At 39.3% G+C, this 230,686-nt stretch carries 242 protein-coding genes, 1 tRNA gene, 6 pseudogenes, 1 riboswitch and 1 other annotated feature (1 of these 251 only partly in view); of the genes and pseudogenes, 179 read left to right on the forward strand and 70 right to left on the reverse strand.

All coding sequences use genetic code 11. The features are described from left to right. The 6 genes from AABM38_RS12410 to AABM38_RS12435 form a co-directional block, all read left to right on the forward strand. A protein-coding gene (locus AABM38_RS12410) for a DUF421 domain-containing protein (RefSeq protein ID WP_423406707.1) crosses the window boundary here: on the forward strand, positions 1-298 show its end. 560 nt of this gene lie to the left of the window's left edge; 298 of the gene's 858 nt are visible here — the last part of the coding sequence; the start codon falls outside the window, past its left edge; the stop codon is at positions 296-298. Between the two features lie 105 nt (positions 299-403). Then, entirely contained in the window at positions 404-841 is a 438-nt protein-coding gene (locus AABM38_RS12415) for a hypothetical protein (RefSeq protein ID WP_423406708.1), read from the forward strand. Between the two features lie 372 nt (positions 842-1,213). Next, positions 1,214-2,221, forward strand: coding sequence for a LysM peptidoglycan-binding domain-containing protein (locus AABM38_RS12420; protein ID WP_423406709.1), 1,008 nt, complete (start codon positions 1,214-1,216; stop codon positions 2,219-2,221). 263 nt (positions 2,222-2,484) lie between these two features. Then, entirely contained in the window at positions 2,485-2,841 is a 357-nt protein-coding gene (locus tag AABM38_RS12425) for an STAS domain-containing protein (protein WP_207502818.1), read from the forward strand. A gap of 4 nt (positions 2,842-2,845) precedes the next feature. Further along, entirely contained in the window at positions 2,846-3,247 is a 402-nt protein-coding gene (locus AABM38_RS12430) for an anti-sigma regulatory factor (protein WP_423406710.1), read from the forward strand. A 12-nt stretch (positions 3,248-3,259) separates the two neighbouring features. Next, positions 3,260-3,646 carry a VOC family protein gene (locus tag AABM38_RS12435; RefSeq protein ID WP_423406711.1) on the forward strand — a complete coding sequence of 129 codons (387 nt, stop codon included), beginning with the start codon at positions 3,260-3,262 and terminating at the stop codon, positions 3,644-3,646. 106 nt (positions 3,647-3,752) lie between these two features. Here AABM38_RS12435 and AABM38_RS12440 read toward each other — a convergent pair whose 3' ends face one another. Continuing rightward, on the reverse strand, positions 3,753-3,887 hold the full coding sequence (locus AABM38_RS12440) for a BA3454 family stress response protein (protein WP_423406712.1): 135 nt from the start codon (positions 3,885-3,887) through the stop codon (positions 3,753-3,755). Between the two features lie 290 nt (positions 3,888-4,177). Here AABM38_RS12440 and AABM38_RS12445 point away from each other — a divergent pair, with 290 nt between their 5' ends. From AABM38_RS12445 to AABM38_RS12455, 3 genes are all read left to right on the forward strand, one after another. Continuing rightward, positions 4,178-4,780, forward strand: coding sequence for a hypothetical protein (locus AABM38_RS12445; protein WP_423406713.1), 603 nt, complete (start codon positions 4,178-4,180; stop codon positions 4,778-4,780). Between the two features lie 889 nt (positions 4,781-5,669). Further along, the gene (locus AABM38_RS12450; protein ID WP_423406714.1) at positions 5,670-5,807 is read left to right on the forward strand and encodes a hypothetical protein; all 138 of its coding nucleotides are present in this window, start codon (positions 5,670-5,672) and stop codon (positions 5,805-5,807) included. A 211-nt stretch (positions 5,808-6,018) separates the two neighbouring features. After that, complete coding sequence (locus AABM38_RS12455; protein ID WP_423406715.1) at positions 6,019-6,483, forward strand: STAS domain-containing protein; 465 nt, start codon at positions 6,019-6,021, stop codon at positions 6,481-6,483. Positions 6,484-6,533: 50 nt separating this feature from the next. Here AABM38_RS12455 and AABM38_RS12460 read toward each other — a convergent pair whose 3' ends face one another. Next, positions 6,534-6,959 (reverse strand): CBS domain-containing protein, encoded by a 426-nt coding sequence (locus tag AABM38_RS12460; RefSeq protein ID WP_423406716.1) that lies wholly within the window; start codon positions 6,957-6,959, stop codon positions 6,534-6,536. A gap of 136 nt (positions 6,960-7,095) precedes the next feature. Here AABM38_RS12460 and ltaE point away from each other — a divergent pair, with 136 nt between their 5' ends. Beyond that, complete coding sequence (gene ltaE, locus AABM38_RS12465; protein ID WP_423406717.1) at positions 7,096-8,121, forward strand: low-specificity L-threonine aldolase; 1,026 nt, start codon at positions 7,096-7,098, stop codon at positions 8,119-8,121. Between the two features lie 149 nt (positions 8,122-8,270). Here ltaE and AABM38_RS12470 read toward each other — a convergent pair whose 3' ends face one another. Then, complete coding sequence (locus tag AABM38_RS12470) at positions 8,271-9,059, reverse strand: GNAT family N-acetyltransferase (protein ID WP_423406718.1); 789 nt, start codon at positions 9,057-9,059, stop codon at positions 8,271-8,273. 252 nt (positions 9,060-9,311) lie between these two features. On the opposite strand from AABM38_RS12470, the gene AABM38_RS12475 reads away from it, so the two are divergent. The 10 genes from AABM38_RS12475 (at position 9,312) to AABM38_RS12520 (ending at position 19,081) form a co-directional block, all read left to right on the forward strand. Then, positions 9,312-9,617, forward strand: coding sequence for an antibiotic biosynthesis monooxygenase family protein (locus tag AABM38_RS12475; RefSeq protein ID WP_423410727.1), 306 nt, complete (start codon positions 9,312-9,314; stop codon positions 9,615-9,617). After that, complete coding sequence (locus AABM38_RS12480) at positions 9,614-9,976, forward strand: hypothetical protein (RefSeq protein WP_423406719.1); 363 nt, start codon at positions 9,614-9,616, stop codon at positions 9,974-9,976. The genes AABM38_RS12475 and AABM38_RS12480 overlap by 4 nt, the downstream gene beginning before the upstream one ends. Positions 9,977-9,993: 17 nt before the next feature. Then, a complete protein-coding gene (locus tag AABM38_RS12485; protein ID WP_423406720.1) occupies positions 9,994-10,656 on the forward strand; it encodes a cobalamin B12-binding domain-containing protein in 663 nt (220 codons plus the stop codon). Next, positions 10,643-11,389, forward strand: coding sequence for an STAS domain-containing protein (locus AABM38_RS12490; RefSeq protein WP_423406721.1), 747 nt, complete (start codon positions 10,643-10,645; stop codon positions 11,387-11,389). Before AABM38_RS12485 ends, AABM38_RS12490 begins: the two co-directional genes overlap by 14 nt. 810 nt (positions 11,390-12,199) lie before the next feature. Further along, positions 12,200-13,474, forward strand: a complete 1,275-nt coding sequence (locus tag AABM38_RS12495; protein ID WP_423406722.1) for a S8 family peptidase — start codon at positions 12,200-12,202, stop codon at positions 13,472-13,474. A gap of 174 nt (positions 13,475-13,648) precedes the next feature. After that, positions 13,649-14,869 carry a helix-turn-helix domain-containing protein gene (locus AABM38_RS12500; RefSeq protein ID WP_423406723.1) on the forward strand — a complete coding sequence of 407 codons (1,221 nt, stop codon included), beginning with the start codon at positions 13,649-13,651 and terminating at the stop codon, positions 14,867-14,869. 414 nt (positions 14,870-15,283) lie between these two features. Beyond that, the gene (locus AABM38_RS12505) at positions 15,284-15,412 is read left to right on the forward strand and encodes a hypothetical protein (protein ID WP_423406724.1); all 129 of its coding nucleotides are present in this window, start codon (positions 15,284-15,286) and stop codon (positions 15,410-15,412) included. Between the two features lie 104 nt (positions 15,413-15,516). Next, complete coding sequence (locus AABM38_RS12510) at positions 15,517-17,805, forward strand: ATP-dependent DNA helicase (RefSeq protein WP_423406725.1); 2,289 nt, start codon at positions 15,517-15,519, stop codon at positions 17,803-17,805. A gap of 132 nt (positions 17,806-17,937) precedes the next feature. Beyond that, the gene (locus AABM38_RS12515) at positions 17,938-18,459 is read left to right on the forward strand and encodes a sigma-70 family RNA polymerase sigma factor (RefSeq protein ID WP_423406726.1); all 522 of its coding nucleotides are present in this window, start codon (positions 17,938-17,940) and stop codon (positions 18,457-18,459) included. Beyond that, complete coding sequence (locus AABM38_RS12520) at positions 18,449-19,081, forward strand: hypothetical protein (protein ID WP_423406727.1); 633 nt, start codon at positions 18,449-18,451, stop codon at positions 19,079-19,081. Before AABM38_RS12515 ends, AABM38_RS12520 begins: the two co-directional genes overlap by 11 nt. A 101-nt stretch (positions 19,082-19,182) precedes the next feature. On the opposite strand, the gene AABM38_RS12525 is transcribed toward AABM38_RS12520, so the two are convergent. After that, a complete protein-coding gene (locus tag AABM38_RS12525; RefSeq protein ID WP_423406728.1) occupies positions 19,183-19,827 on the reverse strand; it encodes an alpha/beta family hydrolase in 645 nt (214 codons plus the stop codon). A 929-nt stretch (positions 19,828-20,756) separates the two neighbouring features. Between AABM38_RS12525 and AABM38_RS12530 the strand changes: the two genes are divergently transcribed. The 3 genes from AABM38_RS12530 (at position 20,757) to AABM38_RS12540 (ending at position 22,788) form a co-directional block, all read left to right on the forward strand. Next, the gene (locus tag AABM38_RS12530; protein ID WP_423406729.1) at positions 20,757-21,380 is read left to right on the forward strand and encodes a class I SAM-dependent methyltransferase; all 624 of its coding nucleotides are present in this window, start codon (positions 20,757-20,759) and stop codon (positions 21,378-21,380) included. Positions 21,381-21,546: 166 nt separating this feature from the next. Further along, positions 21,547-21,825, forward strand: coding sequence for a YkvA family protein (locus AABM38_RS12535; protein WP_423406730.1), 279 nt, complete (start codon positions 21,547-21,549; stop codon positions 21,823-21,825). A gap of 132 nt (positions 21,826-21,957) precedes the next feature. Beyond that, the gene (locus tag AABM38_RS12540) at positions 21,958-22,788 is read left to right on the forward strand and encodes an STAS domain-containing protein (RefSeq protein WP_423406731.1); all 831 of its coding nucleotides are present in this window, start codon (positions 21,958-21,960) and stop codon (positions 22,786-22,788) included. Positions 22,789-22,848: 60 nt separating this feature from the next. Here the strand turns inward: AABM38_RS12540 and AABM38_RS12545 are convergent, their stop codons facing one another. After that, the gene (locus AABM38_RS12545; RefSeq protein WP_423406732.1) at positions 22,849-24,594 is read right to left on the reverse strand and encodes an AAA family ATPase; all 1,746 of its coding nucleotides are present in this window, start codon (positions 24,592-24,594) and stop codon (positions 22,849-22,851) included. Positions 24,595-24,916: 322 nt separating this feature from the next. Here AABM38_RS12545 and AABM38_RS12550 point away from each other — a divergent pair, with 322 nt between their 5' ends. After that, a complete protein-coding gene (locus AABM38_RS12550; protein WP_423406733.1) occupies positions 24,917-26,161 on the forward strand; it encodes an MFS transporter in 1,245 nt (414 codons plus the stop codon). 195 nt (positions 26,162-26,356) lie between these two features. On the opposite strand, the gene AABM38_RS12555 is transcribed toward AABM38_RS12550, so the two are convergent. After that, positions 26,357-27,304: a magnesium transporter CorA family protein gene (locus tag AABM38_RS12555; protein WP_423406734.1), complete on the reverse strand. Its 948-nt coding sequence runs from the start codon at positions 27,302-27,304 to the stop codon at positions 26,357-26,359. A 316-nt stretch (positions 27,305-27,620) separates the two neighbouring features. Here AABM38_RS12555 and AABM38_RS12560 point away from each other — a divergent pair, with 316 nt between their 5' ends. The 5 genes from AABM38_RS12560 to AABM38_RS12580 all read left to right on the forward strand — a co-directional run bounded on the left by AABM38_RS12560 (position 27,621) and on the right by AABM38_RS12580 (position 32,298). Next, complete coding sequence (locus AABM38_RS12560; RefSeq protein WP_423406735.1) at positions 27,621-28,124, forward strand: CBO0543 family protein; 504 nt, start codon at positions 27,621-27,623, stop codon at positions 28,122-28,124. A gap of 86 nt (positions 28,125-28,210) precedes the next feature. Continuing rightward, positions 28,211-29,875, forward strand: a complete 1,665-nt coding sequence (locus AABM38_RS12565; RefSeq protein WP_423410728.1) for a DUF6044 family protein — start codon at positions 28,211-28,213, stop codon at positions 29,873-29,875. A gap of 19 nt (positions 29,876-29,894) precedes the next feature. Beyond that, positions 29,895-30,932, forward strand: coding sequence for a glycosyltransferase family 2 protein (locus AABM38_RS12570; RefSeq protein ID WP_423406736.1), 1,038 nt, complete (start codon positions 29,895-29,897; stop codon positions 30,930-30,932). Then, positions 30,886-31,353, forward strand: a complete 468-nt coding sequence (locus tag AABM38_RS12575; RefSeq protein WP_423406737.1) for a GtrA family protein — start codon at positions 30,886-30,888, stop codon at positions 31,351-31,353. The genes AABM38_RS12570 and AABM38_RS12575 overlap by 47 nt, the downstream gene beginning before the upstream one ends. Before the next feature lie 114 nt (positions 31,354-31,467). Then, positions 31,468-32,298 (forward strand): undecaprenyl-diphosphate phosphatase, encoded by an 831-nt coding sequence (locus AABM38_RS12580; protein ID WP_423406738.1) that lies wholly within the window; start codon positions 31,468-31,470, stop codon positions 32,296-32,298. 52 nt (positions 32,299-32,350) lie between these two features. On the opposite strand, the gene AABM38_RS12585 is transcribed toward AABM38_RS12580, so the two are convergent. Next, positions 32,351-32,503, reverse strand: coding sequence for a YpzG family protein (locus tag AABM38_RS12585; RefSeq protein ID WP_207502782.1), 153 nt, complete (start codon positions 32,501-32,503; stop codon positions 32,351-32,353). Positions 32,504-32,851: 348 nt separating this feature from the next. Here AABM38_RS12585 and AABM38_RS12590 point away from each other — a divergent pair, with 348 nt between their 5' ends. From AABM38_RS12590 to AABM38_RS12600, 3 genes are all read left to right on the forward strand, one after another. Next, positions 32,852-33,793 carry an ABC transporter ATP-binding protein gene (locus tag AABM38_RS12590; RefSeq protein ID WP_423406739.1) on the forward strand — a complete coding sequence of 314 codons (942 nt, stop codon included), beginning with the start codon at positions 32,852-32,854 and terminating at the stop codon, positions 33,791-33,793. After that, positions 33,790-34,734, forward strand: a complete 945-nt coding sequence (locus AABM38_RS12595; RefSeq protein WP_423406740.1) for an ABC transporter permease — start codon at positions 33,790-33,792, stop codon at positions 34,732-34,734. The genes AABM38_RS12590 and AABM38_RS12595 overlap by 4 nt, the downstream gene beginning before the upstream one ends. Positions 34,735-34,904: 170 nt before the next feature. Continuing rightward, positions 34,905-35,462 carry a GNAT family N-acetyltransferase gene (locus AABM38_RS12600; RefSeq protein ID WP_423406741.1) on the forward strand — a complete coding sequence of 186 codons (558 nt, stop codon included), beginning with the start codon at positions 34,905-34,907 and terminating at the stop codon, positions 35,460-35,462. 61 nt (positions 35,463-35,523) lie between these two features. On the opposite strand, the gene AABM38_RS12605 is transcribed toward AABM38_RS12600, so the two are convergent. Continuing rightward, a complete protein-coding gene (locus AABM38_RS12605) occupies positions 35,524-37,641 on the reverse strand; it encodes a transglycosylase domain-containing protein (protein WP_423406742.1) in 2,118 nt (705 codons plus the stop codon). A gap of 234 nt (positions 37,642-37,875) precedes the next feature. On the opposite strand from AABM38_RS12605, the gene AABM38_RS12610 reads away from it, so the two are divergent. The 3 genes from AABM38_RS12610 (at position 37,876) to AABM38_RS12620 (ending at position 40,783) form a co-directional block, all read left to right on the forward strand. Beyond that, entirely contained in the window at positions 37,876-38,409 is a 534-nt protein-coding gene (locus AABM38_RS12610) for an RNA polymerase sigma factor (protein WP_423406743.1), read from the forward strand. Next, entirely contained in the window at positions 38,396-39,907 is a 1,512-nt protein-coding gene (locus tag AABM38_RS12615) for a hypothetical protein (protein WP_423406744.1), read from the forward strand. The genes AABM38_RS12610 and AABM38_RS12615 overlap by 14 nt, the downstream gene beginning before the upstream one ends. Before the next feature lie 306 nt (positions 39,908-40,213). Further along, complete coding sequence (locus AABM38_RS12620) at positions 40,214-40,783, forward strand: GNAT family N-acetyltransferase (protein ID WP_423406745.1); 570 nt, start codon at positions 40,214-40,216, stop codon at positions 40,781-40,783. 58 nt (positions 40,784-40,841) lie between these two features. On the opposite strand, the gene AABM38_RS12625 is transcribed toward AABM38_RS12620, so the two are convergent. Both AABM38_RS12625 and AABM38_RS12630 read right to left on the reverse strand, forming a co-directional pair. Further along, positions 40,842-41,519 carry a DUF4352 domain-containing protein gene (locus tag AABM38_RS12625; protein ID WP_423406746.1) on the reverse strand — a complete coding sequence of 226 codons (678 nt, stop codon included), beginning with the start codon at positions 41,517-41,519 and terminating at the stop codon, positions 40,842-40,844. A 60-nt stretch (positions 41,520-41,579) separates the two neighbouring features. Further along, the gene (locus AABM38_RS12630) at positions 41,580-42,965 is read right to left on the reverse strand and encodes an alkaline phosphatase (protein ID WP_423406747.1); all 1,386 of its coding nucleotides are present in this window, start codon (positions 42,963-42,965) and stop codon (positions 41,580-41,582) included. Positions 42,966-43,306: 341 nt separating this feature from the next. On the opposite strand from AABM38_RS12630, the gene AABM38_RS12635 reads away from it, so the two are divergent. The 4 genes from AABM38_RS12635 (at position 43,307) to AABM38_RS12650 (ending at position 46,742) form a co-directional block, all read left to right on the forward strand. Then, positions 43,307-43,924, forward strand: coding sequence for a histidine phosphatase family protein (locus tag AABM38_RS12635; RefSeq protein WP_423406748.1), 618 nt, complete (start codon positions 43,307-43,309; stop codon positions 43,922-43,924). A gap of 476 nt (positions 43,925-44,400) precedes the next feature. Then, a complete protein-coding gene (locus AABM38_RS12640; protein ID WP_423406749.1) occupies positions 44,401-45,339 on the forward strand; it encodes a magnesium transporter CorA family protein in 939 nt (312 codons plus the stop codon). A gap of 100 nt (positions 45,340-45,439) precedes the next feature. Further along, complete coding sequence (gene spoIIP / locus AABM38_RS12645; RefSeq protein ID WP_423406750.1) at positions 45,440-46,573, forward strand: stage II sporulation protein P; 1,134 nt, start codon at positions 45,440-45,442, stop codon at positions 46,571-46,573. Next, entirely contained in the window at positions 46,563-46,742 is a 180-nt protein-coding gene (locus AABM38_RS12650; RefSeq protein ID WP_423406751.1) for a hypothetical protein, read from the forward strand. Before spoIIP ends, AABM38_RS12650 begins: the two co-directional genes overlap by 11 nt. 71 nt (positions 46,743-46,813) lie before the next feature. On the opposite strand, the gene corA is transcribed toward AABM38_RS12650, so the two are convergent. Further along, a complete protein-coding gene (gene corA / locus AABM38_RS12655; RefSeq protein WP_423406752.1) occupies positions 46,814-47,764 on the reverse strand; it encodes a magnesium/cobalt transporter CorA in 951 nt (316 codons plus the stop codon). Between the two features lie 411 nt (positions 47,765-48,175). Here corA and AABM38_RS12660 point away from each other — a divergent pair, with 411 nt between their 5' ends. After that, on the forward strand, positions 48,176-48,559 hold the full coding sequence (locus AABM38_RS12660) for a VOC family protein (RefSeq protein ID WP_423406753.1): 384 nt from the start codon (positions 48,176-48,178) through the stop codon (positions 48,557-48,559). 183 nt (positions 48,560-48,742) lie between these two features. Next, the gene (locus tag AABM38_RS12665) at positions 48,743-49,294 is read left to right on the forward strand and encodes a GNAT family N-acetyltransferase (RefSeq protein WP_423406754.1); all 552 of its coding nucleotides are present in this window, start codon (positions 48,743-48,745) and stop codon (positions 49,292-49,294) included. 132 nt (positions 49,295-49,426) lie between these two features. Here AABM38_RS12665 and AABM38_RS12670 read toward each other — a convergent pair whose 3' ends face one another. Next, complete coding sequence (locus AABM38_RS12670) at positions 49,427-50,107, reverse strand: glycosyltransferase (RefSeq protein WP_423406755.1); 681 nt, start codon at positions 50,105-50,107, stop codon at positions 49,427-49,429. A gap of 119 nt (positions 50,108-50,226) precedes the next feature. On the opposite strand from AABM38_RS12670, the gene AABM38_RS12675 reads away from it, so the two are divergent. The 6 genes from AABM38_RS12675 to AABM38_RS12700 all read left to right on the forward strand — a co-directional run bounded on the left by AABM38_RS12675 (position 50,227) and on the right by AABM38_RS12700 (position 54,637). After that, on the forward strand, positions 50,227-51,003 hold the full coding sequence (locus tag AABM38_RS12675) for a hypothetical protein (RefSeq protein ID WP_423406756.1): 777 nt from the start codon (positions 50,227-50,229) through the stop codon (positions 51,001-51,003). 166 nt (positions 51,004-51,169) lie between these two features. After that, positions 51,170-51,439, forward strand: a complete 270-nt coding sequence (locus AABM38_RS12680) for a hypothetical protein (RefSeq protein ID WP_423406757.1) — start codon at positions 51,170-51,172, stop codon at positions 51,437-51,439. A 123-nt stretch (positions 51,440-51,562) separates the two neighbouring features. Next, complete coding sequence (locus AABM38_RS12685; protein WP_423406758.1) at positions 51,563-51,973, forward strand: NUDIX hydrolase; 411 nt, start codon at positions 51,563-51,565, stop codon at positions 51,971-51,973. Positions 51,974-51,988: 15 nt separating this feature from the next. After that, entirely contained in the window at positions 51,989-52,834 is an 846-nt protein-coding gene (locus tag AABM38_RS12690) for a phosphotransferase (RefSeq protein ID WP_423406759.1), read from the forward strand. Positions 52,835-52,987: 153 nt separating this feature from the next. Further along, the gene (locus AABM38_RS12695; RefSeq protein WP_423406760.1) at positions 52,988-53,221 is read left to right on the forward strand and encodes a hypothetical protein; all 234 of its coding nucleotides are present in this window, start codon (positions 52,988-52,990) and stop codon (positions 53,219-53,221) included. A 168-nt stretch (positions 53,222-53,389) separates the two neighbouring features. Continuing rightward, positions 53,390-54,637, forward strand: coding sequence for an MFS transporter (locus tag AABM38_RS12700; protein ID WP_423406761.1), 1,248 nt, complete (start codon positions 53,390-53,392; stop codon positions 54,635-54,637). A gap of 691 nt (positions 54,638-55,328) precedes the next feature. Here AABM38_RS12700 and AABM38_RS12705 read toward each other — a convergent pair. Continuing rightward, positions 55,329-55,829 (reverse strand): hypothetical protein, encoded by a 501-nt coding sequence (locus tag AABM38_RS12705; RefSeq protein ID WP_423406762.1) that lies wholly within the window; start codon positions 55,827-55,829, stop codon positions 55,329-55,331. A gap of 461 nt (positions 55,830-56,290) precedes the next feature. Here AABM38_RS12705 and AABM38_RS12710 point away from each other — a divergent pair, with 461 nt between their 5' ends. From AABM38_RS12710 to AABM38_RS12740, 7 genes are all read left to right on the forward strand, one after another. Then, a complete protein-coding gene (locus AABM38_RS12710; protein ID WP_423406763.1) occupies positions 56,291-56,848 on the forward strand; it encodes a short-chain dehydrogenase in 558 nt (185 codons plus the stop codon). An 82-nt stretch (positions 56,849-56,930) separates the two neighbouring features. Continuing rightward, positions 56,931-57,821, forward strand: coding sequence for an aldo/keto reductase (locus tag AABM38_RS12715; RefSeq protein WP_423406764.1), 891 nt, complete (start codon positions 56,931-56,933; stop codon positions 57,819-57,821). 136 nt (positions 57,822-57,957) lie between these two features. After that, complete coding sequence (locus tag AABM38_RS12720; protein ID WP_423406765.1) at positions 57,958-58,527, forward strand: glycerol-3-phosphate acyltransferase; 570 nt, start codon at positions 57,958-57,960, stop codon at positions 58,525-58,527. Positions 58,528-58,644: 117 nt separating this feature from the next. After that, positions 58,645-58,890 (forward strand): phage holin, encoded by a 246-nt coding sequence (locus tag AABM38_RS12725; RefSeq protein WP_423406766.1) that lies wholly within the window; start codon positions 58,645-58,647, stop codon positions 58,888-58,890. 84 nt (positions 58,891-58,974) lie between these two features. Then, positions 58,975-59,160: a hypothetical protein gene (locus AABM38_RS12730; RefSeq protein ID WP_423406767.1), complete on the forward strand. Its 186-nt coding sequence runs from the start codon at positions 58,975-58,977 to the stop codon at positions 59,158-59,160. A gap of 120 nt (positions 59,161-59,280) precedes the next feature. Beyond that, a complete protein-coding gene (locus tag AABM38_RS12735; RefSeq protein WP_423406768.1) occupies positions 59,281-60,279 on the forward strand; it encodes an NAD(P)H-dependent flavin oxidoreductase in 999 nt (332 codons plus the stop codon). Between the two features lie 274 nt (positions 60,280-60,553). Continuing rightward, complete coding sequence (locus AABM38_RS12740; protein ID WP_423406769.1) at positions 60,554-61,126, forward strand: MEDS domain-containing protein; 573 nt, start codon at positions 60,554-60,556, stop codon at positions 61,124-61,126. Between the two features lie 61 nt (positions 61,127-61,187). Here the strand turns inward: AABM38_RS12740 and AABM38_RS12745 are convergent, their stop codons facing one another. Continuing rightward, on the reverse strand, positions 61,188-62,162 hold the full coding sequence (locus AABM38_RS12745) for a LacI family DNA-binding transcriptional regulator (protein ID WP_423406770.1): 975 nt from the start codon (positions 62,160-62,162) through the stop codon (positions 61,188-61,190). Between the two features lie 96 nt (positions 62,163-62,258). Here AABM38_RS12745 and AABM38_RS12750 point away from each other — a divergent pair, with 96 nt between their 5' ends. The 7 genes from AABM38_RS12750 (at position 62,259) to AABM38_RS12780 (ending at position 66,618) form a co-directional block, all read left to right on the forward strand. Further along, positions 62,259-62,396 (forward strand): hypothetical protein, encoded by a 138-nt coding sequence (locus tag AABM38_RS12750; protein ID WP_423406771.1) that lies wholly within the window; start codon positions 62,259-62,261, stop codon positions 62,394-62,396. A 265-nt stretch (positions 62,397-62,661) separates the two neighbouring features. Continuing rightward, positions 62,662-63,105, forward strand: coding sequence for an aminotransferase yhxA (locus tag AABM38_RS12755; protein ID WP_423406772.1), 444 nt, complete (start codon positions 62,662-62,664; stop codon positions 63,103-63,105). 15 nt (positions 63,106-63,120) lie between these two features. Next, on the forward strand, positions 63,121-63,519 hold the full coding sequence (locus AABM38_RS12760) for a DUF350 domain-containing protein (RefSeq protein WP_423406773.1): 399 nt from the start codon (positions 63,121-63,123) through the stop codon (positions 63,517-63,519). Between the two features lie 18 nt (positions 63,520-63,537). Further along, positions 63,538-64,002: an RNA helicase gene (locus AABM38_RS12765; RefSeq protein ID WP_423406774.1), complete on the forward strand. Its 465-nt coding sequence runs from the start codon at positions 63,538-63,540 to the stop codon at positions 64,000-64,002. A gap of 11 nt (positions 64,003-64,013) precedes the next feature. Then, positions 64,014-65,249 carry a glutathionylspermidine synthase family protein gene (locus AABM38_RS12770; RefSeq protein WP_423406775.1) on the forward strand — a complete coding sequence of 412 codons (1,236 nt, stop codon included), beginning with the start codon at positions 64,014-64,016 and terminating at the stop codon, positions 65,247-65,249. A gap of 12 nt (positions 65,250-65,261) precedes the next feature. Further along, complete coding sequence (locus AABM38_RS12775) at positions 65,262-66,290, forward strand: ion channel (RefSeq protein WP_423406776.1); 1,029 nt, start codon at positions 65,262-65,264, stop codon at positions 66,288-66,290. Positions 66,291-66,417: 127 nt separating this feature from the next. Next, positions 66,418-66,618, forward strand: coding sequence for a cold-shock protein (locus AABM38_RS12780; protein WP_023614065.1), 201 nt, complete (start codon positions 66,418-66,420; stop codon positions 66,616-66,618). A gap of 368 nt (positions 66,619-66,986) precedes the next feature. Here AABM38_RS12780 and AABM38_RS12785 read toward each other — a convergent pair whose 3' ends face one another. Then, the gene (locus tag AABM38_RS12785; RefSeq protein WP_423406777.1) at positions 66,987-67,508 is read right to left on the reverse strand and encodes a MerR family transcriptional regulator; all 522 of its coding nucleotides are present in this window, start codon (positions 67,506-67,508) and stop codon (positions 66,987-66,989) included. A 325-nt stretch (positions 67,509-67,833) separates the two neighbouring features. Between AABM38_RS12785 and AABM38_RS12790 the strand changes: the two genes are divergently transcribed. The 6 genes from AABM38_RS12790 to AABM38_RS12815 all read left to right on the forward strand — a co-directional run bounded on the left by AABM38_RS12790 (position 67,834) and on the right by AABM38_RS12815 (position 72,293). Next, positions 67,834-68,403: a YdcF family protein gene (locus AABM38_RS12790; protein WP_423410729.1), complete on the forward strand. Its 570-nt coding sequence runs from the start codon at positions 67,834-67,836 to the stop codon at positions 68,401-68,403. 63 nt (positions 68,404-68,466) lie between these two features. Next, on the forward strand, positions 68,467-69,171 hold the full coding sequence (locus AABM38_RS12795; RefSeq protein WP_423406778.1) for a hypothetical protein: 705 nt from the start codon (positions 68,467-68,469) through the stop codon (positions 69,169-69,171). Position 69,172: 1 nt separating this feature from the next. Beyond that, the gene (locus AABM38_RS12800) at positions 69,173-69,916 is read left to right on the forward strand and encodes a hypothetical protein (protein WP_423406779.1); all 744 of its coding nucleotides are present in this window, start codon (positions 69,173-69,175) and stop codon (positions 69,914-69,916) included. Between the two features lie 379 nt (positions 69,917-70,295). Next, positions 70,296-70,646 carry a VOC family protein gene (locus AABM38_RS12805; protein ID WP_423406780.1) on the forward strand — a complete coding sequence of 117 codons (351 nt, stop codon included), beginning with the start codon at positions 70,296-70,298 and terminating at the stop codon, positions 70,644-70,646. A 70-nt stretch (positions 70,647-70,716) separates the two neighbouring features. After that, positions 70,717-71,634: a DUF1002 domain-containing protein gene (locus AABM38_RS12810; RefSeq protein WP_423406781.1), complete on the forward strand. Its 918-nt coding sequence runs from the start codon at positions 70,717-70,719 to the stop codon at positions 71,632-71,634. A gap of 161 nt (positions 71,635-71,795) precedes the next feature. Beyond that, positions 71,796-72,293: a GNAT family N-acetyltransferase gene (locus tag AABM38_RS12815; protein ID WP_423406782.1), complete on the forward strand. Its 498-nt coding sequence runs from the start codon at positions 71,796-71,798 to the stop codon at positions 72,291-72,293. A 467-nt stretch (positions 72,294-72,760) separates the two neighbouring features. Here the strand turns inward: AABM38_RS12815 and AABM38_RS12820 are convergent, their stop codons facing one another. After that, positions 72,761-73,321: a GNAT family N-acetyltransferase gene (locus AABM38_RS12820; RefSeq protein WP_423406783.1), complete on the reverse strand. Its 561-nt coding sequence runs from the start codon at positions 73,319-73,321 to the stop codon at positions 72,761-72,763. Positions 73,322-73,820: 499 nt separating this feature from the next. Between AABM38_RS12820 and AABM38_RS12825 the strand changes: the two genes are divergently transcribed. Together AABM38_RS12825 and AABM38_RS12830 are read left to right on the forward strand one after the other, a co-directional pair. Beyond that, positions 73,821-74,294 (forward strand): GNAT family N-acetyltransferase, encoded by a 474-nt coding sequence (locus tag AABM38_RS12825; protein WP_423406784.1) that lies wholly within the window; start codon positions 73,821-73,823, stop codon positions 74,292-74,294. Between the two features lie 160 nt (positions 74,295-74,454). Continuing rightward, positions 74,455-74,967 carry a hypothetical protein gene (locus tag AABM38_RS12830; protein ID WP_423406785.1) on the forward strand — a complete coding sequence of 171 codons (513 nt, stop codon included), beginning with the start codon at positions 74,455-74,457 and terminating at the stop codon, positions 74,965-74,967. 44 nt (positions 74,968-75,011) lie between these two features. Here AABM38_RS12830 and AABM38_RS12835 read toward each other — a convergent pair whose 3' ends face one another. Beyond that, the gene (locus AABM38_RS12835) at positions 75,012-77,108 is read right to left on the reverse strand and encodes a peptidoglycan D,D-transpeptidase FtsI family protein (RefSeq protein WP_423406786.1); all 2,097 of its coding nucleotides are present in this window, start codon (positions 77,106-77,108) and stop codon (positions 75,012-75,014) included. A gap of 115 nt (positions 77,109-77,223) precedes the next feature. Further along, the gene (locus AABM38_RS12840; protein ID WP_423406787.1) at positions 77,224-78,132 is read right to left on the reverse strand and encodes a VanW family protein; all 909 of its coding nucleotides are present in this window, start codon (positions 78,130-78,132) and stop codon (positions 77,224-77,226) included. A gap of 167 nt (positions 78,133-78,299) precedes the next feature. On the opposite strand from AABM38_RS12840, the gene AABM38_RS12845 reads away from it, so the two are divergent. From AABM38_RS12845 to AABM38_RS12895, 11 genes and pseudogenes are all read left to right on the forward strand, one after another. Then, positions 78,300-78,800, forward strand: coding sequence for a GNAT family N-acetyltransferase (locus AABM38_RS12845; RefSeq protein ID WP_423406788.1), 501 nt, complete (start codon positions 78,300-78,302; stop codon positions 78,798-78,800). A gap of 585 nt (positions 78,801-79,385) precedes the next feature. Continuing rightward, a complete protein-coding gene (locus AABM38_RS12850; protein WP_423406789.1) occupies positions 79,386-79,766 on the forward strand; it encodes a GntR family transcriptional regulator in 381 nt (126 codons plus the stop codon). After that, positions 79,767-80,666, forward strand: a complete 900-nt coding sequence (locus AABM38_RS12855) for an ABC transporter ATP-binding protein (protein ID WP_423406790.1) — start codon at positions 79,767-79,769, stop codon at positions 80,664-80,666. After that, positions 80,641-82,596, forward strand: a complete 1,956-nt coding sequence (locus AABM38_RS12860; protein ID WP_423406791.1) for a DUF6449 domain-containing protein — start codon at positions 80,641-80,643, stop codon at positions 82,594-82,596. Before AABM38_RS12855 ends, AABM38_RS12860 begins: the two co-directional genes overlap by 26 nt. Before the next feature lie 19 nt (positions 82,597-82,615). Then, a complete protein-coding gene (locus AABM38_RS12865) occupies positions 82,616-83,137 on the forward strand; it encodes an RNA polymerase sigma factor (protein WP_423406792.1) in 522 nt (173 codons plus the stop codon). A gap of 101 nt (positions 83,138-83,238) precedes the next feature. After that, complete coding sequence (locus AABM38_RS12870) at positions 83,239-83,928, forward strand: ABC transporter ATP-binding protein (RefSeq protein WP_423406793.1); 690 nt, start codon at positions 83,239-83,241, stop codon at positions 83,926-83,928. Further along, the gene (locus tag AABM38_RS12875; RefSeq protein WP_423406794.1) at positions 83,925-85,274 is read left to right on the forward strand and encodes an ABC transporter permease; all 1,350 of its coding nucleotides are present in this window, start codon (positions 83,925-83,927) and stop codon (positions 85,272-85,274) included. Before AABM38_RS12870 ends, AABM38_RS12875 begins: the two co-directional genes overlap by 4 nt. A gap of 181 nt (positions 85,275-85,455) precedes the next feature. Continuing rightward, positions 85,456-86,367 (forward strand): ABC transporter ATP-binding protein, encoded by a 912-nt coding sequence (locus AABM38_RS12880; protein ID WP_423406795.1) that lies wholly within the window; start codon positions 85,456-85,458, stop codon positions 86,365-86,367. Further along, the gene (locus AABM38_RS12885) at positions 86,360-87,190 is read left to right on the forward strand and encodes an ABC transporter permease subunit (protein WP_423406796.1); all 831 of its coding nucleotides are present in this window, start codon (positions 86,360-86,362) and stop codon (positions 87,188-87,190) included. Before AABM38_RS12880 ends, AABM38_RS12885 begins: the two co-directional genes overlap by 8 nt. 76 nt (positions 87,191-87,266) lie before the next feature. Next, positions 87,267-87,614 carry a hypothetical protein gene (locus tag AABM38_RS12890; protein ID WP_423406797.1) on the forward strand — a complete coding sequence of 116 codons (348 nt, stop codon included), beginning with the start codon at positions 87,267-87,269 and terminating at the stop codon, positions 87,612-87,614. Between the two features lie 111 nt (positions 87,615-87,725). Next, a pseudogene (locus AABM38_RS12895) lies at positions 87,726-89,088 on the forward strand (amino acid permease). A 149-nt stretch (positions 89,089-89,237) separates the two neighbouring features. On the opposite strand, the gene AABM38_RS12900 reads toward AABM38_RS12895, so the two are convergent. The 3 genes from AABM38_RS12900 to AABM38_RS12910 form a co-directional block, all read right to left on the reverse strand. After that, positions 89,238-89,882: a phosphatase PAP2 family protein gene (locus AABM38_RS12900; protein ID WP_423406798.1), complete on the reverse strand. Its 645-nt coding sequence runs from the start codon at positions 89,880-89,882 to the stop codon at positions 89,238-89,240. Between the two features lie 207 nt (positions 89,883-90,089). After that, positions 90,090-90,163: transfer RNA gene (locus AABM38_RS12905), tRNA-Arg, on the reverse strand. A gap of 380 nt (positions 90,164-90,543) precedes the next feature. Then, on the reverse strand, positions 90,544-91,356 hold the full coding sequence (locus AABM38_RS12910) for a YitT family protein (RefSeq protein WP_423406799.1): 813 nt from the start codon (positions 91,354-91,356) through the stop codon (positions 90,544-90,546). Positions 91,357-91,578: 222 nt separating this feature from the next. Between AABM38_RS12910 and AABM38_RS12915 the strand changes: the two genes are divergently transcribed. Further along, positions 91,579-91,836: a DUF1292 domain-containing protein gene (locus AABM38_RS12915; protein ID WP_423406800.1), complete on the forward strand. Its 258-nt coding sequence runs from the start codon at positions 91,579-91,581 to the stop codon at positions 91,834-91,836. A gap of 112 nt (positions 91,837-91,948) precedes the next feature. Further along, on the forward strand, positions 91,949-92,479 hold the full coding sequence (locus tag AABM38_RS12920) for a GNAT family N-acetyltransferase (protein WP_423406801.1): 531 nt from the start codon (positions 91,949-91,951) through the stop codon (positions 92,477-92,479). Positions 92,480-92,511: 32 nt separating this feature from the next. Here the strand turns inward: AABM38_RS12920 and AABM38_RS12925 are convergent, their stop codons facing one another. After that, positions 92,512-93,405 (reverse strand): YitT family protein, encoded by an 894-nt coding sequence (locus AABM38_RS12925; protein WP_335377751.1) that lies wholly within the window; start codon positions 93,403-93,405, stop codon positions 92,512-92,514. A gap of 209 nt (positions 93,406-93,614) precedes the next feature. On the opposite strand from AABM38_RS12925, the gene AABM38_RS12930 reads away from it, so the two are divergent. After that, a complete protein-coding gene (locus AABM38_RS12930) occupies positions 93,615-94,760 on the forward strand; it encodes a cation:proton antiporter (protein WP_423406802.1) in 1,146 nt (381 codons plus the stop codon). 494 nt (positions 94,761-95,254) lie between these two features. On the opposite strand, the gene AABM38_RS12935 is transcribed toward AABM38_RS12930, so the two are convergent. Then, positions 95,255-95,449 (reverse strand): YwbE family protein, encoded by a 195-nt coding sequence (locus AABM38_RS12935; protein WP_423406803.1) that lies wholly within the window; start codon positions 95,447-95,449, stop codon positions 95,255-95,257. After that, positions 95,449-95,637 carry a hypothetical protein gene (locus tag AABM38_RS12940; protein WP_335377748.1) on the reverse strand — a complete coding sequence of 63 codons (189 nt, stop codon included), beginning with the start codon at positions 95,635-95,637 and terminating at the stop codon, positions 95,449-95,451. Before AABM38_RS12940 ends, AABM38_RS12935 begins: the two co-directional genes overlap by 1 nt. A gap of 599 nt (positions 95,638-96,236) precedes the next feature. Between AABM38_RS12940 and AABM38_RS12945 the strand changes: the two genes are divergently transcribed. From AABM38_RS12945 to AABM38_RS12955, 3 genes are all read left to right on the forward strand, one after another. After that, positions 96,237-96,752, forward strand: coding sequence for a hypothetical protein (locus AABM38_RS12945; RefSeq protein WP_423406804.1), 516 nt, complete (start codon positions 96,237-96,239; stop codon positions 96,750-96,752). Between the two features lie 269 nt (positions 96,753-97,021). Beyond that, positions 97,022-97,849: an STAS domain-containing protein gene (locus AABM38_RS12950; RefSeq protein WP_423406805.1), complete on the forward strand. Its 828-nt coding sequence runs from the start codon at positions 97,022-97,024 to the stop codon at positions 97,847-97,849. Between the two features lie 89 nt (positions 97,850-97,938). Beyond that, positions 97,939-98,643: a Cof-type HAD-IIB family hydrolase gene (locus AABM38_RS12955; RefSeq protein ID WP_423410730.1), complete on the forward strand. Its 705-nt coding sequence runs from the start codon at positions 97,939-97,941 to the stop codon at positions 98,641-98,643. Positions 98,644-99,038: 395 nt separating this feature from the next. Here AABM38_RS12955 and AABM38_RS12960 read toward each other — a convergent pair whose 3' ends face one another. Continuing rightward, the gene (locus AABM38_RS12960) at positions 99,039-100,721 is read right to left on the reverse strand and encodes a glycosyl hydrolase family 28-related protein (RefSeq protein ID WP_423406806.1); all 1,683 of its coding nucleotides are present in this window, start codon (positions 100,719-100,721) and stop codon (positions 99,039-99,041) included. A 191-nt stretch (positions 100,722-100,912) separates the two neighbouring features. On the opposite strand from AABM38_RS12960, the gene AABM38_RS12965 reads away from it, so the two are divergent. From AABM38_RS12965 to ppc, 7 genes and pseudogenes are all read left to right on the forward strand, one after another. Next, the gene (locus AABM38_RS12965) at positions 100,913-101,995 is read left to right on the forward strand and encodes an FUSC family protein (RefSeq protein WP_423406807.1); all 1,083 of its coding nucleotides are present in this window, start codon (positions 100,913-100,915) and stop codon (positions 101,993-101,995) included. Between the two features lie 479 nt (positions 101,996-102,474). Beyond that, positions 102,475-103,860: a M48 family metallopeptidase gene (locus AABM38_RS12970; protein ID WP_423406808.1), complete on the forward strand. Its 1,386-nt coding sequence runs from the start codon at positions 102,475-102,477 to the stop codon at positions 103,858-103,860. A 26-nt stretch (positions 103,861-103,886) separates the two neighbouring features. Further along, positions 103,887-104,318 carry an RDD family protein gene (locus AABM38_RS12975; protein ID WP_423406809.1) on the forward strand — a complete coding sequence of 144 codons (432 nt, stop codon included), beginning with the start codon at positions 103,887-103,889 and terminating at the stop codon, positions 104,316-104,318. 98 nt (positions 104,319-104,416) lie between these two features. After that, positions 104,417-105,344, forward strand: a pseudogene (locus AABM38_RS12980) (glycerophosphodiester phosphodiesterase family protein). Positions 105,345-105,413: 69 nt separating this feature from the next. Next, the gene (locus tag AABM38_RS12985; protein WP_423406810.1) at positions 105,414-106,385 is read left to right on the forward strand and encodes a multidrug resistance efflux transporter family protein; all 972 of its coding nucleotides are present in this window, start codon (positions 105,414-105,416) and stop codon (positions 106,383-106,385) included. A 59-nt stretch (positions 106,386-106,444) separates the two neighbouring features. After that, entirely contained in the window at positions 106,445-107,296 is an 852-nt protein-coding gene (locus tag AABM38_RS12990) for a Clp protease N-terminal domain-containing protein (RefSeq protein ID WP_423406811.1), read from the forward strand. 311 nt (positions 107,297-107,607) lie between these two features. Then, positions 107,608-110,370 (forward strand): phosphoenolpyruvate carboxylase, encoded by a 2,763-nt coding sequence (ppc, locus tag AABM38_RS12995; protein WP_423406812.1) that lies wholly within the window; start codon positions 107,608-107,610, stop codon positions 110,368-110,370. 128 nt (positions 110,371-110,498) lie between these two features. Here the strand turns inward: ppc and AABM38_RS13000 are convergent, their stop codons facing one another. Next, positions 110,499-110,960, reverse strand: coding sequence for a hypothetical protein (locus AABM38_RS13000; RefSeq protein ID WP_423406813.1), 462 nt, complete (start codon positions 110,958-110,960; stop codon positions 110,499-110,501). A gap of 125 nt (positions 110,961-111,085) precedes the next feature. Between AABM38_RS13000 and AABM38_RS13005 the strand changes: the two genes are divergently transcribed. From AABM38_RS13005 to AABM38_RS13020, 4 genes are all read left to right on the forward strand, one after another. Then, positions 111,086-111,367 carry a hypothetical protein gene (locus AABM38_RS13005; protein WP_423406814.1) on the forward strand — a complete coding sequence of 94 codons (282 nt, stop codon included), beginning with the start codon at positions 111,086-111,088 and terminating at the stop codon, positions 111,365-111,367. 57 nt (positions 111,368-111,424) lie between these two features. Further along, complete coding sequence (locus tag AABM38_RS13010) at positions 111,425-112,054, forward strand: CBO0543 family protein (RefSeq protein ID WP_423406815.1); 630 nt, start codon at positions 111,425-111,427, stop codon at positions 112,052-112,054. Positions 112,055-112,109: 55 nt separating this feature from the next. Next, positions 112,110-112,433, forward strand: a complete 324-nt coding sequence (locus AABM38_RS13015) for an MGMT family protein (protein WP_423406816.1) — start codon at positions 112,110-112,112, stop codon at positions 112,431-112,433. 184 nt (positions 112,434-112,617) lie between these two features. Continuing rightward, a complete protein-coding gene (locus AABM38_RS13020; protein WP_423406817.1) occupies positions 112,618-113,253 on the forward strand; it encodes a metal-dependent hydrolase in 636 nt (211 codons plus the stop codon). A 97-nt stretch (positions 113,254-113,350) separates the two neighbouring features. Here the strand turns inward: AABM38_RS13020 and AABM38_RS13025 are convergent, their stop codons facing one another. Continuing rightward, entirely contained in the window at positions 113,351-113,521 is a 171-nt protein-coding gene (locus AABM38_RS13025) for a Spo0E family sporulation regulatory protein-aspartic acid phosphatase (RefSeq protein WP_423406818.1), read from the reverse strand. 137 nt (positions 113,522-113,658) lie between these two features. On the opposite strand from AABM38_RS13025, the gene AABM38_RS13030 reads away from it, so the two are divergent. The 5 genes from AABM38_RS13030 (at position 113,659) to AABM38_RS13050 (ending at position 117,564) form a co-directional block, all read left to right on the forward strand. Further along, positions 113,659-114,408 carry an MBL fold metallo-hydrolase gene (locus AABM38_RS13030; protein WP_423406819.1) on the forward strand — a complete coding sequence of 250 codons (750 nt, stop codon included), beginning with the start codon at positions 113,659-113,661 and terminating at the stop codon, positions 114,406-114,408. Between the two features lie 700 nt (positions 114,409-115,108). After that, the gene (locus AABM38_RS13035) at positions 115,109-115,792 is read left to right on the forward strand and encodes a Na-translocating system protein MpsC family protein (RefSeq protein WP_423406820.1); all 684 of its coding nucleotides are present in this window, start codon (positions 115,109-115,111) and stop codon (positions 115,790-115,792) included. Positions 115,793-116,431: 639 nt separating this feature from the next. Next, entirely contained in the window at positions 116,432-116,845 is a 414-nt protein-coding gene (locus AABM38_RS13040; RefSeq protein WP_423406821.1) for a flavoprotein, read from the forward strand. Between the two features lie 49 nt (positions 116,846-116,894). Continuing rightward, a complete protein-coding gene (locus AABM38_RS13045) occupies positions 116,895-117,263 on the forward strand; it encodes a YbaN family protein (RefSeq protein WP_423406822.1) in 369 nt (122 codons plus the stop codon). Positions 117,264-117,291: 28 nt separating this feature from the next. Further along, positions 117,292-117,564, forward strand: coding sequence for a hypothetical protein (locus tag AABM38_RS13050; RefSeq protein ID WP_423406823.1), 273 nt, complete (start codon positions 117,292-117,294; stop codon positions 117,562-117,564). Here AABM38_RS13050 and AABM38_RS13055 read toward each other — a convergent pair. Beyond that, positions 117,561-117,959: a nucleoside 2-deoxyribosyltransferase gene (locus AABM38_RS13055; protein ID WP_423406824.1), complete on the reverse strand. Its 399-nt coding sequence runs from the start codon at positions 117,957-117,959 to the stop codon at positions 117,561-117,563. The genes AABM38_RS13050 and AABM38_RS13055 overlap by 4 nt on opposite strands. Before the next feature lie 175 nt (positions 117,960-118,134). Between AABM38_RS13055 and lepB the strand changes: the two genes are divergently transcribed. Both lepB and AABM38_RS13065 read left to right on the forward strand, forming a co-directional pair. Beyond that, entirely contained in the window at positions 118,135-118,677 is a 543-nt protein-coding gene (gene lepB / locus AABM38_RS13060) for a signal peptidase I (RefSeq protein ID WP_423406825.1), read from the forward strand. Positions 118,678-118,707: 30 nt separating this feature from the next. Further along, complete coding sequence (locus tag AABM38_RS13065) at positions 118,708-119,481, forward strand: alpha/beta hydrolase (protein ID WP_423406826.1); 774 nt, start codon at positions 118,708-118,710, stop codon at positions 119,479-119,481. A 128-nt stretch (positions 119,482-119,609) separates the two neighbouring features. On the opposite strand, the gene AABM38_RS13070 is transcribed toward AABM38_RS13065, so the two are convergent. Further along, positions 119,610-121,151 (reverse strand): HD domain-containing phosphohydrolase, encoded by a 1,542-nt coding sequence (locus AABM38_RS13070; protein ID WP_423406827.1) that lies wholly within the window; start codon positions 121,149-121,151, stop codon positions 119,610-119,612. Positions 121,152-121,309: 158 nt separating this feature from the next. On the opposite strand from AABM38_RS13070, the gene AABM38_RS13075 reads away from it, so the two are divergent. Together AABM38_RS13075 and AABM38_RS13080 are read left to right on the forward strand one after the other, a co-directional pair. After that, a complete protein-coding gene (locus AABM38_RS13075) occupies positions 121,310-121,999 on the forward strand; it encodes an aspartate/glutamate racemase family protein (RefSeq protein ID WP_423406828.1) in 690 nt (229 codons plus the stop codon). Positions 122,000-122,040: 41 nt separating this feature from the next. Next, entirely contained in the window at positions 122,041-122,808 is a 768-nt protein-coding gene (locus AABM38_RS13080; RefSeq protein WP_423406829.1) for an alpha/beta hydrolase, read from the forward strand. A 17-nt stretch (positions 122,809-122,825) separates the two neighbouring features. Here AABM38_RS13080 and AABM38_RS13085 read toward each other — a convergent pair whose 3' ends face one another. The 3 genes from AABM38_RS13085 to AABM38_RS13095 all read right to left on the reverse strand — a co-directional run bounded on the left by AABM38_RS13085 (position 122,826) and on the right by AABM38_RS13095 (position 125,362). Further along, complete coding sequence (locus AABM38_RS13085) at positions 122,826-123,296, reverse strand: PaaI family thioesterase (RefSeq protein WP_423406830.1); 471 nt, start codon at positions 123,294-123,296, stop codon at positions 122,826-122,828. Positions 123,297-123,426: 130 nt separating this feature from the next. Continuing rightward, on the reverse strand, positions 123,427-123,789 hold the full coding sequence (locus AABM38_RS13090; RefSeq protein ID WP_423406831.1) for a cyclic-phosphate processing receiver domain-containing protein: 363 nt from the start codon (positions 123,787-123,789) through the stop codon (positions 123,427-123,429). A 229-nt stretch (positions 123,790-124,018) separates the two neighbouring features. After that, the gene (locus AABM38_RS13095) at positions 124,019-125,362 is read right to left on the reverse strand and encodes an FAD-dependent oxidoreductase (RefSeq protein ID WP_423406832.1); all 1,344 of its coding nucleotides are present in this window, start codon (positions 125,360-125,362) and stop codon (positions 124,019-124,021) included. Between the two features lie 366 nt (positions 125,363-125,728). On the opposite strand from AABM38_RS13095, the gene AABM38_RS13100 reads away from it, so the two are divergent. Continuing rightward, positions 125,729-126,331, forward strand: coding sequence for a methyltransferase (locus tag AABM38_RS13100; protein WP_423406833.1), 603 nt, complete (start codon positions 125,729-125,731; stop codon positions 126,329-126,331). A 48-nt stretch (positions 126,332-126,379) separates the two neighbouring features. Here AABM38_RS13100 and AABM38_RS13105 read toward each other — a convergent pair whose 3' ends face one another. Next, positions 126,380-127,300 carry an aldo/keto reductase gene (locus AABM38_RS13105; protein ID WP_423406834.1) on the reverse strand — a complete coding sequence of 307 codons (921 nt, stop codon included), beginning with the start codon at positions 127,298-127,300 and terminating at the stop codon, positions 126,380-126,382. 136 nt (positions 127,301-127,436) lie between these two features. Between AABM38_RS13105 and AABM38_RS13110 the strand changes: the two genes are divergently transcribed. Continuing rightward, on the forward strand, positions 127,437-127,931 hold the full coding sequence (locus AABM38_RS13110; protein ID WP_423406835.1) for a PaaI family thioesterase: 495 nt from the start codon (positions 127,437-127,439) through the stop codon (positions 127,929-127,931). A 74-nt stretch (positions 127,932-128,005) separates the two neighbouring features. On the opposite strand, the gene AABM38_RS13115 is transcribed toward AABM38_RS13110, so the two are convergent. Next, on the reverse strand, positions 128,006-128,515 hold the full coding sequence (locus AABM38_RS13115; protein ID WP_423406836.1) for a hypothetical protein: 510 nt from the start codon (positions 128,513-128,515) through the stop codon (positions 128,006-128,008). A 239-nt stretch (positions 128,516-128,754) separates the two neighbouring features. Between AABM38_RS13115 and AABM38_RS13120 the strand changes: the two genes are divergently transcribed. Together AABM38_RS13120 and AABM38_RS13125 are read left to right on the forward strand one after the other, a co-directional pair. Then, positions 128,755-129,522 (forward strand): SDR family oxidoreductase, encoded by a 768-nt coding sequence (locus tag AABM38_RS13120; protein WP_423406837.1) that lies wholly within the window; start codon positions 128,755-128,757, stop codon positions 129,520-129,522. 36 nt (positions 129,523-129,558) lie between these two features. After that, positions 129,559-130,272 carry a nucleotidyltransferase domain-containing protein gene (locus tag AABM38_RS13125; RefSeq protein ID WP_423406838.1) on the forward strand — a complete coding sequence of 238 codons (714 nt, stop codon included), beginning with the start codon at positions 129,559-129,561 and terminating at the stop codon, positions 130,270-130,272. A 47-nt stretch (positions 130,273-130,319) separates the two neighbouring features. Here the strand turns inward: AABM38_RS13125 and AABM38_RS13130 are convergent, their stop codons facing one another. Next, positions 130,320-130,781, reverse strand: coding sequence for a hypothetical protein (locus AABM38_RS13130; RefSeq protein WP_423406839.1), 462 nt, complete (start codon positions 130,779-130,781; stop codon positions 130,320-130,322). Between the two features lie 13 nt (positions 130,782-130,794). Continuing rightward, positions 130,795-131,211, reverse strand: coding sequence for a hypothetical protein (locus AABM38_RS13135; protein WP_423406840.1), 417 nt, complete (start codon positions 131,209-131,211; stop codon positions 130,795-130,797). A gap of 283 nt (positions 131,212-131,494) precedes the next feature. Next, positions 131,495-131,537: riboswitch (PreQ1 riboswitch) on the forward strand. A gap of 56 nt (positions 131,538-131,593) precedes the next feature. Between AABM38_RS13135 and queC the strand changes: the two genes are divergently transcribed. Genes queC through AABM38_RS13155 form a run of 4 tightly spaced genes read left to right on the forward strand, consistent with a single transcriptional unit; the run spans position 131,594 to position 134,003 of the window. Then, the gene (gene queC / locus AABM38_RS13140) at positions 131,594-132,247 is read left to right on the forward strand and encodes a 7-cyano-7-deazaguanine synthase QueC (RefSeq protein WP_423406841.1); all 654 of its coding nucleotides are present in this window, start codon (positions 131,594-131,596) and stop codon (positions 132,245-132,247) included. Positions 132,248-132,249: 2 nt separating this feature from the next. After that, on the forward strand, positions 132,250-132,726 hold the full coding sequence (queD, locus tag AABM38_RS13145; protein WP_423406842.1) for a 6-carboxytetrahydropterin synthase QueD: 477 nt from the start codon (positions 132,250-132,252) through the stop codon (positions 132,724-132,726). Beyond that, positions 132,719-133,444 (forward strand): 7-carboxy-7-deazaguanine synthase QueE, encoded by a 726-nt coding sequence (gene queE / locus AABM38_RS13150; protein WP_423406843.1) that lies wholly within the window; start codon positions 132,719-132,721, stop codon positions 133,442-133,444. Before queD ends, queE begins: the two co-directional genes overlap by 8 nt. Before the next feature lie 19 nt (positions 133,445-133,463). Continuing rightward, positions 133,464-134,003: a VUT family protein gene (locus tag AABM38_RS13155; RefSeq protein WP_423406844.1), complete on the forward strand. Its 540-nt coding sequence runs from the start codon at positions 133,464-133,466 to the stop codon at positions 134,001-134,003. A gap of 55 nt (positions 134,004-134,058) precedes the next feature. Here the strand turns inward: AABM38_RS13155 and AABM38_RS13160 are convergent, their stop codons facing one another. The 5 genes from AABM38_RS13160 to AABM38_RS13180 form a co-directional block, all read right to left on the reverse strand. Then, complete coding sequence (locus AABM38_RS13160; protein ID WP_423406845.1) at positions 134,059-134,691, reverse strand: hypothetical protein; 633 nt, start codon at positions 134,689-134,691, stop codon at positions 134,059-134,061. Between the two features lie 17 nt (positions 134,692-134,708). Beyond that, the gene (locus AABM38_RS13165) at positions 134,709-136,088 is read right to left on the reverse strand and encodes a selenium-binding protein SBP56-related protein (RefSeq protein ID WP_423406846.1); all 1,380 of its coding nucleotides are present in this window, start codon (positions 136,086-136,088) and stop codon (positions 134,709-134,711) included. Positions 136,089-136,395: 307 nt separating this feature from the next. Continuing rightward, positions 136,396-137,379, reverse strand: coding sequence for an ABC transporter permease subunit (locus AABM38_RS13170; protein WP_423406847.1), 984 nt, complete (start codon positions 137,377-137,379; stop codon positions 136,396-136,398). After that, positions 137,376-138,302, reverse strand: a complete 927-nt coding sequence (locus AABM38_RS13175) for an ABC transporter permease subunit (RefSeq protein ID WP_423406848.1) — start codon at positions 138,300-138,302, stop codon at positions 137,376-137,378. Before AABM38_RS13175 ends, AABM38_RS13170 begins: the two co-directional genes overlap by 4 nt. A gap of 375 nt (positions 138,303-138,677) precedes the next feature. Beyond that, entirely contained in the window at positions 138,678-139,511 is an 834-nt protein-coding gene (locus tag AABM38_RS13180; protein WP_423406849.1) for an SDR family oxidoreductase, read from the reverse strand. A gap of 144 nt (positions 139,512-139,655) precedes the next feature. Between AABM38_RS13180 and AABM38_RS13185 the strand changes: the two genes are divergently transcribed. The 4 genes from AABM38_RS13185 (at position 139,656) to AABM38_RS13200 (ending at position 143,165) form a co-directional block, all read left to right on the forward strand. Next, positions 139,656-139,961, forward strand: coding sequence for a hypothetical protein (locus AABM38_RS13185; RefSeq protein ID WP_423406850.1), 306 nt, complete (start codon positions 139,656-139,658; stop codon positions 139,959-139,961). Positions 139,962-140,176: 215 nt separating this feature from the next. Beyond that, positions 140,177-141,211, forward strand: a complete 1,035-nt coding sequence (locus AABM38_RS13190) for a fatty acid desaturase (protein WP_423406851.1) — start codon at positions 140,177-140,179, stop codon at positions 141,209-141,211. A gap of 218 nt (positions 141,212-141,429) precedes the next feature. Next, positions 141,430-142,569 carry a sensor histidine kinase gene (locus AABM38_RS13195; RefSeq protein WP_423406852.1) on the forward strand — a complete coding sequence of 380 codons (1,140 nt, stop codon included), beginning with the start codon at positions 141,430-141,432 and terminating at the stop codon, positions 142,567-142,569. Next, on the forward strand, positions 142,566-143,165 hold the full coding sequence (locus tag AABM38_RS13200; protein ID WP_423406853.1) for a response regulator: 600 nt from the start codon (positions 142,566-142,568) through the stop codon (positions 143,163-143,165). Before AABM38_RS13195 ends, AABM38_RS13200 begins: the two co-directional genes overlap by 4 nt. A 110-nt stretch (positions 143,166-143,275) precedes the next feature. Here AABM38_RS13200 and AABM38_RS13205 read toward each other — a convergent pair whose 3' ends face one another. Then, the gene (locus AABM38_RS13205) at positions 143,276-143,650 is read right to left on the reverse strand and encodes a nucleotide excision repair endonuclease (protein ID WP_207499358.1); all 375 of its coding nucleotides are present in this window, start codon (positions 143,648-143,650) and stop codon (positions 143,276-143,278) included. A gap of 296 nt (positions 143,651-143,946) precedes the next feature. Between AABM38_RS13205 and AABM38_RS13210 the strand changes: the two genes are divergently transcribed. Then, the gene (locus tag AABM38_RS13210) at positions 143,947-145,689 is read left to right on the forward strand and encodes a DEAD/DEAH box helicase (RefSeq protein ID WP_423406854.1); all 1,743 of its coding nucleotides are present in this window, start codon (positions 143,947-143,949) and stop codon (positions 145,687-145,689) included. A 529-nt stretch (positions 145,690-146,218) separates the two neighbouring features. On the opposite strand, the gene AABM38_RS13215 is transcribed toward AABM38_RS13210, so the two are convergent. Then, the gene (locus AABM38_RS13215; RefSeq protein ID WP_423406855.1) at positions 146,219-146,338 is read right to left on the reverse strand and encodes a DUF4023 domain-containing protein; all 120 of its coding nucleotides are present in this window, start codon (positions 146,336-146,338) and stop codon (positions 146,219-146,221) included. A gap of 157 nt (positions 146,339-146,495) precedes the next feature. Between AABM38_RS13215 and AABM38_RS13220 the strand changes: the two genes are divergently transcribed. Continuing rightward, positions 146,496-147,053 (forward strand): GNAT family N-acetyltransferase, encoded by a 558-nt coding sequence (locus AABM38_RS13220; protein WP_423406856.1) that lies wholly within the window; start codon positions 146,496-146,498, stop codon positions 147,051-147,053. Positions 147,054-147,083: 30 nt separating this feature from the next. Here the strand turns inward: AABM38_RS13220 and AABM38_RS13225 are convergent, their stop codons facing one another. Further along, positions 147,084-147,620, reverse strand: a complete 537-nt coding sequence (locus AABM38_RS13225; protein ID WP_423406857.1) for a histidine phosphatase family protein — start codon at positions 147,618-147,620, stop codon at positions 147,084-147,086. 329 nt (positions 147,621-147,949) lie between these two features. Here AABM38_RS13225 and AABM38_RS13230 point away from each other — a divergent pair, with 329 nt between their 5' ends. The 5 genes and pseudogenes from AABM38_RS13230 to AABM38_RS13250 all read left to right on the forward strand — a co-directional run bounded on the left by AABM38_RS13230 (position 147,950) and on the right by AABM38_RS13250 (position 153,010). Beyond that, on the forward strand, positions 147,950-148,960 hold the full coding sequence (locus AABM38_RS13230) for a LacI family DNA-binding transcriptional regulator (protein WP_423406858.1): 1,011 nt from the start codon (positions 147,950-147,952) through the stop codon (positions 148,958-148,960). Positions 148,961-149,017: 57 nt separating this feature from the next. After that, the gene (locus AABM38_RS13235) at positions 149,018-150,700 is read left to right on the forward strand and encodes a glycoside hydrolase family 13 protein (protein WP_423406859.1); all 1,683 of its coding nucleotides are present in this window, start codon (positions 149,018-149,020) and stop codon (positions 150,698-150,700) included. A gap of 201 nt (positions 150,701-150,901) precedes the next feature. After that, positions 150,902-151,605 (forward strand): annotated as a pseudogene (locus tag AABM38_RS13240) (SDR family oxidoreductase). Next, complete coding sequence (locus tag AABM38_RS13245; RefSeq protein ID WP_423406860.1) at positions 151,602-152,645, forward strand: S-adenosylmethionine:tRNA ribosyltransferase-isomerase; 1,044 nt, start codon at positions 151,602-151,604, stop codon at positions 152,643-152,645. The pseudogene AABM38_RS13240 and the gene AABM38_RS13245 overlap by 4 nt, the downstream one beginning before the upstream one ends. A 14-nt stretch (positions 152,646-152,659) precedes the next feature. After that, complete coding sequence (locus tag AABM38_RS13250; protein WP_423406861.1) at positions 152,660-153,010, forward strand: VOC family protein; 351 nt, start codon at positions 152,660-152,662, stop codon at positions 153,008-153,010. Positions 153,011-153,094: 84 nt separating this feature from the next. Here the strand turns inward: AABM38_RS13250 and AABM38_RS13255 are convergent, their stop codons facing one another. Beyond that, positions 153,095-153,571, reverse strand: a complete 477-nt coding sequence (locus tag AABM38_RS13255) for a DUF2062 domain-containing protein (protein WP_423406862.1) — start codon at positions 153,569-153,571, stop codon at positions 153,095-153,097. A 264-nt stretch (positions 153,572-153,835) separates the two neighbouring features. Here AABM38_RS13255 and pssA point away from each other — a divergent pair, with 264 nt between their 5' ends. Continuing rightward, positions 153,836-154,531 (forward strand): CDP-diacylglycerol--serine O-phosphatidyltransferase, encoded by a 696-nt coding sequence (gene pssA / locus AABM38_RS13260; RefSeq protein ID WP_335377687.1) that lies wholly within the window; start codon positions 153,836-153,838, stop codon positions 154,529-154,531. A 74-nt stretch (positions 154,532-154,605) separates the two neighbouring features. On the opposite strand, the gene AABM38_RS13265 is transcribed toward pssA, so the two are convergent. Then, the gene (locus AABM38_RS13265; protein ID WP_335377686.1) at positions 154,606-154,800 is read right to left on the reverse strand and encodes a CsbD family protein; all 195 of its coding nucleotides are present in this window, start codon (positions 154,798-154,800) and stop codon (positions 154,606-154,608) included. A gap of 96 nt (positions 154,801-154,896) precedes the next feature. Between AABM38_RS13265 and AABM38_RS13270 the strand changes: the two genes are divergently transcribed. After that, a complete protein-coding gene (locus tag AABM38_RS13270; RefSeq protein ID WP_423406863.1) occupies positions 154,897-155,688 on the forward strand; it encodes a nucleotidyltransferase domain-containing protein in 792 nt (263 codons plus the stop codon). A 394-nt stretch (positions 155,689-156,082) separates the two neighbouring features. Further along, positions 156,083-157,129, forward strand: a complete 1,047-nt coding sequence (locus AABM38_RS13275; protein ID WP_423406864.1) for a hypothetical protein — start codon at positions 156,083-156,085, stop codon at positions 157,127-157,129. A 209-nt stretch (positions 157,130-157,338) separates the two neighbouring features. Here AABM38_RS13275 and AABM38_RS13280 read toward each other — a convergent pair whose 3' ends face one another. The 4 genes from AABM38_RS13280 to AABM38_RS13295 form a co-directional block, all read right to left on the reverse strand. Continuing rightward, positions 157,339-157,827, reverse strand: coding sequence for a hypothetical protein (locus AABM38_RS13280; protein WP_423406865.1), 489 nt, complete (start codon positions 157,825-157,827; stop codon positions 157,339-157,341). After that, entirely contained in the window at positions 157,820-159,268 is a 1,449-nt protein-coding gene (locus tag AABM38_RS13285) for a GGDEF domain-containing protein (protein ID WP_423406866.1), read from the reverse strand. Before AABM38_RS13285 ends, AABM38_RS13280 begins: the two co-directional genes overlap by 8 nt. Before the next feature lie 278 nt (positions 159,269-159,546). Beyond that, positions 159,547-159,915 (reverse strand): hypothetical protein, encoded by a 369-nt coding sequence (locus AABM38_RS13290; protein ID WP_423406867.1) that lies wholly within the window; start codon positions 159,913-159,915, stop codon positions 159,547-159,549. A gap of 48 nt (positions 159,916-159,963) precedes the next feature. After that, positions 159,964-161,049: an AbrB family transcriptional regulator gene (locus AABM38_RS13295; protein WP_423406868.1), complete on the reverse strand. Its 1,086-nt coding sequence runs from the start codon at positions 161,047-161,049 to the stop codon at positions 159,964-159,966. A 170-nt stretch (positions 161,050-161,219) separates the two neighbouring features. Here AABM38_RS13295 and AABM38_RS13300 point away from each other — a divergent pair, with 170 nt between their 5' ends. The 5 genes from AABM38_RS13300 to AABM38_RS13320 are packed head-to-tail and all read left to right on the forward strand — an operon-like array spanning position 161,220 to position 164,680. Further along, a complete protein-coding gene (locus AABM38_RS13300) occupies positions 161,220-161,840 on the forward strand; it encodes a pyridoxamine 5'-phosphate oxidase family protein (RefSeq protein ID WP_423406869.1) in 621 nt (206 codons plus the stop codon). An 11-nt stretch (positions 161,841-161,851) separates the two neighbouring features. Continuing rightward, positions 161,852-162,271 carry a metallothiol transferase FosB gene (gene fosB, locus AABM38_RS13305; RefSeq protein WP_423410731.1) on the forward strand — a complete coding sequence of 140 codons (420 nt, stop codon included), beginning with the start codon at positions 161,852-161,854 and terminating at the stop codon, positions 162,269-162,271. Positions 162,272-162,285: 14 nt separating this feature from the next. Further along, positions 162,286-163,122, forward strand: a complete 837-nt coding sequence (locus tag AABM38_RS13310; RefSeq protein ID WP_423406870.1) for an alpha/beta fold hydrolase — start codon at positions 162,286-162,288, stop codon at positions 163,120-163,122. A 16-nt stretch (positions 163,123-163,138) separates the two neighbouring features. Then, the gene (locus AABM38_RS13315) at positions 163,139-163,708 is read left to right on the forward strand and encodes a nucleotidyltransferase family protein (protein WP_423406871.1); all 570 of its coding nucleotides are present in this window, start codon (positions 163,139-163,141) and stop codon (positions 163,706-163,708) included. A gap of 33 nt (positions 163,709-163,741) precedes the next feature. Next, on the forward strand, positions 163,742-164,680 hold the full coding sequence (locus tag AABM38_RS13320) for an LCP family protein (protein WP_423406872.1): 939 nt from the start codon (positions 163,742-163,744) through the stop codon (positions 164,678-164,680). Positions 164,681-164,738: 58 nt separating this feature from the next. Here the strand turns inward: AABM38_RS13320 and AABM38_RS13325 are convergent, their stop codons facing one another. Further along, complete coding sequence (locus tag AABM38_RS13325) at positions 164,739-165,620, reverse strand: glycerophosphodiester phosphodiesterase (protein ID WP_423406873.1); 882 nt, start codon at positions 165,618-165,620, stop codon at positions 164,739-164,741. Between the two features lie 511 nt (positions 165,621-166,131). Next, positions 166,132-167,439 carry a MerR family transcriptional regulator gene (locus AABM38_RS13330; protein WP_423406874.1) on the reverse strand — a complete coding sequence of 436 codons (1,308 nt, stop codon included), beginning with the start codon at positions 167,437-167,439 and terminating at the stop codon, positions 166,132-166,134. 417 nt (positions 167,440-167,856) lie between these two features. Here AABM38_RS13330 and aspA point away from each other — a divergent pair, with 417 nt between their 5' ends. Next, complete coding sequence (gene aspA / locus AABM38_RS13335) at positions 167,857-169,281, forward strand: aspartate ammonia-lyase (protein ID WP_423406875.1); 1,425 nt, start codon at positions 167,857-167,859, stop codon at positions 169,279-169,281. A 57-nt stretch (positions 169,282-169,338) separates the two neighbouring features. On the opposite strand, the gene AABM38_RS13340 is transcribed toward aspA, so the two are convergent. Continuing rightward, the gene (locus AABM38_RS13340) at positions 169,339-170,595 is read right to left on the reverse strand and encodes an MFS transporter (RefSeq protein ID WP_423406876.1); all 1,257 of its coding nucleotides are present in this window, start codon (positions 170,593-170,595) and stop codon (positions 169,339-169,341) included. 11 nt (positions 170,596-170,606) lie between these two features. Further along, positions 170,607-171,209 carry a PadR family transcriptional regulator gene (locus AABM38_RS13345; RefSeq protein ID WP_423406877.1) on the reverse strand — a complete coding sequence of 201 codons (603 nt, stop codon included), beginning with the start codon at positions 171,207-171,209 and terminating at the stop codon, positions 170,607-170,609. Between the two features lie 199 nt (positions 171,210-171,408). Here AABM38_RS13345 and AABM38_RS13350 point away from each other — a divergent pair, with 199 nt between their 5' ends. Beyond that, complete coding sequence (locus AABM38_RS13350; RefSeq protein ID WP_423406878.1) at positions 171,409-172,245, forward strand: formate/nitrite transporter family protein; 837 nt, start codon at positions 171,409-171,411, stop codon at positions 172,243-172,245. Between the two features lie 44 nt (positions 172,246-172,289). On the opposite strand, the gene AABM38_RS13355 is transcribed toward AABM38_RS13350, so the two are convergent. Beyond that, positions 172,290-173,078, reverse strand: coding sequence for a Cof-type HAD-IIB family hydrolase (locus tag AABM38_RS13355; protein ID WP_423406879.1), 789 nt, complete (start codon positions 173,076-173,078; stop codon positions 172,290-172,292). A 155-nt stretch (positions 173,079-173,233) separates the two neighbouring features. Between AABM38_RS13355 and AABM38_RS13360 the strand changes: the two genes are divergently transcribed. The 12 genes from AABM38_RS13360 (at position 173,234) to AABM38_RS13415 (ending at position 185,362) form a co-directional block, all read left to right on the forward strand. Beyond that, a complete protein-coding gene (locus AABM38_RS13360; RefSeq protein WP_335377668.1) occupies positions 173,234-173,389 on the forward strand; it encodes a lmo0937 family membrane protein in 156 nt (51 codons plus the stop codon). A gap of 243 nt (positions 173,390-173,632) precedes the next feature. Continuing rightward, a complete protein-coding gene (locus tag AABM38_RS13365; RefSeq protein WP_423406880.1) occupies positions 173,633-174,286 on the forward strand; it encodes an NUDIX hydrolase in 654 nt (217 codons plus the stop codon). A gap of 330 nt (positions 174,287-174,616) precedes the next feature. Further along, entirely contained in the window at positions 174,617-175,441 is an 825-nt protein-coding gene (locus AABM38_RS13370) for a M55 family metallopeptidase (RefSeq protein WP_423406881.1), read from the forward strand. 57 nt (positions 175,442-175,498) lie between these two features. After that, positions 175,499-176,431, forward strand: a complete 933-nt coding sequence (locus AABM38_RS13375) for an ABC transporter permease (protein ID WP_423406882.1) — start codon at positions 175,499-175,501, stop codon at positions 176,429-176,431. After that, positions 176,431-177,384: an ABC transporter permease gene (locus tag AABM38_RS13380; protein WP_423410732.1), complete on the forward strand. Its 954-nt coding sequence runs from the start codon at positions 176,431-176,433 to the stop codon at positions 177,382-177,384. The genes AABM38_RS13375 and AABM38_RS13380 overlap by 1 nt, the downstream gene beginning before the upstream one ends. A gap of 5 nt (positions 177,385-177,389) precedes the next feature. After that, on the forward strand, positions 177,390-178,385 hold the full coding sequence (locus AABM38_RS13385) for an ABC transporter ATP-binding protein (RefSeq protein WP_423406883.1): 996 nt from the start codon (positions 177,390-177,392) through the stop codon (positions 178,383-178,385). 66 nt (positions 178,386-178,451) lie between these two features. Beyond that, positions 178,452-180,083 (forward strand): peptide ABC transporter substrate-binding protein, encoded by a 1,632-nt coding sequence (locus AABM38_RS13390; RefSeq protein ID WP_423406884.1) that lies wholly within the window; start codon positions 178,452-178,454, stop codon positions 180,081-180,083. Positions 180,084-180,328: 245 nt separating this feature from the next. After that, complete coding sequence (locus tag AABM38_RS13395) at positions 180,329-181,249, forward strand: S66 peptidase family protein (protein WP_423406885.1); 921 nt, start codon at positions 180,329-180,331, stop codon at positions 181,247-181,249. Between the two features lie 270 nt (positions 181,250-181,519). Further along, entirely contained in the window at positions 181,520-182,626 is a 1,107-nt protein-coding gene (locus AABM38_RS13400; protein ID WP_423406886.1) for a dipeptide epimerase, read from the forward strand. Next, the gene (locus tag AABM38_RS13405) at positions 182,613-183,542 is read left to right on the forward strand and encodes an NlpC/P60 family protein (protein ID WP_423406887.1); all 930 of its coding nucleotides are present in this window, start codon (positions 182,613-182,615) and stop codon (positions 183,540-183,542) included. The genes AABM38_RS13400 and AABM38_RS13405 overlap by 14 nt, the downstream gene beginning before the upstream one ends. A gap of 2 nt (positions 183,543-183,544) precedes the next feature. Continuing rightward, positions 183,545-184,555 carry an ABC transporter ATP-binding protein gene (locus AABM38_RS13410; protein WP_423406888.1) on the forward strand — a complete coding sequence of 337 codons (1,011 nt, stop codon included), beginning with the start codon at positions 183,545-183,547 and terminating at the stop codon, positions 184,553-184,555. Between the two features lie 12 nt (positions 184,556-184,567). Next, the gene (locus AABM38_RS13415; protein WP_423406889.1) at positions 184,568-185,362 is read left to right on the forward strand and encodes a serine hydrolase; all 795 of its coding nucleotides are present in this window, start codon (positions 184,568-184,570) and stop codon (positions 185,360-185,362) included. 259 nt (positions 185,363-185,621) lie between these two features. Here the strand turns inward: AABM38_RS13415 and AABM38_RS13420 are convergent, their stop codons facing one another. Beyond that, positions 185,622-186,848, reverse strand: coding sequence for an MFS transporter (locus AABM38_RS13420; protein ID WP_423406890.1), 1,227 nt, complete (start codon positions 186,846-186,848; stop codon positions 185,622-185,624). A 365-nt stretch (positions 186,849-187,213) separates the two neighbouring features. Here AABM38_RS13420 and AABM38_RS13425 point away from each other — a divergent pair, with 365 nt between their 5' ends. The 5 genes from AABM38_RS13425 to AABM38_RS13445 all read left to right on the forward strand — a co-directional run bounded on the left by AABM38_RS13425 (position 187,214) and on the right by AABM38_RS13445 (position 190,476). Continuing rightward, entirely contained in the window at positions 187,214-188,086 is an 873-nt protein-coding gene (locus AABM38_RS13425; protein ID WP_423406891.1) for a carbon-nitrogen hydrolase family protein, read from the forward strand. Positions 188,087-188,106: 20 nt separating this feature from the next. Then, complete coding sequence (locus AABM38_RS13430) at positions 188,107-188,778, forward strand: GNAT family N-acetyltransferase (RefSeq protein WP_423410733.1); 672 nt, start codon at positions 188,107-188,109, stop codon at positions 188,776-188,778. 333 nt (positions 188,779-189,111) lie between these two features. Continuing rightward, positions 189,112-189,828, forward strand: a complete 717-nt coding sequence (locus AABM38_RS13435) for a 3-ketoacyl-ACP reductase (RefSeq protein ID WP_423406892.1) — start codon at positions 189,112-189,114, stop codon at positions 189,826-189,828. 141 nt (positions 189,829-189,969) lie between these two features. Further along, positions 189,970-190,143 (forward strand): hypothetical protein, encoded by a 174-nt coding sequence (locus AABM38_RS13440; protein ID WP_423406893.1) that lies wholly within the window; start codon positions 189,970-189,972, stop codon positions 190,141-190,143. 27 nt (positions 190,144-190,170) lie between these two features. Then, the gene (locus tag AABM38_RS13445) at positions 190,171-190,476 is read left to right on the forward strand and encodes a GNAT family N-acetyltransferase (protein WP_423406894.1); all 306 of its coding nucleotides are present in this window, start codon (positions 190,171-190,173) and stop codon (positions 190,474-190,476) included. A 247-nt stretch (positions 190,477-190,723) separates the two neighbouring features. On the opposite strand, the gene AABM38_RS13450 is transcribed toward AABM38_RS13445, so the two are convergent. Then, the gene (locus AABM38_RS13450; protein WP_423406895.1) at positions 190,724-191,083 is read right to left on the reverse strand and encodes a hypothetical protein; all 360 of its coding nucleotides are present in this window, start codon (positions 191,081-191,083) and stop codon (positions 190,724-190,726) included. Between the two features lie 184 nt (positions 191,084-191,267). Between AABM38_RS13450 and AABM38_RS13455 the strand changes: the two genes are divergently transcribed. The 4 genes from AABM38_RS13455 (at position 191,268) to AABM38_RS13470 (ending at position 196,516) form a co-directional block, all read left to right on the forward strand. Then, the gene (locus AABM38_RS13455) at positions 191,268-194,720 is read left to right on the forward strand and encodes a hypothetical protein (protein WP_423406896.1); all 3,453 of its coding nucleotides are present in this window, start codon (positions 191,268-191,270) and stop codon (positions 194,718-194,720) included. A 209-nt stretch (positions 194,721-194,929) separates the two neighbouring features. Beyond that, positions 194,930-195,469 (forward strand): HD domain-containing protein, encoded by a 540-nt coding sequence (locus AABM38_RS13460; protein ID WP_423406897.1) that lies wholly within the window; start codon positions 194,930-194,932, stop codon positions 195,467-195,469. Between the two features lie 105 nt (positions 195,470-195,574). After that, positions 195,575-196,189: a PH domain-containing protein gene (locus tag AABM38_RS13465; RefSeq protein ID WP_423406898.1), complete on the forward strand. Its 615-nt coding sequence runs from the start codon at positions 195,575-195,577 to the stop codon at positions 196,187-196,189. 147 nt (positions 196,190-196,336) lie between these two features. Further along, entirely contained in the window at positions 196,337-196,516 is a 180-nt protein-coding gene (locus AABM38_RS13470) for a hypothetical protein (RefSeq protein ID WP_423406899.1), read from the forward strand. 66 nt (positions 196,517-196,582) lie between these two features. On the opposite strand, the gene AABM38_RS13475 is transcribed toward AABM38_RS13470, so the two are convergent. Further along, complete coding sequence (locus AABM38_RS13475; protein ID WP_423406900.1) at positions 196,583-197,668, reverse strand: AI-2E family transporter; 1,086 nt, start codon at positions 197,666-197,668, stop codon at positions 196,583-196,585. 223 nt (positions 197,669-197,891) lie between these two features. Between AABM38_RS13475 and AABM38_RS13480 the strand changes: the two genes are divergently transcribed. Both AABM38_RS13480 and AABM38_RS13485 read left to right on the forward strand, forming a co-directional pair. Further along, on the forward strand, positions 197,892-198,038 hold the full coding sequence (locus AABM38_RS13480; RefSeq protein ID WP_423406901.1) for a hypothetical protein: 147 nt from the start codon (positions 197,892-197,894) through the stop codon (positions 198,036-198,038). A gap of 123 nt (positions 198,039-198,161) precedes the next feature. Then, positions 198,162-198,584, forward strand: coding sequence for a hypothetical protein (locus AABM38_RS13485; protein ID WP_423406902.1), 423 nt, complete (start codon positions 198,162-198,164; stop codon positions 198,582-198,584). 36 nt (positions 198,585-198,620) lie between these two features. On the opposite strand, the gene AABM38_RS13490 is transcribed toward AABM38_RS13485, so the two are convergent. The 5 genes and pseudogenes from AABM38_RS13490 to AABM38_RS13510 form a co-directional block, all read right to left on the reverse strand. After that, positions 198,621-199,466, reverse strand: a complete 846-nt coding sequence (locus AABM38_RS13490) for a PhnE/PtxC family ABC transporter permease (RefSeq protein ID WP_423406903.1) — start codon at positions 199,464-199,466, stop codon at positions 198,621-198,623. Next, complete coding sequence (locus AABM38_RS13495; protein ID WP_423406904.1) at positions 199,463-200,263, reverse strand: PhnE/PtxC family ABC transporter permease; 801 nt, start codon at positions 200,261-200,263, stop codon at positions 199,463-199,465. Before AABM38_RS13495 ends, AABM38_RS13490 begins: the two co-directional genes overlap by 4 nt. A 1-nt stretch (position 200,264) precedes the next feature. Then, a pseudogene (locus AABM38_RS13500) lies at positions 200,265-201,019 on the reverse strand (phosphonate ABC transporter ATP-binding protein). 9 nt (positions 201,020-201,028) lie between these two features. Continuing rightward, a complete protein-coding gene (locus AABM38_RS13505; protein ID WP_423406905.1) occupies positions 201,029-201,901 on the reverse strand; it encodes a putative selenate ABC transporter substrate-binding protein in 873 nt (290 codons plus the stop codon). A 352-nt stretch (positions 201,902-202,253) separates the two neighbouring features. Beyond that, positions 202,254-203,810, reverse strand: a complete 1,557-nt coding sequence (locus AABM38_RS13510; protein ID WP_423406906.1) for an ABC-F family ATP-binding cassette domain-containing protein — start codon at positions 203,808-203,810, stop codon at positions 202,254-202,256. A 321-nt stretch (positions 203,811-204,131) separates the two neighbouring features. On the opposite strand from AABM38_RS13510, the gene AABM38_RS13515 reads away from it, so the two are divergent. From AABM38_RS13515 to AABM38_RS13535, 5 genes are all read left to right on the forward strand, one after another. After that, positions 204,132-204,860 (forward strand): YqcI/YcgG family protein, encoded by a 729-nt coding sequence (locus tag AABM38_RS13515; RefSeq protein WP_423406907.1) that lies wholly within the window; start codon positions 204,132-204,134, stop codon positions 204,858-204,860. Between the two features lie 110 nt (positions 204,861-204,970). Further along, positions 204,971-205,213 (forward strand): hypothetical protein, encoded by a 243-nt coding sequence (locus AABM38_RS13520; RefSeq protein WP_423406908.1) that lies wholly within the window; start codon positions 204,971-204,973, stop codon positions 205,211-205,213. A 34-nt stretch (positions 205,214-205,247) separates the two neighbouring features. Then, positions 205,248-205,457, forward strand: a binding site (T-box leader). A gap of 93 nt (positions 205,458-205,550) precedes the next feature. Further along, complete coding sequence (gene proS / locus AABM38_RS13525; protein ID WP_423406909.1) at positions 205,551-206,981, forward strand: proline--tRNA ligase; 1,431 nt, start codon at positions 205,551-205,553, stop codon at positions 206,979-206,981. A 104-nt stretch (positions 206,982-207,085) separates the two neighbouring features. Continuing rightward, entirely contained in the window at positions 207,086-207,904 is an 819-nt protein-coding gene (locus AABM38_RS13530) for a CPBP family intramembrane glutamic endopeptidase (RefSeq protein ID WP_423406910.1), read from the forward strand. Between the two features lie 127 nt (positions 207,905-208,031). Beyond that, positions 208,032-208,313: an AbrB/MazE/SpoVT family DNA-binding domain-containing protein gene (locus AABM38_RS13535; protein ID WP_423410734.1), complete on the forward strand. Its 282-nt coding sequence runs from the start codon at positions 208,032-208,034 to the stop codon at positions 208,311-208,313. 379 nt (positions 208,314-208,692) lie between these two features. On the opposite strand, the gene arcA is transcribed toward AABM38_RS13535, so the two are convergent. After that, entirely contained in the window at positions 208,693-209,925 is a 1,233-nt protein-coding gene (gene arcA, locus AABM38_RS13540) for an arginine deiminase (protein ID WP_423406911.1), read from the reverse strand. A 415-nt stretch (positions 209,926-210,340) separates the two neighbouring features. Here arcA and AABM38_RS13545 point away from each other — a divergent pair, with 415 nt between their 5' ends. Both AABM38_RS13545 and AABM38_RS13550 read left to right on the forward strand, forming a co-directional pair. Beyond that, a complete protein-coding gene (locus AABM38_RS13545; protein ID WP_423406912.1) occupies positions 210,341-211,531 on the forward strand; it encodes a glycine C-acetyltransferase in 1,191 nt (396 codons plus the stop codon). A gap of 74 nt (positions 211,532-211,605) precedes the next feature. Then, on the forward strand, positions 211,606-212,550 hold the full coding sequence (locus AABM38_RS13550; protein ID WP_423406913.1) for an L-threonine 3-dehydrogenase: 945 nt from the start codon (positions 211,606-211,608) through the stop codon (positions 212,548-212,550). A 32-nt stretch (positions 212,551-212,582) separates the two neighbouring features. Here AABM38_RS13550 and selD read toward each other — a convergent pair whose 3' ends face one another. Continuing rightward, complete coding sequence (gene selD, locus AABM38_RS13555) at positions 212,583-213,635, reverse strand: selenide, water dikinase SelD (RefSeq protein ID WP_423406914.1); 1,053 nt, start codon at positions 213,633-213,635, stop codon at positions 212,583-212,585. Between the two features lie 189 nt (positions 213,636-213,824). Between selD and AABM38_RS13560 the strand changes: the two are divergent. Together AABM38_RS13560 and selA are read left to right on the forward strand one after the other, a co-directional pair. After that, a pseudogene (locus AABM38_RS13560) lies at positions 213,825-214,013 on the forward strand (Rdx family protein); the annotation flags it as partial. A gap of 183 nt (positions 214,014-214,196) precedes the next feature. Continuing rightward, on the forward strand, positions 214,197-215,606 hold the full coding sequence (gene selA, locus AABM38_RS13565; RefSeq protein WP_423406915.1) for an L-seryl-tRNA(Sec) selenium transferase: 1,410 nt from the start codon (positions 214,197-214,199) through the stop codon (positions 215,604-215,606). A gap of 39 nt (positions 215,607-215,645) precedes the next feature. Here the strand turns inward: selA and AABM38_RS13570 are convergent. Continuing rightward, positions 215,646-215,788: pseudogene (locus AABM38_RS13570) on the reverse strand (small acid-soluble spore protein P). A gap of 114 nt (positions 215,789-215,902) precedes the next feature. Here AABM38_RS13570 and AABM38_RS13575 point away from each other — a divergent pair. Further along, complete coding sequence (locus tag AABM38_RS13575; protein ID WP_423406916.1) at positions 215,903-216,163, forward strand: DUF2524 family protein; 261 nt, start codon at positions 215,903-215,905, stop codon at positions 216,161-216,163. Between the two features lie 67 nt (positions 216,164-216,230). Here AABM38_RS13575 and sspO read toward each other — a convergent pair whose 3' ends face one another. After that, entirely contained in the window at positions 216,231-216,380 is a 150-nt protein-coding gene (gene sspO, locus AABM38_RS13580; RefSeq protein ID WP_335376126.1) for a small acid-soluble spore protein O, read from the reverse strand. A gap of 333 nt (positions 216,381-216,713) precedes the next feature. On the opposite strand from sspO, the gene acnA reads away from it, so the two are divergent. Continuing rightward, positions 216,714-219,422, forward strand: coding sequence for an aconitate hydratase AcnA (gene acnA, locus AABM38_RS13585; protein WP_423406917.1), 2,709 nt, complete (start codon positions 216,714-216,716; stop codon positions 219,420-219,422). A gap of 536 nt (positions 219,423-219,958) precedes the next feature. Next, the gene (locus AABM38_RS13590; RefSeq protein ID WP_423406918.1) at positions 219,959-220,426 is read left to right on the forward strand and encodes a hypothetical protein; all 468 of its coding nucleotides are present in this window, start codon (positions 219,959-219,961) and stop codon (positions 220,424-220,426) included. 37 nt (positions 220,427-220,463) lie between these two features. Here the strand turns inward: AABM38_RS13590 and AABM38_RS13595 are convergent, their stop codons facing one another. Further along, positions 220,464-221,750: an NCS2 family permease gene (locus AABM38_RS13595; protein WP_423406919.1), complete on the reverse strand. Its 1,287-nt coding sequence runs from the start codon at positions 221,748-221,750 to the stop codon at positions 220,464-220,466. A gap of 291 nt (positions 221,751-222,041) precedes the next feature. Between AABM38_RS13595 and AABM38_RS13600 the strand changes: the two genes are divergently transcribed. Together AABM38_RS13600 and AABM38_RS13605 are read left to right on the forward strand one after the other, a co-directional pair. Next, positions 222,042-222,932 carry a LysR family transcriptional regulator gene (locus AABM38_RS13600; RefSeq protein WP_423406920.1) on the forward strand — a complete coding sequence of 297 codons (891 nt, stop codon included), beginning with the start codon at positions 222,042-222,044 and terminating at the stop codon, positions 222,930-222,932. A 59-nt stretch (positions 222,933-222,991) separates the two neighbouring features. After that, positions 222,992-223,528, forward strand: a complete 537-nt coding sequence (locus AABM38_RS13605) for a DUF3231 family protein (protein ID WP_423406921.1) — start codon at positions 222,992-222,994, stop codon at positions 223,526-223,528. A 21-nt stretch (positions 223,529-223,549) separates the two neighbouring features. Here AABM38_RS13605 and AABM38_RS13610 read toward each other — a convergent pair whose 3' ends face one another. Continuing rightward, on the reverse strand, positions 223,550-224,587 hold the full coding sequence (locus AABM38_RS13610; RefSeq protein ID WP_423406922.1) for an NAD-dependent epimerase/dehydratase family protein: 1,038 nt from the start codon (positions 224,585-224,587) through the stop codon (positions 223,550-223,552). Positions 224,588-224,773: 186 nt separating this feature from the next. Between AABM38_RS13610 and mtnA the strand changes: the two genes are divergently transcribed. The 7 genes from mtnA (at position 224,774) to AABM38_RS13645 (ending at position 230,228) form a co-directional block, all read left to right on the forward strand. After that, a complete protein-coding gene (mtnA, locus tag AABM38_RS13615; RefSeq protein ID WP_423406923.1) occupies positions 224,774-225,823 on the forward strand; it encodes an S-methyl-5-thioribose-1-phosphate isomerase in 1,050 nt (349 codons plus the stop codon). 283 nt (positions 225,824-226,106) lie between these two features. Further along, positions 226,107-226,238 carry an FbpB family small basic protein gene (locus tag AABM38_RS13620; RefSeq protein ID WP_335376118.1) on the forward strand — a complete coding sequence of 44 codons (132 nt, stop codon included), beginning with the start codon at positions 226,107-226,109 and terminating at the stop codon, positions 226,236-226,238. 68 nt (positions 226,239-226,306) lie between these two features. Next, a complete protein-coding gene (locus AABM38_RS13625; protein ID WP_335376117.1) occupies positions 226,307-226,450 on the forward strand; it encodes an acid-soluble spore protein N in 144 nt (47 codons plus the stop codon). 314 nt (positions 226,451-226,764) lie between these two features. Next, on the forward strand, positions 226,765-226,989 hold the full coding sequence (gene tlp / locus AABM38_RS13630; protein ID WP_207499274.1) for a small acid-soluble spore protein Tlp: 225 nt from the start codon (positions 226,765-226,767) through the stop codon (positions 226,987-226,989). Positions 226,990-227,115: 126 nt separating this feature from the next. Continuing rightward, a complete protein-coding gene (locus AABM38_RS13635) occupies positions 227,116-229,440 on the forward strand; it encodes an AAA family ATPase (protein ID WP_423406924.1) in 2,325 nt (774 codons plus the stop codon). 2 nt (positions 229,441-229,442) lie between these two features. Continuing rightward, positions 229,443-229,886 carry an acyl-CoA thioesterase gene (locus AABM38_RS13640; protein ID WP_423410735.1) on the forward strand — a complete coding sequence of 148 codons (444 nt, stop codon included), beginning with the start codon at positions 229,443-229,445 and terminating at the stop codon, positions 229,884-229,886. Then, positions 229,887-230,228: a hypothetical protein gene (locus AABM38_RS13645; RefSeq protein WP_423406925.1), complete on the forward strand. Its 342-nt coding sequence runs from the start codon at positions 229,887-229,889 to the stop codon at positions 230,226-230,228. 143 nt (positions 230,229-230,371) lie between these two features. Here the strand turns inward: AABM38_RS13645 and AABM38_RS13650 are convergent, their stop codons facing one another. Next, on the reverse strand, positions 230,372-230,665 hold the full coding sequence (locus AABM38_RS13650; protein ID WP_423406926.1) for a HesB/YadR/YfhF family protein: 294 nt from the start codon (positions 230,663-230,665) through the stop codon (positions 230,372-230,374). Positions 230,666-230,686: the final 21 nt, after the last annotated feature.

Raw genomic sequence — 230,686 nt, forward strand, 5'->3', positions numbered from 1 at the left:
AGGTAAAAATCGCGGGTGGCTTGAGATCGAATTAGCGAATCTAGGAGTTACTTTGGAAAACGTATTCATTGGACAGGTTGATTCTTATGGAGAATTGACGATTGATACATATGATGATCAACTTCAAGTGCCATCTCCACAGCCAAGGAAGCTGCTTCTAGCTATGCTAAAAAAATGCCAGGCAGACCTGGAATTGTTCGCATTGGAAACAGATTCAATGGAAGCTAAGCAAATGTATAATAAAAACTCAGTAAAACTACAGAAAGCAATTAATAAGGTAAAGCCATATTTAAATTAGGGCAAATGTGAATGTAAGCTATTACCGGAATAATCAGAGGCAGATACCCAATACTAAATATGGAGGAACAAAAGATTCCTCTAATCTAAAAAGGGGTGCTGCCGAATGAATCGATCCGCATGGATTTCCACGTTAATGAGATCAAATATTCCTCAAAACATGATGAAAACGTTCGGATATAAAAGAAAAAAGAATCGCTCAATGACCTATTCTTTGATGGGTGTCGCAGTAAGTGCTGCAGCCGCCTATTTATTTAAGAATCGAATGGGCGGAATGAGGCAGCTTTTCCAAAACACTGATAAGCAAGCAGGATTTAATAGACCGATCTCTCCTGGGCTGACCGAATTCGCAAAGGAAATCACTTCAGGAATGAACACTAAAATGAGTGGTTCAAACCCTGGAGGATCAGGATTCCATTCAACGACTTCTACTAGTCCGGAGAGCAGCCAGATCATCAATCAAATTGCTTCAACAGTAAAAGAAACAGGGAATGGCCAGGGGATTGATGAACTGGCAAACAAACTGATAAAAAACAACTTGTAAAACCGAAAAACCCGCTTATGCAGCGGGTTTTTTTTTGTTGAATAACATGATCCATTCAAAAAGTTTCACTTATTATTAAAAATATTAGTCCATTCTTCCCTTGAGTTTACAAATGTTTAGGACAGGTGGCATATAACTCAAAAATTACAACAAGATTAAACTTGTATTTCAATAACATTACAAACATGACATTTTAAAGGAAAAAAGAGCCTTTAATTCCTTATATTAATAAGGTTTATGGCTCTTTTTTCATTGAAAACGGTATTTTTACCAAAGGAAAACTATTCCTATACAGGCAAATATTATAGATTCAAAACTCATTTGATAGACTCTAGTATAAATTTGTAACAGAAATCAAAGGAGTTGCTCAACATGAAAAAACAGCTTATGACGGTGGCTGCAACGGCCGGATTTTTATTTACATCATTTAGTGGTTCTGCAAGCGCACATGAAAAATTACATACTGTTCAATCAGGTGATTCTTTGTGGAAGCTTTCTGTATCATATAATGTTGCTATAAATGATATTAAAACATGGAATAAATTATCCACTAATACGATCTATGTAAATCAAAGACTTTCAGTCCTTGCACCGCACAGCCATACATCAACAACAAGCGTAAGCACAAATACAACAGAATCCACATATGTCGTGAAAACAGGCGATACTTTATGGGGAATATCAAAAACATATCGTTTATCAATTACTAAATTAAAATCTTTAAATGATCTTAAATCCGATACCATCTATCCGGGACAAAGGCTGAAGGTTTCTGGTGTGTCTCCCGCTACTGCAAGTGCATCTGCATCAAGCACATACATTGTCAGGAGTGGAGACAATCTATCTACCATTGCTGCTCGCCATAATTTATCGCTATCAGTTTTAAAATCTATTAATAATCTTAATTCAGATGTAATTTATCCTGGCCAAATCTTGAAATTGTCCGGAGCTGCTGCTGCTCCTGTCACAACGAATGTAGCAAACGCAACCACTACAGTGACGGCTACGTACTCAACAGCTTCTAAGGTAGATGCATTAATTTCTGAAGCGAAAAAATATATCGGTGTCCCTTACGTTTGGGCAGGCAGTACACCCTCTGGTTTTGACTGCAGCGGATATTTGAATTACGTGTACTCTAAAGTCGGGATTACAATTCCACGCACCGTTGAAACAATCTGGAATGCAACAAAACCCGTTTCATCACTGCGAGCAGGGGATTTAGTATTCTTCGAGACGTATAAAACTGGCCCTTCACATGCAGGGATTTATATTGGTAACAATAAATTTATCCATGCTGGTACATCCAGAGGAGTCGAAATCAGTGACATGGACAATACGTACTGGAAACCGCGTTATCTTGGAGCTAAAACTACATTTTAAATAATCTTTTACCTCTACCCAAAGCCTTAAAAATTCAAACCTCCTTTTTGGAGGTTTTTTATTCAAATTAAATAATTTCATGATCTCTATTAAAAATAGAGGAAAGATTAGTTTAAATTTGTAAATCCAACTGTTTTTAACGTATAATCCAATTAAAATCTTATTTACTAAAGTGCACTTGGAGAATTCGTACACTTTATATATATAGTGTGCTTGTACATAGTGAATTCTGGTGAGTTTAATGATTTGGAGGCTTAGATGAAGTGAGAATTCCTATATTAAAATTAAAAGATTATTTATTAGTGTCTATACAGGTTGAATTGGATGACCAAACTGTTCTTACTTTTCAAGAGGATTTGTTAAACAAAATTAAGGATACTGGTGCAAAAGGGGTAGTAATCGACCTTACTTCAGTAGATATGATCGATTCATTTATCGCAAAAGTATTGGGTGATGTCATTGTCATGACTAGTCTTATGGGTACAAAAGCAGTGCTGACCGGAATCCAGCCTGCTGTTGCAATTACCTTGATTGAACTCGGCATAACATTGGATAATGTTCACACTGCCTTGGATCTTGAACAAGGAATTACGATATTAAGCCATTTGTTAGAGGGTTAGCCATATGACAGAACCAATTGTAATTAATATTAATAATGAATTTGATATAGTACTCGCCCGCCAAAAAGGGAGAGAAGTTTCAAAGGAACTGCAATTTGGCGGAGTTGACCAGGCAAGAATCACGACTGCGATATCGGAGCTTGCGAGAAACATCTATTTATACGCGGGCAGCGGACAAATTACGATCAGTGTATTGGAAGAGAGCGGCAGAAAAGGAATTCACATTTCAGCTGTCGACAATGGTCCAGGCATAAATGATATCCGCATGGTTTTGCAGGATGGATATTCAACTTCCGGCGGCTTAGGTGCAGGACTTCCTGGTGTTAGACGTTTGATGGACAGTTTTGATATCGATTCCATGCCGGGATCCGGAACAACAATTTCTATTACTAAATGGGCAAGGTAAGCGATAAATAACATGAAGTTTAACAAAATCCATCACGTAGCAATAATATGTTCTGATTATGAAAAATCAAAGGGTTTTTACGTAAACGTCCTCGGGCTTGAGGTGATCTCAGAGGTTTTTCGAGAGGATAGGCGGTCATATAAACTTGATTTAGCTGTAGGGAACCACTGCCAAATCGAATTATTTTCATTTCCAAATTCACCTGAACGGTTAAGTTATCCCGAGGGAGCCGGTCTGAGGCATCTCGCTTTTGAAGTTGAAGATTTACCTTTTTCAATTAATCATCTTAAAGCTTATGGGATTACCGTTGAACCAATAAGGTATGACCCTTTAACCAAAAAGCATTTCACTTTTTTCACAGATCCAAACGGACTGCCAATAGAGTTGTATGAAGCTTGATAATTAATCCCCGAAAAATCCCTCTCTGTAAAGTACATTAAGCATTATTCATTTAATATCCATAAAAAAGGATGTTCTGCGGCCCGCGGAACATCCTTTTATTTATCTAAACTGTCCACTGTTTCAAAACCTGCTGTCGTGCCGTTTCAATGATTTCTTCCTCTGAAGTATCACGATCAGCAATTACATTGGTCAAATAATTTTTGCCTTTAATATCAATTGTAACAGTCACTTCTCTCATTTCACATTTTCCTTTCTGTTTATGTTTTTCATGATGGTTTAAATAAAATTACCATGTTATTCTAAATACCAACTTACATGCAAGAATAAACATGTGGGACATGGGTTTGCGGGAAAAAAATTTACGGTATTTTACATACCCTGGATTCAGAACCATTTGACCTGCGACAGGCGCTCTCAATAAAATTGGAGAGTGCCTGTTACTTTTTAGTAAAAAAGGAAGGAAAATTTTTACTTTAAGTTGAATAGAGTATAGAGAAAAAAGAGATTAGAAAAAGGGGATCGATTGTTTTGAGAGAACACAATGCAGACCGTGCAGGAAGCTTATTGGTGACGACAGCCGTTATCTTGCTTTTTGCCTCTGTGCCAATTGGTATATTTTTAGTAGCCTTTATTCACCAGTCCTTTTACTTGAAGAATAACTACTTGTTTTTTGACACTCCTATGTCTTCCTATGTCACCATGGTAGCAATGTTCTTAATCATAGCAGTACTATTGATTTTCATTGCCATCTATTTATTTAAGTCGTACGAATCAAAAAAACGCAGCTTCATTTTAGTTCTTTCCACTTTGATCACTATTGTAATCACCATAATTGGCGGTTACCTGAGCCTTGATAATTATTTTTATATGGATAAGGAAGGGCTGTATTATGATGATCTCTGGGGACTGGAAAAAACGGCCTATTCATGGGATGAAATTACAGCAATGAAGCAGATCAATAAAAAGGAAAACGGAACTTTAAGTCCTGAGAAAGTCATTTTCACATATGGTGAAGATAAAATTGAATTACCATTGACCCATAAACTTCGCAACGAAATCGACCCTGTCATCGGTTATATCGAAAACGCAAAAGGGGTTAAACTCGTCTTGGAAACCCGTACAGTTGAATAGTAAAAAAACCTTTCATAAAAGTATGAAAGGTTTTTTTTCGTCCAATTTGTTATCACCCTAAACGCTTATCAGGGTTTCAGTCTAATTAATTTTCAGGCAGAGGGCATAAAAATCATTAACGGCAGAAGCGAAGTGACTTCGCCAGAATTATTGTGAACTCCTCCAGATAATATGTGAACTTCGCAAAATAAAAATTCACTTGTTAAAAATCAGGTATTCCAGCAAACTAAAACGAATGATTTTCACAAAAAAACATCAAAACCCAGACACTAACGCCTGGATTCTTTAAGAAAATATTGAAATGCGTATCCAAGAATTGAGAATGAATAGATGATACCGAAAAAATAAAGGGGCTTTAAACGTTCTAACCTGTAGATGTTCATCTTTTTAAACATGGAACTGAAAGGATACGCTAAAAGAAAATCGATCACAAAATTGACCCCGAGATATTGCCATATATTCCCGTAAGCAAGGCGGAACACCCACAGATTAGCTGCAATGAAAGGACCAAAGGTAAAAGATAAATCATTGATTATTTTTGATCCCAGTCCCCCCGTCACTCTCCAAAGCTTATAAGGATTAGACAAGATTAATAAAATCGCCACCTGCGATGTAATAAATATGGTTACCGGTAAAAATCGCTTGAAGGAACGCTTTGGGTATAACAATAATGATGACCAGGATAAGAGTACCATTCCAATTCTAAAAATATTTAATAGCATGGATTGCTCCTTTCAAGTTTTACAAAGACATGTAATTCCATGCATAGTTTCTCCATTTATTACAAAATATAAAAGTGATGAAGGAATCTTTTACGTTGTTTTAATTCACAGATTATGTTAAATTTAACCACAGACACGACTTTTGTCCTATTAAGGAGAATTGTGCCATGATTAATGAAGAGGAAAAATTGATATTTTTAAAAGAACTTGGACGTCTTATCGAAGATTATAACAAATGTTGTGATGACCTATACCAAGAGCAAATTTATGAAGATATTATGCATCTAATCAGCGTGATCAATTAATGCTATTTATCTGAGTATGATAATTCATTCCTGAGTACTATTACTTTGAAAGTGTTCATATCGAAGAGTCCATATAGAATCATATAAAGTTAAACTGCTTCAACGATTTGAAGTGGTTTTTATATTTTTCTATACAAATTATTTAGGGAAGGTTATCATAAACAAAGATACATTTTCCAGGTAAGGACTTTTTGGGGAGGTAAAGGGAAAATTGGTAAACGAGAAACTGCAGGAACTTGAGCGAAAAATACACGAATATGAAAACATCTTATCAGAGATGGCTGCACCAGTCATTCCTTCTATCGTTCCTGAAACGATTCTAGTTCCGATTACAGGTTTGCTTCGAATGGAAAGATTCGACAAAATCCGCGAAAAGCTGCTGCATTACATCCATGATAAGGACATTGAAACGGCCATTATTGATCTTACAGATATAACAGGGGAACGAGTTGAGGACCTCTGTCTTGAAGAAATAGGAGTAGAATTGCAAGAGATGGCAACATCCATGGCCCTTATGGGGGTCAGAACCTTATTTGTAGGTATGAACACTGAGCTTGTAAAGCGTATGGTGCTTGCTGGCATTAAATTAGATGCGCAATCATTTTCAACCTTCCAGTCTGCATTAAAATTTTTAATGAAGGAAAAGGGTTTGGAATTCAGGAAAATAGAAGAATAGAGAAACCCCGCTGCTAAACTGCCGCGGGGTTTCGCTATTCTTAATCCTATTTAGTTATTCGGTTCTGATGGAGTTGAAATTTCTTCGAGTGCCTGGCTTGCTTCATCGTCAAGCTTTTCAGTTACTGCTAAATCTCCTAATGAAACAATACCGATCAGCTTTCCATCTTCGACAATAGGCAGACGGCGAATTTGGACATCTGCCATTAAGTCAGCAGCTTCCTCAGCCGTCATATGGACAGTGCCCCTGACAGGGTCCGTTGTCATTACTTCAGAAACTGGAGTATCAAGCGACACATTCGATGCAACTGCCTTTAAGACGATATCTCTGTCAGTTGCAAGACCAGTAAGCTGTTCACCCTCACAAATAGGGATAACACCTACGTCAAGATCCTTCATTTTTGCAGCTACTTGATGTATTGGTGTATCAGGAGTACAAAATTCAACATTTGTTGTCATTACTTTTTCAATATTCATCGTTATTCCTCCTCGTTTAATCGACACTTAAGATTTACCCGATGATGAAAAAAGCAAAACTGTTAGTTTTTTGTAGTTTGACTTGGTAGAATAGAGAAAATAGTAATATTCTACAGAGAATAACGGGGGGAAGGCCATGATTGACTTAAGAAGCGACACTGTCACTAAACCAACAGAAGAAATGCGCAGGGCTATGTATAATGCTGAGGTTGGTGATGATGTCTACAAAGAAGACCCTACAGTAAGGGAACTCGAAGAGACAGCAGCAGACATACTTGGAAAGGAATCTGCATTATTTGTAACGAGCGGAACACAGGGAAACCAAATCGCTGTCCTTACACATTGCCGCCCAGGGCAGGAACTGCTTCTTGAGGCAGAATCCCATATATTCTATTATGAATCAGGTGCTGTTTCAGCCCTTGCTGGAGTTCAAACTAGGACAATTTCAGGAAACCGCGGTGCGATGGATCCCAAAGCAGTTTTAAGTGCCATACGCAGTGAGGATATTCATTATCCAGAAACAGGATTGATTTGTCTCGAAAACACCCATAATCGTGCAGGAGGAGCTGTTATTTCTGTTGGCAATATGGAGGAAATACACAGTATCGCTAATGCCAACAAAATTCCTGTCCATTTGGATGGAGCACGTCTGTTCAACGCAGCTGCTGCAGCAGGCGTAGATGTTAAGGAATTTACGAAAAGTACTGATACTGTACAAATTTGCCTCTCAAAAGGTTTAGGTGCTCCTGTAGGGTCTTTACTTGCAGGAACCACCGACTTTATCCAACAGGCCAGAAAATGGCGAAAACGCCTTGGAGGCGGAATGAGACAAGCAGGAGTAATTGCTGCACCTGGTCTGATCGCCTTGACAAAAATGAAAGACAGGCTTGGTGAAGACCAATGGAATGCCAGGGTTCTCGCAGAAGGAATTGAATCCATTCCTGGCATGAAGCTGGCAAGCCAGCCAGAAACAAACATTGTCGTCGCGGATGTGGCAAATTTAAACATTACTTCCGACATTTTTGTTGAAAGACTCCGCGCAGAAGGAGTTATTACAGGAACCTTCGGAGCTACCCATGTTAGGTTTGTTACCCATTTTGACATATCAGAGGATCAGATTCAGCAGGCCATTGAAGCTATAGCGAGAGCAGCGCGACAATAAAAAAAAAGCTGGATGATCTTCTCAATCATCCAGCTTTTTTGGATTTACTTTAAGACTAGCACGATGCTTTTACATTTCCATCATATAATCTGCAGTTCGGTCAGTACAGCAAAACTCAGGGAAATTTTAAAAATATGTAACCCACAAATTTACCTATGCATCGTCCACATTCCAATGTCTTTGAATCCCAGCCGTTTATATATACGGCCTGCCTCTGGATTATCATAAAACAGACAAAGGATTTTGCCTTCATTCATAACATCAGTGAACAGCTTCTGCATAACAGATGTCGCAAGTCCTTGTCGTCGATTATCTTTATGTGAACAAACACCTACAATCATCGCTGACATTGAATTTTCAGCAGCTGTGGCTGCAGATGCTACCATTTTTCCATCTTCCTCTATATAATATGTCCGGCCTGTTTTATTTTCCATTGACTCTACCATTATTTTACGTGCGTTTGGATTAGGAAAAAATTCTTCTATACTTCTTCTAAGCTCTAGTATTCTGTCCACGTCTTCAATTGTAGCTGTCTTAACTTCTTGTGTCGTTTCACCAATTAAGTCTGCCGAAGTACACTCTGCAAAATAAGTAACTTGTTTCTTGCCCAGGTTCAGACCTTCAATGCCTTCGAATTTTGCAACAAGCGTACTTTTTCCTGACAGAAATATCTTATCGGGATAAGATTTCATTATTTCAGCAAATCCCTCTGCAGGCAGTGCATTCTCATCCTGTGCATAGGGGATAAAAGAATTGTGAAAACGAAGCAAAACAGACTTAATTTCACCCTCCGTATCTAATTCCCCCCATAGCTCCTGCGTTTCCGAATCGTAGCCAAATGCCTCTATGTCTCCAATGATAAATAGATTAATAGATGGCTCATTTTTCAAAAAAGCCATAACCTGATTATTGTCTTTCTCTGTAAGTTTTCTAATCATCCCAATTTCTCCCTTAAAATACCTTTTAAGTATCTTATTTTAAATAGGTATATTTTTCAAGTGGTATTTTGAAAAATAAGGAATCTTTGTTAACAAACTTTAAGCCTATCACGGTTAATACGGGCTCCGACCGGAGAGGGTTTCCTCATTCGGAAAGTTAGTAAAAAGATGCGTAATTTGATAAGCCCATATTATAAAGGTATACTTGGAATATGTTTTTTTAAGAGAGTTGCAGAAATGGGGAGATTAACAATGTATATTGTCCATTCAACCGTAAACGTGCCTGAAGGAAAAGTTGATGAAGTTATATCAATTTATCAAAAAAGATCTAGATTAGTAGATGAGTATGAAGGCTTTATCTCCTTCCAATTACTGCAAAACGAACAAACACCATCCGAATTAACAGTCCAGATTTCCTGGGATACAAAGGAACATTATATAGCATACATTACAAGCGAAGCTTATAAGAAAGTTCACGAGTTAGAAAAAAATTACCCTGACCAGGAGCTTGCAGCCATAAGGCCAAAGGTACAAAGATTTATGGTGGTGGCAAAATGAATCCTGTTGCGATCAATGAAATTATTGATGAGGTCACGGAAGGAATATATCGAGATTATCCTGTGCTTCTCGAAAAATATGGAGAACAGGGTAGAAAGAAATGCCGCGAAGACAATGAACACCATATTAAACATCTCCAAACAGCTTTATCCATGGGGGAAAATCAATTTTTCATTGATTATGCACACTGGTTGAATGGAATCCTAACGTCAAGAGGTATGAAAACTGACCACCTCGTAGACAATTTCGAGAGACTTCAGTCAGCATTCAAAAATTATTCAGACGAAAATTCTGCAAAATACATCAGAATTCTTGAAGGTTCTATTAATTCATTAAAGCTAACTGAAACTCAAGAATAGAAATTTGGTGAAGTTTATTGGAAAAAGGAATTGCGCTTGCTCAGCTATTGCTTGAAGGAAATCAAGAGGTTTCATGGGAACTGATTGAAGAAGAACGGAAAGCTAATCGAGATAGCTTATATATATATGAATCAATCTTTACGGCTGCCATGAGGCACATCGGCTATCTGTGGGAAACCAATAACATTACAGTTGCTGATGAACATCTCGCTTCTTCAACATGCGATTTCCTGCTTGCGCGCTATCTCTGGCAACAGAAAAGAGATCATCACATTAATTCTATTGGGAAAAAAGCAATGTTTCTTTGCGTTGAAAATGAACAACATTATCTCGGACTTAAGATGACAAGCCAACTATTCAGTGAAGCAGGCTGGGAAACAAGATTCCATGGTCCAAATTTGCCGCTGGAATATGTTAAAAAAGCTGCGGAAGAATGGAAACCGGACGCAATATGTATTTCTTTTTCTATCCTTTATCATGCTGAACATCTGGAGCCATATATCAAAGAATTAGAAAAACTGCCAAATCGGCCAGCCATCATTGTGGGTGGCAGACTGCTTGAAAAATATGAATTTGCCCGCCATGGATCGGACAGGACAATGTTCATGAAAAATCTGGAGGGCGTGAAAATCTGGCTTGACCGTCATCCTCATGGAGTGAAAACGAGTGTCGGCTATTAAATTTTTGCCTCAACCATATTTCTTAATTGATCGGGATTTTCAAATCCTTGGTTATTCAGATAAGAGTAGGGAAGTTTTTGTTATCAGCAGTAGTTTTTTAGAGCTTGTCGATTGGGAAAGCAGATCCAAAGCGGAAAGGCTGCTTGGAAATGCGAACATAAGGGCAGAGGGTGAACTGATCATGAAAACTTCTGAATCACCTTACGCACTTGTTGACATCAGCATAAACTGGGAGGGCGATGAGGGCCATATTATCTGCATCGAAAAAGATCATCGCCTTGCAGAATTAGAAAGCATTGTGGAGAAACACCGATTAAGACTGGCAGAGACGAATCTCGAACTTCTGGAAAAGAAGGAGCAAGTTGAAAAAACGTTATTCGAAATAAAAAATCTATCCTGCCCATTTATTAAACTGACGAAAAATGCTGCACTTGTGCCTCTCTTTGGTAATTTGGACTCTGAGCTGATCAGACAGAACGAAGAACGTGTCCTTCATAAAGCACAGGATGGAGGTCATGATGAAATTCTGTTTGATTTTAATGGTGTTGGTGAACTTACCAATGATGGAGTAGAAACCTTCATTTCACTCATAAAAGAACTTCAGATCATGGGGCTCCATCCAAGCATTATTGGCATTAAACCAAATCACGCTTTATATCTAAACCGCACAAACTCCAAACTTGATGTTCCATTTTTAAATAGCTTAAGTAAAGCCTTTAAAAGATCTTTATAACAAAAAAACACTTCGATTGGAAATCGAAGTGTTTTTTTGTTTTGGCTCTGTCAAACAAGGCTTTTGATTTTCGTTCCAGGCGCTTCGCTTTCCGCGGGGCTGGCGCTGAGCCTCCTCGTCGCTTCGCTCTTGCGGGGTCACACCTGACCAGCTGCGCCCGCAGGACATTGATTTGCTTCCTCGAACTTGCCCACGCACGATGGAAATGCGTTAGCATTTTCGGAGGAGTCTTCGCGCCTTCCACTACAATCAACAGAGGTTAAAATCAACATTCAGCTTTAACAGAGCCTTTGTTTTATGGAAGATGATGAAGGTATTTTTTCTTAACGGTCAGCTAAGATTATGAAACCCCTATTTGCTTGCAGAGTATAGAATGGTTCAACTGGTTGGGTTCTTGATAGATATTTTCAAAAAAGGAGCCATTTTTATCCCGTATTTGGCCAACCTAAATGCAGACTGAATTACCGATTCGACAAAAAAACACCTAGTTTCCCAACAACAACCGAACAATTTTTTCCATTTTTATCATAAATAATATTCTAGTAAGACAATATAATCAGTATTTTTGTATCCTTTATACTATAGAAGGAATTAAACTATTATCACATTTGTATAACAAGGAACTTATAAACATAACTGGAAATTAAGCTTAAAAAAATGTTCCAAATCATTGCAGTACAAGCATGATCTCCCTACTTATTTCCCAATTAAAACCCCGGGATATGTGTTGATATATGCAGAAAATTTGAAATATACTTAACTCGCAGCCAGCAAGCTGCCAAATTTTTCGTAGGTGAGAGGAGCAAAAGGATGAAGAAGAAAAGAATACTCGGCTCTGCAGTACTTAGTTTGGCAATGGGAGTTTCCATGTTTGCAACAGGGGCTTTTGGCGCAGGATCGTCAGAAAGCCAAGATACTTATCGAGTTTTAATTCAGGGTCCGAGTTCCGAAAAAGCGAAAGTAAAAGATCAATACGGAGAACGCTGGAATTTTGGCAGTGAAGGATTCACAACTGAAGTGAACGGAAAACAATACCAGGCACTTCTGAATAACAAAAATCTAAAGATTAGTAGAGTTGAACAACTTACAGTCGATGGCCGTGTCGATGCAAAGGGGAAAGGGAAGGATGACTACACAATTCAGTCTGCATATCCTTCTGACCAGACTCCTTGGGGGATCCAGGCAATCTACAATGATAACAATATCACTTATACGACAGGTGGGGATGGAATCAAGGTTGCTGTCCTGGACACAGGCGTAAACCGTAATCACATTGACCTAACTGACAATGTCGAACAATGTAAAGATTTCACTCAGACTAGTTCCTCGATGGTAAATGGCACTTGTACGGACCGTCAAGGACATGGAACGCACGTTTCTGGTACTGTACTGGCAAATGGGGGATATGATGGAGCAGGTGTTTACGGTGTAGCACCAGATGCAGAGCTTTGGGCCTTTAAAGTATTGGGTGACAATGGATCTGGTTATTCAGACGATATCGCTGGAGCAATCCGACATGCGGCAGATGAAGGTGTTCGTACAGGCAGCAAGGTTGTTATCTCAATGTCTTTAGGCTCTAGCGGAAAAGATTCAATGATTGCTAGTGCGGTAGATTATGCATATAGCAAGGGAGCTTTAGTCGTTGCAGCAGCTGGCAACAGTGGTCCTAGTGCAAATACGATCGGCTATCCTGGTGCATTGACAAATGCGATAGCGGTAGCATCACTTGATAACACTTTCGTAAATGGTACGCATAAAGTTTCTGATTTTTCTTCTCGCGGCAACCCAAATACGGATGGAGATTATTACATCCAGGAAAAGGATGTAGAAGTATCAGCTCCTGGTGGTGGTATCTATTCAACTGCAGTTGATGGAAACTATACGACAATGAGCGGAACATCCATGGCAACTCCACATATTTCAGGCCTTGCAGCGAAACTTTGGTCTTCAAACAAATCATGGAGCAACTCTCAGCTTCGTTCTGAAATCCAAAGACGTGCAAAGCTGTATGATATCAAAGGCGGAACAGGAGCAGCTACTGGCGATGACTACGCTTCTGGATTTGGTTTCCCACGTGTGAAATAGTTATTAAAATCTACAAACGATGCCAGCCATCCGGGTTGATTGATCCGGGTGGCTCTATTTGAATGAAACAATCTAAAAAGGCAGGCAATAAAGAATTTTTAAAAAATGGTACTTTTGCACTGTTTCAAAAATTGGGAAAGATGGTAGATTAAAAAGAAAACGGCAGGTGAATATATGCAATTCGGTCCACTTATTAAATTTTACAGAATACAACAGGGCTTAACGCAAAAGGAACTAGCAAATGGCATATGTTCGGTTCCGCATTTGAGCAAAATTGAGAGCAACGCAAAGGAAGCAAACGAAGAGACAATGGGCTTGCTTCTCGAAAGGCTTGGAGTGAATATTTCTTCTATTACCGAAAATGAAGAACTTATTAAACAGCTGGTAACGGAGTTAAACGAAAAAATTGATTACTATCTCAATGATGAAGCCGATCACGTAATGGAAGAACTAAGAGAGTTCGAGGGCATCATCCCATTTACTTCAAACTTACATACATATGAACTTAGTAAATATAGATACCTGATTTTTAAAGAAAGGCTTCCACAGGCACAAAAACAATACGAGCTATTGAACAAACAGAAGAATATTTTTTCCCAACCTCAAATGGCTTTATTTTCCTATCTTTATGCTGTATGGTTATTAAAGAAGGGCATTTATAAAAAGGCAGATGAGCTCCTTGATTCCATCGGGAAAGATTCTAAAATTGAAATCTCTAGCGGTGAATTGTTTTATCATAGAGCGATCGCGAAAACCACATTAGAAGAGCCAGGATATGCGATTTATTATGGAAAGCTTGCTCTGCAGGAATTTATGGAAGACCATAACTTTAAAAGGATACTTCACGCTATGATGCTGCTTGGCATCAATTACACCCATTCTAAGATCTATGAGGAAGCCCAGGATTGCTTCAAGCATCTGATCAGGAATGCAGAATTATTGCAGGCTACCCAACTGTTGCCTGAAATTTATCACAACATGGGCTATCTGCAAAAGAAGCTTAAAAACTTCGAAGAAGCCATAGTCTTCTTCGAAAAGAGCAAGTCAATGCAAAAGAAAAACACTTCGCATTATCTTATAACACTTTATTCCATGGGCGAGATTTATATCGAATTGAAGAGCATCGAGAGGGCCAGGGAGGCTTTCCAGGAGGTACTTCACCTTGCCAAAGAACTTGAAAGTCGAAAGTATAGAATTCTTGCAAACTATTATTTAATGACGTTCGATTCACCTGAAAAGTCGCTTGCTTATTCGGAAGATAAAGTGATTCCTTATCTCGAAGAAAGTGATGGCAAAAGCGAAGAATTAATTGGATTTTACAAAATGCTGTCAAACCACTATCAACAAATAGGTCGGTTTGATCAAGCAGTAAAATATATTGAAAAAATCAATTAAGTGGAGGAATGTAAAATGAAAAAGAAGTTAGTTGCTTTGCTTTCAACTGCAATCGCTTTAGGAGTTTTATTTGCGAGTTATCCCCCAATCCTGCCTCCAATCTGATTTAAAGAAAAAAAGGCCTTTTTGGCCTTTTTTTGTTGGAGAAAACTTGATTAAATGATTGGCTGTGTTATTAGAAATCTAAAATCAAATTTAACATAGTAAGATATATTTACCTTGCATTAGAACTAAACTTGAACCCCAACAGCTGAAAATACATCTTTTTCCCTAGAAATAAGTAATTTCTATCTAAAAGTTGGGAAAATATTCTTTGCGCATTTCTACCCCCAAACTCCTGATATAATAAACGAACTATGTTGACGAAGCCGGACATATGCGATAATCCGGCTGAAAAAACAAGGGAGGTTCGGTATGGGAACGATTAGCATGAATATTGACGACCTGTTGGAAGAAACAATGGATATCGCCGAAGATGATATAAGTTTTGCACTGAACCCTATTGAAATTGATATCTTGCTTGAGAGTACTCGTCACTGGTAAACATATACTAATCCGCCCAACATGTTGGAGCGGATTTTTTATTGGTTACACAAGAACATATGTACTATAATAGTTATATAATACATAACAAGGCAGGTGGAAGGATGGATAATGTAATAAAGATTCCTGTCAGAGCTTTGGCAGAATATGTTTACAGCAGCGGAAGCATTGAATCGGGATTCAGGACAGCCACTTCTTTCACCGAAGGATCAAGGATTCATCGCGAAGTGCAGAAGACTTATCATGAAAACGACCAAAGTGAAGTATTCCTAAAAACAGATATTCTTTTTGAAGGTCTGAATTTTATCATCGAGGGCAGATGTGATGGATTGCTATTATCAGACGGGCATATCACAATTGATGAAATTAAGTCAACTTCTGGAACCCTTGAATACATAAATGAAGATTCTAATCCAGTTCACTGGGCCCAGGCAGAGTGTTATGCATATATGTACCTGCAGGACCATGACATGGAAACCATAGATATACAGCTCACATATGTCCAAACAACCACAGGGGAAATAAAAAAATTCCAAAGAACGAGATCACGTATAGAGCTTGAGAATTTTATGATGCATCTTATTTCGACTTATGCACCATATGCTAAACTGGTATATGATCACAAGCTTACCCGTGATTTAAGCATAAGGGAATTAAAATTTCCTTTTAGGGAGTACCGTAATGGTCAGCGGCAACTTGCAGGCTCTGTCTATAAGACCATTTTAGATGGACAGACGTTATTTGCCAGTGCGCCAACAGGCATTGGGAAAACAATATCCACTATTTTTCCATCTGTAAAAGCCATTGGGGAAGGGATATTACAAAAGATCTTTTATTTAACCGCAAAGACAACTACCAGGCAGACAGGCGAGGAAGCATTCAAGCTGATGGCGGATCATGGTCTTGAAATGAATGTTGTGACCATTACAGCCAAGGATAAGGTTTGCTTCACAGCAGAAGGAAAATGCAGCAAGGAATTTTGTGAATTCGCGGATGGCTATTATGATCGAATCAATGGAGCTATTCTGGATATCCTTGGCATTGAAAAGTCGCTGGACAGGGCCAGTATTGAAAAATATGCAAGAAAACACAAGGTTTGTCCGTTTGAATTTTCTCTTGATCTTGCTTATTCAGCAGATGCGGTCATTTGTGATTATAATTATATTTTTGATCCGAAGGTTTCGCTGAAAAGGCTGTTCGATGACCAGAAAAAACAGACCGTCTTGCTTATAGATGAAGCACATAATCTCGTTGACCGAGGCAGAGAGATGTATTCATCCGTAATAGAGAAGATTCATTTTTTGGAACTAAAACGAGAGTATAAAACGAAAAATAAAGCTGTATTTAAAAGTTCAAAAGACATTAATGATTTCTTTATTAAAATTAGAAAAAAGGCAGAACCAGCAAAAACAATCGTATTCACGGAAGTATTCAAGGAATTCAACGAGTTAATAGAACAATTCATCGAGCATGCGGAAAAAGAATTGCTGAAAGGAATGCATGGAGAATCAGCACTTCTGTTAGATACCTATTTTTCTGCGCAACACTGGCTTCGTATCAGCAAGCTGTTTGATGATCGCTATATCCTTTATGCCGAAATCGAACGAAATGAAGTTGTTTTAAAGCAATTTTGTTTAGATCCTTCTCACTTGATCAGGCAAGCTGGGAAGCATTTTAAGGCACGGGCATTCTTCTCAGCCACGTTAAGCCCAATGGCATACTATAAAAATATGCTCGGAGGCCAAGCAGAAAATTACGTTGCATCCATTCCATCGCCGTTTTCAAAGGACCAGAACGAGGTTGCCATTCAGCCATTATCTACAAGATACCATGACAGGGAAAAGTCAATCCAGCCGATTGTTAACACGCTAAAACAAACAATTAAAAGCAAACCGGGGAATTATTTGATCTTCTTTCCATCTTATCAGTATCTTAATTCTATTCTGGAAGAATGGAGCATGCTATCGGGTGATATTCCGACCATTGTCCAGGGAACCGGAATGGATGATGATCAGCGCACGGCTTTCCTCGATAAATTCCAGGCCGAAAATGCTGGCATGCTTGTAGGATTTGCAGTGCTGGGAGGGATTTTTTCAGAAGGGATCGATCTAAAAGGTGACCGTCTGAATGGAGTGATTGTTGTTGGTGTAGGACTTCCGCAGATAGGCTTCGAACGGGATCTGATTAAGCACTATTTTTCCCGTACAGGTAAAAATGGATATGATTATGCTTATGTATATCCAGGGATGAACAAGGTTCTTCAGGCAGGGGGGAGACTGATCCGCTCTGAAACAGATACAGGGACAATTATACTTATAGACGACAGATATCTGCAGGGAAAATATCAAAGTTTGCTGCCAGAACTATGGCGGGATTTTTCAATCATAAAATGACTAAGCGCTTCGAATTGGGAGTGCTTTTTTTGCTGTGAAAAAATTTCGAGAAAATTTTAAAGGATTCCAAAGCCAAATGAACGAATCTACCGTCTAATGGTTAGAAAGGCAGTTAAGGAGGTGGCTTAGCAGTTGGATTTAATTAAAAAAGCTCAAAAAGGAAATGACAAAGCATTTTTAACACTCTTTCAACAATATGAGCAGGATATTTACCGCATGGCGTACATCTATGTAAAAGATCAGAATGACGCTCTCGATGTGGTACAAGAAACAGCTTATCGTTCATTTAAATCAATAGAAACATTAAAGGAGCCAAAATATTTCAAGACCTGGCTGATGAGGATTGCCATCAGCTGCTCACTTGATATCCTGAGAAAAAGAAAAAATGTTGTTCAGCTTTTTCCAGAATTCGAAGAATATATTTCGGATCGGGTCAATGAAGATATCATTTCAGAAATCACTCTTAAAGATTTGATTAATCAACTGGAGGATAACGAAAAAAGTGTCATACTTCTGAGATTCTATCAAGGTTTGACCCTGCAGGAGGTTTCAGAGACGCTCAATATTCCTTTGGGTACGGCAAAAACTGTCTTATACAGAGGTCTGAACAAACTAAGGAAAAATTTGAAAGGAGATGAAGCAAATGAACGATAAACTGATAAAAGAAATGAATAAGATCGAAATCCCGAGAGAGCTTAGGGAACGCAGCAAAATAGGAGTCGAAAAAGCAAAAAGGGAAGTTCCTCGGTCCAACAAGCAGTGGTACATCTTTGCAGCACCTGCTTTAGCTGCAGCAGTAGCTTTGTCCATTGCCGGTCCTGGACTGCTTTCAAATAATTCACCAGAAAACCCTGTCATCAAAACAGTTGAATACAATAATACTTTTGATGTATCAGACCCAAACAGGCTGGTTGGCTGGGCAGACTCTGTATTCATAGGAAAGGTAGTTGAACAATCCGGGACAAAGTCATTGGCCGGATTACCTGAAACTCAATTTAAGGTAGAAGTAATGGATACGATTAAAGGGGATATAAAAGGAACGGTTATTGTAAATCAACAGGGCGGCTATGAAGGCAATGAATTGATTCTAGTAGAAAATGATCCGTTACTTGAAAATGGTAAAAGTTATTTATTTATTACTAAATATTTAAAAGATGAAAACTGGCATACGCTTGTACCGGTATATGGAGATATCGAAATCACCAATGAAAGTCAAAAACAGGAATTAATCGAAAAATATCAAAAGGCATATCAAGAGCAAATTCCATTTGAATAAAAAAAAAGACCAAATACTGTTTGGTCTTTTAATCCTGTGTAACAATCTTCCTCGTTCCTTCTTCTAAAATCTGATTACAGCACTCCTCTATTAATATCCCATTATTTAAAAGCACTTATTTCTGAAATTACTTTCTTCAAAACATCTATAGATTCAATTGGTTTGTCTGCATAATTAAGGCTGTGTTCAGTACCAGGTAGTAAAACGGAAGTCATATTTTCTATCATGGCAAGTTGATCAAATCTTTCTTTCATGTAGCATGGATCCTGATCGCCAATGATGCAAAGCCCTGGCTGGGTTGATGTAATCATTTTGTCAAAAACCCCGTCTAGATGCAAAAGAGGTGTCAACCAAATTACACGTGCATCGGCAAATTCGTTTCGCTGTATGATCGAAGACAATGCGATTGTACCAATTGATTTTCCAATCAAAGTGTAATTTTCATATGTGCTGGTACTTAACACCTGATCCATCACAGTATTTACATCTATGGAAATTTGTTTGATGTGCTCATCTAGTTCCATAGCATTTGATTCTTCTGTAGTATAGTCATAGTTTACGTGAAGAACATCATATCCTTTATTCAAAAATACGCCAGTTGAATAATGAAATAGAGGTCCCTGAACGGTGTATCCTCTGCCAGGAAACATGATCGCCAATTGACCAGTAGCCTGCTCCGGCTGAAAAAGCTGATAGCTAACCGGAATCTCCTTATAACCAAGGACAGTTTTTTTCGAAATTTTCATATGATCTTCCTCCTAAATGTTTTTTTCATTATACAGTAATTTTCATAAATTGGTATATTTTTCTTTTTTATAAAACCTTAGCCGTATTAAAAGATAATTCCTCTGCCTGTTAAGAAGAAATAATGACTGCTTTAAAATGAACCTATCCTCAAATGGAGGAGATCAATTATGAAAAAGTTAATTGGAAGGCTTTGCTGATTTCAGATAAATGAATAGACAGCCATACAATAACAATGTTATGTAAATTAACGTTTATTATTTGACTCTCTTTTATAAATCATTGATTTGAAAGACCTTATTATTTCATCCATGTGTAAAAAAGAGAGTTGTATAGGTTCTATAAAAGCTGCTTTTGATCAAAAATTCACTAGGTCACCTAATATTACAAAACATATGAAAAACTAGTCTTCAATAAGATATAGTGGATAGGTTAAAACAAGTATTGAAAAAATAGGCTACCAATACGGCCTATTGGAAATGAAAAAATACATATATTGTAAAAAAATAGGGTGCCAAAAAGGCGTATTGGATCCAAAAAACACATATATTAAAAAAACGCGGTGCTAATAAAGCATATTGGATACTTCAAAAAACAAATATTGGAAAAACAGCTTACCAATACGGTCTATTGGATACGAAAAAACGCATATATTGGAAAAACGCGGTGCTAATAAAGCATATTGAATACTCAAAAAAACAAATATTGGAAAAACAGGTTACCAATACGGCCTATTGGATATGAAAAAATACATATATTGGATAAATGGAATTCCAATACAGCATCTCGATTAGATATTAAACCAAAAAATGGATAGAGAAGCCTCAAAAAGGAAGCTTTTTCATTTATAGGTTTCTTTTTGGTCCGAACCAATAATCAAGTGTGTTAAAATTAGAGAATATTCGAGTAAATGGGGGATAGGAGTAAACATATGGAGTTATTAAATCGACTTAAAGAATATATCGATTCTCAATACCGATTGCCTACTGGAGCAATCGGTTCGTATATCGGAGAAAAAATGGTGAGACAGCATCAGCCGGAAACCATATGGACACTTGAATTACTAGAATTTAAAAAAGAAGAAATGATACTGGAACTTGGCTGTGGGGCGGGTTATGCCATAAAAAAGATTCTTAAGAATGATTCTGTTGAATATATAATCGGTCTGGATCTTTCGGAGACAGTTTTAAAATCTGCCAGAATGAGAAATAGGCATGAAATAAATAAAGGACGGGCAAGATTAGTTCAAGGGAATGTGAAACAGCTGCCTTTTGAAAATCAGCAGTTCACAAGAGTTTTTAGCATTCAATCCATCTATTTTTGGGATCAAATCGAGGAAACTCTTTCAGAAATATACAGAGTTCTTATACATGAAGGTAAAATGGTCCTAACTCTGAGCAACGGAAAAGCTGGCATTATGTGGAACGGTATTAATGAAATGGTCGAAAACGAGGTCATACCACATATGAAGAAAATAGGCTTTAAAAACATTGAAACTGTTAGGGGGCCTGACTCTAGGCAATACCATACAATAGCCATCATAGGAGAAAAGTGACTGAGCAGCAGCTATCCAGCTGTTGCTTTTTATATGAATGGAAACTGAAACTTTTGTAATGCCAGTACGTAAATAAATAGCCTTCTTCCAATAAATGATTTGGTTTCAAAAGAACCTTTATTGTGTAAGAAGATATTATGCACTTGTAGTGAAGGAGATGTATATTATGAAAAAGTTTTTTAAAAGAATACGGCTGATTTTTAAAGTGAAGAAGTTTCTCCCTTTTCTAATAGAATTTTTTACATCCAGTACAGTGGCAGTTAAGAAAAAAATCTTTTCGGTTGGATTAATACTCGGATATTTTTTGTTTCCATTTGATTTAATCCCTGATTTTTTTACATTCATAGGCTTGGTCGATGATGTGGGTGTACTTTTGTTAGTATTTCAACAAATCATAAAAATGGCTCCAGATGAATTAAAGGATAAACATGAACTTAAAGTGTAATTTAGATTGGCTTATATTTTTAATTCAGAAGATATGTCTGATATAATTCATTTAAAGGACAAGTGCACCTATTCATGTACCTTGTCCATTAAGATTATATAGATCATCATTACAGATGATGGGGGAATGAATGTGCATAGAAGCAAATACTTATATACATTTTTAAAGGGAAGAACACGTGATTTAACTGAAGAATGGTACAAGAACATTGATAAAACGAAAACAGCAGGAGTTTATGCCTCAAACGATCCAAAGGTCATCGAGGCCTTAAAGGACCAGAATCATGAATTTCATCTTCACTTTATTGAGGTCTTTAATAAAGGGGAGGTTGAATTTTTTGAGGAATTTGAACCCTGGATCATTAAGATTGCCAGTGACATTGAACATATTAATACACCGATCCAGTATGTCATAAGAGAATTCAAAAATGTCAGGAATCAGTATTTCGACTATGTAAATAAGTTTGCAGAGTTAAACACAGAAGTAACTAGACAGGAAAGAGATGCATGGTTTGAGATCATTCTTAAGGAATTTGATGAAGTTATTTTAAGATTCATTGAAGGGACATATAAATACTCTCAAAATGTATTGAGAGCCCAACAGGAAATGATCAACGAGTTGAGTGCACCTGTTATTTCATTAAGTAATCATCAGGGATTGCTGCCATTGATTGGCGATATTGATACTTCAAGAGCAAAGATGATCCTCGAACACACTCTAAAGCAATGTGCTGACAGAGATATCCACCATCTTTTCGTAGATCTTTCGGGTGTGGCTATGATCGATACGATGGTAGCACATCAATTGTTCCAGCTGCTTAAGGCATTAAAACTCATAGGAGTCAAAACAACTCTGTCAGGAATTAGACCTGAAATTGCCCAGACAGCTGTACAGCTCGGACTCTCTTTTGATGGTACAATGATCAAAAACAGCCTGGCCCAAGCACTTGACCATACAAAATAACAAAAAAACGGCTTCCCATTTAGGAAGCCGTTTTTTATGTTAATTTGTTATCCAAAAACCTTAAGCCATCATATAACGATCTTCTCGGAATCCTGCTTTATCCTGTACAATCTCATCTACTTCTGTACCTTCAAGTGTTTCTTTTTTCAATAATGCTTCTACAAGACGTTCAAATTGAGACTGGTGGGCATTGATGATCATTTCAGATCTTTCAAGTGCCTCCTCAAACAATTCCTGCATTTTTGTTTCTTTTAGACCTTTGCTGAAAGTGAGGGAGAAGCCTTCCTGTAACAGGCCAGTATCCACCATTTGTTCAATGATTTGTTTTGCCTGCTGTACATCACCGCTGACTCCTATACTATGTTCACCAAGGAACATTCTCTCTGCTACTCCTCCTGCTAGTATCATTGCAATCCTGTCAAGGAGGTCACTTGTCGTTGAAAGCTGAAGTTCCTTAGGAATTGGCGCTACGTAACCAAGTGCTTGTCCGCGAGGAATGATCGTTGCTTTACGAACAGAACCTGGCTTTGTTACTGATGAAACAAGAGCATGTCCTGCTTCGTGAATTGCAACCCTGCGCTTTGTGTCTTGATCCTTAAGAGTACGTGAAGTGCTGCCAAGGATTGTTCGATCGAGTGCATAATCAATATCACTTTTTGAAATGAAGTTCTGCCCATTTCGAAGGGCACGCCTGCTTGAAGTTTCAAAGAGTGAGTGCAATTCTGCACCGGAAAAACCAGAAGTGCTTTCTGCAAGATCATCTAATGATGCTGCTACATCAGATGCGAGGTTTTTTCCTTTAATATGGATATCGATGATTTCTCTTCTGCCTTTCGTATCAGGAAGAGGAACATTGAATGAGAAATCAATCCGGCCAGGACGAAGGAAGGCATCATCCAACATATCCTTCCGGTTCGTAGCGGCAATAAAGAGGATGCCATCGTTCGCATGTCCACCGTCAAGCTGAACTAGTAGCTCAGTCAGCGTTTTTTCACCTTCTTCGCCACCATTAGGCTTTCTTTTTCCGGCTAATGCATCTACTTCATCAATAAAAATCACCTTAGGGCCTTGTTGTTTCCTTGCGCTCTGAAATAGACTCCGGACACGAGAAGCACCAACTCCAATGAACATTTCATTGAATGCTGAACCACTTGCGGAATAAAAACTTGCATTCATTTCACGGGCGATTGCCTGGGCAAGCAATGTTTTCCCTGTTCCCGGTGGTCCATATAATAAAATTCCTTTAGGCGGTTTGATTCCCATTTTTTCCGATTTCTCTGGATCCTTCAAGATTGATAGAGTTTGAAAGATTTCTTCTTTCATTTCATCCTGAAGTCCGCCAACATTATCTAATGTAATTGAAGGAAGAGGAGTTGGTTTGGAAACACTGTTTTTCATCTTATTTCCTGTACCGAATCCGCCAGCTTTCTTTTGGATGACATATACAGCACCCATCAGCAATATAAGGATACCGCCAAGAATCCATGCTCCAAATTTGCTGTTATTTGCATATTCATAGCTAATATTATTCTTTTCTACTAATTTATCTACCATTTGGCTCCCAGGAGGTACTTGGGAAACAAATGTGGAATCTTTCGTTTTTAATACTAGAGTTCCATCTATATTTTCAGTAAGAGTTGCGGTTTCACCGTCTAGACTCTCAACTGTATTTACTAATGATGAAAAAGGTACTGACACTTTTTCGTCAGCCTTTTGTACTATAAAAGTTGCTGCTATCGTCAAAATAACCATAATCGCCGCGAAAAGCGGAAGGATCTTAGAAACAAGTTTCAAATTTGAATTCATGCTTTCAGCTCCTTTTTAAATCTATCTACCATTATAAGTAATAATCCCGTGTTATGAATGGGTAAATTGAATGAAAGGGGCTGGTAAATATATGTAAACATTTATAATAAGGTTTATAAAACCTCTTAAAGCGGGTATAGAGCAGGATTTTAATTTGTCTATTGGGAAAATAATTGTGAATAAATTGTGACAAACAAATCCACATGGAAATTTTTTCAAAAAATCACCAAAAGCATCTTGAAACTTTTGGAAGTTCTCGATAGGATGAAAAGAGATTAGAGTTTACATTATGCAAAAATTTTCTGCATCAGGAGGGGTCTGTTTGAAGGGCTGGAAAAATCCCTTATTATTAATATTCGGGATAGGGATATCAAACATTGGTAACTGGATATATTTTGTAGCAATCAACTTATTGGTTCTGAAAATAACCGGATCAGCAGCAGCTATTGCAGGGCTGTTCATTATCAGGCCGCTAGCAATACTATGTACCAATACATGGGCGGGCAGTGTAATCGACCGGGTGAATAAGCGAAAGCTCATGGTTTACATAGACTTAATAAGAGGACTGCTTATTGCCATCATCCCATTCTTTTCATCTTTAATTCCAATCTATATCATTATGTTTTTAACTAATGTTGCTGGAGCTTTTTTTGCTCCTACTTCTGAAACATATATTACTAAACTGGTGCCAGCTGAAAAGAGGAAACGGTTCAACTCGATGTTTTCGTTCGCAACTTCAGGTGCAATGCTGGTTGGGCCAAGTGTCTCCGGAATATTGATCATGTACGGCAGCATCAATACAAGTATATACATAAACGCTGTTTCTTTCTTTTTTTGTGCAGCCGCTATTTTCTTTTTGCCTGATGTAGATCAAAGTTCAGACAATGGGACTGCAAGAGATAGGATTACGATGACAATGATTGTAAGCGATTGGAAGGCTGTTTTTAATTTTGGCAAGACAGCGATGGGTTTCATGCTTGTATTTTTGATATTCCAGTTTATCACTTTAATCTCGTTCGCCCTAGATTCTCAAGAGGTTACTTTCATACAGCAAATCGTAGGCTTATCGGAGAAAAACTATGGATTATTAGTCAGTCTGACAGGAGCTGGATATGTAGCAGGTTCTTTTGCAGTTTCAACCATTGCCAATAGATTATCCATACGGATGCTGATGGGAATGGGATCGTTTCTTACTGTATCAGGTTACCTTTTATTCTATATCTCGTCATCTGGAACGGTTCCACTGGCTGTATTCGGGTTTGTTCTTATAGGATTCTTTTCTCCATTTTCATTCACAGGGTACAGCACTTTTTTCCAAAATAATGTGCCAGTGGATTTAATGGGACGATTTAGCAGTGCCTTTGCGTTTTTTCAGGCGATGATCCAAATCATCCTGACCCTCGCTTTGGGTTACTTGGCAGAACACTTGGATTTGCAGACAGTCACCGTTGTGTTCGCTGGAATCGGCGTACTGCTCGCAGTATTTCTGACATCAGTCGTTTTCCTCCAATCAAAGCAAAATTTATTTGCTCTTGAGTCAGAAACAAACCTCACTGAAAATGGATAAATCAAAAGCTGTACAGATCAATATGAACTGTACAGCTTTTTTATTTGCCTATAAAACAATAATGGAAGAAATGGATAACAACATCATATTTTTGAAAGATCATTAGGTTCTTCACAGTTTATCGTTTACCATATTCTAACTTCAACAGAAAAATCGCCCTCAAATAGGGTCTTTGGAATTATGTATAAACACACATCAATTTTTATTCCCCCACCATCCCTTAGCACGGAAAAATAACGCGATGGCTGCTCCAATCCCAAACATTAGGAAAAGGGCATATCCGTATCCAAATCTCCATTTCAACTCTGGCATGGATTCAAAATTCATTCCATACATTCCAGCTATAAAGGTCATCGGCAGAAAAATGGCACTAACAAGAGTGAGTGTCTTCATTATTGAGTTTGCATGGTCTGATTTCAAAGTCATCTGCAAATTAAAGATACTATCAAGTGATTCCTTGAATGAATCAAGCGCATTGACTACCCTCGCATAGCTATTATTCAAGTCTTTAAAGTACAAAGCTGAATCCTCATCAACAAACTTCAATTCTTTTCTAGAGATCGTTGTCATTACCTGGTCCTGGGCTTCAATTGTTTGCCTTAGCTCGTGGAGGGATGACTTCCATCGATGGATACTTCTGGGAATCTCATTTTCAAAAGGCCTATCAAAGACATTCCGTTCGAGTTTCTGAATGTTATCTGCAATTCTGTCGACCATTTTTAAATCTATTGAGGATACTTTATCAAAAATATGGTAGAGCACCTTGCCGGAGGTTTCCATTTGTTCAGGATGTTCGAAAAAGAGCTGTTTAAGCTGGGCTAAGAGATCAATATTTTCCTCTTCCTTTGTTATGACATAGTTTTCACCAATCAATATGGTGATTTTTGCTTGTGTATAGTCATCTTGTATAGCAAACAACGAGATAATGGCTTCGTTATTAAACACATCAATCTTTGGGATATCACTGAATTGCTCTAATCCTTTTTTGGCAAGAGGGTGAATATCCATCTTGCTGATAAATTCGTCGAATCTGTCTTTATTGGAAGGATCGAAATGAATCCAAATAGTATCACTGGAAGAAGAGGGAAGGGTATATGCTTGCTCCTTCTTCACATTTTTACTTGTCACATCGTAGTGAAGCATAAATAATACAGCAACCTTTCAGATTTAATTGTATATAGAAATTCCCATCATAAAGAATATATATCCATTTCAAAGGAATTGAGTTTTTAAAAATTTTCACCCTTTTTAAAACCATTGTGTAATTAGATTTTCATCTTGAGGGATAAATATCTTTTCATTTAACAATTGAACTATCTTTTTCGAAACAAAAAATGATAACCATTGCGATACATAAAAATCTGGAAATTGCTGAAAATACAAAGGATTGCAGAGCTGTAAAATCACTGTATATTTGCTTGCTGCCTCGGGCATTCCGGCACATAAAGGAGTTGAGATCTTGTTTCATGCCGCAGTTTTAGCAGGAGGAGTCCTGCTTTCATTTAAATTGGGCAAATGGAGAATGTGGAAGGAATTCTTGCCAACATTTTATTTCTGGGCCTTATTTAGCTGCTTCTATGAATATATATCCTACATCGGCAACAAGCATTTATGGGAATTTGAAAAGAATTTCATCAGTCTTTTCGTTACGGAGAGCTTATACACATTTGTGTTTTATCCAAGCATGATCATTCTGTTTCTTGGAAATTTCCCACATGAAAAAACGAAAAAAATTTACCATTATCTCAAATGGATTTCGTTATCTTTATTAATTGAAAGTATTGCACTAAAAATCGGTTCCATACGGTTCTCCAACGGGTGGTCGATGGCATGGGAAGTTTTCTTTTATAGCACGATGTACCCCATGCTGCGCCTTCATTACAGAAAGCCATTAGCAGCACTGATATTATCGTTCTTCTTTGTACTCTTTTATTTAATCGTTTTTGACTACGACCTAATTTGAATCCGTTTTTGGGAATAGTTTCATAAAAGAGGCCGCAAACTTTAATAAGGCAAATATGATGGATGAGGTGTAGGGAATTGTTTTACATGCAGGATAAGGAGCGGCGACTGATCGTGCTGGCATTGTTAGGGATTGCTCTTTTTCTATCACCGTATTTTATTTTGGGAGAGAAAGCTCATATCAGGGTCCATGACAATCTCGATTCAAATTTGGCATGGTATAAAGTACTTGCTGAAAGCGGCCAGATAACAGGTTCTGTCACAGCGGAGATCCCACAGGTGATAAATGGGTTGCCCCGGAATGCATTAGGGACTGAATTTTCATTGATTGTTTGGCTTTATTATTGGTTCCCGACTATGACTGCATATGGTTTCAGCCAGGCAATTACAAGATTCACAGCATTTCTAGGCATGTATTTACTATTAAAAAAACACTTCATCAAGGATGAAAAATGGGGGATTATCCGTGTAGGCACCTCACTAGCCTTTGCGCTGACTCCTTTCTGGCCTTCCGGAATGTTGAGCACACTTGGGATGCCATTGGCACTTTGGAGCTTTTTAAATATTAGGAATGGCGAACGGAATTGGACCAATTATCTCGTTTTAACGGCTCTTCCATTCTATTCAAGTATCGTCCTTGGTTTTTTCTTTTTTCTTAGTGCGATGGGCGTATTCTGGTTTTTTGATATTTTAAGGGGGAAGGGATGGAACTGGCGTTTTTTTTTAGCAATCGCTTATATGACTTTTGTCTATTTAGTCACTGATTATCGACTAGTCTATTCGTTTTTATTTGATGATGAACCGAACAGCAGGGATGAATATTTTCATGCGAGGCTTACCTTTGGACATTCTGTCAGGCTGACCATTAAAAATTTCATTTACGGCCATCATCATGTGCATACCATCCATACACTGATTATTTTGCCTGTCATCGTCATTGCCTTTATCTTGATATGGAAAAACCGTACTTGGAAAATAGAAAGGACCTATGTCATTCTGTTTGCACTCAATTTCCTTCTATCCGCATGGTATGCCTTCTGGTTTTATAAAGGCTGGCTTCCTCTTACGAAAAGGTTCCACTTTTTGGATACGTTCAATTTTGCCAGATATCATTTCCTGCGGCCGCTGATTATCTATATCTTGTTTGCGGCAGGACTAAGAATTGTTTGGAATGAAGGAAGACTGTGGAGAAAAACAGTTCCGTGGCTAGTTGGTGCGCAAATATTATTGCTCTGTTTTACAAATGAAGAAATCATCTATAAAAAAAAACCGAGTGTTAGGGAATTTTACGCTGAGGAACAATTTCAAGACATTAAAGAGTACATCGGCAGATCACAAGATAGTTACCGGGTTGCGAGTATCGGCTTGCATCCGGCAATTGCTCAGTATAATGGCTTTTTCACCCTTGATTCGTACAATAACTTTTACCCGTTGAGCTATAAAAAGCAGTTCAGAGAAATCATTGCAAACGAATTGCAGAAAAATAAAAGGATTCGTGTTTATTTTGACGAATGGGGCGGCCGCTGCTATCTGTTTACGGATGAGCTCGGAAAGCATTATTTGTTTAAAAAAACATCTAAAAAACGAATCATAAATCTGAAGTTGAACTTGCAGCCATTTAAACAGATGGGCGGGGAGTATCTATTCTCATCCGTACCTATCGAAAATGCGGCAGCAAATGGACTCCACCTGGACAAAGTGTTTTCGTCAAAGTCCAGCGCCTGGAAAATTTACCTCTACGAAGTTTTATAGCAGCTAGGAGGATGCAGCAATGAACTTTCCCATATTGACCATCGTAGTCCCTTGTTACAACGAGGAAGAAGTACTCCACGAGACGATTGAACAGTTAAAAACAATCCTGGATGAATTGGTTTCAAGCACAAATGTTTCAGATAAAAGTAAAATCCTTTTTGTTGATGATGGGAGTAAGGATCATACCTGGAATATGATTTATAAGGAATGTCTCAAAGGTGAATATGTAAAAGGCTTGAAGCTATCTCGAAATGTTGGGCACCAAAACGCATTGCTTGCAGGTCTTTTTACAGCAAAAGATGCATCAGATTGCCTCATTACGATAGATGCAGACCTGCAGGATGATGTAAATGCTATAAAAGAAATGGTTTGTAAGTATAAAGAGGGTTACGAGGTCGTTTATGGTGTTCGGAGCAAGCGAGACAGCGATTCACTTTTTAAAAGGGCCACAGCAGAGGGATTCTATAAGGTAATGGCTAGACTTGGAGTAAAACTAGTTTTTAATCATGCAGATTTTCGGTTAATGAGCAGGCGAGCTGTAGAAGAGTTACACAACTTTGCTGAAGCGAACATGTTTTTGCGAGGAATTGTTCCGCTGATTGGATTCAGCTCAACTTCGGTTTTTTATGAAAGAAAGAAACGCTCTGCGGGAGAGACGAAATATCCTTTAAAAAAGATGTTTGCTTTCGCGTTCGATGGCATCACTTCGTTTTCCGTTACACCAATCAGGTTCGTCCTGCTTGTTGGATGTATTTCGTTTTTTGTCAGCATGGCATTTGGTGCGTATTTTCTTGCCTTGAAATTTTTTGGCAACACTCAGCTTGGATGGACGTCATTAATCACTTCCATCTGGCTGATCGGCGGCCTGCAGCTAATTGCCCTTGGACTGGTAGGTGAATACATAGGCAAAATCTACAAGGAAACAAAACGAAGGCCAAAGTATATTGTCGATATTGATTTATTCAATCTTCCTGTATCAAGGAAGCTGATGAATACGGAAGGGATGGTCTATGAGCCACTTGACACTGAAGCTCGGAAGCTGTCTGAAAATAACTAATAAGCTGGCAAATAGGCTGATGCGCTCACTTAACATAAATCCAACTTTCCTGAAATTCCTCCTTGTCGGCGCACTAAATACCTTCATTGGCCTTGGAATAATGGTTTGTTTGAAGAGTGGGTTGCAGTGGCCTTATTGGATTGCAACCTTTACGGGTAATACTGCTGGTGCAATGGTGAGCTTCTTCTTGAACAGGGTGTTCACCTTTAACAGCAAAGTTTCAATTAAAGAGGGAGCTTTAAAATTCGCTGCAGTGATCTTAATTTGCTACCTATTATCCTTCTCAGTCAGCAAATTTCTCTCTAACCTAATTGATGGCCAGCAGGACTTACTCTCTAATGATAACCTGGCTATTATATTGGGAGCTGGAATATATACAATTATGAATTACTTTGGTCAAAAACTGTTGGTTTTTCAATAGTGATTTCAAAAAGGCAGCCGAAACAGCTGCTTTTTTAGTTGACTAAAAATGCAAAAAAGGATAAAAAGAAATGAGGCACATTGCAATTTTTAAAAAAAGAGGAGCTTTTGATTCATGAATTTATGGGAATTATTCGTAGCATTTATACTTGGCTTAGTAGAAGGGTTAACTGAATTTGCCCCGGTTTCGTCTACTGGACATATGATTATCGTAGACGACCTGCTGCTTCACTCAAAGGATTTATTTACAGAGCAAGTGGCAAATACTTTTAAAGTCGTGATCCAGCTAGGTTCCATTTTAGCTGTGGTAATTGTGTTTAAAGACAGATTCATGAATTTATTGGGCTTAAACAAAAAAGAGTCTTTCGGAGATTCGACTGGCAGATTAAGTCTGTTAAAAGTGATTGTTGGGTTAATTCCAGCAGGCGTTACAGGAGTGTTATTCGAAGATTATATCGATGAACATTTGTTTTCTGTCGAAACAGTCATCATTGGCCTGGTGATCGGAGCCGTCCTGTTAATTATAGCAGACCGTCTTCAGCCTAAAAACCTAAAAACAGAAGATGTTGACCAAATCACGTACAAACAAGCTTTTGGTGTAGGCCTATTCCAGTGTTTAGGCTTATGGCCAGGATTCTCTCGATCAGGTTCCACAATAGCCGGCGGAGTCCTGCTCAGCATGAGCCACAGGGCTGCATCTGACTTCACGTTCATCATGGCTGTTCCAATTATGTTAGGAGCCAGCGGGATATCACTTCTGAAAAACTGGCAGTATTTCTCGATAGACGCTTTGCCATTTTTTATCGTAGGTTTCATTAGTGCGTTTGTCTTCGCTCTGATTTTCATCAAATTCTTTTTGAAATTGATTAACAAAATCAAATTGGTTCCATTTGCAATTTATCGAATCATTTTGGCTGGATTGATTTACTTTATATTCTTGCCATAATTAAAAGGAAAAGGCCCAAAAGCCTTTTCCTTTTTACGTTTCGCAACATCCTTTACCAGCGGTGTGCTTTCGCATTGCCTCGTGCAAGAATGGTATTTTTCGATACCTGCGTCTGGCCATTTACTTGCGAATTTAAACGCTTGCGCCTTGTCCAAGTGTGGTGGAAAAGTTCTGAGTGCGGATCCAAATGATCTTTGTAACTCATACAATCACCTCAGGAATGGATTTTTGAAACGCTCGATATTCCTAAGAACATCACATATAGCGTTTGTATTATCATTGAGCAATATACACTTAAAGAACATATGACAAATTTGAATTTGGAGAAAATAAATACATACATATCGAAAAAAAGAAAACTTTTTCACTTTTATTGTAACTTTTTACATTTTTCATCGTATTAAACAATGTGAGAAAACAATCCAATCCATCCATTTTTACATTGGGCATTTTTTAAAGGGTCTATGTTGATTTTCCAGCACCAGGTGATTTTACTTGTGATCGCTTGAATAATTTAACATAACCTAATTTCAAAAAGAAAAGGGGAGCAACTATGTCGAAATTTGCCCTTGAGGTAAAATCTTTAACAAAAACAATCGGCAAAAAGACTATCGTTAATGACGTAAGTTTCGAAGTGGAACGCGGAGAAATATTTGGGCTTTTAGGACCGAATGGAGCAGGAAAAACGACAATTATTCGTATGATCGTCAGCCTGATCAATCGAACTGGCGGTACAGTCATGGTAAATGGCCATAATTTGGACGAGTCATTTACATTGGCAATGAATGAACTTGGCGCTATCGTTGAGAATCCCGAGTTTTACAAATACCTCAGTGGTTACAAAAACCTTCGACATTATGCTCGCATGGCTCTTACAGAAATAAGTGAAGAACGAATCGAGGAAGTAACAGAACTAGTGGGTTTGCAGCATGCAATCCATGATAAAGTCCGTACATATTCACTCGGTATGCGCCAAAGATTAGGTGTAGCGCAAGCAATTTTACATAAACCTTCGATTTTGATTCTTGACGAACCTACGAACGGTCTTGATCCACAGGGAATCAGGGAATTCCGCGATTATTTGCGATTGTTGGCCAGCCAGGGGACCTCTGTATTGGTTTCTTCTCACCTGTTATCTGAGATGCAGCTGATGTGCGATCGTTTTGCGATAATTGAACAAGGCAAGCTCATTCATATTTCGACGATGAATGAAAATGAAGATTCACAAGCGAAAGCTTTGCGTTCTGTTGAGATGGAAGTTTCAAATGAAAACCTGGCATCCAAACTCTTAAAGGAGAAAATGCCGACTGTTAAAATATCTTCCATGAAAGATCACCGGATTATTCTTTCTGTTGAGAAAGACGCTATTCCTGAAATCAACAAGCTGTTGGTTATGAATGAAATTGATGTTTTTGAAATTCTGAATGTGAAAGCAACTTTGGAAGATCGCTTCTTGGAAATCACCAATAAGGATAAAAAGGAGCAGATGGTATGATTGCACTAATCCAAAATGAATTAATGAAGATTTTCGGCAAAATGGCTAGCTGGATTTATATGATCGTCATAGTAATGGCTGTTTTAATTGCCGGTATTATTTATATGAAGTTCAGTGGTGAACCAAACCCTAACTGGCGTGAGGATATCCAGGCAGAGATCAATATGCTGGAGAATAAGCTGCCATCTGCACCAGAAGAAGAAAAACCTTTGATTCAGACACAAATTGACCAAAACCAGGAATATCTGGACAAAGATATTGATCCTACAGCCAAAACTAATTGGCACTTCATGAATGAAGTTGTGATTGGTGTGAGCTCACTGGTAACGCTTTTCGTCGTTGTAGTGGGCAGTGCAAATGTCGCTGCTGAATTTTCAGATGGAACAATCAAACAGCTCCTGATCAGGCCTCACAGGAGATGGAGCATTTTGCTCTCCAAATATATCGCTGTCATCATATACGCTTTGCTATTGGTTGCAACACTGGTTGTTTCAGGATACTTAATCGGATTGCTGCTGTTTGGCAGCGGTGATTTCAATATGAAGATATTCGAAGTGACCTTAGAGGGCAGAAAGGAAGCAATCGTTGGCCCTCAGTTCTTTTTGAAGATGCTTTACTATTTGCCAAGCTTGCTGGTTATCATGACAATCGCCTTTATGCTTTCAACTTTATTTAAGAGCCAGGCATTAGCAGTTGGCATCGGCATTTTCGTCCTGTTCTTTTCATCCACTTTAGGCGGTATCATTTTGATGCTTGCGGATAAATATGTCTGGGCGAAATTTTTAATCTTCCCGCATTTGGATTTAACCGTGTATGCTCTTCAGGATAGAATCCTCGAAGACATTACACTTCCAGTCTCACTTTCTATCCTTGCTTTGTATTACACAATCTTTTTGATTGTAACATTTTTCTTTTTCCAAAAAAGGGATATCAGTATTTAAGATAGAATTTTTAGAGAGCGGCATTTGTCGCTCTCTTTACATTTTGGCTATGTTAAATTGAACAGTAGATTTTCGCTCGAGACACACGCTTTTCGTGTGACATCAGGTGTTAAAGATCAACATTCACCTTTAACACAGCTTACTTTACATGAGAAAGGGGCAGGGGATATTTGAACCCGCTTTTATTGGATTTTCCAACCGAATTTGAAACGGACAGGCTGTTGATCAGGATGCCATTGGCTGGGGATGGAGCCGTGACATGTGAATCAATTAATACTTCATTGCCCGAGTTAAAGCCTTGGATGCCATTTGCGCAAAAGGAACAAACGATTGAAGAAACTGAAATCAATATCCGCCAGGGATACATAAACTTCTTAAATAGAACAGATTTACGATTGCTTGTCTTTAAAAAGGATACAGGTGAATTTATTGCTTCTTCGGGCTTGCATCGAATAAACTGGGATATACCGAAGTTTGAAATTGGGTATTGGATAGACACTCGCTACAGCGGGCAGGGATATATGACAGAGGCAGTGGAGGGGATTACTGCCTTTGCAGTTCGTGAACTCAAAGCACGGAGAGTTGAGATAAGATGTGATTCACGGAATGTAAAAAGCAGGGCGATCCCAGAAAGATTAGGATTTACCCTTGAAGGTATATTGAAGAACGAATCTATTTCAGTTGATGGTGAGCTCAGGGATACATGTGTTTTTGCGAAGGTGTTTTAGGTTTTCAATAAGATCGTTCCAAAATTAAAAGAGCAGCCATTTCGGCTGCTCTTTCTCATGTCTACTGTCCTTGCCAATCCCTTAATTTGTCTATGATCTTATCGCCCGCCTTGCCGGCGTCTTCCTGCATTTGATCTAAGACCTTCTTCCATTTTGGTGCTTCATCTCTTAATCGATCTTCAACCTGGCCTGCTCGCTCCTTTAATTCCTTCTCAAGCTTAGACGCTTTTTCCCTTATCGCTTGTTCTGTTTCTTTATAATCAATCGTTTTACCAGATATGCGAGTGTTTACAGATTCAACATCGAATTCCTCAGGTTTGATATGAGGAACCGATTCTTCCATAATCGAACGGTAAATCTTAACAACATCCTTTGAACTGCTGCTTGAAAGATAATGTTCGCGATCTGTCTTATCATAACCTAGCCACACTGCACCAACCAAGTTTGGTGTATAGCCAACAAACCATTGATCTTTCGTTCCATTAATGTCTGCGTAAGGAAGCTGCGTAGAACCTGTTTTTCCTGCGATTTGGGCATCATTTAACTTTGTACCTTTTCCAGTACCAGTCTCCACTACATTCAGAAGCATCGAAGTCATTTCATTTGCTACTCCTTTTGATGTGACCCGTGTGGTCGTTCCGTCATGCTCAGCAATGATTTTGCCAGTAGGCCCAACAATCTTGGTTATCAAGTGAGCATCATGCCGCTTACCTCCATTTGGAAAAACGGAATAAGCTTCAGCCATTTGAAGAGGGGAGACACCATTATGCATTCCGCCTAAAGCCAGCGCCAGGTTCTGGTCTTCCTTTTCAACCTTGATGCCAAACCTTTGTGCTGAATCGATTCCCTTTTCGAGGCCGATTTCATTTAACAGCCAGACTGCAGGGAGATTGATTGACTTCTCAATCGCCTCATACATCGGGACTTCTCCCTGGTATGTGTCAGAGAAGTTTTTTGGACTGTAGTTTTTAAAACTCATCTTCTTGTCTACTAGCATTGAATCGTAGTCATAGCCTTCCTCAAGGGCAGGTGTATAAACGGCCAGCGGTTTCATCGTTGATCCCGGCTGGGCCTTTAAGTGAGTAGCCCTGTTGAAACCTCGAAACACTTTTTCCCCACGGCCGCCAACCAATGCACGTACTCCACCGTTCGCTGGGTCAAGTAATACTGAGCCGCTTTGTACAAGCACATCACTTGCACGATCTGGAAACAGATAGTCCTTGGTATATACATTTTCAAGACCAGATTGAAGATTTTGATCCAATTCTGTGTGAATACGGTAAGCCCTCGTCATAATTTCATCCTGCGTCAAGCCGTATCTGCTTGTCGCTTCATCGAGAACTGCGTCAACATAAGATGGATACTTACGATCCGCAAGGCTTCCACCGCCATCTTCAAGTTCGATTTTCTCTTTTTTAGCTATTTTATATTCTCCATCTGAAATCATGCCTTGCTCTTTCATTTTAGCTAAAACAACATTCCTGCGTTTCATAGCTCCATCATAATTATTGTATGGATCTAGTGCCGAAGGAGCATGAAGAAGACCTGCAAGCATCGCAGCTTCACTGATCGTTACATCCTTAACATCCTTGGCGAAATACTTTTTGCTTGCGTTATTAATACCAAAAGCCCCGCTGCCGAAATATACCTGGTTCAGGTACATTTCAATGATTTCTTCCTTTGAATATACCTTTTCAAGTTCGACAGCTAAGAATAATTCTTCTACCTTGCGCTTATAAGTTCTTTCAGGTGACAGCAGTGCGTTTTTTGTTAACTGCTGTGTAAGCGTACTTCCGCCGCCGGTTATCCTGCCTGCGAATAAATTGCCAAAGAAGGCCCGGGCTATACCTTTGATATCAAAACCACCATGCTTGTAAAAACGTTCGTCTTCAATCGCAACCACTGCATTCGGTACATATTCAGGAATTTCTTTAATTGAAATTCCGCCTGTCCTATTTGTCGCTAGTTTGCTTGCTTCATCGCCGTCTTTGTCGTAAAGGACAGTTGCCTGGCTAAGACCATCCTTTAATGATTGGACATTGGCTCTGCTTGCAATGAATGCAAACCATAGAATGGAAAGTAGGATAAATACTAATAAGATCAATAACAAAATTTGTGTAAGGTGGCGTCTCTTCCAAAATCGGAGGATAGCATCCCAAAACCGCTTTAATAACTGCATAGTCGATCTCCTTTTAAATTGAAGCTTTTGTGTAGTTTTCTGTGCTGGTAAAATAAGGTTGGGAACCGAATTTATCTTTATATTATAAATGATTTTCCCATTCCAGCAAAAGCGGAAGCCTTTCTGGCAAATACTGCTTACATCATTAGTATTTGTAAAAAAAGAAAAAAATTTAAATAAAATTGAAACAAAATATGAAGTTAAGCGACTTATTACGGAATGGGGGAGTGATACGTGGAAGACAACAGGCTTAATATAAATGAAATTTACGATTGTTATCATCGGGATGTTTATCATTTCGCGCTATATTTTACAAATAACAAACAGGAAGCAGAAGACATTACACAAGAAACTTTCGTAAAAATCATGAAGTCGATTTCAAGCTTAAAGGATCCAGAAAAGCTAAAAACCTGGATTCTTTCTATTGCAAGAAATACTGCAATGGATTTGCACCGAAAAAGGAAGTTTGTAAGCCTGTTTCCTGAATGGGTATTCGATAAGGAGAAAGACTCTGTTACACCAGAAGACATGCTGATTCAAAAAGGCGAATGGACGGAGCTTCAAAACGCTTTGTTAAAACTTAAACAACAGTACAGGACAGTTGTTATTTTACGTGGGTTAAAAGAGCTTAGCATCAAAGAAACGGCAGAGATCCTTGGCTGCAGTGAGTCAAAGGTCCGGGTGGATTACCATCGGGCACTGCAGCATTTGAAAAAGCAGATATTAAAAAATGAAGAAGGGTGGGGACTGAAAGATGGACAATCGTAAATATGAGTCGTTTGACCAAAGATTCCTCGCGCCTTTAAAGAACAGGCCAGACATTGATCCAGATGAGAAATTTGTTGAGAAGCTCAGGACTGAGATCACCGAGGGACAAAATCAATTAAAACAGAACATTAAACCTAAATGGCAATGGCCGATTCTTGTGCCAATGGCAATGACCGTAATCATATTCTCAGTTTTGGCAGCATCATTCATAGGGGTTAATACAAATCAAGAAGATTCGAAGGTTGCGGATAAAAAAGAAGTTATTAGTGAGGATCACGATAAAGACGAAAATGGTAATGAAAAGGAACGAAATATTGATCAATTAATTGCCAATAATGATGCATACCAAACCATCTATCAACAGGTGTTCAAAGTTGTAGGCGCGCCAACACCAGGAAAAGAGCTTATTTACTATTTCGATGCTTTGAAAAAGGGAGATCAGGATTATTTGAAAGAAAAACTAATCTTTGAATTTTATGACCAGCCTGTGGAGGAAGTTATTAAGTACTATCAAAATGCCGATTTTTCGACTCTGGCATTAGAAACCATAAATCGCGATGAAAACGATACAATATTAAATGTTAGTTACTCCTTTACTGATGCAGAAACTGGAATGAAAGTACGAAGACGCTTATTAATTCAAAACTGGGACTCAAAGGACCTAAAAATTAGTGATGCTGTCTCTCCAGCTGATCTCAATGAGGAAAAAGATCAATTGGTGAAGGAAAAGGTAGAATTTATAGAACATGCTTTTAAAATTGGTTTATCAAAGGAAGCAGCAAAAGAAATCTTTGGCTCAGAATTCACCGAGATTGAAAATTCGGATGCAGAAGATGGCACAAAAAAGTATTGGACTTATCAATATTTGGTCGAGCCAGGAACAACCAGCGACCTTGACCAAGATTTCATGGTGGACTTTCCAAATCTTATAAACCAAAAAATCGGAGTACTATTTTCGATTGGCTGGTCATCAGAAAATAAGGCTTTGAAAATGTCCATCTTCTATACTCAGAAAGGAAAAGTGATGATAAAGACTTTAAGGCCAGACGGAACGATGAATGAAGTGGAACAAAAAGCTGGGGAAATCATATATGATACTACAGCATTCCGGCTTACCGAAGAAGAAAAAACTGCTTATAACTGGTTTAAAGTTGATCATGATCTCGATAATCTGAAAAACTTGTCTCCTATTAGTATTGCAAAGCTATACGTTCAGGCAGATCTGGAAGGAGATGCAGAAACTGAATATGCATTCTATACGACAAGACCAGAATATGTTATGTGGTCACAAGAAGAGCATATTAAATTCAGCGAGAGTGACCGAACAACTGCTGCACAAAAGCTGTCTGCTCTTGGGGGCATCCAGAATGGGAAGTTTGTTGAAACAAGTGATTTTGAAGGATATATAAGCTTTGAAAATGCAAATGGTTCGCAAGGGTTCAGGATGATAAAGGATCCAGATGGCATATGGAAGGTGGCCTTTATGGCAATCCAATAAAAAAGGCAGGAGGAACGGCATCAAAAAAATCACAATGGGTGAATTGTTCTTACTTGTTCTCTATGGATACACATGTTTAATTTTATTCGACCGACAAATCGAAGTAATATCGTAAAATCTAAAATAGGGTTAGGGATTAGAATATTCCGAACCCTTTTACCCCCAAACAAGTTGACATAATAAAATTATGTTAAATAACAATAAGAGAAACTCATTCTCTATTCCAGCATATCTCCAATGGAAATTATTGCATATTGGCTGATTATTAAGCTATTATTATTTAAAGATATTTGGGGGTGCATTCATATGGAAATTTCAGAGATTTATAGTGACTTACCGATACTAGAAACAGATAGACTTTTACTCAGGAAAATAACTGTTGAAGATGCAGAGGACATGTTTGTATATGGTTCAGATCCAGAGGTATCAAGATATGTTACCTGGAACCAGCATCAAACACTAACGGATACGAAAGAATTTATCGATTTTATATTAGACCAGTATGAGGCTGGGAGAATAGCCCCTTGGGGAATACAGTATAAAGAAACAGGAAGATTGATCGGTACGATTGACTTCGTCTCATGGAATCAACATCATCAATTTGCTGAAATTGGCTATGTCATTGCGCGGGAGTACTGGGGAAAAGGTGTTACAACAGAAGCAGCGAAAGAACTGATCAGATTCGGTTTCGAAAAAATGAATTTAGTCCGGATACAGGCAAGATGCTTCGTGGAAAACATCGGCTCGGAGCGAGTAATGGAGAAGGCAGGAATGAACTTTGAAGGCATTATCAGGAAAGGGATGCTCATCAAAGGGAAACACTGGGATTTGAAGATGTATTCCATTCTTAAGGAAGAGTATGATTCTATAAAATAACATTTTAATAAGTTATCACCTAAAAGAATAATGGCATGGATATTAATATCCATGCCATTTAAAATTCCACTGTTATCACTTTTTCTTTGTTTAATTCTTTTTTATTATTATCAAAAACCTTACTTGTGGTAATCGAAAAGGTTTTGATATCTGATTTTTCAATAATAAAGCCTAGATTTCCTGCTTTTTTTTCTCCAGGTTTGAATGGACCATTCAGTTCTTCCAGGTAGATTTCTTCCTCCCAAGTTTTTTGCTCACCAAGGTCTGTATCTATTTGCGCAATTGGAGCGAAGTTCAATGATTGTTCAGAAGTGTTCTCGACTTCTACGAAAACTTTTACAAAATCAAACTTCTCCTCATGGGTGTAGCTGTGAAAAAAGTCCACCATACTATATGAAGGACGATAATGAATGACTTTTGCTTCTTTAATCGTCAATTCCATTGGTCCAACCTTAACTTTATCCCCTAAATTTTTATAAGCAATTAATTCGGCTTCGCCTTTTTCATCAGACACAGTATTGCCCATCACGACTAGCTGGCGATCATCTGTTACCTGGGGATTTGGGACATACTCACTGGCTTCCTTTCTGGAAGGAGGACTTTTCTCTTCAGATTGATTTGTTAGAGGATTTGCACTTTGTTTTTGATCCGAGGTCTCCTTTTGATCATGTTCCTGAGTACAACCTGTAAGCGACGTTAAAATCAGCAAAACAATAAAAAATTTCTCATATGACACCTACCAGCCTGAATTAAACTAGTTTCCCCTGCCGTTAAGGGAGGGGAAACTAGTTTAAAGTTATTTGTCTTCAATGACAATTTCTTTATTTCCTTTTTCCAATAAGCTGAAAACATGCTTGGCAAGATCTGTGTTTTCAATCTTTCCTGCAAGGCGCTCTCTGCTTGGACCAAAAGCATAAACGTTAACATCTTCACCTGTATGCCCGCTTGTTGTCCATCCGGTATTTGATCGTTTATTTATAATCTCTTCAATCGCATTATCAATCTCAAGCACCTTTTTCTTAGCAGCTGCCTCTTTGACAGAATTGATTTCCTCTTCTGTCAAATCAAGGCCGATGTACTTTTTAAGCGTTTCTTCCACATCCGCATTTCCTGCAATCTCTTTTGCCATGAAGTCAGGAGTTCTTTTGAAGGCTTTGATTGGTTCAGTAAACCAGTTGTAAATGCCATCTGCACCGATTGTAAATCCTCCGGTAGAGTGGTCAGCAGTTGCTATGACAAGGGTATGCTTATCCTTCTTGGCAAATTCAACAGCTGCTTTGAAGGCCTTTTCATAATCTTCCATTTCACTCATAGCACCCACTATATCATTATCATGGGAAGCCCAGTCGATCTGGCTGCCTTCCACCATCAGAAAGAAGCCATCTTTGTCTCTATTAAGTCTTTGAATTGCTGAATTTGTCATATCTTCAAGAGAAGGATGATCTTCAGTACGGTCGATCATTTTTGGAAGTTCTCTTGGAGCAAATAGACCTAAGATTTTCCCATTTTTGTCTTTTTGCATCTCATCTTTAGTTGAAACAAAACTATACCCATCTTTCTTAAATTCCTCGATAAGATTTCTGTCGGTCCGGTCAAAAAGATCGGCTCCTCCGCCTAAAAGAACATCAATCTTATGTCCGCCATTAATCAATTCATTATAATAGTCATCTGCTATTGCATTCATATTTTTACGATGTACGTCATGTGCACCAAAAGATGCTGGTGTAGCGTGAGTAATTTCAGAGGTAGCAACAAGTCCTGTTGCTTTACCTTTTTCTTTTGCAGTTTCTAAAACCGTTTTAACTTCCGACTCATCATTATCAACGGCAATAGCTGCATTATATGTTTTCACACCAGCAGACATAGCTGTTGCGGAGGAGGCGGAGTCTGTAATATTCTGCTCCGGATCGTCTGCATAGGTAGATTGTTGACCAACAAGATATTTATCGAACTCTGTCTTCTCTGCATACTTTGTGCTTGGATCATCCTTTAAATACCTGTAGGCAGACGTATGAGCAGGCCCCATACCATCCCCAATCATGAAAATAACATTTTTAATTTCAGGACCATCGTGATGATGTTTCCCTTTAGCCTCAGCAGTAAAAGTACCCGCCAGGCTTCCTATCGCCAATGAAGAAATGACTGCAAAAGGTATAAGCTTTTTTTTGATGTTCTTCTGCATTTCCTTATCCCCTCCAATTGCTAGATTTCAAGATTCATTATAGACTATTTTTAGAAAATTTCATTTTTTAACCAAGATTAACATTCTTTGTAATGAGGCAGTATATGAGAGGATTTACATAGAAGGTATCACATTTCAGAACTATAGAATCGTCTTTTTGATGGACAAATCATCATTTTTATAGTGTGATAGTATTGGAAAAATCGAATATTGATTAAAAATCATATAATTCATGACGAAAGATGTGTTTTTTAAATAAAGAAAAATCCAAGTTAAAATTGTCTGCAATATCATGCAGATGGATTTAGGTACTGATACAATTAAAGAAGGAGGTTTTAAATTTGCTAAAGATTTTCATTACGCGTCATGGGGAAACCTTGTGGAACGTTGAGAAACGGCTTCAAGGATGGAAGGATTCCCCACTTACTGAAATTGGAATAAAGAATGCAGCAGCTCTCGGAGCAGCACTTGAGGAAACACCCTTTGATGCTGTCTTTTGTAGTCCGAGTGAGAGGTCTGTCCATACTGCCAAATTAATAGTGGGGAATCAGACGATACCTTTTTACCTGGAGCAAAAATTAAGAGAAATTAATATGGGAGATTGGGAAGGCCGCACACAATCTGAAATTGAAGAATCTGATGGCGATTCATTCCACTCGTTTTGGAATACTCCGCATTTGTATAATGCTAAAACTGGAGAAAACTTTGAGGATGTTCAGCATAGGGCTGTGGAAGCAATCAATGAAATCAAAAATGCACATCAATCTGGTAATATCTTATTGGTTACCCATACAGTGGTCATCAAATGCTTGCTTGCCTATTTTAAAAATCTTCCGCTGGAAAAACTATGGGAACCACCGTGCATTCATGATACAAGCCTTACTGTGATTGAAATCAGCCAAGTACCTAAAATACTCCTTGAAGGAGATATTTCCCATAAGAATGTGGCATTCATTTAAACTAATACATAAACTATTTTTAGACAGAAACTGATGTCCAGTTTCTGTCTTTTTTAGGCTTTGTTAACCAAGGCTGTGGATTCGTTCCAGGCGCTTCGCTTTCCGCGGGGCTGGCGCTGAGCCTCCTCGTCGCTTCGCTCCTGCGGGGTCTCACCTGTCCAGCTAAGCCCACAGGAGTCTACGCGCCTTCCACTACAATCCACAGAGTACTATTATTAACCTTCAGCTTTATCATAGCCTTTTTATTGAGTAGTTTTGATGAAAATTAGGATTGTGCTTTCTTGCAAGCAGGGGTAAGATGTAAGAGGTGAAAAAAGAGAGGAGTTGGTATTGTTGGGTTATTCAATAGAGCCTGATCCCGAGAGGCGCGGGGAAGTCGATCATCTCTTAGAATTGATATTATTGAATGCTGCAAGACTATCAACTCTTGTAAAAGGTAGTTGGCTTCCTCAATTATAAATGAGGAGGTTTGTAGAATGCTCGAAATTTTCAAAAGCAATGACGCGAGACAGCTGGAATCTGTAGAAGAGATATCCAAAGGCTGCTGGGTCAACATGGTACACCCAATTGAAGAAGAAATTACAAGGGTAGCAACTGAAACAGGTATTGCCATTGATTTCATCCGTGACGCCCTTGATGATGAAGAACGTCCAAGAATTGAAAAGGAAGAAGGCAATGTGTATATCATTGTCGATTATCCATATATTACGCACGATGAATCTGGATTTCCTATTTACGAAACGATTCCAGTCGGTATTGTCTTGACTGCTGGATGTATCATTACAGTGTCATTAAAAGAGACACCGGTACTGAATGAATTTAGAAGCAATAGGATGAAGGAATTTTTTACCTTTAAAAAGACAAGATTTGCACTTCAAATCTTATATGTCATTTCCATCTATTATTTGCGTTATCTGAAACAAATCAATAAGAAGACTAACGAAATTGAGCGTGAGCTCCACCAGTCTATGAAGAATAAAGAATTGTATGCGTTCCTCGCATTGGAAAAAAGTCTTGTGTACTTTACGACTTCCTTGAAATCCAATAAAGTTGTACTGGCGAAAATCATGCGTTTCAATTACTTGAAAATGTATGAAGAAGATAAGGATTTGCTTGAAGATGTCATTATCGAAAATACACAGGCGATTGAAATGGCTGAAACCTATAGCTCCATTTTAAGCGGAATGATGGACGCGTTTGCTTCTATCATTTCAAACAATCTTAACATGGTCATGAAATTTTTGACATCCATTACGATTATTCTTTCCTTCCCGACCATGGTTGCTAGTTTTTTTGGCATGAATGTCAACTTGCCATTCCAGCATCACCCCATGGCTTTCTTTTTCGCCCTGAGCCTGGCGGTTTTCCTTGCAGGATTAACAGCATTCGTTTTTTGGAAAAAGAAATATTTTTAATATTGAACTTCGTCTGGACATCCATATCCAGGCGTTTTTTAGTCTAAAAATCTCTCTATTAACATATTCATTTGGTAAGGAAAATGATTAGGGTGATGCTATGAGTTCCTTTTTATTGAATGTTTATAAGAAGATCGTAAGTGGTTTAATCATCATTGTTTGTATCTTTAGTTTGTTTCTGGCTGCTGGATTTATTTCATCGTCGAATATTACATTTTTTAAATTCAAGGTGAATGGAAATATCGGAGCTGATTTATTCCTTAGGATTATCAGCTATGAAAACCCATTGATTGGACATGCATTATCAGGGGTTAATCCCGATTTCTCTATTATTTCAACAGGTTTCAAGCTTATTACGAATATAGAGATGAATGATCTTAGGAGTCTGGTAAGGAGTGAAATTCCTGGGTTCATGTCTTTTGATTCGAACTTCCTGATTGCGGATGAAGGTGTGGATTTTACAGATATACCGAACGAATCGGCTCCACCCATGGATGTTTTGCTTCAGGAAAGAAATATGGCGGCTAATGAATTGAAGGAGCTGAACAGTGGCAATGGACCAACGGGTGCTCCTCCTTCTGAAAAATCCGTCTTTATCTATCACACACATAGCTGGGAATCTTATTTGCCATTACTCGGACTAGACGGAGCAGAGAATGAGAACGATGCGGTGGATGGTAAAACAAATATTACCATAGTAGGAGAGCTGCTAGGGAAAGAGTTGGAGAGGAGGGGAATAGGTGCAACTGTTGATAAGACAAATATTGGGCAGGAGCTTAGTAAAAAGGGATGGCTTTCCCCTAGATCTTATGATGTCTCTAGAACTTTAGTTAAAAGCGCGATGGCTGCTAACGATCACCTGGATTATTTTATCGACTTACACCGTGACTCTTTCAGAAAAGATTCTACAACGGCAGTAATTAACAATAAACCGTATGCAAAACTTGTTTTTGTCATAGGGGAAGAAAATAAAAATTTTCAGCGAAACGTAAAATTTGCAAATGAACTGCATCAGTTTCTGAATAAAAACTATCCTGGGATCAGTAAGGGAGTTTTACCTAAAAAAGGAATAGGTGTAGACGGTGTGTACAATCAGGATCTTAGCGGGAACTCATTAGTTGTCGAGGTAGGCGGTGTGGATAATAATATGAAGGAGTTAAAAAATACCGTAGAAGCATTAGCAGAAGCAATCAGCCAAATCTATTGGAAGGCTGAAAAAGTAAATGGCCAATAATCTTGAAAAGTATTTTTGGCTGATTTGGATGAGTGCAACTACTTTAATGTCCTATTTATTTTTTTCTCTGGCAATTACGATTGCTTTTTTCCTGGCAGGTCTTGCTATGGTCTGTAAAAACATGATTGAGGATTATCTAGAAGTGTACGAAGATGAAACTGGTGAATAGTTTTCAGCAAAAAAAACCATTGAGGTGACCTAAGAAGTCATCTGCAATGGTTTTTCTTATTCTGCTCTTTTCTATTTAAACCAGCCCTTTTTTCTAAACCATAAAAACATTGTAAGACCAATGATCGACATCGTGAACAATGCACCGAAATAGCCATATTGCCAATTGAGTTCCGGCATGTTCTCAAAATTCATTCCATAGATACCAGCAATGAAGGTAAGTGGCATGAAAATCGTAGTGATTACGGTTAGTACCTTCATCACCCTATTTGTTTCATGTGAATTCATGGAAAGGTAACTGTCCCGAATATCAGTCGTAAGTTCGCGGCTGGCCTCTACTTTTTCTCCAAGCCTTAATAAATGATCATGAATATCATTAAAGTATACCTTTCTGGCCAAAATATCTGCAAGCCTGTGAGAGTTGATCATCCGATAAACAAGGTCACGCATCGGAGTAATGGTATGCCGTAATGAGAGCAGCTCATGCCTCGTATCAAATAAATCTTCGAGTAATTCTTCCATGGACCGTCCAGCTGAATTTTCATCAATCTCATTTAATAAATCCTCGATTTTATATACAAGCGGAAAGTAATTATCTACTATCTTGTCTATAACATGATATAGCACAAGGGAGGGATCCCAGTTACCAGGTGTTTTAGTCAGTTCCAGCCGGCTCCAAACATCATCGATTTCACGGTTCATTTCCATATGGAAGGTGATGATGTAATTCGTGCCCAGAAACAAATCGACCTCTTCTTTATCCATTGAATCAGCGTTAAGTGCCTGGACAACAAAAAAGTTATAATCATCGTAATAATCGAGCTTTGGCCGTTGCAGCGTGTGAATGCAATCCTCGATCGCCAAAGGGTGGAACCTGAGCGGCTCTTTCAGATATTCTATTTCATCTGGAGTGGGCTCATTAAAGTCAATCCAGTACCAGCGATAATCTGCTGATATCAATTCAGGTATACTAATGCCAGTCCTTATTTCATTGGACTGGGTAATTGCAATGCTTCTGATCATATTGTCTCCTGATAAGCTTTTTCTTTTATCTTATAAAAATTTGCCAAGAATGAACAGCAAGAGCCACTGGGGGTCAATTCATCTTCCTAACAGATATAATGCCGCCATAAAATTACTACAATAATATAAATGCCATTAAAATCGAGAAAATTGGGGAATAATGAAAAAACTGCACAATGATATATACGGGAATGCTGTCCATTTTTCTGAAACACTGATTCTACCATTATAAAATAAGGCAATCATATAGATTTATACAAGACCCATTTCTATGTCATTAGAAGAAAAACGAAAGTAAATCATGATAACTATTGGTATGATAGTAAGAAGGAATTCCTTCACGGCTTTTATATTATTGTTTCCAGTAATTAACCTATCAATGCTACTGATTGCTAAAAAAGGAGGAAATAAATGCTGCATCACATAGAAATGAATGTATCAGACTTAGACAAAACGATTGAATTTTGGGAATGGTTTTTATCAGAATTGAATTATAAAAAATTTCAAAAATGGGATAGAGGGATTAGCTGGAAATTTGAGCATACATACCTTGTCTTCGTTCAAACAGAAGAGAGATTTCTTGAAGCTGGATATCACAGGTCACAAATAGGATTGAATCACCTTGCATTCCATGCGCAGTCAAGAGATCAAGTCAACGAAATAACACTGAAACTGAAAAATATGGGCATTCCCATTCTTTATATGGACAAGCATCCATTCGCTGGAGGCGGGGATCACTATGCGGTATTTTTTGAAGACCCAGATCGTATAAAAGTAGAGTTGGTTGCTCCATAAAATACTCATTTCACAAAGGGAATAAACATTATATACGGAAGATAAGTAGAGACCTTACAGGAGCACTTTGTTCATGAGTTAAATTGCGACATCCATTTCATCAGAGCTTTTCTAAGAAAGTACCATACTAAATTCTTCCATTATAATGTATAATCTATTAAAAATTCGAAATGGGGAACATGGATGTTTTCATTTAAAGTCGATGAAGAAATCGAAATTGAATTAATGCAGCAGCATCACAAGGAAGAATTATATGCATTGATCGATCATAATCGTGATCATCTTAGGGAATGGCTGCTATGGGTGGATAAAAGAAAATCTGCTGAGGACCTTGAACCGATCATCCCAATTTGGATAAGAAATTATGCTGATAATAACGGATTTGATGCGGGTATTCGGTATAATGGAAATTTAGTAGGGATGATAGGACTTCACTACATTGACTGGAAAAACAAGAGTACGAGCATTGGCTACTTTTTATCAGAAAATGCACAGGGGAAGGGTATCATCACAAGATCAGTTTCTTCCTTATTGGATTATTTATTCGCTCAAATGAAACTTAATCGGGTTCAAATTCAATGTGCCGTCAATAACACCAAAAGTATAGCGATCCCCGAAAAATTAGGTTTCTGTTCTGAAGGGGTTATAAGGGATGGGCAATGGTTATATGACCACTTTGAGGACCTAGTTACATACAGTATATTAGCAGTCGACTGGCAAAATAAAAAAAAGTAAGCGTCCGCCACTTGGCGGGTTTTACTTTAAAAATTCTCTAATAGAACGCGTAATCGTTACCTAAAGGAAAAGGGCACGTATATTTTACTTTTCCGTGCCCTGTTAACCGAAATCATCTAATATCTCTTCACACTATTTTTTCTTCATTCCATGCTTCCTCTGGCATTGGAATTTTTCAGGAAACTGCTTTTTGATCCCTCTTGATAAGGTGTCAGCGAATTTTACCATGTGATCTTCACCCTGGTCATATGCAGTAATATCTGCACCCCAGTCTTTTTTCAATCTTGCCGTTACTTGATCAGTAACAAATTGCAGATGCATGTACAAATCTTTTTTGAGTTCTTTTTCGTTGTAATTAGGGTTTGCACTGCTAAGGAATTCAGCTAAATCATCAGCATTTTTGTACCATTCAGTATTATATTTTTTAAAATTTGCCTGATCACCAGTTTTCGCGGCTACAACCAATTTTCCAGCAATGGCGATATGGTCCTTTAATAGAGCTCCTAACTTATTTCCTGCTTCATCACCGTAGTACGGTTTGATGGCATTTCCGATGTCCTCTTGATTTTTCATTAGTCGGGCTAGTACTTGATCCTGATCCTCCACGCCAGCCAGGTTGCTTTTAACATAATCCCTCGTCCACATCACGTGGTCAATCCAAAGCTTTCTCATCCCGCCCTTTAATTGTGCAACTGCATGCCAGTTACAATGCTGATGAGTTCTTTCGTTTCCCTCAGCATTTGCTGTGATTTGGGGAAGCCCGATACCAATGGCCATTATTATCACGATCACTTGCAAAAATAGTTTTCTCACGATATCTTCTCCTTTATGGTTAAAATAAACATTTGTTATTTTGTATTAAAATACATATTTCATTCCCTTGCCTGCACATTTTCTATTTCTCCTTCTTAAAATAGAGAGGAGGGATCGCAATGATTTTGAATGAAAAGTATTTTAGGCCATCCAAAAGTGAAGCAATAAATATTCTGAGATTGCCGCAAACAAGTTCACCAATACAGATGCAGGAACTACTAAAAAGCCCTTATGAGACAGTAATCCATTTTTTCAGTGTGATCCGTGAAGCTGAAAATTTGCTTCCAGGGAAAATGGGTGGGTGTGGGACGGTAGGAATGGCTAAGGAGCCTTTTCCAATTGCATATCAATTTTTATCAAAAGATTTCCATACAAAGTTAAGTTATAAAGACTTCCTTAAGCTTTTCGAGGGAATCGGCCACATTAACTTACTTAAATTGATACCTTTATCCAATGACCAGCTTTTTTATGAAATTGAAACCATAGAGGGGTCAGACAAACAAATCACCTATTTTGGATATTATTATGGTTTTATCAAAACTGTGAAGGATGCGGATGGCTACAAAATCGAGGGAATAACTCACACAGGAGAGGACTTCCTGTGCGCTGCTTACCATGGGTGGGCTCATGATGCAGAAGCGAATGTCGATGTAAGGTATGGTGAATGGTGTCATTTGATTAAACAAAAATACCCGATGGTAAAACAGGAGTTTATTAAATACAATGAATTCCTTGGTTATGATGGTCAGTACTATATGATTGTTTTTGTGGAATTGACAAATGGGACGGATTTGGAAATTGGACAATTTGTATGGAAGAGCGGCAATTGGGCTAAAATCCATTTCAACCCAAAGGATTGCTTATCAAGAAAGCAGATAGCAAGCTACTTTTGGTAAATTTCATTTGCTTATATCAGTGCACTGATTCTAGAAGCTTTGAAAAGTACAAATCAGTTATCAAGTTTGAAACTCAGTTACATTAATTATTTTTTCAGACAAGTAACTCACAACTAAATAATTCGTCTACTTAAATACAATCAGCAAAGCATATTACGGGATGGGAATGAAGAAGATGGTGTTTTCTATTGTTTTTCTTATTGGCATGGCTTTACCTTTCATTTTCTTTAAAGCAAAAGTAAAATGGCTCAAATGGCTGCCCGGAATGATATTTTTAATTTGTACATTGGGGATGGGGGTAAAAGTTTTACTTTTTCCCGCGGCTGAAATGGCTGTGTTGGGCGAAATCATCTATTTCATGCTGTTAGGAACTGCAGCGCTTGGAAGTTTTATCAGCGGTGTAATCATTTATTTCATGAAAAAGAAATCATTATAATTACGGCCCATCTAAAATGGCCGTTTTTTATTTGGCAGTATTGGAAGGAAATAAGCTTTTTCAAAAGAATATATTAAGATTTAAAGGTAAGTAATCAATAATTGCTATTAATGGGGGTTAATAATGGAAAGAGTAGATGTAGCATATGCTCTCATTTATTTAGAAGATGAAAAGAAGATATTGATGGTTAATAATGTTGGCAGCGGCTGGTCTTTACCTGGCGGGGCAGTTGAGCCTGGCGAAACACTGGAACAGGCAGTCGTAAGAGAAGCAAAGGAGGAAACAGGCTTAGTCATTGAAGTTGTTAACATAGTAGCAATCAATGAAAGGTTTAGGGAGGATAAAGGTGTACATGCATTATTTTTCACTTTTAACACAAAGATTGCAGGCGGAGATATTGCCATAAACGATGCAAATGAAATATCGGAGATTGAATGGGTTGATTTCCAGACTGCGAATGCATTAATGCCATTCCATCCTAAAGGAGTAGAATTCTTGCTTCAGAGTTCGGCTCCATACCATTTTCAAAGATAAAATGAGGTTGAAAGCATGAAAATTGAAAGCATTATTTTGGAACTAAAAAACTTAAAAATCATCCAGGACTGTTGGGATTATAAAAAGCTAAGCGGTGGAACTACGAGTGAGTTATACTTGCTTCAATCTCGATATGTGATAAAAAAGAATGAACCACAAGTTCTAAAAGCAGAAGCAGTGTTTCTCGAAGAGTATTCAGAGATTCAATTATTACCAACGCTTATATATGAGGAACCAGAAAATAATTACATAGTCTATTCCTATATTAGAGGTGAATCGATCTATAAAAGAAAATTCAAAAGGGAATTGTTGATTGAATTAGTACAAAACATATTCAATCATTATAAGATTGTCGAAACCGAAGGAGTTTGGGGCTGGGCAGATGAACCAAGTTCTACATGGAAGGACTTTTTACTCCATAGAGCCAGTGGAGCAACTACTATTCTTAAAGGTTTCCTTTCAGAAGAGGATCATGAACTTATTTATACTTTGATTAATAAAAAAGGAAGCAATACAATTAACCAGCCATATTTGCTTCACGGTGATTGTGGTGTGCATAATTTTATATTTGAAGAGAGCAAATTGACCGGTGTCATTGATCCAACACCAGTAATCGGGCCACGACTTTATGACTTGATTTACGCATTTTGTTCTTCACCGAATGACTTGAAAATAGAAACGATTGAAGCCGCAGCCAATACTCTCCTGGAAGACACCAAGAATTTGTATGAAGATGTACTCATAGGACTTTACTTACGCATCGCAACTTGTATTAAGCATCACCCTGCGGATTTTGATGACTATTTGAATGCATGGGAATTTTGGAAAAGACAGATAAAGCAAGAAAAAGAAGCCTTATAAACGTTGTTCTTTTTCTTGCTGCATTTATTGCTCTTCATCATGTGGAGCCGGAGTCTCAGTTTAATCACGATATTAATAAAAAGTTTATAATTAGGGTAAAGAGTATAAGAGTTTGTTATTCTAATGATGTTAAACAATAAGGAGGGAAATGGCATGGGAGAGTGTAAAATTGATCACAGCCATGAAGATGTAAAGAATAAATATGAGTCCCAGATGGGATTTCTGCCTCACGATATGAGTGATTTATTCAACAACTTTTTTGAAGAAGAGCATACCCAGGACATATTGAATGAAGTATTTCATTTACTAAAAAAGTATGACCTCGTGACAGAGGAAGAGAAAAGTGAACGTAACAACAGATTATATTTAGTTTTAAACAATGTTTAAGCAAAATTCAAGGGGCGAAAAGCTCCTTTTTTTGTGTGTTAATTTCAGAATATTCTTAGTTTAAATTATCGAAAAAATACCTATTGTCAGCTATAACCAGAAGGAGTAAAATTAGGTGGATATTTCGAAATCCAAAATAATTTTACTATTTTGAAAGAAGAGGAATGTATGCAAAGTCCTTCTGAGATAACAAAATGGAATGAAAAGAACAGTATCATTAATGGTGTAGCCTCGACTATCGTCATGAGTATGAGTAATAACTATTTTGCGCTGTTTGCCATAGGTGTCCTTGGAGCTACAAATTACCAGGTCGGTTTGATCAGTTCACTGCCTCAAATTATTGGGATGTTCGCGATGATCCTCGGTACAGCGATCATGAGCAGACTTCAGGAAAAGAAAAAATTCACAGGACAATCCATTTTTTTCACCCGCTTGTTCTTGATTGGAATGTTTTTTGTTATCTACCTGCCTGTTGAATATAGGGCTTGGATGTTCGTATTGCTGGTTGGTTTAATGAATTTGCCTGGTTCATTCGCAATGCTTAGCTGGCAGTCCTTTATAGGAGATTTAGTGTCTGACAGCAGAAGAAGCGGATTTTTCAGTGAGCGAAACAGAGTCCTGACCATAGCTGGCATGATCACGACATTGATGATAGGCATTGCCCTGAAATGGTTTGATAAAGTGAACCCGCTCCCTTACCAGATTTTATTTTTGATGGCATTCGCGTTTGGTGTTGTAGAAGTTTTTTATTTAAATAGACATATAGAACCCCAGAGAGAAGTAAAAACTGAAAAAAGTAAATTCAACTTTGGCTGGGATGCCTACAAATACAAACCATTCATATATTTTCTGATTTGCGGATTATTTTTTAATTTTGCATGGCAGCTGGCATGGCCGCTGTTCAATATTTACAATATAAAAGTAGCTCATATGACCGGTTTTTGGATCAGCATTATTACCGTCGCCAATCAGATTGGTCAAATTATTAGTTTTAAATGGTGGGGAAGGATGGCTGACAAGCACAGCAACGCGAAAATGCTGGCATTTACAGCAGTGGGAATGGCCACTGCACCGTTCTTGACCATCCTATCGACAAATATGTATTATTTAACCTTTGTTAACTTTACATCAGGATTATTCGTTTCAGGTACAGTACTCTTATTGTTTAATCAGCTGCTTGAAGTCACCAGGGAGGAAAACCGGGGGAGTTTCATCGCACAGTACAATATCATGCTTGCCATAATAGGCTTTATCGCGCCACAGGTCGGTGTCTACTTGCTCCATCTTAGTTCGGTTGAAACTGCTATGAACATCGCGTCCGGATTGCGTGCATTAAGCGGAGGGGTTTTTCTATTTTTCTTCCTTTATATGAAAAAGCAATATTTCACAAACAAGATCGCTGTACAAAGAACATAAGAAAAGCGCAAGCGCCTTGGTCAGCCCCGATAAGCGCTGGCCGACTAAAACCGTCACGTCCTGTGGCAACGTCGGCACTAGGACATCGAGTCAGTCGAAGGGCCGACCGGTGAAGTCGTTCTTTGACTTCACCTGAGCGAACCGAAATCGAAATGTGTAGCCGACTGCCCAGAAACGCAGAAACTGGAGGCTCCGACAAAGAAGCGCTCTTTGCTTCTGCCGGCGGAGTTGAAGTTTCGGAGTTTCTAGGAGGCGAAACTAGACAAGCGACTCGAGGGGCTAGGCGCTGAAGCTGGACATTTCTCAAAGTGAATTTTATACTTTTTATACTTTAAAAGAAGGAGCCATAAATCTGGCTCCTTTCAGACTGTAGACAACCTCGATAAAAGCGAGCTTGTTTACAGTTTTTTCATCTTGGTTGGGAAGTAAAACAGGTCTGTTGATTTCCGTTTCAGGCGCTTCGCTTTCCGCGGGGCTGGCGCTGAGCCTCCTCGTCGCTTTGCTCCTGCGGGGTCTCATCTGTCCAGCTTGAGCCCGCAGGAGTCTACGCGCCTTCCACTCCAATCAACAGGTTTTCAATAACTGATTTGTAATCTGTATCTTTATCGACAAGCTGGAAGGAGCCATTAATCTGGCTCCTTTTTTCTATACATGTAAATTTAAATATCTAATATCTTTTCTTAATTCTTAATCAGCTGCCTGCATTGCTTCTCTGCCGTTTTTGAATGGCATTCACACCCATGACGACAGCAATCAGTTCCTCATTTGATAATATATCTGTATCGTTTTTCAGCTGATAGGCGGGGGAAGCAAAAAAGCCGCTAATTTTTTCAAAACTTGCGACGGAGATGTCACCCTCTAAAACCTCATATTCATTCGAAAAAGCCTCAGAGGTTATCGTAAAAACACCGCGGCCATTTGCATCATATTCAAATTTCTTCGAAAAAAGGGAGAACTTAGAACCGAGAGAACCCAACTCGTTTTCCTGACTGTCGTATACCCTCCATTTAAAGCCCAACATCGGAAATTTCCCGCTAATTATCAATTCTCCTTTAGAACCCAGTACGTCTATTCCTGAACTGAACGCACTCCTTAAGTCGAGTTCACCGACAATTTCCTTCACTTCATTATAGATTTCCGTTCTGCCTGCAGAGAAAAAATTATCTTTAAAATAGAGTATATTATTATCCATTTTACACCTGCCTCGTGAAATAAAAGCTTATTAAAGTTACTACATGTACCTTTACTTGTTAAAAAAGAGAATCGTATTAATGATATTATATAATAATAGAAGGAAATTTTGCTTTTTTAGGAAGAAAAAGTAAATGGTAATCCTATAGTGAATAAAGTGAGCTTTGGTGCAGATGAAGTCCATCAGTGGGCACTAAAATGCATTTCATTTACCTTATGAGCAGGGGATCATGTTTAGAAGGAACAGATTTGCCGCTTAAGTTACTACCGAATCAAAAAGAGGACTCCTAAGTGCAAAATCTATAGGATAGGCTTGTGATAGCATTCGCTATTACTTTGTTAGCATTAAACTTTATAGTACTCACTGTTTAATTTTATTAAAGTAATCTATATAAATAGCAGTGTTTTTTTCACCATATAAATTCTTAGTGAGCTTTTTTAGATTATTGAAGGGAGAGTTATATGAAAATGAAACATGCACTAGTGATTGGCGGAACTGGAATGCTTGCTCCTGTTTCTTTATGGCTATTGGATCAAGGGTATAGGGTATCGGTGATTGGACGGAATCCAAATCGTTTGGAAAGATTAAAAGAAAAATCAAGCCATTCCGATCTTACACCGATCAGTGTAGATTATCGTAATATTGGGGAACTAGAAAAAAGAATTGCACTGAGCATACAGAAAAATGGCATGTTCGATTTAATCGTTGCATGGGTGCGCACAGATGCAGAAAAGGCTCTCAAAAACACGATTCAATTAAATACAGTTCCTGGGCATACTTGGGAATTAATACACATTCTAGGGAGTGGCAGAAATCTTGCCGAGACGAAAAAAAAACTGCCCATTCCTGATGATTGTATTTACAGACAAGTGCAACTCGGATTTAAAATAGAAGGAAATCAGTCAAGATGGTTAACAAATGAGGAGATTTCTTCAGGGGTGATAGATGGAATTCATAACAGCGACGCGGTTAATATAGTCGGTATGGTCGGGCCATCAGAAAAACGTCCATTAGCGTGATAGCATCTTGTTAGGGATATTAGTTGGGATTTGTTATAATCTATTCAAACGAACGATGACATACATAATGGAGTGATACCCAATGAAAAAAGCTTATGAAAAACGTAAGATTTACACCATGAATGAGGACGTAACATTCATTGGATTTGGAGCATTATCAATTGGAAGAGACTGGGGATTGGCAGATAAAGAGCGTCCGGATGAAAAAGAAGCTGGTATCGTTTTAAATTCTGTGCTCGATCTTGGCATCAACCTTGTCGATACAGCCAGTGCTTACCACCGGAGCGAGGAGCGAATTGGCAATTCGATTTCTAACAGGCGCACCGAATATATTTTAGCTTCAAAATGCGGTGAACATAATGATGAACCTTCTACCTTCTACGATTTTTCTTATAAGGCAATCAAGGATTCTATTGATCGAAGTTTAACCTTGCTGAAAACGGATGTCATTGACTTGATGCAAATCCACTTTGGACCAGAACCTGAAAAAGTGATTGCTGATGGAGAGACGGTCAGAGCGATGAAAGATGCACAGAAAGAAGGGAAAATCCGCTATCTTGGTGCCTCAATTGATGGGGAACTCGCAAAGCAATGCATCTTGTCTGGGGATTTTGATGTTATGCAGATGGAATATCATTTATTGAACCAGGAAAATGAAGACAACATCAAGCTTTGTGAAGAAAAAGGACTGGGAGTCTTAATCCGGACAGGACTGGGACGAGGGCTGCTGACCTCCAGAGCATTACAGGCAGAGTTCAAACCGGCAAAGCTTGAGCAATTGCTTGAACTCGTAAAGAATGATGGAGACCTTCTCTCAACCCTTGCATTAAATTTCCTGTATGAAAACAAAGGCATTAGCTCCGTTTTAATCGGAACCAAAAACCTTGACCATTTTAGAAAGAATATTGAACTGCTTGAAAAGGATTTTGACAAAGAATTACTGGCACAAGCAATCACGATTGGAACGAATTAATGAATTCCCGGCCTAAACCTCAGGCCGGGAATTTTTTGCTGACATGAAGTCAAAAAGAGTTAGTCAATAAAGGAATTAATTCGATCATTGGCGAATAAACCTAAAAATAATTTAATTGGACAGGTTGTGCAGATGTATGTTGATAATATATTTTCTCCTTGCTTATTTGATTGGCAGCTTGATGGCAGGATTCTTTGTTGTAAAGGTCCTTGGCAATAAAGATATCAGAGTGGAGGGAAGCGGAAATGTTGGTGCCAGGAATGCAGGACGGGTTCATGGCAAGACGTCTTTTGTGCTAACTTTCCTGGGAGATGCCTTAAAAGGAGCACTTGTCATCCTTGCAGGCAGATACTTTGGTTTTACCGATGAAATAATCCTTGCAGGGTTAGGATTTGCTCTTTTAGGCCATATCAAGCCAATTACGCTAAAGTTTAAAGGCGGCATGGGAATTTCAACATTTATTGGAGGGATGCTTGCCTTTGAACCATTAATAGCAATCTTCCTTATTGCTGGCTTTCTATTGTTGTATCCTTTAGTGAAAAGCTTTACTTTTGCAGGCTTAGGGGCGTTCATTCTTATTCCTATCACTTTACTTTTCCTTGAAAGCAGCTGGGGGATTTTTCTCATGTCAGGTATACTAGTTTTAATAATATTGTACGTACATCTGGACGATATTAAAGAAAGATTAGATAACAAATCTAAATAATTTCCGATCAGAGACAGTACAAACGCTGACAACCATTCAACTTGTCTGCATATAGTGAAACAAACAGACATTTTAGGAATGGAAGGATTGGTTATATTGATTAACTGGAGCGTAAGGTTGAGGAACAAAACCTGGGTAATCGCCTTTGTATCTCAAATTATGATTGTCACACAAATGGTTTTAGAAGGAATGAATTTGCTGGGCTGGACTTCATTTAGCTTATCAGACCAAGTTCAAAACAACGTATTGATGCTAGTAAATGGTATTTTCATCATTCTCTCAATGCTTGGAATTGTTCAGGACCCAACTACAAAAGGGCTAAAGGACAGCGAACGGGCAATGTCATATAAAAATCCGAATTAAAAATAAGCAAAATGTTTATAGAATACACATGTTGAGGTAAAAGGTAGAATAGGATAAATTATCCAATTCGAAAGGAGCCTGTATATGTGGAACTGGATTATTCTCTTGGTCATTGTACTTGCAGCTTTTTTATTAATAGAAGAGTTGAGCCAATTTTTTTGGCGCAGATATTTAAGAAATCCAACAGAATCGAAGAGTTCAAGATTGTCAGATTTTATGTCAAGAGCAAAACAAATGAAGCAGAAATACAGGAAGGATCCTTCGCATTAAGATGAAAGATTCTTTTTTAATATAATTTGCCTGGTTTCATTATTGAAATTTAGGTTTGGATAAATTAAGATTAAGTTAGAAATTCAGAAAATTTAGAAATGAATTTAGGGAGATGAATGAATGAAAAAAGCTATTCCGGAAAACTGGTGGAACCAACTAAAGCTACCTGCAATCGCTGCGCCGATGTTTCTTGTTTCAGGGCCAGAACTTGTAAGCGCTTGCTGTAAAAACGGAGTGATTGGATCGTTTCCGGCTCCAAATGCGCGGCCGATAGAAGTACTTGATGAATGGATGAGCAGCCTGAATTCTGAATTACAGGAGTTAAGAGCAAAGGAGCCTGACAGGAAGGTAGCTCCCTGGGCCATGAATATGGTCGTACATAGCTCTTATAGCCGGCTTGAGGATGAATTGGAATTGTTAAAGAAACATAAGCCACAACTCGTCATTACATCTTTGGGCAGTCCCAAAAAGGTAGTGGAAATCGTGCACGAATATGGAGGGCTCGTATTTTCTGATGTCAGCGATGTGAATTTCGCAAGGAAGGCGGCAGAAACTGGAGTAGATGGTCTTATTTTAGTTGCGAGCGGGGCAGGCGGACATGCCGGGGAAATGAACAGCTTCGCATTTGTAGATTCTGTCAGGACTTTCTGGGATGGGATCATAGTCTTGGCAGGTTCGATTTCAACTGGAAGAGGAATTTTAGCTGCTCAGGCTGCAGGCGCAGATCTCTCTTATATGGGAACAAGATTCATCGTTGCGACTGAAAGCATGGCAAATGATGAGTACAGGAATATGCTAGTTGACTCCACCCAGGAAGATTTAATCTTGACTGATGCCTTTTCCGGGGTAAAAGCCAATATGTTAAAGCCAAGTATTATTAAGGCGGGCTTGGATCCAGAAAAGTTAGCGAAAAAAGACAAAGTTGATTTTGATGCAATGCAAAAGGAAACAAACGCTAAAGCATGGAAAGACATATGGTCAGCAGGGCAGGGAGTAGGCGCCATTCAAAAAATTGAGTCAGCTGCAGAGATTGTTGATCAATTAGAATCAGAATATTATGAGTCCCTGAATAAATTAAAAAATAATGCGAATAAATTGAATCCTTTTCCAATAAAATAAAAGTGCTTTCATCGGATGCTTAGGTGTCCGATGATTTTTTATTTTACTTATGGATAAAGTTTGGTAAAGTTCGATTTAAGCAATAAAGGAATAATTCAAAATAATTATACAGGAGTTGGATTTAGTTCTGCGTATATAGAATATCATTCGCTGTTACTCACAATGGAAACAACATAAATCGATAAAAAAGAGTATCCATGGTACAATGAAGTTTAATATTCAATACACGAATTCATTGTTTGTTTTCCTTGGATTCAAAAGGAGACTGATAACAATGCAAAAAGAAATTCAAAGCCTTATTAATGAAGTTAACACTTCCGGTGCCCATATATTTTATTATTTTCACGACCAGGATCGCTATATTAATAATTTGATAGCCTATGTCATGTCTTCCCTAAAGTTAGGGAACCATGTAATGATCATTGAGAATGATCGGTTCATGCCAATCATTCAGGAAAAAATCAAAGAACAGTTTAGTGAAGAGCAAATAGACATGATCCATACAATAAATAATTATGACTTTTATTGCTACCGCAGCAACTTTCATAAAGAAACGATTCTAAAATATTTAAAAGATATGATTACCCCCTACCTGGAAAAGAAACTGCCTATCAAGACCTGGGCACATGTTGAATGGAGAGATCAAGAAGAGATCTTCCACGCTCTTGGAGAGTATGAGCAAGAGGCAGATCAAATGCTGCAGGAAACTGATTTCACAACAATCTGCGCATATGACGCAAACAGAGTACCACAGACCTTGAAAGATATCCTAATGGATTGCCATGACTATTATATGACGGATGAGTCCATTAGCATAATAAAAAGAAACAAAGCTATAACAAAATGACGATCAATATAAATGTAGAGCATCTGATACAGATGCTCTTTTTCTTATAAGACAGATCAAATTAAACTGACTTCCGTTCTATCAAATGGAACGGAAGCACTATTTTATCAGCGAAATCTATATGGTTGGATTTTTCGACAAATGCATTAAAAGCAGCAATACCCAACTGCTTAGCAGGAATTTCAATCGTCGTGATATTCAGGATTTCCGATACAGGATGGTTATCAAAACTGAATACCGCAATGTCGTCTGGAACCTTCAGGCCAATCCTATTTGCTTCAGAGATTAATCCTGCAGCGACCTGATCATTCCCAACGAGAAAAGCAGTTGGTTTTTCATCCCACTCTATATACTTCGCAATCACTTTATTGCCATCTTCTATACTCAAACACTGACCCAGAATCCAATCACTGCAAAGCATCTCACCTAATTCCTTAAGTTTATGTTTATATGCAGCTATTCGTTTCTGACTGTTTGTTCCTTCTAATCTGCCGAGACATATGGCCACTTTCCGATGCCCTTTTGAAATAAGATGATCCAAGCCAAGATTAAAGGCTTTTACATGCTCGATCGACACGGAAGGGAATTCCTGCTGGTCTGCATCTTCACATAAAATGATTGGCCCACTATCTTTATATTGTAATAAGATATCAAACGGAATGGCCCGTGAGCAAAATATGATGCCATCAATCAGTCCACCACGCAATTGTGCTAGTGCATCCAACTCTTTATCACGTGTATAATCCGTTTGAAAAAGCACCAGCTGGACGTTATGCTTCTTAGCTTCCACGGCAATTCCTTCAAGAAGCCCTGAGAAATAAGGATGGTTGATCGTAGGCATCACGATGCCAACCATATTTGTTTTTCCTTGAGATAAGTGTACAGCATTCAAGTTACGGCTATAACCCAATGTCTCAATTGTTTTTAAGACAATTTCTCTCTTTGTTGGACTTACATACGGATGGTTATTAAGCACCCTGGAGACCGTTGTAACGGATACTCCTGCAAGTCGGGCAATTTCTCGGATATTAGCCATTTTCCAAAACCTCACTCAATTTATATAAATTGCTTGACCTGAAACGCGTTCCACAGATTAAAGTTGCTCTTAAGTAATGAAAAGGAGTGATTCACCATGCTTTCAGGTTTAACAATGCTTGCTGCTTTATGTTTATTAGAGATTATTTTAGCAAAAATCGCCTTAGGAAATGGCAAAAATGAAAAATTTAGTTTCGATGAATTTTATGATTTACAACCAGCAGATAAAAGATAATGACCAGGCGGAACAACGCTGCTATTTTTCTGGCAGCGTTTTTTAAATAGGTACCATCAAGTAAAGGTGGTCACTATAAAGTCCAACTTGACATTTATATGGAATAATCTCTATGCATTTTTATCTCTAAATAAAATCGGGAAGAGGAAAAGTAAAAGGGAAGCAGAATAATATGTAGGTGGGCAGGATAAGAAATTCACTCTATTTGAAACTTTTTCCTGCAGCTTCCGTAAATACTAAAGTCAAATTGAAAGAGGTGAAAAAAATGAGCAAAACGAAGAAGGTTATGGCTGGGATATCGGCAACCGCACTTATAATGGGACTTGTGGGCTGCAACAACAATCAGCAAGTCGCCCCAGACCGGGAATGGGATCCGGATGAATCAGCATCTGATGATCAAGATTGGAGCACGGATGACAGCCAGGAAATACCGCCTGTACCAGAGGGAACGAATTGTTCTGACTGGGAGTGGGATGAAGGAGATGGTGTATGGGAATGTGATGATTCTAGATCACCATATTTTGGACATTACTTTTTTGGCGGAATGTTCTTTGCAAACCGTTCCTTGCTATATAAAAGCAATGATTACATGAAATATAAAAATAGTTCCACCTTTAAAGGCGCAAGACTTGACAGTAATTATAAAAACACTTCGCCAAGGGGAAGCTCTGGATTCGGAAGCGGATCAAGAAGCACGACTGGCGGTTAAAAGGAGAGTCTTAACATGAATCTGTATTTAAATTTTGCAGCCTATTTAGGCTTAGGATTGCTTTTATTATCAGCCGGTGTAGGCTTGTTCGTCCTTGCCACTCCAAAAATCAAGGAATTTACGTTAATCGGCCAGAGGAATGTTACTGCAGCTTTGTCACTCGGCGGGAAAATGCTAGGACTTGCAATAGTATTAGGCGCAGCAGCAGAGTATTCTATTTCACTGTTGGATATGGCAATTTGGGGCTCGATTGGGATTTTCACTCAAATCATTGTCTTCTTTGTTGCTGAATTAGTGACTGTTCGTTACAGTCTTCAAAAAGCGATTGAGGAAGATAACCGTTCAGTAGGTGTCATCTTGTTCTCATTATCATTGGCAGTTGGCTGGATTGTTGCAAAAAGCCTCTCATATTAGAAAGAAGGTTCTATTCCTATGAAAAAGCTGACCTATTTTATCCATAACGGGAAAGGTGATTATGAGCCATTTTATGAATATACCCTATCGAATGTTGGAATTGATGAGTTGTATGCCCGCCAGCTTTGCACTTATTTTATTATAAAAGGCAGCCAGTATGAGCTCATTTCCAATGAAATGGATGGGGATGAAGACATTCTTGTCCTTGAGGATCGTGGGAGGAACAACACTGTCATAGATGAGAAAGCATACCGCGGGCAGGGAATTCATGTGGAATTCCGGCTATTTAAAGAAAGTGAAAATTACAAGCTGCTGACGGCAGTCCCTTGTAAAACACATCTAGACGTAATCAGGTACCTCCTCAAAGATGTAACAGATGTTCCTGGCTATGGCCAAAAGGCCGTTACCTCTACAGAAATCGATGAGGATCGCGGAGTATATGTGCTTTATGTAAAAGACCTTGACGATAACAGCATGGAATAGGAGGGCATTCCATGGAGAGCTATAAAAAGGAACGCAGCAATTTTTATAATCAAATAAATAATTTCTGGCCTGATTTATACGGAGAAGAATATGCTCTTTTTGATATTTCAGCCATTGATGAGCCTGATCTTCGAGAGATCAGGCTTTGCACACTTAGGGTAGGCAAGATTTATTTCAAAGCCGCAGAGCTGTTAAGAAATGTGGATGTTCAAACTTTTATTGATTTGGGTTTTCCAAGGGAAACCTTTGATTTCATCAGGCTTAAAACCATTCCATTTGAAAGCGTAATCGCCAGGCTCGATCTGGTCAAGAACGGTGATTCATACAAATGCATAGAAATTAATTCAGATACTCCTACCTTCATAAAGGAATTATTTTATGTAAATGGTCTTGCTGCAAAAAAGTTTAAGCTAGAAGATCCCAATGAGGGTATGGCCGAACAATTAGGTAAAGCTGTTCGAAAAAGTGTCGCAGAATCAGCAAAATGGCTTAAAGAGGATGAACCTTATGTGGTTTTCACAGCACATGAGGAAAATATAGAAGATAAAAACACTGTATTATATCTTATGGAGCTGTATAGTCTTCCTGCAAAATTCATTCCTTTACATAAGTTAAGAATTGTACCTGGCAGAGGGCTATATGATGAAAATGGAAGGAAAATAAATATTCTTTATCGCCAAACCTTCCCAATCGAAAGCTTGATTGTAGATGAGGACAGCTCAGGTAATAAAATTGGCCAATGGCTGCTTCAGCTTGTTCTCGAAAATAAGCTAGCAATCATCAATCCACCGTCAGCTTTTCTCCTCCAAAACAAAGCAGTCCAAGCAGTAATTTGGGGACTCCATGAAAGCAGCGATGTTTTTTTCAATGAGGAAGAACATAGCTGGATTCAGAAATACTTTCTGCCAACTTACTTAGAGCCTGATCCCTTCATTGGTAAAAAAGTACCTTATGTTAAAAAACCGATTTTCGGCAGGGAAGGAGATACAGTCCAAATATTCGGCCCCTCTGGCAATCTGTTAACTGAAGAAGATCAAAAGACTTTCACAGATGTACCATCTATTTTCCAGAGGTTTGTAAAACTGCCTCAAACCTGTTATTTATGCGAAAAAGGAAAACGAAATGGACATAAGCTTATCGGCAGCTTCTTAATAAATGGCAAGCCATCTGCAATCGGTTTTCGTGTCGGCGGAGAAATTACCAATAATCTCTCCTGTTATTTGCCAGCAGGGCTGTCCAGAGAGTAAGGGGGAGCACAGATGTGGATATTGCAAAAGTTTTTTTCTAAATTAATGAAAATCAGCCTTTGGAAACTGATCTTGATGGCACTTATCGTCATTTTTTTAAGCAGTCTGATCATCAAGACACTAGAACCTGAAACCTTTCCAAGGTTCATGGATGCCTTATGGTGGACAATGACTACCGTTGTCACAGTAGGTTATGGGGATTTTTCACCTAGCAGCGATGTAGGCAGGATTTTTACAATGCTGCTTCTTTATACTATTGGCATAGGAGCAATGGGCGTCATTATTGGAAAAATTTTCGAAAGCTTAACTCTATATAAAAAAATGAAGGAGGAAGGAAAGTTGGCTTATAAAGGGAATGGGCATTATATTCTCATTGGGTCCTCACGGGATAAGTTGACAAATGTCGTCGATGAAATACTTAATTCTAACAAAAAGTGTGATATTGTAATCGTTGACCATAGCAATGAGTCACCTGTTCAGCACGATCGTGTCCATTTTGTAAGCGGAAACCCGGCTGAGGAAGAAGTGTTGATGCAGGCTAATATTCTTGAATCGAAATCCGTTGCAGTCTTTACAGACGATCGAATTGATTTGCCTGAATATGCAGATGGAAAGACACTATTGATTGCTTCTAGAGTTGAACATATTTCTAAGCATTATCATAAAAATTTATATACCATTGCTGAAATTATGAAGGAAAAACATATCGCTTTATTCGAACATGCAAACGTTGATGAATTTATCTTATCTAATGAATCCGTTTCAAAACTAATGGCACATGCAGCGATTTTCCCTGGATCAAGCAGGCTTTTCAAACAATTACTCAGCAATACAGAGGGAGAAAACTTATACGAAATTGTTAAAAAACCTCATTGGAATACGTATAAGGAAGCCGCTATGGAACTATTTGATTTAGGAGCCACACTCATTTCAGATGGCCACGCTCTCGATGTAGCAAGGAAGCATAATGAACATATTCCGGACGGGACAAAAATGTTTGTTATTTGTAATGAAGAGACGTATAAAAAAATTAGCATATAGGCATTTATTCTTATTTTAATGAAAATGTAAAAAACATCCCTTTTTAAGTTTAAAAAACATTCATACGGATATAATAATCACGCAAGGTTAAATTGCAATTTTTTTAAAAGGCTAGGAGGCAACAATTGTGGAACGTGGTAAGGTAAAATGGTTTAACAGTGAAAAAGGCTTTGGATTCATTGAGCGTGAAGGCGGCGAGGATGTATTCGTACACTTCTCAGCTATCCAGGGCGAAGGTTACAAATCTTTAGATGAAGGTCAAGAAGTTACTTTTGAAGTTGAACAAGGTCAGCGTGGCCCACAAGCGACAAACGTACAGAAAGCCTAACTAAGGATTTCTAAAACAGACTCACATTGCGGAGTCTGTTTTTTTGATGTCAAAAAATCAAAGCTAAAGAAAAAAGGAGGGTGTCCCAAAAGGTATAAACTTTTGGGATACCCTCCTTTTATAGGTTAGCTTCTGAAATTGGTCCGTTGATTTCCGTTCCAGGCGCTTCGCTTTCCGCGGGGCTGGCGATGAGCCTCCTCGTCGCTGCGCTCCTGCGGGGTCTCATCTGACCAGCTGCGCCCGCAGGACTTTGAAAAGCTTCCTCGAATCTGCCCACGCACGATGGAAATGCGGTAGCATTTTCGGAGGAGTCTACGCGCCTTCCACTACAATCAACTCTTATTTGACCTTTTGAGTCAGCCTCTTAACTATAGTCCAAAAAATGAACTAATAAAACTCCGCTTTTTTAATTTTTTGAAAGACGGAACGGGAGAAAACAACGCCTTGTTATCCTCCATGACTGCTTCTTCACGATGTGCGGCCGCCTGCTGCATGCCCTCGATGATCTCGTTAAGTCTGGCAACCTCGGTCTGCAGGTCTTCAATTTCCCGTCTATGCTGCAGAATCTGATAGGAAACCACATCATCTGCTTTCCCGTTTAACTTGTTTTCAAGGTAATCCATCCTCTGCAAAAGCTTTTCAACTCCTGCATCAGTTTGAGGTAGAGCTACTGTCGCTTTTCGCGGCTTTTTTCCTTTCAACTTTAAATCCTGCAACAATACCCCATTGTTCAGCTGCTCCTGAATATCCTTAAGTACCTCTATGCTTTCCTCTGAAAATTGATAATGCCCTAATTCAGTCCGTTCCATCTGAAGGTTCGCCTGCTTTACCCACCGCTGAATGGTACTCGGTGAAACTCCAAGCATCTTTGCCACTGCGCTAGTATTCATCCTGATCCCTCCTTGTTATTAAAAGGTTTCGATGCTGATTTCTTTTATCCTGTACAGGTGACAAAACTAGTTTTTATTCGGCAAAGAAAGTGTATTTATAACAGGATTTTCCCGTCAGCTGTCTGGAAACAAATTAAATAAATGCATGAAATCATAAATAGCGATAAGGGGATGATTTATCGAATCCAGTACATTCGCAAGCAAGTTTATCGATCATATTGATTTCATCGAAAAATTTTATATGAAAATTGCGAAACTTTTTCTGGTAAACGATGGTAATATTGTTATAAAGAAGGTAAAGGGTGAGATAAATATGAAATTCCAGATGTTAATAAGCAAGCCAGTAATCATTACAGTTATTTTCGGACTTATATATGTTGGATTTTTGCATATTAAAATCATTCATCATGGAAAAATGGAGGCGCCACAAAATGCAGATTATATTATTGTGCTTGGTGCCCGTGTGAAGGGGACAGTTCCCTCATTGGCACTTCAGGAAAGGATTGACAGTGCCGCTGAGTATTTAAAAGAGAATAAAAACACCATTGCCATTGCATCTGGTGGCAAGGGGCGTGGGGAAGAAATCTCTGAGGCTGAAGCTATAAAAAAAGAATTAGTTGCTCATGGTATCGATGAATCCAGAATCATATTAGAGGACCAGTCGACCGACACATACGAAAATATCGGCTTTTCAAAAAAACTCATCCCTGAAGGTGCGAAGTCAGGGTTGTTAGTGACAAATGATTTCCACATTTTCAGGGCTAAAATGATTGCTGCAAATGAAGGTCTTGATTTAAGCGGCCTTCCTGCCAAAACTCCAATACAGGCAGTAGTAAAATCTTATATTCGTGAATACCTTGCCTTAACAAAGTATTATCTCAAGACCTTATTATAGAAAACACAACGCTATACTGCCCTATGCAAGTGTGAATCGATTTCAACTAAATGAGGTGAATAGATGAATACTATAGCCATCATCATGAATGTTTTAACTTGGCTTGCCCTTTTCATCATGATTGGGAGAATTTATAAAAAGCAGGAAATGAAACCAAAAATATGGAAAGTGCTCATTGTTGTTTTGGTAGGTTTATTCTCTTTTTCTATTAATATCCCAGTTATGGAACAGCAGGTGAAATTAGCTATCCTGCCGCTTGGTGTCTGGATCTTATATTGGATTTACTCAAGAAGGAACGAGGGCATGAGCTGGAGAAGATACCGTCAATATGCCTGGATTGGATTTATTGCGAATTACTTTTTTCTCATAATGAGTTTGTTGATTATTTTTATCCATGGCTGGATTTATCCGAAAGACGAAATATCCACCTATATTTCCGATTTACAAGATTCATCGATCATTAAGACACACCCTTCCGGCCAAATTGTTAGTCTTGATCAGGAAGCACTGTTTTCACAGTTAAAAGAAGCAACCAGGAAACCTGTCTATAGTGAGAAATGGTATTATGAAACCTATGTAAATGCAGAGAATGAAACCAAAATAGACGAACGATTCCCGTATCAGCTTACAGGTGTCACACCTAAACAGGGAAGCGGAATCTCTTCCATTATTTTTATAGAACAGAATGGTAAAGGAATATTAATTTCCCAAGGACAAGAACAATTTTATTTCCAACTTGATGCCCCAATATTAAAGGAGGCAAAGTAGGATGTCTCACAAGACCAAGCTCATTGCCCTTGCATTTGTTGTTGTATTTTTGGCGGCCTTTTTTGGTTACTGGTATTATCTCTCACCCCCTGGAAAATTCCCAAACAAGCAAACGGCTATAGTTGAAATGATGGATACCTTTCCAGAAGCAGATATTAAAGAGATACAGGACGTAACATTCCTTGATATAAAACATGTTTATGTTCCTTTTATCACTAATCATGAAGGATATGGATCTAGTTTTTGGCAATGGGAGCAGCATGAATGGAAATTTGTAAGTATCGATACAGGATCTACTCCGAGAATTTGGACAATAGACCCAGAGAATCCTGCCTCGACTTATATCATTTGGAATTTCCATCCCGACAATCATCTGACAAGCCTGACATTCTACTTAATGAAAGAAAGAGGTTATTCTATTTCAGACGGAAAACAAAACTATCAACCGGAAGTTGAAATGAAACTCAAAACGAATATAGAAGATAAACCATCATATGGAAGTATTCAGCTGCCGAAGGAATGGCAAGATTTTATCATATCTGAACGCCATCTAATGGAAAGCCAAAGTACTGAACCACTTTTTTCAGACTGGTTCCAGCCTCCTCAATACAACTTTGGGTGGCGATCAAAGTCAAAGAATGGTTCTGAGGATTATCCGCCGTATCCTCAAAATAATAACGGGTTTGGCACGGGGGATTACTTTATAGAATTTATGAGATATGTAGATAAGGAAGATTTATATTGAAATAAAAGAGATAGAGAAAATATTTTAGCAGCCATTTTAAAAGGATCGAGCAGATACAGGCTCCATTCTCGGGCCCTTCTTATTTTAGCTGAAACCTTTATGCGTTAAAATTCGTATTATTCATTGAAAAGTAAAAGAAGGTGGGGCATCATGGATAATAGGCTATTTGTATTAATCGCGAACATAATAGGCGGAATCATTATATTTTATTCACTTAGTTTCCTTTTTTCAGGTTTGAATATTGACTCAGTATTTCTTATCGGTATTTTTCTTTTTCTCCAGCTGAGTTTTATTACTACTCTACAGTTCAATTTAATGCATAAGGTCAATAAACTTGAAAAATATCAATCGGAACATGAAAATAAGAGGGGGGCATAACATGAAACCGATCTTAAATGAAGTAGGAACCATTTTCATACCAGTCAGCGACATTGAAAAGGCAAGAGATTGGTATTGTGATATACTTGGTTTTCCGAATGATGGAGAGATATTATTTGGCCATCTATATGTTCTGCCAATGAAGGGTACAGGCATAGTATTAGACAGCAAGATTTATTCAGAACAAACTATTTTTCGTACCCCGGCATTTCATTTAAACGCAACTGACATTCAGGAGGCATATGAATATTTAAGTGCCAAACAAGTCGATTTGGCTACTGCTGTTGAACATGAACATTGGTTTAATTTCAGAGACCCTGATGGCAACCACATAATGGTTTGCAAATGCTGAGTTCTTTTCCTTACCAAAGTGTTTGTTATTAAGCAAAGATCTAGATTTCACAATAAAAGGAGATTCATAAATGTTATTAAAGCGACTAATAAAACTAACTGCCATTGTGAGCTTATTTACACTCGCACTTGGATTTGCCATGCCGGCCTTTGCTTCCAGTGATAATGATGATGATAGCATCAACGAAAAATACGGCCTTCCGATCGTTGTATATGGTGAGGCTTTATCAGAAAAGCAAAAAGCGGAAGTACGTGAATTACTCGGTGTGAGAGATTCCGCAAAGGTTAAAGAAATTACTGTCACCGGTAAGGACCTTGTTACTTATATAAAAGGCGATGAACATTCCAATATGTATTCTTCTGCAAAGATCACAAGGAAAGATACAGGCGAAGGTCTGGTCATCAACCAGGTAACACCTGAAAATATTACGGAAGTTACGGATGAAATGTATGCGAACGCATTATTGACCGCGGGTATCCAGGATGCAGTAGTGGATGTAGCTTCACCAGTTAAGGTTAGCGGACATTCAGCATTAGTGGGGATTTACAAAGCATACGACGAAGGAGAAGGCACAGCATTAAATAAAGATCGTACTGAGGTAGCGAATGAAGAGTTGAACCTTGCAACCGATTTGGCAAAAAAGGAAGGTCTTGATCAAGATAAAGTCAGTGAACTCCTGACAGAAATCAAAAAAGAAATCGCTGCTCAAAACCCGGCAACCAAAGAAGAAATCGAGAAAATCATCGATGAAAAATTAAAGACGCTGCAAATACAGCTCAGCCCTGAAGACAGGCAGCTGCTTGTGGATCTGTTCAACAAGATGCGTGACCTGAACATCAATTTTGATAACGTCCAGTCCCAATTAGAGGATTTATCAAACGATATTCAAAAGAGGATCGAGGAAGCAGTTGGAGATAAAGGCTTCCTGCAGTCCGTATCTAATTTCTTTAAAGAGTTATTTGAAAGCATTAAAAATATTTTTTCTTAAGCCAATTTCATAATCTTCGTTGCTAATGAAAAAAACTGCCTATTTCTCTCAAATAAAAACAGAGGACTCATCCTCTGTTTTTTATTTTTCTATTTTCAGCATTCATTTATAATGGAATAATTAGAACATTAACATAATTTGAAAAAGGGAGTATTAAATCAATGAATATTCGACAAGCGGAAGAAAAGGATGCTGAGAATTTTGCTAAACTCATTCAGGATGTAGAAAATACATCTGAATATATGCTTTACGGACCAGGAGAGAGAGCCTTTAATCCCGAAAGCAAGAAAAAAATGATTACAGCTTTTCAAGCTGAGAAAAATTCTGCTATATTTGTCGCAGAAAAAAATGAAGAACTTCAGGGCTTTTTAATTGCCAAGGGAGGGAGTGCAAAACGGAACCTGCACACGGCATATCTCGTGATTGGGATCCTTGAAAAACATAGAGGCACCGGAATTGGCACGAATCTTTTTGAAGAACTATTTAACTGGGCGAAAGAACAGAACCATCACAGGCTGGAACTTACGGTTATGAGCCATAACGAAGCCGGAAAGAGATTATATACGAAAATGGGTTTCGAAGTAGAAGGTACAAAGAGGCACTCCCTTTTAGTAAATGGAAAATATTTTGATGAGAATTATATGTCAAAGCTTATATAGACACACAGAAAACCAGCACATGAGGAACCGTGCTGGTTTTCTTATAAGATAAGAAAGTATAAATTTCACTTCGAGAAATGTCCAGCTCCAGCGCCTAGCCCCTCGAGTCGCTTCGGTCCTGCCAATGAAGTCAAAGAACGACTTCACTGTCAGGCCCTCCAGCGCTTGTCGGAGTTAACCAGTCGCCTCCGCTTTTCGAATTGTCTAGTTTCGCCTCCTAGAAACTCCGAAACTTCAACTCCGCCGCCGGCAGAAGCAAAAAACGCTTCTTTGTCGGAGTCTCCAGTTTCTGCGTTTCTGGGCAGTCGGCTTTACATTTCGATTTCGGTCCGCCCAATGAAGTCAAAGAACGATTTCAACGGTCGGCCCTCCGACGGACAGGACGTCCTAGTGCCGACGTTGCCGCAGGACGCGGCGTTTTAGTCGGCCAGCGCTTGTCGGGGCTGACCAAAGCGCTTGCGCTTTTCTTAAGATTGATGCGCTTCCCATTCTTCTCGTAGAAGTCCCATTTTAACCGAATCATAATATTTGCCATTATAAAGTCGGCATTTTCTGATACGAGCTTCTTCTACCATCCCAAGTTTTTTCCCAACGGTGATCATTCTTGCATTTCCCGACCAGGTCGTAAAACCGATCCTCGGAATAGGGAATGTGGTAAACAAGTGCTCAATCCATACACGCAAAGCATCTGTTCCATACCCGCCATTCCAATACTCTGGAAGATAGATGACAATACCGATTTCGAGCCACTGTGAGGTTTCATGCTCCCAATAATACGTAACCATGCCAATGATATCGTCATCGACTTTAATCAGATATTTTCGGTCATACCCTTGATGGATTAGATTTGTCATCTGCTCTTTAAATTTATCAAGTTCAATTCTTTTTAGAGGGTAGTATGGAGCATCCCATTTCTTCCATTCTGGATGTTCATCCTTGTGGATAAGTCCCCACCAGTCTTCCAAATCCTCTTCAGTAAGCTTGCACAAATAAACTAATTCACCAGGCAAAACGTCCGGGCTTTGCATTTCCAGGACCTCCTTAAAGGTTTTGAGCCTAGAATCTTATGCATAATTAATTCTCTTTAACTCTATTATTTCCTGCATGCAGTCAAAAATACCAGTAAACTTAAACATACAAAAAAAGACGCTTTAATCAGCGTCTTTTAGTTCATTGCTTCGTCATCTATAAATGCTTTTTCCTCAATAGCGAAAAAATTAAGTCCGGCGGCGATTGCGAAAGCTCCTCCAAGTAATACAAATGTAGTCATCATTATGTAATCGCTCCTGTCAAAAATATTTTTGTTTAGTTATTTATATTGTTCCCAGATTGGAAATCTATTAAACCACTTATTACAAAAAAATGACAAAATAAATTGATTACCTAGCTTTTTGTAATAAAGGAGAATTTCCATATGACTATTTAAAGGACTTAGTTTCTGAAAACAGAATTTTAAAAGGAGCGTTTTCATATCAAAAACACATAACTTCTTAAGTAAATAGTTATTTTAAAATGGAGGAGTATATCATGCATCATTTAAGAAGCAAAAAAATCGACCGGGAATTAGCATTAGAAATATTAAATTGGAAATATGAGAAACCGTATGAACTTTATAACAATGAAGTCAATGAAGAGTCATTATATGAATTGCTGGCGAATCCTTATACTGCTGTAATCGGTGAAAATGAATATTTAACAGGTTTTTATTGTTACGGTGAATCTTCCCAGGTACCTGCCGGGCGGCCTGCAGGTGTTTACAAGCTGGCAGCCATAGATATAGGTATAGGCATGAACCCTGAGGTCACCGGAAAAGGGAATGGAAAACTCTTTTTTTCATTTGTATTGAGTGAATTGCAGAAATTGTTTCCTGATAAGAATATGCGGCTAACTGTAGCTGTTTTTAATGAAAGAGCCATAAAATTGTACGAAAATACAGGTTTCATCAAAGAAGGAGAATTCCAAAGTAGTGCAACCGCGTTCATAACTATGGTAAAGAATTAAAAAAGTAATGCGTTATAGCAAGTGGGGACTTTTTTTAAAAAAGCTTAACAAATTATTTGAAAATGTTAAATACTCCCTATATAATGAAAAAGCTGTGTGAAATTCCAAGTAGATTTGGATACTCATAAGCGATATATATAGAATGAAGGGGAGAACAAAGATGAAAAAGTTTTGGATTTTACTTTCAGCGATCACATTCGCAATCGGGTTGACAGCATGCTCAACAGATAAGGAAAAGGAAGCACAACCTGAAAAGAAGGAAACAGAAGAGGCTGCTAAACCAGCTGCAAATCCTAAGAGCGCAATGTATAAATTCTATATGAGTGTCGTAAATGCAATTAATGAGGCTGACGCTGACCTAAGTGCATACGAAGGAGAAGAAGATCCTAAAGCTCAAGCAGAATTAAAAGCAGCAGCAAGTGCTTCTGCAGCAAAAGTCGCTTCAAATGTTGAAGGCTTGGAAGTACCAGCAGATTTGAAGGATCAGAAAGCGGATCTTGAAGCTGCAATCAAGGATATCGCAGCATCTTATAATGCAAAAGCGGAAGAGCTGAAAAAAGATGCTCCAAACATGGAAGCTGCTGACGCGACATTCGCACAAGGTGAAGAAAAACTTGGCGCTGCATTTGAAAGCGTAGGAATGAATAAGCCTGTATTATCTAAAGAACTGTAATTAAACTTTACAAAAGAAGCTGTGCCATTTTGGCACAGCTTCTTTTATTCTGGCAGTTCTTCTTTTTCTTTAGTTGCACTAGCTGAATCCGTATTCTTCATATTAAAGTAAGTATCCATAACCGCTCTCCCAATCTTCAAATTTGCACGATTGTCTACACTGCCCTGATATGCCCATGGTACCATGACCGCCATGGCAATTTCAGGATTTGTTGAAGGGGCATAGCCGACAAGACTTAAATTCATCGTTTGGACAAGAGGCTCATTTTTTTTGCGCAAAGGGCCGTCATAAAAAGCTTCTGCTGTACCTGTTTTTCCTGCAGGAGAGTAGGGGGCATCACCAAAAAATCGGTATGCTGTACCACCTGGTTCCTGCATCACTTTTTTAAATCCTGTGTGAACACGGTTGAACCATTCTTTCTCCATACCCACTTCATTAAGGACTGCAGGGGGATATGCCATAAAGACAGGTCCAAGGTCGCTGCTATTGGATGCTGGTTCGCGAATCTCCTTCACAATTCTTGGCTGCATCCGCAAACCGCCGTTGGCAATGGTTGAAATATATTGGGCAAGCTGCATATTGGAATACGTATCATACTGCCCAATCACAAGATCTAGCACTTTTCCAATAGGATAATTGACGCCCTTTGCGCCTGTCTGTTCATTGGGCAGGTCTATTCCTGTACGGATTCCAAGCCCAAATGAAGCGAAAGAGTTACGGATTGTATCCCAAACTTCGGGCTCTAGATTTAGAGGTTTTTTATATTGGTATACTCCTTTGCCGATTCTGATGGCTGTGTGGAACATATATACGTTCGAGGACTTTTTCAGCGCATCAATGTCATTCAGTACACCTAAATAATTATAAGATTTCTTAATTGGTGTACCTGCAATTTCAAGAGCCCCATCATCAAAACTTGTCGTTGAATTGATTGCTCCGGCTTTGTAACCGGTCAATACAGTAGCTCCTTTAACAACCGAACCAACGTTGAAAGTGTTTAATATATTACCTAAGGCATCATCTTCAAGGTAATTTTCTCCGGTTTCCTGATCTTTAACGATTTTTTTACCCGCCATCGTCAAAATTTCTCCAGTGTGCGGATCCATTAATACAACATAAGCCCTATCTAATAAACTGGTACCAGGTGAACTTTTTGCCGCCCATAATTCCTTCTCGATCACTTTCTCTACAGCAATCTGCAGGTCGATATCCAGACTCAATATTAAATCCTTGCCCCTTTGTCCTCCAGAGACAAGCTCCTTTTCCAACAATTCGCCTGCCTTGTCAGTCACGTTGATCACTTTTTCTTTTTTCCCCTGAAGCACATCTTCATATTCGAGTTCTAAATAGCTTTTTCCAACTCGGTCATTGCGAGTATAGCCCCTTGACATGTAATAGTCGATTCTGTCAGCTGGAAGTCCCTCAATCGTTGTCGTAACTCTGCCAAGGACTGGTTTAAATGTATCATTATATAAATACTTCCTGTCCCAATCTGTCGTAGCGTTCACTCCTGGAAGCATATCAAGGTTTTCATTTACTGCTGCAAATTCCTTACGGGTTACATCCTCATTCTTGATAACCTGGGGTGTGAATTTATATCCACTATTCATGATCCTGAAAATAGCTAATACCTCAAGATCCTCTTCCGTTAGATCAGCTAGATGTTTATCTGTAATTCTATCAAGCTGTATTTTATATAGATCTTTGTCTTTAAGTTTTTTATCTTTGAATAATTCCATTTCTTTCTTTGTAATCAGTTTCTTTGCTGCTTCAGGATTTCTAATCATCCAGAAGTCCTTTTTATCACGTTCTTGAATTTTATCCGTTTTCTGGTGGATGAGTTTTGCGAGGTTTTCTGCCACCATTAGCATATCTGTTTGCGAGGCGCCTTCATTCGTATAAGTAATCGCATTAATGGGCTTGTTGTCGACGATCACTTTGAGATTTCGATCAAACATTTTGCCGCGTGGAACGGGATTATTGACCGTTACATCTTCTTTTCGTTCGATTTCTCGCTTAAAATCCTCTCCATGGACTATTTGAACAATACCCAGCCTAAGAATCAGCAGTGAAAAAAGGAAAAATACAGAAAAGAAAAGGATATTCACCCGGAGTGGGGTTTGATTTTTCTTTTTAGGCAAGCATCTCACATCCTATGAAAATATATTTCGTTACCATCCATTACCAATAGTCTACATAAAATTTCCATAAGATGTAAAGAAAAAGGAATCCTATTCCAGAAGGATTCCGGTATTTCTAATATGCTTCTTCAGGGATTGGTATTAGACTGCTTATACTAGGTATTTTTCGTTTTTCAATATTAATTTCTTCGGATGAATAAATCATTACTACCATTTTTCCGCGGTAGGACTTTGCTCGTATCAAAATAGGCTGATTGTATCTGTTTTTAAAAGTGAAGTCGGGACCATACCAGCTAACGGTTGCATCACGTCCTGGCGGGACATATGGTACTTGTTTAGAATGCGAATAGCGCTCAAGAATTTTCATGCCAGATCGATCAGCTGCATTATACAGGGTTGAAGAAACTTGACAAATGCCTCCGCCGATTCCTTCAGAAAGTTCTCCCCTGACGATGATGGGTGCAGGCTGATACCCCCTTGATGCTGTCCTTTTGCCTACCACTTTATTAAAAGAAAATGTTTCTCCTGGAAAGACAACATGGTTGTTTATTGCTTCAGAAGCTAAAGCAATATTATGAGACCGCTCGATATTTCCGCTATTAAAGTAAGTTATGTAATGCCCAATAAGTCTAGTACGGATATTCGCGATTATTTCACTGTCAACTTTCGGATGAACCGGTAGTGTCGGGACAAGAATCTTTGATGAGTGGGTATCGAAAAAACTGTAAGTGAATTGTTCTTTAAACTTTCTTTGATTTAGCATATATCCGACCTCTTCAGGAATGATTCTTCCGTAATCGTCCAAACCAGCATTTACGGGCTGCTTCGTGACTTGTCTGGCAAGCTGATTATTTAATGTTTCAAGCATTGTGTCATTTAATATAGGATATCCAAACCAAGGTATGGAGAAATCAGAACGGTGAACTTCAGCTACAGGTTCCCCGTCCCAGTAAATAGAGATTTTATCATCATTTTCAATGTTACTAGTGCTAAACAACAAGCCAAATATCAGTAAAAATTTCAACTTTTTCACCTCCCAATTTATTATGCATTAGCTGATTGTTTTTAATGTGTTTAAATTCTTGTGGGTTTTTATGGAAAGGGGGAAGGAGATAAAAATGGTTTGGCGAAAGTAAAATTAAAGTTTATTTTGAAAGAACAATGAATGGATAATTAACGATGAGGATCACATTGTCTTTACTTTCAAATGAAGATTCAAGGAACCTATTTGAATTCGAAAAGAAAAATAAGGATTACTTTGAAAAAATGGTACCTCCAAGACCAGATTCTTACTTTGAATTTGAAAGCTTTAATACCATTCTTGAAGGTTTATTGAAGGAACAGGCTGAAAATAAATCACTGTTTTATTTAATAAAAAATGAAGCTGGCAACATTGTCGGCAGAATGAATTTAGTCGATATTGACTGGCATTTAAAAAGTGGGGAGGCTGGATATCGTATCGGGGAACACTCCGCAGGAAAGGGGGCAGCCTGCAAGGCCCTAAACTTGATGGTGGAAGAAGCAAAATTATTAGGAATAAAGGAAATCAAAGCAAGGACAACACTTAATAATATTGCCTCTCAGAGAGTATTGGAGAAATGCCATTTTCACAAGCTTTTTGTTGATGCGAATAAATTTATTCATTATAAACTTAATTTAAAAGAGAACTTTTCTAAGAAAAGTTCCATTTAAGAAAGATCTCTTTTCTGCACTCCAGCAAAACGGAGTATTCAGACTGTAGATAATCTCTAAAAGCACTGTGTCTACATTAAGTTAGTCTGTATTTTGATAAGGGCTTTCACGACCATGTAGAGCGACAATATTCCGTTGAATGGTCATTATAAGGGCTCTTTTGACCATCCAGAGGGATAATATCTCGTTGAATGATCTTTGTAAAGTCTCTCATGACCATAAAGTGGGACAATATCTCATTGGAAGGTCTTTACATAGAAGCTCATGACTTCTCATGCGGTAAATCATTCAACGAATGCTCATAAGTACTGTACTTTTGTCGACAAACAAACTTAGCACTCCAGCCTGCTGGAGTGCTGTTTTCTTGCAGTTAAAAGATATAGATGGCTTACATTTCTGACCGTAAATCCTTATAGGCTTCACCCCAATATGAACCCTGCTTTAAATATATAAATCCCAATCAAAATATCTTAATTTTTCTTAAGAAATTATTAAGAAAATACCTTCTTTCTTTTTGGAAGAGGTTGGCATATAATTAAACTGTATTAACAATAATAGTACACTTAGTACAGATTGGGGGTCATTATGTTTGAGCTTGACCTGAGAAGCCGAAAGCCGATATACGAGCAGCTTGTTGACAAAATGAAAGAGCTGATCATAAATGAAGTGCTCAAACCTGATGAACAATTGCCATCCGTCCGCCAGCTGGCTCAACAGCTGACGATTAATCCGAATACAATACAAAAAGCATACAGGGAACTGGAGCTACAAGGGTTTATTTATTCACAAAAGGGCAAGGGGAGCTTTGTGAATCCGATAGACCTGGGAAGGGACGCCGATAAAATTATGCAAGTAAAGCTGGAACTTGAAAAGCTGTTGCTGGAAGCCCTATACCTTGGGGTCCCTGCAGATGAGCTTCATACTTTAATTAACGAATTAGACGCTTCAAAAGGGGGAGGCGAGTAAATGATCCAAATGATAAATGTTCATAAAACATTTGAAAAACATACGGCTGTTAAAGATGTAAATTTGACGGTTGAAAAAGGTTCGATTTATGGGTTGATTGGTTCCAATGGGGCAGGGAAGACGACCATTATCAAATTGCTCGCTGGGATTTATAAACAGGATTGCGGAGAGGTAATCCTTGATGGAAAAGAAATTTATGAAAATGAAGCATTGAAGGAAAAAATAGTATATATCTCCGACCAGCCATACTTTTTTCCGCAATATACGGTCAAACAAATGGCACAGTTTTATAAAAGCATTTACCCATCCTGGAATGAAACTCGATTTCAAAAATTAGCAGAAGTGTTCGAGTTTAGCATGACTAAAAAAATCCAGACTTTTTCTAAAGGGATACAGCGTCAGGCTTCATTTTGGCTTGCATTATCGACCATGCCAGAAATTTTGATCCTGGATGAACCTATGGATGGACTTGATCCAGTCGCAAGGAAAAAAGTGAAGAACCTGCTGATCCAGGATGTAGCTGACAGGGAAATGACCATTCTGATCTCATCTCATAATTTGAGGGAAATTGAAGATATTTGTGATCATATTGGGATTTTACATAACGGCACGCTCTTGCTTGAAAAGGATCTTGATGATCTTAAATCGGACATTCACAAGGTTCAAATAGCATATAAAGGGGAAACTCCTGTGCAGATTCTCGAAGAGTTAAGGATGCTGCATTGCGATAAAAGGGGGAGCGTTACTCTATGCATCATAAGAGGGCAGGAAAAAGACATTGAAACAGTCATCCGTAAAACACAGCCAGTCATCTTCGATATGCTCCCATTGACATTAGAGGAAATATTCATATATGAAATGGGGGACATTGGTTATGCCATCAAGAACATCGTTGTTTAATAAAGAGATGAATCTTCAAGTAAGCAGAAGTGTAGGCTGGATATCCGTAATCTATTTTCTCGGCCTGTTTTTTGCCTTACCCCTCAAAATCATGATGGAATACACCGGTGATCATCAACGATATTTATCTCCGGTAAGAAGCTTGTTCAATTTTGAATTCGGCATTCAATTAATTATGTTTCTATCAGTTCCAGTGATCCTTGCCGTATTTCTTTACAGGTTTTTACATGTTAAGCAAGCAGCTGATTTAATGCACAGCCTGCCAATAAAACGAGAGAAAATTTATCACTTCTATACATTGATGGGATTTGCCTTTTTAATCGCTCCCGTTTTACTGATTGCATTTTTGACGTTAATTGTACACAGTCTGTATGATCTGAATATTTATTTCCAGCTTTCAGATATATTCGCATGGGCGGGAACTGTCATTCTCTTTAATAGCATTTTCTATATGGCTGGCGTTTTCGTAGCGATGGTAACAGGAATTTCTGCAGTCCAAGGTGTCTTAAGTTATATTTTGCTTCTTTTCCCTGCAGGATTTTCACTCTTAGTAGTCTATAACCTGGGAATGATGCTTTACGGCTTTCCAAGTGATTACATCCAGACGAGAAATATCGAAAACTTCACACCCATCACACATCTGGTAAGGATGGAATCACATAACCTTTCTGTAAAAGCAATATTGCTTTATACGGTCATTTTAATAGTTTTATATATACTATCCTTATTCATCTATAAAAAAAGGAAAATTGAATCCGCTTCTGAAGCAATCTCCTTTAAAAGTTTAAAGGTAATCTTTAAATATGGAGTTGCGTTTTGTTCTATGCTCCTTGGCGGAATGTATTTCGAAGCGATGCAAAATCAATTGAGCTGGATGTTGTTCGGATATGCTTTAGGCGGCACGATTGGATACTTCGCTGCTGAAATGGTCCTGCAGAAATCGTGGAGGGTTTTTGGGAGCATTCGCGGTCTTGCCATTTTCGCAGCTGTCATGGTGGCTTTCGTCCTGGTCATCCAATCTCTTGCACCATATGAGAAACGCATTCCAGCCTTAAATGAAATTCAAAATGTTACACTTTCTAACGCTGTTTATTACTACTCAGACGAGGAATTTGTCCCTAAACCCTTACATCAGAAATTAAACATACAGGCCGTCAGGGATCTTCATGCTGAAATTGTAAAAAATGAAAAGGTTAACGAAGCTGATATGAAATCAAGCGAGGTTGTTCTGTTTAAGTATAAACTGAAAAATGGAAGCAGGGTTTTACGTCAATACAGCATCGACAGGCTGGATTACGAAGCCGAGCTAAGGAAAATCAATGAATCCCTTGAATATAAACACGCAACAGACCCAATTTTCAAGGTGCATAGTAATGAAGTCAAATCAATCAGAATCATAGAAAACAGTCAAGATAACAGTTTAAATATAACAGATCCAAATGATTTGACAGAAGCTCTTGAAATCCTGAAAAAGGAAGTCGAAAACGATCCTTATGAACCTGATTATTACACGCGCGGGAATCGATCATCTATAGAAATAAAAATTGGCTTCAATGATTATATTCACACAGATTTAAAACAATCCTATTCTAGTTTTATTGACTGGCTTAAGAAAAAAGACATGCTTGACCAGGCTTTGGTCACTGCAGATGATCTTGAATATATCGTTGTCACCAATGAGGTCATCCAGCAAGAGGAGCTCAAGGAATACCCAGAGCCGGAAATTTTAGAAAAAATCATATCCAATAATCATTCATTTAAAATAACTGAACACAATCAGCTTCAGTCTGCTATTGAGAATGCGGGCTACGGATGGTTCAATGAAGAACCATATACTGCAGTCTTTGTATACAAGAACGGGAATTATAAAGAAATTCGCAGTTTTAGTAAAAAATATGTTCCTGACTTTATAAGGGAGCACTTTAAGTAGCACGGTAAGGGGGATAAAAATGGCTTACATTGACTTTGACGAGCTGTATAGAAAACATGAGAAAAAGCTGCGTCATATCGCTTTCAGCATAACAAAAGACAGTCACCTGGCTGAGGACGTGGTGCAGGAGACCTTTATAAAAGCTTTTAAAAAAATGGAAACGATTGTTGAAACAGATAAAATTAGCGCCTGGCTTGCTGCAATTGCCGGTCGTACAGCCATTGATTTTTTGCGGGCTGAAAAGAGAAGAAAATGGCTGCCTTCTGACCAATCATTAATGGAGCAAATTTTTAGCGACCAGGATATCAACCCATCCATCGAAAAAGAAGTTGAAATCATCCTTTTCAAAGAGGATATTCAGCATTTGCTCTACAAGTTAACGAATGAATATCAAGAAGTACTTGTCCTGAGAGTTCAATATGGCTTAAAAGAGGAAGAGATCGCTTCCCAATTGAACTTAAAATCCGGGACAGTAAAGACTAGGCTTCATCGTGCCAGAAAACAGCTGAGAAAAGTCATGACAGAAAAATATCCTGCCTAACATCTTTAGGCGATTTCTAAAGAGATCGCCTATTTTTTTTCGGATATTAACTGGGAATTTTTTATAAATATTCAATTTATTAGCATGAAAAGGGGTGCCATATGATTTCGATCAAAAATTTAAGTCACGACTTTGAAATTGGGAAGAGAGGAAACAAGACAATCATACCTGTACTAAGAAATGTTACCTTCGACGTAGGGAAAGGTGAAATCGTTACGCTCGTTGGCCGCAGCGGCTCTGGAAAGTCCACGTTGCTTAATTTGGTCAGCGGTTTTATTAGGGCAAAAGAAGGAGAAATCATCATTGATGGAATGGCAGCATCCTCAATGAATGAATCAAAATTCGCCGACTTCAGAATTGAGAAACTTGGCTTCATTTTTCAAAGCTTTCAGCTCATTCCCAGCATGACGGCTTACCAAAATATAGAATTGCCTCTTGTTTTAAAAGGGATAAATGAAATTGAGCGAAAGAGTCGGACCGACGACATGCTGAAAATGGTTGGATTATCAGATTACAAGGATCATTACCCAGGAGAACTATCAGGTGGTCAACAACAGAGGGTGAGCATTGCGCGGGCACTGGTCGTAAATCCGCCAATCATTTTGGCAGATGAACCTACTGGAAGCCTTGATTCAGAGACAGAAGAGGATTTACTGGAATTCATCATCAAACTGAACGAGGATTTGGGCATCACTTTTTTAATCATCACTCATGATGAAAAGGTCGCCAGGATTGGGCATCGCACCATCGAACTAAGAGATGGACGTGTTTTAGAGGAGGCAATGGCATGAAGCTGAAGGATCAATTTCAATTCGTACAGCAAAATATGAAAAAGAACAAGACTCGGCTTTTTATGACGATCCTGGCTACTGCCATGAGTGTTACTTTCTTAATTGTGCTTGCATCCGTCGGATTCGGATTACATAAATCGATTGTGAAGGAAACGATGGAACGCAGAATCGTTACCGAAATAGAAGTGCATGGAAAACAGGAAGAAAGCGGGGAATATCGTCAGCTGACGAACAAAGATGTAAATGCCTTTGAGAAAATTGAAGATGTTAAGGCAGTTATCAGGCAAAAGAGGTTAGCTCAGACTCCGATGTACGAGATCGGACAGCATCAAACTTCTGCAGAAACCGTCGTAGCACATATGCCCTCGGAAACAAAAGCTGGGCTTGAGCTTTCAGAGGGCAAGCTGCCAGTGGCTGAAAATGAAGTAATTGTTGGATATCATTTTGTTCAGAGTCTAGTTCCTAAAGATGCAGATCCAGAAAATCTTTATGATGAAAAAGGAGAAGTGAAAAATGAATCCCGTTATAAAGAAAGTCTTGTAGGAAAAGAGATTACCTTGAATGTTGTAAAACTTGAGGGAGATAATGAAGTACAGAAACAACTGAAGGTTATTGTAACAGGGATTCGTAAAAAGCCAACAAAGGAATGGATGTACGATAATAGTGTTTTCGTATCAGAAGGAATCCTGACACAAATTGAAAATTTCACCGGCACACCTCGTGGAATGATGAAAGATCCAAATAACCCCGATATGAAAATCCCTGAAATTAAGAATGATCAGTATGATTTGGTCAAAGTGTATGCAAAAGATCTTGAGTCTGTTAAAGGAATTTCTGATACATTAGAGGGCGACAATTATGGAGTTTACTCCGTTGTAAATGAATTGAAAGAAGTAAATATCATGTTCACGATTGTCAAGACAGGACTTATTTTCATCGGCACAATAGCTGTCCTGATCGCTTCCATTGGCATATATAACACAATGACTATGGCTGTTACTGAAAGGGCTCCCGACATTGGAATCATGAAAGCTATTGGGGCAAACCCAAAAACAATTAAGAAAATATTCTTGCTCGAAAGCAGCTATATCGGCTTAGCAGGTGCAGCGATTGGTACAGTGGTTGCCTATATCATTAGTTTTGTTGTCAATTTCGCACTACCAATGATTATTGAACAGGCATTCGGTGAGAAGCCGCCAGAGGGGCTAATGTTCAGTTATATTCCTTTATCACTTCCTATCATAAGTTTTATCATATGCTATATAGTGACCATACTTTCCGGATTACGTCCAGCACAGCGTGCAACAAAAGTAGATGTATTACAAGCTATGAGAAGAGAACTTTAACTAATAAGAACCAGCAAAAGCTGGTTCTTATTTTATTTTCCTATAAAGTAAAATTTTATTTAAATTTATTTACTTAATTGCTAAAATCAAATAAGCTCTCAATCTATAATTTTATAAAAATTGAACGAAAATCAGATTAGTACGTCTTATATTTAACAGCATTTTTAATGGAGGTAAGTGAATGGCAGGTAATATGATAGAACTTGATTCTGTATCAAAAAAATTCGCAGAACAAACAGTCCTTAAAGATGTAACCATGAAGGTTAGAGAAGGTGAAATTGTCGGGTTATTAGGTACTAATGGATCTGGAAAAACCACAATGATCCGGTTGATGAATGGAGTCATCACGCCTACAAGCGGCCGTCTTTCTGTTTGCCGCATGGATCCTCAAATAAATGGTGATGAAATTCGAAAGATCAGCGGAATCCTCACGGAAAACGCCGGCTTATATCATGAAATGTCTGGTATTGACAACCTGACATTCTTTGCTAAGCTTTATGGTCATTATGATAAAAAACAAATTGAAAACCTGCTGGAGGAGTTCGAGCTTACCGATCATCAGCATAAAATGGTTGGTACTTACAGTACAGGGATGAAGCGAAGACTTGGCATTATAAAGGCTATTTTGCATCATCCTAAAATTCTGTTTCTTGATGAGCCAACAAATGGATTAGACCCGGAAGGAATTAAGCTGGTCCTGCAATTTATAAAAGAGCTGAACGAGAAGCAAGGGACGACGATCTTTCTTTGTTCGCATATTTTGCATCAGCTTGAAAACGTGTGCCAGCAATATTTATTCTTGAATGAAGGGCAAATCATTGAGTCAGGGAGTTTACTTGATTTACAAACAAGGCATGTAAGTCAGATCCTTTTAAAAGTTGTAACAAATCTACATCCTGTTGAAAATCAATATGGCGGTCATCCTTTCACAAAGGTGGGCGTGAATACCCTTCAATTCATCTTACCATCGAAGGAATCGATTTCTCCTCTGCTGGAAAAGATCATTCGAAATGCATGGGTGCACCATGTAGAAATAGAAAATAATGATCTGGAATCGATATACTTCAAGATTCGAGGTGAAAAAAATGAATAAACGCTTGATTTGGCTTATTGCTTCAAAAGATATTAAAGCAATTACAAGCTCAGTTCAGGTCTGGCTGGGGTTAATTTTACTTCCTGTTATCTTTTCAGTCATCCTTCCATTAGCATTTATTTTAGCTATTAAATATCTTCCTCTTACATCACCTGAGTTCACTGATTTGGTCGATAATATACTGAAAGGCCTCCAGGAAACGAAAGCGGGAGAATTCATCAGCAGCCTGCCTAGCATGAAGCACCAAATCATCTTTGTGGTCATCAATTATATGTTCGGCTCCATCTTTTTGCTGATCCCAACTCTAAATGCAATGATGATTGCCTTGCATAGCTTTGTCGGTGAAAAGGAAAGAAGATCGATGGAAACCCTGTTATTTTCACCGATCACGGTAAAGGATTTATTTTTAGGGAAAGTATTATCGGCATTTATCCCTGCCATTGGAATAACTTTAATAAGCTTCGTTTTATTTGGAATGATCACGATTAGTCTTACTTACAATATGTTTGGCTTTCTTATTTTCCCGAACACAAACTGGCTTATTCTGATTCTATGTGTAGTACCTATGATTACAATCATGACGATTCTAGTGAATGTGTTTGTATCTGCAAGAGCGAAGGGCTTTCAGGAAGCCCAGCAGATGGGCGGACTTTTGATCCTTCCGATCATGGGCCTATTTGTTGGTCAGGCAACAGGGTTTTTAGTCATGAATCCGGTGGTTCTGTCATTAATTGGATTTATTCTTTTAATTATCAATCTTGTGCTTTTAAAATTAATGACTAAGTACAACGATCGCAATAGGTTATTCGAGCAGCAGATTTAAATGAATACTGTGCATGAATAGGTTGGCATCCATTTGAAAATCCTAATCCTATCTATGATTTTCAGGGGGATGGGCTATGTCTGTTATTGTCATTCAAACATTTGAAATCAAGCAGGAAAATTTTCCTGCTGCAATTAAAAATTTACGGATGATTCAAAGCTTCCGAAATGAACAGTATGATCATCGGATTGAATTGTTATCGCCGATTTCAGGTGAAGATCATACATATGCACTAATCTCAACTTATGAAGGATTAGCGGAAATGGAATTGCAAAATAAAAAGATGTTTGAGGATGAAGAATATAAAAAGTTGATTGGCGAATTCTTCCTGGAAAATATCGTACAGGGAAGCATGTACACTCAAATGTACAGAACCATGACGGGCCTTAAAAATGATTCTGAATCCGAAAAAAGCAAAAAATAAATTTTTCAAAGCCGATTCGTACGAATCGGCTTTTTTTCATTAGCCCATAATCGTTAATTTGTACATAAATAAACTTCATTACTCGAATGATAATATGTGTTGAAGGAGGTAATGGGCTTGGATTTCTTTTTTCCATCAAGCAACTCTTGCAAAGGGTCTGCTCCTAAAGAAGGGGATTTAAAATGGTGGCAGCTTTCATTGATTGGAGTTGGATGTACGATAGGTACGGGTTTTTTCTGGGATCCGCCATTGGTATCAAAATAACTGGACCATCTATCGTTATTTCATTTATTTTGGCAGCAATCGGAACTTATATTGTTTACAATTTATTAGCTAAAATGACTGCTGAGGACCCGCAAGAAGGTTCTTTTTGCTATTATGCCAATAAAGCTTACGGAAAATGGGCTGGCTTCAGCTGTGGATGGAATTATTGGAGCTCAAATATCCTTATTATGGGCAGCCAATTAACAGCACTTTCGATATTGGCTCAATTTTGGTTTCCTAAAGTGCCTTTATGGATATTTGCGTCGGGATTTGCAATATTGTCCATAGGAGTGGTGCTAACCGGAAATAAAGGCTTTGATAAGGTGGAAGATTTTCTTGCTATTGTTAAAACAGCAGCTATCATCATGTTTATTATCATTGCCATTGCTGCGCTAATGGGCTGGTTCAATTTAGAATCGAAAGAACCGGTCATTCCAAAATCAACTCACAAATTATTTATTGATGGCTATAAAGGGTTTTGGTCCTCATTGATTTATGCATTCTACGCGTACGGAGGAATAGAAGTAATTGGACTAATGGCGACAAGACTTAAAAAGAAGGAGGATGCGCCAAAAGCAGGGATCATCATGCTTATTTTATTAATGATCATATATGTTCTTGCTCTTGGACTTGCGGTGATCATGGCTTCACATGGTGCATTCAATGAAAAAGAAAGCCCCTTTGTTACAGCCCTTGACCAATATCACCTTAGCTTCTTCCCACATGTTTTTAATGCAGCCATTATCATTGCAGGTTTTTCAACAATGACTGCTTCTTTATTCGGAGTGACCACATTATTGGTAACCCTTGCGAAAGACGGAGATGCACCAAATGTTTTTTCAAAAAAATCGAAAGGTGGAAGCAATTGCCTTTGCCTTCACTATTGCTTGCGATTGTTGGATTAATCGCGTCCATAGTAACAGCCCTGCTGCTGCCAGGGAAAATTTATGAATATATAACCACTGCAGCAGGAATCTTGATTTTATACAATTGGGCATTTATTATTCTTTCCGCTCTTAAAATATTGGAAATGAAAGTATGGGGAAAATTCACTTCTTTCTTAGGCATTGTATTAATTCTTGCAGCTGTAAGTGGAACACTGATGGAAAAAAGCATCCGGATGGGTTTCTTTGTCAGTTTATTTGTGGTCGTTGTGATCGGTATAATTTCAATTGTTTTACAAAAAAAGATATGGACAAAAGAAAGTTAAGCATCTTATATAGCTATGTCGCAAGTATCTTACAAAAGGGGAGGGAAAGGGAGTATTATCCATAAGGTACAATACAAGGATCCCCGGTAATAATTGACCTCGTATAAAAGCAACAAAAAGGACCATCTTATCTGATGGCCCTTCTTTCGCTATTCTTTTAAATAAACTGTATTGGATTTCTCTGCGACTTTCAGTTCATAAAGTTCAAAAACAATTCCATAAATGAATGAGGTTAAAAACATCGATCCAAACATGTCGAGGATATAATGCTGTTTTACAAAAAGAGTTGAAATAATAATCAAGGAACCAATCACAGGTACAAAAACAGAGTGAAACAGATGCTTATTCCGAATGTTAATATTGCCAAGAAGGATAGCGAATGTCGTTAAAACATGGATGCTTGGAAATGCATTATAAGGCTGGTCATGACTATAAATCATTCGAACAAGATTCGTTAAAATGCCATCCCCGGACACATCCGGACGAGGAACTGTTGTTTGAAAATAAAAGTAAATCACAAAACAAACTAATTCACCGATAACAATTACACTCAATGTCTTGAGATAAACACTGATATCTTTATACCAAAAATAAATCAGGTAGCCCAAAATAAAAGCGTACCAAATAATATAAGGCAGTATGAACACAGGTATAAAAGGAATCATAGTATCTATGTGTGTAGAAAGGATGACAGGATCACGAGGATTTGCATTTAAAAGTTTATATATGAATCCTAATGCTGGCATCACCAGCAAAAATAATAAATATGGAGTATCCTTCATTTTTGCTCTCATAAAATTTCCCCTTTAACTTAATTGGTCATGGTCTATAAATACCACAAACTATCAATCTTAATCCAAAAGAAGATATATAACACTTTTCTGTAATATTAAATGTGAGCGATTATGCTATAACACCTATATAGACGACAAAAGATACACTTTAGTTCCATTTTCCCAAAAAATAAAGCCTTTCTCAAAAAGAGAAAGGCTTTATTTAAGTGTCCCAGAGAGGATTCGAACCTCCGACCTACAGTTTAGGAAACTGTTGCTCTATCCTACTGAGCTACTGAGACAAGATATAATTTTGACGACTCAATTATTATATGATGAAATGAATAATATTTCAAGATGATTTTTAATGGAAAATAAAAAAAACATTCAAGAAGAGCTCATTTCTCCTTCTTGAATGTTTTTAAAATTAAGCTCAGTTATACAAGGCTGTTGATTTTCGTACCAGGCGCTTCGCTTTCCGCGGGGCTGGCGCTGAGCCTCCTCGTCGCTTCGCTCCTGCGGGGTCTCACCTGTCCAGCTACGCCCGCAGGACATTGAATAGCTTTCTCGAGCCTGCCCACGCACGATGGAAATGCGTTAGCATTTTCGGAGGAGTCTTCGCGCCTTCCACTACAATCAACAGGTTATAAAAAACATCAATGGGCTTTAACAGAGCCTGAAATTAATGTTGTTTCCTATGGAAAAGTCCCATTACCTCTAAAGTTTCAGTAATGTTCACAAAAGCTTCTGGGTCGATTTCTTCAATCAGTGTTTTGACTTCGGTAAGCTCATATCTGGAGATCACTGTAATGATTACATTACTTTTTTCGTTTGAGTAACCGCCAACTGAGTCAATGACTGTTACACCTCGATAAACATTCTTTAACAAATGCTGTTTAACTTCTTCACCTTTTTTGGTAATGATCATTAGGGTGAGTTTAACATGATGGGTATGAACTTTGTCTATAACTTTACCAAGAACAAAAATGGAAACTAGTGTATTTAATGCTGCGTCCCAGCTAAATAAAAATCCTGATAACAATATTACGATCGAATTCATTGCGAATAACAAGGTTCCCATAGGGAAATCTTTTCGTCTTGTCAAAAGCATTCCGACAATATCGAAACCGCCAGATGATCCCGATGAACGGAAGATAATCCCTATTCCTAATCCAGCAATTGCGCCGCCAAATATAGAAGATAGTATTGAGTTTTCTGCCAGAGCAACAACCGGAATAAAATAAAGGGTTATTGAAATGGTCAAAACGGATAGTATTGTATAGAAAATAAATTTACGACCTAATTTAAAATAACCAAGTATCAGTAATGGAAAATTCAAGAGAAAATTAAATATTCCTGTGTTAATGGAGGTGAGCATAGATAAAATGATTGAAAGGCCGCTTATCCCGCTGCTCATAATACCATGAGGAATAAGAAACAGATTAAATGCGAATGACACGATTGAAGATCCTATTATGATTCCTGCTGTTTTCACAAGTGCACCCTCCAAAAAACATGTTCGTTAGGAATATTATATAGATGAAAAAATAGAAGTGCATTTAAAAGTTTATTTTAAATTCATGAACAATTTTGATTTAGCAAGCATGATTACAACAGATAATTTATGTTTACCAATGTTCTTGGCAAAAATGTAATCCCTTTTCATAACAAAGAGAATACAAGGGAAAATTATATAATACTTGGAGGTGATGAAAAATTGGATCAAGATTCAATCCGGGACCTGGTAACTGTAGTGGATGAAAATGGAATCCAAAGGCAATATGAAGTAGAAGCACTATTTGAAATGAAAGACGACTCCTTTGCATTGCTCCGAGATCGAGAGGGCACTGTTCTGATGAAGGTGGAAGAAAAGGGAGGCGAGCAGTATTTAGTCGGTTTGAATAACGATATAGAAAAAACCAATTTGCTTGATGCCTATCAAATTGCTGTGGATGCTGCGCCAGCAGAAGAATAAATTCATCGGTCGTCCATAAAGGGCGACTTTTTCTTTGAATTAGCAGGACATTTACTCGCTAGAAAAGAAATGAGTATTAAGAAATATAGAATGATTCATAACAGGAGGATATATGGACTTTCCAGAATTAGAAACAAACCGTCTAATACTCAGAGAAATTAACGAGGATGACGCAGAGGACCTATTTAAAAATTTTTCAGATGATCGTGTTATGCAGCACTATGGCTCGGAAAAGATGACTGAGATTGAAGAAACTGTTGGGCTCATTCATTCATTTAAAATGAATTATAGTGAAAATAAAGGATTTAGATGGGGAATTCAAATAAAGGGTCAAAGTCGATTGATAGGTACAGTAGGATTTCATGCCTGGTCTTCAAAAAATAGGCGAGCTGAAATTGGTTATGAGGTCCATCCAGATTACTGGGGAAAAGGATATGCTCAGGAATCCATTAGCAAAGCATTAGAATTTGGTTTTAAAGATATGAATTTAATGAGAATAGGTGCAATTGTATTTCTCGAGAACCTTCAATCAAATTCATTGCTTATGAAATTGGGGTTCCAAAAGGAGGGTGTTTTGAAGAACTACATTATTCAAAAAGGGCAATCATATGATACCAATGTTTATTCTAAGGTGAAATGTTAAAGGAAAGATGATCATGCACCTTTCCTTTTCCTTTAATGTATATTTTTCTTCTTGAATCTTCCGCCTCGGACTTCTGCAATGTTGCCGACAGCCAGGAAAGCAGTATCATCAAGCTCTTCAACAATCGATTTTAATTTTGCTTCTTCAAGCCTTGTAATGACACAGAAAATTACTTTTTTGTCATCCCCTGTGTATGCTCCTTCACCATTCAAATATGTAACCCCACGGCCAAGACGAGCCAGGATAGCTTCGCCGATTTCCTTATGTTGTTCACTGATAATCCAGGCCGCTTTTGATTCGTCCAATCCGGCCATCACGACATCAATCGTTTTGAACGCAATAAAATAAGTCAGGATCGAATACATTGCTCGATCCCATCCAAAGACAAAACCAGCTGTTCCAAAAATAAAAATGTTAAAGAACATGATGATCTCACCGACGGAGAAAGGCAATTTTCTATTTGCCAGGATTGCTAATATCTCCGTTCCGTCTAACGACCCTCCGTAGCGGATAACAATCCCAACTCCAGCACCCAGAACGATGCCGCCAAATACTGTCGCTAAAAGGAGGTCTTCTGTAAAAACAGGTACCTCGTGAAGGAAACTGGTCGTCAAGGATAGAACCGTGATTCCTAATAGAGTGGATAAGGCAAAAGTTTTTCCAATTTGTTTATAACCGATAAAAAAGAAAGGAATATTGAGAATAAAGATAAATAGGCCAAGACGCAATCCTGATAGATGAGAAAGGATAATCGAAATACCTACTATTCCGCCATCAAGTATCCTATTTGGGACAAGGAATTCCTCAATTCCTACTCCCATTAGCACAGCACCTAATATAATAAAAAGAATTCTTTTAGCAAGCTTCGTTTTTGTAATGCCTTTATGCTGGTATTGGACAAGTACTTGTTCTGGTATACTGTTCATTTTCTCCCCCTTAAACATTTCTATTATTGAACATGACGTGCTTATCTTAATACGTGGTCTTAGATTAATTTTATCATATTTTCGTGTTCCTAAACGAATTAAAGCTTGAGAGCAGGCAAATTATCAGTGTGGAATGATAATAAAAAGGGTAGAAGAAAGGGAAGTTAATCATAGGATTACTATTACTTTCGAAAAGGTGTTGTTGCTCTTTGAATTTGACGTTGGCCATCGGTCTCTTCCTGCTGGTTTTGTTCCTAATTGGCATCATCGGCATCAAAATAATTAAAATCCCCGATATATTATTATATATTTTGCTCGGTCTCGTTTTATCCGCTTTTCTTGATGAATCCAGGGTTATAGAGGCTGCTGGAGAGATTGGTTTGGTTCTGTTGTTTTTTCTGCTAGGTATGAAGTTCTCCGTTAACAGGCTCATCCGTAATAGCGGGAAAGTATGGAAGGGCGGTTTGCTTGACGCTGTCCTTGGGATCATTGTAACAGCAGGAATAAGTTATCTTTTCGGCCTTGACTGGATTTCATCCTTAATCGTGGGAGGGATCGTTTACGCTACAAGTTCTTCCATCACCGCTAAACTCCTTGAAGATAAAAATAGGACTGAAAATAAAGAGTCAGAATTTATGCTCCTCATTCTTGTTTTTGAAGATTTGATTGCCCCTATTCTTGTTACTGTTCTGATCGGCCTTACGGGTGAAGGCTTTACAATAAAGGATTTCTTATTCATCATTCTGAAAATAACCTTGCTTGCCGGAGTAGCTGTTTTCTTCGCAAGAGTAGTGTTTAAGAAAGCTGAACCGATATTAAAGGACATAAAGCAGGATGATATTTTCATCGTTTTAATTACAGGAATTGCTTTAACGTATGGCGGTATCGCTATGTTCCTTGGTTTATCTGAAGTAATAGGTGCTTTCCTTGCAGGAATGATGCTATCGGAGTTATCCATTAAGGATAAGGTTGAGAAAGTCGCTTTGCCAGTACGGAATATTTTTCTTCCTTTCTTTTTCCTGAATTTCGGGCTCCATATTGAACTGACTACTGATATACCTCATGTAGGGTTACTTGTTGTCCTGATTATTTGGTCATTGGTTCATAAGCTGATTGTCGGATATTTTGGCGGACAATGGTATGGCCTGCCGAGAAGCTATTCATTAAAAGCGGGTTTATCGTTAACGCAACGCGGAGAGTTTTCAGTAATAATCGCAGCACTAGCCACTGGAGAATTAAAGATGTTTGCGAGCATCTATATTTTGGTGATCGCCTTCATTGGAACCATACTGTTCCAATTAGCACCGAGACTCAATAAAATAATTGTTGAAAAAGTGAAGGAGAAGACAAGCTGAAAATATATTCACTTTGTTACTTAACAAAGCAAAAATTGGAAAATCCATACACCACTAAGACCTTGTTACTTAAAATAGAGAAACTTGGAAAATCCGAAAATCAATAAGACCTCTTGGTTATCTAAAAAAAACAAATATTGGAAAATTCACACACCAATAAGACCTATTGGTTACTTAAAAAAGAAAAACTTGGAAAATCTGAACACCAATAAGGTCTCTTGGTTACCTAAATAAACAAAAACTGGAAAAAGAAAGCACCAATGACACCGCTTGGTTCCACACAATGACAATTATTAGAAAATCCAGAACCCAATATGATTTCTTTTTCTCCTAAAGAGGAAATTTAGACTACCTTAAGACCTCTTGGTTATAAAAATGACTGGAAAGAATGGTTTTGAGAAGCCACAAAGAACAGTAGCAACGGTTTCTAATAAAGCCAAAATATTTGTTAATAAAAAAAGCATTAAAGGGAAATCATCCTTTAATGCTTTTAATTATTTTAATATTTCCTTCACTCTGCCAACCTGTCCATCTTCAAGCCTGACCTTTATGCCATGTGGGTGAGTACTTGAATTCGTTAGGATGTCCTTTACAACTCCTGCTGTAAGTTTACCCGATCTTTGATCCTCTTTTAGAACAATATTCACTTTTAGACCTGGTGTGATGTCCTTTCGGTTTTGTCCGGTCATTACACACCCATTTTTCTGCGCTGGTTGCTGACTTTTTTCGTCTGCTGGCTCTTCATTTTCTTTGTTTGGTCCATGTGGTTAGAACTGCCTTTACCACCAGCTGCGTTTTTCTTTTTATTTTCAAGCTGTTGTTTAATTGCTTCCTGCAAGCTTAACTTTTTCTTTGGTTCTTCAGTATTGTTTGTCATTTTGAGTGCCTCCTGGACATTATTTTTTAGTAAATACAGTATAATCCTTTTTAGATAAAAAGGAAATGAGGACCTTTCATATATGGTCTCAGACTGTAGACATTCTCAAAAAACAAGGTTGTCTGCAGTCTTTTCTATTTAAGTTGATCTATAAACCTAGTCTGTTCATTTCAATAACTGATAAATGATTTGAATCTTTGTTTTATAAACCGGAACATTAAATATAAGGTCTTTCTATTGTTCTAAAATTTTATTGGCTACAAATGGTATGAAGATTCACCTAGTCTCGAATTAGATAATAATTAATCCAACGCAAAAAAAGGAGTCAGACTAACTGCATATTTAATTTTTCCATTTTTTGCATTATTATTAATGTAAAACATAATGGGGACTGATTAGATTTGAAAAGAACTATACTCGTTATTTTGGGTTTGCTTTTAGTAGCAGGGGGGGTTTTTATTTTCCAGCGAGAACGGGAAGAACGCTATGCAGGACAGAGTTTTATACCAGAACGCTCGAAAGATGTTCCTCTATATAAAGGATTAAGCCCTGATGGAAGTCCTGAGTATGTTATTGAAGGTGACCAATGGGAGGAAATATTGGCTTACTATAAGAAGGTTCTCCCCGAACACGGATGGGAAGAAGTCTCTATCCAGTCCTCTGATAATCATAATGAGGATGGGGCTGGCTTCATGTCCACCTGGCATAAAAAAGAGCAGAAATGGGAGTTGTATATAGGAGCAGGATATTTTAAGAATCAGAATCAGACCGAAGTTATATTTGATAAGAGAGAGAGAATGATTGCAACAGCATGGATCAAAAAACAGCCTGAGTCAATCTGTATTAACGAACAGCCCGAGCGAAGTAAAGATTGTTTTAAAATAACCGATAAAAAGACCATCAGTGACATTATTTCCATGATAAATGGAGCCTTAGACCAGAATAAAGAAAGGACTCCTTATGGAGGAAAAAGTACAATAGAAGTGGGTTCTTTTCATATTGAAGTCTATTATGATCTAGATAAGGGAATATATCTCGTGTCTGATAAGGGTACAAAATGGATGAAACCAGAGAAAGAGTTCTTTGAATCCACCCGAATATCAAAGGAATATTAATAAAGTTGCTATAACAAAAAACATCGGTCATTCAAGCCGGTGTTTTTTCACGTAAAGATCATTAATCACTCAATCATTTGCATTTAGCTGCTTAAAATGAGTAATATCTTCCTAGGCCAACGTAATTATTTTTGTATTCTCTAACAAATATCATTAGCTTGAGAGAAGATAATTTTTAAATAAAAGTGTATTCTATTGTTAAAACTGGATTTGACATGATAATTCGAGATCATTAATTAAACGATTAGAGTTTAAAAAGGGAAGTGACCATGGTGAATTCAATTACAGCGGTGGCTAATGAACTACAGCAAAAATCCGAACAAATATCAAAGGAAATGGTCGAAAAGATCATCGACAAGATCGGGGTTGAAATACCACAGTTAGAGATCAACCAGGCGATTGAAGTCTATACTGAGTATTTAGGTTTTCTGGGCGAAACCATTAAAAAATCTGATGAAACAACTCCTGAAGCATTGCTTGAATGGAGCAGAAATAATGGGGAACGAGAAGCAGCAAAAGGGGGAAGAATATCTGACATAATCCTCCGTTATCCGCCAACAAGACTTGTATTCATTGATAAAATGGCTGAGATTTGTTTAAGACATGACCTTAAAGTCGAGGACATAATTTGGATTAATAAAAGAGTAAACAACATGCTGGATATAAGCATTAATGAAACTGTATTTGCATTTGAAAGACAAAATTCAAAACTCATGAAGGAAGTACAGGACGAAGTTAATATCCTTTCGACTCCTGTTGTCCCCGTTCAGGAAAATATCGCGGTCTTGCCACTTGTTGGGAAGATGGACCATGACCGGGCAACTCTTATCATGGAACGTGCTGTACCCTTAGTTGCCAAACAAAAAATACAGTGTCTGATCATTGATTTTTCAGGTATTGTTACAATCGATGCTACAATTGCCAAGCATGTATTCGATATCCATAATGTGCTCCGACTGTTGGGAGTGGACTCCATCGCTACAGGGATGAGACCTGAACTGGCTCAGGCTGCTGTAGAAGGAGGCGTGGATTTCTCTAGTATTAAAACGTTCTCAACTGTCAAACAAGCAATCGAAAGTATTAATAACAATAATTAGTCTTATAATTCACACCTTGATTTAGAAAAGGAGTTTGGAGGACAAGTTTGGAAAAAAAACAACCCGATATAAAACTGATCGCACTGGATATGGATGGAACGCTATTAAACGAACATCACGAGGTTTCTGATGAAAATAGACAGGCAATCAAAGATGCTGAGAAAAAAGGAGTTAAAGTTGTTCTAAGTACAGGACGTAGCCTGAAAACAGCAAAAGATTATGTTTTATCGCTGGAGTTATCGTCCTACCTCGTGACTGTGAACGGGAGTGAAATCTGGGGTCCGGATGGAGAACTTGTGGAACGGACTCCCGTCGCCACAGAGCATATCCAATGGATGCATGATCTATCCAGACAGAACAACGCGAAGTTCTGGGCAATCAGCACCGAAAATAACTGGAACAACGAAATGCCAGAAGATGTCCTTTCACAAGAGTGGCTTAAGTTTGGCTTCCACATCGAAGAAGATGCCATTCGTGAAAAAGTGCTGAAAGAGCTGGAGGCTAAAGGCTTTTTTGAAATTAGTAATTCAAGCCTGGTCAATATTGAAGTAAACGCAATAGGGATCAACAAGGCAAAAGGTCTGCAAAAGGTTTGCAGCCTGCTTGGTATTTCAATGGAAAATGTTATGGCAGTCGGCGACAGCTTGAACGATATTGCCATGATTACCGAGGCTGGATTAGGCATCGCAATGGGCAATGCACAGGAAACAGTTAAAAAAGCGGCGGATGACATTACAGGAAAAAACACCGAAAACGGAGTCGCGCAAGCAATCAAAAAATGGGTTCTCTCATAATACTAAAGAAGCAGGTCAGCCCTGCTTCTTTTTTTGTATTGGTGAAAGAGAAATGTTCCAAAAAGGGTACATTATAGGTTTCTTAAAAACAAGGCTCTATTAAAGCTGAATGTTGATTTTTAAACCCTGTTGATTGTAGTGGAAGGCGCGTAGACTCCTCCGAAAATGCTAACGCATTTCCATCGTGCGTGGGTCCCATTCGAGGAAGCTCTTCAGTGTCCTGCGGGCGCAGCTGGACAGGTGAGACCCCGCAGGAGCGAAGCGACGAGGGGGCTCAGCGCCAGCCCCGCGGAAAGCGAAGCGCCTGGAACGAAAATCAACAGCCTTGTTTAACAGAGCCAAATACAAAAAAGAAATAAAAGCGAACCCATAAAGGATTCGCTTTAACATCTAAATTAACTAATCGTGCTGTTCTTTGCGCCGGATTGCACAACTGCAACTTTAAATCCTTTTGCTTCAATCTCAGCAATTTGAGCATTTTCTCCAGCCACTTCAACTACGGATTTTCCATTAACTGCTTCAGCAACAATTTTCTCAACTGTTGCATTCTCAATTCCTTTTCCAATATGGATCGCTTGAGGGGCTGAATGCCTGACAAACACATTACGGATTTTTACATTATCTGCGTGATTTTCACCGCCAAAAACCCTAATATCATTGTTTGCTTTGATAAAGCCACTGACATGGACATTATTGAAAACCACATTTCTCGAGCGATATTGAATGGCGATGACCGGCTCGTCCCCATAATCATATTGTGGATCTCCGATGACATAAAAGTGATTCACTGCAACATTTTTATATGCTGATATTACCATCGCGCGAGGGGAGGAATTTGCGTATAAATCAGTATAAATAGGATTAATTGAAACGATATTGGCTGCTTTTATGTTGATCGCCGTTTTGGATTCCGGATCACTTTCCTTATGATGACCAATGTGTCGGAAATTATAGGAACGGTTATCATTTACAGAAATATGGCCAATGATGACAACATTGTTCGCAGCAGATGAGGTATGGTGGGCTTTTATTTCTATGCCGCCAAAACATCTTGCGCTTGAATTGTTCAATAGCCAAACATTTCGTGAACCATCATCAATCTCGATTCCATTCGAATTTGAAAATCCTTTTTTATGAGCCCTGCCGCTAGGATCACACATATGGCTATTTGAGATAAAGATATTATCACTATGATGGGTGGTGATACCATCATCACCAAAACCATAACCCGTAAGATTATCCAGCCAGATATATTCACTGCCTCCGCGGGCACGATAGCCGTCACCATAATAATTGTAGAGAGGGGAGGATATATCAAAGCAATGAAGGCCCGGATTGATTCCTTCGATATCCTTTACCCAGCCAAATTTAACATTCGCATATAAGAGGCAGCTCGAGTGATTCCCCCATGTACTGGTCTTCTCCACGTTTCCAAGGCGCTCTACATTCCAATCAAGAGTCATGCCTTTTACATAAATATTCCGGTTACCTGTCCGGTGATTTCGATTCGTAACAAGCCTGGTGCCTTTAGGTGCAGATTCATGCAGTTTTATCGTCGTTTTCCCTTTACCCGCACCAACTAGGGCAGTCCAGGAAGGGAGCTTAATTTCTCTTGTGACAAAAACGCCTTCAGGTATGAATACCTTTACACGCCCCTTGCCAAGAGCCATCCGGAAAGCTTCGGTACAATCCTTCACTCCATCACCAACTGCTCCATAATCCTCAATATGAACCTCTCGATTCATTTCAGTTAATAGATGATTATACTCATCGTTTAAAAGTTCGATCCATTCTGGATAGACATTCCCGTTTTGATCCACGATCGTATCATAATGGTCAAATTCGTCGAATGCTGATTTAGTCAGAGCAACTTTTCTTAAGGTCGCTCTGAAATTAGTGAATAAGGATGATATAACAGTCGAAGTACGGGCAAGCGCAGGAGAATAATCCTTACTCGCTTCAAGAAAAAGAGCCTTTGTTTCATTTACTAAATCTTCTATATTCGATTCTTTTCCAGTAATTTTTGAGATTAGTTGCCCATTCATTTTAGGATTGTGATTTCTTTCTAATTTGATCATCGTATTCCCACCTTTGTAAAGCTGCTGCTATGATTATTATTTCCCGCTCTCATAGCTGATAACCTTTTCAAAAGGAATTAACGTATCCTTTTATGTTAGGAATTAAATCAGGTATGATAAAGATGTGTTTCATTTTTTGGAACAAGGTAATTATAGAATGGAAGAATTCTTTTGATTAGTGGGGGATTTGATTGATCACATTAGGACCACGAGTTTTAAAAACAGGGCTTGCTGTGGTGCTCGCTTTATATATAACAAAATGGCTGGGCTTGGAACCTCCTGTATTTGCTGCGATTGCCGCTACTTTTACGATTCAGCCCTCAATTTACCGATCATGGAAACAAGTGATGGAACAATTCCAGGCGAATACACTAGGAGCAATTATTGCAGTAAGCTCAATTTACTTGTTTGGCAACAGCCCAATCGTCATCGGACTTGTAATGGTCATCGTCATTATTATAAGTTTAAAGCTTAAAATGGAAGGCTCGATTTCCTTAACATTGATTACAGTGTTAGTCATGATGAGTTCACAGGAATTCCAGGGGATTGTCGCGGCTGGGAATAAATTCATTATTGTCCTTGTCGGGATGGGATCGGCATTTTTAGTGAATCTCATCATCTCTCCACCGAATTATAATAAAAATTTCAGCGAAAAAATGGATTCAAGTTTCAGGACTATGTCATTGCTGATCCGAACTGCAATATCGAATGAATTGACTGAAAAAACATTCCAGAACCAATGGAGTCAGCTTAAAAAAGATGTATCCAAATTAGAAGACCTTTACAAAACCCTTGATGAGGAACGCGAAAAAATTTCGAAGCTCAAACCATTAGATGTCCGGGAAATAGTCGTTTTTAAACAGATGCTTGCCTGTCTGCAGCAGGGCCTTAAGCTTCTTGATATCATTGAAGATCATTTTTTCCAGAGTCGGCCTGAAATAGAGGAAACGAGGGAGTTCGATCACCATCTTGAAGAATTGATCAATTATCATGAAATGATCTTGCTGAAATATACGGGAAAAATCAAAGACATCGATAAGGCAGATCTCCTTGAAGAAAGCGGTCAGTTCCTCGAAGGAATCATGGAGGATACGATTTATGAAAGAGAACATAAACTCCGCCTCGTGATTATTGGCTCAGTTATCTTTGATTATGCATTCCAGCTTGAACGCTTAAATGATTTAATCGATCAGTACCAAAAGAAAAAACAGCATGTTGAAAAAGCAAGCTTAAGAACGATTCTTAAGAATCCAAGGGTTTTATTAAAAAAATGAGGGCCAATATGGTCCTCATTTTTTTAATAAACTCTGTTAAACAAGGCTGGTGATTTTCGTTCCAGGCGCTTCGCTTTCCTCGGGGCTGGCGCTGAGCCTCCTCGTCGTTGCGCTCCTGCGAGGTCTCACCTGACCAGCTGCGCCCGCAGGACATTGAATAGCTTCCTCGAATCCGCCCACGCACGATGGAAATGCGTTAGCATTTTCGGAGGAGTCTACGCGCCTTCCACTACAATCAACAGGTTTAAAAATCAACATTCAGCTATAACAGATCCTTTTAATAAAACAATTAACATTTTCTCAACCACAAAAAATGCATATGTATTTTTCTGTTAATTCCTTAAAATTAGAGAGGGTCATTTATATGGCGCTTCTGCTAGATGGATAAAAAAGTATTATATACCTATAAAAAACATCTATACCAAATCTTTATTTTTCCCTATAATCATTATAATTGTGCCAAAGGAGAGCTTCCCAACATGACTACACAGACCTACACTCAATATGAACTGATCCATAAAAATGAGAATAAATATTTTTGGATTGTATTATGTATTAGTATTGTATCTTATCTTCTTTTTGCTTTATCGGTTGTTGGACTTCTCGTTATCGTGGCGTTTATGACGGTCTCACTTTTGCTGCATGCTTTGATGATCGGCCACATACGGTTGAACGGTGTGAAAATTGGTGCGAATCAATTTCCGCTTATTCATAGTACGGTTGAAGATCTTTGTGTAAAGATGGACTTCAAACAAATACCGGATATCTATGTTATGCAGTCAGGCGGCGTACTTAATGCTTTTGCGACACGTTTTTTTGGCCGTAATATGGTGGTCGTTTATTCGGAGATCTTTGACTTTATGGAACAGGGTGCGGAAGAGGAACTTAATTTCGTTCTTGCTCATGAACTCGCCCATATTAAACGGAATCATCTTGGTAAGATGATGTTTATACTCCCATCAATGTGGATTCCCGGAATCGCTGAAATGTACCTGAGAGCTTGTGAGTTTACGTGTGACCGTTATGCGGCTTACTATACCGGCAATTATTCTGCAGCCAAAAACAGTTTGACAATCCTGGCCATAGGTAAAACAATGCATGGTAAAGTCAACAGAGCTGAATATCTTGATCAGATCAATAACGAGAAAGGATTTTTTATCTGGTTAGCTGAAGTGTTATCGACACATCCGCCGCTGCCAAAACGGATTAACGAAATTAGTGTGTTTTTTGGTGAAAGGGACCAAGTTTTCATCCATAATAAAAAATCTAAGTCATCAATTGTATTCGCTGCTGCTTCATTATTTCTTTTTGCAGTTTTAGGTGCAGGCGGCTATTACGCAATGAAATTATTTGATTCGGAATCTTATTTAAACGAAGAAAATGGGTGGATGGAAGAAGGGGATTCATCCCCTTTGATTGAATCTGTTGTCGATGGAGACCTGTCAAAAACGAAAAAGTTAATCGAGAATGGCGAAGACATCCACACTATAGATTATAATGGTTATACGCCTCTAGATTGGGCTATTAAGGACAGCAATGAGCCAATGGTAAAACTTCTACTGAAAATGAAAGCCGATCCGAACTTTGAAACGGATTACATGATGACTCCTTTCATGACGGCAGCAGAAGCAGGGAACCCATCTATGATTAAATTGCTTCATGAAGCAGGCGGTGACCCTGACTACCAGGAAACGAGCGGTGGTTACACAGCACTTACTTATTCTGTTTTCAGCGGGAATATGGAAGCCGTTAAACTATTACTTGATTTTGGTGCAGACCCCAGCTCCAAAGATTATTCGGGAATGACTGCTCGAATGCACGCCTTGCAATCAGGCGAGCAGGAGATTGCAGATTTATTAAAATAAATGCATATAACAGGAGGAAAATAATCATGAACAGACCTGCAGGATTTTGGGTAAGAGTAGGGGCATCCATTTTAGATGGATTGATTATCGGAATACCGATTGCCATCATTAGTTATTTAGTTACAGGCAGTGCCGAGGATAGTGGATTTTCATCTACTCTTAATCTTCTCTATACTCTGCTTGTCCCTGTCGTATGGACAGGATACACAGTTGGCAAGAAAATCGTCGGCGTCAGAATCGCTAAAGTCAATGGAGAGAAGCTTGGCTTTGGTACAATGCTGATGCGCACAGTTGTATCTGCCCTAGTTTATCTTTTAACTTTGGGGATCGGTGTCATCGTCAGCGCGTTCATGGTGGGGCTTCGCAAAGACAAAAGAGCGATTCATGATTTTATTGCTGGAACTTATGTAACATATGAAAAACCAAATGAAATAAATTACGAACAGAAGGTAATGTAAGGGAAGACGTCTGGCGATGCCAGGCGTTTTTTCTTTAGGAAAACCAGGTGATATACTGACCATTAATATGATATATTGAAAAAGATTGGTGGTCACAAATGAAATTTTTAAAAAGAAAAATAACAATTCTTCTGTTCTTTATCGTCATATTCGCTTTCCTGAACAATACAAGCCTATTTTCGTCCAATCAACAGGAGCCACTCTTGCTAGCACACAGAGGAGTTGCCCAGACCTTCAAAATGGAAGGAATCACTGGAGATACTTGTACAGCTGAACGCATACATAAGCCTGAACACGATTTTCTGGAAAATACTATCCCTTCAATGGAGGCAGCATTTGTAGCAGGAGCAGATATCGCAGAGCTTGATATCCAACCCACCAATGATGGTGAATTTGTTGTTTTCCATGACTGGACCCTGGATTGCCGTACTAATGGCAAGGGGCTTACAAGGGAGCAAAGCCTTGCTGAATTGAAGGGGCTTGATATCGGTTATGGTTACACCGCTGACGAGGGAAAAACCTATCCGTTTCGTGGTAAAGGAATTGGTATAATGCCTACGCTCGATGAAGTATTAAAAACTTTTTCAGGAAAAGAACTGCTGATCCATGTTAAAAGCGATGACCATGAGGAAGGAAGGCAGCTGGCCAATTACCTGAAGCATTATCCTAAAAAACACTGTAGAACATCTTTCTGTTTATGGAGGCGACCAGCCTGTAGCTGCATTAAAGGCAATGTTGCCTATCACTCGTGTTAGTTCAATAGAATCGTTGAAAAGCTGTTTTTTGCCTTACCTGGCATTCGGCTGGACCGGAAATGTTCCGGGATCATGCAAAAATATCCAGCTGCACATACCAGAAAAAATAGGCCCCTGGCTTTGGGGATGGCCGGAAAAATTCGTAGACCGAATGGAAAAAAATAATACAAGAACAATCCTAGTTGGTGGAGACGGCAGGGACTTCTCTAAAGGATTCGATACAACTGAGGACCTTGAGCGTCTGCCTGAAGGTTTTTCCGGGGTTATCTGAACAAACAAAATTCAAAACATCGTACCAGAGGTTAAAACCGGTCATTAACATCTATCAAGAGGTGAGGAAATGGGACCAATATTTTTAGGCATTTTAGCAGCTTTCTTTTTTGCGTTTACTTTCGTGCTGAACCAGTCGATGGAATTATCAGGCGGAAGCTGGATATGGAGCGCGACATTAAGGTATATTTTTATGGTTCCATTCCTGATGGTGATAGTGCTGGCAAGGAAGAACTTCAAACAATTAATCAAGGAAATGAAAAAGAGTCCAGGTGCATGGTTGCTGTGGAGCTTTGTTGGCTTTGGTTTGTTCTACGCACCATTGACCTTTGCAGCAGCATATTCACCAGGCTGGCTGATTGCTGGGACGTGGCAAATTACGATTATCTCTGGCGCCTTGCTTGCCCCTTTTTTTTATGAAACTATCCAAACAAACCATGGAGTGATAAAAGCGCGGGCTAAAATACCTTTTAAAGGTTTGAGTATGTCAGTGGTCATTCTTTTAGGCATCGTCTTAATGCAATGGGAGCATACAAGTCAGATCAGCCTGAAAGTGATGCTTATGGGCATAGTACCTGTATTGTTCGCCTCATTTGCTTATCCATTAGGAAACCGCAAAATGATGGATGTGACAAACGGAAGGCTGGATGCCTACCAGCGAGTTTTGGGAATGACGCTTGCAAGTCTGCCCTTCTGGATTATGCTGTCATTATTTGGGCTGTTTACGGAAGGACCGCCAACTTTGAATCAAAGTATTCAATCCCTCCTGGTAGCGATTAGTTCAGGCGTGATTGCTACTGTTCTGTTTTTCAAGGCAACCGACCTTGTGAGGGGAGATATGCAAAAGCTGGCAGCTGTCGAAGCAACCCAGGCGATGGAGGTTCTGTTCGCTTTGGCAGGTGAAATTGCCATCTTATCGATCGCCCTTCCCTCAGTACTTTCATGGCTGGGTATCATCATCGTAATGGGAGGTATGGCCTTGCATAGCTATCAGTCTCACAGAGAAAAAAACACAGAGGTTAACAACCGAGCAAGCGCTTAAACATCAATACTAGTAAGCTATCAATTATATAAGAGTTATTATGGAAATGGGGCTTGGACATGAGGAATAGAAAGGTCAAATTGACAAAACAAATGGCTAACGCTATTGTCCTTGCGGAGGCAGAATGCCTAAGAAGAAACAGCCAATCCATTTTGCCTGTACATTTATTGATTGGCTGTCTGGAGCAGGACTCATTCACTGTAAAAGAGGCCATACATCATTCTGGAATAAATGTAAATGCAATAAGAAATACAGAAACTCCAGCAGAGGTTCAAAATTCCGATAGTTCTCATGAACATTTTAATATGCCTGTCAGCTTAGATACTAAACAGGTACTAGAGGAAGCCGTCGGCTATATGGAGGGTTACAATCAGATTTTTTTAAATGAAGGGCATGTGCTGAGAGCATTAATTAATTCAGGCTATATTGAGGATTATTTAACTTTGGAACAAAAACAATACCTCCTCTCAAATGCTACTGTTTCAAGAGACATGATGGTGGATTTAACCGAATACTCCTGTTCAGAATTAAAATATCAGAACATCCGAAAAGTCAGGCCAGCTGATTCTGAAAAATTAATCCAGTTTGTTGAAAATGAATTTTCAGGAAGATGGACTGAATCAATTAAGTTAGGGTTGAATAAAACGAAACCATCGATTTTTATAGCCACGGATCCTGCAGGAGCCATTATCGGTTTTGCAGCGTACGATGTTGGAAACCAGGAAGGCTGTTTCGGTCCAATGGGGGTGGCCATGAGCAATCGATCTGAGGGGATCGGCTACACATTGCTGCATCAATGCTTATATGAAATGAAGATGCAAGGTTACACCAAAATCATCATTGGCGGGGCAGGTCCAATTGAATTTTATGAACGGTCTTCCAGTGCAAAAGTCATTCCTGTAAGCCAGTAAATAATATATTTTACATCTTAAGGACCATTTTTGAATGGTCTTTAATTTTGTCATTAAAATCGCCTGATTGGAGTATTAGGAGGCTCCAAGACACTTCGAAAAATAATTGACATTTTTAAAAGCATAATTTGGATAATTGAAGCGTTTATTCGTACACTTATTGAGAAGGTTAGATTAGTTTCATTGAAAAAGGGTATTTTTAAAAAGGTAAACACCTTAAAAAAGAAATATGCATAATATTTCACATTGTTTGCATTTTTATGTTATATTAATATTTAAAAAATTCCCACTAGTCTTAGGAAGGTGACACAATGACATCAGGAATCGAAGTGAACGACAGCAGTTTGCCATTGCGTAAAGACGTAAAAATGCTTGGAAACATCCTTGGGGACATTCTTGTTTACCATGGTGGAGTTGAATTGTTTGAAAAAGTAGAGAAGATTAGAGCTATGTGTAAAACGCTAAGGACTGACAATGACAGCGAAACTTATACAGCATTGAAAGATGAAATCTCTAAATTATCTGTTCCTATGCGTACAAATATAATCCGCGCCTTTTCAGTCTATTTCCACTTAATAAATGCAGCTGAACAAAATCACCGCATACGTCGGCGCCGTGACTATTTAATGAAATCAGAAATTAGTGCCCAGCCAGGCTCCATCGAAGCAGCAATCCTTTCATTAAAAGAAAACCAAATAACCTCTGACATTATCCAGGATGTACTTAATACGATTTCTTTGGAATTGATTATTACTGCGCATCCGACAGAAGCTACAAAGCGTTCCATATTGGAAATACAAAAAAGGATTGCTGACATTTTGAAAAGCCTGGATAACCCAATCCTGTCAAAAAGAGAACGAGAAAAGATTGAGGAAAGCTTGTTTAACGAAGTTTCTGTCCTCTGGCAAACAGATGAATTGCGTGATCGAAAGCCTACTGTAATCGATGAAGTAAGAAATGGTCTATATTATTTTGATCAAACACTTTTCGATGTTTTACCTGAAATCCATCAGGAGGTTGAAACAAGTCTAAAAGCACATTATGCTGAGCACGAGTGGGAAGTTCCGCACTTTCTGCGATTTGGCTCATGGATTGGCGGCGACAGGGATGGCAATCCAAACGTCACACCTGAAGTCACATGGGAGACATTAGAGCGACAAAGGAGACTTGTACTAAAAAAATACAAGTCCGTTCTAGTTGATTTAATGAAACGCTTCAGCCAGTCTACAACCCGAGCAGCTGTAAGTGATGAATTAAAGCAATCCGTTATACAGGACGAAGAGAAATACTTGAACGAGGATCAAAAGTGGACAATTGATGGTGAAATGTATCGCAGGAAATTTGCTGTCATTCTAGAAAGGCTCCGACAAGCAGGGAAATCTGATATAGGCTATAATACTGCAGAAGAAATGCTAGAAGACCTTATGATCATTAAGCGAAGCATCTATCTTCATCATCCTGCCCACCATGAGCTGAAAACCTTGCAAAAGTTTATAAGCCAGGTACAGCTTTTTGGTTTCCACCTTGCTACGCTTGATATCCGTAACCATAGTGGTGAACACGAAAATGCAATTGCGGAAATCCTGCGGAAGGTTGGAATCTGTAAGGATTATCCATCCTTATCTGAAGAGAAGAAACTGGATCTTTTAGAGAAAGTTTTAGCCGACCCGCGGCCGTTGCTGTTGCTGCATGAGGATTATTCAAGCGAAACACAGGAAATGCTTAAGGTTTTCGAAATGATCAAACGAGCACATAATGAATTTGGAAAACGCTCGATCACAGTATACCTTGTAAGCATGACCCAATCGGCAAGTGATCTGCTTGAAGTACTAGTACTGGCAAAGGAAGCAGGCATTTACAGGCTTCATGCGGACGGTACATTTGAAACTGACTTGAATGTAGCACCTTTGCTTGAAACAATTGATGATTTGACTGCAGGTCCAAAAATCATGGAGATCCTTTTCAATATGCCTGTATACCGTGACCATTTGAGAAAAATGAATGATCAGCAGGAAATCATGCTGGGTTACTCGGATGGAAGTAAGGATGGCGGAACATTGACTGCTAACTGGAAGCTTTATAAGGCTCAGCTTGAAATTAATGAGATGGCGGAAAAATATCAAATCGGCCTGAAATTCTTCCATGGTAGAGGGGGATCTTTGGGACGTGGGGGCGGGCCATTAAACCGAAGCCTTCTTTCACAACCGGTAGAGACCCTGGGCCAGGGGGTTAAAATCACTGAGCAGGGAGAGGTGCTTTCTTCGCGCTACCTTCTTAAAGATATTGCTTACCGGAGCCTTGAGCAGGCTACCTCAACCATGATGAAAGCAGCTGCCAATGTTCTGAATGAATCAGAGCAAGGTCATTTGCGCGATCATAGATGGGTGGATGCAATTGAAGAGATTTCTGCTGTTTCCTTAAAGAAGTATCAATCACTTGTTTTTGAGGATCCAGATTTTATCACCTACTTTAATCAGGCGACACCATTACAAGAGTTAAGTGAGTTGAATATTGGCTCACGACCGATGAGCAGGAAAAATAGCAGCAAATTTGAAAATCTTCGTGCGATTCCGTGGGTATTCGCCTGGACACAAAGCAGGCAGTTATTCCCAGCGTGGTATGCAGCAGGAACAGGGTTGGAAACCTTTGCTGTAAAAAGCCCTGAAAATATTCAGCTTCTGCAGGAAATGTATGAGGAATGGCCCTTCTTCAGGAGCACGGTTGACAATCTGCAAATGGCGTTGATGAAAGCGGATATAACGACTGCTAAGGAGTATTCTTCACTTGTAGAAGACAAGGGAATAGCGGATAGAATTTTTGGCAACATTGTCGAGGAATTCGAAAGAACGAAGAATGTTTTGCTTATGATTACTGATGATGAAGAACTTCTTGACCATACACCAAACATCAAGGATTCTGTCCACCGACGAAATCCTTATGTAGATCCACTTAACTTCCTTCAGGTTGAATTAATCAAGGAACTTCGTAATGTTGAAGATCCAGACGATGAACTTCTCATGCAGGTTTTGTTAACCATAAGCGGAGTGGCTGCTGGTTTAAGGAATACAGGTTGATACAAAGCACCAGCCAATATTAATATGGCTGGTGCTTTTGTTATTGTAATTGATTTAAAAGTTGCAGCAGGTGAAAAGGAATTTTTATGATATATTTCCCTTCATCATCACTTTTATTTGATTGTGCTTCACCCTAGCAGCTTTAAGTGCCGTTCCGTTGTTATTTTGGTGAGCAAGTCATGATTTAAGGAATGAGCCATATTTAGAGTAAGTTCAAGGACCTTGCGCATTCCATCTTTATGCCCTTTTTTGATCGCAAGGCCGTCGCATTGGATTTCACTATCAATGCTCAGTTGATTTTCATATACAGGGTATTTGATATGTCCAATTTCATGCCAGATGATCGCTTCTTTTATTTCTTGATCAGCACAGAAAGCTTGATAGTCATACACCACGATGTACCAATCATACGGGGCTTCAAAAGATTTATAAAACAGGGTCAAAATACGGGAATCAATATTCCAGACATTCAGCCATTTTTCATTTTTCAATCCAAAAACATTCATGATCGCTTCTTTATTTTCCAAAACAGCTATGTTCCACTCGAGACCGTACTTTTCCTGATCCAGCAATTCACCGATGCATTTCAAAAAGCAGCCCCCTTCGATAATTAGACTTGTTATCATTGTTAAATATATTAGGTATTCTTAATCAACATGTGTAAAATAATAATCAACAAAGTTCGAACCTCACTGGATGGAAAGGGGTGAGTCATTTGCTATGCTCACAAATATATTTAACGGTGCATAGAAAAATCGAAGGCAATGAACAAAAATATGAAGAAAACAAAGAAGTGATCAGAATATATGATGACAGAATAACGACAGCCTCCGAGCATTTTCAATTAAGAGACATATTAGACATATCCTTCAGAAATATCTCAGATGCTAAAGGGTTTCTTTATCTGCATACAACCAGAGGCCTTTATTCTTATGTAACTGACAACGAGCCACAACAGTTAATGAGAATTTTTAAAGAGCTAAAGAAACAAAATTAAGGCAACTACATATTACAAACAAAAAAATCACACTCTATATACAAAGGGTGTGATTTAATGCTTTCTTCCACATTGGAGATTATTGGACAGTTTCTCCTGCACAAAACAAATGTCTTATCTACCGTCTCACTAGAAGAGTTAATGAAAGCAGAACGGAATTATCATGAAATATTAAGAAGCTACTGGCACGAGAAAAATTTCTTAACTGCAAGATGGTGGTTTCTGGTCATTCTTTCGATAGTTCCTGCACTGATTTGGTGGATGGTTGTCGATAAAAAGAAAGTGATCGAAAATACTGCATTTGGTTTATTTTACGGGGTTTCAGCCATTTTTTTGGACTCTATTGGAAGCAACGCAATGGTTTGGACTTACCCAGTCCGATTAACACCTTATATTAACCCACAGTTATATCCGTATGACGTTGGAGTTGTTATCATCCCTTTTATGCTGGTGTACCAAAGGTATAGCTCTTCCTTAAAAAAATTCATCATTGCCACAGGGATCCTTTCCTTGTTTCTCGCATTTGTAGCAGAGCCTTCAATGGAATTGCTTCATATCTATAAAGAACTTACCTGGAAACACATATACTCATTCCCAATCTACTGGTCATTAGGGTTGATATGCAGGGCAATCATTAAGAAATTCAAATCATTAGAAAACAAAAGCAAGCTGCCTGGCTCGGTATAAACATTACTAGCCAGGTTTTTTTATGGTAATCTAAATAAATTAAGGGAGTGGAAATATGACGAGTTTTACTGAAAAGGTAATTAAAGTGATTCAAAGCATTCCATCAGGCAAGGTGATGACATATGGACAGATTGCAAGGGCAGCAGGGAGTCCCAGGGCAGCCAGGCAGGTAGTGCGCATCCTCCATTCAATGTCTGAAAAATATCATCTTCCTTGGCATAGAGTCATTAATTCAAAAGGAGAAATCGGGTTTGATGATGATGAAATGTTCTTCACACAAAAGATGATGCTTGAAGCAGAAGGAATAAGATTTACTAGCAAAAAATCGATTTCACTTGCAGAGTTTCAATGGAAAATGGATTATGATGATTTCATTTAATCATTGTGAAAGTCCATGTTGATTCTTAAACCATGTTAAATATAAAGGATAGCAATAGCTGAGTTAACACAGGGAATTTTTGAAAGGGATTAATTGCTTTCACTTTTAGAAATAGGCCTAATGGGATTGGCGCTATCATTATAGTAAAATATAATTATAATGATATTTTAAAACGAAAGCATAGGTGGAGAATTTGAACGGAACAATACATACAGCTCTAGGAGCCGCAGCTGGATTTATAACAGCAAACACATTACAAAGCGATCCGCCAGCAACCTTGTTTTTAGTAGTGGTGGGAGGAATAGCAGGTTTACTGCCTGATGTGGACGTAGATGGAAAGTTAAGTAATAAGATCACCTTATCACATAAAATGATCAGGTTGGTCGCGCAGTTAATCGGTTTTTTAATGATTCTTTATAGTTTCTTTGAAGGCGGCAGTTCAGAAAAATGGCTTGGAATATGCATTGGGACGGGTATGATCGTTTTGTCATCCTTTTTAACACAAAGGAGGATGCTTACAGTAACAGGTGTAGGTGTTCTCGCAGGAGGAATTTCAATGCAGGAAAGCTGGCTAGTTTTGCTGGGTATCTATATCATCATTGCATCCTTTGTGCCTCATCGCAGCTACACACACTCTATTGTTGGAACTCTATATTTCGCTGCAATAGCGACAAAGTTCCAGGAATCAATTGGGTTGGAAGGGGTTTTCGCCACATGCATGTTAGCCTATGCCAGCCACTTAATTGCCGATATGAAGGTGCTGCCCTTTAATAAAAAAGGAGTTAAGTTCTTTTTGCCGTTATCATCCAAAGAATTCTGAGCTAATTGACAATTAACTGTCATCGAAGCAAAACCATTTATAAAAAAATAGGCTCTAAGAAAATAGGTCGCTTGTTAAAGCGACCTATTATTGTATTTCAGTGAAGCAGTTGCACTTGCATCTGCTGGTATTTGATAATTAACTGATCGAGCATTTGGCTGATATTAATCGTTTCCGGGCTATTAAAACCACTTGCAACGCCGAGTTTAATCATTTCCTGTCTATAAGACTCAATTGTCATTAAGAGATTTTCTTTCGCAGCTTCCATTCAATCGACCTCTCTCTCGTGTTAGACAAATCCTTATATTTTGATTATCGACTATTAAATGTAATTTTTTACAGTTCAAAAGGTTTTTACAGCAAAAAAGAGAATTTAATATATCTGATTAAAAAGGGGGAGTATAAGTGAGAATTGCTGAGGGTGTGGAAATGCTAAATTTAAGCCTAAAGGCTTTCGGGGATGACGGTGTATTTAATCCAACCTTGCTACGGGATGGCCAGTCTGCCATATTGATAGATACCGGCCTGCCCGGGCAAATAGGTGAAATAAAAAAAGAACTTGATCGTGTTGGCATGCCGTTCGAGAGCTTGACAGCCATCATTCTTACACACCAGGACATAGATCACATTGGAAATATTGACTTGATTTTAAATGAATTAAAAATTGATGTATACGCACATCAGCTTGATATTCCCTATATAGAAGGAGAAAAACCATTACTGAAGACTGATCCTTCCAAGATATCAGCTGAAGAGTGGGAAGCATTACCGGATCCGATGAAACAAATATATTTAAATCCGCCAAAAGCAACGATTACGAAAGCTTTAAATGATGGTGATGAACTTCCTTTCTGCGGTGGCATACAAGTGATTCATACCCCTGGGCACACTCCTGGGCATATCAGCCTTTACCATAAGGTTAGCAAAACAATGATAGCAGCTGATTCGATGTTTTGCTTTAATGGTAAGCTGAGAGGACCGATTGCACATGTTACTCCTGATATCGAACAAGCTGTCCATTCACTGGAGAAATATTTGGCTTACGATGTTGAAAATGCAGTAAGCTACCATGGAGGACTTGCAAGCATTGACGTAAATGATCAATTAAAACATCTGATTGACGAAGGAATGCAAGCAGTTGTCATGATGAAGTAACCCCGTTAGAAAAAACATTCTTTTACCAATGAAGATTTAGTTTTTCGTCAAAGTTGCAGTTTTTCGATATTTTTTTGAGATTCCTTAATTTGAATGGAAGACGCGAAGACTCCTTTTTCAACTGCATGGTTTAAAACCCTTAATAAAGACCATTCATCGTGTTGTTATTTCACTGAATGGTCTTTATTTCTTTTATGAAATAAAACAATGGTGACGACAACCTTGTTTTCAGGATTTATCTACCGTTTGTAACACCTTTTTAAAAAGGTGTTTTTTTATGTCTAGGCTCTCAAGCTGATTGTTGAATTTAAATACCCTGTTTATTGGAGTGAAAGGTGCGAAGACTCCTCCGAAAATGCTAATGCATTTCAATCGTGCTTGGGCAGATTAGAGGAAGCTATTAAGTGTCCTGCGGGCTCAGAGTCAAGCTAGCGGAAAGCGAAACGCCTAGAAGGGAATCAATAGCCTTGTTTAACAGATTCTAAATCTAATTAAACGATTATATCTTCCTCCATTAGGTATCTCTTCTCACTTAAATATAATCTTTACTTGGCCGATCGAGTTTATGAGTTAGGGTAATTGCATAAAATTTATCTACATAAAAAATGAAGATAAGTCAAAGCGTATATAAGAGTTGTTTGGTTTTATCCAATAAAAAAAGGGAAAATAAAGAGGAGTATAATGTATAGCGAGGTACTTTATGGAAATCCCACTATTAGAAAAAGAAATAAGTGGCTATATTGGCCGTTTGCTGCGTGAAAATTTCGGTCGTGGACCCGGGAATGTATTTTGTACTTTTTCCAGGCCATTTGTCACCGTATATATTACAAACTTTTTATCACCTATGGAAAAATCATTGATCGGGAACAGGCAAAGTGTTTATGTCCAAAAGACAAGAGATTTAATGATGGAAACATTAGAAACAGAAATTAGAGACTTTATAGAAACAAATACAAAAGAAAAGGTCAAAGAATTTTATTACGACTGGAATCTTGATGGTAAAACCGGGATGTTTTTGCTTATTCTTGAAACGGATCCAAAATTTAAAGATGAAACTTTTTCAAACAAGGATTTAGTTCATAAGGAAATCATAAATGTAAGTATAGAAGCGGAAAAACCGCCTCAAATGGTCTCATCACGTCTCCTTAATGATCGAACATTGGTTATTATCAGAGAAGGAATCCTCGTTAGCATTGAAAAAGAACTAATTCAAATAGGATTTCCGGAAACCCTTAAAATTGCCAAGAGAAACCTTGAAAAAAGATTAATGGATGAGCATAAAGCTAATTTTGAGAAATTGCTATCTGCCCAAATCATTGATCGATTTGTTGACTGGAATTTTGATCAGGATAAAAGTTATTCTTTATTCATTCTTAAACCATAAAAGAAGATAAGATTTACTTGCTTAAACAGGCAGCTGATGTTATGATACACTATAGGGTAAAGATTAAAACTCTTAATCTTACTTAAGTTTTAACTTAAATAAAATTTTATATAAATATTTCTGATAACAGTGAATGGGCAAAGTACCAGACATAAGTCAGAAAAGGATATGACAATACTCCTTTTCTGACTTTTTTTATTGCCATTTTTCAGAAAATAAATGATAAAGGAATGATTCAGCATAATAATGGACATGTGCAAAAATAATTTGATTAAATGTATAGATAATTTCATTAAGGAAAAACAGCTAATCAATTCGGAAATGCAACAGTCAAATACGATTAGAAAGAAAGAGCTAGAGGCATTTTTAGAGGAATTTGCAGAAAATGAAGGTATTGAATACCAGAAGAATTGTGCACCAGTTAAAACGAAATATATTTTTTCAATACAAGGCCAAGATGCTGAAATTGAATTTTATTATAGATATGGAAATTATTATACAAGACACAATATTACGATTATATAGGCTGTTGCTCTATCGAGCAGCAGCCTTTTCATTTACATTTTCATTAAGGAGATATTGAAAATGACTGTTGGATATAGGATAATTTTGTCATTGCTTTTATAAGGGGTGTGAAAGATGGAATTATCATTTAACCGGTTTTATGAACACTATCTCGAATTATGGAAAACTTCTAATCTAGCAGAACTGAAAGGGACTATTTCTCCGGAATATCAAGCCAGGGAGATTGCAGGGGGAAAAGTTTTCGATTTTGGCTATGATGAATCAATCAGGGGATGGGAACAGGGTTTTAAATTCGTTATTGAAAATAAAGCAAAGTGGGACTTGAAGGAAGTATCAAGGATATCATTACGCGATCATGAAGTAATGTCGATTCTTTCAGCACAGCTTGTCATCGGTGGCCAGACATTAGAAACAGGCAATTTATTTTTCCAAACCTTTGCTTATGATTTTGGCTGGAAGCTTGTCAGGAGTTATATAGAAGCTGGCATACCAATTGACCTGATGTCTAAAGCACACCTGACACAATAATGATAAAATACATACAGTAGAATTTTTTTCGAATGGCAGGGAGGTACTCATGAATGTTGCAGTAAAAGCTTTATTAATCACGATCGGTACTCTTTCCATAGGACTGGGAGTAATCGGGATTGTAGTTCCTCTCCTGCCAACCACTCCACTTATGCTGCTCGGTGCTGCTTGCTATGTAAAATCATCAGAGAAGCTTTATCAAAAATTAATAAAAAATAAATGGCTTGGTGCTTACATAAAGGATTTTCGTGAGAAAAAAGGGATCTCCCGCAAGAATAAAATACTGAGTCTCAGTCTGATGTGGTTATCAATTGGCGTAACTGTATTGCTCAAGGATGTTAGTTTCTTGTTTGACTCCATTCTGATTATTATTGCAGTGACCGTTAGTGCATATATTTTATCGTTTGACACTCTTTGAATATAATCAGCAAAAGAGGTAGACAGCATTGTATGAATTCCAGCATGAACGCGAACGGAAAGAAAAGATTTATAAAGCGTATATCATTATTTTTTGTGCAGCAGCTTCACTATCATTCATATTTGGTTTATTCTGGGGAAATACTTCCCATCTAAGGTTAGCTGCCAATTTCGTTTTTTCTATCATCATTTTTGTTTACACACTTAAAGGTAAAACATGGGCAATTTTCTTGCTTAAACTTTCTGTATGGATGAATCTATTAATCCTGGTCCTAATGGCTGCTGTATGTATAATCAGTTAAAAGCTGGTGGTTTCCTGCTGCACTAAAAATGGCATGAAAGAATCAATATCACCGACAAACTTAGTGACCCCTGCAACATGATAAAAAGTACTTGTCTTATCAAACTCGTATATATCATTATTGAGCGAATATAAATATACTCTTTTCCCAAGGCCAAGAGCAATTCCCATTTCAATATGGCTTCCTTTTCCACCAGGCAGCAAAATCACCAAAAAGTCTGATTTTCTCACAGCACTTAACTCACTTTCACCAATGGAAGCCAGTAATTCCATAGAATCTGCACGATCATTTATCGTCCAATCGTATGTATGAGAAAAACCCTCCATTTTAAGCTGAGCTGCCATTACCTTGACCATTTCACTATTTTTAAAACTAGATGCAATATAAAATTTCATGATTCCTCACTCCTTAACCACATATTTTACCATTATGTTTATCTTTTCGTGTCATTTTAATAGAAATAGCAGGAGAGTGATTAAAAAGATACGAATATATTTTATAAGGGACTTTGAGACTTTCAAAGACTTCTAATTGATTAAAATTATTAGTTAAAATTAAGGAGGAATTAAAATGGATAAAACAAATACAAAAAATGAATTAAAATCTTGGATAACATCTTTGGTATTTGCTGCACTCATCGCCTTTTTGGTAAGAACCTTTATATTTGCACCATACATAGTTGAGGGAGCTTCGATGGAACCAACCTTGCATGATCACGAAAAAATCTTTGTAAATAAATACAATTCCGTTAGTGATCTTAAACGGGGTGACATCGTGATCATTAAAGGTTCGAAAGAAAACTATGTCAAAAGAGTCATTGGATTTCCTGGGGACAAAATTGAGATGAAAAATGATGAACTGTTTATTAACGGAAAAGCCTTTAAAGAAACTTATCTGACAAAAAACCGAAAAATTGCTAATATCAGCGGGTTAAGACTGACGGGGGACTTTGGGCCACTTACAGTACCAGACGGCAATCTTTTTGTCATGGGAGACAATCGCTTACACAGCATGGACAGCAGAAATGGGCTTGGTTACATCGAGCAGAGCAGCATTATCGGCAAAAGTGAATTTGTCTACTTTCCATTCAAAAATTTCCGTGAGATCGAATAAAGCGGTATTGCAGGAAAAGGAGCAGACTATATGCTTGAAAAATTCCAGATGAAAATGACTTCCTTTAATGAAGATAGAATGATCAGAGTTTATCTTCCTGAAAATTACATAAATCAAACTACAAGATATCCAGTTCTATATATGCACGATGGCCAAAATGTTTTTAACGATGACGATGCGATAGGGGGCCATTCACTTCAGCTTGAAGAATTTTTATCTGAAAACGAAATTAAGCTGATTGTTGTGGCAATCGATCAAAATAGCGAAGAACGAATGAATGAGTATTGTCCATGGAAAAATGGTCAGTATAGCAAGAGAATTGTTGGCCGGATCGACCCGACTGGAGGAAAAGGCAAGCAGTATATAGATTTTATTGTGAATGAACTTAAGCCCTTCATAGACAAAAAATACCGGACCTTAAAAGACCAGAACAGCATGGCAGGCATTTCGCTAGGGGGACTTATCTCCACATATGCAGCGTGTGTTTATCCAAATATTTTTCAGAACGTAGCGGTATTATCGTCAGCATTTTTCCGGAATCAAGAGGAAATTGAAAAGCTATTAGAAGAGGCAGATTTGTCGCAGCTTAAAAAATTTTACATAGACTGCGGCACGAATGAAGCCAAAACTGACAAACTGATAAGCAAGGAATTTGTGAATTCAAACCATGCAATATATGAAATTTTTAGAAAAAAAGATATTCGCGTTAAATTCAATCTATTCGCAGATGCTGAACATCATTATTTATATTTTAGACAGAGAATTCCCGAGATTTTCGAGTACTTCTGTACAAAAGATGAGTGATCTCCAATATAAAGGATTCATATGTTCAGAGTGTTCACAGAGATAAGAACAATGTCTAGGGTAAAAATGAAAGAGCAATAGTTATAACCTATTGCTCTTTTCACGTAAACTTTATTGTTAATGATAATCTAATTAATATGTTCAATATATTCTTGAAATTGGGCATGAGAGACAGGCTTTTCTTCAAAGACTCCTTCACGCATCAAATCTATAAATAATCTTGAAAACACAGGATCCCATTGGACGCCTTTGCCTTCTTCAATAATTCCCAGAGCTTTATCAAAGGACATGCCTGTTCGATAGGGCCGGTCAGAGGTCATCGCATCAAATGCATCAGCAACTGCTATTATCCTCCCAAACAGCGGAATCGCATCGAAGGCTAGTCCCATTGGATACCCTAACCCATCGTAACGTTCGTGATGATACATCACACCTTCAATCACCAGGTCCATCTCTGAGAACCCTTGTACTTGCTTTATAATATAAGCACCTATTTCAGGATGTTTTTTTATTTTGGCGAATTCATCGTCTGTAAGTTTTCCGTCTTTAAGAAGTATACCATCAGGGATGCCTATCTTGCCTATATCATGGAGGATGGCTGATTTCTTCAAAAGTGATAGATTATTTTCCGAAAGCCCGTACTGTTTTCCTATTGCCAGTGCGTATGCCGTTACTCTTGTAGAATGTCCAGCAGTATAGGGGTCTCTTGCATCCAATACCGCAGACAAGCTCTCAAGGAAACTCTCAAACATTAATTGCTTCTGTTCATCCCGATCCTTGATCGCCTGTACCATATGATTGAAACCGTTGACTAGTCCAGCAAATTCATCTGAATACAGATCCTGTGTCATTGTTAAGTGGCCCTGTTGTATTTTTTTCATCGATTCTTGCAACTGTACGATTGGCTGGTGGACATCTAAAAATAATAGCTTTGCTCCGAAATAAGCAAAAACCAAACCTAATAGGATGATAAAAAATGCCCAACTCCAGTAATTTTGGGCTGACTCTGCCAAAATATCCAGCTTCACCTGAGTTGCAAGCCCAAACAATAGAATAGGAAAAACAGTGATATAGAGAAAACTCAACTGGAATTTTCGCTTTATTGACATGACCAGTTTTCCTTCTTGGGAGAGGGATTTGTTATATTGTTTCTTAGATATAGCAGCCATTTCGCTCAGCAATGGCTGGATTGCTTTTATCGTCAGGAAGAATTCAATGATTGCATGCATTCCTGCAACAAGGACTGCACCAATGACTGCGAAGAAAATATAAATATACGGTATATGCAAAAGATTGTAACGAATAAAGAGGATGCTCAATAAAACCGCCGGAATTGATAAACCAAAGAGATGAGGTCCCATAATCCGTCTGAAGGTCATAATTGGAAAAAGATGCAGTTTTCCAAAGGCAAGCTTTAGACTTGCCAGATCTTTTTGATCATGTTCGAATACTTGTGAAATTGGTTTTATATCTTTGGAGAAGGCTCGGTATTCAATTAATGCCATTGATATAAAAGAACTCAATAAAATGATTCCCATATAATAGAATTCTGTTATTGATAGTGTTAGAGTAAAGAAAATAAAAACTCCTCCAACTCCCAGAACAGCAAGTGTTGAGCCAAATAGATAATTATGAAATAGCTTTTTCCTAAATGTTAAAAATGCTTCCACACGCCTATCTCCTATAAAAGAGTATTTTTGTTAATTATTAACTAGAGTCCAATTTCTGTAAAGAAGATTTCCGAATAAGAGTATTAATTTCAAGAGGATTATCGCGTAATCGTAGCGAAATCTTGTAAATAAATCTTTTTTGAAGGATGGATCAATGTATGAAGACCATTGGATTGATAGGCGGAATGAGCTGGGAATCTTCCGTTGAATATTACCGGATTATTAATGAGGAAATAAAAAAAAGGCTTGGCGGGCTTCATTCTGCTAAGTGCATATTGTATAGCATGAATTTTGAAGAAATTGAAAGATGCCAGTCACAGAACAGGTGGGATCAGGCTGGTGAAATCCTTGGGGAAGCGGCTGTAGGTCTTGAACATGCAGGAGCTGATTTTATTGTAATCTGTACAAATACCATGCATAAAGTAATCGACGTGATTCAAAAGAAAACGTCACTCCCTATTCTGCATATTGCTGACGAAACTGCTGATGAAATCCTAAATCAAGGCTTGAAAAAGGTTGGGCTGCTTGGCACTAAATATACGATGGAGGAGGATTTTTATACATCAAGGATTAAAGACCAAAATATAGACATTCTCATTCCTGATGAAGAGGAAAGGTTGACAATCAATCAAATCATTTTCAATGAATTATGTCTTGGAAAAACCGTTCAATCATCTAGAGAATACTTTAAGGAGGTCATACAAAAATTAGTCGCCGAAGGGGCAGAAGGGATTATCCTAGGCTGTACCGAAATTGGTTTGTTAATTAAACAAGAAGATGTTGATGTACCATTATTTGATACTACACTGATTCATGCTCTTGGTGCTGTTAATAAAGCGTTAAGTTAGAATATTTTTACCAAATCAATAAAGGAAATAGGAGGTACTTCATGTTTGAGCATTTCGAAGTAAATATATCTACATTGGATAGAAAAAGAATGGTAAGGGTTTACCTGCCAAAGAAATACGATGAAAATAAAGAAAAGAATTATCCCGTGCTTTATATGCATGATGGTCAAAACTTATATAAAGATGAAGATGCAAGCTACGGTATGTCATGGGGTATTTCTGATTATCTTGATAAAAGTGATATAGAAATCATTGTTGTCGGTATTGATTGTAATGATGGGTATAAAAGGCTTGATGAATATTCTCCATGGTCAAGCTCTGAAATGCGGAACATTTTCGCACCTGAATTAGATGGGATCGGCGGAGAAGGGAAGCAGTATGTCGAATACATAGTAAATGAGCTGAAACCCTTCATTGACGAAAAGTACAGGACAATTCCTAATGAATCCTCGATGGCTGGCAGCTCAATGGGTGGCTTGATTTCTACATACGCGGCGTGTAAATATCCAAATATATTTAAAAAAGTTGTATCAGTTTCTTCAGCTTATTGGTTCACACAGGAGGAAATTGAACAGCTGATAAAGGATAGTAATTTATCATCCATAGAAAAATTTTATCTTGATGTCGAAACAAATGAATCCTCAGGTTCAATCGACAGCCTACGGTATATCGAATCGAGTGAATCAGTATATTCCTTACTGAAAGAGAAAGTTAAAGATATTAAATTTGTCATTGCCGAAGGTGCTGTCCATAATGAGCTGGCATGGCGTGAACGAGTACCTGCTATTTTTAAATACTTATTCGAATAAAAAAAAGGACCAATTGTTTATTGGTCCTTTTTGCTACTTCCATTCTCTACTGGCACAAAATAACTCTCCTTGCGGTAAGCGACGGCTTCCATCGTAGCGATTAATTCTCCATTGCTCTCCACATGGACTTTGTACCAGGCTGTTCGGTAGTTCTTTTTTTCTTCAGTGGCCGAGGCGGTAACTACAGAACCTAATTTACCAGCTGCCATATAATTTACTGTTGTTGTAAGTCCCACAGAGATTCTTCCATAAGAGTTACAGGCAGCCTGAAACACAAAATCAGCCAGGGCAAAGGTAACAGCTCCATGAAGTGTTCCATGCATATTAAGCATATTGTCCTTCACTGACAATTCTGCCAACGCTGAGCCTTCACCAAGGTCCACTAGTTTTATGCCCAGTGATTTCGCGTACGAATCTTCCTGCAGCATTTTTTTAATTTCATCCTTGTATTCATGATGAATTTCAGTTTCGTTCACCTTATTTTTCATTTTTAGCCCTCCACGTTTTTTGTATCAATTCGATATCCGGAAGGGTGAATCCTTTAAAAAACAAATAGAAACTTAAATGTAATTATCCAAGGGAGCGTAAAAGGACGGAGGGATTAATCTTAATTTATAATTATTTGTAGTTTAAAAGCATTCGTGAAGTAAATGAATGGAGGGGCAGCGGCCGTAAAGTAATATTTATGGAAAGGGGCATATCTGAATGATGCTGAGCATCTTTAAACCAATTGTACATTGCTTTTCCACCAACCGAATTGGCTGAATGAATGGTAATGCGATTTGCAAAGAGCTTCTCATCAACCATGATTTTAACCAGCAGTAAACCATTTCTGCTTGGGCTAACCAAGTCGTGATCCAAAGAGAGGTGTTCGATTTCAAAATTCTTCAATAGGGACAAACATTCATCTATTGTTTCTGCCAATACGTATCCTTCTGGCGGTTTACGATAATCATCCAAGAAAACATTAATCTTTTCCATTCTTATTCTCCTTCCCTAAACAGGGGGTGACTAAGAAAAGTCTGTAAACCCTAGATTCATGTGTTCTCTTAACCCTAACACACTTTTAGACAAATGGATACATATCGACTTGGGAAAACGTTCATTTTTTTACTTTATTCTCCTTGATCCCTTAATATTCTAAGAATTTTTACAGGGTTCTGAGGTTATTAAACAGACACCGCCGTATTGGTAACGGTGTCTGTTGTTGTCAGTTGTTCTTTTTATTCAGAAAAGGTATAACACTGTAAAGAATTGAAGGTTTAAATAAACTTACAGGATGAGCCTTTAAGTGTAGGACATTCATGAACTGTCTATATATTTTTTCATTATGTGAACATGCCAGCACAACATTTTTAACATACTTTTGAAGTACGGAAAGTCCGATTGGTTTTTCACCGGATGTATGTCGGAACCTAAAATCTTCAGTCAAAGCAATCAGCCATGGGACCTCAATGATCTTGCTGATTTTACGATGGAAATCTTTCGTTAATTTTTCCTTTGTCTTGTATGTCTTGAGCATCTTTCTCAATATTACTGCTTCCATGGCTGCAATGCTCATGCCTTGCGCAAAAACAGGATCGATTCTGCAAAAAGAATCTCCCATCACAAGCAAACCAGCAGGGAATTGCTTCAATTTATGATAATGGTACCTGCGTAAAGCAGGGAAACGATAAATCTGAATACTTGATTCGGGAACAGCGGTTTTTATGGCTTCATATAAATCAGGTTGATCAAGATTTTTAGCGTACTGCAAAAATGCTGAATGGTCACTAGGCAACGATTCAACTCCATAGCCTAAGAGAGTAACTAAGTGGCGACCTCCTTCAATTGGCGAAATAGTACCGCCGCTGCTCTGCTTTGGAGGATTTGGATAGATGAGAAGGCTATGCCAGTTATTTGCTCCAACCCCAAGTTTCCCAAAAATCATGCTCGCGTAAAATAAATCAATGTTTACTTCTGTTTTCTTTGGCTTATTAAAGCCCAACTGTTCCAGCCAATTGGACGTTAAAGAAGCAGCACCTGATGCATCTATTACTAGATCACCAGGAAGATCCCATTGCTTGCCATCATGTTTTTCTACAGTTAGCCCACTAATTTCTTTCTTTTCATTTAGAAGAAGCTTTTTTACTTTACATCCATACCGAAAATCAATGTTTGGAATTTTCTCCAAGCTTTTTTGAATATGACCTTCGAGAAAGGGGCGGCTTTGCTGGATAATTGACAACCCAGAATGAAACCTTTTTTTCTTCCAACCATGATGAAACCATAGTAAATCTTGCGCAAAATCAGAAACAGTTGATCCTTCCTTAACCATTTCATCAATAATCCCCGGAAATAATTCTTCAAGTATTTCTTCTCCGCCCTTTAGTAAGACATGTCCCTGAGATCCTTGTGGCACTCCTTTGCGTAAGGTATTACTGTCGATTTTTTGATCTTTTTCTAATACAATCACTTCTTCAAAAAACTCAGATAATACCCTTGCTGATAGCTTCCCAGCAATGCTTCCACCAATGACAATGGCTCTTTTTCCTTCTATATTGTTTAATGACATCCCCAAACCCCCGCACACACACTCTATGTAACTCTAGCTTTTTAATGTTCCTTTATTGATTTATCTATCATGCAGTAATAAAGAGTTTATAGTAATATTACTAACATAATAGGGATAATTTTACCTAATGGGATGTAGAAAGGAAAGACTTTCAAACATAATAAAAGAGTTTCAGAAAGATATAGGATGGAAAATAAACGACGAAAATGCATGGATTCCCAGATGAATAATTACATGCCGCTAAAGACAGAAAGCGCTGAGGCAGCATAGGAGTTAAGCTGCAGCAACTACCAAATTGTTTATGTGGTATAGTTTTTAAGAGGTCGGTAGAGGCTATCCTACCTAACCATTGATAGGAGTTTTTTTATGTTAGAACAACATTTTGATAAGATACTGAATGTCAGAACGACTGGAGATCAGAAAGGTTTTAATACGTCTCTGCATTACCACAAATATGAACCAACACCTTATGCCGCATTGGAATCTTTCTTCAAGGATTTTCATCTCAATGCAAATGACACAATTGTCGATTTTGGATGCGGTAAGGGAAGGTTAAACTTCTTTCTTAATTACCTTTTTAACACCAATGTAATTGGAATCGAAATGAATGAGGCTTTTTATTACAAAGCAATTGAAAATAAAGATCGGTATTTGAAGTATCACAGAAACAGAGAAGAAAAAATTCATTTTGTTTGCAGTCTGGCTGAGGAATATAAAATCAGGCCATCAGAAAATCGCTTTTATTTTTTCAATCCTTTTTCGGTACAAATTTTTATGAGTGTGGTTAAAAACATCTTGCTTTCTATCGAGGAAAACAGCAGGGAAGTAGATATTATCTTATACTACCCATCAGAGGATTATATTTACTATCTGGAAACACAGAGCCCTTTTACGATGGTAAAAGAATATAATCTGCCTGACCAGAATCCGAATGAGCGTTTTTTGGTGTACCGCCTGTCTTTTGAATAAAGGTATAAAATAACTTAGCCCCAGTATTTGTTACTGAGGCTAGGTTTGTTATTTTCTTGTATTTTGCGGATGGTCATCATTTGCCAGTTCGGCTGCTTTCGCATTCAATTCAACCTGCTCAGGAGATTTACACCCTGGAATTACGGCTGTTACGGCAGAATGTTTCAAGCACCAAGCTAACGCCCAGGTAGCCATCGGTATTTCATGGGGTACTTCCGTCCGGCTTATTTCTTCAACTTGCTTTAAAAGACTCGCTGTTTCTTCAAAATCATGCTTTGAACGAACATCGTCACTTCTAAAAACGGCACCTGGCTTGTACTTACCGCTCAAATAACCGCTGGCAAGCGGGACCCGTGCAAGCACTCCAAGATTTTGCCTTTCGCTAGAAGGAAAAATCTTATCCTCAGGCTTTCGATCGAGCCGATTATAAACAACTTGAATAGCTCCCACATTTACATTAGATGCGTGATCTGTTTGGTAGCTTTCTTCATTCGACCTGAGGGAGATTCCAAGGTGACGTATTTTCCCTGCCTGTACCTGCTTATCAAGCATCGTCCAGAGCTCATCGTTGTTAAATTCTTCATCAGTACAGGAATGGGCCTGATAAAGGTCTATGTATTCCGTTTGTAAGGATTTTAATGATGCGTCTAGCTGAGAGAGTACATCGCTTGCACTCCAATGTCTAGTCCGGTCAAAATTATTGTGAAAATGGTGACCGAATTTCGTAGCCACAATCCATTCTTCACGCTTGCTCCGGCTAAGATAGTCCCCAATCAGTGATTCAGATAGGTGATCTCCATAGCACTCTGCAGTATCAATGAAATTGATTCCGGTTTCGCTGCCTTTATTTAAGATGGCATCGACCTCATATTGAGTAAATTCCTTTCCCCATTCACCTCCATACTGCCACGTACCAATCCCAACGACCGATATGTCCAAATCCGTTTTTCCTAACCTTCTGTACTTCATCCTATCACCTCGTAAAAGTATATAGATCAATCATAACATGAGTTCATTTATTGCTGAAACTTTACGAATTTTAAAGGATTCTGCCATCGTAAGAAGAATTACTAAAGATTGGGATACTGAAAGAGGGGGAATGAATTTGGAAGAGAAAGTGTTGATAGCAATACAAGATGATTATCCTGAAGACTTTGCATGGTGCTATGGCTGCGGCAGAATGAATGAACATGGACATCACTTTCGAACCGGCTGGCTTGAAGACAAAACGATGACGATTTACGCTCCAAAACCAGAGCATATGGCATTGCCAGGCTATGTTTACGGAGGGCTGATTGGGTCACTGGTAGACTGCCACGGAACTGGCTCAGCGGCTCTGGCACTGCACAGGAAGAATGGACATGAGCCAGGGGATTCAGCGGAACCGCCTAGATTTGTAACTGCTTCTTTACACGTTGATTTCCTGAAACCGACTCCGCATGGTACTGTTTTGAAAGCAATTGGCACTGTACAGGAAATCCACCCTAAGAAATTTAAAGTAGAAACAGAGGTATTTGCAGGAGATATGCTTTGCGCAAGGGGAGAGGTTGTTGCTGTTGTGATGCCCAGCAGTTTTACGGCAAAGGAGCAGCATAACTAGACTGTAGTTGTTATGTTTTTGTAGATTAACCCAAAAAACCCAGAATATTACATTCTGGGTTTTCTGATCCTCTATTATTTTACGGGTTCTAACAAAGAAGTAGGCAGATATCCTTCATCACTAGATTCTTTCATTTTTACCTTCGTACGGCGTATGTCTCTTTCAAGGATTTCAACTTCACTATCTTGTTTAATTTCTTTCACCTGATTTTCACTCACGATTTTATCAACACCATCAACGTCGTTTACCTCTATCAATTTATATAATTCGTCATAAGCTTCTGGAGTCAGCGCCAGATACGCATCCGTTTGGACGATTGCGTTATCACCTTTTTGAAGAGTACTGTCTTTAACTTCTTGCTCGCTTTTTTTATAAGTATCCTTCATATTCTGGATGATTACTGGTGTTTCCTGTTTAATTTTCTCCGCTGCTTCTTTTGTTTTTTCACCTGTTACTGCAGCTGCGTTTTTTGTTTCTTCTTCTATTTGTTTTGCACTTTGCTCTGCATCTTCACTGCTGCAGCCTGACCCGATCAGGATAGTCAAACTGAGGGGAATAGCCAGATATCTTATAGAAAAAGGCATTCAAAATATCCTCCTTTTCATGTCTGTTCTTTTTAGTAAAATACCACTCGCTTCTTTATATGAAACATTCATCCTTTTCCAAAAATAATCACCTTCAACAATGTCCTGTTCAATCGAATGCATCCAGGCTACTTATCATATTGTTCAGTTTGCTCAATCCTTATTTTCGTATCGACAAAGTATGGCAGTTTTATAATAATTAAGATAACAATCTGTTTTTTTGAAGGTGAGGTAATAGCTTGAGAGAGAATAAAGTCGCAATTGTTACTGGCGCCAGCCGATTGAAGGGTATTGGTGCTGCAATATGTCGCGAGCTGGCAGCTGCAGGCTTTGATATATTTTTTACTTATTGGACTGAATATGACAAAGAAATGCCCTGGGGTATGCTGAATGAAGAACCACAGGAACTAAAAGATGAACTTGACAAGATGGGTGTGAAATCTTTCTGTATGGAATTGGATTTGACCAAGGAGGACTCACCACAAAAGCTTATTGAATCACTTACTTTAGTTGGGCGACACGCGGATGTTTTGGTGAACAATGCGGCCTATTCTACGAGCAATGACTTTACCAATCTGACACCAGCAGAATTGGACCGGCATTATTTAGTCAACATTCGGGCCACAACACTCTTGAGCATTGAATTTGCAAGGAAGTTTAACAAAGGTACTGGCGGAAGAATTATAAACATGACATCGGGACAATTTAAAGGTCCCATGCCAGGAGAGCTTGCATATGCCACAACAAAAGGAGCAATCGATGCATTGACGATAACTTTATCGGCGGAATTGGCTTCAAGGGGCATAACCGTAAATGCTGTCAATCCAGGCCCAACCGACACAGGATGGATGGATGAAGAGACAAAAAAAGCACTGTTGCTGAGGTTTCCATTTGGGCGAGTAGGAAAGGCTGAGGACGCAGCAAAACTGGTTAAATTCCTGGCAAGTAAAGAGGCTGATTGGATTACTGGTCAAATTCTTCATTCAGAAGGTGGATTTTTAAGATAATGAATTATTTAATGTGGGATTAGAGGGGAAAGAAGCATGGATACGCAAATCATACCGGCACCTATCGAGGCTGCAAAGAGATTTATTAAAGATCGTTTCCCATTATGTGATGCCGCACTGCTTGCAGGCAGTGTAGTCAGGGGGGAAGCAACACCAACCTCAGATTTAGATATAGTGATTTTTGATTGTAAAGTGAAGTCACCTTACAGGGAATCATTAAGAACATTTGGCTGGCCAGTAGAGGTTTTTGTCCATAATCTCCATTCGTATAAAATATTTTTCGAAAATGATGCTAAAAGGGCAAGACCAAGCTTGCCAAGGATGGTATCTGAAGGAATAGTTCTCAAGGACAGCGAAATATTGCCAGCGATCAGAGAGGAAGCAGCAGTCATAATCGAAAATGGGCCTGAATTGTGGACAGAAAAAGAGATTGAAATGAAGCGCTATATTATTACAGATACACTTGATGATTTCATCGGCTCAACAAAAAGAGCTGAAGAACTCTTTATTGCAAATGCCTTGGCTGATCTTTTACATGAGTTTGTGCTAAGGACAAATAAACATTGGATTGGAAATTCAAAATGGATGTTCAGGGAATTAACCAAATTTGATCCACACTTTGCAAACTGTTTTGTTCAAGCCTTTGACAACTATTATAAAAATGGAGAAAAAAATCAGGTCGTCGAACTTGCAGACTCCATTTTAGAACCGTTTGGAGGTCAATTATTTGAAGGGTTTTCGATAAAGTAAACAAAAGCAGCCAAGCAGGCTGCTTTTTTCTTTATATTTATGAGAATTCAAGCCCTGAAAGAAAATAGAAGCAGGAATGCAGTTATTCCTTGGACACATATGCTTAACAGTGCAAAGAAAATAATGATTTGCTGTTCTGAAAGAATCGTTGAAGGCAACCCGCAAATAGCGGGATTCATGACAACCGCACCTGCCATTGTACCCATAATCGCACCAATTCCGCCATTATAAATTCCCGCTATCAATGTTTGTGCATTCAACAGCGAGCCAAACAGCCATCCTATTCCTATTCCCAGCAATAGATTGAGCAGACCAGTTATTTCAAATTCAGCAGGAAAAAGCAAAAAAAGGTTCAAAGAGGCAACAAGACTTAATGTGCTGCTGGAAGTCTTAACCGAGATATAGCCAAACCTGTCGTTGAATAATAACTTGGACTTACTCAGTACAAAATATAGCCAAACACCGAAGGCAACATTAATAAAAGTGGTAGAAATTAAGATGATTTGCATTGGAGACCTCCATCTAACCCCTGTAGGCAAAGGCAGCCACTAAGCAAAAGCTGCTTATGATAAATATTTCGATCATCAACAAGAAAAGAATTCCCTCAGAGGCAGCTGCTCCGATCATTGGAGCTATAATTCCCATCATTAGTCCGTTAATATACCCGGTCAATAAGGTTTGGTAGTCAAATAGGTTGCCAAAGAAGATGCCAGTTAGACTTCCAATTATCACTGCAACAAGGGTAGCCTCAAGAAAATACAATGGATAAAGATTGATGAAAATGAGCCCGGTACCAAGTGCCATTCCTCCCCCGGCAACCATGGCGATATTCATCCCCAAATGAAAACCGATTTGCTTCCTTCGATTGTAAAGGTAAATATACAAAACGTATGCTGATAAAAAATTCACTGGATAGAATACTACAATCCATTCCGGCATCAAATATCACCTCACGTTCAATGTATGCAGAATGGATCCAATAGTGTTTCAACACTTCTCCATTTTCAATAGTAATTTGGCTGATTTTTTCCCGTACGAAATAGAAAAATTTCAGACTCCACCCCTTTTAATTGTTGTTTTCCAATATTGTGTTGAAAGGAGGGGGTTTTTAGAAAAAACAGTTGAAATAAGAAAATATAAAGAAATTCAGAATAAAAAAAGCTTCCCAATTATAAAATGTATGATAAAATAAATTAGTTCAAAATCATATAAATCCGTCTTTACGGAAGAGGTTCTAGCTACCCTCTCAAAAAAACTAAGGATAAACAGTACTGCTGTCTTAGTAGTGCTGTTTTTTTCCGTTTAAAAGGAGATTTTTAGAATGAAAAATGAAAAAGCTGTAGTTGTTTTCAGCGGCGGCCAGGACAGTACCACTTGTTTGTTCTGGGCGAAGGAGCAATTTGCAGAAGTAGAAGCGGTAACCTTTGATTATAACCAGAGGCACCGGACAGAAATTGATTGCGCGAAAGAAATAACGAAAGAACTCGGAATCAGACATCATATTCTTGATATGAGTCTGTTAAATCAGTTAGCACCTAATGCACTGACAAGAGATGAAATAGAAGTGAAGGACGGGGAAGATGGAGGCTTGCCGTCAACCTTCGTACCAGGGAGAAACTTATTGTTTATGTCTTTTGCAGGTGTGCTGGCAAGCCAGGTAAATGCCAAACACATCGTGACTGGTGTTTGTGAAACAGACTTCAGCGGATACCCGGATTGCAGGGATATTTTCATTAAGTCGTTGAACGTCACATTGAACCTTTCGATGGACGAGAATTTTGTCATACACACGCCTTTAATGTGGCTGAATAAAGCGGAGACTTGGAAGCTCGCAGATCAATTGGGTGCTTTTGATTTTGTCCGAACCAAAACCTTAACTTGTTATAACGGCATCATAGCTGACGGATGCGGAGTCTGCCCGGCCTGTCTATTGAGAAAAAAGGGGCTCGATGAGTTCCTGGAAGGAGCTGTTTAATCATGTTCGGTTTTCGTATTGTAGAGCAGCTACAAAAAATAGATCAGGATATTAAGAGAGAACAGTTAAAATATCATTCAAAACGTGTGCTTGTCAGCAAGGAGTTCACCTTTGATTCTGCTCATCACCTTCATGCTTATGAAGGGAAGTGCAAGAATCTGCACGGTCATACCTATAAAGTTATTTTTGGGCTGAGCGGCTTTGTCGATGAGCGCGGCCTGATGATCGACTTTGGCGATATTAAAGAAATATGGAAATCAAAAATTGAAATCTATCTTGATCACAAATACTTAAATGAAACGCTTCCTCCGATGAATACAACTGCCGAAAATATGGTGGTATGGATTTATGAAAAAATGGCAGGAGCCCTTTTAGAAAGACAGGATCTATATGATGGCGCCAGAGTGGAGTTCGTTCGCCTTTATGAAACTCCTACAAGCTATGCCGAAGCGAGACGGGAGTGGATGGAGCTTGAGTAAGATACCAGTTATCGAAATATTTGGCCCCACCATCCAGGGTGAAGGGATGGTTATCGGCCAGAAGACCATGTTCGTGCGAACCGCTGGCTGTGACTACTCGTGCGCATGGTGCGATTCTTCTTTTACATGGGATGGGTCGGGAAAAGATCTGATCACGCAGATGACCGCCGAGGAAATTTTGGCGCATTTGCAGTCGCTTGGCGGCGAAGGCTTTTCATATGTAACGATATCAGGCGGAAACCCAGCTCTCTTAACCAATTTATCTAGTTTGATTGCTTTGCTAAAAGAGAAAAACATTAAAATTTGCCTGGAGACCCAGGGCAGCAGGTGGCAGGATTGGTTTTTACAAATCGATGAACTTACACTTTCCCCAAAACCGCCAAGTTCAGGAATGATTACAGATTATAAAATTTTGGATACTATCATTGATCGTGTTCAACATCAGACAGACCAAAATGTTAGCTTGAAGGTCGTTGTCTTTAATGATGCTGATTATGAGTACGCCAAAACAATCCACATGAGGTACCCGGAAATTCCATTCTTTTTACAGGTTGGAAATGATGATATTACTACTGCAGAAGATGAGAAGTTAGTTTCAAGCTTACTTAATAAATATGAATGGCTTGTTAATAAAGCAATGATGGACCATGACCTGAAGAACGTCAGGGTCTTGCCCCAATTGCACACGTACATCTGGGGAAACAAAAGGGGAGTTTAGATTAATAGGAGGGTAGAAGATGAGAATCTTTTTTTATTTAATTTCGATCATTACCGCAAATGTTATAACCGCGGCCTTTGCGCCGCTTCACTTAGGAATGTTCATTGTGCCAATGGGAACATTGCTCATTGGTGCCACATTTATTTTCCGTGACCTTGTCCAGAATAAATATGGCCGTGCCATGACGTATCTATTCATCGGTGCAGCACTTGTACAATCAGCTATCGTATCTTACATTCTGGGAGATACACTTTTAATTGTATTTGCTTCCGCATTGAGCTTTGCCGTAGCGGAAACGACAGATACTGAAATTTACACAAGGCTGAAGCTGCCAATGAGCTGGAGAGTATTTTATAGTGGTTTGGTTGGGGGACTGCTTGATTCCGTTATCTTTGTTGTTATTGGCTTAAGCCCGATCGGAGCAAATTTCCTTCCTTGGGAAGCAGTGCCTGCAGCCATCTTAGGACAGGTGATTGTGAAAACGCTCATTCAGGCAATTGGCGCGATGCTGTTGAACCCTATAAGCAATATATTCAACAATAAAGCTGTTTCAAATTAAAATGACAGAAGGTGCTGAATGAAAATTCAGCACCTTCTGTCATTTTATCTTACAATCAATGAATATGTTCTTGCCCCATACCTCCGCCCATTACGAATAATAAAACACCAACAGCAATTAATAAAATAGCCCAGACCAATTCGAAATTGACTAGATACTTTTTAAATTTGGCTATTCCTAAATGATAGACTGACAGGGAAATAACAGTCATGGAAGTTAACATAACCATTTCATGCACGATCCATAATGGCACAAGGTCCATGATGCTTGAAGCTTCAAGAATAAATGGTGCAAATAAGAGCCCTGATCCATGTGTGGATGAGGCCAGGAATGACCAGAGGATTAGCTGCCCATAACCTACATTCAATCCGCCAGCCCACTTGAAATGGCGGTAATACCGAAACAGCCTGTATATACCATAAATAACGATGAATGCAGCTATAGATAAGTGAACAGTGCCAGCAGGCAAATGGAAACGTGCAAATGTCTGAGCGGCAATAACAAGCCCGTCTCCTAAAATTTGGCCTGTGGCAATTGGAATGATTGCATAAAACAAAACACGTTTTTGACTTCTATGAATGGCTAAAAAGACTGCGAATAACCATCCCATTGCAGGGTTAATGCCATGAAATGCACCAAGGAGAGCGGCTGCGGCCATCTGGCTTTTATATGAAAATACACCTTCCAATTGTATTCACTCCCGCTTCACGGATAACAAAAAGTGTCGGTAGAACAATCTCCGCCTTCAAGCCTGATTTGGTGAGCTCTCATTCCTTCGAACTCAATTAGAAAGTCTGAATCTATTTCCATGCCACCCTCAGGTTTAATGTTCACTTTTACCATAGCTCCATGGATTCCATCAGGATAAAATTGTTCATCCCACGCCTTATAAAGGGAGTTAGTAAAATAAGCCCGCTTCCCATCCCGGCTTAATTCGACCATCTGTGGTCCTCCTGTGATTTGCTTACCAGATGGGTGGGGGAAAGGTGTTGCTATGCCGCCAATTTTAACAGTATCAATATGTTTAGGGTTAAATGGATCGCTGACATCATATTGAATTAATTCTCCAGTTCCCCAACAGCTCACATATAAAAATTTGTCATCAAGCGAAAGGACCATATCCGTTACCAATGGTGGAACAGCTCCAATATCTTTTAAAGCAGGAGGAAGCTGGTCAGCTGGTGTTGGGACTGCCGGTATTTCTATAATTTTCTTTGCCTCCCACTTCCCGTTTTCTCGATACCAGACCCAGATGGAACTCGCTAGATTCGTTACATCGACAACCACGCTTGCAAAACCATATGTCCTGCGGGGATTATGGGCAGGCCTCAATTCAAGAACCATTTGATGCTGGTCTCCAAAATCAATTTCCTGAATATGGCTTCTGGTGCGGCTATCAAAAAAATGTATGCTGTGACCATATTTCCTTTGCAGCAGTGCGTCCAGGTTCAATCCATTTTCAAATAAATCCGGAGTCGCCCAACCGCTTGATACAGTCACATCATGAGCAATATGCCACCAGAAATCATATGCATAGTGCTGTGGACCCCGGTCCATCTCCCAGGCACCCAATACATTAAAATTGAAATGATCAAGAAGGAGTATGCCGCCAGGTCCGCCATTACCTTCGGCTGCACCAAGGGCACTTATGAAAATTCCTTCTGGACCACAGTGGACCGTGTGAAGGCGGCTGTAACCAGTCCGTTTTTTAATTTCTTCAGGCTCAATCGTTTTGATGATTTTTGGTTTTCGGGGATCAGGCTTTGTATCAGCTATATATATACGTGAGGAACGGATCCCGGGAAGAACTAAGTACCTCCTTTCCAACTGTGGATGAAAAGCGGTTGGGCACAGCGCCGAGCTGCAGGCATTCCAGCCGAAATGGTGAAGCTCATCATCCCCAACACCAGGTAAATCAAGTTTATAAATGAGTTTTCCGTAAGAAGGAGAAGCGGGATCAAGGTCAACAACACCAATTGCATCTGGATCTAACAATGCTACATAAGCTAAGTTTTCGGGTGGTGCATCCATAGCTGAGCGGGGAGAAGGATAAAATGAGGGATCAGTACCAAATAATTTAGTCACAGATGAATCATCCTTTCTTGTTGGCAGTAAAGGAGAACACTATAATTTATTTGAATCCCTATGGTTTTAGTCGCCTTTTTTTTGTGGACTGCCAGTTTTTTCTTATTAAGAATGAGCAGTTCCAGATAATTATGTCTTTTAATCCCTTAATGTAATCCAATATACAATTTAAAACTCAAAGAAAAGATGCCATGAAATGTTAGATAATTAACCGATGACAACTTCATCCGAAAACTAACTATCGGTGCGAAAACAGCCAATAAAAAAAAAGGGGCATTAGACCCTTCTTTTAAAATATAAAGGTTGTTTAACTGCTAACTCCTTTTATCCTGGGAAGCTCTGGTTTCCTTATTTTCTTTTTTGATGGTGATTTGGAAACCATTTCATTTTCACCTTCCATATTATCGACTAGTTCGTTTTTTATGATTATAATCAGCAGGAAAATAATCAGCAAAACTGTCAGCGAGCTTAACGCGATATATGATGCATACTTCAGCCACCAAAAATTTTGTCCTGTAAGTCCCGCTAGTTCGTTCGTGATCGACTTTTTATAATGGGTATTATAAAATGTTTCTTTATGTGGTCCCCCAAGGAAAAGAGAGAACATGGCAAGACCCATCAGAATTTGCATGGTTTGGAGGATTTGCTGTACAAACAATAATGCCAGTTGAGGTTTAAGATGGGGCAATATTTGCTTTACTATGATATGCCATTTGCTGCCTCCTAATAAATAGGAGCTTGTTACAAATGACTTCGTTTTTATTTCCTTAAGAAAATCCGTTGTAAAGAAAAAAACAGTAGGAAACCCTAATACGAATAGGACAATCAACTGATACTCAACTTTTACGATAACTGGAACATCATTGTAACCAAAAAGGTATCCATTCATTAAAAACACGCCGGTCAGAAGGACTGGTACGTACTGAAATGGCAGGAAAAATGCTTTGATAAAAGGTTTTAAAGCAGGCATCCATGTCTCGACCAAGATTCCCATTAAAGTACCAATTGCTACTCTAAGAAAAGAGACAACAACAAGCGCAGCAAATGTATATTTTATTCCATCAATAATTAACATCAAGTTATCCCGTCCATCACGGTCTGTACCCAGTAAGAAATCTTTACTCGGAGGGTAGGGAGGGGCCTTTAATGTTTTCCCATTCTCATCCTTTAGTTGGTGAATCATGGTTCGATAATCTTCAGGACCAATATAGTCATATAAGACGCTGGCAATAAGCATCACCAGGAGAATCGTTAAAGAGATTTTTGTTTTTTTATATGATTTTAGCCTCATAGCTGAATTTCACCTCGTTTTTTGACAACAGTATATTTAACGATCATTCTGACCAAAAATTCAAAAAGAATGACAGGGGTGATCAACATAAAAATCGTGGATAACAGCAACACAATTTGTTCACCCAAAAACACCTGGTCTAATAAGATTGAAGTAAACGCTTGTTCATAATAATACATAAACTCTACCAAGACTAGATTAGAGAGCAACATGTAAAGAATCGACCTGAATTTGAGTGTGAAAACAGGAAGCAAATTTCGCAACATGTGAACAATATACAGATACCCTCTCGACAGCCCCTTGGATAAGCCCACTTGAATATATAATTCCTCCTCTTCATCCCCCATGGCCTTCAAAAGAAAGACCCCAAATAAAATTGCAGGCAGAAATGAAATCACGATGACAGGAAAAGCTATAGGCTGATTGGAACCAAGTCCGTACATCTTAAAAATTTTCATATTATATTCCTGATAGAGAAAGATATTCAGCATATTAATTGCAAAAATAAACATAAGGTCAGGGAGTCCCTCGAATAAATCGAGGAATATCCTCAGCTTTCTCCTTAATTTAAAAGTTGACAACATAATAGTAAAAGCTATAATACTGCCCACAACAATAATAATCACAAGGGAAATACCAAGGATCGTATAGGAATAAAAATAACCATCCAGCACTTGTGAATTTGTCATATAATCTGATATGCTTTGTAACTTGAAATCATTTAATTGGCTAAGGACTTCTTTAAATTGCTTATAAAATCGATTGAAGGACAAGCCTAAATGTTCGCCTTGCTTTTTCCCTAAATCGAATAGTGAGACGAAAGATAGAAAAAATCCTATTCCCAAAATAAATGTTGCGAATAAAAACAGGTAATACGCTGCTTTGCGAACCGCTGCAAATAACATCAAAATCCCTTTTTTCATATGGATGAACTCCTTTCAGACTTCTTTAAGTTCTACAAAATGGTAAAAAAAACCTTTTTTAGTGATAAAAAAACTCCATTCTGGTGAATGGAGTCAGATTGTAGACAAACTCGATTAGAGCGAGCTTGTCTACAGTTTTATCTTGAATGGGAAGTATAATAGGTCTGTTGATTTCCGTTCCAGGCGCTTCGCTTTCCGCGGGGCTGGCGCTGAGCCTCCTCGTCGCTTCGCTCCTGCGGGGTATCACCTGTCCAGCTCTAGCCAGTAGGAGTCTACGCGCCTTCCACTCCAATCAACAGGTTTTCAATAACGATATGTGACCTATATCTTAGTCGACAAGCTGACTCCATTTTTGTGAATGGAATTTTCTTTATACTATCTATAAAGTTTTTTCATGACAATTTTCTTAATCGTTTTCCAGGGCAGCAGTTTTTTTAATAAAATGGTTTTGGCAACACCTTTGCCGATAGGGTATCTCAATTCACTTCTACCGTCCACATCACGAGCAATTCTTACAACCAGGTTGGCAACCTCCTGGGGATCTCCATATTCAGGTTCACCACTCTTTAATTCATTCATGATCGCTTCCTTATAGTTTTCATATGGCGATTGATCCTGTAGTTGTATAGTTTCAACGCTTGACCAGATATTCGTTTTATAGGACCCAGGCTCTACCAGTACGACATCGATACCAAAAGGTTTGAGCTCAAGTCTTAAACTTTCACTGAATCCTTCTAATGCATACTTTGAGGAGACATACGCGGACAGTCCAGGAAACCCAAACGTGCCGCTTATACTGCTCATGTTAATGATTTTCCCGGATCCTAGGGCACGCATAGAAGGGAGGACTTCTTTGGTGACAGCAACTGCCCCAAAGAAGTTTGTCTCGAACTGCTGGCGGTAAGCTTCGATTGGGAGTTCCTCACAAAACCCACCCTGAGCGAAACCAGCATTATTCACTAACACATCCACTGATTGTAACTCCTGCACATATCCACCAAACTCCGCTATAGAAGCCTCTGAAGTTACATCGAGCGTTACCACATGTATTCGCTCCTTGACATTTCCATCTGCTGCTAGCTGCAGCAGACTTTCCGCTTTACTTTGATCCCTCATTGTCGCATAAACATAAAACCCGGATTTCGCTAATTCGATGGCTATCAGCTTACCAAAGCCGCTTGATGAACCAGTTACTATTGCATTTTTCATTTTGTACTCCTCGCTGCTTTAGCCTTTTAAATATATTTTACATAGAAAAAAGTGGATTGCACTATTCATGCATGTATTTTTATCTGCTAAAAGGAAAGACTGTTCTGTTGTGGATTTTCCTAAAAAACTTCAGGAGTAAAAATAATGAGAAAAGATGAAGCATTTAATCTCTTATGTTTAATCGAGGCTGTTTACCCCTTGATCATCATTAACAGTGAAACAGTCACAAGGTGGCTAACTCTTAGTGACATGCTGGATTACAACGAAGTACGCGCTAAATTGCATGTACATATTCAAAATATGCCATACCCTCCAAGGCTTTTTGACATAGCTGTATTTAATAGCAGGGAAGGTGACAGTCAAGATTTAATGAAAACAGAGATAGAAGAGACTCATTGTGACGAGCGGTTTGAACCATGGCAGAAGGAATATTTCATTAGAAATCAATAATTGTTTTAAAAAAATGCGAATCCTTAAAAATAAACAGCAAATAATATTACCTGGTACTAAGTAAAAAAAACGCTATATATTAAGGTTTTAAAGATTATTTCCATCGAAACATGACATTTATCATGTGTCACATATGACACCTGATACTGCACAAAAGTGTTTCCCTTGTTTATAATTTGGTTAATTAACAAATCCGAAAGGGGATTTTAAACAAGATGGCAACTCACAACGCAAAAGAACTAAGAAAACAGGTCGCCCCTTATGAAAGTTCAAACACAAAAGCTAGTATCATTCAAATACTGAATACGGTAGTACCATTTTTGGCAATGTGGTTTTTGGCCTATCAAAGCCTTTCTATATCTTATTTGCTGACACTGGCTATTTCCGTTGTTGCAGCAGGCTTCATGATCAGGATCTTCATAATTTTCCATGACTGTACACACCATTCATTCTTTAGAAACCGTACAGCAAACAAAATTGTTGGAACGTTAACCGGAGTTTTGACATTATTCCCTTACAGCCAGTGGGGACATGAACATTCAGTCCACCATGCAACAAGCAGCAATCTTGATAAGCGCGGCACCGGCGATATTTGGGTTATGACGGTTGATGAATATTTGGCTGCACCATTATGGCAAAAGCTTGCTTACAGAATGTACCGCAATCCTTTTGTAATGTTTGTATTGGGACCAATTTATATTGTATTGATCACTAACCGTTTTAACCGAAAGGGAGCAAGACTTAAAGAAAAATTAAATACCTATCTTACCAACGTTTTGATTTTTGGAATCTCAGGCTTGCTGATTTGGGCAATTGGCTGGGAATCATTTTTAATGGTAGAAGGACCGATCTTCTTCATAGCAGGAATGTTTGGCATCTGGTTGTTCTATGTACAGCATACCTTTGAGGATTCTTATTTTGAAGGAGACAAAGAATGGGAATATGTGAAGGCTGCTGTTGAAGGAAGCTCTTTCTACAAGCTGCCAAAGGTACTTCAGTGGATTACAGGTAATATCGGTTACCACCATGTTCATCACTTAAGCCCGCGTGTACCGAACTATAAGCTTGAAGAAGTTCATAATAATACTAAACCATTGCAAAATGTCCCAACGATCACTCTTTCTACAAGCTTAACATCCCTGCGCTTCCGCTTATGGGATGAAAAACAAAAGCAGTTCATTGGATTTAAAGAAATGAAAGCTTTAACAACTTCAAACAAAATAACGGCTCATACAAAGCCGGAACTATAAAAGCAACTCCCCTTATCTCAGTACTGTTTATTTTGTAAAGCTTAAACGGCTTTGCCACAAATGCAGACTGGAGTGAGGGGAGTAATTTTATGTTAACTTGGAAAATTATGATATTTTTATCCATTTATTATCTGAGGAATTGCTATAATCTGAAGTCGATATGATAAGATAAAAAGATCATTAATGAACGGGATTATTATGAAGCAGAGGTTTTTATCATGTTTAAAAGGTTTTTTAATTCACTAAAAAGCACAGGGATCTCTCCTTATATTTGGACAATTCTCGGAATATTGCCTTTTTATTTCATCTGGCAATTACCATCTACTGTGGGAAAAGTTGTTGGTATTATCCTGACATTGATGTTCTTTCTAGTTTACTGGCTGGCATTCGTATCCAGAGGCTGGACAGTCTATTTATGGACATGTATTTTAATAGGAATTTCAATTGCCTCAGCCAGCTTATTCAGCTATGTATATTTCGCCTTTTTCATCGCTTACTTTATAGGCAATTTAAAAGATCGAATTCCGTTCCTTGTACTGTATTTCATTCACTTGGTGGGAACATCCATCGTAATAAACTTGGAAATTGTCTTTAAGGAAGATTTTTTTATCAAACAGCTGCCTATCATCGTGATCGTCTGGATCAGTGTCATTCTCCTGCCCTTCAGTATTTTTAACAAAAAAGAGAGAGGCCAGCTGGAAGAGAAGCTTGAAGATGCCAATAAGCGTATTTCTGACCTGGTGAAAATAGAAGAGAGGCAAAGGATTGCCAGGGACCTGCATGACACATTAGGACAAAAGCTTTCTTTGATTGGACTAAAATCTGATTTAGCCCGTAAATTAATCTATAAGGATCCTGAACAAGCCCGAGATGAATTGATGGATGTGCAGCAAACCGCCAGGACTGCCCTCAATGAGGTAAGGAAAATGGTAGCTGAGATGAGAGGAATCCGCGTTCGCGAAGAACTGATCCATGTGAAGCAAATCCTTAAAGCAGCCGAAATCAAGTTCATTGGCAACGATGAGGACTTCAACGTGAGCAATGTCTCGCTGCTTTCAGAAAATATTCTTAGCATGTGCTTAAAGGAAGCGGTAACCAATGTGGTTAAGCACAGCAAAGCAACAGTATGCTCAATCACCATAAATCAGACTGAAAATGAACTGATTGCAGAAGTCCGTGATAACGGAAATGGCAAGATAACGGACGAGGATTTTAACAAAGGCAGCGGTCTGCTGGGAATGAGGGAGCGACTCGAATTTGTGAATGGTACACTTGATATTTTTTCAAATGACGGTACAACGCTCTTTATTAAAATTCCTAAAGTATTAAAGCAAACTGACAGGGAGGACCTGATATGATTCGAATTGTAATTGCGGAGGATCAGCGCATGCTGCTAGGGGCCTTAGGCTCACTTCTTAGTCTTGAGGATGATATGGAAGTGGTGGGAAAGGCAAGCAACGGAGAAGAAGCTGTCTCTCTTGCGCGGAATCTGCAGCCTGATGTTTGTATCATGGACATTGAGATGCCCGGTAAGACCGGTCTAGAGGCTGCAGAGGAATTAAAAGAACTAGGCTGCAAGGTAATCATACTAACAACATTTGCACGGTCCGGTTATTTTCAGCGGGCATTGAAGGCTGGCGTAAGCGGCTATTTATTGAAGGACAGTCCAAGCGAAGAGCTGGCAAGCTCTATCCGCAGCGTCATAGGCGGAAGACGTGTTTATGCTCCTGAATTGATGGACGATGTATACAGTGAGGAAAATCCGCTGACCGAAAGGGAAATGGAAGTGCTCGAGCTTGTCGCCGATGGGAAGAATACAAAAGAAATCGCCGGCCAGCTAAGCATCACCGCAGGGACGGTCCGCAACTATATCTCAACCATACTGGATAAACTCGAGGTTACAAACAGGATTGAAGCCATCACCCACTCGAAGGAAAAAGGGTGGTTTAAATAACCAGACAGCGCAAAAAAGTGCCTGAACCGTCATGTTCTAAAAGACATGTGGCCAGGCACTTTTCATTTTACAGGTGTTATCTCGTTCAGCTAAATTCCTTATTAGAAAATTTATTTATAGAAGACTTTGTCGATGTTGTATTTCGCTTTTAAGGTATTAATGGCATATGTTTCATAGATTTCCCTGTCCATCGGATCTTCAACAGTACATACAGCGATTTTGTGTACCTCATGGCGATGGTTTTTGACAGGAGAAACTGTATCTTCAAAATGCTTTTTAACACGCGGTCTAAGTTTTCGTGCTTTCCCCACATACATCAACTCATCATCAGCATTGAAAAACATGATGATTCCGCCTTTATCCCTTGGAATACGGTGGTAATCCGTAAATCCATATTCACTGCTGATTACTGCTTCAACCTTTTCACCTAGCTGCTTGCTTCTAGTAATCACAACATCAGGTGATGGCAATTCGATCTTAATCAATTCAATCACTTCCTATTCATCAATTAGTAAATCGTACCACATGCCAATTTGAAAATCCACATATATTATCTTACCCAATAAAAAGACGCCTGACCCTTCCGCTTTATCACACCACCGCACTGGGGGTCAGACCCCCAGTGCGTTAATGCGGTGATAGGTTACGGTTATTTGATACATAGATTAAATTCGTTGGAATCGTCTCTTGCTATTTTTTCAATCTAAAAGCAATAATTAGAAGGATGGTTGGGAATATGAAGAATATACTTTCCACCGATTAAAGAAAGCAGGGATTTTATTTGAAAAACTTTTTATCATTAGGCATTTCGGAAAAAATTGCGGAAACGTTAAAAATACATGGGATTACAGAACCGACACCAATCCAGGAAAAAGCGATTCCTTTATTAATGGATGGTAAGGATATTATTGCCCAATCACAGACTGGAACCGGTAAAACGTTCGCATTCGTTCTGCCGATTCTAGAGAAACTGGATTCAGCCAATCCAAACATTCAGGCCCTTATTGTCACTCCGACAAGAGAGCTAGCCTTGCAAATCACTAATGAAATACAAAAATTAATTGAGCATATCGAGGGTGTTAACATCCTTGCTGTATATGGCGGACAGGATGTTGAATCCCAGTTAAAGAAGCTGAAGAAAAATATCCATATTGTTATTGGCACTCCTGGAAGACTGCTGGACCATATTCGCAGGGAAACTGTCGATTTTTCAAAAGCGGCGTTTCTCGTTTTAGATGAAGCGGATCAAATGCTTCATATTGGTTTTTTGGATGAAGTAGAAGAAATTATCAAACAAACACCAAAGACGAGGCAAACTTTGCTGTTCTCTGCAACAATGCCTGATGAAATCCGGAAGCTCGCAAAACATCATATGTACAAGCCAGAGAACATCCAGATAGAAAAAACCCAAGCACCATTAGCAAATATTAAACAAATTGCAATCAGTACGTTCGACAGAGCGAAACAAAACGATTTAATTGAATCATTACGAATGTATCAGCCTTTCTTAGGGGTTATTTTTTGCCGGACAAAGAGAAGAGTCAGCAAGCTGAATGACGCGTTAAAAGCGAACAATTTTAATTGCGATGAACTTCATGGAGATCTTTCTCAGGCAAAAAGAGAGCAAGTCATGAAAAAATTCCGTGAAGCGAAAATACAATACTTGATTGCTACGGATGTAGCGGCCAGAGGTCTCGATGTCGAAGGTGTCACACATGTATTTAACTACGACATGCCTCTTGATACGGAAAGTTACATCCATCGAATCGGGCGTACAGGGAGAGCTGGAAGTGAAGGAATTGCTGTAACTTTCTATTCACCAAAAGATAAGCCACTGTTGGATATGATTGAAACCGATTTGAAGCTTCAAATTGAAAAGAAAAACTTTGGCAATGCGCGGCATGCGGAAGCAGGGGAAGACGCTCCAGAAGAAAACAAAAGATCTGGAAATAGGATAGAAAAACGAACTTCAAGTAATCGTGATCGCAGAGACGAAGACAATAAAGGGAAAAACACACGGTCAAGACGTTCTAACAGCAGCCCTCAAGATAGAACTGGCCGTTCACGTAGTGTTGAGAGAGATCATAGAGGAGAAAAAATCACTACAGACAGATTCAGCCGCGGTGATTCAAGAGCAAACCGGAGCAGAGCGGGGGAAGATCCATCCCGCAGAAACAGAGACGAACGCCCTCGGAAAACAAATGAAAGAAGAGAGCCAAATCGAGCTGATCGAAACCGGGAGCAGGAAAGACCACAAAGGGCCACAAATTCGGGTTCAAGCAGATTAGCCGGTGAAAGAAAAGAAAGCTCAAGGCGAAATGAGGAGTTTGGAAGAGGCAAACGAAGCGGGCACAATGAAAATCGCGACGCAACACCACGTTTCGAAAGAAAAAGCGGGGACAGACCTTCAGCCCAGACACGTTCTGGCTCAGGTAGAGAGGGCAAACAACCTTCACTACAGGGTGAACGAAGGAACAATGGGACAAACAAAAAATCCGGATCACAAAACCGCCGAAGTAGATAAAGTTAACAAGATGGTTATTTAGACTTGAGAAAGACTTCTAACTGTGTTGTCATAAGGGCTCTCATGACTATTCAGCTTAAAAATCTCGCTACGAAAGGTCGTAACAGAGGCTCTCATGACCATTCTGCTCAAAAATCTGTGTACGAGTGGTCATAACAGGAGCCCTCATGACCATTCAACTAAAAAATCTCGCGACGAAAGGTCGTAACAGAGGCTCTCATGACCATTCTGCTTTAATATCTGTGTACGAGTGGTCATAACAGGAGCCCTCATGACCATTCAACGCAATAATCTCGCTGCTAACGGTCATAACAAGGTCTCTCATGACCATTCAGCTCTAATATCTGTGTACGAGTAATCATAACAGGGGGCCCTTAAGACCACTCAACTCAAAAGTCTCGCTGCAAATGGTCGTAACAGGGGACTCTCATGGCTATAAAGCAAAAAATTTTTTTGTTTTTTTAATTAGTAGTTAATGATGCATTCTCAACAAAGAAAAAAGACCGTGTTAACACGGTCTATTTTCTGTTTAATGCTGTTTATTCGGAAGCTTGTCGCTTGGATTATCCTTACCCTGTCTTTTTTTGTTCTGCTCATTTTTCTTTTGATTTTCATGCAGTTTTTGTACGAACTCATGAGTATTTTCCATAGCTGTACCTCCTGTTTTAAGATGGCTCGTCGTTACTTTTTCCAATAACATTGGAAATCATTCAAGCAATTATTCAAAGTGAAGTTTTTTTATAAGAGATATAAGGGAAGAAGAATTACGTCATAATAAACCAAGGATTATACCAGGAGTGAATACAATGCAACTAGAAGATATTTTCAGCAACCTTCCTACACTTGAAACCGACCGACTGATTTTAAGAAAAATCACAATGGATGATGCAGCCGATCTCCACCTATATGCCTCTAACCCTGAGGTTTCAAAATACGTGTTTTGGGAGGCTCATCGTACACTAAGTGACACCAAAGATTATATTAGATTTATTCTGGATCTTTATGAGAATGGAAAACTTTCTCCATGGGGGATTGAATTCAAAGAAGATGGAAGGCTGATTGGCACTGTTGATTTTGTAAATTGGCAGCCAAATCACAAGTCTGCAGAAATCGGTTATGCGCTATCAAAAGACTATTGGGGAAAAGGAATCGCCACGGAAGCAGCAAAAGAACTCATTCATTTTGGTTTTACTAAAATGGATTTGGTCAGGATACAGGCTAAATGTCTGATCGAAAATTCTGGTTCAGAAAGGGTTATGGAAAAGGCGGGCATGACTTTCGAAGGTATTTTAAGAAAGTTCATTTACATAAAAGAAGCTCATTATGATGTGAAAATGTATTCGATTATAAACGGAGACGCCTGACCCAGTAAAGAGAAGGCAGGCGCCACAAAGTTATTGTTTCTCAAAAATATAGATTTTGGCGTTTACCGGCCTGTTGAATTTCGGGCCGGAAAAGCCTCTCTTCAACAATTCCTTCCTCATGAATATCATGATGCCTCCATGACCGACAATCAAAACGTCCTCTTCTTGTTCAAGCACCTGATCCAGCACCCGATTAATTCGCCGAACTACCTGCTTTTTACTTTCTTTTTGAGACTTATGACCGAGAAGCCAGGCAATCCTTATGAGAATAATATGAAACCACAGCGGCAGCCTAATATCAGAGCCTGCTATCGGGTAAATTGACATCTCCCGCAAATCCTCCAAATAGACAATTTTCCCTTCAAAAGCTCCCCGTGCTGTCCGGGTGGCTCTTGGCAAATCACTTGAATAACATCTCTTCCATAAAACTTTGCACAGATCTATTTCCGTTTCCTCGAGTTCTGACTCATCATATTCCTTTTGCCACTCAAGCAGCTCACTTGATGAAACCATCTTATTTGGATACCCAAGTGTAACCTTGTAGTGCCTTAACAACCCAATCTTCATTTCATACACCCTAACCTTAAATCAATATTCTGATGATCTCTACATACATAATTCTTCCTCGGACGTTTGTTTCCTTTATTTGGGGTCTTTTTTATTGACTAGATTGCGTGTGAATTCACGAAAACATTAACGAATATCCAGTTGAGGAAGAGACTCAGTGTGCTGTGCTGTCAGCGGTCTGTAAGGATTTAAGAATCCACGAGCACTCCTTTCAATACCGATATCCCATTCAATATAAGAAGAAGCTCAGTTCGATAAAAAACTTGATACTGTATCCTTTTCGTATTACTATTAAAATAATAACGTAAACGTTTACGTAAAAAGGTGTGATGGCGATTAACTACACTATTAAAGATGTTGCAAAAAAAGTGAATGTCTCGATTGCTACGGTCTCCAGAGTACTTAATGGTCAGGGAGGTTATTCAAAGGCAACGGGAGAAAAAGTGCTTATGGCAATCAAAGAACTTGGATACCAGCCGAATGCATTCGCGCGTGGATTAATTAACAATAAATCCAACACGGTCGCAATCCTGTTCCCTGAAGTGTCAAGCCAATTCTCATCTAAAATCCTCAGAGGTGTCGAAGAGGCGGTCCATGCTTCTGGATCAAGTGTCATTGTCTGTAATACTGCCTCACACGGTCAGCGGACGGAGAAGTATTTGGATCTTTTAGCAGAGAAAAGGGTGGATGGAATCCTTTTTGTCAGTGAAACCATTACGCAGAATTATTTTGATAAACTAGAATCCATGAAGATACCAGTCGTCCTGATTGCAACAGAATCTTATCTCTATCCAATTCCGTTTGTTAAAGTTGATGACAAACATGCTGCTTTTACTGCCACTAATTATCTAATAAAAAAAGGGCATACAAAAATCGGAATGATCAGCGGCAATAAAGATGATGTTATTGCTGGTCAGCCCCGTATCGAAGGCTATAAACAGGCTATGATAAGCATGGGGATTCCCGTTAGCGAAGAAAATATCATTTATGCAAAAGGCTTTTCTTTTGACGACGGAATGACGAATTTGCCGCTGCTATTGAAGCAGTTCACTGATGTAACTGCTGTTTTTGCCGCAAGTGATGCTATAGCCATGGGAGCGATCTCAGCTGCTTATAAACTCGGGATCAAGATTCCTCAGGATTTGTCCATTGTCGGATATGATAACCTGCCAATTGCAGAAATGGCTATTCCTCCGCTGACAACAGTTGCACAGCCATTAGAAGAAATGGGAAACGTGGCTGCCAATATGCTATTTTCAATGATGCAGTCTGGTCTAAACGGTGAAAGCAGGATTATGCCGCACACGATAGTTGAGAGAGGTACTGTAAGACGCTTATAATTTTTACACGTTACGTAAACGTTTACTCAAAAAAACATAAATCTGGAGTGATTTCCTTTGAAAAAACAATGGTGGAAAGAATCAGTCATTTATCAAATATACCCGCGCAGCTTCATGGATTCTAATGGTGATGGAATTGGTGATATTCCTGGCATCATTTCAAAATTAGATTATTTAAAGGAACTTGGCATTGATGTCATTTGGCTTTCACCTGTCTTTAAATCTCCTAATGATGACAATGGGTACGATATCAGTGATTACCGCGATATTATGGACGATTTCGGAACGATGGCTGACTGGGAATTACTTTTAAAAGAGATGCATGAGCGCGGACTGAAACTGATCATGGACCTTGTCGTTAACCATAGTTCAGATGAACATAACTGGTTCGTTGAATCTCGTAAATCAAAGGATAATCCATATCGTGATTACTATATTTGGAGACCTGGAAAGGATGGCAAGGAACCTAATAATTGGGAATCCGTATTCAGTGGATCTGCATGGCAATATGACGAAACAACTGAAGAATACTATCTGCATCTTTTTAGCAAAAAACAGCCTGATTTGAACTGGGAGAATCCAAAGCTCCGCCAGGAAGTATACGATATGATGAAGTTCTGGCTCGATAAGGGAATTGATGGTTTCCGAATGGATGTCATCAATTTCATATCTAAGGTCGACGGTCTTCCTGATGCGCCTAATCCAGAGGGAAAGCCTTATGTATCAGGTAGCAAATTCTTTATGAACGGCCCAAAGATTCATGATTATCTTCAGGAAATGAATCGTGAAGTTTTGTCTCATTATGATGCCATGACTGTTGGCGAAATGCCTGGAGCATCAGTTGAACTCGCAAAACTTTATACAAACGAGGAACGAAATGAAACCAATATGATTTTTCAATTCGAGCATGTAGATTTAGATTCAGGGCCAGAAGGCAAGTGGGATTTAAGGCCATTGAAGCTGACTGACCTTAAGAAAAGCTTTACTAAATGGCAAAATGGTCTTGAAGGAGAAGGCTGGAACAGTCTTTATCTTAACAATCATGACCAGCCAAGGATGGTCTCCCGGTTTGGCAATGATCAAGAATTCCGCATTGTATCTGCCAAGATGCTGGCTACCTTCCTTCATATGCTGAAGGGAACACCATATATTTATCAAGGCGAAGAAATCGGCATGACAAATGTACGCTTTGACTCGATTGAAGAATACCAGGATATTGAAACCTTGAATATGTACAATGAAAAAGTGATCCAAAATGGAGAAGACCCAGCCAAGGTAATGGAGTCCATCTATGTTAAGGGTCGCGACAATGCACGAACGCCTTTCCAATGGGATGGAACAGACCATGGCGGATTTACGACTGGTACTCCGTGGTTGAAGGTAAATCAGAATTATAAAGAAATTAATGCAAAGTTAGCGGTTGAGGATGAGCATTCAATCTACCATTACTACCGCAAACTGATTCAGCTGCGCAAAGAGCATCCAATCATTGTACATGGAAGCTATGAAATTCTGGTGCCTGAGGATGAAAACGTGTATGCATACACAAGAACATATGAATCACACACATTGCTTGTTGTCTTGAATTTCTCTGCACAAAACCAAACTTTTGAAGTCCCAGCTGAGCTTCAAGGCAAGAAGGACGAAATCCTGATCGCCAACTATTCAGGACATGAGACTTTACAGACTACAATCGCTTTAAAACCGTACGAAGCAATTGTTTATCAGATTCATAACTAAGTTGAGGAAGGCTGTGAGACGCAGCCTTCTTTTTTTATAGGCTAATATCGAAGAAAACTCACTTAAAAAAAACTCGAAATCTTAGACTAAAGTCGTAGAAAATATCAAGCTTCTTTACGAGGAAGGATTTTCTTCAAAATTTTATGATGAAATCAGAAGAAAACTTAGGAGGACTTGATGATGCTAAAAAATAAAGTAGTAATGATTACAGGAGTGACACAGGGGCTGGGCAAGGCTTTGACCCTAACTTTTGCAAAAGAAGGCGCTAAGCTCGCGGTATGCGCACGAAGAAAAAAGAGCTTGAAGAGGTAAAACAGGAAGCTGAAGCTATGGGCGCCGAAGTGCTGGCGGTTGTCGCTGATGTTTCTAATCCCCGTGATGTAGAAAAATTCGTTGCCTTAACAGAAGAAACATATGGCCGCATTGATGTTTTGATTAATAACGCTTCCGTTCTTGGTCCTAGTCCAATGCCGCTATTGCTCGACTATCCTGAAGACGATTTTGCTGAGGTAATCAGAGTAAACAGCATCAGTCCATTTCTTGTAGCGCGGCGTGTCCTGCCAGCCATGCTTAAGCAAAATGCAGGCTCGGTTATCAACGTGACATCCGAAGCCGGCAATGTTGGCTATGCTGGATGGGGAGCATATGGAATCTCTAAATTTGCTGTTGAGGGACTGACTGAAACATGGGCCGATGAATTAAGTGAAACGAATGTCAGAATGAATATGGTCGACCCAGGCGAAATGAATACTGAAATGCATGAACTTGCTGTACCTGAATGCGATTATGAGCTAGCGGATCCTTATGATGTAGTTGACGTATTTCTATTCCTTGCTTCAGATGCCTCCAAAGATATAAACGGCCAGCGGTTCCAGGCACAGGAATTCGTAAAGGAGGGGCAATGATGCAGAGTAAAGCAGAATCAATAGCCTATGACTTTTATCTTCCGTCTGAACTCAATGCAACACATCCTCCGGAGCGAAGAGGAATACGCAGAGATCACGTAAACATGATGGTCCTTGACAAGATTACAGGCAGTGTAAAACATGACAAGTTTTTTGAACTTGACCAATACCTTAATCCCGGCGATATTCTTGTGCTTAATAACAGCAGAACAATTCCTGCCATTTTAAAAGCAGATTGGCATAGAAATGGAAAGCTAATTAAGAAAGAGACTGAAATAAGGCTTGCAAGGAAAAAGAATGATTCTGCCTGGGAAGTATTAATCGTTGCTGAAGATGTCAAAGCGGGTGACCAATTCTGCTTCGGGGAAAACCTGGTGGCAAAAGTGATTGGCGAAGTTTTTAAATCACCATTGAAAATAGTCCATTTTTCGATTCAGGGAAGAGATCTTATCGAAGCCTTTTATTCAATAGGCGAGCCAGTCAGGTATGAATATATTGAGCAGCCATGGAAGCTGGACTACTATCAGACCGTGTTTGCCAGTCAGCCTGGCTCCGTAGAAATGCCCTCAGCCGGAAGAGCCTTCAGCTGGGAGCTTTTGTTTAAGCTGCAGCGTAAAGGTATCAAGATAGCTTATTTGCAGCTTCATACAGGTCTTAGCTATTTGCTTGATGATCATTATGAACACTCACCAGAAGACCATTATGAAGAATATGTAATAGCTCAGGAAGATATGAAGGCAATAATGGAGGCAAAGTCTACAGGCGGAAAAGTTGTTGCCGTTGGTACGACAGTTGTACGCGCATTAGAAACAGCTAAAAAGACTTCAATTTTATCAGGATGGACAAATCTGTATGTGAGTGCCGAGTATGAACTGCAGCTGGTTGATGGAATCATCACTGGCTTCCATGAGCCTAAGGCAAGCCACTTAGATATGCTTACCGCTTTTGTGAAGGAGAAAAAACTATTTTCAGCCTATACAATTGCAATCAAAAAGAATTATTTATGGCATGAGTTCGGTGATATCAACTTAATTATATGAAAAGGAGTAAAAATATGAGAATCCACCATTTCGCACTGGAAGTGAAAAACCTCGAGGCTGCGAAAGCTTTCTATGAGGAATTACTTGGATTTAAGGAATATTTGAGAACTTCTTTTCAAGATGAGGAAATCATATTTTTAAATCTTAATGGATTTTTGATTGAGCTTATAGCAAATAATCTAAATAGCCAAATAAATGAAAATATCCATCTTTGTTTTGAAGTGGATGATATCGAGGAGCAAATTCGCAAGTTAGCAGAGTCTTCACTGTTGCCAAGTGAAGGTCCATATTCCCTGGAAAACGGCTGGAAGACTGTGTTTTATCAGGGAACTGACAATGAAATCATTGAATTCATACAGACATGACACGAAAAAAGCAAATGTTTTTATTGACATGAGCTACAACGTTAAAAAAGGAATGAAAAGAATCCAAAGATTTTTTTCATTCCTTTATTTTTTTATGTCCCATTTTTTAATTGCTGATAAAAAATTCAGCCTGTATTTCAGCAACAGAGTATAAATCAAGAAGTATACAATAAACCCGAATATGATAAGATTTACGATCATGCCTAAGAAAAATGCAGCACCGACATGCATACTTGTTCCAAGAATTGCACCATGATGTGGCATGCCTGCTGCTGATGGGAACATGCCATATGGGAACAGCGTCTCTCCTACAATTACATTCAAATAAAATAAGAATGGGAAAAGCCAAATAAGGGAAACCCCGCTAATAAAACCAGCAACCGGACTGCCTTTGAAAAGTTTAGCACTTGCTGTAGAAATAATCGGTCCCATTCCAAAAGAAGGAACAAAATGAATCAAGAAACCTAAAGTAAACCCTAGAGAAATATTATGTGCGTTGTCTTTTATCCTGAATAGTCTAATAAGAAGAAATTTTATTCTGCGTAATAGTTTATTGATCATAATTCACCAGCCCAAAAATAGTATACAATTTGATGAATCATTTTAATAGTTATTTTTTAAAGCATATTTTAAGTTACTGTTAATCATTCTTCTAATAACTTTAAAATTTTCTTATTAATCGCCCTTCAGAATGAGATATAATGATATAGTTCACCTATATTTTTGGCGATAATTATATTTATTAAACATGATTCATGCCATGCTGGGGTAAAAATAGGAAAAGGTAAGGATGAAAAAAATGATTTCGGAGAGCGAGGACAACTAATGCGGTTTACAAAGATGATTCCAAATATGTTTACGTTAGGAAATCTATATTGTGGTTTTCTTTCAATAGGATTTGCTGCTAACGGCCAATTTAATAACGCAGCTATATTAATATTGATTGGCATGATGCTAGACAGCATGGATGGAAGACTTGCCAGAATGCTGAAAGCAGACAGCCAGCTCGGAAAAGAGTTAGATTCACTTGCTGACATCGTCACCTTTGGCGTAGCGCCATCATTTTTAGTGTATTATACATACTTCCATAATTTCGGAATTTTAGGGACTCTTGTTGCGGGACTTTTCCCTTTATTTGGAGCATACCGACTAGCAAGATTCAATATCAGTACAGATAAATCTTCACTGAACTATTTTATTGGCGTACCGATCACTGCTGCAGGTGGAATCATGGCGATTCTTACGTTATTTGGGGATTTAATACCGAACATTGTAACTACAGTAGTATTTACTGCGTTAGGATTTTTAATGGTAAGCAGAGTCAGAATTCCAAGTTTCAAAGAAGTACCGCTTCCTAAGTACGGAACGATTGTTACCTTTTTCCTCGGTTCCATGTTATTCGTAATCTGGAAGGGAACATATGGGCAATTCCCTTATCTGATCTATATAGCAACACCGCTTTATATAGCTTATCTGGCCTATCGATTTGTGAAAGGGAAACATAAATCAAATATTGATTAAGGTTGGAATACTAAATTAAATAATCGAGCACAAAAAAAGCCTTTGCTTGATAGCAAAGGCTTTTGGTTTGACCTTTAATCTCTTGAAGCCTTATTGAAAGCACGAGAGATGTCTTCTTTCACATTTCCAGCTGTTTCTTGCAGTTTTCCTTTACCTTTATCAACTCGGCCTTCTGCTTCCATTGATTCATTGTCAGTAAGTTTGCCAAATTGCTTTTTAGCTTCTCCTTTGACTTGGTCAAAAGCGCCTTTCGTTTGATCGTTATTCATGATTTTGCCTCCTTTATATTGTGTATATTCTCTTATACCCTTCAGAAATGAAGGCAAACTAACTATAAAATTGTTTTTCGATGGGGAGGCAGCAAGGTGAAAACACAAATAATAGAGGTTTTAAAAAGGATAGAGCTTGAATACGACGTAAAAATCCTTTTTGCCTGCGATGCCGGCAGCCGTGCTCTGGGCTTTGCCGACCATGGCAGCGATTACGATATCAGGTTTATTTATGTTCACAAGCTAGATTGGTATTTATCGATAGATCAAAAAAAAGATGTACTTGAAGTGCCTAAGCAAGACGCCTTGACTATTGAAATAAACCCTCTATTGGATATGAGCGGCTGGGAGCTGGCTAAAACATTAAGGCTCTTCAGAAAATCAAATCCTTCCTTAATAGAATGGCTTCAATCCAAAGAGGTTTATTTACAACAGTATTCAACAATTGAAAAAATGAAAGCCATGACGGGGAGTATCTTTTCTGAAAAGTCCTTTATCATCCATCACATAAACATAGCGAGGAGAAATTTTGATGTGGGACCGGGTAAGCAGGAGAGAAATATTAAACTATATCTGTACATCCTTCGATCCATCCTGTCTGGGCTATGGATTGTAAAGTATGGTTCTGTGCCACCTGTCGAATTCCCGGAACTAATACAAACACTTTCTCCAGGAAGAGTGAAGGAGGCTGCCTTAAAAATTTTAACAGCCAAGCAAGCGGGAGAACGACTCCAAAATGACTTGGACTTAAGCATCATTGATGATTTTATCATTAAAGAAATAGAATTCCTTGAATCATTTGCTAAGCAGCTTACCAAGAAACACTCTGATCCAACTAAGACACTTAATCAAATATTCAGGGATACATTAGAAGAAGTTTGGATCTAGATGATCCTCAAAGTTGCGTATGAGAAAAGCTAGCCTATGGTGCTGAAATCGCTATGCACTTTTCACATAGCTTTTCCTGAAACAATCGCATGATTCTTTTTCGCTAATCAGAACCTATTGAAAACAAGGCTTTGTTCACCATCGGTTTTCGCACGGACATATTCTCCGTCAGATGCAGCAAATATTACAGCGTCGCAGGGTTTCATTTGAATATGACGCTCAGTACATTTACTCCTACGTGAATCTCCAGCGCGCCCTTTGGCATGATCATATTTAAAACTTAAACCTAACAAAGGAAATTACTTTAAAAAGTAAATTTAAATGCTTTTCAAAGTAATTTATATTGCTTTTTAACGTAAAATGATTTACTCTTTAAAGTAAGGAGGTGGAAGTGATGGAAAATATTAGATTGAATGTAGCTTTGTTGCGTAAAAGAGTTCCGAATCTCACGACTGCTGCTAAGTCAGTAGGATTAAGGCCAGCTACTGTTTCCAATTTATCGACTGGCAAGATTCCCGTGGGAAGGGCCGAAGTACGAACGATTGTCGCACTTGCTGAATTAGCTGGCTGCACATTGGATGAACTGATTTTAAGAGGGGAGAGTGCAGAAATGATTGAAACAGGGATCAAAACATTGGATTTATTCGCTCCAATTTCAAAAGGAGGGACTGTTGGACTTGTGGCACGCCCTGGTATGGGCCAATTGGTAGTTCTTGCAGAAATGTTGTATCGGCTTAAACGGGAAGGTTACATAACTATCCTGATAAAACCCAACGGGGATCATCCAGAAATTAATGATGTAACAAGTGATGTTGATTTTGTAACTGATTCTATCGATGAGACCTATCAAGCTATGATCTCATCTGGTGTAAATAAGGATTTTGTCTTAACAGCTGACAGGTCTTTTATATTATCAGGGGATATGTATAGCTTGCAAGAAATGCTTGATGAAAAAGGAATTTCTACTGTTACTACTTTTCTAGTTGATTTACAAGGAGAGGCTGTTGATGAGGATTTGCCATATGGTCCACTTGACACATTATGGCATTTTGATGCAGACCTAGCCGTCCGCCATAAATATCCCGCGGTAAACCCGATCTACTCAACTTCATCCATCTTAGAGGGATCCTATTTAGATCCCGTTCACCACAGTATCCAGCAAAGAGCACAAAAATTGCTCCGCAGGTACCGAGAACTGCGTTCATTAGTAAATGTCCATGGACTGGACCGTCTACCTGCTGCAGAGCTTTATATCTATCAACAAGGTGAAAAACTAGAAGCATATCTGACACAGCCGTTCTATGTAGCAGAGACTTTTACAGGTAAAAATGGCGTAAGGATAGGCCTTCAAGACACATTGAATGATGTGAGGAAAATCCTGGACAGTTCAGCAGATGCATACAGTGTTGAGGAACTAAGCTTCATCGGCCAGATTAAATAACAAATTTAACAAAATTCAAAGCCCAGTCTACGGACTGGGCTTTGCCTTTAATACTCGCAGATGTGCAATATCTTCAGAACATAATTTGATTAATAATTGGTGATCTAGCCGCCGCTAATTTTAAAAACCCTCTAAAACGTATATCAACAGCCAATCTTTTCAAAGCCTAATATATAAAAGCCAGCATATACACATGCTGACTTTAAAAGTTAATAGCGGCCAATCTGCAGCTGCTTATAAACTTCCTCTCGCACTTCTGTTAAAGTTTTTGGATGAAGGAGTTTACTTGTACTGATTTTTAAATAGGTCTGCTCATCTATGTATCCTTCCTGCTGAAGTTTATCAAGATGAGGCAGGCGGAAGTTGCCAATCGGCAAATATGCAAGGTACAGCTTTTGCTCATTGAATTCCAAAGAAATTTTTATCCCTTTTAACACTGGGTAAAAAAAGGACGAATAATCTTGTTCAATGATTAAATCATCTTTATCAGCAGCTTTAACGTAAGGCAGTGTTGTCGGAAGCGAGATAAAATAAATCATTTGGTCGTATGAATAATGGAGATCTGAAACTTTGAAACCAAATTTCGAGGTAACTCTTTTCGTATACTTTTTCATCGAAAAATCATAGAAGGGTCTGCTGGTTAAACCGGCCGTCATCAGAAAGACAATTACTGCCATAATGAACGTCATTTCAATCAATGGTAACGAACTCCTTAAAAGAAACTACTGTATTCTTGCCTGCATTTTTTGCCTTATAGAGAGCCTGGTCGGCTGCATCTATTAACTCGTTCTTAGTCACAATGGCTGAATGATCTGTACAAGCAGTCCCAATACTTACTGTTAAAGTACCTTTGGGCTGTGTTTCTTCGCCTGGAAATTTTGCAAGTTCAACATTCAGACGAATTTTTTCAGCAATCATTTCTGATTGCTCCAATGTTGTTTCAGGAAGCAGGACGACGAATTCTTCCCCTCCAAAGCGGAATGAGAAGTCACCGGGCCTCAGGGTATCAACAATTACTCCAGCAAGCTTCATCAAAACTTCATTTCCAAGCAGGTGGCCATTTTTGTCATTAAAGACTTTGAAAAAATCAATATCAAAAATGATTAGCGAAAGCGGCCCACGCTGATTCCCTGAATGAGGGAAGTGATCCTCTAGTATAGTCTGGAAGGCACGCTGATTCAGCAATCCAGTTAGTCCATCCCTTAAAGCCATTTCCTCAATTTGTTCGTACAGGCTAGCATGATCGAGAGCAATCGCAGCCTGGTTTGCAAGTGGAATGATAGATTCTGTATCCATCAAAGTTATTGGCCGTTTATTGACAATATTATCAATAAGCAGGATTCCTATATTTTTCCCTTGATTAATAAGAGGGATAACGGCAAATTCATTCGTTTGAAAAAGTTCATGAATAAGAATTTGCGAAGAATCATTGTTATCGATCTCTTTAACGATAACTGCCTTCTGACTGGAAAGTGCCATCCCAAAGACATTTTGTTCATCATAAGGAATATCAAGGGATTTTAGAATGTCATTTAATTCTGGGTCTGTAAAGTTGCTGTCGAAATTGTGCTCAATCAAATCCCGGAGCTTTAATTTGTCCTCAGAAATCTTTTCCCACACCTCATAGCCCTTTTTTACATCCATTGGCCCTACACCAACAATCCCTCTTAAGGATTTAGACTCGCTGGAAAAAAGAAAAATCATCGCACGGTTAAAGCCAAGTCCATGGCCTGCAGTAACAGAAGTCAATATAACTTTAAGCAAAAGATCCTGTTGAAGAGTACGCTGCATAGTTGTACTGACCTCACGGAAAACTTGCAAATGCTTGGATTGTTCCATCAGCATATACATCCACTTATGGTGATCACGCTTCTTTTTCAATAAATATTGTGATACATAACCTGAGCCTGCACCAATTGCTAGGTATGAAGCCAGTGTAAGCAGGGAAGAACCTTCTGTTTGCGCAACTGCCAAAGCTGCACTGAATACGGCGGCGATAATCCCGCCAGGTAATTTATAAGAATAACCCGAGATGCCAACAAAAAAAAGAAGCATCCATTGTATATGGTATGTCCCATAAACCTTAATAAATATTTCTACCAGTACAAGTGCAGTTAAGGAAAAAATCAGTTTATTCATATAAGCGCTTACATTAAAGCGTAAGAAATTAGCCATAATAGCCAATACAATGGTTACAGTGATTAGTAAAAAAAACTCAACCAGAGTGCTCACTCCTATTAGATATCTTATCTCTCATTTTACTACTATTTTCTAAAAATGATAGGTCATTTTTACCAATTTTCATTAAACTTCTTATCTCGATCATTTTTTTACAAATCCTTCAAGAACATAGAAATATCTCATCCCACAAAAATAGCTTCTGCAAGAATGCAGAAGCCTGTTTGTACAACTGTAATTTAAGATTGTGTACTAGAAAGATCTGGAAGTCTCACTGGGGTGTTAAGAGATAAATGGTCGCGATACGATCGATACGAGACAATAGTTTGATTATGAGAATGAACATCTAACTGCAGGATTTTAGATTTATTAGTTTCTAAATAATATCTTGTCGCCCCTTGCACCAATTCATAAAAAGACAATGTAGCTCCTAGATAATGTTTTTCCACCATTTTTGCATCAGGGTTGTTCATGATATACTCAGCGATTTGCTGCACCGAGGCAGAAGAGGTCCCAGTCATTGAATAAACCGTTTCTTTTGCTTGTCCATAAGCTTGATTCAATGTCTGTTTAGCTTTATTAATAAAATTATTGATTGATTGGTTCATCAAATCCCTCCATCACAATGGTATAACATATGTTAATTAATATACCCCTCAATCATAAAGTGATTCCTCTTCGCCGCTAAATTTCCTCTTAAAATACCATCTGAGAAAAGGAGGTACAGCAAAATAAATGAAAAACAGCCTGAATAATTGAAATCCAGTAACCATCGAAAGATCTGCATTAACCTCATGCGCAATAATACCCATCTGATCCATTCCGCCAGGAGCTAAACTCAGGAAACTTGTTACGATTGAGATATTTAAAACGTCTGTAATATAGATGCTAATGGCTAAAGAACCTGTAACAAGAACAAGTCCGCTTAGCAATGCAAGAATAATAGACGTTGTTTTCCGTTCCAATTTTTCCGGCTTTAGCAGGAGGCCAATATATCCACCTATCATGAATTGAGAAACGTCAAGAATAAATGAAGGGAGAAGGGGTCCTTGGAACCCCACGTTCATTAAAAGGGCAGTGCCCAGAATAGGGCCTAACAAAAATGGAGTAGGGAACTTTAGTTTCTTCCCAATCAAAGCTGCCACTATACATATAGCTCCAAACAGGAAAACGACCGCTGGTGAAACAGTACCCTTGACAATATTGTTCATGACTAAATCTGTATGTTTCATATTAAGTACGGGACCGAATATGATAAATGGAACAAAAAAAACGATCATCAATAATCTGGATACCTGAAGAAAGGTTACGGTAGTAATATTAATCCCCTTATTTTCCTCAGCAAATATGATCATTTGCGAGAGACCTCCTGGGATGCTGCCGGTCAATACAGTTGGGTAGTCCACACCAGAAAGCTTAGAAATGAAAAAAGCCATTAGTGCTGCGGATGAAACCAGCAGAATGGTCAAAATAAGCATCATAGGCAGATTCGTTAGAATATTTATAACGGCTTCCCTGGTAAACGAAAGGCCAATAGAATATCCAACTATGACTAAAGCAGCGTCCCTTAAATAGGATGGCCAATAAAAAAAAATACCTTTAAATCTCGAGGTAATTAACATCGCTGACATCGGTCCGAGCAGCCAGGGAATAGGAATAGCAAGATATGAAAATATTAAGCCACCAATAAATGCAAAGATTAACGCCCAAAAAAATGCCATGCGTTTATTTTCTTTAATCAAATCTGCACCTTCTATATATGTATTTTTACTAGTTGATTAGCGTTTTATGTTAGTTCACCCAAATTGTGGTAACATCATTATATCATACAGCGATATCCAAAAGGATGTTGAAAACCACTTAAAACTGCATACCATCATAATTGAGATTATTCATAAAGGGAGATGAGAACTTGAACTATAAAATCAATGATTTCAAAGAATTAAGGGCCTTGGTTGGGGAGCCAAGTGAACTTGCCAAACGAAAGGTCATTAGCATTATAGATGAACATTGCCGGAAATTTTTAGCGCATTCACCTTTTTTGATTTTATCCACAGCTGATTCTTCTGGTTATTGTGACGCTTCTCCTCGAGGCGATGCACCCGGTTTTGTAATTGTATTAGATCAAAAACGTATCGTCATTCCGGAGCGGCCTGGAAATAAAAGAATGGACTCATTAAAAAATATTTTATCAAATCCAAGTGTAGGATTGCTGTTTCTTATCCCTGGAATGCCTGAGACATTAAGAGTAAATGGGAAGGCAAGCTTAACCCTTGATCCTATCGTGCTTGAGAAAATGGAAGCCAGCGGAAAGAAACCGATACTGGGCATCGAGGTTGAGGTTGAAGAATGCTTCATCCAATGTGGAAAAGCGTTAAAGAGATCTGGTCTATGGACTCCAGATTCATGGACAGAGCAACATTCTTTGCCATCGGGTTCAGAAATCCTTGCAGCCCACTCCAGGCTGCCAGGAACATCAGTTGCTGATATACAAACAAGACTGGAAGACGGCTACAAAAACCGGCTTTATTAACGGAGGCAATGATGAGAATAAGTGAGATCAACCATCTGCTTTTTTCAGTATCTAATATTAATAGATCGATAGAATTTTACTTGAAAGTATTTGACGCAAGGCTGCTCGCCAGCGGGAATTCTACAGCTTATTTTGATTTGAATGGCATTTGGCTTGCCTTGAATGAAGAAAAAAATATTCCCCGGAATGAGATTCACTCGTCCTACACGCATATTGCGTTTTCCATTAAAGAAGAAGAATTTGATCTAATTCTCAATAAGTTAGTAGATTTGGATGTGGAAATTTTACCAGGGCGTGAAAGAGACGATCGAGATAAAAAGTCGATCTATTTTAAAGATCCAGATGGCCACAAATTCGAATTTCACACTGGTACACTAAATGATCGGCTCAATTATTATAAAGAAACTAAACCACATATGAATTTTTATTAGAAGCAGGTGCAGACATGGAGAAATGGGTACAGCAAATCATCAATACTAAACGTGGGAATTTCGAAATTTTTGTAAAAGGCAGTGGTGAACCGATTTGTGTCACTCACCATTATTCAGAATTTAATTCTTCGGGAGATTATTTTGCAGACGTATTTACAGAGCAAAATCAAGTGATCCTCGTAAATTTGAGGGAAGCAGGGCAATCAGCAAAAGCCGAAGAGCCATATCAATTAAGCATGATAGAAGCAATATTGGATCTTGAAGGAATCAGGGAAGCTTTAAGTATACCAAGTTGGAGTTTTGCGGGGCATTCGACCGGTGGTATGCTTGGAGTTTTATATGTCATCCATTTTAGCCAGTTGCTTGATAGCCTTATCATTGTAGGGTCCGCTGCCAGGGAGTATTCCTCTTCAGAAGGATGTATATATAATAAACTGCACGCGGATTTTGAGCTTATGCAAAGCTTGATCGAAAAATTGAAGCATACAGGCTTAACCGAAACTGAAAGGAAAGCAATCACCAGGCAAAGGACCATGCTGTCATTATTTCGATCTGAACTCCATGATGAATATTTCAATAAAAAAATATCAAAAAAATTGTCTTCCAAACGATTAAACTTTTTCTCGAGGGAGGCATTGATTTTCGATGTCACTCGACAACTGCATAAGATTACTGTTAAAACTCTGATTCTTTGTGGGAGGCATGACGTCCAATGTCCGGTTTTATTTTCCGAAGAAATGAAGCAGTTGATTCCATCTTCAAAACTACATGTATTCGAAAACAGCAGCCATTATCCGTTTTTGGAAGAAGAGTCGCAATTTAAATCTGCAGTCAGAAATTTTTTCCAATAAGCGAGGAGCGCAAAAAATGAAAATAAAAACTGAGGAAGATCTCATCGAATTGATCAAGCATGACGAATGGATGATGGAAATTATTAAAACCGCAAGCACACTTCACTTACGCGATTGGTGTGTTTGCGCCGGGTTTGTCAGGTCTAAAATCTGGGATACCGTCCACGGTTACACTGTGAGGACAGAACTGGCAGATATTGATGTCATTTTTCACGATGAACGCTTTATAGATGAAGGCAAGGAAAAAAAGCTTGAAGCACACCTTACTGAAGTTCATGGAGGAGTCCCATGGTCGGTTAAAAATCAAGCCAGGATGCACTTAGTAAATCAGCTTCCGCCATACTTGTCTTCATCTGACGCCATTTCGAAATTTCCTGAAACCTCTACAGCCCTTGGTGTGAAGATAAACGATAAAGGAAACCTGACCATAATCGCACCTTATGGTCTACATGATGCTGTGTCATTGAAATTAAAACCAACTCCGTTTTTTAAGTCATCAAAAAAATTAATGCAAATTTATAAAAAAAGGCTTGAGACAAAGAACTGGAAATCCACTTGGCCAGGACTAAAAGTTGAAAATGGATAACAATCAATCTTAAAAGAGGTGATTTAATTTAATATGAAAAATAAGAAAAGAGTAATGAAATTCTTTGGAATCCTGGCACTGCTCCTCGCCATTTCCGCTGGCTTTTATACATATTCTGTTTATAAATCGGTCACAGAGACAGTGGAAACAATGCATCAGCCACTTGATCGGGAAAAGTCAGAAAAAAGGGAAGAACAATTATCTTTCCAGAAAAGAGAACCATTTTCTGTGCTGTTGCTCGGTGTCGATGAACGTGCAAATGATGGAGGAAGATCTGATACGATGATCGTGCTGTCTGTAAATCCAAATAAAAAATCAGTCGAAATGCTCAGCATTCCTCGAGATACAAGAACAACGATTGCCGGCCTCGATAAAGTATCCAAAATCAACCATGCATTTGCCTACGGAGGAGCCGAAATGGCGGTTGCGACAGTTGAACAATTCCTAGATATTCCAATTGATTACTTCATAAAAGTCAATATGGAAAGTTTTAAAGAAATAGTGAATGCTTTAGGAGGGATTACCGTATTTAATGACTTGGATTTTGCCTATGGCGGAACGAATTTTCCTGCTGGTGAAGTAGCATTAGATGGGGACGATGCATTGAAGTTTATCAGGATGCGGTACGAAGACAAACGTGGTGATTTCGGCAGACAGATCCGCCAGCGTGAAGTTATTAAGGCAATAATAGATAAAGGTGCCAGTTTTACATCACTTGCAAGGTATAATTCGATTTTAGAGGCCTTGGGCGATAATATCAAGACCAACATGACGTTTAGCGAAATGAAGGATATCCAGCAAAATTATAAGGATGCCAGAAAACAGATCCATCAAAATGAAGTGAAGGGGGATGGACAAAGAATTTACGATGAGGAGTTCGGGAAGGAACTATATTTTCTTGTTGTGCCTCAAGAAGAGCAGCACAGGCTTCAATCCCTTTTGAAGAAGCATCTTGAAATAGAAAATAGTTAGTAAAAAATCCTTTTAAAAACTACCATAAACAAAGCTGCCTCCCGAAAGGCAGCTTTATTTATGGCATTCTTTTTCCTATAACTTCGTTTAGCCGATCTGGGTAATTGGTGAACATTCCTGTAACGCCCCAATCTAAAAGCATCTCCATATCCTCTTTCTCATTTACTGTATAAGGATAGATCAGTAATCCGGAATCCCGGACCTTTTTTACATAGCCAGGGCTGATGGCAGTGTAATGCATTCCAATCCCGACTGCATACGCCTTGATTTTCGCCACTTCCTCATTCGTTATGATGGCGGGTGCATAGTATGACAATAGCTGAATTAAGGGGATGGACTCATCCATCTGATGGATTTTTTTCAGGCTCTCTGCACTGAAAGACTGGATCATGATCTTGCCAACAGGCTGATTCTCCCCGACAAGATTGTATTCATGCAAAATATCAAGTAGCTTTTCTTCCATTCCAGGATAGAATTCTGGAGATTTAGTTTCGATATAGTACCTCGCATTAGGACCCATTTGTTCAATGATCTCTCGCAGAGTTGGCACCTGAAGACCGAGATAGTCCGGCTTTGCCTTCTGGGGGAAAGTTTCATTAAACCAGGATCCTGCATCAAGTTTCTTTATTTGTGCAAGAGTGAAATCCTTGACCATGCCCGTTTCTCCTGTGGTGCGGTCAAGTGTTTCGTCATGCATCGCAATCAATTCTCCGTCCTTCGTCATCTGGAGATCAATCTCTATATAATCTCCTTCCATTATGGTACCAAGTTCATAAGCCGGAAAGGTGTGTTCTGGTGCATGTCCAGAAGCACCACGATGGGAAATATTAATCGGTTTGAATGGTCCAAAATGAGAAGGGCTTTTTGCCAAGGCTGATTCTGCCGGTAAAAAGAGGATACAAAAAAGACCAATTGCCGCAATTCGATAGATGTATTTCATCTCCTCACTCTCCTCTTCGTGTGAATTCATAGCTGATTTGATTGGGAGACCTCTAGAGAAAAAGGTAACATTTAGATAAAAATTTTTATTAGAAATTTAGCTGGTGTAACTATTATTAACAACTTTGCTCTTAATATTTATGTTCTTTTCTTAAGGCAGTTTTACGATAAGCGTGCACTCTTATAGTAAAGAAAGCTTCAATTTTTTTGATAACTTTTCACTAATTTTTTAAAGTCTCTGTTAAACAAGGCTGTTGATTTCCGTTCCAGGCGCTTCGCTTTCCGCGGGGCTTGCGCTGAGCCTCCTCGTCGCTTCGCTCCTGCGGGGTCTCACCTGACCAGCTGCGCCCGCAGGACTTTGAAAAGCTTCCTCGAACCTGCCCACGCACGATGGAAATGCGGTAGCATTGTCGGAGGAGTCTTCGCGCCTTCCACTACAATCAACAGGTTTTAAAAACAACATTAGGCTTTAAAATAGCCTTTTTAAAAAAAGGCTAAGCCAAACGGCAATGCTATTTCCAAACCTTCCACCAATTCCGTTTATGTTGTTTTGAAGCAGCTGTTTCACGGAAGCTTTCGACCATATCTTTAAACATTTCGTCGCGCTGCCTGATCTCTTTCCGGAATTCTTCGCGTTCGGTTTTAATGGTTTTTACAAAATACTCTCTTTCTTGCGTGAGGATCTCATTTAAATTCGAGAGTTCTTGATTGGTTGCTTCACGGCTGTTTGATACATAATCGGCAAGAATTTTAAATTCCTCAGCTACGGTTTCTGTTGTTTCGTTCAACCGTCCAGACAGCACTGATAATTCCTTGTTCGTCCCGGAGGTCATTTTTTCAACTGAACTTGCCAGTGAGGCGATCTTCTCATTCGTTCCTTTTGAAGTCTTTGTCAGGCTGTTTGCCAGGGAAGCAATCTTTTCGGAAGTCCCTTTTGAAACATTCGCAATGCTTCCCGAAAGGGTATTTATTTTTTCAGAGGTTCCCTTCGAAACCTTCGCAACACTCTCAGTTAGCTTGGTAATTTTGTCTGTCGTTCCTTTGGATGTTTTTTGGATATTTTCCGAAAGCTGGGCAATTTTTTCGGATGTGCCCTGTGAAGCTTTTACGACACTTTCAGAAATTATGCCGAACATTTCAGTTGTGCCTCTCGATACTTTTGCAATGCTAGTGTGTAATTCAGAAGTACCCTTCGAAACATTCGAAAGCTCCGAAGAAATGGTTCCGAGTGTATCGGAATTTTCTGCCGAAGTTTTTGTCACTGTGTCTGTGAGTTCTTTAATTTGTTCGGTAGTCCGTTCACCGGATTTATAAATCGAGTCGGAAATCGTTTTGACTGTCGTAAAAGTGCCCTTGGAAATTTCCTTTTTAACTTCTTCCAGAACCTCTTTACGAATGCCGTTCCTGATCTCCGCTTTTACTTCTGCAATTAGAGTTTCTTTATATTGCTCCATAGCAGCCATAAAAGCTTCATAACCTTCTTCATTTTGTGCGTGAAGCTTGGCAGGGACACCCGGTTCAATCATTAATGCACTTGTATCTGAAAATGGCTCAGTTACTGACTCAGGGTCATTTCCCAAATGTCTTTGCAAAAGGTCGCGAATCATTTCCTTGCTTAAATTTTTATCGCGCATCTGCTTGATTTTCATCAAAAATTCGATCTCCATATCTGTATAAAATCTCGCGCCTTGTTTAGTCCGCGGTATGATTAGCAACCCTGTAAGATCCTTTTCCCATTGTCTGATGGTTCCAGAGGGAACATTAATTTTCTTGGACACCTCTTTAATTGTATATGCTTTCATGAATTGAGTGTCAGTCATCGTGCACATTCCTTTCTGTTAATAGTTTTAAATTAATGTGTTACAAATAAATTCCTCATTGATATTCCAGTTTTCCTGCATGGTGACAAAAGCTATCAAAAGTAGTGGTGTTTCACCATAAGATGCAAAAATCACACATTGTTCGCACAGCTTTTGGTTGAATCAGATTGATTAATACATTATTTCTGGATGCAAGGTGGAATTTTTGAAAATACAATGCAAAAAACATATGATTTAACGTGATGATTTTCATGATTTGATTTACAATAGGTAGGCAAGCTAACATGGAAGTCCGAAGGGGACAAACATAAAAACATTTCAGAATCAGTTTGTCGAAACCGTTTTGATTCGTTAGCTTTTCGTACATATACATGATTTAAGCTAAGGTACATTACATACTTTCTGGAGGCGTAGAAAATGTCAGAGGTAAAAGTCCGGATTGAAAAAGACTTTTTAGGAACAAAGGAAGTTTTGGCTGATGCCTATTACGGCATTCAAACATTGAGGGCCGTAGAAAACTTCCCAATCACAGGATATAGAATACATAGTGAACTTATTAAAGCGATGGCGATCGTCAAAAAAGCAGCTGCACTTGCCAATATGGAAACTGGAAGACTATATGGCGGTCTTGGTGATGTCATTGTCAAAGCCGCAGACGAGATCATCGATGGAAAATGGCACGATCAGTTTATTGTCGATCCTATTCAAGGCGGAGCTGGAACATCCATTAATATGAATACAAATGAAGTAATCGCCAATCGCGCTCTTGAACTGCTCGGTGAGGAAAAAGGGGATTATTTCACATTAAGTCCGAATTCGCATGTTAATATGGCTCAATCAACAAATGATGCTTTTCCTACTGCGATCCATATTTCGGTCCTTTCATTATTGGACAAACTGCTTGATACAATGATTATTATGCGAGAGGTCTTTTCAAAGAAAGCGAGAGAGTTCGATTCCGTGATCAAGATGGGCAGAACACATCTGCAGGATGCTGTGCCTATTCGACTTGGACAGGAGTTCGAGGCGTATACACGTGTCATCGAACGAGACATCGAACGAATCAAGCATACTCGCGGCCACCTTTACGAAGTAAATATGGGAGCAACGGCAGTTGGAACGGGTTTAAATGCTAATCCAAAATATATTAAAAATGTCGTCCGCCATCTGTCCGAAATTAGTGGTTATCCATTAACTAACGCAGATCATTTGGTTGATGCCACACAAAATACCGATGCGTATACCACTGTTTCTGCTGCCTTGAAGGTATGTATGATGAATATGTCAAAAATCGCTAACGATTTGCGATTGATGGCTTCTGGTCCACGCGTAGGTTTTAATGAAATCATCCTGCCTGCCCGCCAGCCAGGGTCTTCGATCATGCCAGGAAAGGTAAATCCAGTAATGCCTGAGGTCATTAACCAGGTAGCATTCCAGGTCATTGGCAATGACCATACGATTTGCCTTGCATCTGAAGCGGGACAGCTTGAACTGAATGTTATGGAACCGGTCCTGGTGTTCAATCTTATTCAGTCGATCAGCATCATGAACAATGGATTCAAAGTATTTACAGATCATTGTTTAGTGGGTATTGAAGCGAATAAAGAAAAGCTGGAGAAGGATGTAGAGGGAAGTGTAGGCATCATCACAGCTGTCAATCCGCACCTTGGTTACGAAGCAGTTTCAAGAATTGCACGCGAAGCAATCCTTACAGGAAAATCAGTCAGGGAACTATGTCTTGCATACGATGTATTGACAGAAGAAGAACTAGATTTAATCCTTAATCCATACGAAATGACAAACCCAGGCATCGCAGGGGAAGAACTTCTGAATAAAGACTAAACACTGTACCACATTAAAGCGCTGGGGGTCTGACCCCCAGCGCTTTAATGCGTTAAATTAACTGTCTAGAGTTTGAATACTTTCTATTTTAGGTACTTGACTTATTCGAACTGATAGGGCGAAAGCTCCGAGAAAGAAGGTTGCTATTCCGGCACCAATTAACACAACTGGAACACCAATGAGCTTTGCCAGCAAAGCACCAGCCGCTGGTGCAACTAGCATCGAAAAGGTCTGGAGCGACATTGCTGAGGCTGAAACCCTGCCCATTATTTGTTTAGGGGTTTCCGATTGAAGAATGTATCCATATGGTACTCCCTGAGCTGAGCCAAGAACACCAAGCAGGAAAGCACCCGCCATCCAGCCAATTTTCGGCAGTTCAAATACTCCTTTTGCACCAAGACCGATCAATAAGATAAATACACCGCTGAACAAAGATGCCCCGGCCATTAATTGAATCGGCCTCAGCTTCCAATTGGTCCATTTGCCTAGCAGCAATGCCCCAACCACACTTCCGAATCCAACTGAGCTGATCAGCCAGCCGAAATCCTCTTTTCCAAAGCCAAGCTTCTGAGCAATAAAAACAAACAATCCATCATATAAAAAAATAATAAAAAAGGCGATAGAGGATAAGATGATTGCTGCTTTTAGAATGCGTGTTGAAAAAATATGGTGAATGCCTTCGGAGAAATCCTTAAAAAATGATGGTTTCTGAACTTTTTGTTCCAAATTATTTGCTTCTTTTTCGATTTTTGGAAGATTCATTAAAAATAAAACAGCAATTAAAAAGCCGGCTGCTTCAAAAATAAAAGGACTTTTCACTCCAAATAGCGCGATCAAACCTCCCCCGAGCGCAGGTCCGATTATTTTCATTGTATTGACTGAAAGCTGACTAAGTGTAACTGCTTCAGGGAGCTCATCCTCAGGAACGGTAAACCTGATGGCACTTTGCCTAGCTGGATCATATAGAGCAGCCACGGTTGCTTTCAGGAAGACAAAAACTAACAAAATGATCAGGTTCGGCGCAAAAAACAGGCCTGCTACAAAAAGAATCCTGAGCAGGAGGCAGGAGATCATCAGCATTTTTTTCGGCAGTCGATCGACAAACACACTCGCAAGCGGCCCGATTATTACCCATGGTAGTCCTAGGACAATAATGACTGAGGCAATCGCTGCTTCACCAAGTCCCCAATGATAAGCGACAATCACTTGTATTGCTACAAAATCAAGCCAGTTCCCCAGATCCGAAAAAACCTGTGCACCGAACAGCGAGCGATAAGCTTTATTTCCCAATGGCTTAAACATTCCAGCATTCATTTTTTAGCCTCCTATATTTCATTCATTAATGCTATTTTCCTGCGTTCAAGCTGTTTTTCCTCTAATTGGGAGGGATCCTGGCCAACAGGCATATCGTTGTGCTCCATCGCTTCGAGCGACTCGGTAATCCATTGCAGTTCAGCTTCCAGCTTAAGCTCTGCATACCTGATTGCCAGCATTCCTACACTGTTGATGTATGATGTCTTATTCTGCTTCCAGTTCTTAATGTAGCTGAGGAGCTCTTTAGATTCTGATTGTCTTGCTCTAAGATGGAGGCAAAGAGTTCCCAAATTCATTTCCTTATGCCAGGCTGCCATTTTCATGAAAAGCTCATCCTTGATCACTGGAGGAGCAGGTGTCTGTGCAAGCCAATTTTCCAGCTCGCGCCAGCCTTTTCCTGTCAAATCATACAGCTTCTTCTTTCGGCCATCCTTGTCTTCCTCAAGAGTGGTGATGTATCCTTCTTCTTCGAGTTTTTTCAGCTTCGGATAAAGGCTTCCGTAGCTTAAACCCCAATATAAACCCGCAGCTTTATGTTCAAATTCACTCTTAATGTCATAGCCGGAGCTTGGACGGAAGCTTATAACGGCCAGGATAGAATGTTCAATTGACATGATTATTTTCCCCCTTAATGAATATATATCAATTTGATATATCATTATGATATGTCAATCGAAAATAATTGTCAAAAAATATTCAGCCCATTTTATTTATTCGGAAAAGGCTGTTTTTTTGTTTCAGAAAGGGGAATTAAGCCTGTAAAAGGAAAAACATCGCCAATAACTTAGCATCTATAGAACAGGAGGAATTAAATTGGCTTTTCGAAAACCGCAGGAAATTGCCCAACTGGCTGTAGACGCGGGTACCTACAAAGCCTCCATGCCTATTAAGAATATGCTGGTGCTCGGCTTTTTAGGAGGAGCATTTATCGCTTTGGGGTATTTGCTTGATATCAGGGTGATCGCTAACCTGCCACATGAATGGGGAACATTCGGTACTTTTCTCGGGGCATCTGTTTTCCCGCTTGGGTTGATTTTAATCCTGCTTGCAGGCGGGGAATTACTGACAGGAAATATGACCGCAATTTCAATCGCGAGCCTGGCTAAGAAAGTGACTGTGAAAAAATTGCTTAATAATTGGTTCTGGATTACAATCAGCAATTTTGTCGGAGCTCTGTTCGTTGCCTATATTTTTGGACATGTAGTCGGGTTGACCGAAAATGGCCCATTCTTGGATAAAACAGTAGCGGTTGCAGGAGCAAAATTAGATGACAGCTTTTGGGCCGCTTTTTTCTCTGGAATCGGATGTAATTGGCTTGTAGGATTGGCAGTCTGGCTTTCATACGGAGCATCAGATATGACAGGGAAGATCCTGGCGATTTGGTTCCCGATTATGGGCTTTGTAGCAATTGGTTTTCAGCACGTTGTGGCGAACATGTTTGTAATCCCAGCCGCCATTTTCGCTGGCCATTACAGCTGGACTGAATACTTCGGAAACTTTGTGCCAGTTTATTTAGGAAACGCAGTTGGAGGAGGCGTTTTTGTTGCGCTGATGTATTGGATAAGTTATAAATCCCAGCTGCAAAAAAAGACAGCACAGCCAGAAAATCAAATTACGCAGGCAAACGCACGAAAAAGAGCTGCAAGATAATTTTATAATACAAAGGGAACCTCAGCATAAGAGGTTCCCTTTGTTCATTTTAATAGACCAAGCGACTTCAAACCATTATAAATTCCGGAATCGGTTACCTCAGTGGTCTTGTGTTTTGCATGCTGAAACAAATCCGGATGGGCATTCCCCATTGCGAAACCGTCACCAACTGCGTAAAGCATTTCTTTATCATTCATTCCATCACCAAAAGCAATAGAACTTTCACGTTCAATGCCTAGTCTTTCTAGCAAAAACTCAACTCCCACGCCTTTATTGACCCTGTCCCTGATAACATCAAAGCAATGTTCCATTCCCTCTATATTTACCTGTGATAAATGTATTCCCTCATCGAATACATAAAGTTCATGTCCCAATCGGCCATTCGTAATGATGGTCATACCTAAAATACCATTTATGACCTGTTCAGTAAAAATATCATTTTTCCGCAGATGAAATTGTTTAAGAAAAACCTTCACTAAAACGGAATCAAGGTCTGTGAGGTAATTTTTTTCGGAAGTATAGAGCACCACTTCATGTCCGTGTTCCTTCGCAACATCGAGAATGTATTGGACTTCGCTAGCTTGCATAGGCTCAGCAAATATGGTTTTCCCTTCATATATCCCAAGGGCACCGTTGTATCCAATAAAAGAGGTGATTTTCAGCTCATCAGCAATTTCCGAAATTTCATGGATCGGCCGGCCAGTCGCAAGCACAACCTCGATATGCTGTTCCTTCATTTCCTCAATTGCGCTTTTAGTCGACTCTTCAATTGTATCGTCAGGTCTCAAAATCGTACCGTCGATATCCAAGAACAAAATTTTATAGTTGTGCATGCCAAGCTCCTATCTGAAAAATTATTCTTATCTATAGTTTTACATAGAGGGAAGAAAGTTATCAAACATTTAACTGCAGGCATGCTTGTTTAATGGAAATCCACAAAGGGTATGATTAAAGTAAGAAAAAAACAAACTGAAAGGGGAATTTCATCATGTTATGGACAATAGCAGCTATATTGCTGGTTCTTTGGGTATTAGGATTGATTTTTCATATTGCCGGAGGAGTTATTCACATACTCTTGGTAGCCGGACTAATCTTAATCGCATATAACGCGATCAAGGGACGAACTAGGGGTTCCAGATATTGATAATTGTACAGTGGCATCTTGCCACTGTTTTTATTTTGAGATAAGAAAGAAAACTCACTTCGAGAAATGTCCAGCTCCAGCACTTGTCCGGGCTGACCAAGGCGCTTGCGCTTTTCTTATTGCTGCTAAATGACTAGTTAATAAAAATTCATTCAACGATTTTCATTTATTGTAAATTAAAAGCCATTCCCTTTCTTTTCTGTTCATATTCATAATAAAATAAGATAAAAACTGGTACAGGGAGTGTGGAGTCCAATAACAAATATTAGACAGATTTCAGAGGCTTTATCAGGGCGTACACCCTCAATTCTAGGCCATGATCAATTCTTGAAATTCGCAGTTCTCTTGCCGCTGGTCGAAGTGGATAATGAAGTCCATGTATTATTTGAGGTACGCTCATTGACGTTAAGAAGGCAGCCCGGCGAAGTATGCTTTCCAGGAGGGAAAATAGAAAAGGGGGAAACTCCACAAAAAGCTGCAATCCGTGAAACTTCAGAGGAGCTTGGCATAAAGGAAAGCGATATAATGGATATCATCCCCTTGGACTATATGGTTTCAGCTTTTGGGACAATCATCTATCCATTTGCTGGAACAATTAAGGATACTAAAATGATTTCCCCAAATGTGGCTGAGGTTGGTGAAGTTTTCACTGTTCCATTATCCTTTTTTAAAAAGAATCAGCCAGACAGCTATAAAATTAATTTTCAGGTAGAACCTGAGGATGGCTTCCCATTTGATTTGATCATTGGCGGTGAAAATTATAAATGGCAAACCCGGACAATGGATGAATATTTTTATAGGTACAACGGCAAAGTCATTTGGGGACTGACCGCAAAAGTACTGACTCATTTTATTGAATTAATGGATTTCATTAAAAGTAATGAAGAAGGCACGTGAAAAATCACGTGCCTTTTTTGCATTCACGAAAGCTTAATTTACAAAGTGCTTACCTAAAGCATTATCTCGCAAAAATTCTTTTTTCATTAAACTTTTTCATTTTTTTTAAAACACCGACGATTTATCCATTTTCTTACCAGTACATATAAATCATTAATGAAAATCATCAAAGAAAATATTATTCAACAAATAGTTTTTATTTAGCAGATCGATAAGGGGCCAAATCTACTATTTCTTTGTAATAGACCAATTTTATGGGAGAAAAGGTTGCTAATGGTAGATTTATTATTTATAATTTTAAGATAATTATTAATAGAAAGTTGGGTCAAAATGAAGCTATACATATCTGTAGACATGGAAGGGATTACTGGATTGGTAGATTATACCCATGTAGATTCCTCAAAGCACAACTACGAACGTGGCCGTAAAATCATGACTCAGGAGGCGAACCATGTCATCACCGCTGCTTTTGAAAAGGGCTGTGAAGAAGTAATCGTCAATGACAGCCACTCCAAGATGAACAATCTCCTGATTGAAGAGTTACATCCGGAAACTCAGTTGATCACAGGAGATGTCAAACCATTTTCAATGGTACAGGGGCTGGATAATAGCTTTGCTGGAGCTGTTTTTGTTGGTTATCACGCGAGGGCTTCAATGAAAGGCGTAATGTCACACTCGATGATTTTCGGAGTACGCCATATGTACATAAATGATGTTCAAATTGGAGAACTAGGCTTCAACGCTTACGTTGCAGGTTATTACGGCGTGCCTGTCATCATGGTAGCAGGGGATGATGGCGCTGCCCGAGAGGCGGAAGCACTAATACCGAATGTTACTACTGTGGTTGTGAAAGAGTCGATTTCAAGATCAGCAGCCAAATCACTCACTCCTGCAAAAGCCGGGCAGCTTCTAGCTGAAAAAACAGAACTAGCCCTTAAAAACAAAGATAAAGTGAAACCGCTTACTCCACCTGAACATCCAGTGCTAAGAATCGAATTTTCCAACTACGGGGAGGCTGAATGGGCAAATTTAATGCCAGGAACTGAAATTGAAGAAGGAACAACGATTGTCCGTTACCAGGCAAAGGATATTCTAGAAGCCTATCAAGCTATGCTTGTCATGACAGAGCTTGCGATGAGAACTACTTTTTGCTGATCATCGAAGTTAATTCACCAAGATTATTGCATTTAGACGAGATAAGGAAGTGAGTAAATGCTCGGATATATTGTCAAAAGACTAGGGGCGATGGTCGTCACTTTGCTGGTCATCATTACCTTAACATTTTTCCTGATGCACTCAATCCCTGGTTCACCTTTTAATGAAGAAAGGGCCACAAGCGAGGCAGTGCAGAAGAACCTAGAGGCCTATTACCATTTGGATGAACCATTGTACGTTCAATACTTTTTATATTTAAAGTCTGTTGCGGCATTTGATTTCGGGCCTTCAATCAAAAAGTCCTCACAGACAGTTAATGAAATGCTCGGAAGGGGCTTTCCTGTATCGTTTGAACTTGGAATGGTCACTCTCATCGTCGCAATCTTTTCTGGCATCTTATTAGGTATAATTGCTGCACTTCGCCACAACGGTTTCATCGATTATATAGCCATGTCGATTGCCGTTCTCGGCATATCCGTTCCAAACTTTGTCATGGCAACCCTCCTGATCCAGCAGCTTGCAGTCAACTGGGCAATTCTCCCTGTAGCCACATGGTCAAGCCCAAAGCATATGATCCTGCCGACACTGGCGCTTGCGACAGGTCCAATGGCCATTATTGCACGTCTGACACGGGCCAGCATGCTGGAGGTTCTTACCCAGGATTACATAAGAACTGCTAAAGCTAAAGGATTATCACCTGTAAAAATCGTGTTCAAGCACGCATTGAAAAATGCTTTACTGCCAGTAGTAACCATTCTCGGTTCATTGGCTGCAAGCATCTTGACAGGAACCTTTGTCATTGAAAAAATCTTCGCAATCCCTGGTATGGGCAAATATTTCGTTGAAAGCATTAATCAGCGTGACTACCCAGTCATCATGGGGACGACTATCTTTTACAGTACGGTATTGATCATGATGCTGTTCCTGGTTGATTTTGCATATGGAATTCTTGATCCAAGGATCAAACTGCATAAAAAGGAGGGACGATGATGGCACTTAGGAAAATTCAAGAAACACACGAATCATCAACAGTTCCCGACGAATGGTTTGTTCCAAAAAAGATAAATGACTCTGATGCCGAGGCCGTAGTAAGACCGAGCCTGTCGTATTGGCAGGACGCCTGGAGACGACTCTTGAAAAACAAACTTGCGATGCTGGGATTATTTTTCTTATCCTTCCTGTCCTTTATGGCAATTTTCGGTCCAATTATTTCCCCTCATACTATGGACCATCAGGACCTGATGAATCAGAACTTGGCTCCATCAAGTAAATACTGGTTCGGAACAGATGATTTAGGAAGAGATGTATTCACCAGGACATGGTATGGAGCTCGTATCTCCTTATTCGTTGGGGTCGCAGCCGCACTTATCGATTTTTTAATCGGAGTCATCTACGGTGGTATTGCTGGCTATAAAGGCGGCAGAACCGACCATTACATGATGAGAGTAATCGAGGTACTATACGGACTGCCATATCTGCTCGTTGTTATTTTGATTAGCGTAGTAATGGGCCCAAGCCTTGCAACGATCATCTTTGCACTGACTATAACCGGCTGGATTGGAATGGCTCGAATTGTCCGTGGACAAGTCCTGCAAATCAAGAACTATGAATTTGTACTAGCATCAAAAACATTTGGAACAAAAACTGGCCGGATCATCCGCCGGAACCTGCTGCCAAACACAATGGGCCCAATCATCGTGCAAATGACTCTTTCTGTACCGTCAGCCATTTTCGCTGAAGCATTCCTTAGCTTTTTGGGCCTTGGTATCCAGGCACCAATGGCAAGCTGGGGTTCAATGGCTAGCGATGCGTTGCCGGTCATTTTATCAGGAGACTGGTGGCGCTTGTTCTTCCCGGCGTTCTTCATCTCAATGACTATGTTTTCATTTAATGTTTTAGGTGATGGGCTTCAGGATGCACTTGATCCGAAGCTGAGGAGGTAAGCATCATGGAAAAAGTACTTGAAGTAAAAGACCTTCACGTTTCTTTCAAGACATTTGGCGGAGAAGTAAAAGCGGTCCGCGGTGTCACTTTTGATTTACATAAAGGGGAGACCCTCGCGATTGTTGGAGAATCCGGATGCGGAAAAAGTGTGACTTCCCAGAGCATCATGAAGTTAATTCCTGAGCCGCCTGGAAAATTCGATGGTGGTTCAATCATTTATAAAAACAAAGATTTAACGAAATTAAAGGATTCCGAAATGAGGAAAATCCGCGGCTCCGATATTTCGATGATTTTCCAGGACCCAATGACTGCGCTAAATCCTACTCTCACTATTGGTGACCAGCTGACAGAAGGTATACTTCAGCATATGAAGGTTTCAAAAGAGCAAGCAAAAAGAACAGCTATTGAGATGCTTGATTTAGTAGGAATTCCTAGTCCACATGCCCGTTTAAAACAATATCCGCATCAATTCAGCGGCGGGATGAGGCAGAGGATTGTCATTGCAATGGCCTTGGTTTGCCAGCCGGAAGTGCTGATTGCGGATGAGCCTACGACAGCCTTGGATGTAACAATCCAGGCCCAGATTCTTGAGCTTTTCCGTGATATTCAAAAGAAAACAGGTGTCTCGATCATCCTGATCACACATGACTTAGGAGTGGTTGCCCAGGTGGCAGACAGGATCGCCGTCATGTATGCTGGAAAAATCGTCGAGACCGGCACGAGGCGGGAAATATTCTATAGCCCGCAACACCCTTACACTAAAGGATTGTTAAACTCAGTGCCTCGCCTTGATGTAGAAGAAGCGGAGTTGATCCCAATTGGCGGGACTCCACCGGATTTATTCTCTCCACCGGTTGGATGTCCTTTTACGGCGAGATGCCCGTATGCGATGGAGGTCTGTGACAAGGTATATCCATTCCAGACACAGCTTTCAAGCAGCCATGAAGTCGATTGCTGGCTTCAGGATGAACGAGCAAAAATATTACTGGCAAACAAATAACCTTGTTCAATCAGGCGTAAGCCTCTTTGATATAAATTTTCACATAAACTTAAAGGGGGAAACAGAGTGAAGAAGTTTTTGACAATGCTGATGGCAGCCATGCTTGTATTCACACTTGCTGCATGTACTGCAAATGAGAGCACAGGCAAAGAAACAGATGGAAAAGACAAAGGGGACAAAGATAAGGGCGGAGAAAAGGTCCTTTATCTGAATAATGGCCAGGAACCAACTTCATTTGATCCACCAATTGGTTTTGATTCGGCATCTTGGAGCGCTCTGAACAATTTGATGGAAGGTCTTACGCGCTTAAATGCTGAGCACCAGCCTGAAGAAGCGACTGCTGAAAAATGGGATGTATCCGAAGATGGCAAAACATACACATTCCATATCCGCGAAAACGCAAAATGGTCGAATGGCGATGACGTAACAGCTAATGACTTCGTATTTGCATGGAAGCGTCTTTTAGATCCTGCTACAGGTTCTTCTGCAGCATTCCTTGGCTACTTTATTGAAGGCGGCGAAGAGTTCAACAGCGGCAAGGGATCGGCTGAAAATGTAAAAGTTAAAGCAGTTGACGCTAAGACTTTTGAGGTTACTTTAACAAGTCCTCAGGCATATTTCTTAAGCGTTATCGCCAACCCTGCATTTTTCCCAATCAATGAGAAGGTTGCAAAGGAAAATAAAGAATGGTTTGCAGAAGCAGATACATTCGTTGGAAACGGACCTTTCAATCTTGCCAGCTGGGAGCATGACACGAAATTCGTTATGGAAAAGAACGAAAAGTATTGGGATGCAAAAAATGTAAAGCTTGATAAAGTTGAGTGGGCGATTGTCGACGATACTAACACTGAGTACCAAATGTTTACAGCGGGTGACCTTGATGTTTCGGACGTTCCTGCTGAACTTGCTGACAAGCTGTTTAAAGAAGGAGACGTGAAGGTTGAAGACCAGGCAGGAGATTACTTCTACCGCTTCAACGTTACAAAGGAACCTTTCCAAAACGTGAATATTCGTAAAGCATTTGCTCTTGCTGTAGATCAGCAAAAAATTGTTGATTTCGTAACAAAGAATAAAGAAAAAGCAGCTTATGGTTTCGTTTCACCTGGATTTAAGGATCCTTCTGGAAAAGACTTCCGTGAAGCGAACGGCGACTTCAATAAAACGGATGTTGAAGAAGCAAAAGCATTATTGAAAAAGGGTATGGAAGAGGAAGGATACACTGAACTTCCTGAAGTTACTTTAACTTATAGCACTAGTGATGTTCATAAGAAAATCGCAGAAGCTCTTCAGCAAATGTTCAAGGAAAGCCTTGGAGTAGAAGTAAAGCTGGCTAACATGGAATGGAATGTTTTCGCTGAAGAACAGAAAGCACTTAAGCATCAGCTTTCCCGCAGTTCTTTCCTTGCTGACTATGCAGACCCAATCAACTTCCTTGAAAACTTCCAGACAGGTCACTCCATGAACCGTACTGGCTGGGGAAATCCAGAATATGACAAGCTGATCAAGGCTGCTAAAAATGAAGCTGATGAATCAAAGCGTTTTGAGTTAATGTACGAAGCAGAGAAAATTCTTTTTGATGAAGCACCGATTTTCACTGTTCATTTCTATAACCAAGTTTACCTGCAAAACGAAGCTGTAAGCGGCGTTGTTCGCCATCCAGTTGGCTATCTTGAATTGAAATGGGCAGATAAGAAGTAATTTCTTTACTTTTATTTTCTAGCTTAAACGCTGTACTTTCTAAGAAAGAGGTGTCCGTCTTGGATCGCCTCTTTTTTACTAATTGAGTTTTCAGCCGTTCAAATAGATGTAGTTTTTAAAATGTGGAAATAACTTACTTAATGCAACAAAGTATACGGAATATAGAAAGAGTCTTACTAATACATACTCTCTGAGGATATACATATTGATAGCATAGTAATATTAACAAAAGGAGTCGATCCATCATGTTAGTCAAGCCTGAACGACTGAAAAAAGGGGATACAGTTGGCGTGATCGCCCCTGCAAGTCCTCCCAATAAAGAAAATCTCGAACGCGGATTAAAATTCTTTGCAGAGTTAGGTTTGAATTATAAACTCGGAAAATCACTTTACCTGGAATATGGGTATCTTGCTGGAAGTGATGAAGAAAGATTAGCAGATTTGCATGAAATGTTTCAGGATGATGAGGTGAAAGGCATCATTTGTGCAGGAGGCGGATATGGAACTGCACGCATTGCCTCAGCAATCGATTATAAAGTCATCAGCAGAAGTCCTAAAATCTTTTGGGGCTACAGTGATATAACTTTTTTACACACAGCCATACGGCAGCAGTCAGGCCTTGTAACATTTCATGGTCCGATGATTGCTTCAGACATTGGAAAAGAAGAAGCCAGCCTGATTTCCAAGGAACAATTCAAGCAGCTTTTCCATCCTGCAGAATTACGTTATACCGATACTATCTCAGAACTGGATGAACTGGTTTCAGGGACAGCAGATGGAGAATTAGTAGGAGGGAACTTGTCGCTGCTTTCAAGTACGATGGGGACAACATTTGAAATTGATACAGCGGGGAAAATTTTATTAATTGAAGATATCAATGAAGAGCCCCGTGCTGTGGACCGAATGCTGAACCAGCTATATATGGCGGGCAAGCTTCAGGAAGCAGCAGGGATCTTAGTTGGCGATTTCAATAATTGTGTACCTGAAAGGGAACTGTCTCTTACTCTCGATGAAGTACTCCATCATTATATTAAACTTGCTGGAAGGCCAGCGTTAAAAGGCTTCAATATGGGGCATTGCTCTCCGCATATTGCTGTTCCATTTGGTACTCGAGCACAAATGGATACCGCTAGCAAAACTCTCACTGTCGAGAGCGGGATTAATTAAAAAAAGACTCTGTTAAAGTTGAAGGTTGATTTTTAACCTGTTGATTGCAGTGGAAGGCGCGTAGACTCCTCCGAAAATGCTAACGCATTTCCATCGTGCGTGGGCATTTTCGAGGAAGCAAATCAGTGTCCTGCGGGCGCAGCTGGTCAGGTGAGACCCCGCAGGAGCGAAGCGACGAGGAGGCTCAGCGCCAGCCCCGCGGAAAGCGAAGCGCCTGGAACGAAAATCAACAGCCCTGTTTAACAAAGCCTAAAAAAAGGGGATATTGATATGATCATTGAAAAAATTGAGACATTCCGCACAGCTGTCCCTTTAACCAAGCCTTTTAAAACGGCGCTTCGCACAGTAACAGTCGCAGAAGCAATCTTTGTTAAAATAAGCTGTGACAATGGGATTGCAGGCTGGGGAGAAGCTCCTCCGACATTGGTCATAACTGGAGACAGCCTGGCAAGCATTGAATCTGCAATCAATGATGTGATTAAACCACTCTTATTAAAAAAGAATCTGTTAAACTATGAAGCTATTTTCCAGGGACTGAAGTCAGCCCTTATTGGCAATTCCAGCGCAAAGGCTGCAGTTGATATGGCATTATATGATTGCATATCCCAGAATTGCAGTTTACCACTTTATCAATTCCTCGGCGGTTATAAGAAAGAAATAGAAACTGATTTTACTGTTAGCGTGAACAGTCCTGAGGAAATGGGTGAGGATGCAGTTGCTTATGTGAGCAACGGATTCAACGTCCTGAAGGTGAAAGTAGGTATAGGTGAAATAGCAACAGATATCGCCCGAATTCAAGAAATCCGACGCCGGATTGGCAATGATATAAAAATCCGCCTCGATGCTAACCAGGGCTGGAAGCCAAAGGACGCAATCAGGGCAATCAGGAAAATGGAGGACATGGGCCTCCAAATCGAAGTGGTCGAACAGCCAGTAAAAGCTGATGACCTTGATGGCCTTAAGCAGGTCACAGATTCTGTAGATACATTGATTATGGCTGATGAAAGTGTATTCAGCCCGAAACAGGCATTTGAAGTAATAAAGCGAAGAAGCGCTGACCTTATCAATATTAAGTTGATGAAATCAGGTGGAATTTACCAGGCTCAAATGATTAACCAGATGGCAGAAACAGCCGGTATTGAATGTATGGTTGGCAGCATGATTGAAACACGCCTAGGAATCACTGCCGCAGCCCATTTTGCAGCAAGCAAGAAAAACATCACCCGTTTTGATTTCGATGCTCCGCTGATGCTGGCAGGCGAAGTGATAGCAGGTGGAATTAAGTATAACGGAAGGACCATTACCCTTCCAGACCGCCCGGGCTTAGGGATTGAAGATGTAATGATAGAAGGAGGAGTAATAAGTGGAAAGCAATAATGTATGGCTAGTCAATGTTCCGGTCGCAACGTTATGGACTTCTTATGATTCTGCAAGAGAAATAGACCAGGATGCAATCTCCGGTTCACTCGACCTTGTTTCATGGCTTGAAAAACTGACATATGAACCACGGCTCCAATTATGTGACAATAACCTAGTACAATCACAAGTACTTTTTGGTCAGGAAGTTCTCATCATCGATGAATTCGACGGCTGGGCACATGTTGTTGTTCCTGACCAGCCATCTGGAAAGGACGAGCGCGGATATCCTGGCTGGATTCCCAAGTCCCAATTAATCCAGCAATCTGATTGGTACATAAAACATGGACCAGTTGTAGTAGTGACTTCGAAAACTGCTATGCTATTTTCTGAGAAAGATGAACAGATCATGGAATTAAGCTACCAAACCATGCTCCCTGCCATTGAACATAGTGGAGATCGCATCCGTGTTAAAACTCCAACCGGAATTGGCATTTTAAAAACAGAAGATGTCGTTCTATATCCTTCTGAAAATAAACTTACAAAACGGAATGGGACAGCTATTATAGCTGCCGGTGAACAATTTCTAGGACTACCATATTTATGGGGCGGGATGAGCAGCTATGGTTACGATTGTTCCGGTTTCAGCTATAACATGTGCCGCGCCAATGGTTATATTATCCCGAGAGACGCACATGAACAGGCAGCAGAAGGTATAAAGATCGATTTATCTGATATTCAGCCAGGTGATTTGCTTTTCTTTGCGTATGAAGAAGGCAAAGGAAGTATTCATCATGTAGGGATTTATTATGGAGACGGAAAACTGCTTCATTCACCTAATACTGGAAAAAACATTGAAATTATCTCGCTTGAAGGAACCATTTACGAAAAAGAACTCTGTGCAGCAAGAAGGTACTGGATGAATACGGGGGAATAAAAATGGAAAAACAAGTTTTATTGAGTGTAAAAGATTTAAAGAAACATTTCTATATGGGTAAAAATGAAATCCTAAAAGCGGTTGATGGGGTAAGCTTCGATATTTATAAGGGTGAAACCTTCGGGCTTGTTGGCGAATCAGGATGTGGCAAGTCTACTGCAGGAAGGACGATGATCGGTTTATACGACAGAACCGATGGAAAAGTCATCTTTAACGGAAAAGATGTCCATTCAATGACCGAAAAGGAAAGATTTCAGTTTCATAGGCAAATGCAAATGATTTTCCAGGATCCTTACGCATCTTTAAACCCGCGTTCAACCGTCAAGGAAATCATCTCGGAACCAATGGAAGTCCATGGCCTTTACAAGGATAAGAAAGAACGTCTTGAGCGCATTTATCAGCTGCTTGAGGATGTAGGGCTTAACCGTGACCACGCTAACCGGTATCCCCATGAGTTCAGTGGGGGCCAGCGCCAGAGGATTGGCATCGCAAGAGCACTTGCCCTGGATCCGGATTTCATTATTGCTGATGAACCGATTTCTGCTCTTGATGTATCTGTTCAAGCCCAAGTAGTCAATCTTCTTAAACGGCTGCAGAAGGAAAAGGGATTGACCTATTTATTCATTGCACATGACCTTTCAATGGTAAAACAAATCAGCAACAGGATTGGCGTTATGTATTTGGGCCACATCGTGGAGCTTACAGCAAGCAATCAGCTGTACAAGAAACCGCTTCATCCGTATACACAGGCATTGCTATCAGCCATTCCAATACCTGATCCAGATATTGAAGATAAGCGTGAAAGGATTATACTTGAAGGAGAACTTCCTAGTCCAATGAATCCTCCAAGCGGCTGTGTTTTCAGGACACGCTGTCCGCAAGCTATGGAAATATGTGCGAAGGAAAAACCTGTATGGCAGGAAATAGAGTCGGATCATTATGTTGCTTGTCATCTATATGATGAGAAGCTCTCTGACAGCCAGAAAAAAGAAGTCCATTTAAATATCAGATAAGGAACGATTGATATGAACATAGAGCAACTTAAGCTGAATGTTTATAGTGAACTCGCCAGGTGCAAGGGCCGGGCGAGTTTGTTTATGGAGATTGAGGGCAAGATTATTGAATTTAACAGTCAAGAAGTTTACCAATCTGCCAGTTTGATTAAAATTCCGATTCTATACGAAGCACTCCGACAAATTGAAGCTGGCATCATCAATCCTGATGAACATGTGAACATAAAAGATAGTGACAAAATCGGTAACACCGGTGTCCTGCAGGTCTTACATGGTGTTAAGTCCTACACCATAAGAGACTTGCTTACTCTTATGGTGATTGTCTCAGATAATTCAGCTACAAACCTGATCATCAATCTCCTGAGTAAAGAATCCATAAATAAAACGATTAGAAGTTTATCCATGTACAATACGATCTTGCAGCGTAAAATGCTGGATTTCCAGTCTGTAAAATCAGGCATGGATAATTTCACCACAGCAGCAGATATTGTGAAATGCTTGAAAGAAGGTGTCACAGGGACTGCTCTAACAAAAGCTTCAAGAGACATATTTCTATCCATTCTCAACCAGCAGCAATTCAGAGAAAAATTGCCAGCTTATATGAATGAAGAGTATATAACAGCAGGAAATAAAACAGGTGAATTGCCTGGAATCGAGCATGATTGTGCGGTAGTGATCTATGGAAACACCAGGGCTTTTGTCGCAGTGCTAATTGACAACCTCGCAGAGCCTGAAATTGGAAGGTCAACTATCCGACAAATAGGGAAGCATATTAACGACTTTATTAGAGGCGATTCGACAATATAATAAGCAAAACACTATCATGCGATATGATATTAATATCAACTGCTAGCAAATTGCTACTATTGTAAAAAACTTTTCTGTAAATAAAAATTAGGTAAATAGACTTATTCTTTTGGACATTTTCATTCCATAAGTAAATTTCTCGTTTTTAAATTTTCCTTATATTAAATTGAGGTTTCAAGAAGACAAGATGACAGTCCGACCAATTCTTGCATTCATCACTTGAAAGAACGAGGAGCACAGAATCCTCGTTCTTTTTCATTTACATTGTTTTTTCGATTAATTTTATTTTTTCTCTTTTGAGGCTAAATTTTAACGACCATATTAAAAATGTGGTTCCTGCAATAATGTACATTAGTCCTCCAAATAAACCTACAAGTCTCGGACTAAACCACTCTAATGCAACGCCGGTGAACAGCATAGAAAAACCGATGATCGTGTTGGAAATCGTCGCTAAAAGACCAAAGTACAGGCCATGCCATTTTGCCGGGATTGTATCCATTGCGACCGTATCAAGGAGTGTGTTACCGATGCCGCTGAAAATGGCCGTCATGCAGAATAATATGGCGGCCAAACCAAAGAGTGCTGTTTGACTGATTGTCGCTAAAAATAATCCTTCTCCAATTAAACTTAAAAAGGAAAACAGCAGATATCGTCCTTTTATCAGTTTTGAAAACAGCGGGCTTATGATCAGACCCAATCCAAGAGAACTGTAAAACAACCCCACTCCTAAATCCGCTTTTCCGAATGTCTCCACGGCATAAACACTCAAAAGGACATTTTCAATGCCGTTAATGAGCGGAATGACCATCTCAAATACCATTAACAAAATCAAAAAAGAGGACGAAGCTAAAACGGGCCATAAATCACCATACTTTTCATTTTTAACTTTCCTGAATTTTTCCGTTTTCGTTCCAGATTCCAATGTTGGCAGCGTCGAAAGTATCCATCCAGCCAAAATAAAAGAAACAATGTTGATCCCGAATGCAGCTTTTGCTCCTAAAAAATAAGAGACGATGCCGCCACTTAAAGCACCAATGACTAAAACGAATCCCATTAAAACCTGTTCCCACGCATTTACTTCCTTTAAAGCTTTGGGAGAAACGATGGCTGGTATGCTGGACTTACGCACAGGCGAATAAATAGCTTCACCAGAGGCCAGCAGAAACGAGGATGCATAAACAATCCACATGTCCTCAGGACCATTGATCCACAGAAATGACAGGGCGATCACCGCTCTTGAAAGATCTGTGGTAATCAGGACTTTCCTTCTTTCAAACTTTGACGAAATCTTGCTGCTTAACGGACTGAATAGAAGAAAAGGAATCATTCGTAAGGCCATGGTGATTCCGACAGAAAGGCCAGAACCAGTCATCTGCAGGATCAGCGAAAGCAGAGCAACTTGGCTAAAACGATCGCCAATTCCATTAATAATACCTGCTAAGAATAGTTTCCGATAAGAAATTTCTGATTTTAACGTTTTAAACATTTTGTCCTCCACTAGATTAGATGCATAACTAATTAGATTTAAATCTAATTAGATTGTATTCGAAACTCTCTGAAAAAGGAATCATTTTTTTATGGTCGTTTTTCGGAAAAATTTTTGCTTTTAGATTTGGAGTATACTTTAAAGCCATTTCAAGAAGAAAACAGCCTTTAGAAAAGAGCATTATTAAAAATCATTCTTAATACCTCTTCCGAAAATCTTTAATGAAAATATAAATCAAAAAATCCGCTCCTATTTTAAGCAAAAGGTGTATTCATTAGAAGTAAAATGTTTTATAATGATTTTCGTATTTCCGAAACTTTGAATTCAAGATGACAATATCTTTTTTTATACAGGGGGAATGGTAGATGAAAATGAGAGTTTCAGCAGTCCAGTACCATCTTCATTCGATTAGATCGTTTGAGGAGTTCGCGCTGCAATGTGAGCATTATATTAAAACAGCCCAGGAATACGGTTCGGAATTCGTACTTTTTCCTGAGTTCTTCACTACACAATTGCTGTCAATCGGCAGTGAACAGGGAACAAGGCTGACCATTAATGAACTCCCTGGCTTTACTGAACAATATTTGAACCTGTTCCAGAATTTCGCTTTGGAAACGGGTATGCATATCATTGGCGGAACGCATGTGATTGCTAGAGAAGGCAAACTTTTTAATGTAGCACACATGTTTTATCCAGATGGAAGGATTGTAGAACAGGCGAAGCTTCATATCACACCAACAGAAGTTAATGAATGGAATATGAGTGCAGGAGAAGATTTCAGGGTATTTGATACAAAGAAAGGACGAATTGCTCTTTTAACTTGCTACGATATTGAGTTTCCTGAAATCGTCAGAATGGCAAAGGCGAAAGGGGCGGATGTGATTTTCTGTCCGTCTTGCACTGATGATCGCCATGGCTTTCATCGAGTAAGATATACAAGCCATGCACGAGCGGTGGAAAACCAAATATATGTAGTATTGACTGGAACAGTCGGTGCTCTGCCTACAGTAGACTTCATGCGTGCTAACTTTGGCCAGGCGGCAGTGATCACGCCTAATGACATACCATTCCCTCCGCAAGGATTGCTTGCTGAAGGTGAACTGAACAATGACATGATTGTAACAGCAGACCTTGACTTAGAGCTGTTATATGAAGTGCGAGAACGAGGTTCAGTTACAACTTGGCGTGATCGACGCACAGATCTTTACCCAGACTGGGAAGAAGCAGAAAAAATCTAATCCGATAAGGAGCAAACATGATGGAATACATTCGCGTCTCAAGTATTGAGGACCCGCTGTTCACTAAACTCCATAATTTGATGAAAGACGTTTTTCCTCCTGAAGAGGTTCTCGAGTTCGATTTATGGAAGGAGCCGCTTGAAGATCCAGGTATCCGTGTTTTTGTCGCAGTGCATGAGGATGAAGTAGTTGGTGTTACTGAATATCGCTACTATCCTGACTGGAATATTGCAATGACTGATTTTACGATTGTCGGCAAGCCTGGGCTGAGCCTTGGCCGTTTCCTGGCAAACAAACGCATGGAAGACCTGCAAAGCCTTGCTGGTGAAAAAGGTGTTGAATTGTTTGGCATGTTTGCAGAAATTTATGACCCTTATCAAAAAAAGGACCATGATTTCGGCGGGGTGAAAACGATGGATCCGTATGTTCGCCGTGAAGTGCTATCTCATTTAGGCTATAAGCGTCTTGACCTAGAATATGTTCACCCATCCTGGGAGAATGATGGGGAAGCTGTCGAGGGATTAGATCTTTGCTTCATGCCTGCAGACGATCATACAGTTGAATTGCCTGCTGCATTAATTTCTGATTTCCTGACAACCTACTATTCTGTTTTGGAAAACAAGCCGGAAAAATGGCTTAAAATGGTTGACCAGCTGACGAAAAAAGATACAGTAGCTTTATTGCCTTTATAAAAAGCGCAGACAGTCGAATCTATTTGATTCGGCTGTTTTTTTATTTGGCTCTGTTAAACAAGGATGTTGATTTTCGTTCCAGGCGCTTCGCTTTCCGCGGGGCTGACGCTGAGCCCGCAGGACACTGAATAGCTTCCTCGAATTTGCCCAAGCACGATGGAAATGCGTTAGCATTTTCGGAGGAGTCTAAGCGCCTTCCACTTCAATCAACAGGGTTAAAAAATCAACTTCGGCTATAACAGAGCCTTTTATTTAAAAGTCTCTTTATTTGTTTTAGCTAGCCGATTTTTCTATAATAAAACCTTGACTACACATTCTGAAGGGAGTCTTCATATGGAATCTTTAAAAGGAAAAACAGCCTTGATTACCGGAGCTGGCAGAGGGATTGGCCGTGCAGCAGCATTGGCACTGGCAAAAGAAGGGGTCAATATAGGTATGCTTGGCCTTACTCTTGCAAATTTGGAGAAGGTTACAGCTGAACTGGAGGAATATGATGTCAATGTCGCAGGAGCGGTTTCAGATGTGTCTGATATAGAGTCTGTACAGCATGCGGTAGAGCATATCACCTCTGAATTAGGACCGATCGATATCCTGATCAATAATGCAGGTACCGCTAAATTTGGCGGATTCCTTGAACTTGATCCACAAGAATGGGAAAAAATTATTCAAGTGAATTTGATGGGCACTTATTATGTGACCCGCGCTGTGCTGCCTGGTATGATCGACCGTAAAACAGGCGACATCATTAACGTTTCTTCAACCGCAGGGCAGAAGGGAGCACCAGTTACCAGCGCCTACAGTGCCTCAAAATTCGGCGTCCTAGGCCTTACTGAATCATTGATGCTCGAAGTGAGGAAGCATAATATCCGCGTCAGCGCACTTACACCAAGTACGGTGGCCACAGATCTTGCAATCGAATCAAACCTGACGGATGGCAACCCGGAAAAAGTCATGCAGCCTGAAGATTTAGCAGAATTAATGGTCGCCCAGTTAAAGCTGAACCGCCGCGTATTTATCAAAACAGCAGGCATGTGGTCGACAAATCCATAAATTTGTAGTTTGAAACGAGTGTAACTGCTAAAAGTTATGCTCGTTTTTTCTTTTATAAGGGTAGAAAGTATAGTTTCCATCACAAAAATGTAATGCTAAACATTTCCAAATAAAGTATTATTTAGTCAGAGGTGATTAGGGATGATCATTAGGGAAGCAACGGAAAATGAATTACCTGTTATTAAGGAACATAGAGTCACAGCTTATGAGGAGTATGCTAAGTTACTTCCAGATAGTCATTGGCTAGCATTAAAATCTGCGATCACGGCTGACATTGATACATTATCTAGTGCAGAATTATTGATAGCTGAATAAGGAGGAAGAATTCTTGGCAGCGTAGCATTGTTTCCTGCTAAAACGGACGCTTATCAAGGATTCGTAAAAGCTCAGGACTACCCTGAAATCCGCATGCTTGCCATAATGCCAGATGCTCGGAAAAGGGGCGTTGGAAGTGCATTGATAAAAGATTGTATTGCAAGATCCAGAGGCAGAAATGCAAAATACATTGGTTTACATACAGGGGAATTTATGACCGGTGCAATGCGGCTATATGAAAAAATAGGATTTCATCGAGTTTCTGAATTAGACTTCGTTCCAGCCCATGATGGAATTGTCGTTAAGGCATATAGGTATCAAATCCAAGAATAAGTGTACAACATTATAAATTGAAAAAGGCGCGAACCAATCGGTTTGCGCCTTTTTGATTCCTCCCAGACGGATGTGTCCTTCTGGAAAAGACACCAAATAACAGTGATAGGACCTGGTACTAAAACGAGGATTTTTACATAAGAAAATACATGCGAAACACCTTAAAATCATCATTATTATATTAAAAAACGACTTCGTTATCCTGATATACCTTTAATGAAAACAAAAAAAAACGGCTATTGCCGTTTTAGAATGCATATTGAAAAATCCCAAAATATAAAGGAAAAACAAAGAGCAAACCACTAAGTTTAGCACCAAGAGGCATTTCTTTATCTTCTTCCTCCAGCCCAAAATCCCCAGCGAATCGATCCGTAAAAAAAATGGTAAATAAGATATCCCACAATAAGCCAAGAATAAATACTAGCTTCCACACAATCGGGGTAAGCATTTCCGTTCCAGTCACATAACCGAATAAACCAAACCAGGTAATAATCGATATAACAAAATCAAGACGAGTCACATTATTCTTGTATTTTCCTTTAATCAAAAACCAAATTGCTGTTGTACCCATGAAGCCAAGATACATAAGCCATAAAAAGTCAGCCATTCTGTTAACCTCTTCATCTATAAAGTATGTATTTCATTATAATGGTGAAAACCCACGATGAAAATAGAAATTTGTCGAAAAATCTATTGAGCTACAACATAGATATATATTGAACTTCTTTATAAAATGTGTAAAATTACACTAAACGGTTAAAATTGGATTTCAGGAGAACAGGAGGATTAAGATGGAATTCATTCCTAAAGAAGAACAGCGACGGATATTCCGCAATGAGCTCTATAACTTAAAAGAAAAGGGGTATGTAACAAACGAGGAATACAAAAAAGTTTCTGAAGCACACAATGAATATTTTTCATCCATACTTGCACGCGAACAGAAGGAAAAAGAGTCGGCAATAAATGAACAATCAGCCAAAACAGCTATTGTTCAGCCTGTTTCTGAAAAAGAAATGAAGGTACAAGTAACCAAAATGCCTGTGAAAGTAAAACCGAAGAAAACATCTGAAGAAATACGAGAACGAAATATTTCATGGTCGCTGAATATAGGAGTCATTATGCTGTTGATCGGAGGCTTATTTGTCGCAACGAGCAACTGGGAAACCATGACTCCCTGGATGAAAGCCGGATCGATCGCACTTGTTTCTGCTCTGTTTTACGGGATAGCTTTTGTCAGTTATCGAATGTTAAAGATAGAAAAGACTGCCTTTGCATTTGTCGTGTTAGGAAGCTTATTTTTTCCAATTTTCACCTTATCGCTCGGCTGGTTCGAATTGCTTGGATCTACTCTTAGCTTCAACGGAGAAGGAAGATTCATTTTAGGTTTTATAAGCAGTTCCGTCCTGATTCCTGTTTACACTTTACTGGCTGAAAAATTATCATCAAGATTATTCGTGTGGTTTGCTTTCATCGGATCAACAGCCGCCGCGGCTTATTTATTAAGAGCAATCGGTCTGGATGCAGATGGTTTTTATCTAGGATTAATGATATACAACTCTCTGCTGATTGCTGGATATCATTATCTGAAAAAGAAAGAATTGTATACCCTTTTTACCAAGGAGCTTGCTTTCTATTCACAGGCTAACCTGATCTTATCTACATTATTAATGCTTATTTTCTTTGAAAATCACTTTTTTTACGGATTCAATTTGATTATGACTGCTGCCATTTATCTTTCGATGATTTTTGTGAATGGCCGTAAAGAGTATCATTTTGTTTTCAGCGCGATGATTGTCTTTGGAGCCTATCAAATTTTAGAAAATTGGAATTTCCGAGAAGCCAGCGTCATCGGCTATGCGCTTCTCGGATTCGTTTTCTTGCTGCTTCCCAAATTCATTAAAGATCAATTCGGTTTGAAGAGAGTCTTTCAGCTAACAAGCGCAGTTGTATCTGGACTCGCTTTTATCATGATTACGGCAGAAGGGATACTGTTGCATTCGCAGAATCCATCTCTTACACTTTTTGCAGCATATATGTTAATCGCAGTTAATTTTATTTATTTAGCGAACACTCATAAAAGCATGATATTCTGCTATCTTAGCCCGATCTTCCTGGCAGCGGCCTTGTTTGAAGCGGTTATGAAGCTGCATACCTGGGTCGATTTCCCAACGTTAATCTTACCGATCTACTTTATTGGATTCATTTTATTCACCGTTTTCGGATGGAAGCTTAAGGTCAAAAAACTAAGGGTCATTCAAAACAGCTCCAGAGATGTAGGTATGGTCATCATGTTTTTCATGATGATTGTTTCTTTCGCCATGTTGCATTGGCAGGAACTCGGAATTAAATTTTTCTTAACAGGTATCTTATTTTACCTAATGCTCAAAATTGAAAGCAGATCTTTTTTACCTTTATTTGCGCAATGGGCAGCACCCATCTCTGTTGGTCTATCAGTCGCTGCATTCTGTGAAGAAATCAGATCTCATTCAAGCATTTATGATGAATTTACAGGAATACCAGGAAATTTCGCAATTGCTGGGCTGCTTCTATTAGCAATCAGCTTCATTTTGAAGAATTTCAAGGAAATTAAATTGGCTGAAAGTACATTCTACAGCTCACACTGTTTTTATGCTGCAGCCTTATTTTTCACATTTACGGCGCCGATTTCTAGTGTTATAGGTGAATCACTTGTATGGCTTGGCGGCATCCTTATGTCAATCATCCTCTTTAAAACAACAAAGGATGTTATTATTTCCTATCTGACTGGTATTATAGGGCTTGTTTGGTACATCATCACCTTGAATTCTATAAACGAGGAATTTTATGATTTAAGTGCCACTTCAGAAACATTTCTCTTCCTGGGAGGAGGATGGCTGCTTCTCGGTGCAGCAGCAATGCTTTTACAGAAAGAAAAAGTTCTCGCGACCGGCCTTGCCTGGGTAGCTCATGTCTACTTGGCTCCTGCCTTGATTCTTTCTTATGTAATATATGAGCAAGATGGAGTTTGGAGCTATTTGGTGGCTACTGGTGTCTATATCTCCAGCTTGTTGTTTGTTAAGCAAGAATGGAAAGTGAAAGCCATATTGTATGGCGCCTTCACGACGTTATTTTTATCAATTAAAACAGGATTGATATATTTTTCAGATGAAGATTTTGGCTATTATGCCTTTTTGGCCACAAGTATCTTAATCGGAATTTTCTGGTTCACCGCTAAAGAATCTTTTAAGCTAAGAACCGTATATTATCTTGTTCCTTTTTCACTTCTGGGCATTGCCAGCTTCATGGTTACCTACCCCTACAGCTGGTTGCTTTTTGGGATGACCGTTTTGTATGCTGTTGGAACATTATTCTTGCTCCATCGAATCAAATGGGATTTGCTCAAACTGTTACCGTTGCTGATGATTTTCTATGCATCAATCCAATTGATCTACCAATCAAGGATTGATGTACTATTTGAGATCGTTCTTCTTGCTGCTTTCGGTGTCTCACTGCTGATTGCAGGAGGGATATTCTATTCCAACCTATGGGAAAATGGCAGCGTTTTTGGACTTAAAAGCCTGGATTCTTATACTATTGTTTCGTTTTTCTTCATTGTTTCGATTTCTGTATTCAAAACAGAAACCTTTTGGGCTCAAATTGTTCATGGCCTGCTAATGTCCGGAGCTTTCTGGCTTCAGCGAAAAAGAGTTCACATCGACTTGCAAATGGGCTTCACCTTTATTGCTGGGGCATATCTGCTGGTTCCATATTACGCCTCCGTTGAACAGTTAAATATCCCTGCTTTATGGCTTTGGGAAGTAAATGTTCTGCCATTTGTTGCGCTTGTTATCTTCTTGCGGTTTGTCACTAAAGGGAAATGGGAAACCATCACCGGCTATATCGAATGGGCCATCCTGATCATTGTTTCACTGGTGCTTATCAGAGACGGCTTAACGAGTAATACCATATATGACGCCTTAATTCTTGGATCCTTATCTTTAATCTCAATGCTGGCAGGGATGTGGCTGAGAGTAAAAGCATATTTCTTTGTTGGTGCAGGAGTATTGCTCCTCAATGTCATCCTCCAAACCAGGCCGTTTTGGGGAAATCTTCCTTGGTGGGGATATCTGCTCATCGGCGGCTCCATTTTAATCGCCGTTGCGAGTTTCAATGAATGGAACAAGCAAAAGGGAGCTAAAGGAGAAAAAACATTCATCATGACCTTAAGAGAGAAATTCAGCTCAAAATTTAAAACTTGGAATTAACATATATTAAGGCTGGTAAGGGGAGAGGCATCCAATCCATTACCAGCTTTTTTTATATAATGTATAGTAATGGGAGATGAGTTGTGGGAATATTAGATAAGACATGGTTGTCATTCTCATTGCCAGTATAGCAAACAGCTGCATTTCTTCTGAATATCTGTTACTATTCATTAAAATATGGGTATCACATCAGCTAAGGAGGTAATGAAATGAGGGATGTAACACTACTGAATATATTCGAACACCATATTGCACAAAAATATGTAAAGCGCTCAGGTATGGCGCATGCTATTGCCGTGGCATATCATGCTTTCCATCTTGCTAAAGAACATAAGGTAGATGTTGATATCGCTGCTAAAGCAGGTTTTTTGCATGATATCGGACATTTCACTTGGTATAGAAATGGGAAATGGGACTACGAATTATATAGAAAAAACGATATCCATCCAATTAAGGGAGCAGAGAGGGCTCACAAACTCTTAATCCGTCTCGGCGAAAACCCCGTGCAGGCGAAAGCCACTTCACTTGCAATTCTTTTCCATACTGACTCCTTTTTGCCATCAAATGATATCATCCGCACACCACTCCAGCAAGTCGTAAAATGGGCTGATGAAAAAGACGAAGAGGAAGGCGGAAACCACCACTACAGAAAAATCAGCAATGAACGGGCAAGAGAGAGTATTATTAGGCTCGACGGCATGATTGACGCAGAATTAAGAATGCAAAAAGAGAAGAAGCTGCTTTCTTAAAACGATATTGGAAACTTGATAGTCTCTCCATAAAATATGCTCCACCTCTTTTTGCCAGTTTATGTTAAAATAAAAACGAATATTTCTTAATGAAGAGGTGGGTAAATGTTTAAGAGAGTTGCTTCAGATGTATTAGGCTTAAGTGATGTTGGAAGTGTAATCAACCCGGCAGATTATGATAAAGTCGATGCTGATGATTATGTAATGCATGAGGATAACGAAAAGATCTACTTCTTGATTAAATCGAAAACAGATGAATATTGCTTTACAAATAAGGCATTGATCCATTTAGACGGGACAAGCGCTATGAGCAAAAAGCGAACATTGTACCGCTATAGTTTCAGTGAACACAAAATTACGAATGTCCATCTTGAAACCGCAGGCACCGTCGACCTTGATGTTGAGATAAAATTCGTCATCGGTTCCACTGCATTTTCAATTGATGTGCATAAAAAGCACATAGAAGAACTGAAGGATTTATATAAAGCTTTAATCCGTATTGCCGAAATTAACAGAGAAAATGAATTTTCAATGGAATATGCCCAGCAAAGCTTGAACCTTGCGGCGACTACATTAAGCAGAATTGCAACAAAAGAAGAGAGCGTCGTCAATGATTTCAGGGATTTGAATGAAATGGCCTTTAATTGGCTGATGAATTCCCGAAAAAAATACAATGTCAAAGATTTCGGGTTTGTATACGAGCGATATATAAACAATTAAATTATTGAACCGGCGCTAAAAATGGAGCCGGTTTTTTTCTTATTTAAGGCTCTTTCCACATAATCAGCACCCAATTATTTCCACATTTATGCAATTATTCATGCTAATATAAATATAGTAAATAACATGTGTCAAGGAGGCTTAAATATGCTTTGGTTAATCCTTATTTCTCCGCTGATTGTATTAGTGCCGATTGTTATTTATTTTGATAAAAAGAAGGGGATGGGTGACCCTAAATTAGATTCAGAAAACCACCGGATTGAACAAGACTTGGCAAGAAATGAATCCTCTTTTATTGACCCAGGAGGGAACGGCCCAGCTCAATAAAAAAAGCAGAAAGCATCGGCTTAAGGCCGATGCTTTCTGCTTTTTTTAAGTTTTGCACATCATTCATCAAGCCTCTGGATTGATAAAATTTCTCTTTTGGCGAAGCCTGTAAAATTTCCATACATCCTTAATGATGATCTTTATAACTGAATATAGCGGGATTGCAATAAGGATGCCAATGAAACCATAGATTGAACCTGCCGCAATCAATAAGAGGATAACCGTTATTGGATGGATATTCAACTTTTTACCCATTACCTGCGGGGTAACAAAATTGCCTTCGAGCTGCTGTACCACCAGTAGTACGACCAGGACCTTGAACATCATCATCGGACTTGTTGCCAGCGCTACAAACAGAGCTGGCAACACACCAATGAGTGGACCAAGGAATGGAACAACAGTTAAAAACATGGTGAAAATCGCAAGGAGCAGGGCATAGTCCAGTCCGATTATTTTATATCCAATGTACATAAGAGTTCCATCAACAAGTGCAATGATAAACTGTCCAGTTACATAAGTGAAAAGTGTTTTATCAATATCCTTAAGAATTTTATTACCTTCCTGTTCATGCTCATTCGGAATCAGTTTTATAATATATGGCCTTAATTTTTCCTCATCCTTCAAAAAGAAAAATACAAGGAAAGGAACTACTACTAAAACAGTCGCTACACTGGTGAGTAATGAAATAATCGATATGACATTTTCACCAAGATTATTTGATACTTTACTTAAATAAGTGAGTGCTTTTTGTTTTACGTCATTTGCATTTACCATTTCAAACTTATTATCTTTCATTACTTTTTCCGATTCCTTTGTGACTTCTTCTATTCTTTGAGGAAAGTTTTCAGTGAGGTTGCTGACTTGCTCACCAACAAGCGATCCAGCGAAATAGAAAAAAGTTGTGAAAATTCCTATAAATACAGCAAAGACGATAAGAATACTGATCACCTTTGGCATGTATTGATCAAGCCATCTAACAGGCTTTCTCAAAATGTAATAGATTAATCCTGAAATTAGAACCGGAAAGAAGATCGCAATGATGAAATTCTGCACCGGCCAGACAAAATAATCGATCTTTCCAAATAAAAAGATAATGAGAAGAACTAAAATGATTCCTGATGCATATTTAAAAAATGGTTTTTGAACCCACATTCCTATTCCCCCTGATTATGTATGTACTTCCTTATTACTTCCCACAAATTTCGCAACTATAAACAAAAGTCGCAATGTTGTCATAAGATGTCCATGCCGACAATAAACATATTAAAAAGATTCAAGTTTTAATTTTTTATTATCGGGTAAATATTCTGGTCAACAGAAAATAGAATTAACAGCATATAGCCACTGGTCATCTTCTGTGTAAAGGGGTCTCTGTATGGTTGCAATCGAAGAGCATCTAATATTTATTAAAGAACTAGGGCGTTTGTTTGATGATTACTCACAATGTGAGGATGAGAAGCTGAAAATTGAAATATATAAAGATATTCAGCTAATTGGGGAAGCTATTCGAATTGGAAATTGAAATAAAATAAAATAAAACCCGGCAAACCGTAAATACATGGTTTGCCGTTTTTATTTTAGTTTAGGAAAATCCTGTCCTGTACTGTCATATATATGAAACAAGCATATGAAGGAGGAGGTTACAATGAAGATAGACCTTTCAAAAGAACAATATTTGACCCTTGTCAAATTGCTGCAGCTAGGCAATTGGCCGATCGGACTCACAGAAGCCGACCATACTCTGGCCAGCAAGGCAGAAGAACTTGAACAGTACATTTTCTCATTAGCCCATGATTTTGAAGCAGGTGACCAAATTTACTATGATAAAGCGGAAGAATATTACTATCTCTCAGAAGCCTTGAAGGAAAGTGTTGAAGCTATTATTGATGAGTATGAGGAGGATGTTTTCTGGGATCAATTGACTCACAAGTTAGCAACGATAGATCTGAAGCGCGAAATCAATATCCATGCACCAATCGAGGAAAAAATCAATAGACTCTTTCAGCTGAAGGCACGTTATGAAAAATACTTTCTGGAAAACGGTTTGGAAAATATCGATATACTATAAAACGAATCCGGCCATATGCACTTGGCCGGATTCGTTTCATTTTATGAAGAATCGCGCTTTTTCAGATATATAATCTGCAGCGAAAACAAGGACTAAATAACATAACAGTAATAAAGTGAGATCGGTGTAATGAAAAAAACTCATGCTAAGCTTGAATTGCTGTCCAAGTCCGCCTGCACCAACAAAACCAACAACAATTGTTGTGCGCATAATCACTTCCCAGCGGTACAGGATATATGTCAAAAAGCGGGGAAGTGCTGCCGGCAATACACCGTAAAGCAAAATTTGCAGCCGTCCAGCGCCACTGGAAGCCAAGTTCCGGACTGGTCTTGAATCAAGGTCTTCAATCACCTCTGCACAAAGCTTGCCGAGAATGCCGAAATTATGAAGAGCGAGAGCAATAGCACCTGGCAGTATTCCCGGCTTGAAAATAAAGATGATCATCATGGCCCATACAAGCTCAGGTACAGCACGGGAAAATATATATATACTTCGGATAATACCAAACGAAATCCAGCCATGCCATTTTTTCGCCAGGGTAATCGAACCATTCGCGACATTTCTGGCTGCTGGGACCACTGTTAGAAGTGCCGCGATTGTCGCAAAGCCGGTAGCCATTACACTCATTTTCAATGTATCGAAAGTAAGGTCAATTGCCGTTTTCCAGCTGTCCAAGTTTAAAAATGCAGGATTCTCTTCTCCAATACCGAGAAGCCCTTTGAAAAATTTACTTGAATACATAAAGTTTTGTTGCGAAAAAAGAGTGGAAAGACTCGCTTTTTCCAAGATGAAAATTGAAACCCAGGACCCAGCACCAAGCAGAAGCAAAGCATAGACAGAGGCAGTAACAAAAGTGATTTTTCGTTTTTTCCGAACCTTCATTGTACCAGCCTCTTTCTTAATTGATTGCTCCAGACATCAATGATGATCACCAGGGAAATTAAAAAGAACATGAAAGTCCAGACTTCATTGTAGTGAAGGTCATCTAAACTAAGCTGAATTTGGTATCCGAGTCCGCCAATGCCAACAAAGCTCATGATAGCAGATGAACGAACCGCACATTCAAATCTGTACATGGCATAGCTTGTAATACTCGCTCTGGCCATCGGCAGATATCCATACCATAGAATTTGAAGTCGCGACGCACCTGCTGCCTCGAGTGCTGTAATTGGTTCTTGAGGAACATCTTCCAGCATTTCTGCAAAAATCCTGCCAAGTATACCACCATAAGGTATGGCCAATGCAAAAATTGCCGCAAATGGTGACAGGCCGATTGAGGCGACAAATAGCCATGCCCAGACTAGTTCATGTATTGCCCTCATAAATCCTAATTGCCCTCTAAAAAAAGCTTTCATAACCTTTTTAGTCTTTGTTCTCTTAATCAAAACTCCTGAAGCGGGGATGCCATACACAAACGCAATGATCAATGCTAAGCTCATGCCTGCTGCAGCATAAGAAAGAGTAGTCCAGCTTGATTCAACCGCAAGCAGCAATATGTCACTTGATAAGTCAGGGTGAAAGAGTGCTTCAATCATTTGTCCTGCTGTTTTCAGCCCTCCGCTATGAATTAAATCAAAATTCCACTTCACTGAAAACAAACTCCAGAAAAATAATAGAAATAGGATCAGAGAGAGAATCTTGCGCTTATGGAGATCAAATGATACCCAGTTCTTCTCCATATCAAGATCGCTCCTTCAATTTATACAAGCTTGCGATGTGATCATCAGAAACTGAAGCAGAGGGGAGATCAAAGAAAACCTCGCCATTCTTCAAGGCAATCAGTCTATCAAAATATTTTTTAGCGTATTCTACTGAATGCAAGCTGGCAATCAGTGTCTGTTTTTCCTCAAGTGCAATTTCAACTAAAAGTTCAAGGATATCTTCAGCACGCGCAGGATCAAGTGAAGCAACAGGCTCATCTGCGAGAATGACTTCAGGATTTTGGACGAGGAGACGGGCTAGGGCTACTCTCTGCTGTTCGCCGCCGGAAAGTGTAGATGTACGTTCATACAATTTTTCCGTAAGACCTACACGCTCCAAAGCACTGATTGCATACTCCTTTTCCTGAGGAATAAGAAGGGAGAGGAGTGACTTAACTACTCCCCAATCACCAAGGCGTCCAGCCAATACATTATGGATTACCGGAAGCTCACCAACCAGGTCAAACTGCTGGCGGATGATGCCGATTTTTTTGCCCTTTTCTTTTGGTCAGCTAACTCTGATAAAGGCCGACCATCAATATTGACCGTACCCCGATCCGGAACCAAAATAGACGCTAATATATTCAGCAGAGTCGTTTTCCCAGCGCCACTCGGACCAATCAGAGCAATTAGTTCACCTTTTTTTACGGTAAAAGAAAGGGAAGATAAGGCTATCTTCCGCTCATAATGTTTTGATATTTGGTTAAGGTTAATAATTTCCTTTTCTAAAGCCATTTGTTCCACCTACTTGATGATCTTTAGTTCCTTCGCGACCTTTTCAATCGCTTTATAGTTTTCATTGTTCGTCTCTATGAATTTATCAGTCTGCAAAAGCTCCATAATTTCATTATCTTCAGCCTTCATTGAAAGAATGGCATCTTTTATTTTCTTTTTCGTTTCCTTATCAACTTTATTGATAGTCCAGTTATAATCCAAATATTCAGGTGTTGTATAGAATACCTTTACCTTTGATTCATCGACCTTGCCTTCTTTTACTGCAGCTTCCCAAACTGAAATGTTCAAAGCGCCAGTCTGGAATGCTCCTGATTCAACAAGCTTGTAAGTTTTATCATGAGATCCAGAGTAATTTGGAGCACCATCAAGATCCTTATCAGGTTTAATTCCCGATTCCATCATGAAATAACGAGGCATCAAGTGGCCTGAAGTAGAACTCTCGCTGCCAAATGTAAAGGATTTTCCCTTTAAGTCCTCGAGACTATCAATATCGAGGTCGTTTTGGGCAATAAATACTGATTTGAATTTTTCATCAATCGGTCTTTGGGCAAATGCTTCCGCTTCGGGGACAAGACTTCTAGCCTGCACACCTGTAAGTCCGCCAAACCATGCCAGCTGGATTTCACCCCGTTCAAAAGCAGTCACAAGTGCGGAATAATCGACAGAAGGAACGTATTCCACGTTCAATCCCGTTTTTTTACTTAAATCTTTCGCAAAGTCCTCCATGCTCCTGTTCAGGTCAGCGGCATTCTGATCCGGAATCGCACCAATTTTAATGGTTTCAGATTCTTTCTTGGTTTGAGTATTTTCGGCATCATTACCTGAACAACCAGTCAAGGCGAAAATGACCATTAAACTAATTAACATTATTATTTTTTTCATTAGAAAATCACCTTTCCATAAACAAATTTTATAGGCTCTATAAAATTTATCAATAACGATGAAATAACTCAATACTTTTTATAAAAAATTCTGCTTAGGGAGTTAATAATCCATCCGTCAAACAAATAAATAACTATGTAACCATTAATGTAATCCGTTTTGAAAAATAGGCTTATAGATGCTTTTATGAGATCGAAACCCATTTTGATTTGCGAAAAGAGGAACATAAGATCCCGGCAGGTAAACGAATTCCCATATTTTTAATTAACGAGCGCAAATTTAATCAATCAATTATCCAATCCTGCAGGTAATAATAAAACCTGCTGGCAAAACCAGCAGGCTTAAATAATATCTATAATTCGGATTTCCCAGCCCATTCCTCTACATTCCAAACCTTCGTTACCCAATCTTCATAGAAATCAGGTTCGTGGCTTACAAGGACAATCGTACCTTTATAGGCTTGTAATGCACGCTTTAATTCTGCTTTTGCCGTAATATCAAGGTGGTTTGTAGGCTCGTCAAACAGCAGCCAGTTGCTTTCATGCATAAGGAGCTTTGTCAAACGGACCTTAGCTTGTTCTCCACCGCTAAGCTGATTAAGCGGACGTGAAATATGTTCATTTTTCAGACCGCTGCGTGCAAGTGCGGCGCGTACCTGGTGCTGATCCAGGCTAGGGAACTCACTCCACAGATCATCGATAGGGGTGATGTTTGCCGCTTTTACTTCCTGCTCAAAGTATGAAGGGAACAGGAAATCTCCACGCTCTATTTTCCCGCTTAGTGCAGGTATTTTTCCAAGCATTGTTTTTAATAATGTTGATTTACCAACACCATTCATGCCGACAATCGCAATTTTTTCGCCGCGTTCAATTGTTACTGACAATTTTGGCATAAGAGGGTGTGTATAGCCGATTTCAAAGTCCTTGCCTTCAAAAACATAACGGCTGCTTGCCCGTGATTCTTTAAAGTCGAAAGTAGGCTTAAGGGCTGTTTCTGGACGGTCAATTCGCTCCAGCCGCTCAAGCTGCTTCTGACGGCTCTTCGCACGGCCGGTAGTGGAATAACGCGCTTTATTTTTCGCGATGAAATCTTCTTGTTTCTTAATGAATTCCTGTTGCTTCTCGTAAGCATTTATATGTTGATTCTTATTGATTTCAGCAAGTTCAAGGAATTTTTCATACGTTGCCGTATAGCGTGTCAGCTTTGAAAATTCAAGCTGAAAAATAACATTGGAAACCTGGTTCATGAATTCAGTATCATGCGAAATCAAAATGAAAGCATATGGGTATTCTTTTAAATATCTTGTAAGCCAATTGATGTGTTCCACATCAAGATAGTTTGTTGGCTCATCCAGCAAAAGAACCTTTGGTTTTTCCAGCAATAGCTTGGCAAGCAGAACTTTCGTACGTTGGCCGCCACTTAATGCAGATACATCACGGTCAATTCCGATTGCGTCTAAACCAAGTCCTCGTGCTGCTTCCTCCACTTCAATATCGAGGGAGTAGAATCCGCCTGCATCCAATGCGTCCTGGATTTCAGCCATTTGTTCGAGCAACACTTCTAGTTCCTCAGGGGAAGCGTCAGCCATTTTGCCAGTCACTTCATTCAATTCTTCTTCTTTTTTAAATAAAGGAAGGAAAGCATCCCGCAATACATCTCGGATCGACTTTCCCGACGTTAATACAGTATGCTGGTCCAAGTATCCGTATTCCACCCCTGGTGTCCATTCAACCTTTCCAGAATCATGGATTAATTGGCCGGTTATAATATTCATCAATGTTGATTTACCGACACCATTTGCACCGACCAAACCAACATGATCTTCAGCTAAAAGGCGGAAAGAGACATCTTTAAAAAGGGTACGATCCCCAAAAGTGTGACTTAAATTTTCTACATTCAATAAACTCATGATAAAGTCCTCGTTTCAATCTATTTTTAATGGCATTAATTTAACAATCACATTCCTTAATCATACTAAAATCTCTGTCTTTAGACTAGCTTTTTATAAAGAGGAGAATCTGGAAACACCTTGTGTACATGTGGCGGAAACTTCATCGATCTTTATTTAAAACCCATTATAGTTACAGGCTGTATACTATTACAGTTGTACAAGAAGGAAAATAACACCTCCTAAACCATTTGTCTTCCGTTCCTTAATCTTACCTCTTCCGTTTAGTAAAACGCTGAAAGGGGTATTTAATTACTAACTAACTGATTTGAGGTGTTTTTCATGAAAGTCAAAAACAGCTATTTATTTACCAAAGAAGATATGGTCAATCCTGAACTTGTGCCTGAATGGGTAATCAGGGAATATAAGAATTTTCATGAGGTCGTTACAAATAGAGAGTTCCCATGCTATTTCGGTATGTCAGCAGAGAAAAAAGGGGAACTTCGCTATTCATATATCAGCAAGGATAACTGGAATGAATTGCCTGGTGCCATTGAGGAGTTTATCGCTCTTTTTGATGAAAATAAGTCCTTGATTCGGCATGGACTTTTTGTATTCGTCGAACCAGAAGCAGAAGAAAAAACGATTGAATATTACCGCGAGTATTTCTGGAATGTCCTTCAATTTTTGCATGAAAAAGATACAAAGCCTTGGCCTGCTGATTATCCTACGGACCCAGACCATCATCTCTGGGCATTTTCATTCGCAGGAGAACCTTTCTTTGCATTTGGCAACGCTCCTGCTTATAAACAGCGTAAAACCCGTGACCTTGGCAATAGTCTTGTAATAGGTTTTCAGCCGCGTCGAATATTCGATGGTCTTGAAGGGACTTCAAAAGGGGGAATCATGTCCCGTGAAAAGGTTAGGGAGCGAGTGGAAAAATGGGACAACCTGCCGAAGCACCCGAACGTAAGTCACTACGGCGATCCCGAACACAGAGAATGGAAGATGTATTTTATTGGCGATGACAGCAAGCCGATGGAAGGTAAATGCCCATTTCATCATAAATAAGCATAAGAGACTAAATCCCAAAGGATTTAGTCTCTTTTGTGTTTGAAATCTTCGAAAAGTTCAATTAATATAATAGGAAGATAATTACATATTAAAGATTGGATGATTTCATGAAGTTAAATAGATTTACCATCGTTTTTGGCACCTTTGTATCCGTCACAGGTCTACTATATTTAATTGGCTATACCTTTCAGATCACACTCCTGATCTTTCATCACCAGCATAATCAGACAGCTGAAGGTTTCACTTCAGAGTCCAGATCATTATTGCCTTTCATAATAGGATTGGGTGCAAGCTACATTGCTGAAAAGATTTACTTAAGCAAAAAATATGACTTTTCAAATAAAAATTGACATCCATTTATTTTCTATATATAATCATCAAAAAATAGTAACGTTGACGAGGATCAGTAAAATGGAATGAAGCCTTTTCCAGAGAGGGAGCTGAATGCTGAAAAGCTCCTATTGGCCGCCATTTGAACCTGCCTCTGAGTTCCGGATCGGATTATTGAAGATCACGGCGGATTATTCCGTTATCATTTCGAGATAAAGCAGTGCTTTATGATTAGGGTGGTACCGCCAGGCCTTGGCCCCTTTGGGATCAAGGCCTTTTTGTGTTTCTTTGAGATAGAGCAGCGTTATTTACAAAGTTTTTAACAAAATTAATGTATATAAAAGACGGGGTGCAGACATGGCTAAAGAATTTGTTAAAGAAATTACATCAATGGATGAAGATTTTGCTCAGTGGTATACGGATGTTGTGACGAAGGCAGACTTAATTGACTACTCAAGCGTAAGAGGTTCCATGATCATCCGTCCATATGGATATTCACTATGGGATAACATCAAAAATGAACTGGACTCCCGCATTAAAGAAACAGGACACGAAAATGTCTACATGCCACTTTTCATTCCTGAGAGTTTATTGCAAAAAGAAAAGGATCATATCGAAGGATTCGCACCAGAGGTTGCATGGGTGACTCATGGCGGATCAGAAGAGCTTGCAGAGCGACTGGTTGTCAGGCCTACTTCCGAGGTGCTTTTCTGTGAGCATTACAAAAACATCATCCATTCTTATCGAGACCTTCCAAAACTATATAACCAATGGGCAAATGTCGTGCGCTGGGAAAAGACAACAAGACCTTTCCTGAGAACACTTGAATTTTTATGGCAGGAAGGACACACCTGCCATGCGACAGATGAAGAAGCTCTTGATGAAACTGTAAAGATGCTGAAGGTTTACGCTGATGTATGTGAAAACATCCTGGCGATCCCAGTTGTACAGGGGCAAAAAACCGAAAAAGAGAAATTCGCAGGCGCTAAGCTTACTTATACAATTGAAAGCCTGATGCATGATGGAAAGGCATTACAGACAGGCACATCGCACCATCTAGGTGACGGGTTTGCCAAGGCGTTCGGGATACAGTATACCGATAAGGAAGGACAGCTTCAGTATGTTCAGCAAACATCATGGGGTTTTACAACAAGGGTCATCGGGGCAATGATCATGGTACATGGAGACGACCGGGGATTAGTCATTCCTCCAAACGCTGCCCCAACGCAAGTCATGATCGTGCCAATTGCACAGCATAAAGAAGGCGTACTCGATTTTGCCTACGAACTAAAATCAAAACTTTCAAATGTTGCGCGTGTAGGCATCGATGCAAGTGATAAAAAGCCAGGGTGGAAATTCAACGAATACGAAATGAAGGGGATTCCAGTAAGGCTTGAGGTAGGCCCTAAGGATATTGAAAAAGGCCAGGCAGTATTGGCAAGACGGGATACAGGAGAGAAATTTTTCGTATCGCTCGAGGATTTAGAAACAAAACTTCCTGAATTACTGGAGGATATCCAGCGAAGCCTGTACGAAAAAGCTAAGAATCATCGTGAGGATAAAACAAACGCCGCTCTTAATCTTGATGAATTTAAAACAGTCCTTGAAAAAGAGACAGGTTTCATTAAAGCCATGTGGTGCGGTGATCGAGCATGCGAGGATAAAATAAAAGAAGAAACGACAGCAACATCTCGCTGCATTCCCTTTGAACAGGAACAAGTAAGCGAAAAATGTGTATGCTGCGGCAAGGAAGCTGAGAAAATGGTCCTTTGGGCAAAAGCTTATTAATTTATAAAGCAATCCTTTTTTGGATTGCTTTTTCCTTTTACTCCTAGAAGATTTTTGAAACCTTTATTTGGAAAAAACGTCTATTAAAAGAATGGGGGCTTATAATGAAAAAAATTCCTGCACTATTTCTTACATTAATCGGTTTCATCATCTTAAATTTGTATTTTAATCTGATTCCAACTTTACTGCCCAAAAATGATATTTTACGTTTTTTCCACTTGCTTCTGTTTTTTCCTTTAGCCTACATAGTTGCACGTAAACTAAATAGGGAAGGGATGGCCTTGTACGGAGTTGTTTTTTACAAGGGATGGTTACGAAATCTATTTTTAGGCTTTTTCATCGGCTTTAGTTTCTGGGCAGTTTTGTTCAGCTTATATTTTCTGCTTGGAAAATATGAATTTATTGGGTTTGCTCCTTTATTAAACGCAACAGCCAACATTTTTGTCATTCTCATAGGATTCGGTTTAGGCTCGTTAATCAACGACATGATCGTGAGGGGGTATTTAATAAATCAATTGAAGGGTAAGATTCCTCTCCCAGTGATATTCACAATTTCCTTGATCATTTACACATTCGATGATATCTGGAATGCTGGATTTAGTGTTCAAAACACTATTTTTTCATTTGCATTGGGCTTAAGTTTGACCTATAGCTTTATCAAAGCAAATTCTATTTGGGTCGATACCGGTATCCATTTCGGATTGAATGTCCTTTATGGGCTATTCTTCGGCGTGTCTCAACAAATAGGCGGAGGAATATTGTTATTCAAGGAAACTTCAACTTCGAGCAATTTAACCATTTGGCTGTCGACTTTTCTTTCACTGCTGATTTTATTGACCGTGTTCTTGTTAAACCGGTATATCATTGTTTACAAACCTGGAGCTAGAAAAAGCATGGATGAGACTCGCAAAATAGACATATAAGAGAAAATATTCGAACATTCAAAATGTAAATTTATGCCTCCGTTTGATATAATTGGATTGGGTCAGATTTGATTTACAGACAAGACATCCACATTCCATATATTATTGAATAGGAGAGGATGCAATGATGAAAGCAACAGGAATTGTCAGGAAAACCGACCAGCTAGGCAGGATCGTTATTCCAATGGAATTAAGGAAAAAACTGAGTATTGGAGAGAATGATCCACTGGAGATTTTTGTTGATGAGGATATGATCGTCCTAAAGAGATATCAGCCAGATTTAACATGCCTTATAACAGGAACAATCAGCAGTGATAATCTGTTGCTCGCTAATGGAAAGGTAATTTTGAGTCGTGAAGGGGCGAATCAATTGATTAAAGAATTGCAAAGTTACCTAGCTGCAAATTAAACAATATTTTAAAAGCAGTCCTTTTGGGACTGCTTTTCTAAATAGATAAGAAAGTATAAAATGTCCTTCGAGAAATGTCCAGCTCCAACGCCTAGCCCCTCGAGTCGCTTGTCTAGTTTCGCCTCCTAGAAACTCCGAAACTTCAACTCCGCCTTCAGAAGCAAAAAGCGCTTCTTTGTCGGAGTCTATAGTTTCTGCGTTTCTGGGCAGTCGGCTACACATTTCGGTTTCGGTCCGCCCAATGAAGTCAAAGAACGACTTCACCGGACGGCCCTTCGACGGACACGATGTTCTAGTGCCGACGTTGCCACAGGACGTGGCGGGATTAGTCGGCCAGCGCTTGTCGGGGCTGACCAAGGCGCATGCGCTTTTCTTAGGTCTATAGGTCTTCTCGATAGATTGGCATGCTCATGCAGCGAGGGCCTCCACGACCCCTTGATAACTCGGAGCTTGGAATTTCAATTACTTCAATGCCATTTTCTCTTAATAAATCATTCGAAACATAATTTCGATCATAGGTAACAACAACACCTGGAGCGATTGCAAGAGTATTTGAGCCATCGTTCCATTGCTCACGCGCCGCAGCTATTTCGTGGCCGCCTCCGCAAGGAATCAAAACAAGCTCCTGCAAATTCAGGATTTCTTTCAACGTCTCAGTTAAATTTGAGCGCTCTTTTATTTCCAATCTCTCTGGGTCCTTGCTTTTTTCTAGAATATATATTTTCATTTTACCATTCGGTCCTTCAATCCCATGATGAATTGTGAATTTTTCCTGGTCAACCATTGTAAAGACGGTATCGAGATGCATATACGCTCTTAATTTTGGAATCTCAATAGCAACAACCTTCCTGATTGTCCCATTCCTGGAGAATATTCGTTTTGCCAGCTTCTCGATGGCCTGTGCAGATGTTCTGGCGCTTACACCTATTGCGATGACTTCAGGACTGAGTACCAGTTCATCCCCGCCTTCAATCGGGTAATACTCTTCACGATCATACCAATGTGGAATGTCATGGACAGAAAAGCGAGGATGGTGATTTATAATAAAATCCATAAATAATGATTCTCTTTTTCTTGCTCCTTCACACATTTTATTCAGGGAAATACCGTCGCCAATCACCGCAGCAGGGTCACGAGTGAAATAAAGGTTTGGCATAGGATCAAGAAAGAAAGGATAATAATCTTCCAGAAGCTCATGTAAATGAACTTTTTTTTCATTTTGAATTTCAGATTTTAACACTCCAGACATCACTTTTCGGATCATTTCCTCTGTAGAAAATGAATGAAGATATTCTTCAACTGTCTTCCTTGAGCCGTTTAAATTTCTTTTGCTCTCATTCAACAGCTGGTCAATAAACTCATGACGCAAATCATCTGTACTTAACGCTTCAGCCATAAGTTTTTCCAAATAAAGTACTTCTACTCCACGGTTCTTTAGCACTTCGGCAAAATAGTCATGCTCTCTCTGGACTGCAGGTAAATAAGGGATATCATCGAAAAGGAGCCTTTCAAGGTACTTCGGCGTCAAATTTTCGACTTCTTTACCTGGCCTGTGAAGAACTACAGTTTTTAACCTTCCGATTTCGGAAGTTACATGTAAAGGGTAATTCATATTATTAGCCTCCCATTTTCGGTATCTATTCTCTATGAAAGAAGGAGGGAGTGATCAGTATGTATATCGAATCCGAGATATTCCCACTTCCCCCGCCAAACTGCTTGGCTGCAGACTGGCTCCTTTTTCTATACCCTAATCGGTTCGAATAAACCTGAAATATTAAAATTAATGAAGGTTTTTGCGATATCCTGCGCAAAGAGGGGAAACTAAATTGAATGATTAAAAAAACTTTTAAAAAATGGAAGCGTTTTCTGTCCTTCATAGATGTACAATCTATGTAAATGTGTTAAAGTATATCTTGTGAACACTAGAGGTATCACGGGAACAGGATGAGAGTTATTGTCCTCCCCATAAAGACAGTTGTATCCAATATAATGACATGCCTAATTTGACGGCAGAAAGGGGATTTACGATGTCTAGCAAAGGTCTTGAACAATTTTTAAATGAAAACTTAGAGGATTTAAAAGGGAAGGGTTTATACAATGTGATCGACCCTCTTGAAAGCCCAAATGGACCAGTCATTACAATCAATGGAAGAGAATTGATTAACCTCTCTTCAAATAATTATCTGGGACTGGCTACAGATGAAAGACTAAAAAAAGCAGCTACAGAAGCGATCAGTAAATATGGGGTTGGAGCAGGTGCTGTAAGGACAATTAACGGCACACTTAAGATTCACATCGAGCTAGAAGAAAAGCTGGCTAAATTCAAGAAAACAGAAGCAGCCATTGCTTACCAGTCTGGATTCATGTGCAATATGGCGGCTATCTCTGCGGTAATGGATAAAAATGATGCGATTTTATCAGATGAGCTGAACCATGCATCAATTATAGATGGCTGCCGCCTATCCAGAGCAAAAATAATTCGTTTCAATCATTCAGACATGGATGACTTGCGCGCGAAGGCAAAGGAAGCAACTGAATCAGGACTATACAATAAAGTCATGGTCATTACAGATGGGGTTTTCTCCATGGATGGAGACATCGCAAAATTGCCAGAAATCGTTCAGATTGCTGAGGAATTTGATTTGATTACATATGTGGACGATGCACATGGTTCAGGAGTCCTCGGTGAAGGCGCAGGTACGGTGAAACATTTTGGCCTTTCTGATAAAGTTGATTTCCAGATTGGTACATTATCCAAGGCAATTGGCGTAGTCGGCGGCTATGTTGCAGGAAAGCAAAACCTGATTGACTGGCTTAAGGTAAGAAGTCGTCCGTTCTTATTTTCAACCTCACTGACGCCGGCGGATGTAGCTGCCAGCATAAAAGCAGTTGAAATTTTAATGGAGAGCACAGAATTAAATGAACGTCTATGGGAAAATGCGAACTACCTGAAGGATGGCCTGAAAAAACTTGGATTCGATATTGGGTATTCTGAAACACCGATTACTCCATGCATTATTGGGGATGAAGTCAAAACCCAAGAATTCAGCAAACGCCTAAACGATGAAGGTGTGTACGCGAAATCAATCGTATTCCCAACTGTGCCACGTGGGACTGGCAGGGTAAGAAATATGCCTTCTGCTGCTCATACGAAAGAGATGCTAGACCAAGCTATCTCTACTTATGAAAAGGTCGGCAAGGAACTTGGAATTATTTAATAGCAAACAGGGCGGCCGGTTATTTAAATTGCCGGCAGTCCTTTTTACAGCAACAATCAGGAGGAATACATAGAATGAAGAAAATAATAATTACCGGTGCACTTGGCCAGATTGGTTCTGAATTGACTGGCAAGCTGCGCGACATATATGGCCAAGACAATGTAATCGCCACTGACATCAGGAAGACAGATTCCGAAGCTGCAGTCAATGGTCCATTTGAAATCCTTGACGTCATGGACGCCAAATCAATGGGCGAAATCGCTAATAAATATCAAGTCGATACAATCATGCACATGGCTGCACTATTATCGGCCACAGCTGAAGCGAAGCCCCAATTTGCCTGGAATCTTAATATGGGAGGACTCATGAACGCACTAGAAACAGCAAGGGAGCTAAATTGCCAGTTCTTCACCCCGAGCTCGATCGGTGCATTCGGACCTAGCACTCCTAAGGACAATACGCCTCAGGATACGATCCAGCGTCCAACGACTATGTATGGAGTGAATAAGGTCGCTGGTGAATTGCTTGCAGATTATTACTTCCAGCGTTTTGGTGTGGATACAAGGGGAGTAAGATTCCCTGGCTTGATCTCTTACGTAGCACCTCCAGGGGGCGGAACAACTGATTATGCTGTCGAAATTTACTACGAGGCGATCAAAAACGGAACATATACTTCCTATATCGATAAGGGAACGTATATGGACATGATGTACATGCCTGATGCACTTAATGCGATTGTGGATTTGATGGAAGCCGACTCTTCAAAACTGATTCACCGCAATGCATTCAACGTTACAGCAATGAGTTTTGACCCTGAAGAACTTGCTGCGGAAATTAAAAAGCATATACCAGCATTTGAACTTACCTATAATGTCGACCCAGTTCGCCAGGCGATTGCTGACAGCTGGCCGAACTCAATTGACGCTTCGGCTGCTGCAGCAGAGTGGGATTTTAAAGCGAAGTACGATTTATCCCGAATGACAGCAGATATGCTGGATAAATTGCGCCAGAAACTATAATAATTAACGAAAAAAGGTGAAATCAAATGATTTCACCTTTTTACATAGATTAATTTGTCTTTCTTTTCAATAACTTTGCCGATGATAGCAGCATGGTTTAAACCCTGTTCCTTCAAAGCGCCCACATATTGCTCTGCTTCCTCTTCAGGCATTGAAACAAGCAGGCCTCCCGAAGTGATGGCGTCACAAAGGACGAGTTGTTCTTCTGATGAAATTTCATCATAGACTACATCATCCTTAAGCCATGCGTGATTTGATTTCGACCCTCCAGGAACTATTCCTTTTGCAGCAAGTTCGTATGTACCTGTCAAAACAGGAACCTGTGACAAAGTAATTTCGAAGCTTACATCGCTGCCACGTGCAATCTCACTGCCATGACCGAGAAGGCCAAAGCCTGTAACATCAGTAACTGCATGAGGGTTGAAGCTTTGCAATGCTTCAGCTGCAGATTTATTAAGAAGTGCCATTGTTTCTGTCACTTCCTGCTTTTGTTCAGCTGTTACAGCACTGCGTTTAATGCCAGTTGTCAGGATGCCAACTCCGATCGGCTTAGAAAGGACTAATATATCTCCAGGCTTAGCTCCGACATTTTTCCAGATTTTATCCGGATGGGCAAGACCTGTAACAGATAATCCGAACTTCGGCTCCTGGTCATCTATCGAGTGGCCGCCAACTGTTACAGCACCAGCTTCTTTTACTTTATCGCTTGCTCCGCGAAGAATTTCAGCAAGAAGATCAGGACCAAGTTTTTTCACTGGATAACCTACTATATTCAGGACTGTTTTTGGTTCTCCTCCCATTGCATAAACGTCACTGAGTGCATTGGCAGCGGCAATCTGCCCAAACATATAAGGATCGTCCACAATCGGGGTAAAATAATCGATCGTTTGGATTAGAGCAATGCTGTCAGTCAATTTATATACACCCGCATCATCGGATGTTTCATGACCGACGAGCAGTTCAGGAACTGGCTCCTGTTTTGGTAAAAGACGCAAAACTTGCGTCAAGTCCTCTGGACTGATTTTGCATCCTCAGCCAGCTTTTGTCGACAAGGAAGTCAGACGGATCTTTTCATGTTCACTCAACTTTATCACCTCAGAAAAAAGTATACTCTTTCTTATTTTGAAAATCACCCTTAAGCCACTATTATTTGCATCAGAATAGACTTTACACTAAAATGGCAGTAAATACTTATATAGAAGCTAACAGGGGGAGTTACTGTGGAAAAATTTCATGTTACCGTCAAATTTTGCATGCTTTGAAATTACGCACCTAAAGCCGCGAGTTTCGCGGAGGAGCTATTTACCCATTTCCGAAGCCAGATCGAAAAAATGGAACTTATTCCAGCCTCAAAGGGCGCTTTTGAAGTGACCATCAACGGTCAGTTATTGTATTCCAAGCTGGATACAGGGGTCTTTCCCGATTCAGATGAAATCATAAAACAAATGGAAGCCCTAAACTAACGCCTGGCAATATGCCAGGCTTTTTTCAACCCTTTACCACATTAAACCGCCGGGGGTCTGACCCCCGGCGCGGTGGTGCACTAAAGTGCAGGCAAAAAGCTAGAGTTCACTGGATTGGAAAATCTTTAACCATGTAAATAATGATATAATGAACAATGTATGATTGCTATGGGGGTTACCAGTATGAAACACTTATTAAGGCTGCTGCCTGCAGTACATGAACTGCAAAGGCATCAACGATTTACTGAGATCGTTGATCAGCATGACGCTGATCCAGCCCATTTAACGGAAGTCATTAAGGACGTACTGTCAAAGAATAGAGAAGATTTGTTAAATGGCAAGTGGAGTGGCCGCGAACCAGGAACAAATGTATTTGTTGAAGAATTTTTTGATATTGTATATGAAACTCTTACACAGAAATTAGACTTTACATTAAAACGAGTTATTAATGCAACGGGCACTATCTTACATACGAACCTAGGAAGGGCCAGGTTGAGCGAGACTGCTATCAACCATGTTGTAGAGACAGCCAGGAACTATTCAAATCTTGAATATAAATTGCATGAGGGCGAACGGGGGTCTCGACATAGCCATGTAGAAGCTCTTGTTAAAGAGGTTACAGGAGCAGAAGCAGCAATGGTAGTAAATAATAATGCTGCAGCCGTTTTTATTATCCTGAGTGCCCTGGCTAGAAATCAGGAAGTAATCGTTTCTCGCGGGCAATTGGTTGAAATAGGCGGTTCATTCAGAATCTCTTCCATAATGGAAGAAAGCGGCGCCAAGCTAGTTGAAATAGGGACAACCAATAAAACACATCTGCATGATTATGAAAAAGCAATCAATGATGATACAGCAATGATCCTTAAAGTACATACAAGTAATTTCAAAGTAATTGGCTTCACTAAGTCCGTTGAAACAGAGGAACTGGCTCAGCTTGCCAGCCGTCATGACAGGGTTATTTTCTATGAAGATCTGGGCAGTGGCGTTCTTTATGATTTCAGGAACGAAGGAATTGGCGAAGAGCCTGTTGTTGGTGAAGTATTGAAAATGGGTGCAGACATCGTATCGTTTAGTGGCGACAAGCTGCTTGGAGGTCCACAGGCCGGCATTATCGCGGGCAAGAAAGCTTTTATTGATCAATTGAAACAGCACCAGCTGGCAAGAGTGGTGCGTGTCGATAAAATGACTCTTGCTGCTCTTGAAGGCACACTAATGGATTATTTAAGGGGAACGAAAGGACGAAACAATATCCCAACCATACGGGATCTGATTGTTCCCTTAGAAGAAATCAAGGATAGGACAGACGCGTTTGTTAAAAAAATCAACGATTTTGGCGGAGAATTGAAAGCAGAGCTACTAAAAAGTACAAGCCAGGTTGGCGGGGGAACAATGCCAGAAGTAAAGCTGCCAACTTTTATTGCTGCCCTGACCCATAATAAGCTCAGCTCGGAACATATTGCCAAATGGCTGAGGACTGAAGCTAGTCCTGGGATTATCGTACGGATCCAAAAAGAAGAAATTCATATAGACCTTAGAACTGTCACAGCCGATGAAGAAACCCTTATACTAGAGCGGTTAAAAAAAATCAAATAAAAAATAGGGGCTGCCAGTCGCTTCGGCAGCCCATTTGTTTTAAAAATCATGCCCGGAATTATGTTTTTGGCGGGTATGATTGCGGTTCTTAACTTTTTAGATCCGCTTAATGGTGCAGGCTGGCTGTCCTGGTCACCTTTAGGTGCGTTTTTGCGCATGTCTTTAGAGTCATTCTTATTCATTAGCTCATCCCTCCTGAATTTAGCTTTAGATTTTCCGGCGAAATTATACTGAATAATTTATTTATAACTGTGCAATTTAACGGTATAGATTTAACTACATCAGGAGGAAATCACATGCCTTATCATAAAGACAAACAACAATCGTTCCAGGCAGCACAGCAGGGGTTTGAAGATGCACAAGAATTGTTTGCTGAAATTGTTCGTGACAGCGCCAGCTATGGACATCAGCTTAAGCATTTGAAAACCGAAGTTAATGAAGCATTCCAGCAAATCGAGAATGCTTTAGAAAATGCCTCAGAGCATCAGCGTGCACAGCTTGAAAGATTTCAGCAGGACTTAAGAAGTATTGTTAACGAAGTCAATATGGAATCATAATAATCAGATCGCAAAATAAAGGTAAATGCCATAATGAAAGCGGAAGGGAAGCCTTCCGCTTTTTGTTTTACTGGTTCTTTTTACGTTTTTTGTTATTTTGTTTTTCCATTTCAGTTAGAGGTTCATTTGCCATTTCTTGATTAAAGCCAGCACCCTGTCCCTGCGCTTTTGCAGCATTAGCACCTGGAATGACATGATTTGCCTTTCTTTTCGCCATTTATCTCACCTCCGTTAATCACATTTTTCCCCATCCAGGCTTTCAAAATCCCGTGTATTTATTTTTGTAATATAACTTCGACAAGAACAATTGTTATAAGAAAACGAAAATTCTTAAAACTTTCAGAGCCTTTTGTATGTTTTAACTGTACTAACATTATTTAGCATAAGGAAAACTTATCAATCACAATAACTTTCTTGTTATTTACTTATATAGAGGGTTATATTAATATTGAATTGTAAGAAAAGTTAGGATGACGAACAAGATTCAAACTTTTCGACAATTACCTATATTTAGTTTATGATTGTTTTCGTAGAAGAAGGGGGTAAACATATGTCAAACCATGATGTTTTTAACGCCCGCAGTTCATTTGAAATTGACGGGAAACGCTATCATTACTACAGCTTGGCAGCACTTGAAAAAGCTGGAATCGGCAATGTATCTAAATTGCCTTACTCCGTAAAAGTTTTGCTTGAATCCGTGCTTCGCCAGCTTGATGGCTTTGTAATCACAAAAGAGCATGTTGAAAATCTTGCAAAATGGGGAACTAGCGAAGTAAAGGAAGTAGATGTGCCATTCAAGCCATCACGTGTCATTCTTCAAGACTTCACTGGTGTACCTGCAGTCGTTGACCTTGCTTCATTAAGAAAAGCAATGGCAGACATGGGTGGAGATCCAGATAAAATCAATCCTGAGAAGCCGGTTGACCTTGTTATTGACCACTCCGTTCAGGTTGATAAATACGGAACTCCTGATGCACTGAATGTGAATATGGATCTTGAATTTGAACGAAATGCTGAACGTTACCAGTTCTTAAGCTGGGCACAAAAATCATTCGACAACTACCGTGCTGTACCGCCTGCAACAGGTATCGTGCACCAGGTAAACCTTGAGTATCTTGCAAGCGTTGTCCACGCTGTAGAAAATGCAGATGGAGAATTCGAAACATTCCCGGATTCATTGGTTGGTACTGACTCGCATACAACGATGATCAATGGTATCGGCGTACTTGGATGGGGCGTAGGCGGTATTGAGGCTGAAGCTGGAATGCTGGGACAGCCATCATACTTCCCAGTTCCTGAAGTAGTTGGGGTGAAATTAGTAGGCGATATGCCGAACGGCTCTACTGCAACAGACCTTGCACTAAAAGTGACACAGGTACTTCGCAGCCAAGGCGTTGTCGGTAAATTTGTCGAGTTCTTCGGTCCTGGGGTAATGTCACTTCCGCTTGCTGACCGTGCTACTGTTGCAAACATGGCACCAGAATACGGCGCGACTTGCGGATTCTTCCCAGTTGATGGAGAAGCCCTTGATTACATGCGTTTAACAGGACGTTCTGAAGACCACATTAAAGTGGTTGAAGCATACTGCAAAGAAAACGGACTTTTCTTTGATCCATCACTTGAGCCAGTCTATACTGACGTTGTTGAAATCAATCTTTCTGAAATTGAAGCGAACCTTTCTGGACCAAAGCGTCCTCAGGATTTAATTCCGCTTTCCCAAATGCAGAAATCCTTCCAGGATGCGTTGACTGCTCCAGCTGGAAACCAAGGTTTTGGCCTGAGCAAGAAAGAAATCAATAAAGAAGCTGTGGTAGAATTCAACAATGGCGATTCTACAAAAATGAAAACAGGTGCAATCGCTATCGCTGCGATTACAAGCTGTACAAATACATCTAATCCATACGTACTTGTTGGAGCTGGCCTTGTTGCTAAAAAAGCAGTTGAACTTGGAATGGAAGTTCCTAAGTTCGTAAAAACTTCTTTAGCACCTGGTTCAAAGGTAGTAACAGGATACCTGCGTGATTCTGAATTACTTCCTTACCTTGAAACTCTAGGATTCAACCTTGTAGGTTACGGATGTACAACATGTATCGGTAACTCTGGACCATTGAAGCCTGAAATCGAAAAGACAGTTGCAGAAAGCGACTTGCTTGTAACGTCTGTCCTATCCGGTAACCGTAACTTTGAAGGACGTATCCACCCGCTTGTAAAAGCAAACTATCTGGCTTCACCGCCATTAGTAGTAGCTTATGCTCTTGCTGGTACAGTGGATATCGATCTTCAAAACGACCCAATCGGAAAAGACAAAGACGGCAACGATGTATTCTTTAAGGACATCTGGCCATCAACTGCAGAAGTGAACGAAGTGGTTCACCGCGTTGTAACACCTGAATTGTTCCGCAGAGAATATGAGACTGTATTCAGTGATAACGAAAAGTGGAATGAAATCCAGACAAACAGCGATGCACTTTATACTTTCGATGAAGATTCAACTTATATCGCCAACCCTCCATTCTTTGAAGGCTTAACTCCAGTAGCTGGAGAAGTTGCTCCACTAAACAGCTTGCGTGTAGTGGGTAAGTTCGGTGATTCTGTAACAACTGACCACATTTCTCCTGCAGGTGCGATCGGAAAAGATACACCAGCTGGAAAATACTTGCGTGAAAAGGGTGTAGAACCACGCGACTTTAACTCTTATGGATCACGTCGTGGCAACCATGAAGTTATGATGCGCGGAACATTCGCAAACATCCGTATCAAAAACCAAATCGCTCCTGGCACAGAAGGCGGCTTCACAACTTACTGGCCAACAGGAGAAGTTATGTCCATCTTTGATGCTTGCATGCAGTACAAAGACAATGGAACAGGTCTAATGGTTATCGCTGGCAAAGATTACGGTATGGGATCATCCCGTGACTGGGCTGCTAAAGGTACTAACCTATTAGGCATCAAAACTGTCATTGCTGAAAGCTTTGAGCGTATCCACCGTTCTAACCTTGTATTGATGGGTGTATTACCACTTCAGTTCAAGGATGGAGAAAACGCTGAAACTCTTGGTCTTTCAGGTAAAGAATCATTTGATGTTCAAATCGACGAAACTGTTCGTCCGCGTGACATCATCACAGTTACAGCTACTGACGAAGACGGTAACAAGAAAACTTTCGAAGCTCTAGTACGTTTCGATTCAGAAGTTGAAATTGATTACTACCGCCACGGAGGCATCCTGCAAATGGTCCTTCGTGACAAGTTAAAAGCATAAGATCAAGAACCCCCTAATTTTCGGATTAGGGGGTTTTTTTATGCACTAAAAATTATGGCCTAAACGCTCCCAAATCTTTTGCCAGAGTTAAAAGGTGGTCCTTTAACAAGTAATTTAATTCCCTCAACCAGGAAGAAAATGATCCAAACTGGTGATAAATCACAACCTACTAGTGATAAAACCAATTCTACAAGTAATATTCTTAACTCAGCGGGAATCGATTGCTATTTTATCAATTTACTTAAGCTAAATAGAACTCTGTTAACGCTCTAGTGCACTTTCATTCAAGTTTAGTAGCAAAAGTATTGAAAAAAATCTCTTTTTTTCTTTCGAACTACAAAATCCACGCAAACTTCCTATTAATCGACATCTTCTCCTATTGATATTATTTAGAAAAAGGTTATGTTAAAGATAAAAGGATAGACTGAACCGAGGGAGTGAGCTATATGGGTCTAATATCTATAGTTGCTAGGGAAGATTTTATTTCAATAGTTACGGACATCGGAAATCATCATCGGATGGGAGATAGTATCAGTATGAAAGAAATCATTCCTGATACGGCCTTCATCGCTTTTTCAGGTGATAAGGAATACGCAGACATGGCAGCTGCCGCAGCTGATACTTTGGTCAAACAAGGGTTTACTCTTAAAGAAATTGCTGAGTCCATTCAGTCTTCCTTCAACAATGGAAGTTTTACTTTTCAGGAATGCGAGCGCACCTTTGAAGCAGTGCTGGCAGGTTATTCGCAATTTGGAGAAGCGCAGTATCACATAATCTCTAATACTAAACCGATGGAATCCTATTATCCTGGCCAAGGGGAAAGTCTTTACTATGCAAACGGTCATGAACCTATGCAGTTTTTGGAAAGGTCCTTAATGATGCATGGCATGGGGACCATCAGCCAAGCCCAGGCGGCCCAGGCCTATTTTCTTCATGAAGCGTCAGAATATATTCCGAATGTAAATAAACAAGCTTGCACTTTTATACTAAAAAAAGCAAATTAAAAACAGCCTTAATATCAAGGCTGTTTTAATTTTGCTTTTAAAGCGCATATTGCAGGATAAAGTTGCCGAGGAATAATAGGGCAATCATATATAGGGCAGGCTGGATTTCCCGTCCTTTTCCCATCAATAGCTTCATCAGCGGATATAAAATGAATCCAATTGCCATGCCATCGGCAATACTGTACGTTAATGGAATCAGTACAATGATTAGCAGGGCAGGGAAGCTCTCAAGTAAATCATCTAATTTAATATGAGTGATATTTTGAAGCATCAAGACACCAATCAGGATCAATACGGGTGAAACAGCACTTTCCGGTACAAGCTTGATTACAGGAATCAAGACGATTGAAGCAAGGAAAAGGATTCCTGTAACAATACTTGTTAATCCAGTACGGCCTCCGGCAGCTATACCAGCTGCGCTTTCCACAGAGGAAACAGTTGGGCTAGTTCCAAATACTCCTGCTGTAGCGACTGAAATCGCATTTGCCTGCAATGATTTCTTATACTTATCAGGTTGATTAAGCATTTTTGTATGTCCGTGAATCAAACCTATATTCTCAAAAATAACAACCATCGAAAGCGAGAAGGCAGTCAGCCAAAAAACGAAATTGCCAGCTTGCGCGAACGAAAGCTGTCCGAATACAGAGGTGTATTCTGTGAATGAAGGCATACTCCATGTCATTCCTTTACTCTCAAAATCTCCGAAAACGATGGATAGAATTGAAGTGAAAACTATGCTCAACAGCAAATTCCCCGGTATATTTCGAATAAAAAGGACGACTGTTACAATCAAACCAATTAAAGTGATAAGTGCCGTAGATGTACTTAAATCGCCTATAGCAAGCAAAGTATGATCAGAGCTTGTTATGATTCCGCTATTATCAAATCCAATCAGAATCAAAAGAATCCCGATTCCAACCGTTATTGCTTCCTTCAATGAATCAGGAATCGATGCGATGATTGCTTTTGCCAGGGGAGTGAAGGCTAAAATCATAAATAGAATACCTGATACAAATACCATTGCTAAAGCCTCTTGCCAAGTAAAACCGCCTGACTGGACGATTGTATAGGTAAACATGGCATTCAAGCCCATTCCCGGAATTACAAGAATAGGTGTGTTTCCCCAAAATCCCATGAGAAAACAGCCAGCAAATACAGTCAGGATGGTAGCGATAATACCTGCTTCAAGAGGAATTCCAGCTGCTGACAAAATAGTTGAGTTAACAATAATGATATAGACTACTGTAATATAAGAGATAAGTCCAGCCGACATTTCCTTTCCAATCGTTGTATTATGAGCATTTAGTTGAAAAAACTTCTCCATTTTTAACTCCTCTCCATAAAGGCTCTTTTCAAAATCCTTAGACTTTATATACATTAAAAAATTCTTCGAACAATATCAGACTTAACATCTTTGCTAAGCAAGATTGAACCAGTACAGCATAAAGTCGCCTAATGCATATCTAAAAATCAAAATCCATGGTGAGAAAACAGTCTTTGCAGATATAATTTTTTGGTTTTGGAACGAATGAAAATATCGTACCATAGACTTTAACCATATTTAAAATATATAATTAATATACAAATCATACTTTTTACATATAGAGAGGTTTCCATGGATATTAGACAAATGCGTTATTTTATTGCCATAGCTGAGGAGAAAAACATCACCGCAGCTGCCAACCGGCTACATATGTCACAGCCACCACTAAGCCTTCAATTAAAGCAAATGGAAGAAGAATTGGGAGTCATGCTGGTGGAACGGAATGGAAAAAAGCTTGAGCTGACAGATAAGGGCAAGGTGCTGTACAGGCATGCTCTGAATATTGTCCATTCATTTGAGGAAGTAAAAAACGAATTGCAGGAGACGGATGAGGGAAGGAAGGGGAATTTGTCAATCGGAATTAACACGCTTTCTGTACCAGAATTCCCTGATTGGATTGAACTCTTTCACGCAGCCTATCCACTCGTTTATATTCGAGTCGTTCAAAATGATTCTGCCTATTTAACCGAACTGGTTAAAAATCGTTTAATAGAACTCGCCTTAATCAGGCTGCCGCTTCCAAACAGGGATGTTAACTATCTGCATCTATATAATGAACCTTTTGTATTTGTTTGCAGGAAGCAAGGCGAAGAAAGTATAACCATTGAAGAAATCAGCACCTTTCCACTCATTCTTCCGAGTACAGAGGGGCTTGGAAGCTTTAATATTATCCATGAAGCGTTCAGCAGGGAGCAGCTGCCGCTTAACGTTGTTTGTGAGTGCTCAGATATGAAGGTACTGATGGAGTTAGTCTCTTCTGGAATAGGATCCACAATCGTTCCTAAATCTGTTTTTCAGACGTATGGCCATTCCAGCCTTTTTGCGAGGGAAATACAAGACTCAGTCCTTAAATCTTCTGTTGGTCTTATTTGGCTTAAGCAGCACTACTTATCACAGCCAGCTAAGCATTTCATCGATTTGATTAAGGAACAGCTTGATTTAGTTGAAGGATTTAGTGAATAAAAAGCAACCTGCAAACCGAAAATAAGCATAAACATTTTTCGGATTGGGAGGTGCCTGTATTGAATTTTTTCGAAGTGATGAAGGATACATTTGTACCTTTTATGGATGGCGAGAAAAAACCCCTGCATGTGGGTGAGGTGATGAACCTCTGGTTTTACCTGCATGGAACCGAACAAACACTTCGTTATGACCAGCATGCGTTCAACTTGGCACAGGATCCTGAACTTAAGGAAAAGATTGCAGATATTATCGAGAATGTCCATAGACCGATGATCAAGGAACTGACCCAATTTTTCAAGGATGAAGGTATACCTCTCCCTGATTTAGGTGCAGAGAAAATCATTGGGGATTTTCAGGCGCTTCCTGAGGGGGCAAAGATGAATGATGAAGAAATAGCAAACCTGATTGCTTATAATCTCGTTGTCGGAATTACGGCAGCCACGAGGGGAATAACAGAATCAGTCAGAGCGGATGTTGGCTATTTATTTGCTAAATATCATATGATGAAAATTACTTTTTCCTTAACCTTCAAAGCCCTCATGCAGGAAAAAGGGTGGCTGAGAGTTCCCCCATATTACATCAGCGGAAAACAATAAAAACAGCACCGGGTGCTGTTTTTATTGTTTTAAAGCTATTCTGTCAAGCAAGATTTTCTCTCGTTCACTCGTAATTCCCGCTTTCCAGCATACCTCGTCAATGGGCTTTGCTTTAAGCCAGTCGTGAACTTCACGGATTGTTTCCGCTAGAGGCCTGAAACTGAGACCAGTTTGTAAAGCTTTATCAATATTTATATGGAATGCACCGCTCCAGGGTTCTGTATGTTCAGGTCCTAAAGGAGTTTTTTCTGGAAGCCATAATGGCATTTCTGTCCATGGAGCTACTTTGTTTTCGAGTAAAAAATCTTCATCAGCCCATAAAAGTTCGGCATTGGTGCCTGCCACTTCTTTACAAGTTAACAAGACGTCCTGTAGCAAAATAGGCTTCCCAGTCACATTATATGTACCTGTGCATTTTTCTTCCATCATTTTCAGTATCCAAATGGCCAGGTCCTTCACGTCGATTAATTGGACGAACGAGCTCTCAGGGTTACCAGGAGCGAGTACTCTGCCTCCTTGAGCAATCCTGTTCACCCAGTAAGGAAGTCTGTCAGTGTAGTCATTCTCGCCAACAAGCTGGCCTGCACGTATATTAAGCACTTTGCCTGGCAAGTTCCTGTCAGCTTCCTGTTCGCAGAGGGTTTTAAATTGACCGTAATATTCCAGGACAGGAGCTGCCGGATCGCTTGTGAGTCTATCTGCTTCTTCAACTGACATTGATTGAACATGGTAATTTTCATTAATTCCTTTTGGAATCCAATCTTGATAGACAGAAATACTGGATACAAAAGCATAAAATTCCGTTTTCTCTTTTAAAAGAGAAGTTAAGTTGCTTACAGAACGTGGAATCAGTCCCGAAGTATCCAGCACGGCATCCCACTGACGGTCTTTCAAGAGTTCCAGACTGCCATTCCTGTCGCCAATCAAAATTTCAACATTTTTAAGTACATCGTTGTTATTTCCCCGGTTAAAAACGGTTATCTCATGACCACTTTTTAGTGCTTCCTCTACAAATGCTTTTCCAAGAAAACGGCTTCCTCCTAAAACGAGGATCTTCATAATTTGTCCCCTCCAAAGGTTTTCTTTTAACATACCATATTGTTAAAGTATTTAGAAAATTTTAAATTAGACATTTAATATACAATATTTTCATGAAATATCATTGGTTTTTGTTTGCTGATTGAAGTTTAATTGCTAAAATGAACTTAGTTTAGAAATGTCTTGATGGCATGAAAGGGGATCAGCATGGAAGAAACGTACTTACAGTCAGTCAGATATGATGGTGAAACGCTATATATACTTGATCAGACTAAGCTGCCTCAAGTAACAGAATTCATTGAGGTAACAAACATAGAAGATGTGTGGGATGCAATTAAACAGCTGAAGGTAAGGGGAGCGCCCGCGATTGGGATAGCGGCTGCATATGGATTGGTACTTGGAATTAAAGATGCACCTGAACAGGACTTTGACTCATTTTATCAATACTTTAATAAACAGTCGGATTATCTGGCTGGTTCAAGGCCTACTGCTGTAAACCTGTTTTGGGCACTTAAAAGGATGGATGCTCGAGCTAAAAAAGAAAGCGGTAAGCCTGTTGCAGAAATTAAGAAGGTACTGACGGAAGAAGCCCACTTAATCAGGCAAGAAGATGAAAATGTGTGCAGTTCAATTGGTGAAAACGCACTAACCTTATTTAACGATGGCATGACAGTACTGACGCATTGCAACGCGGGCGGAATCGCTACTGCTCGTTATGGGACTGCCCTTGCACCCTTTTACCTGGCAAAGGAAAGAGGCATTGATATTAAGGTGTTTGCCGATGAAACCCGCCCATTACTTCAGGGTGCGCGCCTCACTGCCTGGGAATTGATGCAGGCAGGAATTGATGTCACGCTGATCACTGACAGCATGGCTGCAATGGTCATGCAAAAAGGGATGGTTCAGGCTGTAATTGTTGGCTGTGACCGGGTAGCTGCGAATGGGGATGTTGCTAATAAAATCGGAACGTATGGTGTGGCTTTGCTGGCAAAAGCACACAACATCCCATTCTATGTTGCAGCGCCGCTTTCTACTATTGACTTAGAAACTGCAACTGGAGAAGAAATACCCATCGAAGAGCGAGCTGCAGAAGAAATTACTGCCGGCTTTGGAAAATCTACTGCACCAGAGGGAGTCAAGGTTTTCAATCCAGCCTTTGATGTAACTCCACATCATTTGATCACGGCAATCATCACTGAAAAAGGAATTATGCGTGGAAATTACAGTGAAGAATTGCCGCGATTGTTCCAAAATTAAATAAAATTCATGCCGGGAGCTTCCAGCCCGGCATTTTTTACATTTATGACGAGTTAAGAGTCACTATTAGTGTCTTAAATGAAACCATGTCTATAGTGAATGGAAGACATGGTCAGTGAGCACCAGCAAGTCAGTGCATTTTTCTATGGAAAAAATTACTTAGTAAATTCACCTAAAAGGTGGGTAAACATAGAATACGATTAAATTTTCAAAAAGTTGTAATAATTGCAACCGTTTCGGGACATAATTACTGTTAGAATGATGATAAAGGATGGTGAAAAAAATGAGGAAGCCTAGAAAACGTTCTTTCCAAGAGCTAGTAATGGAAAATAAACGCCAACTTATGAATGACCGTGATGCACTCGAAAAAATCGAGGCAAGATTAGAACAAAAACGTATGGGGAAAGCAGAGTAAATTTCATACATTACCATAAATGATTCCTCTTTCTTTAGGCAAAACTTAAGATAGAGGAGGGGATATTCATGAGCAATCCAAAAAAGGACAGCAAACATTTCGTTCCTAGCCACCTTGGCACACAGCCGCGAGGTTTTGGCGGTAACAAAGGGAAGAAAATGCAGGATAAGTCTGGTGAACAGCCACAGCTTATCCAGACAAAAGGTGAATAAATGTATGGAAAATGCCTGCCAATTCAATGGCAGGTTTTATTTTTCAGATAAGAAAAAGTGTAAAATCAATTCGAGTTTTGTCGAGCTCCAGCGCCAACCCTCGAAGGGACTGACAGTGAAGTCGCTTTTTGACTTCATTTGCAGGACAGCCACTACGATGTACTAGTGCCGACGTTGCCACAGGACGTGGCGTAGTTAGTCGCCGTTCCATTAACAAGGCGATTGCGCATTTCTTATATCCACTGTTTTCCGCTTATAATCATAAAGAACGGTCGCATACTATTGATGTACTTTTTAAAAGGAGGTACTAGAATATGGCAAATAACACACCAAAGCCAGACGACCGTAGTGATAATGTGGAAAAGCTGCAATCCATGATCCACCATACAATTGCAAATATGGAGGATGCGGAAGCTGCAATGAACAACTCAAGCCCTGAAGACCAGGCTAGAATTGAAGCCAAGAATGAGCGCCGCCGTGAAAGCATTGATGCGTTCAGAGCTGAAATCAAGGATGAAGCTCATAACCAGCAACAATAAATTGACAAGCACATGTTAAAAGTGGATGTGCTCGAAAAGACCTGCCCTTCAAAAGGCGGGTCTTTTTCCGTTTATGTGAAAGTGTGATAAGATACGAATTGTATACTAAAAAAAGAAGTGATATTTATGCAAAAATATAAAAACAACCTTCCACTAGATGATCAAATGAAATTATGGGAACAGGAATTAGAAGAAAATGGTTACATACGTGACGATGCGGCTTTGATAACAGCTATAAAGAATTTATCTAATAGCAATCAAACCCTTTTATTATCAAAAGTCCTTACTTATGCTGCCCAATCCAGATCATATCGTAACGGATATGATTCACTCGTTCTTGAATGGCTGAGAAAGGCGATTGAAGCTAATCCAGCCAACACCAAGGCAAAGAATTTACTTGCGAGCAATCAGTGGAAAAACAAGGGGCATATCTTTGATCAGCTTGTTTATCCGAGGATCAGGGAAACGGACAATCGAGCCCTGAAAAAGAAAACTGCTGAGCAGTATATAACAATCTCACAGCAATTCTTATCTGCAGCAGAAGACGAACTAGCTGAATTGAAAAGTCCGCTTTTAGAGCCCGGTTCTTCCGTTGAGAAAAAATTCAATAAGTTAATTGATTTATTGGAAAACGCTATTGATGAAACCGCAGCGCTGTTAAAGGCAACAGAACTATATGAAGAATCAGTTACTGGTGTTTTCCATACAGCAGTTCATTATGAGGAAATCAAAGTAAGGCTGAAAAATTTAGATGAAATAAAACTTTTATGGGAAGCGGAATTCGCTGACCTGTTACAGGGAAAGAGCCAGGGTGACATAGACCCTTTGACGGAACTGAATAAGATGGTGGGCTTGAAATCAGTAAAAGAAAGGGTCAATGATTTTTACCGATTTTTAAAATTTCAGCAGAAGCGAAAAGAGCTTGGACTGAATGCAAAGGACGACCAAAGTCTCAATATGGTTTTGACTGGGAATCCAGGTACAGGGAAGACATCTTTGGCAAGGCTGCTTGCAAAAATCTATCATCAGCTCGGCGTATTGCCGCGTGAGGATATTATTGAGGCAGACCGGTCACAGCTCGTCGGCGCTTATGTTGGACAAACCGAGGAAAATGTCCGTAAATTTGTAGAACAAGCACTGGGAGGAGTATTATTCATCGATGAAGCCTATAGCCTGAAGCGAGAAGGACAGACAGGGAATGATTATGGACAGACTGCAATCGACACTCTTGTTTCGTTGATGACAAGCGCTGAATATGGTGGCAAATTCGCAGTCATTCTTGCAGGGTATCCCGAAGAAATGCGGCAGTTTTTAGATGCGAATCCCGGTTTAAGAAGCCGTTTTCCTCAGCCTAACCTCATTCATCTTCCTGACTATTCAAACGATGAGTTAATGCAGATTGCAGAACAGGCTGCAAGGGATAATGATTTTGCCCTCACGGAAGAAGCAAAAGTTGAGCTTAAGGATCGGATAGAAAAGGAACGAGTGGATGATACCTTTGGGAATGCCCGGACCGTTCGAAATCTAATCCTGGAGGCCATTTTCAAAAAAGGGGCCCGGCCGGTCGATGATACGGATCTCTCCGCATACACCCTGTTGGAAAAAGAAGATTTTGAATCAGCCCCTGCAACAAATACTGACAAACCGATTGACAGACTCGAGGCACTTGTTGGTCTGGACAAGGTAAAATCTGAGGTGACTACCTTAATTTCTTTTGTTAGAATGCAGCAACTAAGAAGAGAGAAAGGCCTTCCAGGTGTTCCGGTTCAGCTTCATTCTGTTTTTACAGGGAATCCCGGCACTGGGAAAACAACGGTTGCGAAAATATATGCAGAGCTCCTGAAGGAATGCGGTATGCTTAAGCGCGGGCACTTGATCGTCAGCAGCCGGGCTGATTTTGTTGCGGGTTATGTTGGCCAAACAGCAATAAAAACTAAGAAAAAAATCCGGGAAGCACTTGGCGGCGTCCTCTTCATCGACGAAGCGTATTCCTTGCTGGGGCAAGCTTCAGGTGACTTCGGCAAAGAAGTAATTGATACTCTGGTCGATGAAATGACTCGCCATAATGAAAATCTTGTCGTCATTCTCGCGGGGTATCCCGCTGAAATGGATCTTTTACTTGAAAGCAATCCGGGACTCCGCTCAAGATTCAAGAAATTTTTTCACTTCCCAGATTATACTGCTGAGGAACTGCTCGTAATCATTAGGAATTACGCAGAAAAGTATGAGTATAAACTGGCAGAAAATGCTGACCCATTTTTATCAGCTGAGCTTTCAGAAACTGATTTTAATGGGAATGGCAGATTCGCTACAAATTTAGTAGATGAAGCGATACAGGCACAGGCTTTTAGGTTGATGGGAACAGGCAATGGAAAAAGCCTGGATGAAAATGCTTTATATTTAGAGAAAAACGACTTTGAAGCAGCACTAAATAAAGTAAAAGGGGAATAATGATGCACATTTCTTCTAAAGAAATCGAGGTACGTTATGCAGAGACTGACCAGATGGGAGTCGTGTACCACGCAAACTATTTAATCTGGATGGAGCTGGGAAGAACTCAGCTGATCAAGGAATTAGGCTTTAATTATGCTGAAATGGAGAAGGATGGCATTATCTCACCAGTCATCGATATCCAGGCTTCATATAAAAAACCGTTAAGATATGGACAAACGGCAACAATTAAAACATGGGTGGACGAATACGATGGTTTCCGCTCTGTTTATAAGTATGAAATTTATAACGAGGAAGGTGAGCTTGCCCTTATAGGAAGCTCAAGGCATGTACTAGTAAAAAGGGAAAATTTCAGGCCGGTCTCGTTAAAAAGGACTTACCCTGACTGGCATGAAGCATATATGAGTGCGAGAAGACAGCCTGCAGAAGAAAGTGAGAAGGTCTAATTGGCTTTTGGGATAAAGCGGGAAGAACTTAAGCTCTGGAAAGAGAAAGTAAAGAGAGGGGAGATCGCCTTCCTAACTCACTACTGGATTGATGACCGGTTTCCAGGCTGTTCAACTGTGACAAAGGTCGGCTGCAGGGATGTTCAAAAACTTGCTGAATGGGGCAGGAAATATAGTTTGAGGCCAGAATGGATAGACGACAGAAAAGCTGATTACCCTCATTTCGATCTATTCGGGGATACGCAAGCAGAAGTACTAAAAAATGAAGGGCTTGAAAATAAGCTCCTAAATAAGAAAGGCGTAAGCGCCTTGGTCAGCCCCGACAAGCGCTGGAGGTCCTGACAGTGAAGTCGCTTTTTGACTTCATTGGCAGGACCGAAGCGACTCGAGGGGCTAGGCGCTGGAGCTGGACATTTCTCGAAGTGGAATTTATACTTTCTTATCTTATAAATAATAAATGAAGGCAGGCGCATAATGCGGCTGCCTTAATCTTTTACAAACTTTAATTCTGGCTCCTGGCCGACTGGGTGTAGATCAACAATTAAGTCATGACCGTCGAAATACCAGATATCTTTTTCTTCAATATAATAAGTCACATCATTTTTCTCCGTTTTAATTCCGATGTTATCCGGTTCTTCCTTGGAGACGCCTAATGAAAAGCCTTTTTGAACTGTACTGAAACCGCCATACCTGACAAAGAATCGAAGGTACCCTCCGGCAGAAAGGTCCATCTCCTTCTCATACCAGGCTGCAGCATCATCTTTGATTGTAATTTTCATTTCGTTCACCTTCCTTTGCCG

The sequence above is a fragment of the Heyndrickxia sp. MSNUG genome (genome assembly GCF_049532715.1).
In the GTDB taxonomy this organism is placed as follows: Bacteria; Bacillota; Bacilli; order Bacillales; family Cytobacillaceae; genus Mesobacillus.

What these genes read in the sequence shown, in the direction of transcription:
- sspO (WP_335376126.1), bottom strand. Translation starts at nt 216,380, where the DNA reads ATGGCGAAAAGAAAGGCAAATCATGTCATTCCAGGTGCTAATGCTGCA.
- AABM38_RS13325 (WP_423406873.1), bottom strand. Translation starts at nt 165,620, where the DNA reads ATGAAATACATCTATCGAATTGCGGCAATTGGTCTTTTTTGTATCCTC.
- AABM38_RS13440 (WP_423406893.1), top strand. Translation starts at nt 189,970, where the DNA reads ATGATCATTAGGGAAGCAACGGAAAATGAATTACCTGTTATTAAGGAA.
- AABM38_RS12450 (WP_423406714.1), top strand. Translation starts at nt 5,670, where the DNA reads ATGATTAATGAAGAGGAAAAATTGATATTTTTAAAAGAACTTGGACGT.
- AABM38_RS13055 (WP_423406824.1), bottom strand. Translation starts at nt 117,959, where the DNA reads ATGAAATTTTATATTGCATCTAGTTTTAAAAATAGTGAAATGGTCAAG.
- AABM38_RS12810 (WP_423406781.1), top strand. Translation starts at nt 70,717, where the DNA reads ATGTTATTAAAGCGACTAATAAAACTAACTGCCATTGTGAGCTTATTT.
- AABM38_RS12775 (WP_423406776.1), top strand. Translation starts at nt 65,262, where the DNA reads ATGTGGATATTGCAAAAGTTTTTTTCTAAATTAATGAAAATCAGCCTT.
- AABM38_RS12825 (WP_423406784.1), top strand. Translation starts at nt 73,821, where the DNA reads ATGCATCATTTAAGAAGCAAAAAAATCGACCGGGAATTAGCATTAGAA.
- AABM38_RS12460 (WP_423406716.1), bottom strand. Translation starts at nt 6,959, where the DNA reads ATGAATATTGAAAAAGTAATGACAACAAATGTTGAATTTTGTACTCCT.
- AABM38_RS13595 (WP_423406919.1), bottom strand. Translation starts at nt 221,750, where the DNA reads ATGGAGAAGTTTTTTCAACTAAATGCTCATAATACAACGATTGGAAAG.
- ltaE (WP_423406717.1), top strand. Translation starts at nt 7,096, where the DNA reads ATGATTGACTTAAGAAGCGACACTGTCACTAAACCAACAGAAGAAATG.
- AABM38_RS12750 (WP_423406771.1), top strand. Translation starts at nt 62,259, where the DNA reads ATGCTTTCAGGTTTAACAATGCTTGCTGCTTTATGTTTATTAGAGATT.
- AABM38_RS12975 (WP_423406809.1), top strand. Translation starts at nt 103,887, where the DNA reads ATGAACAGACCTGCAGGATTTTGGGTAAGAGTAGGGGCATCCATTTTA.
- AABM38_RS13485 (WP_423406902.1), top strand. Translation starts at nt 198,162, where the DNA reads ATGAAGATAGACCTTTCAAAAGAACAATATTTGACCCTTGTCAAATTG.
- AABM38_RS12955 (WP_423410730.1), top strand. Translation starts at nt 97,939, where the DNA reads ATGGATGGAACGCTATTAAACGAACATCACGAGGTTTCTGATGAAAAT.
- AABM38_RS12510 (WP_423406725.1), top strand. Translation starts at nt 15,517, where the DNA reads ATGGATAATGTAATAAAGATTCCTGTCAGAGCTTTGGCAGAATATGTT.
- AABM38_RS13490 (WP_423406903.1), bottom strand. Translation starts at nt 199,466, where the DNA reads ATGAAGGTTCGGAAAAAACGAAAAATCACTTTTGTTACTGCCTCTGTC.
- AABM38_RS12580 (WP_423406738.1), top strand. Translation starts at nt 31,468, where the DNA reads ATGAATTTATGGGAATTATTCGTAGCATTTATACTTGGCTTAGTAGAA.
- AABM38_RS13505 (WP_423406905.1), bottom strand. Translation starts at nt 201,901, where the DNA reads ATGAAAAAAATAATAATGTTAATTAGTTTAATGGTCATTTTCGCCTTG.
- AABM38_RS12855 (WP_423406790.1), top strand. Translation starts at nt 79,767, where the DNA reads ATGATCCAAATGATAAATGTTCATAAAACATTTGAAAAACATACGGCT.
- aspA (WP_423406875.1), top strand. Translation starts at nt 167,857, where the DNA reads ATGTCAGAGGTAAAAGTCCGGATTGAAAAAGACTTTTTAGGAACAAAG.
- AABM38_RS13470 (WP_423406899.1), top strand. Translation starts at nt 196,337, where the DNA reads ATGCTTTGGTTAATCCTTATTTCTCCGCTGATTGTATTAGTGCCGATT.
- AABM38_RS12575 (WP_423406737.1), top strand. Translation starts at nt 30,886, where the DNA reads ATGAGCCACTTGACACTGAAGCTCGGAAGCTGTCTGAAAATAACTAAT.
- AABM38_RS12865 (WP_423406792.1), top strand. Translation starts at nt 82,616, where the DNA reads ATGGCTTACATTGACTTTGACGAGCTGTATAGAAAACATGAGAAAAAG.
- AABM38_RS12900 (WP_423406798.1), bottom strand. Translation starts at nt 89,882, where the DNA reads ATGAGAGCAAAAATGAAGGATACTCCATATTTATTATTTTTGCTGGTG.
- AABM38_RS13355 (WP_423406879.1), bottom strand. Translation starts at nt 173,078, where the DNA reads ATGCACAACTATAAAATTTTGTTCTTGGATATCGACGGTACGATTTTG.
- AABM38_RS13045 (WP_423406822.1), top strand. Translation starts at nt 116,895, where the DNA reads ATGAATGTTGCAGTAAAAGCTTTATTAATCACGATCGGTACTCTTTCC.
- AABM38_RS12505 (WP_423406724.1), top strand. Translation starts at nt 15,284, where the DNA reads ATGGGAACGATTAGCATGAATATTGACGACCTGTTGGAAGAAACAATG.
- AABM38_RS12420 (WP_423406709.1), top strand. Translation starts at nt 1,214, where the DNA reads ATGAAAAAACAGCTTATGACGGTGGCTGCAACGGCCGGATTTTTATTT.
- AABM38_RS12990 (WP_423406811.1), top strand. Translation starts at nt 106,445, where the DNA reads ATGAGGAATAGAAAGGTCAAATTGACAAAACAAATGGCTAACGCTATT.
- AABM38_RS12570 (WP_423406736.1), top strand. Translation starts at nt 29,895, where the DNA reads ATGAACTTTCCCATATTGACCATCGTAGTCCCTTGTTACAACGAGGAA.
- AABM38_RS13545 (WP_423406912.1), top strand. Translation starts at nt 210,341, where the DNA reads ATGTCTAGCAAAGGTCTTGAACAATTTTTAAATGAAAACTTAGAGGAT.
- AABM38_RS13035 (WP_423406820.1), top strand. Translation starts at nt 115,109, where the DNA reads ATGGAAATCCCACTATTAGAAAAAGAAATAAGTGGCTATATTGGCCGT.
- AABM38_RS12620 (WP_423406745.1), top strand. Translation starts at nt 40,214, where the DNA reads ATGGAAATTTCAGAGATTTATAGTGACTTACCGATACTAGAAACAGAT.
- AABM38_RS12765 (WP_423406774.1), top strand. Translation starts at nt 63,538, where the DNA reads ATGAAAAAGCTGACCTATTTTATCCATAACGGGAAAGGTGATTATGAG.
- AABM38_RS13330 (WP_423406874.1), bottom strand. Translation starts at nt 167,439, where the DNA reads ATGACTGACACTCAATTCATGAAAGCATATACAATTAAAGAGGTGTCC.
- AABM38_RS13265 (WP_335377686.1), bottom strand. Translation starts at nt 154,800, where the DNA reads ATGAATAACGATCAAACGAAAGGCGCTTTTGACCAAGTCAAAGGAGAA.
- ppc (WP_423406812.1), top strand. Translation starts at nt 107,608, where the DNA reads ATGACATCAGGAATCGAAGTGAACGACAGCAGTTTGCCATTGCGTAAA.
- AABM38_RS12745 (WP_423406770.1), bottom strand. Translation starts at nt 62,162, where the DNA reads ATGGCTAATATCCGAGAAATTGCCCGACTTGCAGGAGTATCCGTTACA.
- AABM38_RS13530 (WP_423406910.1), top strand. Translation starts at nt 207,086, where the DNA reads ATGAAAAAAATTCCTGCACTATTTCTTACATTAATCGGTTTCATCATC.
- pssA (WP_335377687.1), top strand. Translation starts at nt 153,836, where the DNA reads ATGCGGTTTACAAAGATGATTCCAAATATGTTTACGTTAGGAAATCTA.
- AABM38_RS12875 (WP_423406794.1), top strand. Translation starts at nt 83,925, where the DNA reads ATGAAGCTGAAGGATCAATTTCAATTCGTACAGCAAAATATGAAAAAG.
- AABM38_RS13340 (WP_423406876.1), bottom strand. Translation starts at nt 170,595, where the DNA reads ATGAATGCTGGAATGTTTAAGCCATTGGGAAATAAAGCTTATCGCTCG.
- AABM38_RS12760 (WP_423406773.1), top strand. Translation starts at nt 63,121, where the DNA reads ATGAATCTGTATTTAAATTTTGCAGCCTATTTAGGCTTAGGATTGCTT.
- AABM38_RS12585 (WP_207502782.1), bottom strand. Translation starts at nt 32,503, where the DNA reads ATGAGTTACAAAGATCATTTGGATCCGCACTCAGAACTTTTCCACCAC.
- AABM38_RS12685 (WP_423406758.1), top strand. Translation starts at nt 51,563, where the DNA reads ATGGAAAGAGTAGATGTAGCATATGCTCTCATTTATTTAGAAGATGAA.
- AABM38_RS12770 (WP_423406775.1), top strand. Translation starts at nt 64,014, where the DNA reads ATGGAGAGCTATAAAAAGGAACGCAGCAATTTTTATAATCAAATAAAT.
- AABM38_RS12480 (WP_423406719.1), top strand. Translation starts at nt 9,614, where the DNA reads ATGAATCCTGTTGCGATCAATGAAATTATTGATGAGGTCACGGAAGGA.
- AABM38_RS12595 (WP_423406740.1), top strand. Translation starts at nt 33,790, where the DNA reads ATGATTGCACTAATCCAAAATGAATTAATGAAGATTTTCGGCAAAATG.
- tlp (WP_207499274.1), top strand. Translation starts at nt 226,765, where the DNA reads ATGGCAAATAACACACCAAAGCCAGACGACCGTAGTGATAATGTGGAA.
- AABM38_RS13535 (WP_423410734.1), top strand. Translation starts at nt 208,032, where the DNA reads ATGAAAGCAACAGGAATTGTCAGGAAAACCGACCAGCTAGGCAGGATC.
- AABM38_RS13395 (WP_423406885.1), top strand. Translation starts at nt 180,329, where the DNA reads ATGTTAGTCAAGCCTGAACGACTGAAAAAAGGGGATACAGTTGGCGTG.
- AABM38_RS12660 (WP_423406753.1), top strand. Translation starts at nt 48,176, where the DNA reads ATGCTGCATCACATAGAAATGAATGTATCAGACTTAGACAAAACGATT.
- AABM38_RS13100 (WP_423406833.1), top strand. Translation starts at nt 125,729, where the DNA reads ATGTTAGAACAACATTTTGATAAGATACTGAATGTCAGAACGACTGGA.
- AABM38_RS13250 (WP_423406861.1), top strand. Translation starts at nt 152,660, where the DNA reads ATGAGAATCCACCATTTCGCACTGGAAGTGAAAAACCTCGAGGCTGCG.
- AABM38_RS13430 (WP_423410733.1), top strand. Translation starts at nt 188,107, where the DNA reads ATGGAATACATTCGCGTCTCAAGTATTGAGGACCCGCTGTTCACTAAA.
- AABM38_RS12650 (WP_423406751.1), top strand. Translation starts at nt 46,563, where the DNA reads ATGGCCAATAATCTTGAAAAGTATTTTTGGCTGATTTGGATGAGTGCA.
- AABM38_RS13075 (WP_423406828.1), top strand. Translation starts at nt 121,310, where the DNA reads ATGAAGACCATTGGATTGATAGGCGGAATGAGCTGGGAATCTTCCGTT.
- AABM38_RS13185 (WP_423406850.1), top strand. Translation starts at nt 139,656, where the DNA reads ATGAGAAAAGATGAAGCATTTAATCTCTTATGTTTAATCGAGGCTGTT.
- AABM38_RS13450 (WP_423406895.1), bottom strand. Translation starts at nt 191,083, where the DNA reads ATGGCTGACTTTTTATGGCTTATGTATCTTGGCTTCATGGGTACAACA.
- AABM38_RS13370 (WP_423406881.1), top strand. Translation starts at nt 174,617, where the DNA reads ATGAAGCTATACATATCTGTAGACATGGAAGGGATTACTGGATTGGTA.
- AABM38_RS12925 (WP_335377751.1), bottom strand. Translation starts at nt 93,405, where the DNA reads ATGAACAGTATACCAGAACAAGTACTTGTCCAATACCAGCATAAAGGC.
- AABM38_RS13115 (WP_423406836.1), bottom strand. Translation starts at nt 128,515, where the DNA reads ATGCCTTTTTCTATAAGATATCTGGCTATTCCCCTCAGTTTGACTATC.
- AABM38_RS12960 (WP_423406806.1), bottom strand. Translation starts at nt 100,721, where the DNA reads ATGATCAAATTAGAAAGAAATCACAATCCTAAAATGAATGGGCAACTA.
- AABM38_RS13105 (WP_423406834.1), bottom strand. Translation starts at nt 127,300, where the DNA reads ATGAAGTACAGAAGGTTAGGAAAAACGGATTTGGACATATCGGTCGTT.
- AABM38_RS12885 (WP_423406796.1), top strand. Translation starts at nt 86,360, where the DNA reads ATGAATAAACGCTTGATTTGGCTTATTGCTTCAAAAGATATTAAAGCA.
- AABM38_RS13455 (WP_423406896.1), top strand. Translation starts at nt 191,268, where the DNA reads ATGGAATTCATTCCTAAAGAAGAACAGCGACGGATATTCCGCAATGAG.
- AABM38_RS13515 (WP_423406907.1), top strand. Translation starts at nt 204,132, where the DNA reads ATGAAAGTCAAAAACAGCTATTTATTTACCAAAGAAGATATGGTCAAT.
- AABM38_RS12705 (WP_423406762.1), bottom strand. Translation starts at nt 55,829, where the DNA reads ATGGATAATAATATACTCTATTTTAAAGATAATTTTTTCTCTGCAGGC.
- AABM38_RS12815 (WP_423406782.1), top strand. Translation starts at nt 71,796, where the DNA reads ATGAATATTCGACAAGCGGAAGAAAAGGATGCTGAGAATTTTGCTAAA.
- AABM38_RS12555 (WP_423406734.1), bottom strand. Translation starts at nt 27,304, where the DNA reads ATGCTTCACTACGATGTGACAAGTAAAAATGTGAAGAAGGAGCAAGCA.
- AABM38_RS13435 (WP_423406892.1), top strand. Translation starts at nt 189,112, where the DNA reads ATGGAATCTTTAAAAGGAAAAACAGCCTTGATTACCGGAGCTGGCAGA.
- AABM38_RS12710 (WP_423406763.1), top strand. Translation starts at nt 56,291, where the DNA reads ATGAAAATGAAACATGCACTAGTGATTGGCGGAACTGGAATGCTTGCT.
- AABM38_RS12665 (WP_423406754.1), top strand. Translation starts at nt 48,743, where the DNA reads ATGTTTTCATTTAAAGTCGATGAAGAAATCGAAATTGAATTAATGCAG.
- AABM38_RS12785 (WP_423406777.1), bottom strand. Translation starts at nt 67,508, where the DNA reads ATGAATACTAGCGCAGTGGCAAAGATGCTTGGAGTTTCACCGAGTACC.
- AABM38_RS13380 (WP_423410732.1), top strand. Translation starts at nt 176,431, where the DNA reads ATGGCACTTAGGAAAATTCAAGAAACACACGAATCATCAACAGTTCCC.
- AABM38_RS13315 (WP_423406871.1), top strand. Translation starts at nt 163,139, where the DNA reads ATGAAAATAAAAACTGAGGAAGATCTCATCGAATTGATCAAGCATGAC.
- AABM38_RS13085 (WP_423406830.1), bottom strand. Translation starts at nt 123,296, where the DNA reads ATGAAAAATAAGGTGAACGAAACTGAAATTCATCATGAATACAAGGAT.
- AABM38_RS12730 (WP_423406767.1), top strand. Translation starts at nt 58,975, where the DNA reads ATGTGGAACTGGATTATTCTCTTGGTCATTGTACTTGCAGCTTTTTTA.
- AABM38_RS13215 (WP_423406855.1), bottom strand. Translation starts at nt 146,338, where the DNA reads ATGGAAAATACTCATGAGTTCGTACAAAAACTGCATGAAAATCAAAAG.
- AABM38_RS12700 (WP_423406761.1), top strand. Translation starts at nt 53,390, where the DNA reads ATGCAAAGTCCTTCTGAGATAACAAAATGGAATGAAAAGAACAGTATC.
- AABM38_RS13420 (WP_423406890.1), bottom strand. Translation starts at nt 186,848, where the DNA reads ATGTTTAAAACGTTAAAATCAGAAATTTCTTATCGGAAACTATTCTTA.
- AABM38_RS12545 (WP_423406732.1), bottom strand. Translation starts at nt 24,594, where the DNA reads ATGAATTCAAATTTGAAACTTGTTTCTAAGATCCTTCCGCTTTTCGCG.
- AABM38_RS12565 (WP_423410728.1), top strand. Translation starts at nt 28,211, where the DNA reads ATGCAGGATAAGGAGCGGCGACTGATCGTGCTGGCATTGTTAGGGATT.
- AABM38_RS12735 (WP_423406768.1), top strand. Translation starts at nt 59,281, where the DNA reads ATGAAAAAAGCTATTCCGGAAAACTGGTGGAACCAACTAAAGCTACCT.
- AABM38_RS13015 (WP_423406816.1), top strand. Translation starts at nt 112,110, where the DNA reads ATGACGAGTTTTACTGAAAAGGTAATTAAAGTGATTCAAAGCATTCCA.
- AABM38_RS13285 (WP_423406866.1), bottom strand. Translation starts at nt 159,268, where the DNA reads ATGAATAAACTGATTTTTTCCTTAACTGCACTTGTACTGGTAGAAATA.
- AABM38_RS13190 (WP_423406851.1), top strand. Translation starts at nt 140,177, where the DNA reads ATGGCAACTCACAACGCAAAAGAACTAAGAAAACAGGTCGCCCCTTAT.
- AABM38_RS13510 (WP_423406906.1), bottom strand. Translation starts at nt 203,810, where the DNA reads ATGAGTTTATTGAATGTAGAAAATTTAAGTCACACTTTTGGGGATCGT.
- lepB (WP_423406825.1), top strand. Translation starts at nt 118,135, where the DNA reads ATGGATAAAACAAATACAAAAAATGAATTAAAATCTTGGATAACATCT.
- AABM38_RS12880 (WP_423406795.1), top strand. Translation starts at nt 85,456, where the DNA reads ATGGCAGGTAATATGATAGAACTTGATTCTGTATCAAAAAAATTCGCA.
- fosB (WP_423410731.1), top strand. Translation starts at nt 161,852, where the DNA reads ATGAGAATAAGTGAGATCAACCATCTGCTTTTTTCAGTATCTAATATT.
- proS (WP_423406909.1), top strand. Translation starts at nt 205,551, where the DNA reads ATGGCTAAAGAATTTGTTAAAGAAATTACATCAATGGATGAAGATTTT.
- AABM38_RS12755 (WP_423406772.1), top strand. Translation starts at nt 62,662, where the DNA reads ATGAGCAAAACGAAGAAGGTTATGGCTGGGATATCGGCAACCGCACTT.
- AABM38_RS13385 (WP_423406883.1), top strand. Translation starts at nt 177,390, where the DNA reads ATGGAAAAAGTACTTGAAGTAAAAGACCTTCACGTTTCTTTCAAGACA.
- AABM38_RS12605 (WP_423406742.1), bottom strand. Translation starts at nt 37,641, where the DNA reads ATGCAGTTATTAAAGCGGTTTTGGGATGCTATCCTCCGATTTTGGAAG.
- AABM38_RS13040 (WP_423406821.1), top strand. Translation starts at nt 116,432, where the DNA reads ATGGAATTATCATTTAACCGGTTTTATGAACACTATCTCGAATTATGG.
- AABM38_RS12535 (WP_423406730.1), top strand. Translation starts at nt 21,547, where the DNA reads ATGAAAAAGTTTTTTAAAAGAATACGGCTGATTTTTAAAGTGAAGAAG.
- queD (WP_423406842.1), top strand. Translation starts at nt 132,250, where the DNA reads ATGTTCGGTTTTCGTATTGTAGAGCAGCTACAAAAAATAGATCAGGAT.
- AABM38_RS12800 (WP_423406779.1), top strand. Translation starts at nt 69,173, where the DNA reads ATGTCTCACAAGACCAAGCTCATTGCCCTTGCATTTGTTGTTGTATTT.
- AABM38_RS13410 (WP_423406888.1), top strand. Translation starts at nt 183,545, where the DNA reads ATGGAAAAACAAGTTTTATTGAGTGTAAAAGATTTAAAGAAACATTTC.
- AABM38_RS13230 (WP_423406858.1), top strand. Translation starts at nt 147,950, where the DNA reads ATGGCGATTAACTACACTATTAAAGATGTTGCAAAAAAAGTGAATGTC.
- AABM38_RS13375 (WP_423406882.1), top strand. Translation starts at nt 175,499, where the DNA reads ATGCTCGGATATATTGTCAAAAGACTAGGGGCGATGGTCGTCACTTTG.
- AABM38_RS13130 (WP_423406839.1), bottom strand. Translation starts at nt 130,781, where the DNA reads ATGCAAATCATCTTAATTTCTACCACTTTTATTAATGTTGCCTTCGGT.
- AABM38_RS12525 (WP_423406728.1), bottom strand. Translation starts at nt 19,827, where the DNA reads ATGAAAATTTCGAAAAAAACTGTCCTTGGTTATAAGGAGATTCCGGTT.
- AABM38_RS13095 (WP_423406832.1), bottom strand. Translation starts at nt 125,362, where the DNA reads ATGTCATTAAACAATATAGAAGGAAAAAGAGCCATTGTCATTGGTGGA.
- AABM38_RS12675 (WP_423406756.1), top strand. Translation starts at nt 50,227, where the DNA reads ATGATTTTGAATGAAAAGTATTTTAGGCCATCCAAAAGTGAAGCAATA.
- AABM38_RS13320 (WP_423406872.1), top strand. Translation starts at nt 163,742, where the DNA reads ATGAAAAATAAGAAAAGAGTAATGAAATTCTTTGGAATCCTGGCACTG.
- AABM38_RS13170 (WP_423406847.1), bottom strand. Translation starts at nt 137,379, where the DNA reads ATGAGGCTAAAATCATATAAAAAAACAAAAATCTCTTTAACGATTCTC.
- AABM38_RS13245 (WP_423406860.1), top strand. Translation starts at nt 151,602, where the DNA reads ATGATGCAGAGTAAAGCAGAATCAATAGCCTATGACTTTTATCTTCCG.
- AABM38_RS13195 (WP_423406852.1), top strand. Translation starts at nt 141,430, where the DNA reads ATGTTTAAAAGGTTTTTTAATTCACTAAAAAGCACAGGGATCTCTCCT.
- AABM38_RS12850 (WP_423406789.1), top strand. Translation starts at nt 79,386, where the DNA reads ATGTTTGAGCTTGACCTGAGAAGCCGAAAGCCGATATACGAGCAGCTT.
- AABM38_RS13310 (WP_423406870.1), top strand. Translation starts at nt 162,286, where the DNA reads ATGGAGAAATGGGTACAGCAAATCATCAATACTAAACGTGGGAATTTC.
- AABM38_RS12475 (WP_423410727.1), top strand. Translation starts at nt 9,312, where the DNA reads ATGTATATTGTCCATTCAACCGTAAACGTGCCTGAAGGAAAAGTTGAT.
- queC (WP_423406841.1), top strand. Translation starts at nt 131,594, where the DNA reads ATGAAAAATGAAAAAGCTGTAGTTGTTTTCAGCGGCGGCCAGGACAGT.
- AABM38_RS13345 (WP_423406877.1), bottom strand. Translation starts at nt 171,209, where the DNA reads ATGTCAATTGAACATTCTATCCTGGCCGTTATAAGCTTCCGTCCAAGC.
- AABM38_RS13460 (WP_423406897.1), top strand. Translation starts at nt 194,930, where the DNA reads ATGAGGGATGTAACACTACTGAATATATTCGAACACCATATTGCACAA.
- AABM38_RS12970 (WP_423406808.1), top strand. Translation starts at nt 102,475, where the DNA reads ATGACTACACAGACCTACACTCAATATGAACTGATCCATAAAAATGAG.
- AABM38_RS12630 (WP_423406747.1), bottom strand. Translation starts at nt 42,965, where the DNA reads ATGCAGAAGAACATCAAAAAAAAGCTTATACCTTTTGCAGTCATTTCT.
- AABM38_RS12495 (WP_423406722.1), top strand. Translation starts at nt 12,200, where the DNA reads ATGAAGAAGAAAAGAATACTCGGCTCTGCAGTACTTAGTTTGGCAATG.
- AABM38_RS13275 (WP_423406864.1), top strand. Translation starts at nt 156,083, where the DNA reads ATGGAAAATATTAGATTGAATGTAGCTTTGTTGCGTAAAAGAGTTCCG.
- AABM38_RS12500 (WP_423406723.1), top strand. Translation starts at nt 13,649, where the DNA reads ATGCAATTCGGTCCACTTATTAAATTTTACAGAATACAACAGGGCTTA.
- AABM38_RS13465 (WP_423406898.1), top strand. Translation starts at nt 195,575, where the DNA reads ATGTTTAAGAGAGTTGCTTCAGATGTATTAGGCTTAAGTGATGTTGGA.
- AABM38_RS12520 (WP_423406727.1), top strand. Translation starts at nt 18,449, where the DNA reads ATGAACGATAAACTGATAAAAGAAATGAATAAGATCGAAATCCCGAGA.
- arcA (WP_423406911.1), bottom strand. Translation starts at nt 209,925, where the DNA reads ATGAATTACCCTTTACATGTAACTTCCGAAATCGGAAGGTTAAAAACT.
- AABM38_RS12430 (WP_423406710.1), top strand. Translation starts at nt 2,846, where the DNA reads ATGACAGAACCAATTGTAATTAATATTAATAATGAATTTGATATAGTA.
- AABM38_RS12680 (WP_423406757.1), top strand. Translation starts at nt 51,170, where the DNA reads ATGAAGAAGATGGTGTTTTCTATTGTTTTTCTTATTGGCATGGCTTTA.
- AABM38_RS13155 (WP_423406844.1), top strand. Translation starts at nt 133,464, where the DNA reads ATGAGAATCTTTTTTTATTTAATTTCGATCATTACCGCAAATGTTATA.
- AABM38_RS13360 (WP_335377668.1), top strand. Translation starts at nt 173,234, where the DNA reads ATGTTATGGACAATAGCAGCTATATTGCTGGTTCTTTGGGTATTAGGA.
- AABM38_RS12590 (WP_423406739.1), top strand. Translation starts at nt 32,852, where the DNA reads ATGTCGAAATTTGCCCTTGAGGTAAAATCTTTAACAAAAACAATCGGC.
- AABM38_RS12470 (WP_423406718.1), bottom strand. Translation starts at nt 9,059, where the DNA reads ATGATTAGAAAACTTACAGAGAAAGACAATAATCAGGTTATGGCTTTT.
- AABM38_RS12715 (WP_423406764.1), top strand. Translation starts at nt 56,931, where the DNA reads ATGAAAAAAGCTTATGAAAAACGTAAGATTTACACCATGAATGAGGAC.
- AABM38_RS12870 (WP_423406793.1), top strand. Translation starts at nt 83,239, where the DNA reads ATGATTTCGATCAAAAATTTAAGTCACGACTTTGAAATTGGGAAGAGA.
- AABM38_RS13620 (WP_335376118.1), top strand. Translation starts at nt 226,107, where the DNA reads ATGAGGAAGCCTAGAAAACGTTCTTTCCAAGAGCTAGTAATGGAAAAT.
- AABM38_RS13635 (WP_423406924.1), top strand. Translation starts at nt 227,116, where the DNA reads ATGCAAAAATATAAAAACAACCTTCCACTAGATGATCAAATGAAATTA.
- AABM38_RS13520 (WP_423406908.1), top strand. Translation starts at nt 204,971, where the DNA reads ATGAAGTTAAATAGATTTACCATCGTTTTTGGCACCTTTGTATCCGTC.
- AABM38_RS12435 (WP_423406711.1), top strand. Translation starts at nt 3,260, where the DNA reads ATGAAGTTTAACAAAATCCATCACGTAGCAATAATATGTTCTGATTAT.
- spoIIP (WP_423406750.1), top strand. Translation starts at nt 45,440, where the DNA reads ATGAGTTCCTTTTTATTGAATGTTTATAAGAAGATCGTAAGTGGTTTA.
- AABM38_RS12695 (WP_423406760.1), top strand. Translation starts at nt 52,988, where the DNA reads ATGGGAGAGTGTAAAATTGATCACAGCCATGAAGATGTAAAGAATAAA.
- AABM38_RS13010 (WP_423406815.1), top strand. Translation starts at nt 111,425, where the DNA reads ATGCTTTCTTCCACATTGGAGATTATTGGACAGTTTCTCCTGCACAAA.
- AABM38_RS12690 (WP_423406759.1), top strand. Translation starts at nt 51,989, where the DNA reads ATGAAAATTGAAAGCATTATTTTGGAACTAAAAAACTTAAAAATCATC.
- AABM38_RS12920 (WP_423406801.1), top strand. Translation starts at nt 91,949, where the DNA reads ATGGACTTTCCAGAATTAGAAACAAACCGTCTAATACTCAGAGAAATT.
- AABM38_RS12640 (WP_423406749.1), top strand. Translation starts at nt 44,401, where the DNA reads ATGCTCGAAATTTTCAAAAGCAATGACGCGAGACAGCTGGAATCTGTA.
- AABM38_RS13625 (WP_335376117.1), top strand. Translation starts at nt 226,307, where the DNA reads ATGAGCAATCCAAAAAAGGACAGCAAACATTTCGTTCCTAGCCACCTT.
- AABM38_RS13025 (WP_423406818.1), bottom strand. Translation starts at nt 113,521, where the DNA reads ATGGAAGCTGCGAAAGAAAATCTCTTAATGACAATTGAGTCTTATAGA.
- AABM38_RS13575 (WP_423406916.1), top strand. Translation starts at nt 215,903, where the DNA reads ATGCCTTATCATAAAGACAAACAACAATCGTTCCAGGCAGCACAGCAG.
- AABM38_RS12890 (WP_423406797.1), top strand. Translation starts at nt 87,267, where the DNA reads ATGTCTGTTATTGTCATTCAAACATTTGAAATCAAGCAGGAAAATTTT.
- AABM38_RS12530 (WP_423406729.1), top strand. Translation starts at nt 20,757, where the DNA reads ATGGAGTTATTAAATCGACTTAAAGAATATATCGATTCTCAATACCGA.
- AABM38_RS13225 (WP_423406857.1), bottom strand. Translation starts at nt 147,620, where the DNA reads ATGAAGATTGGGTTGTTAAGGCACTACAAGGTTACACTTGGGTATCCA.
- AABM38_RS12860 (WP_423406791.1), top strand. Translation starts at nt 80,641, where the DNA reads ATGCCATCAAGAACATCGTTGTTTAATAAAGAGATGAATCTTCAAGTA.
- AABM38_RS12415 (WP_423406708.1), top strand. Translation starts at nt 404, where the DNA reads ATGAATCGATCCGCATGGATTTCCACGTTAATGAGATCAAATATTCCT.
- AABM38_RS13200 (WP_423406853.1), top strand. Translation starts at nt 142,566, where the DNA reads ATGATTCGAATTGTAATTGCGGAGGATCAGCGCATGCTGCTAGGGGCC.
- AABM38_RS12615 (WP_423406744.1), top strand. Translation starts at nt 38,396, where the DNA reads ATGGACAATCGTAAATATGAGTCGTTTGACCAAAGATTCCTCGCGCCT.
- AABM38_RS12720 (WP_423406765.1), top strand. Translation starts at nt 57,958, where the DNA reads ATGTTGATAATATATTTTCTCCTTGCTTATTTGATTGGCAGCTTGATG.
- AABM38_RS12985 (WP_423406810.1), top strand. Translation starts at nt 105,414, where the DNA reads ATGGGACCAATATTTTTAGGCATTTTAGCAGCTTTCTTTTTTGCGTTT.
- AABM38_RS13175 (WP_423406848.1), bottom strand. Translation starts at nt 138,302, where the DNA reads ATGAAAAAAGGGATTTTGATGTTATTTGCAGCGGTTCGCAAAGCAGCG.
- AABM38_RS13415 (WP_423406889.1), top strand. Translation starts at nt 184,568, where the DNA reads ATGAACATAGAGCAACTTAAGCTGAATGTTTATAGTGAACTCGCCAGG.
- AABM38_RS12805 (WP_423406780.1), top strand. Translation starts at nt 70,296, where the DNA reads ATGAAACCGATCTTAAATGAAGTAGGAACCATTTTCATACCAGTCAGC.
- AABM38_RS13475 (WP_423406900.1), bottom strand. Translation starts at nt 197,668, where the DNA reads ATGTGGGTTCAAAAACCATTTTTTAAATATGCATCAGGAATCATTTTA.
- AABM38_RS13640 (WP_423410735.1), top strand. Translation starts at nt 229,443, where the DNA reads ATGCACATTTCTTCTAAAGAAATCGAGGTACGTTATGCAGAGACTGAC.
- AABM38_RS13290 (WP_423406867.1), bottom strand. Translation starts at nt 159,915, where the DNA reads ATGAACCAATCAATCAATAATTTTATTAATAAAGCTAAACAGACATTG.
- AABM38_RS13180 (WP_423406849.1), bottom strand. Translation starts at nt 139,511, where the DNA reads ATGAAAAATGCAATAGTAACTGGTTCATCAAGCGGCTTTGGTAAGCTG.
- AABM38_RS13590 (WP_423406918.1), top strand. Translation starts at nt 219,959, where the DNA reads ATGAAAGAAATCATTCCTGATACGGCCTTCATCGCTTTTTCAGGTGAT.
- AABM38_RS13080 (WP_423406829.1), top strand. Translation starts at nt 122,041, where the DNA reads ATGTTTGAGCATTTCGAAGTAAATATATCTACATTGGATAGAAAAAGA.
- AABM38_RS13255 (WP_423406862.1), bottom strand. Translation starts at nt 153,571, where the DNA reads ATGATCAATAAACTATTACGCAGAATAAAATTTCTTCTTATTAGACTA.
- AABM38_RS13550 (WP_423406913.1), top strand. Translation starts at nt 211,606, where the DNA reads ATGAAGAAAATAATAATTACCGGTGCACTTGGCCAGATTGGTTCTGAA.
- AABM38_RS12795 (WP_423406778.1), top strand. Translation starts at nt 68,467, where the DNA reads ATGAATACTATAGCCATCATCATGAATGTTTTAACTTGGCTTGCCCTT.
- corA (WP_423406752.1), bottom strand. Translation starts at nt 47,764, where the DNA reads ATGATCAGAAGCATTGCAATTACCCAGTCCAATGAAATAAGGACTGGC.
- acnA (WP_423406917.1), top strand. Translation starts at nt 216,714, where the DNA reads ATGTCAAACCATGATGTTTTTAACGCCCGCAGTTCATTTGAAATTGAC.
- AABM38_RS12830 (WP_423406785.1), top strand. Translation starts at nt 74,455, where the DNA reads ATGAAAAAGTTTTGGATTTTACTTTCAGCGATCACATTCGCAATCGGG.
- AABM38_RS13400 (WP_423406886.1), top strand. Translation starts at nt 181,520, where the DNA reads ATGATCATTGAAAAAATTGAGACATTCCGCACAGCTGTCCCTTTAACC.
- AABM38_RS13425 (WP_423406891.1), top strand. Translation starts at nt 187,214, where the DNA reads ATGAAAATGAGAGTTTCAGCAGTCCAGTACCATCTTCATTCGATTAGA.
- selA (WP_423406915.1), top strand. Translation starts at nt 214,197, where the DNA reads ATGAAACACTTATTAAGGCTGCTGCCTGCAGTACATGAACTGCAAAGG.
- AABM38_RS13610 (WP_423406922.1), bottom strand. Translation starts at nt 224,587, where the DNA reads ATGAAGATCCTCGTTTTAGGAGGAAGCCGTTTTCTTGGAAAAGCATTT.
- AABM38_RS12790 (WP_423410729.1), top strand. Translation starts at nt 67,834, where the DNA reads ATGTTAATAAGCAAGCCAGTAATCATTACAGTTATTTTCGGACTTATA.
- AABM38_RS13135 (WP_423406840.1), bottom strand. Translation starts at nt 131,211, where the DNA reads ATGCCGGAATGGATTGTAGTATTCTATCCAGTGAATTTTTTATCAGCA.
- AABM38_RS13480 (WP_423406901.1), top strand. Translation starts at nt 197,892, where the DNA reads ATGGTTGCAATCGAAGAGCATCTAATATTTATTAAAGAACTAGGGCGT.
- AABM38_RS13065 (WP_423406826.1), top strand. Translation starts at nt 118,708, where the DNA reads ATGCTTGAAAAATTCCAGATGAAAATGACTTCCTTTAATGAAGATAGA.
- AABM38_RS13220 (WP_423406856.1), top strand. Translation starts at nt 146,496, where the DNA reads ATGCAACTAGAAGATATTTTCAGCAACCTTCCTACACTTGAAACCGAC.
- AABM38_RS13600 (WP_423406920.1), top strand. Translation starts at nt 222,042, where the DNA reads ATGGATATTAGACAAATGCGTTATTTTATTGCCATAGCTGAGGAGAAA.
- AABM38_RS12740 (WP_423406769.1), top strand. Translation starts at nt 60,554, where the DNA reads ATGCAAAAAGAAATTCAAAGCCTTATTAATGAAGTTAACACTTCCGGT.
- AABM38_RS12820 (WP_423406783.1), bottom strand. Translation starts at nt 73,321, where the DNA reads ATGCAAAGCCCGGACGTTTTGCCTGGTGAATTAGTTTATTTGTGCAAG.
- AABM38_RS12440 (WP_423406712.1), bottom strand. Translation starts at nt 3,887, where the DNA reads ATGAGAGAAGTGACTGTTACAATTGATATTAAAGGCAAAAATTATTTG.
- AABM38_RS13495 (WP_423406904.1), bottom strand. Translation starts at nt 200,263, where the DNA reads ATGGAGAAGAACTGGGTATCATTTGATCTCCATAAGCGCAAGATTCTC.
- AABM38_RS12940 (WP_335377748.1), bottom strand. Translation starts at nt 95,637, where the DNA reads ATGACAAACAATACTGAAGAACCAAAGAAAAAGTTAAGCTTGCAGGAA.
- mtnA (WP_423406923.1), top strand. Translation starts at nt 224,774, where the DNA reads ATGGAAGAAACGTACTTACAGTCAGTCAGATATGATGGTGAAACGCTA.
- AABM38_RS13650 (WP_423406926.1), bottom strand. Translation starts at nt 230,665, where the DNA reads ATGAAAATTACAATCAAAGATGATGCTGCAGCCTGGTATGAGAAGGAG.
- AABM38_RS13125 (WP_423406838.1), top strand. Translation starts at nt 129,559, where the DNA reads ATGGATACGCAAATCATACCGGCACCTATCGAGGCTGCAAAGAGATTT.
- AABM38_RS13090 (WP_423406831.1), bottom strand. Translation starts at nt 123,789, where the DNA reads ATGGAAAAGATTAATGTTTTCTTGGATGATTATCGTAAACCGCCAGAA.
- AABM38_RS12950 (WP_423406805.1), top strand. Translation starts at nt 97,022, where the DNA reads ATGGTGAATTCAATTACAGCGGTGGCTAATGAACTACAGCAAAAATCC.
- AABM38_RS12935 (WP_423406803.1), bottom strand. Translation starts at nt 95,449, where the DNA reads ATGACCGGACAAAACCGAAAGGACATCACACCAGGTCTAAAAGTGAAT.